Genomic DNA, 172350 nt, shown 5'->3' on the forward strand with positions numbered 1-172350 from the left:
GACATGACAATGCCGTCGCCGCCGATCACCGCATCGCAATCGCAGGGCGCGTCGATCTTGTCGCGGCCGTCGACAAACACATATTTCGGCATCTCGGGCAGCGCACGGACCGCGCGCGCCAGCGCCCAGAGCGAGGCGCGCAAGATATTGTCGCGATCGATCCGCGCCGGCGAGGCAAAGGCGACCGCAAAGGACGATGTCGCGCAGATCTCCTCGAACAATTCCTCGCGGCGCTCGGCCGTCAGCCGCTTGGAATCATCGATCCCCTTGGGGATTCGCTTGGGATCGAGCACGACGGCCGCCGCCACCACCGGACCCGCCAGCGGACCGCGCCCGGCCTCGTCGCAGCCCGCCACCGGCCAGACGCCGCGCTTGATCAGCGCCCGCTCGCGGCGAAAGCTCGGCGGGGCGACCGCGATGACGCCCGTGGGCAGCTCGGCCTGTTCCTTGCCGGTCTTCTTGTCGATTTTCTTGGCGGACTTGTCCCGAATCATGCCGGGATCGTGCAAAAGCGCGCGCCCGGGCGCAACCGGGAACTCGGCACAATTCCCGTTATTCAGCGCGCCGCCGTCGCCACTCCGCGGCCTCAATCACAAAAATTCTTCGGCTTCCGCGCTTAGGCTCCTCGATCGTCTCCACATAACGCATTCCGAGCTTCTCGAGCGCGTGAATGGACGGTGCATTTCGCGGATCGACCAGCCCGAGCAATCGGCCGCATTTGAGTTGCTCGAACCCAAAAGCGAGCTGTGCCTCGCCGATCTCGGTTGCGATCCCCCTGCCCCAGGCCCGGCGCGCAAGGACAAACCCGATCTCGAAATCGTCGGCCTCCAGCGCGTGGCATGGAGACAAGCCCGCAAAGCCGATGATTTCGCCTGCGGGCTTTTCGGTCAGAACCGCCATCCCCGTGAGGTTCTCGCCGAAGGTGAAGGATCTCCGGATGAAATCTTCGGCGGCTTCCCTTGCCATCGACGCTCCGGAAAATGCAAAGCGCATCACATCGCTGTCGCCGAAGATCAGATTCTGCAGAATCGAGATATCCTCTTCGACCGCAGCACGCAGAATCAGGCGCGGTGTCCTCAAGATGACGAGTGGCGGCTGTTCCGATACCGGCGCGGGCTTCTGGTCCATCAAGCCGCAATACCGCAACTCACGGGCAGAGAGAAGCGGCACGGCCATGACATCGCGAACTTCTAATCCGGCAGGCAGACCCGCCCGTCGTCGCCGACCTCGATGCCGGGCGCGACCACCACTTCCCAGGGATGGTTGTCGGGATCGCCGAAATAGCCGGAGTAACCGCCGTAATCGGTCTTGTGCGCGGGCTTCAATAGCGACGCGCCGCAGGTGATTGCGAAATCCAGCACGGCGTCGACCTCCTCGACGGAGCCGCAATTCCAGGCGAGTGTCGTTCCGCGAAAGGTTTTCGGCCGCGGCTGGTCCGGCAGCGTGACGTCGCGGGCGAGTTGATCCCACGGGAAAAGCCCGATCACCGTGCCGCCGGTGTCGAAGAAGGCGACCGCCTCGCCGGTCGCGCGAAACTTTCGGGCAAAGCCGAGCGCTTCGTAAAACGCGATGCTGGCGCGCATGTCGGTTACACCGAGCGTGATGACCGTGAACCGCGGGGTTGGTGCTTTCGTACTCATGCTACTACCTCCGCGTCATTGCGAGCGAAGTGAAGCAATCCATGTCGCAGCATAACGGATAGATGGATTGCTTCGCTTCGCTCGCAATGACGACACCTAAAACAAACTCAGTTGCTGTCCGCTGCGCTTCGGTTTGAGGAAATGATCGGTCGTCAGTTTCGAGCGGCGTTTGTTGAGGCCGAGCTTTTCGCAGGCGATTTCGAATCGCCGCCCGATCATCCAGGCCATCGGCCCGGTGCCCTTCATCCGCGTTCCCCATTGCGAGTCGTAGTCGCGCCCGCCGCGCATGTCGCGGATCAGGGTGAAAACGTGACGGTAACGGTCGGGATAGTTAGCCATCAGCCATTCACGAAACAGGTCGCGCACTTCAAGCGGCAGCCGCAGCAGCACGTAGCTTGCTTCCTCGACGCCGGCATGGGCTGCGGCATCGAGAATGCGCTCGATCTCGGAATCGTTCAGCGCGGGAATCACCGGTGCGACCATCACGGTCGCGGGAATGCCGGCCTCCGACAATTGGCGCAGCGCCTCCAGCCGCTTCGGCGGCGTCGAGGCGCGCGGCTCCATGGTGCGGGCTAGCTTGGGATCGAGCGTGGTCACGGAAATGGCGACCTTGGCCAGATTGCGCTTCGCCATCCGCTGCAGAATATCGATGTCGCGCGTCACCAGCGCCGATTTGGTGACGATGCCGACGGGATGGCCGGCCCGATCAAGCACTTCGAGAATGCCGCGCATGATTTTGTATTCGCGCTCGATCGGCTGATAGGGATCGGTGTTGGTGCCGATCGCGATCATGCGCGGCTCGTAACCGGGCGCCGCGAGCTCCTTCTCGAGCAGTTCCGGCGCGTCGGGCTTGGCGAGCAGCTTGGATTCGAAATCAAGCCCTGGCGACAGTCCAAGAAAGGCGTGGGTCGGCCGCGCGAAGCAGTAGACGCAGCCGTGCTCACAGCCGCGATAGGGATTGATCGAACGGTCGAACCCGATGTCGGGCGAGTCGTTGCGGGTGATGACCTTGCGCGAGGTATCGAGCGATACCGTCGTCTTGAACGGCGGCAGTTCGTCCAGGCTCTGCCAGCCATCGTCGAAGGCGACCCGTGCTTCGGCCTCGAACCGGCCGCTCTGGTTGGACTGCGCGCCGCGGCCACGCCGTCGCTTGTTCTCGATCGCGACCGCAAGCTCGGGAAAAGGTGTCGCACCCGCCGGCTCGGAGGGCGCCGTGACCGGCGGGTGCTTGAGGGCATGAGAGGATGCTCGGCTCATGAAGCGAACATAGCACGCCAAAAGAACAAATCAAGAACATCATCGACAACAATTCACACCGAACGCCAACATCGGATAAGCCACCGGCGCCACTGCCGCAAAATTCTGCACGCAAACGGCTGCTTTGATTATGACAAGGTGATAACAGTGCGGCGTTTTTCCCCGTTTGAGCCACCGAAGCCTCATTCATGTTGAGCGTGATCATTCCAACCGAAGGGGTCGAGCAGCCCGCCGTCGCAACGCTGGCGGCGCTGGTGCCGGGCGCCGCCGCCGGCATCATCCGCGAGGTGCTGTTGGTCGACAGGGCCGGCAACGGCGTGATCGAACGGGTGGCCGACGTCGCCGGCTGCCGCTTTCTAGCATTTGAAGGAACACGCGCCGCGGCATTGGCCGCCGGTGCGCGGGCGGCGCGCTCGCCATGGCTGATGTTCCTGCACGCCGGCGCGGTGCTCGACAACGGCTGGATCGAAGAGACCACGCAATTCATCCAGAACGTATCGAGCAGCGACCGGCCGCGTGCAGGGGTGTTTCGCTACGCGCGCTCGCCCTATTCCGACACGCGGCTGCGCGACGGCCTCAAATTCGTCGCCCGCATGATTACCGGGCCGTCGGCGGAACAGGGGCTTCTGATCGCGCGCGATCATTACGAGCGGCTTGGCGGCTACCGGCCGGATTCCCGCCGTTCCGAGACGCGGCTGTTGCGCCAACTCGGCCGCGCCTCGCGCACCCAGCTGCGCAGCCGGATCATGGTCGTCGCCTAAGGCGGCCCAGACACAAAATATCGAAAACAACCCCATGCAAAGTAGAACAGGCCCGGGTGCGCCTGCCGGATGCCTGCCACCAGAATAGAATATACTTGCCAACGGCAATTATATCTTTGACAATGGCAAGTATTGAGGTGATGCCATGTCCCAACTGGATTCCGAACAGGAAGTCGCGGCGGTTCGCGCCTTCAACCGCTTCTACACCCGCAAGCTCGGCGTGCTGGACCAGCAGCTCCTGAAGAGCCCCTTCTCGCTGAGCGAGGCCCGGGTGCTGTACGAACTCGCCCAACGTGAAGATCTCTCGGCCAAGGAGATCGGAGCCGAACTGGGCCTCGACGCAGGCTATCTCAGCCGGATCGTGCAGAATTTCGATGAAGCCGGACTGATTACCCGCGAACCGCTGCCGTCCGACCGCCGGCAATACCGCCTCGCATTGACCGCCAAGGGACGGCAGACATTCGCAAAACTCGAGCGCAGCATGAAGGACGAAGTTGCAGCGATGCTGGCGAAATTGCCGCACGACGGCAAAGCGCGCTTGATCGGGGCGATGGCCGTGATCGAACGGCTGCTCGGTGAATCCGGCGGCCAGCGTTCGCCCGCGGTGCTGCGCGAACCGCGTCCCGGCGACATGGGATGGGTGGTGCAGAGCCATGGCGCGTTCTACGCCCGCGAATACGGCTTCGATTCCTCTTTCGAGGGGCTCGTCGCCGAGATCGCGGCGAAATTCCTCAGCTCATTCGACGCGTCGCGAGAGCGCTGCTGGATCGCCGATATCGAAGGTGCGCAGGTCGGCTCGATATTCCTGGTGCGACACACCGATGACGTCGCCAAGCTGCGCCTGCTGCTGGTCGACCCGGCCGGGCGTGGCCAGGGGCTGGGCCATCGGCTGGTCGCCGAATGCATCGCGTTCGCGAAGGCTTGCGGCTATCGCCGGATCACGCTGTGGACCCAGAGCATCCTCGTCGCCGCCCGAAAGATCTATCAGGAAGCCGGGTTCAAGCTGGTCGCCACCGAGCCGCACCGCAGTTTCGGTCAAAGCCTGATCGGCGAAACCTGGGAACTGGAACTGTGAAGCCCGCGCGTCGCGATACGGCGCGGCGCGTCACGCCAGAACTCATCGCCTTCCATGTCAGGCGCGCACATCAGTTGCGCATCGAAGCCTGGCGCAACATGTGGCGCGCATTATGGGCATTGCTGGTCAGGCTGACGCGCCTTGTGCTTTAGGCCGCCGCAAATGCTCGTCCAGCCGCGGCATGATCTCGACGAAATTGCAGGGACGCGTGCGGTAATCGAGCTGGGCGGCGAGGATGCCGTCCCACGCATCGCGGCAGGCGCCCGGCGATCCCGGCAGACAGAAAATGAAGGTCGCACCCGCTACTCCCGCGGTAGCGCGGCTCTGCACCGTCGAGGTGCCGATCTTGGCGTGGCTCAGCATGTGGAAGGCGATGGAAAAACCATCCATCCGCTTTTCGAACAGCGGCTCGATCGCCTCCGGCGTTACGTCGCGGCCGGTAAAACCGGTGCCGCCGGTGGTGATAATCGCATCGACACCCGGATCGGCGATCCATCGCTTGATGATGACGCGGATCGCATCGATGTCGTCGACGATGATCTCGCGCGCGGCAAGGTGATGACCGGCCGCGGTCAGCCGTTCCGCCAGCGTGGCGCCTGATTTGTCATCGGCCAGCGTGCGGGTGTCGGAGACCGTCAGGACCGCGATGTTGAGCGGCACGAATTCTTTTGATTCATCGATGGAGGACATGACTGCTTCTTCCCGTCATGCCCGGCCTTGCGCCGGGCATCCTCGTCTTTCAAGCTACAACGCGCCTTGGGCAAACGTGTTGCAAGCCTGCACCGTGCCCTGCTGGTAGCCGGTCATGAACCACTGCTTGCGCTGTGCAGCGGAGCCGTGGGTGAAACTGTCGGGCACCACCCTGCCCGTCGACTGCCGTTGCAGCGTGTCGTCGCCGATCGCGGTTGCCGTCTTCAATGCCGCGTCGATGTCGCCGGCCTCGAGGAAGCCGGGACGCTTCTTCTCCTCGCGGTTGACCCAGACGCCGGAAAGACAATCCGCCTGCAGCTCGACCTTGACCTGCAGCGCATTGGCTTCCGCCTTGCTGCCGGCCTGCTGCTGCAGCCGGTTCACGCGCGGCAGGATGCCGAGCAGGTTCTGGATGTGATGCCCCGCTTCATGGGCGATGATATAGGCCGTCGTGAATTTGCAGGCACTGCCCGAGCAGCCGCGAAAGCGCGTTTCGACCTCGCGGAAGAAACTGGTGTCGAGGAAGATCTGCTTGTCCGGCGGACAGTAGAACGGCCCCATCGCCGACTGCGCCATGCCGCAGCGGCCGCCATTGGTGGCGTTGCGAAACAGCACGATGCGCGGGCCCGTATAATTTTGCCCGCTGGACTGGAAGATCTCGCTCCAGCGGTCGTCGATCTCGCCGAGAATGCCTGAAATCATGCTGCCGACTTCGTCCTTCGGCGCACCGGTCTTGACCGGTCCCGATCGGCGATCGGTCTGGTAGGTCGGCGCCTGGCCACCACCGGTCAGAATTTCGGCGCCGCCGATCAGGATGCGCGGATCGATTCCGAGGGCGTAGCCGACGAGGCCGAGCACAATGATGGTGCCGATGCCAAGCCCGCCGCCACCCATCGGCAGGCCAAAGCCGCCACCGCCGCCGCCCATTCCGCCGCCGTCGTCGCGACGGTCTTCAATGTCGTCGCTGCGGCGGAAATCATCATAACGCATGGCGGTATTTCCTCATCCCGGCTGTCTGCTCAAATACCCAACGCGGCAATCACGTAAAATTTCCATTCCATTAATCAATAACCCGCCCGGCAAAAATTGCCTAGTGCGCGAGCGGTCCACAATCTCTGCTGGTATTGTAACCGGCAGACTCTCTTCCGCATTCTCTGTCGGCAACAAGCTTGGTTAAGTCGATTTTTACTTTGCCCGGTCAATGTATCGCCAGTCGGTTGTTTAGTCCCGCGTCGCCGACAGCGTCGCCTGAGTCAGAGTAATTGAGTCATGGTTGTGTCGCGTCGCGGGGCGTCTGCAAGGGCGCCCCGCACTAAATTTGAGTTCGAGTCCAGCGCTCGCATCGTCGTCGGCGATTGCGTCGCCGAGATGTCGAAGCTTCCGGCTGGTTCGGTCGATCTGGTGTTCGCAGATCCGCCGTATAACCTGCAGCTGAAGGGCGATCTCAAGCGTCCCGACGAATCCCATGTCGATGCCGTCAACAACGACTGGGACAAGTTTTCATCCTTTGCCGCCTATGACGATTTCACCCGCGCCTGGCTGCTCGCCTGCCGCCGGGTCATGAAACCGTCGGCGACGCTGTGGGTGATCGGTTCCTACCACAACATTTTCCGCGTCGGCGCAATCATGCAGGACCTCGGCTTCTGGGTTCTCAACGACATCGTCTGGCGCAAGACCAATCCGATGCCGAATTTCCGCGGCCGCCGCTTCACCAATGCCCATGAGACCATGATCTGGGCGGCGCGCGACGAGAAGGCCAAGGGCTATACGTTCAACTATGAAGCCCTGAAGGCCGCCAACGAGGACGTGCAGGCGCGTTCCGACTGGCTGATCCCGCTCTGCACCGGCGAAGAGCGCCTCAAGGGCGCCGATGGCAAGAAGGTGCACCCGACCCAGAAGCCCGAGGGCCTGCTGGCGCGTGTGCTGCTGTCGTCATCGAAACCCGGCGATCTCGTGATCGATCCCTTCAACGGCACCGGCACGACGGGTGCCGTGGCAAAACGTCTCGGCCGCCGCTACATCGGCTTCGAGCGCGACAAAACCTATGCGAAAGCGGCCGAAGAGCGCATCGCGGCGGTCGAACCGCTGCCCGAGGCGACGCTGGCGCCGTTCATGACCGCACGCGACGCCCCCCGCGTGGCCTTCTCCGAACTGATCGAGCGCGGCATGATTCCGCCCGGCACCAAGCTGGTCGACTCCAAAAAGCGCCACGGCGCCCTGGTCCGCGCCGACGGCGCCATCATGCTCGGCGACAAGGTCGGCTCGATTCATCGCATCGGCGCGGTGGCGCAGGGCTCCGGCGCCTGCAACGGCTGGACCTTCTGGCATGTCGAGACCAAGAACGGCCTCAAGTTGATTGACGAACTGCGTGCCGAAATCCGCTCCGGGATGGCGGCGGGCTGAGCCTCGTTTCACATCATCACGGGACGTCCAGGCGCGGCCGATGACACGGCCGCGCCAAAGCACCGTAGCGTGCGCATGGCCCGTGGCGAGAAATGCGGCTCTGCCCATCCCCCGCGCAACGGGCGTGATCCGCCGGCATGGCAGCCGTGTCATGTACGCGGGTGGCGATACGCCTTTTCGCTCCTATTTGCTGGGATAAGTGCTAACTTCATTTGCCCACAAGAGATTGCTCCCATGCGCACGCGAGGCTCCGAGTCGTTCATCGTGCTGCCACTGCTGCCGATCTTCCTGATCGGCTTGTTTCCAATGCTGCTGTTGAGTTTGCTGGGCCCCGCCGGGTTGATCATCCTCGGCATCCTGGTCGCCAGCGCGGGCCTGACCGACATTCTGGACGCCAGCGGCACCTTCAGCGAGCAGATCATCGTTCACGGTTATGCGAAAGGATCGGAGCGCACGGGGCAACGAACGGCGCTACGTTCGGAAATGCGCTTTGCATTGGTGATGATTGCTTCCGGTGCCGCCCTTGCGGTCGCCGGCATAGGCGGTTTGGCGCTGTCGTAAGAGGGAGTTTCGCTCGTCTCGAGGGCCCGGCCCGGTCACAAACTCGTCGCTTGCGCATCCCGCAAAAATTTGAGCATGGACGTGACACAAGGCGGCAATGCCGCCGCGTGCCGCAGCAAGTTTCCATGACAAGAAGCAATGGGGGAAAATTCCAAATGCTCAAATTCTACTTCAACGGATCGCCCAACCCGACCAAAGTCGCCCTCTTCCTGGAGGAAGCCGGCCTCGCCTACCAGCCTGTCGCCGTCGACACCCGCAAGGGCGACCAGTTCAAGCCGGAATATCTCGCCATCAATCCGAACGCCAAGGTGCCCGCCATCGACGATGACGGCGTCAAGGTGTTCGACTCTAACGCCATCCTGCTTTATCTCGCAGAAAAGACCGGCAAGTTTCTGCCCGCCAACACGCCGGCCAACCGCGGCGAATTGCTGTCATGGCTGATGTTCGTCGCCACCGGCATCGGGCCTTTCTCCGGCCAGGCCGTCCACTTCAAGCACTTCGCGCCGGAAAAGATCGACTACGCCCATAACCGCTACCAGTTCGAGGCGCAGCGGCACTTCGGCATTCTCAACGATCATCTGGCCAAGCGTCGCTACATGGTCGGCGACACCTACACCATCGTCGACATGGACGTCTGGGGCTGGGCCCGCATGATCCCCTTCGTGATGGGCGAGGAGGCGGTCGCGAAATATCCCAACGTCAAGCGGCTGGTCGACGAGATTTCGGCCCGTCCGGCGGCAGCCAGGGCGATCGCGCTGAAGGATAGCTTCAAGTTCAAGGCCGAGATGGACGACGAGGCCCGCGGCAACATGTTCAAGCATATGTCGGTGAAGGCCGCCTGAGCGCAACACCATCGGAAAACGGCGCCCTCACGGGCGCCGTTTTTGTTTCGGGGTGGGTCAACCCGCGACAGCGAGTTTCTGCTCCGCAGGGAACGGCCCGAGCACGCGCTCGACCAGTGCGGAATCGCAGTACTCCTTGATCTCCTTGATCTTGCCGTTCTCGATCCGCCACACCATGCAGTACTGATTGTCGTACCGCTCCCCCGATTTGGTGACGTTGTCGCCGCGGGCTTCGACCACGACATAATCGCCCTCCGCGATGAAGTTGAACGCCCGCGTGCGCGGCCGCCCGGCGGAAAGCAGCGACCGCAGGTGGCCCATCAGGCCGTTGTTGATGGCCTCACGGCCCTTGAATTCGCCCGACCAGGAATATTGGCCGGTGACGACCCAGGTGACATCCTCGGCGATATTGTCGGGGAAGGTCGTTCCGCTGCGGTTCGCTGAATCTGTGTAGATCTGCTGCACCAGTTTCTTGTTGTCGGCTGCACTCATGATTGTCTCCATTGTTGGATGATGGTGGGAGACCGCGTTGTCCGCGGTTGATGGACATCAGGCCGCCGGAAACGGCCGGCTGACATCGGGTTCGAGCGGCAGGCGCAAGCCGTTGGCGAGATAGCCGACCGTTCGGTAGTAGCCGGCGAGCATCAACAGCTCGAGGATGGCCTCATCCTCGAATGCCGCCCGCAATGCGGGCCACAGCTCGTCGCTGATGTTGCAGGTGTCGTGCAGTTCGTCGGCGAGGCGGATCAGAAGCGCGTCGTTGGCTTCCCAGCAACCGCTGTCGGCATCTCCGTGCACCGTGGCGCTGACCTGCGCCGCGGTTAGCCCCGCCTCGCCGGCAAAGTAGTGCACGCGCATGCCCCATTCATATTCGCAGCCGCAGCGCGCGGTGACGCGATGCAGCAGAACCTCGCGCTGCCGGATGCTGAGCCGTGTTCCGGGCAGATAGCTCGGCGCGCCGCGAATGAAGCGCTCGAACAGATCGGGATGGCGCGCGAGCGTGGTGAACAGGCGGAAGGGCGGCATCCAGGATCGCGGCATGCGATCGAAGGCGGCCTGAACTTTGTCGGGATAAGGCGGTGTGGCCGGCTCCAGTCGTGCGGTCATGCAGGCGGGTCTCGCTGTTTCGAATGCCCGCCATCCTCGGCCGTCGTCGCTCATTCTTCCAATCGATAGTAAGTATGATATATATTCACCGCATGAATTTGAATTCGCTTGACCTCAATCTGCTGGTCGCGCTCGACGCCCTGCTCAGGGAAGCCAATGTCAGCCGCGCCGCGATGCGGATCGGGCTGTCGCAGCCGGCGGCGAGCCACGCGCTGCAGCGGCTGCGCGACCTGATCGGCGACCCCCTCCTGGTGCGGACCGGAGCGCGTATGGAGCTGACGCCGCGGGCGCAGGCGCTGCGAGCGCCGCTGGCGCAGACGCTCGATCAGGTGCGCTCCCTGTTCATCGCCGATGAGTTCGACGCCGCGAGCAGCGAGCGCCAGTTTCGCCTGATGATGCCGGATCTGGCGGTCGAGCTTCTGATGCCGCCGCTGATGGAGAAGATCACGAAGGCGGCGCCGAACGTCCGGATCGACGTGGTGCCGTGGCGGGGTCCTGCGATCTTCACGGCGGAGTTCGCCCGCACGATCGACATGGTGATCTCGATCGGCAACGCCTTTACCGGATTTCACCGGCAACGGCTCTACACCGACAGCGACGCGCTCGCGGTGCGGCGGGGCCACCCCATCGGCGCGCGGCTGAAGCGGCCGGACGTATTTCTCGACGCACGCCACGTCGCGGTCGTGATCCGCGGCCAGAGCGAGGACCTGATCGATATGTGGTTACGACCGAAGGGCATCGAGCGGCGGATCGCGCTGGTCGTGCCCGGCTATCTCGAGGCGCTGCATGTGGCGGCACGCACCGATCTCGTCGCCTTCGTGCCGCGCCGCCTGATCGGCGCGCTGTCGAAGCAATTGTCGCTGGCAACGGTCACCCCACCGCTCGATCCAGGGATCGACGAGCAGTTCATGTTCTACCCGACCCGCGCCCAGATGGACCCCGGCTCGATCTGGCTGCGCAACATCATGCTCGGCATCGGCCGCGAGATGGAGCGCGCCACAAGGAAGGCTGCGTAGCAACTATTAAACCCTCATGGTGAGGAGGCGCGCAGCGCCGTCTCGAACCATGAGGCCCAGCCAGTGCCATTCATCCTTCGAGACGCCGCTTCGCGGCTCCTCAGGATGAGGTCTGAGATAAGATCTCAGGCTTTCTCCTCCGCCAGCACCTTCTGCACCGCCGGCCGTTCCGACATCCGCTTGCGGTGAGCGGCCACCTTCGGCAGCGCCGCAAGATCGACGCCGTCGCCTTCGAGCCAGAGTGCGATCGTAAACAGATAGGGGTCGCAGATCGTATACTGCTCACCCATCACCCACGGCCCCTTCAGCATGTCGCGCTCGATCAGCGCGAAGCTTGCGGCCATGGTTTCCGGCACCTTGCGCTTCATGTCGGCAAACGAGGACTCCTCAACCGCCCAGCGATAGCCGCGCATCTTGTGGGCATGATTGATGTGCACGGTGGAGCAGAGGTAGCTGTTGAAGGACTGCGCCTGCGCGAATGCGAAGGGATCGTCGGGCATCAGCCTGGCCTGCGGAAAGCTCTGCGCGATGTAGGCGAGGATCGCCGGCGTTTCGGTCAGAGTGCCACGGTCCGTCACCAGCGCCGGCACGCGCCCCTTCGGATTGATCGCAAGATATTGCGGGGTGGTCTGCTGGCTGTTCTTGAAGTCGAGCCGCTCCGCCGCATAAGGGGCGCCGGCCTCTTCCAAAGCGATATGCGAAGCCAGCGCGCAGGTGCCGGGGGCGTAATAGAGCTTGAACATGGTGATCCTCTCGGTAGGAACCGAAGAGGTTAACCGCGCGTCTGTCCGCCGTCCATCCCCGGAGCGTTGCAGCGCTCTGCGCCAATGCAACCCCTGGCGTGCAGTCCGCCTGCGCACGCCATGGAGGCGTTCACGCCGCGAGCGGCTGACGCTTTCCCTTGATATAGACGCTTACGATCGTGTCGTCGGCGGGATAATGCTCTGGCGCGACCGCCGTGATCTGGGCCTGAATGCATTTCCACGTGCCATTCTCGAACAGGTAGGTATCGGTATAAGTGGTCATGCCGGTGACTTCATTTCCTTCACGGCGGCGCGTGTATTTGTTGGTCGAACGCACCAGCGCAACGTCTCCGATGACGGTAATCAGTTCATCACGAACGTCCCAGTACACGATGACCTCAGGATCGAAGGCCGTTGCCCAGTATTTCAGATATGTCGCGCGATCCCATCGCTGACCCGTGGGCCAGATATTGACAAAGCAGGGATGAAGAATGGCGTCGTGCGAAGCCACGTCGTTGGTCACGAAATTATGGATGAAGCGGGCGTTCAACGCGCGCAATTCGTCCATGGTGTCGGCCGATTGTTGATCACGCACAGCAGGTTGCATCTTTAGTCTCCCGGACCTTGTTAAAGTGCCAGTTGGCGCGCCTTCTCGGCGGTCGCACTGTCCGCCGGAAAGAAACATTCGATCTTGATCTGCTGCAGCGCCGCGTCCGTCGGCATCGCCAGCGTCGTGAAGGTGGAAAAGAAGGCAAGGCGATAGTCGCCCTTCGCGAGTTGCATCGTCATGACAGGCGAGGACGCCTGCGAGTGGCGTGGAAGCCGCCATTCGGCCGACAGCCCGGGATAGGTCATGATTTCATCGAGCAATTGCGCCGCCGCCCGGCTGCCTTGCGCGACATCGCGATGCAGGATCTGGATCAACTGCCGGGCGAACTCGTCCCAGTTCAACATGAACTGCCGCAGGCCTTTTGGATGAAAAACGACGTGCATGGCGTTGTCCGCAAGCCCGTTTTCCATCTCGTATGAATCGCGAAACGGCTTGAGCAGGCGCGCCGACGCCTGATTGCGGATACGAACGTCCCAGTGCCCGTCGATCACGATCCCCGGATAGGGCTCCTGCTGCCGGAGAATGAAATCCAGTGCTTGCCGCACCGGCTGCAGATTTTCGGCCGCCAACCCCTTGTCGCCATAGGGCGGCACGAATCCTGCCGCGACATGCAGGGCATTGCGCTCCTCGAGCGGCAGGTCGAGCGCGCTGCCGAGCAACTGCACCATCTCGCGGCTCGGCTGCGACCGGCCGGTTTCCAGAAAGCATAGATGCCTGGCCGACACGTTTGCGTCCGCCGCCAGTTCGATCTGGGTCAGCCGGCGAACGCTGCGCCAATGCTTCAGCAGCCGGCTGAAATGTCCGGCCGGGATTTCGTGCGAGTTCGTGTCCGAAGCACCCATGCCGACAATCTAGACCATCGCATCAGGACGGCAATTACCTCCGATGTAAGTGACGAGCGCCGCAATCCCTTGCAGACTGAACCCCGTAGCGACCGAAGTTCAAGGACAGCATGGATGGACAAGAGCGCAATCACGAAAACCCTGACGCAATACATGGCGGCGTGGAACGAGCCTGACGATACGGCCAGACGCGCCTTGCTCGCGCAATGCTGGAGCGACAGCGGGATCTATCTCGATCCGAACGTCTTGCTGGCCGGACGGGACGCACTGGCGACGAAGATCGGCGAGGTGCTGGCCAGCCGGCCCGGCGCGCGGCTCGAGTTCATGAGCGGTATCGATATCCATCACAATATGATCCGCTTCCTCTGGCGCCTGGTCCGCCCAGATGGAACCTGCGGCGACACATCGATCGATTTCGGCGAGATCGGTCCCGACGGCCGGCTGGTCAGGATCGTCGGTTTCTTCGGCCCGGCCCCGCCGCTCCCGTAAACCACCGGGGCCGTGAAGGACTTGCCGGCCCTTCGCAGTTGCCCACTGCCGTCCCTCATGCGATGACGCCCCGGGAAGCAACAGGGGCGTAACATGACTGTTCTCATCGCGGGCGGCGGCATCGGCGGGCTGACGCTGGCACTCAGCCTGCACCAGATCGGCATTCCCGCCCGGGTCTTTGAAAGCGTGCCCGAGCTGCGGCCGCTCGGCGTCGGCATCAACGTGCTGCCGCATGCGGTGCGCGAATTGATCGAGCTCGGCCTGCTCAATGCGCTCGACGCGGCCGCGGTCCGCACCAAGGAGCTCGCGTATTTCTCCAAGCACGGCAAGCCGATCTGGAGCGAGCCGCGCGGCATCGAGGCCGGTTACAAATGGCCGCAGTTCTCGATCCATCGCGGCACGCTGCAGCAGATCCTGCTCGATGCTGCGATCGAACGGCTGGGAAGAGAGAACATTCTCACCAGCCATCATCTCTCCGGCTGGACCGAGACGGAGAACGGCGTGCGCGCCGAATTCATCGACAAGGCAGCGGGCAAATCGCAAGGCAGTTTCGACGGCGCACTGCTGATTGCGGCCGACGGCATCCATTCCGCGGTCCGTGAAAAACTCTATCCCGGCGAAGGCCCGCCGATCTGGAACGGACGCATCCTCTGGCGCGGCATCACCGACAGCGACGCGTTCCTGTCCGGCCGCACCATGATCATGGCCGGCCACGAGATCCTGAAATTCGTCTGCTACCCGATTTCGAAGCAGGCGGACAGCGCCGGCAAGTTCAGGATCAACTGGGTGGCCGAGCGGCACATGCCGCCGACCTATCAGTGGCGGCGCGAGGACTATAACCGCACCGCAAAACTCGAAGAGTTTCTGCCCTGGTTCAAGGACTGGAAATTCGACTGGCTCGACGTGCCCGGCCTGATCGAGAACTGCCCGCACGCCTACGAATATCCGCTCGTCGATCGCGATCCCGTTGCACAATGGACATTCGGCCGGGTCACGCTGATGGGCGATGCCGCGCACCCGATGTACCCGATCGGCTCCAACGGCGCGTCGCAGGCGATTTTGGACGCGCGCGTCATCACCCGCGAAATCCTGGCGAAGGGCACGACCAACGCCGCGCTGGTCGCTTATGAAGCCGAGCGCCGCCCGGCGACCACCGACCTCGTGATGCTCAACCGCCGCAACGGTCCCGAGCAGGTGATGCAGATGGTCGAGGAGCGCGCGCCCAACGGCTACAACGTCGTCACCGACGTGCTCTCGCTCAAAGAGCTGGAAGACATCGCCGCCAACTACAAGCGCGTCGCCGGCTTCCAGGTCGAGGGGCTCAACGCCAAGCCGCCGATCGTCCAGATCACGCGGGAAGCGCCGCGCGCTGCGAGCTAACCGAAGGATCGATCACCTTCGCCGTCTCGACCAGCCGCGCGCTGGTCGTGGCCGTCGCCAGCAGCGTGCCATCCTCAGCCGTCAACCGCCCCTCCACAAAGGCGACGGTCTTGCCGAGCTGGGTGACTTTGGCCTCGCCGGTGATCGGCCCCGGCTTGGCCGGCGCCAGAAAATTCACCGTCATGGTGATGGTCGCTGTGTAGAGCTTTCCGTCCGTCATGGCGAACACCGCCGGCCCCATGGTGTCGTCGAGCATCGCCGAGAGAATGCCGCCCTGCACGAATCCGGCCGGGTTGCAGAAATCCCGTTTGCCGTCGAAGCCAATCCGGATCCAGCCATCCTTCGGCCGCGCATCGAGAAGATGCCACCCGAGCAGTCTTGAAGACGGCGGGGCGTTGAGATTGTCGAGAGCGGTGCTGACCATGGGAACCTCCGTGAGGCTCCCTGTCTAACGCGGGCCTGCTGCCAGCATGGTGTCAGCAGGCTTCGGGCGCGTCGCGCCTAGAGGTCCAGCCCGTGCGCGATGGCCTTGCGCATCACATTGGGCAGCGCCTCCCCGGCGAGCGTTGCGATCGGCACCCAGCGCATGCCCTCCGGCGCCCGCGTGCGCGCAGCCAGTTTTGCGGTGTAGACCACGAGCTCCAGCGGAAAATGAGTGAAGACGTGGGTGACGACGCCCGCCTTGCGGTGCCAGCGCGCCACGCCCTTGAGCGCAGGCGCCTGCTTCAGCGCCGCCTCGTCGTCCTGTCCGGCCAGCCATTCCGAGCCCGGTACTTCGGTCATGCCGCCGAGCAGGCCTTTTTCCGCCCGCGTACGCACGAGGAGTTCATCGTCGCGCGTGACAATGAAGGCGGCGCCGCGGCGCAGGGTACCCGCCTTCTTCGGCGCCTTGCGTGGAAAAATCTCCTGATCGCCGCGTGCACGCGCCACGCAATCGTCATTCAGCGGACACAGCGCGCAGGCCGGCTTCTTCGGCGTGCAGATCGAGGAGCCCAGATCCATCAGCGCCTGCGCACTATCGCCAGCGCGAGAGGGGCCGAGCAGCATCGATGCCAATTCCCCAATCAGCGGCTTGGCCTGCGGCAGCGGCTCTTCGACCGCGTAAAGCCGAGACACCACGCGCTCGATATTGCCGTCCACCGGCATGGTTCTGATGTCGAAGGCGATCGCGCCGATCGCCGCCGCCGTATAGGGCCCGATCCCCGGCAATTTGCGCAGGCCTTCCTCGCTGTCGGGAAACACCCCGCCATGGTCACGCAGCACGGCGACCGCACAGGCATGCAGATTGCGCGCGCGCGAATAATAGCCGAGCCCGGCCCACATCCGCAGCACGTCGTCCTGCGAGGCGCGGCCGAGCGAGGCGACATCCGGCCAGCGCGCCAGAAACTTCTCGAAATACGGCCCGACCGTTTTGACGCCGGTCTGCTGCAGCATGATTTCGGACAGCCAGACCCGGTACGGATCGGCCCGCTCACCCGCCGGCGGCCGCCACGGCAGCCGGCGGCGATGGCGGTCATACCAGTCGAGCAGCTGCGCGGAGCGCGAGGCGCTGCTTTCGGTCACGGCTGCTTTCTTTTTCGTGGCAATCATTGAGGACACATCTCACTCTAGGATTGGAAAGCCGCAATTGCCAGATCTTGCGAACTATAACGCGTTACGTTATAGTCACCCATGATTCAAAGCTTCGCAGATCCCGAGGCGGAATTAATCTGGTCCGGTCAGCGCAGCAGCTGCCGGCCGATATTCAGAACGTGGCGCTCAGAAAGCTTCGTCTTTTGAATCAGGCCCGGGTACTCGGCGATCTCCGTCTTCCGCCTGGCAACCGACTGGAAGCTTTGAAGGCGAATCGTCACGGACAGCATTCAATCCGGATCAACGACCAGTGGCGCATCTGTTTCGTCTGGAATGAGGGAGGACCGACGCATGTCGAAATCGTCGACTACCACGGCTAAGAGCGGGCCTCTTCAAAACCCGCATCCCGGCGAAATCCTTCTTGAGGAGTTCCTCAAGCCGATGGGGCTCAGCCAGAACGGGCTGGCGCGTGCCGTTCACGTGCCACCGCGCCGCATCAACGAAATTGTTCTGGGCAAGCGAGACATCACCGCCGATACCGACCTTCGGCTCGCGCGCTATTTCGGTCTCTCCGAAGGTTTCTTTCTTGGCCTGCAGATGGACTACGACCTGATGCAGCGGCGGCGCGAGATCGACCGCGATCTGAAGGCGATTCGGCCGCGCGCGGCGTGACCCGGGCCGCCGCCACGGTTATAAGGGGCCCATGGCAAAACCCGGCTGGATCTCGGCAAAACCCCTCTCCGTCCTGCTCAGCGACGTGTTTTCGGACGCCTATGCCAAGCAGGGGTTTGCCGCACGCGAGCTGGTGACGCGCTGGGCTGATATCGCGGGAGCCGAAATCGCCGCCCATTCCGAACCGCTGAAGATGCAATGGCCGCGGCCGGTGGAGGGGCAACCGCAGGAACCGGCCACGCTGATATTGCGGGTCGAAGGCCCGATGGCGCTGGAGATCCAGCATTCCTCCGACGTGATCCTGCAACGGGTCAACCGCTTCTTCGGCTGGAGCGCGGTCGGCCGGCTGGCGCTGCGGCAGGCGCCGCTGTCGCGCCGGAAGGGCCCCGCGCCCAGCCGCGTGCCGGACCCGAAATCGGTGGCAAAGGTCGCCGAGACCCTGTCGGCGGTGGAGGACGAGGAACTGCGCGCCGCACTGGCGCGGCTCGGCGCCGCGATCAAGCGAAATTGAGGCTTTTGCGCAGCTCGCCCGGCGCAACCCGCCATTGCCACAACTAGCGTTTCAAGCTAGCGAAGGCTTCTTTTCGTACTTCTTTCGGGCGTGAACGCGCCATTCGGGAGCAGACCTTGATGATCACGCGCCGCGCCTTCACCGCCGCCCTGTCGCTGACCGGGCTGACCGCCCTCGCCGGCTTCTCGCCGCTGCGGCTGATCACGGACGCGATGGCGCAGGGCGCCGCCGACGTCGCCAAGCCGCAATCCTTGCCCGACATGGCGCTTGGCCCCGCCAACGCTACGGTCACCATCACCGAATACGCCTCGATGACCTGCCCGCATTGCGCGGCGTTCACCGAAAAAGTGTTTCCGAAGATCAAGTCGGAATTCATCGACAGCGGCAAGATCCGTTTCGTGTTCCGCGAATTCCCGCTCGACATCAAGGCCGCCGCCGGCTCGATGCTGGCGCGGTGCATCGCCAAGGACGACGCGCCGAAATTTTTTGCCGTGATCGACCTTCTGTTCAAGCAGCAAAATGACTGGGTGGTGAAGAACACCACGGAGACGCTGGCCCGGATCGGCAAGCAGGCCGGCCTCACCCAGGCGCAGGTCGAGGACTGCCTGAAGGATCAGGCGCTGCTCGACAAGATCGCGGCCGACCAGAAGTTCGCCGCCGAGGTGCTGAAGGTGCAGTCGACACCGACCTTCTTCATCAACGGCGAGATGCTCAAAGGCGAGCAGAGCTTCGAGGAGTTCTCAAAGCGCATCAATTCGCTGTTGAAGAGCTGATTCGCGCCGCCAGATTCATATCCGGCCATAAGTCCAGAAAAAGGCTCGATAAAAGCGCCTCAAAAGGCTCCGTAAAACTCTTGGGAAAAGCCCGCAGGGCCGTTGCCCTCCGGCCCCAGCCTCGCCATTGTCGCGCTCCAGAAGAGCCGCAATGGGCTATCCATCCACACCGACATTGCCTTCTATGGTATTGTCACGGCAGGGAGATTCGCGCCCGGCCAACAGAGATTTGTGTTCATGAAACTCACGCGCCTCCGCCTCCACGGTTTCAAGTCGTTCGTTGAAGCCACTGATTTCATGATCGAACCCGGCCTCACCGGCGTGGTCGGACCGAACGGCTGCGGCAAGTCGAACCTCGTCGAGGCGCTGCGCTGGGCGATGGGCGAGACCTCGCACAAATCGCTGCGCGCCGCCGACATGGATGCGGTGATCTTCGCCGGTTCCGGCAACCGACCGGCGCGCAACCACGCCGAAGTGACCATGACGATCGACAATTCCGATCGCTCGGCGCCGGCTGCCGTCAACGACAGCCAGGTGCTGGAAATCTCCCGCCGCATCGAGCGTGAGGCCGGTTCGGTCTATCGCATCAACGGCCGCGACGTCCGCGCCCGCGACGTGCAGATCCTGTTTGCCGATGCCGCCACCGGCGCACGTTCGCCGGCGCTGGTTCACCAGGGCAAGATCGGCGAGATCATTCAGGCGAAACCAGAACAGCGCCGCCGCGTGCTGGAAGATGCCGCCGGCGTCGCCGGCCTGCACGCCCGCCGCCACGAAGCCGAGCTGCGGTTGAAGGCGGCCGAGACCAACCTCACCCGCGTCGAGGACGTGATCGGGCAATTGTCCGGTCAGATCGACGGATTGAAGAAGCAGGCGCGCCAGGCCATTCGCTTCCGCGAAGTCGCCGCCAAGGTGCGCAAGGCCGAGGCCACGCTGTTCCATCTGCGCTGGCTGGAGGCCAATGCCGACGTCGCGGAAGCCGGGCATACCCACGACATCAACGTTCGCGAGATGGCCGAGCGCACCCGCGAGCAGGCCGAGGCCGCGCGCATCCAGGCGATCCGCGCCTCCGAACTGCCGGCGCTCCGCGAGGGCGAAGCCCGCGCCGCGGCGGGGCTGCAGCGGCTCACCAATGCGCGCGAGCAGCTCGACCGCGAGGAAGAGCGCGCCAAGGAGCGCGTCGCCGAGCTCGACCGGCGCCTGACGCAATTCGCCGCCGACATCGCGCGCGAACAGCAGCAGACCTCTGACGCCGAAGTGGCGCTGCAACGGCTCGACACCGAGGACGCCGAGTTAAAGGAAGAGATCAAGTCGCGCGTCGAAAAGCGCTCCGGCGTTGATGAACGCGTTTCCGAAGCGGAAGCGACGCTTTCCGCCGCCGAGCGCATGTTTGGCGAGCTGACCACCGCGCTCGCTGACCTTACCGCCAAGCGCAACCAGCTCGAAGCCGGCGTGCGCACCCACCGCGACCGGCTGGCCCGCCTCGATCAGGAGATCGCCAGCGTCCAGGCCGACGAGCAGAAACTCAGCGACGAGACCGGCAATCTCGGTGACCTCGACGCGCTCGCGGGCGCCATGGAGACCGCACAGGAAACGCTGGCGGTATCCGAAGCCGCCGCACAGGCCAGCGAGACCGGCCACATCGCCGCGCGACAAAAGCTCGAGGCCTCCCGCGCCCCGCTTAACGAGGCCGACAAGCGCGTGCAGCGGCTCGAGACCGAAGCGCGGACGATTTCAAAACTCGTCAACGGCGAGACCAAGAATTTGTGGCCGCCGATCATCGACGGCGTCACCGTCACCAAGGGCTATGAGAAGGCGCTGGGCGCCGTGCTCGGCGACGATCTTGACGCCCCCGTCGACCCTTCCGCGCCGATGCGCTGGACCAATGCGGGTGCGAGCTTCGACGATCCGTCGCTGCCGGCCGGCGTCGACCCGCTTGCCGCCCATGTCGAGGCGCCGTCCGAGCTGGCGCGTCGTCTCGCGCAGATCGGCGTCGTGCCGAAGGAGCGCGGCGCTGAACTGGTGTCGCAATTGAAGACCGGCCAGCGGCTGGTGTCGCTGGAAGGCGATGTCTGGCGCTGGGACGGTTTTGTCGCTTCTGCGCACGCGCCGACCGGCGCCGCACGGCGTCTCGCCGAGCGTGCGCGCCTCGTCGATATCGAACACGAGCTGGAGCAGGCCCGCACCGACGCCGCCACGAGGCGTCAGGCGCTGGAAGACGCCGAGGCCGAACTGAAGGCGGCCTCGGCCGCCGAAACCGCCGCCCGCGAGGCCTGGCGTGCCGCGCAGCGCGAGGCCGATGCGGCGCGCGAGCGCCATGCCACGACCGAGCGTGAGATCAATCGCCACGCCGCGCGCAAATCCGCGCTGACCGAAGCCCATACCCGTCTCGCCGCCGATCGCAGCGAGGCTGAAGCCGCGCATGAGAGCGCCAACGCCGCGCTGGCCGAGTTGCCGCCGACCCTCGACACCGAGACGAGGCTTACCGCCGTTCGCTCCGAGATTGACGGGCACCGCCGCTTTGCCGCGCAAGTGCGGGCCGAAGCCCAGGCGCTGGCGCGCGAGGCCGAACTGGCCGACAAGCGCGTGCAGGCGATCACGGCCGAACGCACCGAATGGCAGAACCGCCGGCAAAGCTCGGCCTCCCAGGTCGCCACCGTCGAGGCGCGTATCACCGAAGTGACGGCCGAGCGCGCCGAGCTTGAAGATGCACCGGCGCTGTTTGCCGAAAAGCGCCGCGCGCTGATCAACGAAATCGAATCCGCCGAAAGCGCCCGCCGCGTCGCCGCCGACGCGCTCGCCGCCGCCGAGAGCGTGATGGCGCAGACCGACCGCGAAGCCAAAGCATCGCTCGAAGCGCTCTCCTCTGCCCGCGAGGCCTGCGCCCGCGCCGAAGAACGCATGGAAGGCACCAAGCGCAGGCTTTCCGACATCGAGCGGGAAATCCACGACATGCTCGAAGTCGAGCCGCATGCGGTGGCAGCGCTGGCCGAGATCGAGCCGGGCGCGGAACTGCCGCCGCTGGGCGAGATCGAGGAAAACCTCGAAAAGCTGCGCCGCGACCGCGAGCGCCTTGGCGCCGTCAATCTGCGCGCCGAGGAAGAACTCCGCGAGGTGGAAACCCAGCACACCGCGCTGACCACCGAGCGTGACGATCTGGTCGAGGCCATCAAGCGGCTGCGCCAGGGCATCCAGAGCCTCAACAAGGAAGCCCGCGAGCGGCTGTTGACCTCGTTCGAGACCGTCAACGAGCACTTCAAGCGGCTGTTCGTCGAACTGTTCGGCGGCGGCGAAGCGGCACTGCATCTGATCGAAAGCGACGACCCGCTGGAAGCAGGCCTCGAAATCATCGCCAAACCGCCCGGCAAGAAGCCGCAGACGCTGTCGCTGCTGTCGGGCGGCGAGCAGGCGCTGACGGCGCTGGCGCTGATCTTCGCGGTGTTCCTCACCAACCCGTCGCCGATCTGCGTGCTGGACGAAGTCGACGCGCCGCTCGACGACCACAACGTGGAGCGGTTCTGCAACCTGCTGCATGAGATGACCGCGTCCACCGAGACCCGCTTCATCATCATCACGCATAATCCGATCACGATGGCGCGGATGAACCGGCTGTTCGGCGTCACCATGGCCGAACGCGGCGTTTCGCAACTGGTCTCGGTCGGCCTCGACGACGCCGTGAAAATCCTCGACCAGAACGTGGCGTGAGCTATCTCACGCCATCCTGTTGACGTCATCGTCCGCGCGAGCGGATGATCCGGTACGCCGCGATAGGTCAAATCCGTGCTGCAACAGCCATTCGTGCAGGCGAGAGGAGCCAATTGGGCATTCCTCCGCCAAGCCTCCTGCAAAGCCGCGCCACTGTTCAATGTTACGATAGGGAACACCGACGACAATCGGTACGCCGAGCTGCACTGCGTCGGAGAGCGTTTCGCGCAATCCCCGGCCCTCAGCCTCGAGTTTTCCGAATTTGTTGATGATCAAGAGATCTGGTTCGCTTTCGAGAGATGAAGAGAGCAGGCCAGCGGCCTCCAATAATGCCCCCCGATCCATTCGACACCCTCGCGCTTCCTTTCCGCGATCCTCAGAAATTTGCAGGACAATTCCTGAGGCCAGCTCCTCAACCTCCATGTCACACCTTGTCCGGTCGCGGATGAATTTGTTGTGCTGAACTATCCCCGCCACAGCGATACCCGCGTCACGAATCTTGTAGCCGAGATCAGAAATTATTCGATCAGCGGCAAGGCCGTCAGAATAAACAATCGCGAGGATCGGATACGGTGTTGGCGCGACGATCATTTCAAGACCTCATCATCTGCTTCCGACCCCACCGTGCGGCCATGCCGCCCGGTGGGAATTTCGTATTGAGGCAATCACGCCTTGTACTCTGGGGTCTTGAAAGATAGCCGTTTTGTCGTCTCCGATGCCGAGGCGATTTTCCGGATATCAGCCCATGTCTGCTTGTAGTTTGGGATGATGAGTTCGTTGACGCCGGCATTGACGACGTTGCCCTGAACCCCGGTCGGGAAAGCAAACAGCATGAACGTCTGGTTTCGCTTTGCCGAGGGGGTCGGCTGCACCATGGCCTGCGTCGAACCGGCATCGTTGAAGACTTCGACGATGTCCCCTGCGGCCAAACTCAAATCCTTCATGTCGGCAGGGTTCATTTCAATGAAGGGGTAGGGCATGCGATCCATGACGAAGTCGTTGTACTGGTCCATGAACGCATTTTGCCAGACCAGGTTCGTTCGACCGTTATTGACGAGGAACCGGTGTTTGGCCTTCTGCTCCGCCTTGCCTGCCGCCTGCAGGCCGCGCCAGGGCGTCGCCATAAAGAACGCCTTGCCGTCCTTGGTGGAGAACTTGCCGTCGGTGTAGAGACGCTTCGTTCCGACGATCTTTCCATCCGTAAAGGCTGTCGCCGGCTCCTGGAAGCCATTGTTGCCCATAACCTTCAGCTTGGCGTAGGTGACGTGCTCGCCGCCCTTTTCGTGCTTGGCATAGCCGTCCATGAAGGCATCTTCTTCTGTTTTCCAGTCGAAGCCCTTGAACTGGTCGGCGTAAGCTGCCTTGCCCTGTTCGCGGAGAACACGCTCCATGTTGTTGGCAAGGCGCGCGGCGATGAGGCAGTCGGGCATAGCGTTGCCGGGCGGGTCCATGTAACGCTCGGTGAGCCGCATGCGCCGCTCGCCGTTCATTGACGTCAGGTTCATTTCGCCCGAAACCGCCGCAGGCAGCCAGACGTGAGAAGCCTGACCGATCTGCGTCGGTACGATGTCGACGTCGACCGAGAACAGCCCGCCTTGCCTGATCGCGACCATGATGGCGTCGACCATCGCCTTGCGGTCGCCCCATGGCACAGTGTTCATGGCGTCTTTCACCATGTCCGTGCGGCGCTTGTAGATTTGCTTCAGCTTGAGGGCGTTCAAGGTCGTCTTGTAGTGATCGCAGGCCCAGATGTGATGAATGCCGCCGCGGCCTTCGATCAGGAGTTTGTCGACATAGGCAGCCGGACGCCCGACATGGGCATCCGATGGACGCGAGTAGCCCTCCTGGTGGCCTCCAAGCCGAACTACGCCGCCGCCGGGACGCCCGACGTTACCGGTCGCAAGCGCCAGATTCACGATCGCGCCATTGGTGCGGTAGTTGTCGTTGCCCCAGATGATGCCTTTCTCGTAGCCGAGCATGGTGCGACGGCGCTTGCCGCCGGCTTTGGGTTCGGCAATCCACTGGGCCGCCTTGACGATGTCCTCGGCCTTGAGCCCCGTGGTCTTGGCCGCGTCCTCGATCGACGTCCGGTTCGCCGCCAGGGCCGATGCAAAGTCGGCAAGGGGTTGATCGCTCGGCACGCCACCCGGGCGCGAGATCAGCGCCGCACCCTGTGCAGCAGGCAGCGTGCTGGCTGCGATGAACGCGTTATCGATCCAGCCCTTGTCGGCAATGTAGGTCAGCAAAGCGTTGAACAGGACAAGATCCGTCCCCGGTTCGAGCGCGAGATGCAACACCTTCTCCTTGCCCGCTTCCGCTTCGCAGGCCGCAACGGTCACTGTCCGGCGCGGGTCGATGATGATGATTCGGCCGGCCTCGACCGACTCGTCCGGGAACTCCTTTTTCTTCTTGTCGACTGACGTGCCACGAAGATTTGGTACCCAGTGGTTCAGGAAGTAGTTGGTCTGGGTCTCGAGCGGGTTAGTGCCGATGGCGACGATCGTATCGGCAAGCTCGGCGTCCTCGTAGCAGTTATTGAGTTCGCCAACACCCATGTCGCGAGTAGCATGCACTTCGGAGTTATAGGCCGGACGGTTGTGGATGCGAACGTTCTTGACCTTCATCGCACCGAAATAGAGCTTTCCAGTGCCCCAGGTATTTTCATAGCCGCCGGCGGAGCCGCCGTGGTCGAACATCGAAACGAACAGGCCATCCTCGCCTTGCTCGTTGATCACTGCCGAAGTTACGCGGGCAACCAGATCCAGCGCGTCATCCCAGCTTGTCGGCTGCATTGAACCATAGCGCCAAACCATCGGGTCGGTAAGGCGTTGCAGCTGCGTGCCTCGTTGCTGCGAGGTGTGGTTCTCGGCCATGCGCGTGCCGCGGATCGAGCCGAGCCCGGAATTTACGACGCAATTGACGTCCGGTTTGATGACGAGTTGGACGTCCTCGCCGTTCTGCTTGACGATGTTGTACATCGATGGCGAATACCACGCAGGCGTCTCCGCACCTTGTTGCTTGGACAGATCGACACCGAACTTGTTCGACTTGGCATCGAATCCGCCTTGCTTGTTGATCGGCCACGTATAAGCCTTGTAACCGCAGCCGACGATGCAGTAGTGGCATGTGACATTGTGTTCCTTCGCATCAGCCGGAACGATCGGCAGGCGATCGACTTGTCGCTTAAAGGTCATCGATTCCTCCCGTCAAAGCACATTGGACAGCCGGCCATAGAGAAGCTCATCGACGCCATCGGCGTAGATGTCTCCCTTGCCGTCGACACGAAGCTGGTATTGCGCGAGGTTCTGGGTGGCGTGCCCCCAGATCTGCTGGCCGCCTTTCTCGCAGTCGTACCGGCCGTAATGCCCTGGACAATTCAGCGTTCTGTCCTCTTTCGAGTAGTTCAACGGAAATCCCTTGTGCGGACATACGGTTGAGAAGCCGACGATATCGCCGTCAGGACCTATGCCGCCCGGCACGCGCGTTCCGAGTTTGATCAGGACGCCCGGCGCGTCCTTGTCCGGATAGGTTACTTCGAGCGGCTCGTTGACCTTGAGCTGCGATACGCTTGCCAGCCGGTTCGACGGATAATTGACCCGTGCGGTGGTGGGGGCGGCGTCGGCTTCGGTTGGCAGGATCGTCGTTGCTGCCGCGCCAGCTGCGGCGATTCCGGCTCCGCTCAGAAATCGGCGGCGGCCGGCGTCGACTAGGTTGCTACACCCCTTCATATGGTTTCCCTCCCGGAGATAATTATTTGACGCACGTTTCCTCTGCAGGAGGCGGGCCAATTTGAAAATGTGAGAGAAATCAGTGACTGCGTGCGCAATTGGCCGGTGCCGCTGCGCGAAGGTGTTCGGCAATCCGAACATGCTGCAACGCCGTTTGTTCGGAAGTCCGACGCGATTCTGTATTGGACGCTGCGCGACAAAGCACCGCTGGCTCCGAGGCGCCGACAAGATGTCAAGACGGACTGATTGATTTCTTCCGAACCCGGCGGGGCCTATGTTTCCGCGCTCAATCCGAGGCGGCGCATCTTCTCCCAAAGGGTCGTGCGCCCAATTCCAAGGAGTTTTGAGGCGGCCCCGACTTCGCCGCCAGTTGCTGCCAGCGCGCGGAGGATGTGGCGCTTCTCCGCGCTCTGGCGGATGTCCTCAAGAGATCCCATTTGCAAAGCCAAGGCGCTATCGTCGCTCTGTTCCGGAAACAGATCGCCAGGCATTACCCATTGTCCCAGTCCGAGCACGACAGCTCGTTCCATCCTGTTGCGCAGCTCACGAATGTTACCTGGCCAGCCGTAGGACAACGCAGCTTCTTCCGCCAGACTACTGATTCCCTTCAATGACGTTTCCACCCGGCTCGCACTTTCCGCGAAAAAGCGCTCCATGAGCCAGGGAATATCCTGCAAACGCTCCCTGAGGGGCGGAGTTCTTACCGAAACAACATTGATGCGGTAGTAAAGGTCTTCACGAAACCGGCCGGCCGATACCAGCTTGGGAAGATCCGCGTTCGTGGCGGCGACCAGGCGCCCCTTGAACGGGACCGGCCGCTCGCCGCCAATGCGAAAGAAGGACTTGTCTTCGATAAGGCGCAGCAGCTTGGCCTGAAGTTCGGACCTGAGTTCGCCGATTTCATCCAGGAAAAGAATGCCTTCTCCGGCCCGTTCGGCATAGCCGAGATGTCGCTGGGACGCCCCGGTGAATGCTCCCTTCTCATGGCCGAGCAGCTCGCTTTCCAGCAATTCTCCGGGAATCGCCGCGCAATTCACGGCCATGAAGGGCCGATCGCCGGTACTGGACATGGCATGGAGAAACCTGGCTGCAACTTCCTTTCCGCTCCCGGTTTCTCCGGTTATGAGCACCGTCGAATTCAGCTTGGCTATCCGCGTCAGAAGCCGCTCAAGGTCTTTTATGGCTGGCGCGAGTCCAAGAACGTGGCTTCCCGTCGCTAGCCTTGGGCTCATCAATTCGCCAAGACGGACAAGGAAGTCGTCAATCTCGAACGGCTTCGTAAAGTAGTCGGCTGCACCTGCGCGCATCAACCGTACAGCCTGATCGATATCACTGTAGCCTGTGATGAAAACGAAGGGAGGCGAGCCGGAGGAACGAGCCGCCTCGCGAAAGAGATCCTCACCGCTGACGTCGGGGAGCCGGATATCACAGACGATTGCGTCGAACTTGTTGGATGACATTTCCCTGGCGGCATCTCTTCCGCGCTGCCACCATTTCACCGTCACGCCTTCAAGGGAGAGACGTTGGACGATGCTTTCGCCCATGATCTGATCGTCCTCAACGAGGCCTATCACACGTTCACTAAGCGACATTGGATAGCTCCTCTACCTGTGGGATCGGTATGTCGAGCTTCACGGCGGTGCCGCCGGAATCCGGATGTTCCACTACAATCTGGCCGTTAAGGTCGGCGATGAGTCGGCTGACGGTCCAAAGGCCCAACCCTCCACCGTCGAGCGGGGGACGCGCACCGGAGCGGCCTGTGAGAACCTCCACCTCGCGGGAGGGCAAACCAGGTCCGCGGTCAATGACGGCAATCGCCAGTCGCTTACCGATAGTTTCCGCTGATACGCGCACCTCCGATCCTTCGGGCGCCGCTGCGACGGCGTTGAGGATCAGATTCAGCACAGCCTGACGGATTGGCGTGCTCGGCAGGCGAATGTCGCCGGTCAAAATATTGAAGATGATGATTTTCACGGATTTCCGTCTCGCTTCAGAGCCAATCAGCAAGCCCAAATCATCGATGTCCGCAGGTGAAAGGTCTCGCATGACGGCGTCTGTGCGATAGATCGTCAGCGTTGTCCGGACGACGTCACGGATGCCGACCAGGCCGCGCTCTAACAACCCTAAACTGCCGTCGCGAACGCTGCTCAAGTGCCCATGAGACCTGAGCGTGGCAAGCGCATTGAACAGTCCGCCGAGCGGGTTGTTGATCTCGTGCGCTAAGGCGGAAGCAAGTCGGCCGAGGCTACCGAGACGCTTCTCTTCGGCGAGCCGCTTTCCCATCTCCTCCCGTTCCTTCATCGACCGGACCAAAGCATTGTAGCCCCGGAACAATCGTCCAAATTCGCCTCTGGTTGCTGACACCACCGCCTCGGGGATTGGCACCGCCAAGGTTTCGCGAGCGACGCCCAGATGCTCGGACAGAATGCGGACCGGTCGCATCATTCGCGCCACCAGGAACCAGCCGGCAGCCGCGAGCAAGATCGTCAGCGCTCCATTGGTCAATGCAAGCGCAATCACAACGTCGCGCCGCTCCGCGGCGAGATGGCTGGTATCAAACGTCGCATAGATGATACCGGCGATTCGACCGGGATATGACAATACGCGCACCGCTTTCGCGCTATCCGCTCCGGCATTGAAGCGAAAGCTTGCCGACTCCGAACTTATGCTGTGTTCGGGTGGAATGGTCGATGCAACAGGATGACGCTTTGGATCTGATGCTGCGATTACGGCGCCGTCGGCATTGGTCACGATCGTCTCTATCGGATGCAGACTCTTATTGGTCGTTTGCGCTCGTGCAATCGCATCGTAGATTTCCCAATTGTCCTCTCGCAGTATCGATGGAGCGATCGCCGATGACAGACCGTCAAGGTAACTTTGCGACAATTCGATGAGGTGCCGCTCTTGGGACTCAGTAAGACGTGAAAGAACCCGCTCGGACAAAACGAGTCCCACCAAAATCATCAACGCAGCGACGGCGAGGGGAACTTTCACTGTGATTGGCCAGGAGCGGTCGAGGAAAATGCTCATGGAAATCACCCAGCCGCCGTAACAAGCGCCGCCTTCGATGCAATTGCGTCGAATGAAGCAGGATCTTCCGCTCCGAAACCATCCAAACGGAGCATCCTCAAAACGGCGCGACCTTCGTCGTCCTTGTGCATTTCCCAAAGAGCTTTAGTGAGAGCTTCGAGGCGCATTTGATCGACCGGTACCCTTGGAGCTGCTATTGGCGGAAAGCCCAGCCATTCTGACGCTTTCAGAATTCGAGTACCCGCGGTCACCTTGGGCTCAAGCTCGGCAACGACCTCGTAAACGTAACCGTCGACGGATCCCGAGCCCGCAAGTCCCGACGCCACCGCCCGGATCACATTGCGATGACCGTAGGTGAAAAACGTCTTCGCAAAGAACGTTTCTGGCCTAAGATGACGCTCGGCGAGAGCCGCCCGCGTGACGAGAAAACCTGAATTGGAGTCAGGGTCAGAAAACGCGTGAATATCACCGCGCAGGTCAAGAATTCCGCTGCCTTTCCGATCCCGGTCGACAATCAGATAAGATTGATAGAGCGGCTTGTGATGCCAAAGCGGGACCGCGACAAGCTGAAGTTCTGCCCGGTGCGCGACATATGGAAATCCGCAAATCCAGGCCGCATCAAGTTGGCCCGAGGTAAGCAGGGCTGTGATTTCCTGATAGGTGCGTCGCGTAACGAGAGAAACGGGGTATCCAGTCGCCCGCAGCAGATAAGATTGCAGCCGCCCAAGGAGTTCGAGGTCGTTAGTGAGAAAAACAGGAGTGAGGCCAAACCGAAGGGGTCCGTTGGCCGCAGTTCTTGTTGCGGCGCCGCCAAACGCCGACGCAAGCACGGCAGATGCAGTTGCTCTGAGCAATTCACGTCTGTCCAGCCGATGGTTCAGACCAACGCCCATGACCTCCCCATGTCGTTTGTTTGCATTTTTACGATCTTAGCGCGGTTTCAAAGGTCGCGAAACAAGCGTATCTACGGCCCCGGCACAGAGCTGGTGGCGGGCCTGCCCTGTTCTCACGGCTTACCCGATGGCCCGTTTTCGCGACGGGCTAACAACGGATAGATGATCTCGCCCGACCTCCCTGCCGAACTGAAAGCCGCGCTCGACGGCAAGCTGCGGGGCTTTTCGCGCAGCGACGCCGCCGGCCGCGCCGCGTCGATTTCGAAAACCTATCGCGACGGCGGCGGCTCCGGCGGCATCAGGTCGGAGACCGATGCACTGGCCTATGCGCTGGCGCGGATGCCCGCGACCTATGCCGCGGTCACGGCCAGCCTGAACGCGCTGGTCGAGATCAGGCCGGACTTTGCCCCGACAAACCTGCTCGATGTCGGCGCCGGGCCGGGCACGGCCACGTGGGCTGCGGCCGAAACCTTCCCGTCGCTGCAGGATTTTACGCTGCTCGACGCCAACGACGCCTTGCGCGCGCTGGCGCTCGGCCTCGTCGCCGACAGCTTTCGCCTGCGTGACCTCAACTACGAACGCGGAGAAGCGCGCGCTGCCCTGACCAGAGCGGATACGGCCGATCTTGTCGTGGCGAGCTACATGATCGGCGAAATCAGCGATGGCGAGCGACGCGCACTCACTGAGCTGATGTGGGAAAGGACCCGCGACACGCTGCTCGTGGTCGAACCCGGCACGCCTGCCGGCTATGCCCGGATCATCGCGTTGCGTGAGCGGCTGATCGCGTTGGGCGCACACGTCGCCGCCCCCTGCCCGCACGACGGCAAATGCCCGCTGCAGCCGCCGGACTGGTGCCATTTCACCCAGCGCCTGCAGCGCTCCCGTGCGCATAAGCAGGTCAAGGGCGCGGAGCTGCCCTTCGAGGATGAGAAGTTCACCTATGTCGCGCTGACGCGCGCGGCGGTTGCACAGCGTCCCGCGCGCGTGCTGACTCAACCGGCCGTCAGCAAGGTCGAAATAGCAGCGAAGCTCTGCACTCCGGAAGGTCTCGCCCTCACAAAGGTGCCTCGCCGCGCCAAGGCGGATTACGCCGCCGCCCGGCGTTGGCGGTGGGGCGATGCCGTTAATTGACCCGGAATCTCAAGATTATCAGGGGCGCAAGGGCGCCCCTTAGTTCGATGCTTTGCATCGCCCCGGACTGACCGCGGAGCGTTGGCCTTGAACTTATCCCGCCTTACATCCGACTAAAGCCATGCCCCAAATCGCGGGCGGGCTGCCGCGCGCCCGGTTTTTCGTCTAGGTTCTCTGCCTCTTCGTCCCACAGGAGTTGTCCGTCATGTCGACCGGCTGGATCGTTCTCGGCGTCATTGTCATCATCGCGTTGTTTGCCCTCGGTGCATATAACCGCCTGGTCGCGCTCAGCCAGCGCGTCAGTCAGGCCTTTGCCGACATCGACGTCCAGCTCAAGCAGCGCCACGATTTGATCCCGAACCTCGTGGAGACCGTGAAGGGCTACGCCAGCCACGAGCGCGGCACGCTCGACGACGTCATCAAGGCGCGCAATTCGGCGATGTCGGCGCAGGGGCCGGCGCAGGTGTCCGCCGCTGAGAACCAGCTGAGCGGCGCGCTCGGACGCCTGATCGCGCTGTCGGAGGCCTACCCGGACCTCAAGGCCAACGCCAACTTCCAGCAGTTGGCGGGTGAACTCTCCGACCTCGAAAACAAGATCGCGGCCAGCCGCCGCTTCTTCAACAACGCGGTCCAGGAATACAACACCGGCATCCAGCAGCTTCCCGCGGCGCTGTTTGCCGGCATGTTCGGCTTCACCCGCAAGGAATTCTTCGACCTCGGCGCCAGCCGCACCGAAGTCGAGGTCGTGCCGACCGTGAAGTTCTGACGCTTCAAACATCCGGCAGAGCAGCCTTATCATGGCCGCGTATGGTCTCTACACGCATATCGCATCGAACAAGTTTCGTTCGATGCTGCTGCTCGCCGGCCTTTTTCTCCTGATCTACGTGCTGGTCTTTGCCGGCGCGCTGGTCGCGGAAGCGCTGATGCATAGTGACCAGTCGGTCGACTATTACCTGATGCGCGCATCGCGCGACCTGATCGCGGCCTTTCCCTACGCGACCGGTGTCGCCGCGCTGTGGATCGTGATCGCCTATTTCTTCCACCAGAACATGATCGACGCCGTGACCGGCGGCGAGAGCGTGACGCGGCAACAGCAGCCGCGGCTCTATAATCTCCTGGAAAATCTCTGCATCTCGCGCGGCATCCCGATGCCGAAGCTGAAGGTGATGGACAGCCCGGCCTTGAACGCCTTCGCGACCGGCCTCAACCGGCGGCAATATTCCATCACGGTGACATCGGGCCTTCTGCAGGCGCTCAACGACCAGGAGATCGAGGCCGTGCTCGGCCACGAGCTCACACACATCCGCAACGGCGACGTGCAGCTGATGGTAGTCGCCGTGATCATCGCCGGCGTCGTGGGCTTTTTCGGCGAATTGTTCTTCCGCATGTTCACCAACCTGTCGTGGAATTCGAGCGGCAGCGGCTGGTCGTCATCATCGTCTTCATCGTCCTCTTCGTCGTCGTCCGACCGCGACAGCAAAGGGGCCGGCGGCGCGATCATTGCGGTCATCATCGCGGTGGTGCTGATCCTGCTGGCCTGGCTGTTGTCGCAAGTCGTCAAGCTGGCGCTGTCGCGGTCGCGCGAATTGCTGGCCGACGCCGGCTCGGTCGAACTGACCAAGAATCCCGATGCCATGATCACGGCGCTGCGCAAGATCGAGAACCGCGGCGAGCTTCCCGGCGCAACGTCCGCGGTCATGGAGCTCTGCGTCGACAATCCGCGCGAGGGATTTGCCGACCTGTTCGCGACCCACCCGTCGGTGGACAGCCGCGTCAAGGCGCTGGTGCAATTCGCCGGCGGTCATGACCCCGGCCCGCTCGCCCTGCCGTCGGATCCGGCGGACGAATCCGACGAGCCGGAGGAATCGGCCGCCGGGCAGCTCCAACCGCCGGTTCCCCGCGGTCCGTGGAGCGACTCAAGCGAGCCCGCAGGCACTCGCCCCGGCCGCTCAGAGGGCCCTTGGGGCCGGCACCGCTGAGCAGCCGGCCCCGGATTAACGAATTCCGTACGAATAATGGCGGTGGCCGTCTAAGGAATTGAATTCTCCCTTGTTTCTGCCATGTTCGCGCCCAAAGCAGGGAATGGGACCTGCCGGGCCGCTCCCGCGGTCGCAGACGCTGTTCAAGGGAATTCCATGGCAAAGCCAGTCGTGATTGTGGTGGGCGCGGACAAGGGCGGGGTCGGCAAGACGACCGTGTCGCGGACGCTCCTGGATTACTTCAGCGCCAACAACGTGCCGACCCGGGCGTTCGACACCGAGTCGCCGCGCGGCACCTTAATGCGCTTCCACCCTGACATCACCGAGATCGTCGACATGACGACGACCTCGGACCAGATGAAGATCTTCGATACGCTGAACGCGGCCAGCCCCTCCGTCACCGTGATCGACGTCCGCGCCGGACTGTTGTCTCCGGCGCTGGCCTCGCTGCGCGACATCGGCTTTCTCGATGCGGCGAAGGCCGGACAGATCACCTTTGCCGTGTTCCATATACTGGGACCCTCGATCGCCTCACTGGACGAAATCGCCGAGACCGCGAATTTCATGCAGGGCGCCAAATATTTCCTGGTGAAGAACTTCATCAACGACACCCAGTTCTTCCAGTGGGACCAGGCGACCTACAATTCCTATTTCCACCGCATCAAGGACGCCACCGAACTGACGATCCCCAAGCTCAACGAAATGGCCTATGAGCAGGTCGAGGTGTCCTCGGTGCCGTTCCTCAAATTCGTCGCCAACAAGGGCAAGGAAGACGAAGCCGCGAACTATTCGTTCGTGCTGCGCGGCTATGTCCGGCACTGGCTCGCCAACGTCTGGAGCGAGTTCGACCGCATCAAGCTGACCGATCTCGTCGGCGCCAAGCCTGGCGTGCGCGGCGGTGAAAAATAGTCGCGCATCCGCCGCGATGGGGGCTGGATTAGCCGAAAAATTCCTTTGATATAGCGGGTGATGAGCCCCACGCCTGTCTACATCATCTGCTCGCCCCGGCCGCTGGTCGGCAAGACGCTGCTCGCGCGGCTCTTGAGCGAGTTCCTGCTGCTGAAAGACGGCGCAGTGTCCTCCTTCGACATCAACCTGAAGGAACCATCGCTGCTCGAATATCTGCCGCGCCTGACCGAGACGGCCGACGTCATGGACACCTATGGCAAGATGCAGCTCATGGACCGCCTGATCGTCCATGACGGGGTCGCCAAGGTGGTCGACCTCGGCTTTCACGCGTTCGACGAATTCTTCAAGATGACCCATGAAATCGGCTTTCTGAAGGAGGCCGCGCGGCGCAGCGTCGCGCCAATCATCCTGTTCGTGGCCGACACCGACCGCGTTTCCGCGCGCGCCTATCCGATGTTGCGGGAGCAGATCCCGCTGAACGCGCTGATCACGATCGACAACGAGTATGTGGTGCGAGGCGAACTGCCCAAGGATATGGGGCTGGGGCGGGTGCTGCGAATAACGGCCCTGCCCTCGTTCCTGAAGACCTATGTCGACCGGTTGACTTTCTCCTTCACCGACTACCTGCGCAACGAGCGGGATTCATCGACCGAGCTGCACCAGTGGATACGGAAGAACTACACCAGCTTTCGGGAGCTCGAGTTCAGCCTGCTCGCGCAGCGGTCGTGAGCTTCTGCACGGCAGATAATATTACCCGGGTAATATTGACGCCGAACGACCGGCCTGCTATTGGCTCGTCAGACCCAACCCACCCCGCGAGGCATTCCGTGACATCAGCGAGAAAGGCAGCCATCGCCGCCTACAAGGAGCGGAAAACGATCGCGGGTGTCTTCGTCATCCGCTGCAAGGCCTCGTCCGAGACATGGGTCGGCCAGACACCCAATCTGGAGAAGATCCAGAACCGGATCTGGTTCACGCTGCGCCAGGGCAGCCACACCTGCCGCACCCTGCAGGCGGCCTGGACCGCGCATGGACCTGACAGCCTGACGTTCGAGGAATGCGAACGGCTGGAAGAGGAAGAGACGCCCTATATCCGTGCTGCGCTGCTGAAGGAGCGCGCGCTGCACTGGCGGTCGCAGCTCGGCGCCGAGGCGGTCTGACGTTGTAGTCGTCCCTGCGAAAGCAGGGACCCATACCGCGTTGCTCTCTCGATTGAGACGAGATGGCAATCGCCTTACACAACAACGACCGACGGTGGCTATGGGTCCCTGCGTTCGCAGGGACGACAAGCGGCGAGTTTCGAGAGATGAAAACTTAATGCCCCTCGAACGCCATTAGCGTGCGCACCGGAACATCCATCGCGCGCAGCTTGGCGGCGCCGCCGAGATCGGGCAGATCGATGATGAAACAGGCCGCGACCACGTTGGCGCCGATCTGGCGCAGCAGCTTCACCGCGCCCTCCGCCGTGCCGCCGGTGGCGATGAGATCGTCGACCAGGATGACGCGCTCGCCGGGCTGGATCGCATCGACATGCATTTCCATTTCATCGAGGCCGTATTCCAGCGAATAGGCGATGCGCACGGTGGTGTGCGGCAGTTTGCCTTTCTTGCGGATCGGCACGAAGCCGGCGGAGACCTGATGCGCCACCGCCCCGCCCAGAATGAACCCCCTCGCCTCGATGCCGGCGACCTTGTCGATCTTCAATCCCGCCCAGGGCTGCACCAGTTCGTCGACCGCGCGGCGGAAAGCGCGCGCATCCGCCAGCAGGGTGGTGATGTCGCGGAACAGGATGCCCTTTTTCGGGTAGTCCGGAATGGTGCGGACGGTGGCCTTCAGGTCGTGATCGAATGTCATCGGTATCTCGCAATCCTCAATTGACTGGTACGTTCAGACGAAAGGCGTTTTCGACGATACGCAGTCCCACCTCGCCGCCGAGCGACATCAGCGATTCCGGGTGAAACTGCACGCCGCCGACCGGCAGGGTCTTGTGTTCGATCGCCATCGCGACGCCGTCCTCGGTGGTCGCGGTGACCTCGAGAACTTCCGGCACGCTGTCGCGCTCGACATAGAGCGAATGATAGCGGCCAATCACGATTTCATTGGGCAGGTTCTGCATCAGCCGCCCGCCGCGCACCTGTACCCGCGACGGCCGCCCGTGCGCGGGGTGGGTGAGCTGGACGAGCTGGCCGCCGAAATATTCGCCGATCGCCTGCACGCCGAGGCAGACGCCGAAGATCGGCAGTTTCCGGTCGAGCGCAGTGCCAATGGTTTTTGAAATCCCGAAATCCTCCGGCCGTCCCGGACCCGGCGACAGCACCAGGAGATCCCAGTTCTTCTTCAGCATCTCCTGGGCATGAACGTGCCGGACCACCGTCACGCTCGCGCCGACCTGGCGGAAATAATCCGCCAGCATATGCACAAAGCTGTCGTCGTGATCGATCAGCAGCACCTTGCGGCCCGAGCCGGTGGCGTCGGGCGCAAATGCCGACAGCGGTTTTGGCGCATCGCCGCGCAGTGCCTGGAACAGCGCCGCCGCCTTGACCTGGCACTCGCGGTCTTCCGCCGCGGGATCAGAGTCAAAGAGGCAGGTGGCGCCGACGCGCACCTCGGCGAGACCGTCCTTCATGCGGATGGTGCGGATGGTCAGCCCGGTATTGATGCTGCCGTCGAAATTCACGGCACCAATGGCACCTGCATACCAGCGCCGCGACGACCGCTCATTGTCCTCGACGAACTGCATGGCCCACAATTTCGGTGCGCCGGTCACGGTGACCGCCCAGGCATGGGTCAGGAAGGCGTCGAGCGCATCGAAGCCGGGGCGCAGCATGCCTTCGACATGATCGACGGTATGGAACAGCTTTGAATAGGTCTCGATCTGCCGCCGTGCCAGCACCTTGATGGTGCCGGGCACGCAAACGCGCGCCTTGTCGTTGCGGTCGACATCGGTGCACATGTTGAGCTCGAACTCGTCCTTTTCCGAGTTCAACAGCTGCCGGATCTGCTCGGCATCGCCGATCGCATCGACGCCGCGCGCGATCGTGCCCGAGATCGGACAGGTCTCGACCCGCCGCCCGTCGGAGCGAACGAACATTTCCGGCGAGGCCGACACCAGAAATTCGCCGTCGCCGAGATTCATCAGCGCGCCATAGGGCGACGGGTTGATGCGGCACAGCCGCTGGAACACTTCGGCCGGCGAACGCTCGCAGGCCTCGGCGAACAACTGCCCGGGCACCGCCTCGAACAGGTCGCCGCGTGCGAATGCCGCGCGCGCGACCTCGACGGTGGCCTGATATTCGCCGGGCGCGTGATCGGCAAAGCCCTGCCGCGGCGTCCTGGCGTAAACGCTCTCGGCGGTGTCGCGCGGCAGGCCCTTGGTGGATTTTCCTTTCCAGGAAAAATCATAGCTCAGCACGACGCCGCGGCCGGTGGCGCGGTCATAGGCCAGCAGGCGATCCGGCACATACAGCACGATGTCGCGCTGGTCGCTCTCCCGCGCCCGCTTCTGCACCAGGTCCTCGATCTGGAATACGAGGTCGTAGGCGAACGCGCCGAACAGGCCGAGCAGCGGGTCGTCATTGGCTGACAAGGCGGCGACGAGATCGCGCACCAGCGACATCACGCTGGCGCGGCGCGTGCGCTGGTCCTCCTCGACCGGCGCCGCCCCACGGATGATGTGGCCGGCCAGGCGGGTCGGGCCACGCTCCGAAATGACCACGCAGGGCTCGCGCAGCACATCGCCCAGAAATGCGATCAGCACCTCGCCGCGCGCATTCAGCGCCGAAAGCGAAAAGTTGGCGCCGACCGTTTCCAGCACCAGCGGCGGATCGGCAAAGCCGAGGTCGAAACTCTCGTAGCGGCCCGGCACCGTGGTACCGGAAGACAGCACCACACCGCGGCGGCGGTCGAGCAGCTCGATCAGGTCGTCGAGGCGCTTGGCATTGCCGGTGAACTGCTCGACGGCGCGCGAAATCGCGAGGCCGCCGCTGGTCCGGTAGTCGCTGCGCTCGGGCAGTGAGAAGGCTGTCCTGTTCATGTGATCCTCTTACGAAACTTCGGGAGGGCGCGCCACACAGGACAAACGAAGGGACCGTCGCACTGCGATGGCGACCTTCGACGATTGAAAAAATGAAATCGCACCGGTCACCTCTTAGGAGGTGCGCCACCAAAGACGGGATGGGCTGATAACGGTGCTCATGGGAGCCTAATCACATCCGCCGCTGGCGATGTCAAGAGACGGACGGGCCAGGACGCCTCGTCCCGGGCCGATCCCGGGGTGTCGGAAAACGGAAAAATTGCGTAGGATTTGAGCAAGCAGCGGCGCTTCCAATGCGCAAAGATTGCAAACAAGGGAGGCAGGCGATGGCATTGCTGGGTCTGGGATATGCCGGTTTCGGATCTGATAACCTTGAGGACTGGCGGCAGTTCGGGACCGGCCTGGTCGGGCTGCAGGCGGTCGAGCGCGGCAACTCGCTGCTGGCGTTCCGGATGGACGACCGCAAGCAGCGCATCGTCATCGACCGCGCAATGGGCGAAGGGGCGCGCTTCTTCGGCTGGGAGGTTGCCGACGGCGCGGCGCTGGATGCGCTGGCGGCGCGGCTGGAAAAAGCCGGCGTGCCCGTCACCGCCGAACCGCAGACGCTGGCCGACGCCAGGCGCGTCCGCAGCCTGATTTCGTTTCACGATCCGGCCGGCAACCGGCTGGAGGCGTTTTACGGCCCCGAGATCGACGATACGCCCTTCACGCCGGGACGTTCGATCTCGGGTTTTCGCACCGGCCCGCTCGGGCTTGGACACGCCGTGTTGACGGTCGAGAGCATCGCTCCTGTGATGGCGTTCTATGTCGACGTGCTCGGCTTCGGGCTTTCCGACTACATCTCAAAACCGTTCCGCGCCTATTTCTTCCACGTCAACGCGCGGCATCACAGCCTGGCGCTGATCGAAACCGGCAGGAACGGCATGCATCATCTGATGGTGGAGCTGTTCTCGCTCGACGATGTCGGCCAGTGCTACGACATCGCGCTAACCCAGGAAGATCGTGTCAGCGTCACGCTCGGTCGGCACACCAACGATTTCATGACCTCGTTCTATGCCAAGACGCCGTCGTCCTTCATGATCGAATGCGGCTGGGGTGGCCGCGAGATCGATCCCGCGACATGGCAGCCGGTCGAGATGCATGACGGCCCAAGCCTGTGGGGCCACGAGCGCGTCTGGCTGCCGCCCGAAGACCGCGCGGTCGCGCGCGAGATGCGCATGCGTGCGGCGGCTTCCGGACTGCGCGCGCCGGTGCAGGTGATGGAGGGCAATTACAAGCTGATGTCGGGCACGTGCGCGTGGTGGGACGGGGTGCGCGGGAGCGGAGCGTGATTGTAGCTGTCGTCCTGCGAACGCGACAGTAAAACCTACTGCCGGTAACACCCCTGCTCGATCTCCTCGATCAAGCCGCGCGCCTTGGGCTTCCAGCCAAGCTGCCGCGCGCGCTTCGCGCGCACGCGGCTGTTGGATGCCATCGTATCCTCCGTCGTGCCCTCGCCCCATTCGGCGGCAGCTTCTGCCATTGACATCGCCGTGGGCGGTCCCGCAAGATCCAGCATGCGGTTGATCGCCTCGCAGGCTTCGCGCATCGAATTCTCGCCGTTCTCGGCGAAATAGAAGCTGCCTGCCGGCGCCTTCTCGATGGCAAGCGCATAGAGGGTCACGAGATCGTCGATATGCACGTTCGACCAGATATTCTCGCCGGGTCCGGCATGCGCCGCATTGCCGCGCTTTTTTGCCAGGCTGATCAGCAAAGGCACCTGCACGCTGTCAGGTCCGGCGCCAAGGCCGAGGCCGTAGATCAGGCTCGGACAGATAACGACCGGCCGGCAGTCCTTGTCGCGATGGGAGAGAATGAACTCGTTCAACGCGACCCGCGCTACGCGCGCAGGCGATGGCGTGACGGCAGTGTCTTCGTCGAAAATGGCATCTGACCGCTCGCCCTTGGCGCGCGTGCCGACAATGCTTGAGCCCGATGTGTGGATGAACGGCTTGCCGGTTCCGGCGAGCGCGCCAAGCAGGCTCTCGACGGCGCCCTTGTGATCGGCGCTCGCCGCATTGACGACGACGTCGGCGGCCTGCGCCGCTTGCGCCAGAATTTTCCCGTCGTCGAGCGTTCCCAGCACAGGCTGGATGCCCCGCGCGCGAACCGCCGCGGCCTTCTCGGGCGAGCGCACCAGGCCCGTTACCTGATGTCCGGCGGCGATGAGATGAGCCGCAACCGATCCGCCGATATAGCCCGACGCGCCCGTGCAAAAGATTTTCATTCACGGTCTCCACCGTCATTGCGAGGAGCGAAGCGACGAAGCAATCCATGTCGCCGCCTTCCTCACGATGGATTGCTTCGCTTCGCTCGCAATGACGAGGAAGCGACCAGTTATCCGAGATGCTTCCTGAAAAACTCCGTCGCCCTGCCCCAGGCGAGTTCCGCGGCCTGGCGGTCATGCACGGATTGCCGCTGCTCGTTGACGAAGGCGTGCTCGGCGTCATAACGGAACAGTTCGAGCGACTTGCCGGCGGCCTTCATGCCCTGCTCGAAGGCATCGACCACCTGCGGCGTGCACCAGTCGTCCTTGTTGGCGAAATGGGCCTGCAGCGGAATCTTCACATCCGCAGGCTTTGCCGCCTGCTCCGGCGGGATGCCGTAGAACACCACGCCGGCCGCAAGCTCCGGAATTTTGGCGGCGCCGATGATGGTCACCGCGCCGCCGAGGCAGAAGCCGGTCAACCCGACCTTGGCGCCGTTGCGCGACAGATATTGCACGGCGCCGCGCACGGTCTGCGTGGTGGCGTCCATGAAATCCAGCGAGTTCATCTCTTTTCCGGCCGCATCCGTGTCGTGATACGGCACCACCGTGCCCTTGTAGAGATCGGGCGCCAGCGCATCGAAGCCCGCCACCGCGAAACGGTCGCACAGGCCCTTGATCTGGTCCTGCAGGCCCCACCATTCCTGGATCACCACCACGCCCGGCGCATTGCCACGCGCAGCGTTGGCGAGATAGCCGCTGGCATCCTTGCCGTCCGGCCGCTTGAAAGTGATGCTGGTACCCATGGGTTCCTCCGCGCTGATTTCTGAATGATTGGCCGGCATTTTGTCCGCAGTGCGCTCCGGAAGCAATCGGGTTGCTCCGTCATTCCGGGATGGTCCGAAGGACCAGACCTCAGGTGTGCAATTGCACACCGGGGAATCTCGAGATTCCGGGCTCGATGCTTCGCATCGCCCCGGAATGACATTGCCCAACAAAAAAGCCCCCGCAGGGGCTTTTCCGAAAATTCGCGATGAAGAAGTGATCAGTGGGCGTTGGCCCAGACCTTCTTCTTGGTGAAGTACAGCAGCACGGTGAGCAGGATCAGGAACACGAACACCTGCAGGCCGAGCTGCTTGCGCGCCTCCATATGCGGCTCCGCCGTCCACATCAGGAACGTGGTGACGTCCTTGGCGTATTGCGCGACCGTCGCCGGCGAGCCGTCGTCGTAGGTGACCTGGCCGTCGTTCAGCGGCTTCGGCATCTTGATGGCGTGGCCGGGGAAATATTTGTTGTAGTAGGAGCCCTCAGGCAGGTTGAAACCGGCCGGGGCCTTGTCCTCATAGCCCTGCAGCAGCGCAGCCACGTAGTCCGGACCCTGCTCCTGGTATTGGGTAAAGAAGTCGATCAGGAACATCGGGAAGCCGCGCTTGTAGGAACGCGCCTTGGGAATCAGAGACAGATCGGGAGGTGCCGCGCCGCCATTGGCCACGCGGGCCGCTTGCTCGTTCGGGAACGGCGACGGGAAATAGTCCGCCGGCCGGCCCGGCCGCTCGAACATCTCGCCCTGATCGTTCGGGCCGTCCTTGATCTTGTATTCGGAGGCAAACGCCGCGGCCTGCGCCACGGAATATCCGGGACCGCCGGCATCGGCGAGGTTGCGGAACGCGACATAGGACAGGCCGTGGCAGGAGGAACAGACCTCCTTGTAGACCTTCAGGCCACGCTGCAATGCGCCGCGATCGAACTTGCCGAAGGGGCCGGAGAACGACCACTTCTGTCCGGGCGGCGAAGCGCCATGATCCTCGGCGCGCGCGTCCTGCACGCTGCCGGCGAACAATCCGCCCGCAACGAGCAGTGCAATCACCGCCGAAGCCATGGTCGCGCTCTTGCGGCCGGACTTTGCCAGCACGTCATCGGCGATCGAATTCGGTACCGGACGCGGCTTCTCGATCCGGGAGAGCAGCGGCAGCAGGATCAGGAAATAGGCGAAGTAGCAGACCGTGAGGATGCGGCCGACGATCACATAGATGCCTTCCGGCGGCTGGGCGCCGAGATAGCCGAGCCCGATGCAGACGACGACGAACATCCAGAAGAACTGCTTGGCGAGCGGACGATATTTCGACGAGCGCGTCTTGGCGCTGTCGAGCCAGGGCAGGAACGCCAGGATGATGATCGCACCGAACATCGCGATCACGCCGGCCAGCTTGTTCGGGATCGAGCGCAGGATCGCGTAGAACGGCAGATAGTACCATTCCGGGACGATGTGCGCGGGCGTCACGCCGGGATTGGCAGGATTGTAGTTGTCGGCGTCGCCGAGGTAGTTCGGCATGTAGAAGATAAACCATGCGAAGAACAGCATGAAGCAGGAGACACCAAACATGTCCTTCATGGTCGCGTAGGGCGTGAACGGCACCGTGTCCTTTTCGGTCTTCGGCTCGACGCCGGCCGGATTGTTCTGGCCCGCGACATGCAACGCCCAGACGTGCAGCACCACCACGCCGGCGATCACGAACGGCAGCAGATAATGGAGCGAGAAGAAGCGGTTCAGCGTCGGGTTGCCGATGGAATAGCCGCCCCACAGCAGCGTCACGATGCTCTCGCCGAAATACGGCACGGCCGAGAACAGGTTGGTGATGACGGTCGCGCCCCAGAAGCTCATCTGGCCCCACGGCAGCACGTAGCCCATGAAGCCGGTCGCCATCATCAGGAGGTAGATGATGACGCCGAGGATCCACAGCACTTCACGCGGCTCCTTGTACGACCCGTAATAGAGACCGCGGAACATGTGAATGTAGACGGCGAAGAAGAACATCGACGCGCCGCTGGCGTGGATATTGCGCAGCAGCCAGCCATAATTGACGTCGCGGACGATGAGCTCGACGGACTTGAAGGCGAGATCGGCATGCGGCGTGTAGTGCATCGCCAGGATCACGCCGGTCAGGATCTGCACGCCCAGCATCAGCGACAAGATGGCGCCGAACGTCCACCAGTAGTTCAGGTTACGCGGCGTCGGATACGCCACGAACGACGAATGCATGAGTCCCATGATCGGGAGGCGCCGTTCGATCCACTTCAAGGCGGGATTGGTCGGCTGGAAATCGGATGGTCCGCTCATTGATGCGATCCTGAGGAAGTAAAACGACGCGACGGGTTAAGGGGTCTCGGACAAGGTCCGAGCCCTTAGCCGATCTGGATTTTGGTGTCGGAAACGAATGTGTAGGGCGGCACGGGCAGGTTGCTCGGCGCGGGTCCCTGACGGATGCGGCCCGAGGTGTCGTAGACCGAACCGTGGCAGGGGCAGAAGAAGCCGTCGTAAGCGCCCTCATGGGCGATCGGGATACAGCCGAGATGCGTGCAGATACCGATCACGACCAGCCACTGGTCATGACCGGCCTTGACGCGCTGCTCGTCGCTCTCCGGATCGGGCAGGCTCGATACAGCCACCTTGCGGGCCTCATCAATCTGCTTCTTGGTCCGGTGGCTGATGTAGATCGGCTTGCCGCGCCAGAACACCTTGATGTCCTGTCCTTCGGCGATCGGGGCCAGGTCGACCTCAATCGGCGCGCCGGCCGCGATCGTCGAGGCATCCGGGTTCATCTGGGAAACCAGCGGCCACACCGTGGCAGCCGCGCCTACGGCGGCGACGGCTCCCGTTGCAACAAAAAGGAAATCACGGCGTGTCGGATGGTCCGCCGAAGACGCTGTCGTCACGATTCCAAGCCCTTTCTTATCTGCAGCCAGCGGAACCGCCCCGGAGGCGCCAAAAGCGCGATCCGGAAGAGGCTGCCGGCGCCCGCGGCCCCCGCGGCGGCAGAAAAACCGCTTTTCCTCCCCCAATCCGGCGGAACAAGCAGTCCAGAATCGTTCTATTGGCACCCTTGCCGTAAGAGCGCAAGCCCGCTATCGGCTCGCAAGCGTGCAATGCACTAAATCCGCGCCCGACCGTGATTTATTCAATACATTTCACCCGCGCTTCCGAAGTCTCGACACCATGCAGATTGCGCTTTTCCAGCCCGATATCCCTCAGAACACCGGGACGATCCTGCGCCTGTGTGCATGCCTGGGCGCGGCCGCCCATATCATCGAGCCGGCCGGATTTCCGACCTCGGACCGGCATTTCCGCCGGGCGGGAATGGACTACCTCGATCACGTCGCGCTTACTCGTCACGACTCATGGCAAAAATTCGAGCAATGGCGTAACGAAGCGGGTTTCCGGCTGGTGCTGTTTACGACCAAGGGAGCCGGTTCCTATCTGGATTTCAGCTACCGGCGGGACGATGTCCTGCTGTTCGGGCGGGAATCCGCAGGGGTCACGGCTGAAGTCGCCGCCGCTGCCGATGCGCGGCTGGTGATCCCGATCAGGCCGGACTTGCGTTCGCTCAATGTGGCCATGGCGGCCGCCATGGCACTGGGCGAGGCGCTGCGGCAGACGGATCACCCGATGGCGGGCGAGATCGGTTCCAGGGAGAAGGTGTGAGCTACGCGGTCAAAGAGATATTCCTGACCTTGCAGGGCGAAGGCGCGCACGCCGGCCGCGCGGCGGTGTTTTGCCGTTTTTCCGGCTGCAACCTCTGGAGCGGCCGCGAACAGGACCGCGCCGGCGCCACCTGCAAGTTCTGCGATACCGACTTTGTCGGCACCGACGGTACGCTGGGCGGCCGCTATGCCACGGCGGACGAACTCGCCGACGTCATCGCCGGGCAATGGACCGGCGACAATACCAACCGCTATGTGGTCCTGACCGGCGGCGAGCCGCTGCTGCAGGTCGATAGCCCCTTCATCGATGCGCTGCATGCGCGCGGCTTCGCCATCGGCATCGAGACCAATGGGACGATCGAACCGCCCGACGGGATGGACTGGGTCTGCGTCAGCCCGAAAGCCGGCGCCGACCTTGTGGTGCGCCGCGGCCACGAATTGAAGCTGGTCTATCCGCAGGCCGGCGCCGCGCCGGAAGATTTTGCGGAGCTCGATTTCGAACGCTTTTCGCTGCAGCCGATGGATGGGCCCGAATTGATCGAAAACACCGCGCGCACGGTCGACTACTGCCTGCGCCATCCGCAATGGCGGCTCAGCCTGCAGACGCACAAGACACTCGGCATCAGATAAGCACTTGGCATCAGATAGGATTCAGATTTTCAAGATGTGGGAACTGACGAAATCATTTCGCTTCGAGGCCGCGCATTCGCTGAAGGGCACGACCTTCGGCGCGGCCAGCGAGGAAATTCACGGCCACTCGTTTCGCGCCGAGGTGAGCGTGCGCGGCACGCCCGATCGGCAAACCGGCATGGTGCTGGATCTCGGCCTGCTCGAACGCAGTATGGAAGAGGTCCGCAAGACGCTCGACCACAAGCTCCTGAACAAGGTCGAGGCGCTGGGAACGCCGACGCTGGAGAACCTGTCGCGGTTCATCTGGGAACGGGTCCAGCACGCCGGCAAGATCACCCGTGTCAGCGTTCATCGCGACAGTTGCAACGAGAGCTGTACCTACTTTGGGCCGCAAGGCTAGGAGATAGATTTTTCCGTCATTGCGAGCGGAGCGAAGCAATCCATCGTGCCGCGAAAAGAATGGATTGCTTCGTCGCTTCGCTCCTCGCAATGACGTAGAGGAAGGTTAGGGAATTCCGAATGGATGTGTCGCTGATTGAAGATCGCAAGACGCGCGCGAGAGCCTGGTTCGAAGCCTTGCGCAACGACATCTGCGCGGCCTTCGAGCGGCTGGAAGACGATGCGCCGGCTTCGCTCTATCCCGGCGACGCCGGACGCTTCGTGCGCACGCCCTGGGACCGCACCGACCACACCGGCAAGCCCGGCGGCGGCGGCGTGATGTCAATGATGCACGGGCGGCTGTTCGAAAAGGTCGGCGTGCACTGTTCCACCGTGCACGGCGAGTTCGCGCCGGAATTCCGTGCACAGATTCCGGGCGCGGCCGACGATCCCCGGTTCTGGGCGTCTGGCATTTCGCTGATCGCCCACATGCGGAACCCGCATGTGCCGGCCGTGCACATGAACACCCGCTTCGTGGTCACCACCAAGGCGTGGTTCGGCGGCGGGGCTGACCTGACGCCGGTGCTGGACCGGCGGCGCACCCAGGAGGACCCGGACACACTGGCCTTCCATCAGGCGATGAAGGAAGCCTGCGGGGGATCGAACGGTGTCGCCGACTACGGCAAATACAAAAAATGGTGCGACGAATATTTTTACTTGCCGCATCGCAAGGAAGCCCGCGGCATCGGCGGCATTTTCTACGACTGGCACGATTCCGGCGACTGGGACGCCGACCTCGCCTTCACGCAGGACGTCGGCCGCGCCTTTCTGAAGATCTATCCCGAACTCGTCCGACGCAATTTCGCCCTCCCCTGGAACGCCGCCGACCGCGAGGAACAGTTGATCCGGCGCGGGCGCTATGTCGAATTCAACCTGCTGTACGACCGCGGCACCATCTTCGGGCTGAAAACCGGCGGCAACGTGGATTCTATTCTCTCGTCGATGCCGCCGGAGGTAAAGTGGCCATGATTGGACTGTCATGATCGGCTTGTCATGACCGATCGCTAGGGTGCGAATCGCGTCATGCATTACAAGGAGCAGATCATGGATTTGAAACCGGGCGATGTCGTCATTCTGAAGTCCGGCGGCCATCCGCTTAGCGTGGTGGAAGTCAACGACGGCAATGTTGCGTGCGTGTGGATGGGCAACGAAGGCGATCTCTTTCGCGAGACGCTGCCATTGGCGGTGCTTGAACTCGCCGAGCACGATACGTCGGATGACGAAGAGGAAGACGACGAAGAAGACGATGACGACGAAGAGGAAGAGGACGAAGAGGACGAGCACAACAAGGTCGCCTGAGCGATTTCGGCGTCGTCCGGCATCCACAGCCCGGCGACGTCGTTTCCTGGAATTGGACCCCGTGCAGGGGATCTGATATTCGCGGCAAGTCGACCGCGGCTTCCCGCGGTCGACAGCGCTGGAAGCGAAATGGCCGTGAAACGATGACCCACCTGCCCCGTGCCATGCTGATCGACATGGACGACACCATCCTGTCAGCCTATGGCCGCCCCGAGATCGCCTGGCACAACGTCGCCGCGGAATTCGCCGCCGAGTTCGGGCCGTTGACCTCGCAGCAGGTTGCTACCGCCGTTCTGGATTCCGCGCGCAAATTCTGGGCGGTCGCGGGAGCCGAATGGCGGCTGAAGCTGGATGAGGCGCGGCGCGTGACCGTCACGCGCGGATTTGCCGCCCTTGCCGCAGGCGGCCACACGCTGCCCGAGGATCTTGCGGTACGGCTCGCCGACCGCTTCACCGCCTACCGCGAAGAGGAAATGTTCGTCTTCCCCGGCGCGCATGACGCCATCGACGGACTGAAGGCGCGCGGCGTCAAGCTGGCGCTGGTGACGAACGGCGCCGCCGGCGCCCAGCGCGCCAAGGTCGAACGTTTTGCGCTGTCCGACCGTTTCGATCACATCCAGATCGAGGGCGAGCACGGTTTCGGCAAGCCGGACGAGCGCGCCTATCTGCACGCCATGCAGACGCTCGGCGTCACCGCATCCGAAACCTGGATGATCGGCGACAATCTGGAATGGGAGGTCGAGGCGCCGCAGCGGCTCGGCATCTACGCCATCTGGATCGACGTGCATGGCGACGGCCTGCCGCCGGATTCCACCGTGAAGCCCGACCGCATCATCCGCTCGCTGACGGAACTGCTGCCCCGCGGGCGTTGATAGAGCGGTTGAAGTTCCATTGTCGGTCTAGATCAGTGCCGCAGCACCGCCGTGATCATGACGACGCCGCCGACCATCACGGCGGCATCGAGGATCGCCGTGTGGATATGCACCGGCATGCGCTCGACGAAGGCTTTTGCGAGGAACGCGCCGGGAATCGCGATGGCGCCGATCAAGAGCGCAAAGGCCAGCACCTGCGCGGTGACGACGCCGGCCAGGCCGAATACCGAAATCTTGATGACGCTGGTCACCACCGAAATCATGGCGTCGGTGGCAATCACCGCCGCTCCCTCGAGCCCCGACGCCATCAACAGCGACAGCAGGATCACACCGGAGCCTGAGGTGCCGCCGACCACCACGCCATAGCCCACCGCGCTCACACCGAGGCCGGTGTCGCCAATCCTGATCTCGCGCTTCTTGGCCAACCGGCGCAGCGGCACGCTCAGGATCAGCATGCTGCCGATCACCAGCGCCGCGCCCGCGCTGCTAAGCCGCGTGTAACCGTAGGCGCCGAGCGCGGTGGTCAGCGCGGCGGCCCCGATCACAATCAGGGCGCGCCTCCGGTCGGCGTAACGGAAATAGGCCACGAAGCGGCTGATATTGGTGATGATCGCCGATATCGCGATGATCGGCACCACGGGCTCGGCCCCGATCAGCGGCACGAGCACCAGCGGCATCAAGGCGCCGGTGCCATAGCCAGCAAGGCCGCCGACGATGGAGGCCAGCAGCGCCGTGCCACCAACCAGCACGAGCTGGCCGAGCGAAATGTCGGCGAAGCCGGCGAGAATATTCACAGCCGGTGGTCGCGAGTGAAACGGGCGGCGGTCTGGTCGGCGATCGCGGCAAGCGCGGATGCATCCAGCGGAAAATCCGCGGCCAACCAGGCGTTCTCCGCAAGCGTCAGCACGTGACCGAGCGCGGGGCCCTCGGCAATACCGCGGGAGATGAAATCGGCCGCCCTCAGCGGAAATTTCGGCGCGCTCCAGCGCTGCGGCAAGGTTGCGAGGTGGTGCCAGCGCGCGCCGTCATTGCCGACGCCCCCTGCCCGCGCCCATGCCAGCATCAGCCGGTCGCGGTAGGGATCCTCGCCGAGCCGATAGAGCAGCTGCCGTGCCCGCGCGTCGTCCTTGCTGGCGAGCCGCCACCAGCGATGGCCCATCGAGTCCAGCGCCTTGGTTTCCGCGTTGGAAAGCCGAAGCCGCGCCGAAACGCGCCTGGCGTCCTCGGTGACGGCGACCGTGAGCGCGGCGAGCCGGCGCACGGCGTTCGGCGACAGCCCCAGCGCGCGTTCGGCCGCGATCATCGCCGCGAACGTCCCGGTGTAGGCGATGCCGCCGAAGATCGGCAGCAGCAGGCCAGCATCCGCCATCGCCTGCACCGCCACCGCGGCGCCTTCCGCGATCAACAGCTTCAACATTTCCATGCGCACGCGCTCGGCGGAAAGGCTCGAAAGTCCCGCGCGCCCGTCGATGCAGGCGAGATATCCGGTACGGTCGGGCTCACCCGCCCCGTAGGCGGCATGCATGCGAAAGAAGCGCAGGATGCGCAAATAATCCTCGGCGATGCGCTGGTTGGCATCGCCGATGAAGCGCACGCGTTTGGCTTCGATATCGGCAAGCCCGCCGACATGGTCGTGCACGATGCCGTCGGCATCGACGGAGAGCCCGTTGATGGTGAAGTCGCGCCGTTCCGCATCGCGAACCCAGTCGCGCCCGAACGCAACCTTGGCCTTGCGGCCGAAGGTCTCCATATCCTCGCGCAAGGTCGTAACCTCGAACGGATGCGATTCGACGACCAGCGTGACCGTGCCGTGGTCGATGCCGGTCGGCACGCATTTGATGCCGGCTGCCTTGGCGCGGCGGGCGATCTCGTCGGGCAGCGCCGTGGTCGCGATGTCGATGTCGCCCAGGGGAATTTTCAAGAGCGCATTGCGCACGGCGCCGCCGACCACGCGGGCTTCCTCGCCATCGCCATTGAGCAATGCGAGCACGCGCGCGGCCGGACCGGATCTGATCCAGGGCGCGTCAGACAGCACGCGGACCTCGCTCATTTCTCGACTCCGGGAACCAGCTTGCCGTTTTCGAGATGCGCGGGAACGTAGGTCGAATCCGGCGGTGCGCCGGAGAATTGCGCGAGCATGACGAAGCTGATCACGACCAATAGCAACGATCCCAGCACCAGTTTGGCGATAAGGTGCGCCGGCCAGGAGGAGGACACCAGCACTCCGGAACGGGTGGCGATCAGGAACAGCGCATAGGCCGCGAACGGGATCAGAAAAATCGCGACCTCGGTCAGGACCGGACGGATCATGCGAGATAAATCCGCTCATACAACACGCGCAGAATTCCCGCCGTCGCGCCCCAGATGTAACGCTCGGCGAACGGCATGGCGTAATAGGAGCGCTCCATGCCGCGGAATTCCTTGGAATGGATCTGATGGTTCTCGGGATTCATCAGGAACGCCAGCGGCACCTCGAAGGCGTCGACCACCTCGCCTTCGTTGATCGTCAGCTTGAAGCCGGGTTTCACGCGCGCCACCGTCGGCAGGATGCGAAACCCGAAGGCGGTTCCATAGAGGTCGAGATAGCCGATCGGCTCGATGAAGTCGCGCTTGAGGCCGACTTCCTCCTCCGCCTCGCGCAGGGCGGCGTCGAGAGGGGAAGCATCGGTTGCGTCGATCTTGCCGCCTGGAAAGGAAATCTGGCCGGCGTGGCTGGACAGATGCGGCGAGCGCTGCGTCAGCAACACGGTCGGCTCGCGGTGATCGACCACCGGGATCAGCACGGCCGCCGGGCGCACCGGCTGCTCGCGCGCGACGATCTCCAGCATGCGATCGTTGCCCTCATCGCCGGTTTTCGGAATGATATCGGGATCGATCAGGCCGGGAGGCACGTCGAAGTTCAGTCTGGCCTGGCTGCGCGCGAAAAATTCCGCCGAGTTGACCGGAGCCGCCTCCATCTTTTTCAGCATCGGCTCGTTCAAACCGCGTCCCTCACCTGCTTCGCGTCCGCCATCGTAAAGAACTCGCCGCCGGACTCGATGCCGAACATCGGCTGACCATCGACCACCCGCTCTTCCCCCATGTCAACCAGATCGTAATAGAGCGCGCGGGTCACTTTCGCCCACAGATCGGCGCGGACGTGAAGGTAGGGCGTCAGCCCGCCATCGGCCGCCATCTCGAATCGCAGGCGGTGTCCGGAATCGCATGGCACCCAATCGTCGACATTGGTACGAAAGCGCAATAGCCGCCCGCGATCAGCAGCCTCTTTTTGCATCTCCACCGCGAGGAAAGGCGCGTCGTCGACTCGAATGCCGACCTTCTCGACCGGGGTCACGAGAAAGTGCTTGCCGTCCTCGCGCTTCAGGATGGTCGAGAACAGGCGCACCAGCGCCGGCCGCCCGATCGGCGTGCCCATGTAGAACCAGGTACCGTCACCGGCGATTCGCATGTCGAGATCGCCGCAGAACGGCGGATTCCACAGATGCACCGGAGGCAGCCCTTCGCCGGCCGGAGTGGCATTGGAGGCTTCGCGCGCCGCGACGGTTAGTCCTTCGAGGCCTTCGCCGCTGGTTTGCCCTTGCTTCGCCATTGTTTGCCCTGAGTCTGAGCGTCTCGATCTGGCACGATTGGTGCACGTCTTTCGATATGTGTTCCTGACGATCTGGTCCGTATTATTGCGGATCAAGTCGCCATATCGTGATGCCGTTCATACCCCGAAATGCCGATAATGTGGGGATAGTTTAATTCAACGAATACATGGCCTTTGCACAGGATTAGCATGAGGTTCGTGGCATGACGACGCAACCAGCGGTGTCATGGAGCGGTCAGACGGTTGAAGGAGAAAGACATGGCGAGTGCAGACGGTGTCGAGAAACTCGAGGATGCGATCGTCCGTTCGGCCGAACAGGTCGCCGGTCAGATTCGCGCCGCAAAGGAGGCAATCTCCACCGTCATCTTCGGCCAGGACCGGGTGATCGAAAACACCCTGGTGACGATCCTGTCCGGCGGTCATGCGCTGTTGATCGGGGTTCCCGGCCTCGCCAAGACCAAGCTCGTCGAAACGCTGGGCATCACGCTCGGACTGGACGCCAAACGCATCCAGTTCACGCCAGACCTGATGCCGTCGGATATTCTGGGCGCCGAAGTGCTCGACGAGAGCAATTCCGGCAAGCGGTCGTTCCGCTTCATCTCCGGACCGGTGTTCGCCCAGCTCCTGATGGCCGACGAAATCAACCGAGCCAGCCCGCGTACGCAATCGGCGCTGCTGCAAGCCATGCAGGAACAGCACATCACCGTTGCAGGCGCGCGGCATGATCTCCCAAAACCGTTCCACGTGCTCGCCACGCAAAACCCGCTGGAGCAGGAAGGCACCTATCCGCTCCCAGAAGCGCAGCTCGACCGCTTCCTGATGGAGATCGACGTCGATTATCCCGACCGCGACGCCGAACGCCGCATCCTGTTTGAAACGACAGGCGCGGACGAGACGCTCGCCAAGGCCTCGATGGACGCGGAAATCCTGATCGCGGCGCAGCGGCTGGTGCGGCGGCTGCCGGTCGGCGACAGCGTGGTCGAGGCGATCCTGTCGCTGGTGCGCGCCGCGCGGCCCGACCCGGACGGTGGCGACAAGCTGATCGCCTGGGGACCGGGCCCGCGCGCCAGCCAGTCGCTGATGCTGGCGGTCCGCGCCCGCGCGCTGCTCGACGGCCGCCTCGCACCCTCGATCGACGACGTGCTCGATCTGGCCGAACCCATTCTCAAGCACCGCATGGCGCTCACTTTCTCGGCGCGCGCGGAAGGCCGCACCATTCCCGACGTAATCAGGCAATTGAAGACGCGGATCGGTTGATGGCCGCAGAGACCAGCCACGAGACCAGGGAGATTCTAGCAATACGACGCGCCGATGGCGAAAGCCGAACGCTCGCCGCATCGCTGCCCCGTCTCGTGCTCGAAGCGCGCCGTATCGCCGCCAATGTCATCCATGGCCTGCATGGCAGGCGCCGCGCCGGCGCTGGCGAGAGCTTTTGGCAGTATCGCCGCTTCGTCTCCGGCGAGCCGTCGCAGAATGTCGACTGGCGGCGCTCGGCGCGCGACGATCATCTCTATGTCCGCGAGCAGGAGTGGGAGGCCGCCCATACCGTGTGGCTGTGGCCCGACCGTTCGTTGTCGATGGCATTTGCTTCCAAGGGTGCGCGCGACAGCAAGCTGGAGCGCGGGCTGATCGTTACGTTTGCACTCGCCGAACTCTTGGTTTCGGGCGGCGAACGCGTCGGCATTCCCGGCCTGATGAACCCGACCGCAAGCCGCAACGTGATCGACAAGATGGCGCAGGCGATGCTGCACGACGATGCGGTGCGCGCGAGCCTGCCGCCGTCCTTTGTGCCGTCGGCGCTGGCCGAAATTGTCGTGCTGTCGGATTTTTGGTCGCCGATGAGCGAGATCAGGACGATGCTCGCAGGGCTTTCGGCCTCCGGCGCCCACGGCGCCCTGATCCAGGTCGTCGATCCCGCCGAAGAAACCTTTCCCTATGCCGGCCGGGTCGAATTCGTCGAGCCGGAAGGATTCGGCGTCATCACCGCCGGCCGCGCCGAGAGCTGGGCCAGCGACTATGTCGCGCGCGTCGCACTGCATCGCGACGAGATCCGCAGCGAGACCAACAAGCTCGATTGGTTATTCTCGACCCACACCACCAGCCGTTCCGCCGCCGAACTCCTGCTGTTCCTGCATTCGGGCATGATGGTAGCCAAGGGAACCGCGCGCGGCTCAACCGTCAAGGCGGGGCGTAGCGCATGATCGCGGGGCTCCCCCTCACCTTTGCGCAACCGCTGCTTCTGCTGGGCCTGTTGAGCCTGCCGGTGCTGTGGTGGCTGTTGCGCGTCATGCCGCCGCGGCCGAGGCGGATCGAGTTTCCGCCGACGCGGCTCTTGTTCGACATCAAGCCGAAGGAAGAAACCCCGTCGCGGACCCCGTGGTGGCTGACGGCGCTGCGCCTCGCCGCCGCCGCACTGGTCATCCTTGCCGCCGCAGGCCCGATCTGGAATCCGCAGACCGGGGTCGGCGGCAGCAACGCGCCATTGGTAATTCTGCTCGACGACGGCTGGAGCGCGGCTGCAAGCTGGGACACGCGGGTCAAGGCCGCGGACGAGCTGATCGCCAACGCCGATAATGACCGCCGCGGCGTTGCACTGGTTCCGCTCTCCGAGACCGCGCGCGACATCACACTGATGCCGGCCGGCACCGCGCGGGTCGCGCTGCGTCAGATTGCACCAAAACCCTATTCGGTCGACCGCGTCGACACGCTCGGCTCGCTCGAGCGTTTCCTGAAGAGCACCGGCGATGCCGAGATCGCATGGCTGTCCGACGGCGTCGACACCGGGCGCGGCGCCGAATTTGTTGAAAATCTCGGCAAGACCATCGGCGACCGCAAGCTGACAGTGTTCGAGGGCGGCGCGGCCCCGGCGCAGGCGCTGGTCGCCGCCGAAAACGCCGCGGCGAAGATGACGGTCAAGGTGCTGCGCACCACCGGCGGCGTCGCAGCCGGCGTGGTTCGCGCGATCGACGCCAAGGGCTCGCCGATCGGCGAGGCGCGCTATGCATTTGGCATGCAGGATCGCGAGAGCGAAGCGGCGTTCGATCTGCCCGTCGAACTGCGCAACGACATCTCGCGGCTGGAAATATCGGGCGAACGATCAGCCGGCGCGGTGCAACTGCTCGACAAGCGATGGCGGCGGCGCGCCGTCGGCGTCGTCACCGGCGCAACCAGCGATACCGCCCAGCCGCTATTGGCATCGACCTTCTACCTCACCCGCGCATTGTCGCCATTCGCAGACGTGCGGCTGGGCGATCGCGGCGCGCCGCAACAGGTGATCGCGCAATTCCTCGATCAGCGGCTGCCGATGATCGTGCTCGCCGATGTCGGCACACTGTCGCCGGAAATCCGCGAGCGGCTGAACGCTTGGATCGATCAGGGCGGCGTGCTGGTACGTTTCGCAGGTCCCCGTCTGGCGCAGGCCGATGACGATTTGGTGCCGGTGAAACTGCGACGCGGCGGTCGCATCCTCGGCGGCAGCCTGACCTGGGAAAAGCCGCAGCATCTGGCTTCCTTCGCCGCCGACGCCCCGTTCGCTGGCCTCACCGTGCCCAAGGACGTCACCGTCAACCGGCAGGTGCTGGCCGAGCCGGATGCGGTGCTCGCAACTAAGACCTGGGCGTCGCTGGAAGACGGCACGCCGCTGGTGACGGGCGAGCATCGCGGCAAGGGCATTGTCAGCCTGTTCCATATCGGCGCCGACTCGCGCTGGTCGGACCTGCCGATGTCCGGCAGCTTCGTCGAGATGCTGCGGCGGATGGTCGATATGTCCGGCTACACCGCAAAGCCCGGTGCGGGCGTTTCAAGCGAGGTGACGAATGTCGAGACCGTGGCGCCGCTGCGCACCCTCGACGGTTTCGGCGCATTTGGACCGCCGCCCTCGACCGCCAAGCCGATGCCGGCGGATTATCGCGACCGCGCCACGGCCGATCATCCGCCGGGCTTCTACGGCTCGGCCGATGGCCCGATCGCGGTCAACACGCTGGCCTCGGCCGATCGCATCGCGCCGCTCGATACATCCGCCTTGCGCGCGCAGCGCGCCAGCTACACCAATGCCGAACCGCGCGATTTGCGCGGCATTCTGCTGTCGTCGTCGCTGGTGCTGTTCCTGATTGACGCGATCGTGGTCGCGATGCTGGGCGCGGGCCTTGCCGCGTTGTGGCGTCGGCGCACGGCGCCTGCCGCCGTTCTGCTGGCCTTGATCCTGTCCGCAACCTCGATCGCGCCTTCGCCGACGCGCGCGCAGGGCAACGACGATTTCGCCATCAAGGCGGTGTCGCAGACGCGCCTTGCCTATGTCGTCACGGGAAATGCCGACGTCGATTCCATCGTCAAGGCCGGCATGGCCGGACTGACGCTGTTCCTCGCGCAGCGCACGGCGCTGGAGGCCGGCGATCCCGTCGGCGTCGATCCCGCGCGCGATGAACTGGCGTTCTTTCCGCTGATCTACTGGCCGGTGGTGCCGGGCGCGCCCAAGCCGCCGCAGGATGCCATCAACCGTATCGACGCTTACATGAAACAGGGCGGCACGGTGCTGTTCGATACCCGCGACGCCATCGAGGCGCCGCCGGGTGAGAACGGCGCGGCGCAGACGCCGGGCATGCGCACCTTGCGCGAAATTCTCTCCTCCCTCGACGTGCCTGAACTGGAACCGGTGCCGCGCGAGCACGTGCTGACCAAGACGTTTTACCTGCTGCGCGATTTCCCCGGCCGCTTCAACTCGGGCCAGACCTGGGTCGAGACCCTGCCGCGCGAGGACGACGACGACGCAGCCTCGCGCCCGGCGCGCGGCGGCGACGGCGTCTCGCCCATCATCATCACTTCGAACGATCTCGCCGGCGCCTGGGCGCACCGCCCGGATGGGCAGCCGATGCTGCCGCTGACGCCGGGCGAGCCGCGCCAGCGCGAATTCGCGTTCCGCTCCGGCGTCAACATCGTGATGTACACCCTGACCGGTAACTACAAGGCCGATCAGGTCCACGCGCCGGCACTGATCGAGCGGTTGGGGCAATAGGCCATGCAATACGGCATCGCGTTCACCCCCCTCGTTCCGACCATCGTGCTGTGGATCGCGCTGGCCGCGATCGTCGCGATCTCGGCGCTGCTGCTGCTCGGGCGGTCGCGCGGGGCTGCCGTGCGCGTCGCGGCGCTGGCGCTGATCCTGCTGGCGCTCGCCAACCCCTCCTTCACCCGCGAGGACCGCGAGCCTCTCTCCTCGGTCGCCGCCGTCGTGATCGACAAGAGCCCGAGCCAGAACTTCGGCACGCGCAACCAGGAGACGGCCAAGGCGCAGGAGGCCCTCGTTGACACGCTGAAGAAGATCAAGGGGCTGGAAGTCCGCGTCGTCGAGGCCGGACAGGCCGACGGCGAAACCGACGGCACCAAACTGTTCGGCGCGCTGTCCTCGGCGCTGTCGGACGTTCCCGTCGACCGCGTCGCTGGCGCGTTCCTGATTACGGATGGCCGGGTGCACGACATTCCCGCCAACGCCGCCGCCCTCGGCTTCCAGGCGCCGGTGCACGCGCTCGTCACCGGGGCTAAGGACGAACGCGACCGCCGTATCGCGATTTCCGCCGCGCCGCGGTTCGGCATCGTCGGACAGCCCCAGACCATCACCTACCGGCTCGATGATCAGGGCGTTAGCGGCCAGCGCGCCAGGATCGTGGTGCGCCGCGACGGCGAGGTGATCAGCGAGCGCACGCTCGTGAGCGGCCAGACCTCCAATGTCGAGGTCGATATCAAGCATGCCGGGTCGAACATCGTCGAGATCGAGGCCTCGCCACTCGAGAATGAGCTGACGCTGGTGAATAACCGCGCCGTGGTCGCGATCGAGGGCGTGCGCGACAAGCTGCGCGTGCTGCTGGTATCCGGCGAGCCGCATTCCGGCGAGCGCACCTGGCGCAACCTGCTGAAATCCGACGCCAGCATCGACCTCGTGCATTTCACGATTCTGCGCCCGCCGGAGAAACAGGACGGCACGCCGATCAACGAATTGTCACTGATCGCGTTTCCGACGCGCGAATTGTTCCAGCAGAAGATCAACGAATTCCAGTTGATCATCTTCGACCGCTACGCCCGCCAGGGCGTGCTGCCGATCGCCTATTTCGACAATATCGCGCGCTATGTCCGCGCCGGCGGCGCGGTGCTGGTGTCGGCCGGCCCCGACTACGCCTCCACCACCAGCATCTGGCGCACGCCGCTGGACACGGTGCTGCCGGCCGAGCCGGTCGGCGTCACTGAAAAACCGTTCTATGCGCACTTAAGCGACGCCGGCAAACGCCATCCGGTGACGCGCGGCCTCGAAGGCTCCGCCAGCGAGCCGCCGCGCTGGAGCCGCTTCTTCCGCACCGTGGATACGCGCAATGCGATCGGCGCGCCGGTGATGACCGGCGCCGACGGCAAGCCGTTGCTGTTGCTGTCGCGCTTCGGCGAAGGCCGGGTCGCGCTGCTGCTGTCGGACCACATTTGGCTATGGGCGCGCGGCTATGAGGGCGGTGGACCACATCTGGATCTGCTGCGGCGGACCTCGCACTGGCTGATGAAGCAGCCCGAGCTCGATGAGGAAGCATTGCGCCTGCAGATCCAGGGCAAGGATCTCGTGGTGCTGCGCCAGACCATGGCCGACAACGTGCCGCCGGTAACAGTGACGTCACCGAGTGGCGCCACGAAAGAACTCACGCTGACCGCAAGCGAGCCCGGCACCTGGCGCTCCACCCTTCCCGCCAACGAACTCGGGCTGTGGCAGGCAACCGACGGCGCGCTGAAAGCCCTGATCAATGTCGGGCCGACCAACCCGAAGGAATTTTCGGAAGTCACGTCCACTACCGAGATGCTGAAGCCGCTGGCGCAGGCGACCGGTGGCGATGCACGCCGCGTGGCCGATGGCGGCAGCATCGATCTTCCGCGCGTGGTCCCGGTGCGTGCCTCCGGCATCTTCCACGGCGACGGCTGGATGGGCGTGAAGATGCGCGACGCCAGCGTCGTCAAGGGCGTCGGCGTGCTGCCGATGTTCGCGGGGCTTGTCGGGCTCTTGCTGCTGCTCGGCGCGTTCGCGGCGACCTGGGTGCGCGAGGGGCGCTGAGCGCTAGCCTCGCAAGCCCGATCGTTGCATCAATCACACAACGCTCGCCGTTTCAGTGATGCCCACCTGCACTGCGGTTGACTTCGCGCTTCCCTTCCGATGTTATAATATAACATTGGGACGACCCGGATGAACTGGTTCCGAAAACACGTGAAAACCGGCTCGCGGCTGGCGCTGTTTGCGCTCGCGATCCAGTTTGCGCTGTCGTTCGGGCACTTCCATGGGGCGGCAGCGCAGACGGTTCGGCTCGGCCTGACGGATGGCGATCTCGCCATTGCCGCCACGCTCGCCACGCCGGGGGCGCACTCCGAAGCCGCACAGCTGCCGTCCAACCACGATACCGATCAGCAAACCTCCGACTGCGCGATCTGCGCCGTCCTCTCGCTGGCGAACAATTTCCTGTTCGCCACGCCGCCGCTACTGGAGCTGCCGCAGGCGGTCGAGCTGCTGCACCTGACCGCCGGCGCCGAGTTCACGCATCTCGGCTCGCTGCATCCCGCGTTCCAGTCCCGCGCGCCTCCCGTCTCCTGACCTCGATTGATTGATGCACTCCCGAGGGATTGCCGCCTAGCGCGGTTTCCCGAGGGAAAATCGGAATCGATCCGTCGCACATCGACGGAATCAGGATCGGGACAATGACATCAAAGAAGAAACGAGCGTTCCATTTCGGTGGAGCAAGCTGGCTGTTGCTGTGCGCGATGGCGGACGGCGCGATGGCGCAGGATGCGGCAGCGCCATCCGCCTCGACACAACTGCCTGAAATCACCGTGACGGCGCCGAGCCCGATCGTGCGGCGCAAACCCGCGCCGTCGCGAACGCCGGCGCGCGTCGCCCGCACCGCGCCCGGCCAAAACCGGCAACCGGCGGCAGAGCCGCAGGCCGCACCGGTCGCCGCCGCGCCCCAACAGGGCGTGCTGCCCGTCGTCACTGATCAGTTCGCGACCGTCACGGTCGTGCCGAACGAGGAAATCCGCCGTTCCGGCGGCGCGACGCTCGGCGATCTCCTGTTTTCAAAACCCGGCATCACCGGCTCCAGCTTCGCGCCGGGCGCCTCCAGCCGGCCGATCATCCGGGGACTCGATGTCAACAGGGTAGGCATCGTCGAGAACGGCACCGGCGGCGGCGGCGTATCCGATCTCGGTGAGGATCATTTTGTGCCGATCGATCCGCTCGCCACCAACCAGGTCGAGGTCGTGCGCGGGCCCGCAGCCTTGCGCTACGGCTCGACCTCGATCGGCGGCGTCGTCAGCGCCACCAACAACCGCATTCCGGAGGCCTTGCCCTCCTGCCCGGCCGCGCCGTTCCAGAGCTACGGGCTGCCAGCGAAAGCGCCGCTGGCGGATGCGCAATCCGCATCATGCGCGACCGTCGAGACGCGCACCGCCGTCAGCTCGGTCGATCGCGGCGTCGAAGGCGGTATCCTGCTCGATGCAGGCGGCGGCAATTTTGCCGTCCACGCCGACGCCTACGGCCGCAAGGCCGGCGACTACAGCATTCCAGGCTATCCCTATTTGTTCGACCAGACGCGGCCCGTGAACGGAAAGCAACCGAACTCGGCCGCGCAAGCCGATGGCGCTTCGGTCGGCGGCTCCTACATCTTCCATGGCGGCTTCATCGGCGCCGCGATCACGCAGAACGATTCGCTCTACCGCATCCCCGGCATCGACGGCGCCGATCACCAGACCCGTATCGACGCGCACCAGACCAAGTTTTCGGCCAAGGGCGAATACCGGCCGGACGCGGCGGCGATCGATGCCGTCAGGTTCTGGGCCAGCGCGACCGACTACAAGCACAACGAAATCGGCCTCGCCGATCCCGCCGATCTCTCGTCAACAGGCGTGCGCCAGACCTTCACCAACAAGGAACAGGAAGGCCGCGTCGAGCTGCAGATGGCGCCGTTCAACGCACGCTTTGCCGCCGTCACGACCGCGTTCGGCCTGCAGGCAAGCCACCAGCAACTGACGGCGCCAAGTCCGGACGATCCCGGCAGTCCGCTCAACGGATTGTGGGATCCGAACAAAAACACCAAGGTCGCGGGCTATGCCTTCAACGAACTCAAGTTCAGCGAGACCACCAAGGCGCAGATCGCCGGCCGCATCGAGCATGTCAGCCTCAGCGGGACGACGCCGTCGTTCATTCCTGATCTGTTCGACCTCAACGCCAATCCCGGCGATATCGGTCCGCCGATCGCACGCAGCCTGAACTTCACGCCGAAGAGCGCGAGCATCGGCCTGATCCAGAATTTGCCGGGCCAGCTGGTTGCCAGCATCACCGCTCAATATGTCGAGCGCGCGCCGAAGCCTGCGGAATTGTTCTCGCGCGGCGCGCACGACGCCACCGGCACGTTCGATATCGGCAATCCCAACCTGGGTCTCGAAACCGCCAAGACAATCGAGATCGGCTTGCGACGGGCGACCGGGCCTTTCAGGTTCGAAGCGACGGCCTACTACACCAAGTTCAACGGCTTCATTTACCGTCGCCTCACCGGCAACACCTGCGAGGATGTCGCCTGTGTCGGGCCCGCCGATCCGGCTGCTCCGCTCGAGTTGAATCAGGCGATCTATTCGCAGCGTGACGCCACCTTCCGCGGCGGCGAGTTCCAGAGCCAGTTGGACATCGGCCCGCTCAACGGCGGCATCTGGGGCATCGAGAACCAGTTCGACGTGGTGCGCGCGACCTTCAGCGACGGCACCAATGTCCCGCGTATCCCGCCGGTGCGCGTGGGTGGCGGCCTGTTCTGGCGCGATGCCAACTGGCTGACGCGGATCAACCTGCTGCATGCCTTCGCGCAGAACGACATCGCCCCGATCGGCGAGACACAGACCGCGGGCTATAATCTGTTGAAGGCGGAGGTCAGCTACAGGACGAAGCTCGATCCATCCTGGTTCGGCGCGCGGGAAATGACGGTCGGTCTCGTCGGCAACAACCTGCTGAACGAGAACATCCGCAATTCGGTGTCCTACACCAAGGACCAGGTTCTCATGCCGGGCATCGGCGTGCGCGCGTTTGCCAATCTGAAGTTCTAGAGCAGGTGCTGACGGGTGGCGTTAGCTGGTGGTACCAGCTAACGTCGGCATGGATGATGTTGGATACCCGATATCGCACCGTTCAGGATATGCCTTGCCCGACGCGAGCTGACGAACACGGATAGATGGCCTCGCCGATCAACATTCCCGTCTACAGCGATGCCCTCGTCCTGCTCGGCACCGCGGGCATCGTCATTCCGTTGGTGCGCCGGTTCGGCTTCAATCCCGTCCTCGGCTATCTCGTAGCGGGCGCGATCCTCGGTCCCCTGGGACTCGGCTCGTTTATCGGCCAATTCCCGTTCCTGTACTGGTTCATCGTGGTTGACGCCAAGAACGTCGCCGGTATCGCAGAACTCGGCATCGTGTTCCTGCTGTTCCTGATCGGCTTGGAACTGTCCTATGAGCGGTTGAAGACGATGCGCCGCCTGGTTTTCGGACTGGGCAGCCTGCAGATCGTGTTCTCCACAGCCGCAATCGGCGCCGCCGTGATCCTTGCGGGCGGCAAGCCGCCGGTGCCGCTCATCGTCGGTGCCTGCCTGGCGCTGTCGTCGACCGCCATCGTCGTCGAAGTGCTTTCCAGGCAGGGACGGCTGAACACGACCGCTGGCCGCGCCAGTTTCGCGATCCTGCTGGCGCAGGACCTGGCGGTGGTGCCGCTCCTGCTGTTCATCTCGATTTTCGGCACCGGCGAATCCGGTTCGGTTGTTGGCACACTCCTGCTGGCGCTCGCTAACGCCGCTATCGCGCTCGGCGTGATCGTCGTCGTCGGCCGCGTGGTGATGCGGCCGCTGTTCCGTCTGGTCGCATCCGTGGGCATGAGCGACCTGTTCGTGGCCACCACGCTGTTCGTGATCGTCGCAGCCGGGGTGGCCGCCGCCGCGGCCGGCTTCTCGATGGCGCTTGGCGCCTTCATAGCCGGCCTGCTGCTCGCCGAGACCGAATTCCGCAAGGCGATCGAGACCGCCATCGATCCTTTCAAGGGACTCCTGCTGGGCCTGTTCTTTTTTACGGTCGGCATGAACATCGACTTCCGCGAGCTTGCCCGCGATCCCGTTTGGCTGCTTGGAAGCGCCGTCGGACTCGTTGCCGTAAAATCCATCATCCTCATCGCCCTCACCCGGCTGTTTCGCCTTTCCTGGCGAGCGTCCATCGAAACGGGCCTCCTGCTCGGCCCGGGCGGCGAGTTCGCCTTCGTCGGCATCGGCATGGCGACAACGCTCGGTCTGATCGATGCCAAGGTGTCGAGCTTCACGGTCGCGCTGACGTCGCTGACCATGCTGCTCATTCCTGCGCTTTCCCATGTGGCGCGGCGGCTCGCGCCAATGATGCACGAAGACAGGCAACTCGACCCCGAGCTGACCGTTGCACCGAGCGGAGGCACCAACCATGCCATTGTCATCGGACATGGCCGGGTGGGACAGGTCGTCTGCTCTATGCTCGATCGGCACAAATTCCAGTACATTGCCGTCGATAATGACGCTGCGGCCGTTCCGGAGCAGCGAAGGCAGGGCCGCACCGTTTATTATGGTGATGCGACAAATCCGGAGTTTTTGAAGAGCTGCGGCCTCATGGACGCGGCGGCGGTCATCGTCACCATCAGCGAAGCCAAGGGCATCGACGAAATTGTCGCGCAGGTCCGCGCGCTCAGGCAAGACATGCTGATAGTGTCGCGCGCCCGCGACGCGGAGCATGCGCGGCATCTTTATCAGATCGGCGTTACCGACGCGGTGCCCGAGACCATCGAAGCAAGCCTGTTGTTGTCCGAAGCGGCCCTGATCGGCCTCGGCGTGGCAATGGGACTGGTCGTCGCGTCCATCCACGAAAAGCGCGAGGAATTCCGGCACGAGTTGCAGCAGGCCGCGGGAGGTACCCGGCCTGTGGGAGAGACGACTGGCGTCAAAAGGAAACGCTGACCTGAGAACGACGCCGGGCGGCTCGGCCGTCCCGGCCGACGCGCTACGCTACCGCGCCTTGCTCCAGTCCGGCCGGATATCGCCGGAGACGCCGTCGAAGGCGCCCTCGACCAATTCGGCCACCAGCAAACGGCTGTAGTCGACGGGACCCGGCATGATCGCCCGTCCCTTCGGAATGACCTTGAAGCCGACGCGGCTGTAATAGGACTCGTCGCCGACCAGAATGACCAGGCGATGGCCCTTGGCCTTGGCATCCTGCAGCGAGCGGTCGAGCAGCATGCGACCAACGCCGCGCTTTCGGAACGGCGGCTCGACCGTCAACGGCCCGAGCATCAGGGCCGGCCTGTCGCCGATACAAATCGGCAACTGGCGCACGGAGCCGACCAGCAATGTGCCGATCCGCGCCGTGAACGAGAGGTCGAGCAGGTGATCGACATGCTCGCGCAGGCGGTAGGCGCTCAGCACGAAACGGCCGGGACCGAACGTGCGCTCGTGCAGGCGTTCGATCGCCTGCGCGTCCTTTGGTGTTTCGGGCAGGATGGTGACGTCAAGTTCGCTCATGATGGGGCGCGGGATAGCATCTGCCGGCGGCGCGGTCCATCGCCGGAGACGGCAATCCCCGTATTGCCTTAATCCCTTTTGATGGCCGGCTGGGACAGATAGGCCAACAGCTTCATCTCGCGGCGGCCACGCGTCACCGTATCCAGCACCAGCCCCGAGGATACCGACAGCACCGCCACGATCATCAGGCCCATCGACAGTACCGCGGTCGGTAGCCGCGGCACGAGGCCTTCCTCGAGATAGGTGATGATCACGGGGATCGCGAGGCCGATCGAGACCAGCATCAGGAACACGCCGATGACCATGAAGAATCGCAGCGGCTTTTCCGACCGATACAGCTTCAGGATGGTGCCGAGAATCCGGAAACCGTCGCGCCAGGTGTTGAGCTTGCTGAACGATCCCTCGGGGCGGGCATAATAAGGGGTCTCGATTTCCACCACCGGCAGCGCCAGTTCGAGCGCATGCACACTGAGCTCGGTTTCGATCTCGAAACCGTCCGACAGCACCGGAAAGGATTTGACGAAGCGGCGCGAGAACACGCGGTAGCCAGAAAGGATATCCTTGAACGCTTGGCCGAACACCGCGGACAGGAAGCTCGTCAGCATCCAGTTGCCGGTGCGATGGCCGGGCCGGTAGGCGGCGACCGACTGGTCGACGCGAAAGCCCACCACCATGTCGAGATGATCGTTGACCAGCGCATCGATCATGCGCGGGGCGCTCGGCGCGTCATAGGTCGCGTCGCCGTCGACCAGCACATAGACGTCGGCATCGATATCGGCGAACATGCGCCGCACCACGTGTCCCTTGCCCTGCCGACGCTCGCTGCGCACGATGGCGCCGGCCGCGCCCGCCACCGCGACGGTACCGTCCCTGGAATTATTATCATAGACGAAAATCTCGGCCGTCGGCAGCGCCTTGCGGAAGTCGGAGACCACGGTGGCGACCGCTGCTTCCTCATTGAAGCACGGCACCAGAACCGCAACCCGCAGCGCTGGTATGGTCATCGCACGCTCACCGAATTAAGTCCGTCCATGGCGCGTCATACCGCAATCAGGCGTTGGCCGGTTGAGGGAAGGCCGCACGGTCCGCGGCCCATTCGCCGCGCAGATCGAGCGTTGCGAACAGCAAAGTCCAGAGCGAGAGCATGTCGATCGGAATGATATAATATGGCGTAAATATCGGATGGGTCATGAAGAAAATCAGGTTTACCGCGAGGTTCACGGCGACCAGAAGGGCGACCTGCCGCGCGCGGCCCCGATCGAAGCGCCAGAGCCAGGCGGTCCAGGCGACCGATATCGCCAGCAAGGTGAATTGAACGTCAACGAGATAGCTCCAGAGTACGGCCGGATTCAGCTCGGGCGGTGTGACGTCGACGCTGCCATAGGTGGTCGAGAACGGACCACCCGCATTGATCGCATTCGCGATCAATGTCGGCGCGATCCCGATAAGGAAGGCGATAGCGAATGACGCCCCCTGCAGGAAAGTCTCCTTGCTGCGCGCCAGCAGGAACGCGCCGGCAAGATACAGGCAATAGCCCGCGGCCAGAAACAGGTTCGGCAGACGGAAATTGACGGATAGGCCGATCAGCAAACCCATCAGCGCGATAACCAGCAGCCGTTGCCGCGGATGTCCTGCGAAGGACTTCACGGTGAGAAAGCCTGCGGCCGCGCAGACCATCATGGTCGGCGGCACCGAATAGCTCGCCTTGCTCGGGTTGATCATCAAGTAAAGCGCAGCAAGCCCGAATACCGCAGCCAGCGCGAGCGAAGCCGGGTCGCGTGCGCGGAACAAGGCAAGCAGCGCGAAGGCGAGGATCGTCAGGTTAGCCAGCACATAGAGCGGGATCACCTGAAACCCCTCGCGAAACAGCGCCAGCGCAAATCCGGTGCCCGGCGGGTATTGCATGACATATTTGTCGGCCGCCGGAATCAATGTGTGGCAGGGGATGCGCTTCACATTGTTCCATTCCGCATAGCCGATCGCCTTCAGCTTGTTCTTGAGATAGTCGTCGTCGTCGAAAACGATGTTGGTATCGATGCCGCCAAGGCCATATTTCTGGAACAGATGCGCCTGCCGCAGATAGCAGACGTCGTCATAGACGCCGCGGCTTTCGCTCCAGCGCGACATCGTCCAGACATTGCTCGCCAGCACCGCGAGCAGGCCGAAGCCGCAGAGGAGCCTGAAAATTTTTATCCTGCCCATGCCGAACCCTGTTTGTCCGCTTCTAGGCGCTGCAAAGCCGCGGGGCAACCGCGCCACGCGTCAGCGCCACGTCGCGATCGGCGCTGCTCCGTCCAGCACTTCCGCGATCCGCAGCCGTGTGCCCAGGGTCGTCTCCGCCGGCAGTGCGCCGGCATCATAGAACCCGCACTCGACGATCTCGTGGTTGGGCTTCGGCAGGCGGTCCTGCCGGAACTGCCTGACGACATAGACCGCGATATGGTCGCGGCGGGACACGTGGCCGTTGAGGAACAGGCCGTGCAGGACCGGCTCCCCGGTCAGTTCAATCCGCCCCTCTTCCACCAGTTCCCGCCGCAAGGCTTCGAGAAAGGTTTCGCCGACCTCGACCCCGCCGCCCGGCAGGTGCCAGCCGGCGACATAGCTGTGCCTGACCAGGAACACCTTGTCGTCACCATCGAGCACGACGCCACGAACCCCCAGCGTCATGCCGCGGGCCATCCGCCAATAGAGGTGGAAGGCCCGCCGCAATTGCGGTTCGAGGCGTTTTCGCAAGTGCTGCAGCGCCGTCACGCAAACCTCGGATGGACAGCTATCACGTTTGATCCTTATATCGCCGCTATGATCGTGCGACGGCTCTATATCACGGAGAATGCGGCGGAGCGCGAATGACCGATACTTTCACGTTGGCGCATCTGTCCGATCCGCATCTGCCGCCATTGCCCGAGGCGCGGCTTCGGGATCTCGCGGGCAAGCGTGCGCTGGGCTATCTCAACTGGACTCGCAACCGCCACAAATATCACCGCCGCGAGGTGTTGGACGCGCTGGTCGCCGACATGCAGGCGCAGCGGCCGGACCATATCGCGGTGACCGGCGATCTCGTCAACCTGGCGCTGGAGGCGGAATTCACCCCGGCGCAGGCCTGGCTCGAAAGCGTCGGCACGCCGCAACGGGTCACGGTCGTTCCCGGCAATCACGACGCCTATGTGCGGGCGACGCGGCATCGTTTCGCCGGCGCGTTCGAGAAATATCTGCGCGGCGATGCCGCGGCGGACGGCACGACGTTTCCGTTCGTGCGCCGGCGCGGGCCGCTGGCGCTGATCGGGGTGTCCTCGGCGGTGCCCACGCTGCCGCTGATGGCCACCGGCCGGCTTGGCCGCGCGCAACTTGATGCGCTGGACCGCGATCTGGCGCAGATGTCCGCCGATGACGCCTTCCGGGTGCTGCTGGTGCATCATCCCCTGCATTCGCATTCGCGGATGAAGCGGCTCACCGATTCGAAGGCGCTCCGCGCCGTGCTGAAGCGGCGCGGTGTGGAACTGGTCCTGCACGGCCACGACCACATCCATTCGACGATGTGGCTCGAAGGCGCCGACCGCCAGATCCCCGCGGTCGGCGTACCGTCGGCCTCGGCGCTGGCGCACCGGCACTATCCGGCCGCGGCGTACAATCTGTTTTCGATCGCGCGCGAGGGCGAAAAATGGCGCTGCGTGCAGACCGTGCGCGCCATCGACGCCGACTTCCGCGTCAAGGAGATTAAGCAGGCGACGCTGCTCTAGAAGTTTTTCAGACTCGCATACAGCGCCAATCCGAACAGCGCCACCGCGCCCAGCACGAAGCCGAGCACGAACATGCCGAAGCCGCGGCGGCGAGGCTTTTTTTCCACGGCCGGCTCGTCCACGGGCGTTGCCACCATCGCATGTTCCCGCTCGATCATGCGGCGCGCGACATAGCCGGTGACGGCATCGACGATGACCGGCACGTCATGCGACTCGGCGATCACGATGCGGCCGAAGCGGGTATCCTGCACGAAGCGATAGATGCGCTTGTCGCGCCCCATCACCACATGCGCCACCACGTCGATCCACAGCCGCGGCGTCTCGCCCTCGCTGACGCCGCGATCGAACAGATCGACCTGCTCGGGCACCTCGGCAAACAGCGGATCGAGCGCCTCGTTCAGGATCTCGAGCCGCGCGACTTCGGCATCGCGCAGTTCGACCACGACGCCGGTGCGGTCGGCGGCCTCGATGCGGGCCTGGCGGAGCGCGTCGCGCAGCCGCGTCGGTCGCATGTCGCGGGCCTCGTTGCCGGTGTTTTGCGCTTCTGCCATCGGTAGCCGCCTTTATCCTGAGAGGGTGGGCCCGGTTAACCTAGCAGTAACTACCTTGCGCGCAATGGCTGTTTGTTTGCAATAGCTTAGCGGTCCACCGGGTTTCGAGTCGGCGGCGAGGTCCCTCACCCCGGCCCGCTCCACGCCGCTTTGAGAACGCAAACGGCCCCACCCGGATTTCCGGATGGGGCCGCCTGTCCTTGGCGTTTCCCTAGATTTTTATCGGCAGGCGTCAGGCCGAGACGCGGGAGGGCTCTTCGACGATCGAAAAGCGCACGCCGGCCTTGTGGCGGTTCTCTTCCGAGACCGCGCGCCAGGCATCCTCGGCCTCTTTGCGGGTCTTGAAGGGTCCCTGTACCTGGGCCGAGCCTTCCACGAGCTTGTGGAAGTTCATCGATCCGAACTCGCCGCCAATCACCCAGAAATTGCTCTTCGTCATGACTAGTCTCCTGCTGTTGACCGGCTGTTACCGTTAGCCGAACTGGTTCATCGTGTTGTGGGCGCCGCCCGCCTTCAGAGCGGCTTCACCTGCGAAATATTCCTTGTGATCGTCGCCGATATCGGAGCCGGCCATGTTCTGATGCTTGGCACAGGCGATGCCCTGACGGATCTCCTGGCGCTGAACATTCTTCACATAGCCCAGCATGCCCTGCTCGCCGAAATACTCTCTTGCGAGATTGTCAGTCGACAGAGCTGCCGTGTGATAGGTCGGCAACGTGATCAGATGGTGGAAGATGCCAGCACGCTTCGATGAATCGGCCTGGAAGGTGCGGATGCGCTCGTCGGCTTCAATGGCCAGCGGCGTATCGTCGTATTCCGGCTTCATCAGTTCGGCCCGATTGTACTTGCTGACATCCTTGCCGGCTTCCTTCATCGCGTCGTACACCTGCCAACGGAAGTTGAGCGTCCAGTTGAACGAGGGCGAATTGTTGTAGGCCAGCTTCGCGTTCGGAATGACCTCGCGAATGCGGTCAACCATCTTGGCGATCTGCTCGATATGCGGCTTCTCGGTCTCGATCCACAGCAGGTCGGCGCCGTTCTGCAGCGAGGTGATGCTGTCGAGCACGCAGCGATCTTCGCCGGTGCCGGCGCGGAACTGGTAGAGGTTGCTGGCAAGCCGCTTCGGGCGCAGCATCTTGCCATTGCGGTTGATGATGACATCGCCATTTTTGGCGTTGGCAGCCGTCACTTCCTCGCAATCCAGGAAGCTGTTGTACTGATCGCCGAGGTCGCCGGGCTTGTGGCTGACCGCGATCTGCTGCGTGAGGCCGGCACCCAGCGAATCGGTGCGGGTCACGATGATGCCGTCTTCGACGCCCAGCTCGAGGAAGGCATGGCGGCAGGCCCGGATCTTCGCCAGGAACACCTCGTGCGGCACAGTCACCTTGCCGTCCTGGTGGCCGCACTGCTTTTCGTCGGAGACCTGATTCTCGATCTGGAGAGCGCACGCACCTGCTTCAATCATCTTCTTTGCGAGCAGATAGGTCGCCTCGGCATTACCAAAACCCGCGTCGATGTCGGCGATGACGGGCACGACATGGGTCTGGAAGTTGTCGATCTTTTCGATCAACGCCTTTTCCTTCGCCTGGTCGCCTGCCTTGCGGGCGGCGTCGAGGGCGCGGAAGATATCGTTGAGCTCACGGGAGTCCGCCTGACGGAGGAAGGTGTAGAGCTCTTCGATCAGCGCCGGCACCGAGGTCTTCTCGTGCATCGACTGATCGGGAAGCGGTCCGAACTCGGAGCGAAGTGCCGCGATCATCCAGCCGGAGAGATACAGATAGCGACGATCGGTCTTGCCACCGAAGTGCTTCTTGACCGAAATCAGCTTCTGCTGCGCGATGAAGCCATGCCAGCATCCGAGCGACTGGGTGTACTTGGTGGGATCGGCGTCATAGGCAGCCATGTCGCTGCGCATCAGCGCCGCGGTGTACCGCGCGATGTCCAGGCCGGTCTTGAAGCGGTTCTGCAGACGCATGCGCGCCACGGCTTCGGCGGTGACGCCGTTCCAGGTCGGCTTGGTCTTGAGGAGCGCCTCAGCAGCTCCAAGTTCGCTCAGATAGGACGCCGGCCCCTGGATAGCCTGGTCGCTGATGCCTCGTGGCTGGTAGTTCATCTGCTTGATCCTTTAATCGACATTCGTGACAGTGCATTGCGAAACGTGCTGAGAGCTAAACGCCAAAATCGTAATTTCGTATAGCCTGCTTGATTTTGAATGGTGATGTCATGTAACATCTAAACTTGTCATAGATGTCATTTTGTTAAGTTTGTCACAAATCAGGTCAAGGAACCTGCCATGGCCACGGACTCCGGAAAAAAGCTTTTCGTCGGCCCCCGCTTCCGGCGGATCCGCCAGCAGCTCGGCCTGTCGCAGACCCAGATCGCCGAGGGCTTGGGCATTTCTCCGAGCTATATCAACCTGATAGAGCGGAACCAGCGGCCGGTGACGGCGCAGATATTGCTGCGCCTGGCCGAGACCTATGACCTCGACCTGCGCGATCTCGCCACCGCCGACGAGGACCGGTTCTTCGCCGAGCTGAACGAGATTTTTTCCGATCCGCTGTTCCGGCAGATCGACCTGCCGAAGCAGGAACTGCGCGACCTCGCCGAACTGTGCCCCGGTGTGACTCATTCCTTACAACGCCTCTACGCCGCCTATACCGAGGCCCGCCGCGGCGAAACGCTGGTCGCGGCCCAAATGGCCGACCGCGACGAAGGCTCCCGCTTCGAGGCCAACCCGATCGAGCGCGTGCGCGACCTGATCGAAGCCAACCGAAACTATTTTCCCGAACTCGAACAGGCCGCGGAGAATTTGCGTGACGAACTCAACGTCGCCGCCGAGGAACTGTTCGCAGCACTTTCGGCGCGGCTGCGCGAAAAGCACTCGATCGTCACCCGCATCATGCCGGTTGACGTGATGCGCGAGACGCTGCGGCGGTTCGACCGCCATCGCCGGCAGCTTTTGATTTCCGAACTGGTCGACGGATCGGGGCGCGCTTTCCAGCTTGCGCTGCAGATCGGGCTTACCGAATGCGGCGCTGCCATCGACGCCATTGTCAACCGCGCCGGTCCCCTCGACGACACGCCGCGGCGGCTCTACCGCATTACGCTGGCAAATTATTTCGCCGCCGCCGTGATGATGCCCTATCAGCCGTTCCACACCGCGGCGGAAAATTTGAACTACGACGTCCACGTGCTGGCGCAGCGTTTCAATGCCGGTTTCGAGCAGGTCTGCCACCGCCTCACCACGCTGCAGCGGCCGAACGCGCGCGGCGTGCCGTTCTTCCTGCTGCGCGTCGACAATGCCGGCAACGTCTCCAAAAGATTCTCCTCCGGCACGTTTCCGTTCTCGAAATTCGGCGGCACCTGCCCGCTGTGGAACGTGCATTCGACCTTCGACACGCCGGACCGCCTGCTCAAGCAGGTGATCGAGCTGCCCGACGGCACCCGCTATTTCTCGATCGCGCAGATGGTGCGCCGGCCGGTTGCGCCACACCCGCAACCGCAGCCGCGCTTTGCGATCGGGCTCGGCTGCGAAATCCGTCATGCGGCCAAACTCGTCTATGCCGCCGGGATGGATCTGGAGAAAGCGGAGGGCACGCCGATCGGCGTCAACTGCCGGCTCTGCGAACGCGAAAACTGCAGCCAGCGCGCCGAGCCGCCGATCACGCGGACGCTGATCCTGGACGAGAATACGCGGCGGGTGTCGTCGTTCGCGTTTTCGAATGCAAGGGAGTTGTGAGGGCCTCGCTCTCTCACCACGTCGTCCCTGCGAACGCAGGGACCCATACGCCGCGGCCGTTGTTGTTGAAGCATGATGAAGCGGCGAGCGTGCATAACACTGCTTCCTGTGGTTATGGGTCCCTGCGTTCGCAGGGACGACGGATGGATAAAGGCTCGCATTCCCGCGGCGCGTTGCGCCCGAGTTATGCTTGAATTCTTCGCCCCATGAAAATCAGAGGGCGCAGGGAAGGCCGGGTGCTGGCTGGCACCCGCGGTCTCGTGTGCAATAGCGCAAACAAAAACGCACACGAGCATACAGGTATCAGCCGGGGCATCCGGCCTTCCCTGCGCAATGGTTTGACGGCTTATGCCGCGCTCTCCCCGGAGACGAATTCCTCTTGCCTCCGTCGCCAGCGAATTGGCGGCTCGCATCGCCCGGTTGAGCTTTGCAAACCTCCGCCGGCTTAACACCAGCCACGGGTGCCAGGACCACACGGTTTTGCCGTACGCAACTGCGCCGTTCGTCTGGCACGCTGGCATCGCTCACGGGAAACCCGCCCTGCGATTTCCATCGCGCGCCCGGCGCTTTCGCGTCCACCGCAACCCAGCCCAACGTCCGTGACGATCGCGATACGCCCCTCTTGCGGGCCGGGATGGCGGGAGTTCTAGGACTGATTTGGGTCTCGCGCGAAGCGGATTCTTTTTTCGCGCGGGACTGGACCGGGCAAATCAGCTTGAAAGGATTGAGAAACTTTTTGTTTACGCGCAACGGCCGCAAGATCATCGACCCTCATGGTGAGGAGGCGCGCAGCGCCGTCTCGAACCATGTGGCCCCGCTGGTGCCATTCATCCTTCGAGACGCCGCTTCGGGCTCCTCAGGATGAGGTCTGGCAGAAGTTTCTGGCGCGAAGATGAAGGCCTGTTCATCGACATGAATCGGACCGCAACCGCAATCGGGAAAAAGCGGAACATCGCCGCAAGCGAGACGTTTGCTTGGTTACCCTGCAAACAGGAGAGACCCATGCTGAAAACGTTGATTACCGTTTCGACCGTGCTGCTCGCCACCGCGGCGTTTGCGCAGACTAGCACGAAGTCTCCAGGTTCCTCCGAATACGCCCCGGGACAGAAGATGCAGAAGAGCACGACTTCGACCGCGCCGGGTGCGTCGGAATACGCGCCGGGACATAAGAAGAAAACGGCGAAGGGCCATTCGGCAAGCGCGCCGGGTCATCAGACAACAACCGGAATGGCAACGAAGAAGAAGTACTAGTTCTACTTTAGCAGCGCGGCCCGGCATCGATGCCGGGCCGTTTTGCATTGGCGCACGCGCAAGCCCTTATCTGCTTTTCTGAATGGACCTGAGATAATTCACCGCGGCGGCAGCCTCGTGCCGGTTGAAGCGGAAGGTCGGCATATCAGGGTGAATGGTGGTCAGCCCGTCCTGCAGCCGCTGCACCATGTCGGTATCGTAGAGCTTTTCGCCGAACCGGCGGAATGCCGGCGCGAGCGGGTTCGGGCTCTGGCCGGTCTTGCCGACGGCGTGACATCGTCCGCACAGATTTTCCAGCATCGCCTTGGCGCGCTGCTGTTCCGGATCGAGCGCCTGCGCGGCGCTGGGGCCGACGCCAAGCAGTGGCAGCGCAAGGCAGGCTAGCGCCAGCAACGGTCGCGAGGCAAAGCCGGGCATCGGCGTCTCCGGGGTTTTACGGATATAATTGAAACGTAAGTCGTCCCGTCCCCAAACGTGTTGCGATACGTCAACACCTCGCTGCCTTTTTCAACAGGCGGCTTGCGCTAATCCCCATCGAAATGACAAGGTTTAATCTCGGGGATTACGCAATTTAGCGATGGAACGGCCGAGCTGATTCGCTAATTTCAAAGAAGCGAGCCTCGACTCGCGAGAATGGATGCAGACCGATGTTGCGACGCGTCAAGCTGATGAACCCGTTCGAAATCGTCCACGACCGGATTGCGCCGGAACGTCCGCAGCCGGCGGAGTACAAGGGGATCAATCGCGCCGCCCGCGCCACGCCGGTCTGCGCCGCCTGCGGTTCCGACGACATCATCTGCCAAGCCACAGCGCAATGGAGCAACGAGGCGCAGGAATGGCAGCTCGCCAATACCTTCAACCAACCGGCGCACTGCAATACCTGCAATCACCACGGCAACCTGGTGTGGCTCGCGATGAACTGAGCGCGGTTACGTCTTGAGTAGCCCGGATACAGCCAACGGGTCGCGCCTCCATCAAATCTCCGCATACACCTCCAGCAGGTTTCCATCGGGATCCCTGAAGAACAGCGTGCGATGGCCGAAGGGGCTGGTTGGTCGGCGGCTCCAGCAGATCGACGCCGTGCCGCACCAGCTCGTCGGCGCAGCGATCGACGTCATCAGCGGCGACCTTGAACGCGAGCTGCAGCGACGCGCTGCCGGCGGGCGTCGGTGCATCCTTCGCCGTCCGGCCCGGCCGCGACAAGGCGAGCGTGTTGCCACCGATCTGATATTCGATCCATCCCGCCGACAGCTCGCGCGTTAGCGGAAAGCGCAGGACACCCTCATAGAAGCGCCGCATCGCCGCCAGGTCGCGCACGAGGATGACGGTGTAGTCGATGGTGCGGATGGACTGGAAGGGTGAAGTGGAAGGGGGATTTTGATCGTTCACGAGTGTTTCCATAATGGGACGTTGCGGACGGGCATCGGCATCCGCCCCGGTTCGATATCGATATCGCGACAGGGCGACGCCTGCATTGCGACGATCAAGGCTTTGCCAGTGAGAGCGCCCTTGAGATGGCGGAATTTTAGCTTCTGCCAGCGGCGGGGCGTCGTCGGTTTGGCGGAGGCGGATTTTCGGATTCTGGTCATACACGCTAGAAGAGCATATCGTCCCAATAGTTCAAAGATCGCCTTGAGCAAACGGCCGCGGGTATAAGGAAAGCTCCTCGATGGCTAAGACCTACAAGCCCGGAAAGGGATACAGCCGGAAGGATTGGGATGCGGTCTCCGACAATCCCGAACTCGCCGACGAACAGATGTCGAAGGCGAAGCCCTTCGCTGCATCAGTGCCGGAGCTTGCAGCATCGATCCGGCGTGGCCGCGGACCAAACAAGGCCCCGACGAAAACGCTGGTGTCGTCGCGGCTATCCGGCAAGGTGATCGAGAAATACAAGGCTGGCGGCCCCGGATGGCAGTCGCGGATCGATCAGGATTTGCGGCGGATCAATAAGATCAAGTGAGCCGGTAGCTCGCGTGAACCAGCGGGTCACGCGAATGCGCGCCCGATGACAGGCTCCGCGACATGCGAAGAATGGGACAACAGAGGTCCCGGATGTCGCTCTGCTCATCCGGGCTACCCTTGCTCAAGTCCCAACGCCTGAGCCGCCCCAGATCCGTTCTTCCGTCCACCCCAGTTCCGCGAACTCCGCCGCCCGCAACGGCGCTTCCCCCGCCGAGAAAAACTCGTCGAGCTGCGGCGGGCTCACCGACGTGCCTGAGAGCATGGCGTGGGCCTGGCCGCGGTGGTGTACCTGGTGCTGGAACAGATGCAGGAGCAAACGATCCATCCGCTCGCGCTGGATGGAGGTGCCGCGATGCACGGAGACGATGCGCTGCAAGCCGGCGCCGTCGAGCGCTTCGACGACCTTGAGCAAGCGCCGGTCGACCGCGGCTTGGGCTTCTTTCAGCGCGGCGACCGTCGCACAGGGCTCCTGATCCGCCCACGCCGCCGGGCCGAGCGTGCCACCTTCCATCGCATCGACGTAAAAATGGTCGATGATCAGGATGTGGTTGAACGTGGCGCGCAGGCTTGGAAAAAAGCCGGTTCGTTTTGCGGTGAATTCGTCCGGCGTCAGGCGCGCGCAGGCGGTGAGCAGCCGGTGGTTTGCCCAGGCGTTGTTGTACGCCATGGTGCGATAGGGAAGCACGTCACTCATTGGCGTTGCCAGCCAGTAGCCCGCATGAGCGCAGCGATATGCGGGGAACGATGACGAAGGTCCCGGATATCGCTTCGCTCATCCGGGCTACGGGTCTGCGCAAATCTGTTGGGCGGATTAGCGGAGCGTAATCCGCCGATTGTCGTGGCAAGAATGGTGGGTTACGCCTGCGGCTAACCCACCCTACGAAGCTACTCCGCCGCCTCTCGCGTCGGCGCTTCCAGCACCTCCAGCACCTTCGGCGGCGACATCGGGAGCGCATAGAAGCGTTTGCCGAGCGCGTTGTAGATCGCGTTCGACACTGCGGCCATCACGGGGACCAGCGGCACTTCGCCGACGCCCTTGACGCCTTGCGGGTGTTTCGGGTTCGGCACTTCGACCATGATGCAGTCGATCATCGGCAGGTCCGAACAGACCGGCATGCGGTAGTCGAGGAAGCCGGGGTTATCGACCTTGCCTTCCTTCGTATAGATGTATTCCTCGTTCAGCGCCCAGCCGATGCCTTGCGCGACACCGCCCTGGAGCTGGCCCTCGACATAGCCGGGATGAATGGCGCGGCCGACATCCTGCACGGCGGTGTAGCGGATGACGCGCGCGATGCCGAGATCGACATCGACCTCGACGTCGCAGACATGCGTGCCGAAACCGCCGTCGGCGCCCGTGGTGTTGAGCTGCACGCCGGCCCCAATGGGTCCGCCCATCGCGGGCGCCTTCTCGGCGAGTTGTTCCAGCGTCAGCGGCTCGAACTGGCCGGCATTCGGGCTCACCGGATGCGCCGCGCCCTGCTCCCACTTCACCGCTTCGGGATCGATCTCCCAGATCTTGGCCGCGCGCTCGCGCAGCGTCTGGATGATCTTTTCGGTCGACTGCGTCACCACCATCGAGGAAGCGAACAGCACGCGGCTGCCGCCGGTGAGGTTCGAGAAACCAACCGTTTGCGTGTCGCCGATGATGACGGAGACGCGGCGGTAATCAATACCAAGAAGCTCGGCGCAAATGTTGGCGATGCCCGCGCGCGAGCCGCCGATATCAGGGTGCCCTGTGGTGACGACGACGTTGCCGTCCTCGGTGATGTTGACCTGCGCGGAGGACTCGCCGCCGGCGTTGAACCAGAAGCCGGAGGCGACGCCCCTGCCGCGTAGTTTTCCTTGCAGCTTGCCGAGCGGGGCCTTGTAGTGATCGGAATTTTTCGCCGCTTCTATCGTTTCGATATAGCCGATGCGCGGGAACACCGGACCGTGCGCGGCTTTCGTTCCCTCCTTCGCGGCGTTCTTCAGGCGGAAGTCGAGCGGGTCCATCTTCAGCGCTTCGGCGACTTCATCCATCACGCATTCCACCGCATAGGCGCCGATCGGCGCGCCTGGCGCGCGATAGGCCGCGACCTTGGAGCGGTTGGAGCAGACGTCAAAACCTTCGGAGAGCAGGTTCGGAATGTCGTAGGGCGTGAAGCTGCAGCCGGCAGCACCCCGGATCGGCGAGCCCGGGAAGGCGCCGGCCTGCAGATAGAAGGTGCCGTGCGCGGCGACGATCTTGCCGTCTTTCGTCGCGCCGATCTTCACCGTGCTCTTCGAGCCTGAGGTGGGGCCGGTCGCGCGCATCACTTCCTCGCGCGTCATCACCATCTTCACCGGACGGCCGGATTTTTTCGCAAGCAGGGTCGCGAGCGGTTCGAGATAGACGATGGTCTTGCCGCCAAAGCCGCCGCCGATCTCGGCGGGGATGGCGCGGATATCGCTCTGCGGGATGCCGGTGAGATGGGCCGTCATCGCGCGCACCATGAACTGGCCCTGGCTGGAGCTCCAGATCGTGGTCTTGCCGTCGGGCGCCACCGAGATCAGGCAGGCATGCGGCTCGATATAGCCCTGATGAACGGGGCGCGTGGTGAAGGTGCGCTCGATGACGACGTCGGCCTTCTTGAAACCTTCCGCGATGTCGCCCTTCTTGTGCTCGAGGCGGCCGGCGATGTTGGAAGGCTTGCCGTCGAACTTGTTGAACTCGTGCAGGATGGGCGCATCGGGCCGAATCGCGTCGTCGATCTCGATCGACCACGGCAGCACCTCGTAATCGACCTCGATCAGCTTGCAGGCCTCGGCTGCGATCGCTTCCGTGGTCGCGGCCACGGCGGCGATGGGGTGCCCGGGGAACAGCGCCTTGTCGCGCGCCATCACGTTGCGGCACATCCAGCGCATGTCCTGGATACCCAGCATCACCGCGCCGTTGGCGATCGGGAAATCGACGATGTCGCGCGAGGTGACGACGGCTTTTACGCCCGGCAGCTTCTCCGCCTTGGAGGTGTCGATCGATCTGATGCGCGCATGCGGATGCGGGCTGCGCAAAACCTTGCCCCAGATCATGCCGGGCATGGTGGTGTCGGCGGCGAACTGGGCGCGGCCGGTCACCTTGTCCATGCCGTCGGGACGAATGGTGCGCTGGCCGATCCACTTGTTGTTGGTGACGAGGTTCATTGGGTTGTCTCCCGCAATTATTGCGCGCGCATTTCGGCAGCGGTTTCCATTACCGCGCGGACGATCTTGTCATAGCCGGTGCACCGGCAGAGATTGCCGGCGAGCCAGAAGCGGACTTCCTCCTCGCTCGGCTTCGGATTCTTCTTCAGCAGCGCGTCGGAGGCGACCAGCATGCCCGACGTGCAGATGCCACATTGCAACGCCGCCATCTCGAGAAACTTCTGCTGCAGCGGATGCAGCTTGTCGCCTTGCGCCATGCCTTCGATGGTGCGGATCTCGTGGCCCTGCGCTTCGACCGCGAGCATCAGGCAGGAGCAGATCAGGCGATCGTCGAGCGTGATCGAGCAGGCGCCGCAATCGCCGGAGGCGCAGCCTTCCTTGGAGCCGGTGAGCGCCAGCGGCCCGCGCAGGGCGTCGAGCATGGTGTCTGATGGCTCGCACAGAAATTCCATCGGCTCGCCGTTGATGGTCGTGGTGACGTGAACTTTGGCCATGAACTATTTTCCAAACTTCAATTTTTGTGGGTTGCGCGTTGGGCGACGATTACGGCGGTGCGCTTGAGCAGCACGCCGGCCACCTTGGTGCGATAGGCGATGGTGCCGCGCTTGTCGTCGATCGGACGGCAGGCGGCGGAACAGGCGGCGGCCGCCTTTGCCAGCGCGGCGTCGTCGAGCCTTGAGCCGATCAGCGCTTTTGCGGCGTCTTCGACCAGCAGCACGGTGGGCGCGACTGCGCCGAGGCCGACGCGGGCCGCGGTGACGGTGCCGTCCTTGATGGTGAGGCTGACGCCGACGCCGACGACGGCGATGTCCATTTCGGTGCGCGGGATCATGCGCAAGTAAGCATCGCTGGAGCCGGGCGGACGCGGCGGTAGCGCAAAACTCACGAGAATCTCGCCGGGTTTCAGATTGGTGCGGCCGGGACCGGCGGGGACGTCTTCCACCTTCAGCTCGCGGCGGCCGTCCGGGCCCTGCACGGTGACGATGGCGGAGGCTGCGACCATCGCGGGCACACTGTCGCCGGCAGGCGAGCCGTTACAGAGATTGCCGCCGGCGGACGCGCGGCCCTGCACCTGCTTGGAACCGATCAGGTTGACGGCCTCGAGCACGCCGGGCCAGACCTTGCCGAAATTCTTGTGTTCCGCGAGCGCCATGCCGGAGACGGCGGCGCCGATGCGAAAGCCGCCATCGGCGGTCTGCTCGATTGCGGTCATCTCGGGGATTTTCTTGATGTCGACGATCACGCCGGGCTTCAGCACTCCGGATCGCATCTGCACCAGCAAATCCGTGCCGCCGGCCAGGATGCGCGCGGCGCTGCCGGCTTTCGCAAATGCGCCGACCGCTTCGTCAAGCGTATCAGGCGCCAGATATCGGAGTTCCGTCATGGTCTTTCCGCCATCTCCCTTTTGTCCGCCCGCCCCATATCGACGACGGCCTTATCTTGGCCCAGCAGTGCAGGCCAAGCCTACACGGCGGGAGGCGGTTGGAACAGCCTGCGAGATCAGGTTGATACGGCAGGCTCCTATGCGCGCGGCGGGGCTTGCGCGGCCGGATTGCTCCGAGGTGGCAGGGTGGGCGGAGGCCCCTCCACCGTCATTACCTGCGACAAACGCGAAGCGTTTGCGCAAGGGAGCGGAAGCGACGAAGCAATCCATCTATCCCCGTGGGGAGGTATGGATTGCTTCGCTTCGCTCGCAATGACGGCCTCCAGATCCGTTGGCTAAACCAGCCCGCCGGTCTAAAACCCGACTTCGGATTCACGATCGCCCCGGTGACATTGATGCCGCATCTCAGACTCCTGCTTGCTGCCGCGGCGTTCCTGTCCCTCTCGTCCATTGCCATCGCCCAACCAGCCCCCGCACCGGCCCGACCGGCGGCGGTGCAACCGAAACCGCCGGCCGCAGGCGTTCCCGGCCAGCCGGTCGCAAGGGCCCCCTCACCCCGTGCGGCGGCCTGTCACAACGGCATGTCGTTCGACCGCTTCCTTGCCGACCTCAAGCAGCAGGCGCTTAGCGAGGGCGTGTCGCAGCGCGCGCTGACCGAGGCCGCCCCCTACCTCGTCTATGACCAAAGCATCGTCAACCGCGACCGCGGCCAGCGCGTGTTCGGCCAGGTGTTCACCGAATTCGCACGAAACCGGGCGTCCGATGGCGCGGCAAAAAATGCGCAGGCGAGAATCCGGATGCATGCTCCGGCGTTCGCGCGCGCGGAAAAGGAATATGGCGTGCCGCCGGCGGTGATCGCCGCGTTCTGGGGCCTGGAGAGCAGTTTTGGCGCCGAGTTGGGCAAGCTGCATACGCTGCCGTCGCTGGTGTCGCTGGCCTATGATTGCCGCCGCTCGGAGATGTTTCAGAAGGAAACCATCGCGGCGCTGAAGATCATCGACCGCGGCGATCTCACGCCAAGCGAGATGATCGGCTCATGGGCCGGCGAGCTCGGCCAGACGCAGTTTCTGCCGACGCATTATTTCAACTATGCGGTGGACTATGATGGCGACGGCCATCGCAATTTGCTGCGCAGCGCGCCGGATGTGATCGGCTCGACCGCGAACTACATCGCCACCGGATTGAAATGGCGGCGCGGCGAGCCGTGGGTGCAGGAAGTGCGCGCGCCGGCGAATTTCCCGTGGGAGCAGGCTGATCTCACCATCAAGCTGCCGCGCGCAAAATTCGCGCAGCTCGGCGTTACCTATCCCGACGGCCGCGCGCTTCCGAATGACGACATGCCGGCCTCGCTGCTGCTGCCGATGGGCCGCACAGGGCCGGCGTTTCTGGCGTATGCGAATTTCGCAGCCTATACCGAATGGAATAACTCGCTGATCTATTCGACCACCGCGGGCTATCTCGCGAGCCGCATCGCCGGCGCCCCGCCGATGCGGCAGCCATCGGCGCCGGTCGCGCAACTGCCGCTCAATGAGCTGAAAGAGCTGCAGCAGCTGTTGGTGCGTGCCGGTTTCAATGTCGGCAAGGTCGACGGCGTGATGGGGCAGTTGAGCCGCACGGCGGTGAAGGCGATGCAGGTGAAATACGGATTGCCGGCGGATTCCTGGCCGACCGCGGAGCTGTTGGCGCGGATGCGCGGCCCCGGTGCGCGAAACCTCTTTCCATCAGACGGAAAAATACTCTAGAGTGCGCCGCAATAAAATGAGGAGGACACCCGTGCGTCATACTACAATCATTGCTGCCGCGGCTCTCGCGCTGACTGCCACTGCCGCCTTTGCGGACGATTTGAAGATTGGCTTGATTTACGGCAAGACCGGACCGCTGGAGGCCTACGCCAAGCAGACCGAAACCGGCCTGCGCATGGGCCTCGAATACGCCACCAAGGGCACCATGATGCTCGATGGCCGCAAGATCGTAGTCATTACCAAGGACGACCAGAGCAAGCCGGATCTCTCCAAGGCCGCGCTCGCCGAAGCCTATCAGGACGATAAAGTCGATATTGCCATCGGCACGACGTCGTCAGCCGCGGCACTGGCAGATTTGCCGGTGGCCGAGGAAAACAAGAAAATCCTGATCGTCGAGCCGGCGGTCGCAGACCAGATTACCGGCGAGAAGTGGAACAAGTATATCTTCCGCACCGGGCGCAATTCCTCGCAGGACGCAATTTCGAATGCGGTGGCGATCGGCAAGCCCGGTGTCACCATCGCGACGCTGGCGCAGGACTATGCGTTCGGCCGCGACGGTGTCGCCGCCTTCAAGGAAGCGCTGGCGAAAACCGGTGCAACGCTTGCGACTGAGGAATACGTCCCGACCTCCACGACCGATTTCACCGCGGCCGGTCAGCGCCTGTTCGACGCGCTGAAGGACAAGCCGGGGCGCAAGATCATCTGGGTGATCTGGGCTGGCGGCGGCGATCCCCTGACCAAGCTGCAGGACATGGATCCGAAGCGCTATGGCATCGAACTCTCGACCGGCGGCAACATTCTCCCCGCGCTGACCGCCTACAAGCGCCTGCCTGGCATGGAAGGCGCGACCTACTATTATTACGACATTCCGAAGAACCCGGTGAACGACTGGCTGGTCGCCGAGCACCAGAAGCGTTTTAACGCGCCGCCCGATTTCTTCACCGCCGGCGGTTTCTCCGCGGCAATGGCCGTGGTCACCGCCGTCACCAAGGCCAAGTCCACTGACACGGAAAAGCTGATCGCCGCAATGGAAGGTATGGAGTTCGACACGCCCAAGGGCAAGATGGTGTTCCGGAAAGAGGACCATCAGGCGCTGCAGAGCATGTATCACTTCAAGGTCAAGGTCGATCCGAACGTCGCCTGGGCGGTGAACGAACCGGTCCGCGAGATCAAGATCGAAGACATGAACATTCCAATCCGCAACAAGCGCTGAGCGAAGGCTGAGGTCGCCTTTGATGCTTTGCTCCGTCATTGCCGGGCTTGACCCGGCAATCCATCTCGCTTCCTAAATAAAGAGCATTTTGGAAGTGGATGGATGCGCGGATCAAGTCCGCGCATGACGGCCGGAAAGTCCGGCAGCATTGGCGATCGGCCAGATGACACCCCCTCCGACGACGACGTGCGAATGACCCTTTCCCTCGAAACCCGCGATCTGACCATCCGCTTCGGCGGTCACGTCGCCGTCGACCACGTCAGTTGCACGTTTCGTCCCGGCGAATTGACCGCCATCGTCGGGCCCAACGGCGCCGGCAAGACGACCTATTTCAACCTGATCTCCGGTCAGTTGCGTGCAACCGAAGGCCGCATCCTGTTTTCCGGCGCCGACATCACGCAGCTTTCCGCGCCGCTGCGCACCCGGGCCGGGCTCGGCCGCGCATTTCAGCTCACCAACCTGTTTCCAAACCTGAGCGTGGAAGAAAACGTCCGGCTCGCCGTCCAATCCGCAAGCGGCGTGCATTACGACATGCTGCGGCCGTGGATGACTCGGCGTGACCTGATCACCCGCGCCGACACCATCCTCGACAGCGTCGCGCTCGGCAGTCGCCGGAATGTCGCCGCCACCGCGCTGTCCCATGGCGACCAGCGCAAGCTCGAGGTCGCGCTGATGATGGCGCTGGAGCCGAAGGTGTTCATGTTCGACGAGCCGACCGCCGGCATGAGCGTCGACGAAGTACCTGTCGTCCTCAATCTGATCGCGCAGTTGAAGCAGGACACCAGCAAGATCATTCTGCTGGTCGAGCACAAGATGGACGTGGTGAGTTCGCTCGCCGACCGCATCGTCGTCCTTCACAATGGCCGGCTGGTCGCCGACGGGAAGCCGGCTGACGTGATCGCCTCGCCGATCGTGCAGGAGGCCTATCTCGGCATCGCCCCCGGAAGGAGCGCGGCATGACCGATCTCCTGACGCTTGCCGGCGTCAACACCCATATCGGGCGCTACCACATCCTGCATGGCGTCGATTTCGGCGTGCCTGAAGGACAGACCACGATGCTGCTAGGCCGCAACGGCGCCGGCAAGACCACGACATTGCGCACCATCATGGGGCTGTGGCCGGCATCGTCAGGCCAGATTGCGCTTGCCGGACAACGCATCGAAGCGAACGCGACGCCGGACATTGCGCGCCTCGGCATCGGCTACGTGCCCGAAAGCATGGCTGTGTTCTCCGACCTCACGGTGAAGGAAAATCTGGTGCTGGCGGCCCGCGACGGCCCGCTCGACGATTCGCGTCTCGAATGGATTTTCGGATTCTTTCCGGCGCTGCGGCGCTTCTGGCTGTCGCGCGCGGGTTCGTTGTCCGGCGGGCAGAAACAGATGCTGTCGATCGCCCGCGCCATCGTCGAACCGCGCAAGCTGCTTTTGATCGACGAGCCGACCAAGGGCCTCGCGCCCGCGATCGTGGTCGCGTTGATCGAGTGCTTTGCCGAGATCAAGCGCCGCGGCGCAACCATCCTTCTGGTCGAACAGAATTTCCGCGTTGCGCAAGAGATCGGCGATGCCGTCCTGGTGATGGACAATGGCAAGATCGTCCATCGCGGCGACATGGCGGAGCTGGCAAACGACAGCGCGGCGCAGGAACGCCTGCTCGGATTGAGCCTGGAGGCCCATCAGTGACCGATCTTGCTGCCACCGATCCGTTGCCGAAACCGAAGCGGGATTTTTTGCCCGCGCTGCTGCCGATCATCCTGGCGCTGGCGGTGTTGCCCCTGATCGGATCGGGAAGTTCCTGGGTGACGCTGACAGTGGCGAGCCTCGCCATGGGCATGATGATCTTCATCATGGCATCCGGGCTGACACTGGTGTTCGGCCTGATGGACGTCCTCAATTTCGGCCACGGCGCCTTCATCGCGGTCGGCGCCTACGTTGCAACGCTGGTGCTGCTGCCACTGGCAGGCTGGGTGCAGGCGGATTCGCTGCTCGTCAACCTGGCGGTGCTGGCGCCGGCGGCCTTGCTGGCGATGGCGGTATCCGGCGCGCTCGGCCTCGTCGTCGAGCGCGTGCTGATCCTTCCGGTCTACGGCCAGCACCTCAAGCAGATCCTGATGACGACGGGCGGGCTGATCGTCGCCGAGCAGGCGCTGTATGCCCTTTGGGGACCGCAGATCATTCCGTTGCCGCTGCCGACGTCGCTGCGCGGCTCCTTCATCATCGGCGATGTTGCGATCGCAAAATATCGCCTGCTGGCGATGCTGGTCGGCCTCGTGGTGTTTCTCGCCGTTCAGCTCGTGCTGAACCGGACCAAGATCGGTCTCTTGATCCGTGCCGGCGTCGAGAACCGCGAGATGGTCGAGGCACTCGGCTATCGCATTCGCCAACTGTTTCTCGGCGTGTTCATGGTAGGCTCCGCGCTCGCCGGGTTCGGCGGAATCATGTGGGCGCTCTATCGCGAGCAGGTCCATGCCTCGATGGGCAACGATCTCACGGTCTTGATCTTTATCGTGGTGATCATCGGCGGCCTTGGCTCGATCGGCGGCTGCTTCATCGGCGCGCTGCTCGTCGCCATGGTCGCGAATTACGGCGGCTTTCTGGTTCCGAAACTGGCGCTGGTATCCAACATCCTGCTGATGGTCGCCGTCCTGATGTGGCGGCCGCGCGGGCTTTACGCGGTGACGAGCCGATGATGATTCTGTCAGGCGACCCGCCGCGCAGCCGCGTTCTTGCCGTCCTGCTCGTCGTCATCGTTGCGACGCTGGCGCTGGTTCCGCTTCTCTTTCCCGGCGCCAAGGCAATGAACGTCGCGACGAAAATCTGCATTTTCGCGGCGCTGGTAGCGTCCTACGACCTGCTGCTCGGCTACACCGGCTCGGTGTCGTTCGCGCACACGATGTTTTACGGCATCGGCAGCTATTCGATCGCGATCGCGCTCTACTCCATGGGCCCGAACTGGGCCGCGGTCGCGACCGGCGTCGCCGCCGGGCTGCCGCTCGCGATGCTACTCGCGCTCGCCATCGGCCTGTTCTCGCTGCGGGTCGCGGCGATCTTCTTCGCCATGATCACGCTGGCGGTGGCCTCCGCCTTCCAGGTGCTCGCCTCGCAACTGTCGTGGCTCACCGGCGGCGAGGATGGCCGCAGCTTCCAGCTACCGGAATTGCTGCGGCCGGGCACGGTGCTAATTCCGAAAAGCGTGCTCGGGTTCGACTTCAATGGGCGCACGCTGACCTATTATCTGGTGTTTGCCGGCTGCGTCGCAATGATCCTGGCACTGCTGCGGGTGGTGAACTCACCGTTCGGCCGCGTGCTGCAGGCGATCCGCGAGAACCGCTTCCGCGCCGAAGCGCTGGGTTTCCGCACCGTGTTTCACCTGACCTACGCCAACTGCCTCGCCGCCGTCGTCGCCGCCAGCGCCGGCATGCTGAACGCGCTGTGGCTGCGGTATGCTGGCCCGGATACCTCGCTGAGTTTCTCCATCATGCTGGACATCCTGCTGATGGTGGTGATCGGCGGCATGGGCACGATGTACGGCGCAATCGTCGGCGCCGCCATTTTCATCCTGGCGCAGAACTATCTTCAGGCCCTCATGAACGTGGCATCAGAGGCCGCCGCCAGTGCGGGGTTGCCGCTGCTGCCGGGGCTGCTGCACCCGGACCGCTGGCTGTTGTGGTTGGGCCTGCTGTTTATCGCCAGCGTGTATTTCTTCCCGACCGGGATCGTCGGCCGGTTGCGCGCGGGCGCGCTCAAGTAAAGGGATATTGTCGGCAATGATCGCGCCGGATTTTCAGGGATACGGATGCGCGACAGGCAGCCAAGGCGCGATGAACCGATGCTCCCATCCGGGCCACGGGTTTGGCGCTGGAATAATTGATTTTGATCAGCCCGCCATAAGAGTTGTATTTCCCCCGAAGCTTCCCATGTCGAACAGCACCTCATTGTCCTGAGGCGTTATTCCACATCACGAAAAGAGCATCGCATGTCTTTCCACGACTTAACCGTGCCCGCCTTCCTGCAGATTCTCGGCAGCCTTTCCGGCCTGCTCACCAAGGCGGAAGCGCATTGCAAGGCGAAGAACATCCAGCCGGAGGTGTTGCTCAATGCACGGCTTTATCCGGACATGTATCCGCTGACGCGGCAGATCCAGACCGTCTGCGATTTCGCTGGCAAGACCTGCGCGCGGCTCACCGGCAGCGAGGTACCGTCCACGCCCGACACCGAAAAGAGTTTTGAGGAGTTGCAGCAGCGGATCGCGAAGACAACCGACTATGTGAAGTCGTTCAAGCCGGCGCAGTTCGACGGCGGCGATATGCGCGAGGTGACCTTTCCGATCGGCCCGAGTAACACCATGACGATGAAGGGCCAGCAATACCTCGTCAACTTTGCATTTCCAAATTTCTATTTCCACGCCGCCACCGCCCACGGCATTTTGCGGCACAACGGGGTTGAAATCGGCAAGCGGGATTTCCTCGGGGTGAGGTAATCACAGCCGTCAACGCAACGAAGCCAGTTCGCGCGCGAGGTTGTCGCGGGCCTGCCGGTCATATCTCGCGGCGAAGACCGCATCGGGAAAGATGACCGGCCGTGCGGCGAACTGGCCGAGCACTTTTGCGCGGCCGGCGCGATAGTCGCCCTCCGGCACATGGATGAACTCCTGCCGGATCGCCGCGGCGTACGCGTCGTATCGCGCGGGCTCTGCGCCGAGGATGCTGAGGTCGATCGAGATCAGGATGGCGCCCAGGCGATCATCGGGCTGGACGTTATGTGTCTTTGTCAGACGGATCAGACGGCCGACTTCCTGACGGAGGTCCTCGCGCACGTGCTGCTCGGCCAGGCGCGCGCTCAACTCTTCATTGTCCGAACGGGTCGCGTCGTAGACGACATCGTGCCACCAGATCGCCGCGGACAGAATTTCGCGCTCGATCGCCGAAAGATCGTCGACGCGCGCGAGCGCACCGAGACAGTCTTCGATATGCGCGAGGTTGTGATAGTGGCGGCCCGGCGCGGTGTAGGCGGCAACCAACTCTTCGCGGTTCATCGCCAGGTGCCCACCATGTTGATCCGGCGCCGCAGGGTGGGCAAAGCGACTTGTCCGCCGTAGCTCGAAGAGCGAAGGCGGAAGCGTGCCCACCATTCCGCGCGAAGTGCTGGATGGTGGGCACGGCGCTTGCGCGCCTTTGTCCTCCCTACGAAATCCTACCGCATCGTGATCGCGAGGCCGCTGAGATCCGCGTTCGCCATCAATCCGACCTGGTGGCCGCTCAATTCCAGCACCGCGCCCTTCTGGTTGGTCAGCACGATCGCGCGCGCGCCGTGGCCCACGGCAAGGCCTGCGCCGGCCGCGCCGTAGACGCCGGCGACGTCGGAGGGGCGATAGATGTTGCTGACGCGGCCGCGCAGCACCGTCTTCGAGCCGCCGAACACGAAGCCGTAGTCGAGACCGCCGGTCGAAAGCGCGTACCGCCGTCCGCGGAAATCCAGGACGCCGCTGCCGCCGGAGCCGCCGATCACCCAGCCCGCCTTATAGATCGTGAGCTGTACGAAACCTTCGTCGGCACGCGCGGCGGAGGAAAGCGTAACGCCCGCGAGGGCCGCAAGCGCAAGCACGGTGGCACGAATGGCGGATGGCATTTTCATGGATCGTATCTCCGGAAGTCTTGCAAATCGGAAGTGTCGGGGCGGGCTTTGCGGCGCAGATTGAGTCGCAACTATCGGATTGTAACCGATCGGCGCAAGGGGCAAAGTGTATTCGACGCCTTGCGCGCTGCACGGCGCACGCCGACCCGCGCCGTGCCCCCGACACAATTTCATCACGATTGCACGAACAAAAAACGCCGACATGTGAACTGCATTACTGCGGCCGGAAGCGTGTCGCGCTATTGCGTGTCCGGCCAATTGGACTGACGGGCGGCACCTTCAAACCTATCGGCGGGTCGCAAGCGCCGCGCCGCTGCCTTTCCAGCGAGGCAGCGGCGCGTTAGGCTCAAAGCACCCAACCGTTCATGGAGCTGTCCCATGCCGATCCAGCACTTTGCGCCGCCCGCCGGCATCAAGGCCCCGCCGCTCTCCTTCGCCACCCGCACCGGCGACCTGCTGTTCGTCTCGGGCATTCCGGGTTTTGACGACAAGGGCGCGCTGGCGGACGGTTTCGAGGCGCAGTTTGGCTTCGTCGTCGCCAACATCAAGCGCGTGCTCGGCGAGGCGGGCGCGACGTTTCGCGATCTCGTCAAGGTCAACGTGCTGCTGACGCGCGCCTCCGACGTCGCCACGATGAACGTGCTGTATGCGTCCGCGTTCGGGCCCGCGCCCTACCCCGCTCGCACCACCTGCGTGGTGCAGGCGCTGCCCGATCCGAAAATGCTGATCGAGATCGAAGCTGTTGCATCGCTGGCAAAGGCGTAGAGGCGTAGGGCGGATTAGCGAAGCGTAATCCGCCATTCACGGCAAGGTCGGCGGATTACGCTTCGCTAATCCGCCCTACGAGATACCTCACGGCTTCGGCATCGTTTCCTTCAGCGTGTCGCCGACGAAATTGGCGGCATGGCGATAGGCGGCATCGTTGTCGCCGCGGAACGTCACCGTTCGCCGCATCAGCAATTTCTCGGCTTCGAGATCGAGCAGTTGAATCTCGCCCCACTGCACCAGCGTGCTCATCTTGCGGATGCCGCCATAGACCACGAGCCGGGCGCCGGCCTTCCTCGCAGCGGCGATGAACACATCCTGCGACATGCTGGTCGCGGTGCAGGGATGATCGGGGCATTCGATCGGCACCACGCGATAATCGCCCTGGGCAGCCAGATTATCGCGCAGCAAATTTGCAAACGAAGCCACGCGGGCGCGATGTTCCGCGCTCTGGTCCACCACCTCTCCCGAAGTGTCGAAATAATCGAAATCCGCTACCGCCACCGCGATCGGCGCGGCGGCCGGCGATCCGCCCGATGGAAACGACAGCGCGGCTAGCGCGCACAGCATGGTCAGTACGGCGCTCACGCCGCTGCGCAGGCCTGGCACGCGCCATGAGGTTGCTGTCTGCATCATGCTTCGTCTCCTTCAACCCTGACATTGGCATCGCCCCGCTGCCGGGCCTGAATCATAACAGCGGTTGAGGATTTCGCTAACCCATTCCGTCTCGCGTTTTGCGCCTTTGAACCTTCTCGCCTTGCCCGCTACTCAACCGGTAACCGGGCGCGAGCGCCCGTGTTCCAAACAGGAGATTGCAGATGCGTCGTATTTTTGCCCTTTGCGCCGTTGCCGGCATTGGTTTCACCGCACTTGCCGCGTCGAGCCCGGCGCAGGCCGCGTATCACCTGATCCGCTGGCAGGATACCGGCTTCTGCCAGATCTGGGACCAGAATATCCCGACAGCACCCTATCCCGGGAATTACACCGTGATCGTAGGCAGCGAAGTGCCGACCTTCGGCGACGCACTGGTCTTCAAGGACGGCCTCTTGCGCAACGGCACCTGCTCGTTTTGATTTGATCCTTCTCGTAGCCCGGATGAGCGCAGCGACGTCCGGGACCACACCCAGAGCAGCCCCGCATATCGCTGCGCTCATGCGGGCTACGGTAACCGGCACACGAAAAGGACGGCGCGCGGATGAGTCGCCGCTTTTTTTCAAGGGCGCGTTTTGAACCAATCACACACCCGTTACAACAAAGGGATGCCCGGTCATCCCCGGCCGGGAGCCCGCTCCCTCATCCCGTTGCGGAGCGCGGCCGCGCATTTCCACAACAGGAGTATTTTGCCCATGCTTCGATTGACCGCCCTTGCTGCCACCGCCGGCCTCGCCCTCACTGCGCTCGCCGCGACCAGCCCCGCCGAAGCCGCCTTTCATCTGATCCGCTGGGAAGGCACCGGCGTCTGCCAGGTCTGGGACCAGAGCATTCCAACCAAGCCGATTCCCTCGAACTACAAGACCGTCAGCAAACCGGTTCCGACATTTGCCGCTGCGCTCGCGGTGAAGGACGGCATGCTCAAGAAGGGCACCTGCAAGCTGTAATAGCTTCGTAGGGTGGGCAAAGGCGCACAGCGCCGTGCCCACCTTTCTTTTCTCCCTGCGATGGTGGGCACGCTTGCGCCTTGCCCACCCTACGAAACCGCCGTCCTACCTCCTTGTACGCGCCGGCACGCTTGCTATCCTCCGCCAAAACCAAAAGCAGAGGAAACGCCCCCATGCCCCTTCTCCAGAATCATATCGCCGTCGTCACCGGTGCCGGCTCCGGCATCGGACGCGCCATCGCGAGCGGTTATGCGCGGGAGGGCGCGCGCGTCGTGCTGCTCGACAGGGACGAGAAGGCGGCGGCTGAAGCGGCGCAGGAGATCCGCGACGCCGGCGGAGGTGCAGACAGCTTTGCGCTCGATGTCGCCAAACGCGAGGACTGTGTCGCGATGGCGAAACAGATCGCCGACAAGGTCGGGCAGGTCTCGATCCTCGTCAACAATGCCGGCATCGTCCGCCGCAACGGCATGCTCGGCGCGGCCGATGACGTGATCAAGGATTGGGAAGACATCATCGCGATCAACCTCACCGGCGTGTTCAATGTGACGCATGCGTTCCTCGCGCCGTTGCGCGCCAGCAAGGGGCGCATCGTCAATATCGGCTCGATCCAGTCCTTCGTGCATGTGCGCACGCCGAGTTCGCCGGCCTACACCGCCTCCAAGCACGGCGTGCTCGGCTTCACCAAGGCGCTCGCCGCCGAGCTCGGCAAGGAAGGCGTCCGCGTCAACGCGATCGGCCCCGGCTTCATCGCGACGCCGCTGAACGCCAACGCCCGCGCCACCAATCCGGAGCTGGTGAAGACGTTCATCGATCACACCCCGCTGGGGCGCGCCGGCACCGCGGAAGACATCGTGGGCCCCGCGATCTTCCTCGCCTCCGACCTGTCGGCCTACGTCTCCGGATCGATCGTGATGGTCGACGGCGGCTATCGGGCGGTGTGAGCGCATCATGTCCAACGCCCCGCATTTCGACATCGACGTTCCCTCGTTCTGGGCCGATCCCTACCCCGCGCTGGCGAAGATGCGGAAGGAGGCGCCGATCGCGTTCGTGCCGCAGCTCGGCTCCACCGTGTTCACCCGGCGCGACGACATCTTCACCCAGGAGAAGCGCATCGACATATTCTCCTCGCACCAGCCGAACGGGCTGATGAATGTGCTGATGGGCCACAACATGATGCGCAAGGATGGCGATGCGCACATGACGGAGCGGCAGGCGATGTTCCCGGCCGTATCGCCGCGCACCGTGCGCGATACCTGGGTCCGGCAATTTCAGGCCCATGCAGACCGCATCCTCGACGAACTCGCGCCGCAAGGCTCTGCCGATCTCTGCAAGGCGCTGGCGCTGCCGCTGTCGGCCGAATGCCTGAAGGACGTCACCGGGCTGACCAACATGCGCTACCAGGACATGGACGCGTGGTCGCAGGCGATGATCGACGGCATCGCCAACTACACCGGCAACAAGGCGGTCGAGGCGCGCTGCCATGCCGCCACAGCCGGCATCGATGCCGCGATCGACGACATGATCCCGGTGGTGAAGAAGCATCCGAACACCTCGATCCTCAGCGTGCTGCTGGCTTCAGGCCAGAACATGGATAGCATCCGCGCCAACATCAAGCTTGCGATCTCCGGCGGGCAGAACGAGCCGCGCGACGCGATTGCCGGCGCGACCTGGGCGTTGCTGACGCATCCCGCGCAGCTCGCCCTGGTGCGCGACGGAAAAGCAAAATGGATCGACGTGTTCGAGGAATATGCGCGCTGGATCGCACCGATCCAGATGTCGCCGCGCCGCGTGGCAAAACCGTGGACCTTCGGCGGCGTCGATTTCGAGCCGGAAGACCGCGTGTTCTTCATGTTCGGCTCGGCCAACCGCGACGAGGCCTGCTTTGCCGAACCCGATCGCTTCGACATCACCCGCGACACCCAGAAGAGCATCGCCTTCGACGCCGGCCCGCATTATTGCGCCGGCGCGTTCGCCTCCCGCGCCATGGTGGCCGACGTCGCGCTGCCGAGCTTATTCGCGCGGCTGAAAGGCCTGCGGCTCGACGACAGCGAACCGGTTAGGATCGGCGGCTGGGCGTTTCGCGGATTGCTCAATCTGCCGGTGAGGTGGGATGCAGGCTGATCGTGCGGTGAGCTTCTACTGGCGCGGGCATTCCCGGTAGCCGAACCGGTCGATGATCGTGCTGCCCGGAATGGCGTGAAACTCCAGCGTCTCCATGTAGTGATTGTCGATGAGATACTTGCGCAGTTTCGCATTGTAGGCGCTCAGCATCCGCTGCGTATGGGCGACATGGATATTGCGCTGGCGGTCGTGACCGGCGTGGAACAATAGCGTCGCGCTGCGCTCGACGCAGACATTGCGCAAGCCCAGAAACAGCGTGCAGTTCGACTGGCAGTGGCCCTTGATGCGAAACAGCTCGCCGCTGGCATTGGCGCGCTCGATCTCGGGCTGGAAATCCTTGTACCAGCCACCCTTGCTGTACCTTTCGGAGGTGGCTGCAAAAGACGCAGACGAGATCAGGACGAATGCAAGAACGGCGAGAGCTCGCATGGCCGACCTGCCCGGTTCATCATGTTTGAGGGAAAATCGCAGCAATCGACGAAGGCGTCACCGCGTCATCGCGGTGCCTGCCTGCCGTGATCGCCGTTCAGCGGAAGCAGGCGCAGACGTTGAAACGCCCAGCGCATGCCGAGATACCAGAGGTAGCCCGCAATGGTTCCGCAGATGGTCAGAATGATAATGTTGGCAGGATAGCGCTCGCCGCTCCACCACAGCATTCCGCCGATCCAGAAGATCGTGAAAGCGATGGCGCTCAATTTCAACCGCTTGGCCTGATCCATGGCAGTCCTCCGATGGCCGACATCCGATGCCATCATGAGCGCCACGGCCTCGCCGCACCGTGAGGAGTATCACGCTGCGCCGGACCGGCGGCTAGGGCGTGAACCCCACAAATGCAGTGAGTATGTCCGCGATGGCAGGAACTCTTGCGGTTCCAGAATTAACCCTCAGCGCGGACATAAAGCTTAAATAATAAGCTTACCAATGGGCTTCTGTTGCCTGGTTCGTCAGAGCAACTAACCATTTAGCCGCATTTTGCCTGCCCGCTCACATTTTCACCCAAGGAGCATTGCCATGGCGCAGTCAACGAAGCCTCCGATCTTTGATGCGATCGATCTTGAACGCGAGATCGAGGAAGAATTTCGAAAGCTGCCGCAGGATCGCGAATCCCAGCCGAGCGATTTCGCGCCGCCTTCCATACGCGCGCCGGATATGGCGATGCCCGACTATGTCGAGCATCGCGACGGGGCCACTGAGATCGGCAAGCTGTCGGCAGAAGCTGTTGTCCGCGAATATGAAGCTGCGGCGAAAGACATTGAGGCCCTGGGCCTTGAGCTGGTCGAGAACGTCAAGCAATGTGAGGCCATGAGCCGCGAGGCGCTCGTCGTGATCGAGGAGCTCAAGGAAACCGCGGAGCGATACCGCAAGGAGGCCAAGCGCGTCTTCGTGCAGATTGAGAACTATTCGCTGGTGATGGCGGAGGTACGCAAAACCTGTGCTGAAATGAGGGACAAGATTGCAACTCCGGCCACAGTTGAAACCAAGCCAAAGAGAAATGAGCGCCGAACCACCCAAGAAGGCTGAGCTCCGAAACTTACCAGTTGCGCCCCAGGCTCCGCAGTAAACAGAGATCCTGTCCGATCACCTCCTCGGAGCGCATTTGAACGGATGATCTGAAGGTGCGGCGGGGAGCACCACAGGCTCATGCAGGCGTCTATCGCGGCAGCACCGCTTCACAACCTTACCACGCAGCCGCCTGCTTCTTGTTGCGCGGCAGGAATGGCTTGAACGGCCGCTTGATCGCGCCCGCGCAGGCACGGATTACGGTCTTGCCGCCGTCGGTCCAGGTCTGCATGCCCTTGAGCCTGGCGCTGCGCCGCACGAAGCTGCCGCTGTATTTCGCTGCGTACTCCCGGCCACCGCCTTTCCAGGTGCCCTGAAGATCGATTTTCTGGCCGTCGATCGTTCCGGTACCCTGCTCCGCAGCGGGCTCGACGGCCAAGTTGCGCAGCCGCACCACATGACTGTAGCGCGCCGCGCCACCAGTGATCGTGACCTCGATGGCCTCACGCATTTTGTCGCTGGTAAACGGCAGCTTGTCGCATACCATCGTGCCGCGATAGGTGGCGTCGACCACTTCCGCTGCCGCAGGTGTGGCCATCACCGTCACCGCCGCCAGCACCACATGTCCCACCCGCACCATTGCCGTCCCCCTTGTGAATTCTCGTTTCCTTCCGCCGCCACCCGGCTGCGATCGGGTCGTTTCTTCCGAACAAGCCGCGTGGCAATCCCATGTTGACGACCGGCGCGTCCTGAACGGTATCTTTTGGGTCTTGCGCCCCCTAGCCGAACCGCGCCCGCGAGCGCTCCCTCGCCTTCTCGGCCTCGACCTCGCGGTCGCGCGGCGCGGCGTTGGTCTGCAGCGAGGCCAGCAATCGCCGCGCGCTGTCGGACACTTCGGAAACCGCGCGGTTGAACGCCTCGGCGTTGGCCTGCGACGGCGAATTGAAGCCGGAGAGTTTTCGCACGAATTGCAGCGCGGAAGCATGGATTTCGGCGTGCGTGGCCGGGGGATCGAAATTGAACAGGGTCTTGATGTTGCGGCACATGGCTCTCTCCTCTGCACCCGTCGTCGATCAAGGACGAACGGCCGGTGCAAAATCCGACGGCGTGGCCTATTCTGTCATGAATCACACGGCGCGTTCACCCCTGTCGGCACCTGCAAACAGCGAGTTCCCGATGACCCATGTGACCTACAAGATCGTCGAACATGACGGCGGCTGGGCCTACACCGTCGACGGCGTGTTCTCCGAACCGTTTCCGAACCGCGCCGCGGCGCTGGCGGCGGCCCGGCGCGCGGCGGCCGAGCAGCGGGTGCCGGGCCGCACGGAGGTAATCGAATACGAAACCCCGGACGGACGATGGCACTCCGAGACCGCCGCCGGGAATGACCGGCCGGAAACCGAAGTCGAGGGCTAGGTGAAGCCGCGCGCGGCGGCGCTTGGGGGTCATCGCATGAACGAAGCCGTCGCACGCGGCGACCAACGATCGCGCGACCGTGAAAGGCTTCCGATGATCGACCCGCCCCGCCGCATTGGCCTTGCCTTCGCGCTCATACAGATTTTCGTCGCAGGACTGGCCTCCCCTGGGCTGGCCTGCGCCTGCTGCACCAATCAGGGGCAGCGGAACGTCGCCACCGTGACGCTGGATTCCGGCAAGCGGCAGGAGGTCGAAAGCCTGCGCTTCGCCAGCAAGGCGACGCTCTTCACCGGCGAAGGCGATGTCGAAGGCATCGAAGGTATTGCCGCGCCCGCCGGGACCTACACGCTCACCGCCAAATGGCTGGAAGACCGGCTGATGCTTTCGTTCCGGGACGCGGCCGGGCGCACCGGCACGCTATCGCTGGCCCGTCCCCGCACGGTATCGGTGTTCGAGGTCGATCCGAGGGATCGCCCCGACAAGGGCCTGGGACCAACGCTCTACAAGGAATGGAAGCTTTCGGCTCCCGCCGCGGGAAGCGGTGTATTTCAGCCGGGTGTCGCACCGCGGCAAATCCTCACGCTGATCCTGCAGGGCGGCGGCAACAGCTGCACCAGCTCAAGCGATTTTACGCACTGGACGCTGGTGATGCAGGGACCGAAGGCGAACTACACATTGTTCGGCGACCTGGTGACGGTGAAATAGCCGGTGTGCTGGAGCGTTTTCCAGCGAAGTGGAGACCGGTTCGCGCGAAGAAAACGCGTCAAATCAAAAATCTAGGGCCCCGTTCCGATTCCATCGGAACGGAAAAGGCTCTAGGCTCCCTGCCAAGCGGTCCGCAAAGACAGCCGCAGCCCCGGGGAGACCATCATGAATTTTCCTTACGCCGCCTTGTCGGCCGCCGCACTGGCCCTGACCTCCTTCACCGCTTTCGCTGCGGACTATCCCGCGCCGAAACAGGGCGAGTGGATCGCCAGGGATTTCAAATTCCACACCGGCGAGACGATGCCGGAACTGCGGCTGCACTACACCACGATCGGCGAGCCTACCGGACAGCCGGTGCTGGTGCTGCACGGCTCGGGCGGCTCGGCCGCCAGCATGCTGACGCCGGGCTTCGGCGGCGAATTGTTCGGCCCCGGCCAGCCACTGGACGCCGCGAAATATTACATCATCATTCCCGATAGCGTCGGCCACGGCAAATCATCAAAGCCCTCCGATGGCATGAAGACCGCGTTTCCGAAATATAATTACGAGGACATGGTCGACGCGCAGTATCGCCTGGTCAAGGAAGGTCTTGGCGTCAAACATCTGCGGCTCGTCATCGGCAATTCGATGGGCGGCATGCACACCTGGATCTGGGGCGGCAAATATCCGCAATTCATGGACGCGCTGGTGCCGATGGCGTCGCAGCCGACCGAGATGGCGGCGCGCAACTGGATGCTGCGGCGGATCATGCTGGAGACCATCAGGAACGATCCCGACTACAATGGCGGCAATTACACCGCCCAGCCGCGCATGATGAAATACGCCATCAACGCCTATGGCATTGCGACCGGCGGCGGCACGCTGGCCTATCAGGCGCTGGCGCCGACGGCGGCGAAGGCCGACAAGATGGTCGACGACCGGCTGGCAACCGCCATTACCGCCGATGCCAACGACTTCATCTATCAATGGGAAGCTTCGCACGATTACAATCCTGCGCCGTCGCTGGAGAAGATCGAAGCCACGTTGCTGTTGATCAATGCCGCCGACGACGAGCGCAATCCGCCGGAAACCGGCGTCACGGATGCCGCCATGAAGCGCGTCAAGAACGGCCGCCTGTTCCTGATATCAGCCTCCGGCGAGACGCGCGGCCATCTCACGACCGGCAACGCGAAGTTCTACAAGAAGCAGGTGGAAGAATTGCTGCAGACCGCGCCGCAACGGGCGATGTGAGCTGGCGTAGCGGGCGCGCGATGTCGGCTAGTGATTTTCGCCGCGCAGCGCTCGCGCTTCCCGGAGCGGTCGAAGGCGCCCATCAGCGCACCGCCGATTTCCGCGTCGGCAAACGCATCTTCGCCACCCTCGGCTATCCCGACGACGCCTGGGGCATGGTGAAATTGACACAAGAGCAGCAATCGTTGCTGATCGAGGCCGAGCCGGATATCTTTCGCCCCGTTCCGGGCGGATGGGGCAAGCAGGGCTACACCAATGTGCGTCTCGCAAAGGCCGATGCGACCACGCTGAAGAGCGCACTCAGCATGGCGTGGAAGAATGTCGCGCCGAAAACGACGGTGAAATCAGGCAAGAAAACATCGCGCTGATTTCGCACCGCATCAATTCGCTACCGCCACATCGCTCATTATTTGAGCGTGCATCCGAAAGCCGGCTCCGGTTGAATTGTCGTCGATACGATTCGTGGGCGAACGCGTTCGCGACGACAAAGGCAGCACAGCGGAGGATCGGATGCGAAGGCTCGCGCAATTCGTTTTGATCGCCTTTCTGCCAATGCTGGCCGGCGCGGCACTCGCCGTCGACAGGGGCCAGTTCAACCACGTGCCGCCCGATATCCGCGCCTGGTTCAAGAGCGTGATCGCGCCGAACGGCGTGCCCTGCTGCGATGAGTCGGACGGACATCGCACCACCTACGACGTTCGCGGCGGCGCCTATTGGGTTCCGATCGAGGGCCAGTGGATGCAGGTGCCCGAGCGCGCGGTCATTCGCGATCAGGGCAACCCGATCGGCGAAGCCGTGGTGTGGTACGTGCATCACCGCGGCAGCATCATCATCAGCTGCTTCGTGCCGGCGGACGCGGTTTGAGCGCAAAGCACGTCATTGCGAGCGCAGCGAAGCAATCCATCGTGCGGCACAGAAAGTATGGATTGCTTCGCTGCGCTCGCAATGACGAAGCTGGAAACCTTCCAGCGTGGGGATGACGCGAAAACTCGGGGATGATAATTTGACCGAAACTGAACGGAGCCGTCCCTTGTCCGATCTTGCAGCCGACGACCTCGCCACAATCTATCCCGCGCCCTCGCCCCGCGTGATCGCCAAGGCGCGGCCGGAGATCGACGTCCATGCGAAGAAATTCATCGGCATGTCGCCGTTCTGCGTGCTGGCCACCTCAGGCGCTGACGGCAGCGTCGATGCATCGCCGCGCGGCGGCTTTCCCGGCTTCATCCATGTGGCGGGGCCGAACCTGCTGTTGATGCCGGATCGCTCGGGCAACAACCGCATCGACAGCTTTCGCAACATCGTCGAGGGAAGTGGCTTCGTGCAGCTGATCTTCTTCGTGCCCGGCATCGACGAGACGCTGCGCGTCGGCGGCACGGGCAAAGTATCTGTCGACCCGGAGCTGATGGCCTCGATGGTGGAGTTCGGCAAGCCGCCGCGCGCGGTGCTGCATATCGACGTCACGGAGGCCTATTTCCACTGCGGCAAGGCGCTGATGCGCTCGAAACTGTGGGCGGGCGAGCGGGTCGAGCGCTCGGTGATGCCGAGCATCGGCGAAGTGATCCACGACCAGACCGGCCTCGGCGAGCGCGAAAGCCAGGACGTGATCTACGAGCGCTACAAGACGCAGCTGTAGGAAGGTTGTATCGGGTGTCGATCACCCCCCTGGAGGGTAAAGAAAGGTCAGTCCCCGCTCTCCAATCCGCCGACATGCTTTTGCGTGTAGAGCTCGAGCCCGATGCGCCCGATCAAATCAAGCTGGGTTTCGAGGAAATCGATGTGATGTTCCTCGTCCTTCATCAGCTGTTCGAACAGGTCGCGTGAGACGTAGTCCTTGACGCTGTGGCAGTGGGTTGCGGCTTCCTGGTAGAGCGTGCGCGCTGATATCTCGGAGGCGAGATCGCATTCGATGATTTCCTTGACGTTCTGGCCGATGCGCAAGGGATCGAGCACCTGCAGGTTGGGAAAGCCGTCGAGGAACAGAATCCGGTCGGTGAACTTGTCGGCGTGCTCCATCTCCTCGATGGATTCCTTGCGCCAGACCTTGGCCATTTCCAGCAGGCCCCAGTTGTTCAGGAGCCGGTAATGCAGCCAGTACTGGTTGATCGCGGTGAGCTCGCTGCGCAGGCCCTTGTTGAGATAGTCGATGACTTTGGGATCGCCCTGCATGGTCCACTCCGATTTCCTCCAGGCCAAACGCGGCCTGACACTGCATTTAGAATGCTTCTAAATGAGTTCGGTGCCGGGGGCAACCGCTCCGCGAAAAAAGCGGTGGGAACGGCGGAAATCAGCAGGATTCGAAGGGTTTTTCAGCAGGCCGCAAGCGCGAAGGCCGGGGCAACCGGGGCTACTTCCTGCGCGGGCTCGTCGTTGGCCGCGTGGCGGCTGTGCGGACAGCCGGAGCAGCATTCCTTGGCGCAGGCACCCAGCGCTTCGTCGATGATGGTCTTGATCGTGCGCGCGCAACGGCCGCATTCGGCGCTGCAGCCGAGGCAACCGTAAATCTGTTTGGGATTTCGCGGCAGGTCCGAAGCTGCACTCACGGCACTACGGACGTCGTGGTCGCTCAGGACGTTGCAGGAACAGACAATCATGAAACCGTTAGAACCTTCGGTGATGCGACCTCATCGATATTTAAGAGAGCGACGAGATGCAAAAGGAAAAGCCGCATTTTCAAGCAATTCCAAACTGATGCGAGAGGAATACTGGAATGAATCTAAAAAGGAGGTCTTGCGGTAAGTCAAAACCGCCGCTGATTTCCCGGAGGTTTTCGGCGTCAATCGCCGCCACCGCCGCCGTCGCCACCACCTCCTCCGCTATCCCCGCTGGAATCGCTGGACGAGGTGGAACTATCCGACGAAGAACTGTCACCGCCGAACCAGGAAAGCGGGTTCCAGCCATCACCGCCGGAACTGTCGCCCGGACCTATGCTGGAAGCGTCGCCGCCGGCACTCTCGCGCCGGGTCTTGCGGTTTTGCACCCGGTTCATCAGCAGGTAGCAGATCAGCGATGTCCCGCCGACCGCCACCATGAATGCCGTCATTCCGCTCGTCATCATGTCCTGCGTTCAAGGGCCAGGGAAGAACCTTCGGTATCTTCGCACCGCAACCTGCCGTTCCGTCCCATTTTCGTCGCCCCGGAGGCGCGCGCCGTTCATTGATCATTCAAGCGAAATATGGAACTTTTGCCGGAGCAAAACCTAACGTCCTTTGCTCCCACGAGAAAGGTGAGGCCATGAAGAAGACATTGATGGCGCTCAGTGCCGCCGCCGCATTGACCGTTTCCGCCGTTGCTATCCCGGCTCCGGCCCATGCGCAGCGCGGTGTCGCGGCAGGCGTCGCAGCCGGATTGCTGGGCGGCGCTATCGTCGGCGGCGCGATAGCTTCGCAGAACGGCTATTATTACGGCCCGGGATATTATGCGCCCGGCTATGGCGGCCCGGCCTATGTGGTCGATCCCGGCTACGGCGAATCCTGCATCTGGCAGCGGCAGCGGTTCTGGGACGGTTACGGCTGGCGGGTCCGCAACGTCAGGGTTTGCGACTAGCCGTTCATCTTCATTAAATTGCGCCCGACATCCCGGAAAGCCACCTGCTTTTCCGGGATGGGTGTCATTTCCGGCCTGAAAAAGACCGTTTTTTCCGGCCACGCTTCGGAAACGTTTACTTTCGATTGACCCATGTGCGCTTTTTTAGCGAAGCGGCAGTTCGAAAACGGCGTGTGAGTCATCCCTAAACCCGACGCCCGAAGGCGTCACCCCAGGAGAGCCCAGGACATGAAGAAGACATTTGCTGCCTTCGTCGCGGTCGCAACGATTGCCGGTTCGCTCGCAGCGACGCCCGCAAGCGCACAGCGTGGCGTTGCCGCAGGCGTGGCGGCCGGCCTGCTCGGCGGCGCGATCATCGGTGGCGCGATCGCCTCCAGCCGCCCGGCCTACGGCGGCCCGGTGTACGTGGAAGAAGCGCCCTACCCGGCGTGCCGGATGGTTCGCGAGCGCTTCTGGGACGGCTATGACTGGCGCTATCGCCGCGTCGAGGTCTGCAACTGATCTGATCGACCGGCGCGCGACCCGCGCGTCCTGATCGAAGCCCGGCCGATATCTCGGCCGGGCTTTTTCTTTGCCCGGTCCCTGTAGATCCGGATGAGCGCAGCGATCGGCAGGATACTCGCACCTGCGTGTCTTACGCTCCCCTGGAGGGGAAGGGTCGTATTGAGCGAAGCGAAATGCGAGACGGGGTGGGGTGATCTCTCAACTCGGGCACTGTTCGAGAGGATAGACCGTCACCCCACCCCGCCGCTCATTTCATGAGCGGCGACCCACGAGCGAGCTTCGCTCGTCTCCCCTCCAGGGGAGGGTGATCGAGCACCGCCCGTTACGCATCGCGCTCGTCGGGACGATTTCCTCGAAGCCCGGCTTGACCTGATCTGGCGTATCAGACGCCCACCCTGCCCTTCAGCAACTCGTATTGCTGCCGGGAACAATCGCCCAGCGCCTCGTCCCGGTTGCTCGGGACATCGTCGTAACCAATGGGGCTGTCGAATTGGCTCACGGTGAAGTCCACGCGCCGTCCATCGATGCGATTGTAGAAATGCCAGGCGCCGTTGACATCGGTCTTCAGGATTTCGCCGCCGAGCCTGTCCTGAACAACGAGCGCCGTGACGCTGCACTGGCCGGATGCCGGGTTGTCACGCTGCCAGTGGCGGCCGGTCTCGATCGACCACGACCGCCGGAGTTGCTGATAGAAATCGACGAGGAACGCGCTCCCTGCGGTCATTGAAACCTCGAATTCGGTCGGCCCTGTTCGTGAAAGATACGTCGCGTGAATGATCCGCGCTAGCGCCCCGCGCTCATCGAGCGCAGCACCGCTTCGCTTGGCCAGCAATCGACCTTGAGGCCGGCGGATTTCTGATACGCGCCCAGCGCCGCGCGGGTCTGCATGCCCGCCTTGCCGTCGAGCTTGTCCCTGTAGAGACCGATCCGCGTCAAGTGACGCTGCATGGCTTCGACATCCGCCGAACGCAACTGCGTCGAGGCGGACCACGGCGCGGCGAACGGCAACGGGCTTACCATGCGGTCGGCGAGATGGCCGACGAACAGCACATACAAATCGGAGAAATTGTATTCCTTGATGACGAAATAGTTCTTCGTGGTCAGGAATGCCGGGCCGTAGATGCCCTCCACCTGCAACAGCGAAGCCGGTTGCGCCTGCTCGGCCGCGCTCAGCTTTTGCCCGCGCACCGGTACGAAGCCTGCGCGCAGCCACTCGCCAATCGGCTTCGTCACCTCGGGCACGCCCATGGTGCAATCGACATTGCCGGGCGCCTTCACCTCATAGGCCCAGCGCACGCCGGGCTGCCAGCCCTTGTTGACGAGTTGCTGTGCGGCGGAAGCCAGCGCATCCGGCACCGAATGCCAGATGTCGACCCGGCCATCGCCGTCGAGATCGACGCCGTGCTTGTAATATTCGGACGGCAGGAATTGCGTGTACCCGGTGGCGCCGGCCCAGGACGAGCGGAAATCCTTGCGCGCCACCGCGCCCTCGCCGAGAATCTTCAACGCGAGAATGAATTCGCCCCGATACTGCTCCTTGCGGCGGCCGACATAGGCCTGCGTCGCGACCACGCGCAGCGTGTCGTAGGGCAAGCGGTAGCGGCCATAATCCGTCTCGCGCCCCCAGATCGCCAGCACGATGCTTCCGGGAACGCCGAGGCGCTTTTCGATCTCGGAGAGCGCTACGCGATGCTTCTGCATCCGCTTCTGCCCCTCCGCCGCCAGCCGCGCGATGGAGGCTTCCTTCACATAATCGGCCGGCACCTGCACGAACTCCGCCTGCGACGGCGCGCCGGTGGCGGGCCGGCCGGGCAGCAAGAGATCGGGCAATTTGTAGTCGGGCTCGAGCCCCTTCGTCTCGGCATCGAACGTCGCGCGCGACACGCCGGCCGCCTGCGCCTCCGGCCACAGCGAGGCGATGAACTGGGTGAAGGCGGCGTCGGCGGCATGAACCGGGCGCACCGCGCCCGGCGTCATCGCTGCCAGTATCAGAACCGCGGCTATCAACCTCTGTCGCAAACCGGAATCCTGTCGATCGACACGTCGCCCATCAATGCGAGACAACCTGTTTGGCATGTTCGGCGGAATCATTCGACAGCTTGTCGACATACGCAATGCCGATCGCCGACATAATGAAGACCGTGTGGATGATGGTCTGCCACATCACGCCGGTTTCGGTGTAGCCGCTCTTGCCCGAGGCCAATCCTCCGGCCTCGATGAAGGTACGCAACAGATGAATCGACGAGATGCCGATGATGGCCATCGCGAGCTTGATCTTGAGCACGCTGGCGTTGACGTGGCTGAGCCATTCCGGCTGATCGGGATGTCCTTCCAGATTGAGACGGGAGACGAACGTCTCGTAGCCGCCGACGATGACCATCACCAGCAGGTTGGAAATCATCACCACGTCGATCAGGCCCAGCACCGCCAGCATGATCTGCTGCTCGCTGAAATCGAAGGCGTGGGCGAACAGGTGCCACAACTCCTTCAGAAACAGCACCACATAGACGCCCTGCGCGACGATCAGGCCGATATAAAGCGGCAGCTGCAGCCAGCGGGAGCTGAAGATCAGCAGCGGGATCGGACGCAATGCCTTCCTCTGCGATTCGGGCGGCAAGGGCGTTTCGGGAGTAAGGGACATTCAGGAGGGCTCGCTTGCGGGGGATTCGGATTGCGAAGGAAGCCTATATCTACGCAATCTGACTGTGCTGTGAAGCGACAACTGGCCGCAGTACGATAACTGCCGCCAGCTTACCCAGACTTCCAAGGCAAATTACGACCTTATGCGACGGTCTCAATCGTAGCCGAAGCCATGGTTGTAATATCTGGCAAGGCAGGAGCGAGAAGAAATAATCTTCACGCGTCAGTCAGATCGAGACGCCGCTCGATACGCTCGATGCGGACGTCCATCCGATCAAGGCGATTCGACATATTGGCATACTGGTTCTCGAGATTGCCGACGCGCTGCTTTATCTCGCGAATATCATCCCGCACGTCATCGATCGCGCCGCAGATATGGCGAAGATGCTCAAGAACGATGTTGTCCGTGTCGTTGTCCGTGTCGGTCATCGGATAACATTATCACGATATCGAATCATTGTGAACCATGGCGCCGCGATGTTCTTCCCGAAGATCAACGTGAAGATCGATCCGGCCCGGCGGTGGCACCGGCCCGACCGGCACTTCTTCGCTAACGGCGCCTGTCAGGTGCTGGCCTTTGCGTTTCTGAAACGCTATCCGGATCTCGAATTCCGCGCCCGATGGATCAAACCGGAAGCTGGATTCAGCGGCAACCACATCTACGTCACCGACGGGATCAACGCCTTCGACTATCACGGCCTCACCACCGAACAGCGCCTGCTCGCGTTAGCCTTCAGGCGCGGCCTCCGATTCTTTCCGGCTGGGACGCCGCGCTGGTGGACTTGCCGGCCGATGTTCTGATTTCAGAACAGCGCTCGCGGCAGATCGAGGGACTTTGGCTGCGCGAGCCGAAGCTATTCCTTCATGACGCGCTGCCCCGCGCGCACAACTTTCTCGACGGGTTCGGCGATATCAGGCGGAGGCTCACCGCGTCAGCTTCTTGTACTTCATGCGATGCGGAATGATGCTGTCCTGCCCGAGCCGGCGCATCTTGTCCTTCTCGTAGTCCTGGAAGTTGCCTTCGAACCATTCGACATGGCTGTCGCCTTCGAAGGACAGGATATGGGTGGCGATACGGTCGAGGAACCAGCGATCGTGGCTGATGATGACGGCGCAGCCCGCAAAATCCTCCAGCGCCTCTTCCAGCGCGCGCAGCGTGTCGACGTCGAGGTCGTTGGTCGGTTCGTCGAGCAGCAGCACGTTGGCGCCGGATTTGAGCATCTTGGCCAGATGCACGCGGTTGCGCTCGCCGCCCGACAGCGCGCCAACCTTCTTCTGCTGGTCGGCGCCCTTGAAGTTGAACGAGGAGCAATAGCCGCGCGAGTTCACCTCGCGCTTGCCGAGCAGGATCAGTTCGTTGCCGCCGGAAATCTCTTCCCACACCGTCTTCTTGCCGTCGAGATCGTCGCGCGACTGGTCGACGTAACCGAGGTGCACGCTTTCGCCGATCGTGATCGTGCCCTGGTCCGGCTTCTCCTGCCCGGTGATCATGCGGAACAGCGTGGTCTTGCCGGCGCCGTTCGGGCCGATCACGCCGACGATGCCGCCCGGCGGCAGCTTGAAGGTGAGATTCTCGATCAGCATGCGGTCGCCGAAGCTCTTGGTGAGCCCTTCGAAATCGACAACGTTCTGGCCGAGCCGCTCGGCCACAGGAATCGTGATCTGCGCGGTCTGGGTCTGCTTCTCGCTCGCCTGCTTCAACAACTCTTCATAGCGCTGGTAGCGCGCCTTGGACTTGGCCTGGCGCGCCTTGGGAGACGACGCGATCCACTCCTGCTCGCGGGCGAGCGTCTTCTGATGCGCGACATCCTCGCGGCCTTCCTGCTCGAGGCGCTTCTGCTTCTGTTGCAGCCAGGACGAATAATTGCCCTCGTAGGGAATGCCCTTGCCGCGGTCGAGCTCGAGGATCCACCCCGTGACATTGTCGAGGAAGTAGCGGTCGTGGGTCACGATCAGGATCGCGCCGGGATAGTTGCGCAGATGGCCTTCCAGCCACGACACCGACTCGGCGTCGAGATGGTTGGTCGGCTCGTCCAGCAGCAGGAGTTCCGGCTGATCTAGCAGTAGCTTGCACAACGCGACGCGACGGCGCTCGCCGCCCGAAAGCTTTGTCACGTCGGCATCGTCGGGCGGACAGCGCAGCGCGTCCATCGCCTGGTCGACCTTGCTGTCGAGATCCCAGAGGCCCGCGGCCTCGATCTGGTCCTGCAGCTTGGTCATCTCGTCAGCGGTTTCGTCCGAATAGTTCATCGCCAGTTCGTTGTAGCGATCGAGGATCGCCTTCTTCTTGGCGACGCCCTCCATGACGTTGTCGCGAACCGACTTGGAGGGATCGAGCTGCGGCTCCTGCTCGAGATAGCCGACGCGGGCACCCTCGGCGACCCAGGCCTCGCCATTATACTCCTTGTCGAGGCCGGCCATGATCCGCAGCAGCGTCGACTTGCCGGAGCCGTTGACGCCGAGCACGCCGATCTTGGCGTCGGGGTAGAACGACAGATGGACGTTATCGAGCACCTTCCGGGTCGGGTAGCTCTTGGTCAAACCCTGCATGAAATAGACGAATTGGCGAGCCATCGCGATCCCTGGAAATGGTTGGATTTTACGGAGATTTGCTGCCGCTGATGTAGCGGCGCGGCCGCCAAAGGGCAACCACGGGAACCCGTTTTCCATCCGTTCACCACGGATGAATACGGGATGGTCACCATGTGCGCCGAGATCCCGACAATTGAAACTATCTTTTAATAAATCGGGCGAAAACTGGTTTTCAGCGCCAAAAAAGGCGTTTTGAAAACAAGGGCCCGCGTCATGGCTACGATCGGTTCGGCATCCTTTTCCGCCCCGGCACATGCAAGCGCCGGACTGGCAAAACCTTTGGCAGAACTCCGCACCTTCTGGCGCCAGTTCATCGCCAAGGCGTTCAACCCCTACCGCCCGGAACTGCACTATATGCGCGGCCCGGGACCTGCCTGGCGCGCCAAGCATCTCGGCCGCTCGAACTGAGCTATCCGGCTATTTGAGGCAGCCCCGCAGCTCCATTTTTTGACGTGTTTTCTTCACGCGAACCGGTTTCCACCCCGGATCAAGTCCGAGGGCATGCTTCGCTCGAAAACGCTGTTTGGCCGCTTGCGCCATCTCTGATTGCGCGCAACCATGGCGATCTTCGCCGACGGCCGTTTCCGACCGTCATGCTCGCCACCAACGGACCTCCCCATGACGCGGCTGCGCTGTGCAATCCTCGACGACTATCTCAACGTGGCGCTCTCGGTCGCCGACTGGTCCAAAGTCTCCGACCGCGTCGACGTCACGGTGTTCAACCAGCCGTTTGCGACCGCGGAAGCCGCGGCCCACGCCCTGAAGGATTTCGAGATCATCTGCGCGATGCGCGAACGCACCCCGTTCCCGCGCACCATGTTCGCAGGCCTGCCCCATCTGAAGCTTTTGATCACCTCGGGCATGCGCAATGCCGCCATCGATATGGAAGCGGCCAAGGACTACAAGGTGGTGCTGTGCGGCACCCAATGGGGCCGCGACCCGACCGCGCCGCTGACCATGGGCCTGATCCTGGAACTGACCCGTAATATCGGTCGCGAGAACGCCCGCATGCATGCCGGCGAGCCCCTGCAGAAATTCGTCGGCATGGAGATCGAGGGCCGGACGCTCGGCGTCATCGGCCTCGGCAAGCTCGGCACCAAGGTATCCAGGCTGGCGCAGGCCTTCGGCATGAACGTGATCGCCTGGAGCCCGAATCTGACGCCGGAGAAGTGCAAGGAGGTCGGCGTCACCTACGCCAGCAAGGACGAGCTGTTTTCGACCGCCGACATCGTCACCATCCATGTGGTGCTGAGCCAGCGCTCGCGCGGGCTGGTTGGGCGTGATGACCTCGCCCGGATGAAGCCAACCGCCTACCTCGTCAACACCGCGCGCGGGCCGATCGTCGACGAAGGGGCGCTGTTGGAAGCACTGACGCAAAAGACGATCGCGGGCGCCGGCGTCGACGTGTTCTCGGAGGAGCCGCTGCCGGTCGACCATCCCTTCCGCAAGCTCGACAACATGGTGCTGACGCCGCATCTCGGCTACGTCACCGGGGACAGTTTTCGAAACCACTATCAGCAAATGGTCGAGGGCATCGACGCCTGGTTCAAGGGCGAGCCGAAGCAGCGGCTGGCGTAAGCGACCTCAGGCAGCATGCTGCGTGGTGGCCCGGCTCGCGACCTCCGCAAATCCCTGGCGCCATGACGGATGCGCCGGCCGCCAGCCCAGCTCCTGCCTGGCCTTGGCGTTGGAGCCGGCCCGCACCTCGGTCATCATCGAAACCAGGTGCTCGCCGGCGAACAACCGGCCAAGCCAGGCCGGCACGCGAATCGGCGGTCGGGCACCGACCAGGACAGCAAGGGCAGGCAGCCATTCGCTGACATCAGCCGGTTCATCGTCGACGATGTTGTAGATATTGCCGGGCTTGCCGCGCTCGATGGCAGCAACGGTGGCGGACGCCGCGTCATCGACGTGGATGAACGACCACCGTCCGCCACCGCCGCCGATCAGCGGCACGCGGCGGCGGCGCAGCTGATCGATCATCGCGCGCGAGAGCATTCCGGTGTCCGGGCCGTAGAATGATCCATATCGCAAGACAATGCCTTCGGGGTTCGCCGAACCGGTGACGGCGTCCTCAAGATGCCGGATCGCTTGCAGCGTGCGGCGCAGCTCCTCCGGCGGATCGGGATCCAGCGCGTCGGCCTCCGTCTTGATCTCTTCGCCGCCGCGGCCGTACGTCCAGCCACAGAAGCTCTGGGCGATGAAGCGCCTCGCACCGGCTTCGCGTGCAGCCGCCAACAGGAAATCGGTGCCTTGCGTGCGCAACCGGTTGGTGGTGGCGAACGCGCGATCGAAATGCCGGAGATCCGTGACATCAGCGAGGTCGGTCATCTGATCGATGATGATTTCGGGCTCCGCCGCGATCACCACGGCGCGAATGGCCGCCGCGTCGAGCCCATCGGCGATCGCAGGTTCCGCGCCCATCCGTCTGATGATTTCGGCCTTTGCCGCCGTTCGCGTCGTGCCAACGACGGAATGACCGGCTGCAATCAGCTGCGGAACGAGCTCAAGGCCGATGGCGCCCGTGGCGCCCGCAACAAGAATTCGCATGGCGTGATCCTCATATTCGTTGCGACCGCCCGGCAGGTAGTCGAAGCAAATGTGAAATCAAGCGTGCGAATGTGGCGACCGAAACCTCTGTGGCGCGGCACTCGGATAAGGGCCGCGGCCAGCGATCACCGGGCGGTCGACGATCCGGCCCTAACAGATGTTCCGGTGCCGATTTCGCCCATGAGCCAACAAAAAGGCGCGCTCTCGGCGCGCCTCAGATGCTCGTTCGACAGCAGGCCGTTCAGCGAATCGTGACCGGTGCGGGCAGCGGCGGCACCACTGTCGGCTGCGCACCGGGAACGGGCGCCAGTTGGGCCTGAGCTGGTCCGGGGGCTGCGGCGGCAGCCGGGCCAGCGGACGGCTGCGGGGCCGCCGACGCGCTTGCGGTGTTGGCGGGCGGCGGACCACCGGGCAGCACCACCACGCGGGTGCCAACCTTGGCGCGTTCGAACAGGTCGGAGACGTCCTCGTTCAGCATGCCGATGCAGCCCGAGGAGACGAACTTGCCGATCGTCGACGGCTGGTTGGTGCCGTGGATGCGGTAGACGGTCGAACCGAGATACATCGCGCGCGCGCCGAGCGGATTGCCGGGACCACCGGCCATGAAGCGCGGCAGATAGGGCTGGCGCTCGATCATCTCGGTCGGCGGATGCCAATCCGGCCACTCGGCCTTGCGGCTGATCTTCTGCACGCCGGTCCAGGTAAAGCCGTCGCGGCCGACGCGGACGCCGTAGCGGATCGCGCGGCCGCCACCGAGCACGTAATAGAGGTGGGTGTTGGACGTGTCGACGACGATGGTGCCCGCAGGCTCCTTGGTCGCGAACGACACTTCCTGACGGCGCAGATGCGCCGGAAGCTGCGCAGGGCCCACTTCCGGCTGCTCTTCCGGCGGCAGCGCGGCAAGCTGCACCGGCTTGCCGTCGGCGCCGACGGCGGGTTGCTGCGGTTGCGGGAGCGCGCCGGTGGTGCCGGGCGCGAGCCCCGGTGCGGTGCCGATGGCTTCCGGTGGGCGCAGGCCAGCGCGGTCGTCGTTCGGATAGACGATGCCGGCGCCGGGAATGCGGCTGTCGCCGCGATCCGAATAGACCGGCTGCTGCTGACCGGGCGGGCGGTCCGCATAGATCACCGGCGGCGGACCGGCCGGGCGGCCGTAACGCGGATCGTCGGGTGAAAGGACCGGGCCCGTCGGCATCGGGGCGCCGCGGTCCGAATAAACCGGAGCGGCGGCCGGGCGGCCATAACGCGGATCGTCGGGAGAAAGGATCGGTCCCGTGGGCGTCGGAGCGCCACGGTCCGAATAAGCCGGGGCTCCGGCCGGGCGGCCATAACGGGGGTCACTGGGCGACAGCACCGGGCCGGGCGGCGGCAGCGCGGCCGAGTTCTGACCGTTCGGCGCGTCGTCATCGTCCAATGCATCGAAATCGGGTTCGCCGGGACCGCGGCGTTCTTCAACCGCATAGCCACCTTGCACGTAGGGTCCCGGAGCCGTCGAATAGACTTGGCCTTGGGCGGGATAGCCCTGTTGCGCATGGGCGAGCGAAGTTCCCGCCATGCCAGCGGCAATAGCGGCACAAATCGTCAGAATGCGGTTATTCATCATCGCCTTTGTATAGACCCCAAGCCCCACCGGACGGTTAACGGCAGATGGAGGAAGATAGCGGCGCATTCAAGACAAATCCTCGAAATTCGGCCCGTACCGGCCATTTGTGATTGCAACCAGGCTGCGGCAAAGATGCCTCACAGCGCCGGAAATCGCCATTGTGGATGGTGGGCGACTTCAGACTGCAGATTTTGCAACAAAAAGCTGCCGGGCGCTGAGATACTCTCAAATCGGCCTGATTCGCGCGCTCACGCGCGCACCTCGCGAATCGGGCCACACAGTGGTCACCGCGTTCCCCTGGCATCAATAACCCTCCAGAGATAAGGAGGGTGGAACTCGAGTCCATGCTTCCCGGCTTCCGCTTCTTGTTCACCGCGATCGTCCTGTCGATGTCGATCCTGGTTTTTGGGCTTGGCGCCGCCGCCCTGCTGCGTGCCGCGCATGAGGAATTTGCCAACCTTCCCTCGCGACGGGTGACGCCCGAGCCGATGTTTGCCCGCCTGAACGACGGCCCGCCGCCGACGCTGGCGCTGCTGCGCATTGATCCGCCGGTCGCGGAGAAGCCGGCGGAGAATGTCCCCGCCGCCGTTCCGGAAACAGCCACTGAAGTCCCGGCGCCGGCCGGGCAAACCCCGGACGCTCGTCCAGCCGACCCCGAGAAACTGGCGGCGCTGAAGCCGGCAGAGCCGATGCAGGTCGAAGCGGCAAAGCCGGAAACGGCGGCGAAGGAAGCGAGCGCGGAGACACCGGCCGCTCCGGCCTCTGCGGCCGAAGCCGAAGCGCCCGTAGCCACGGCGGAAGTAAAGCTCGCCGCCATCCCGGAAACGCCGGAGCCGGCCGCCGCCACCCCGCCGGCGCCAGCGACGGATATCTCTTCATTCGAAGGCAACGTCGCCGCGGCCCGGATCGCGACGCTCGGCGGTCCCGCCGTCATCGTCGACGAAAAGACGGCGGCCATCGCGACGGAAGCCAAGACGACGGAAGCGAAGCCGGACACCGGCGCCGTCAAAAAACGGGCTGCGGAACGGGCGCGGGAACGGCGGCGGATCGCGGCGCGGCGGGCGCGTCTGGCACGCGAGGCGGCGCTGGCTCAACAGCAACTGCAGGCCAACCCGTTCGCGCAATTTCCGGTCGCGCGCACGACGCGCTAACTTCTGGATCAGGAATCAGGCCGGGCCGGTCGCGACAGGCGGGCCGTCGGCTGCGCCCCACTCCGTCCATGAGCCGTCATACAGCGCCGGGTTCTCGACGCCGAGGCGGTAGAGCGCAAGCGTCAGCACGGCGGCGCTGACGCCGGAGCCGCAACTGGTCACGATGGGCGCATCGAGCTTCACGCCGGCGCCTGAGAACGCCGCCCGCAATTCATCCAGCGATTTCATCGTGCCGGTCGCGGCATCGAACAGGTTGTTGTAGGGCAGGCTGAGGCTGCCGGGGATATGGCCGGAGCGAAGGCCCGGCCGCGGCTCGGCCACCTTGCCCTGATAGCGTTCGTTGGCGCGCGCATCGATCACCTGCTCGGCGCGGCTTGCGAGGTTCGTGACCAGCTGCTGCATGCTGCGCGTGCGCCGCGCGTCGAACGCCGCCCTGAACGTGGCCGGCTTCGGCGTCACCTCCCCCTTCTCGACCTTGCGGCCTTCGGCGACCCACTTCTTCAGGCCGCCATTGAGTATATGCACGTCCTTACCGAACGACAGGAACATCCACCACACCCGGGCTGCGGCGACCCAGCCGCCGGAATCGTAGAGCACGACGGTGTCGTCATTGCCGATCCCGAGCCCGCCGACATCGCGGCCGAATTGTTCGGCGGAAGGAAACATGTGCGGCAGTGGGCTGGAATGGTCCGACACCGCGTCGACGTCGAAGAAGACCGCGCCGGGAATATGGGAAGCGAGATAGTCGTCCTTCGGCAGCGGCAGCACGCCAGGCATCTTGAACGAGGCGTCGATCACCTTGACGCCGGGATCGTTCAGGTGCGCGGCGAGCCATTCGGTGGAGACGAGCGGGTCATTGGTGGCGGGCATGGATTTTTTCTCCGGCGTTTGACACGGTCGTCATGGCCGGGCTTGTCCCGGCCATCCACGTACTTGCTTCGTATGTGGACTAAAGGACGTGGATGCCCGGGACATCAAGCGAGAAACCGCGCTTCGCGCTTTTGCCCGGGCATGACGGTGATGGACGTGAAGGCTATCCAGCCTACCCCTTCTTCTTCGGCTCCCACTTCTCGACCGGGCCGCCGGCGTCGCGCCAGGCGGCGAAACCGCCGCCCATATGGGCGACCGGCTTCAGGCCCATGTCCTGCGCGGTCTTGGCCGCGAGCGCCGAGCGAAGTCCGCCGGCGCAGTGGAAGATGAATTTCTTGTCCTCCTGGAAGATCGGCTTGGCGTAGGGGCTTTGCGGATCGATCCAGAATTCCAGCATGCCGCGGGTGCAGGAGAACGCGCCGGGGATCTTGCCCTCGCGTTCGATCTCGCGGGGATCGCGGATATCGACGATCACGACATTGGGGTCCTGCGCGGCCTTGATGGCGTCAGTAGCACTGACGGTCTCGATCGCCGCATTGGCTTCGTCGATCAGGGCTTTGATGCCGCGGTGGATGGTCTGGGGCATTGATTGCGCCTTTCGTTTTTCTTGACCTGTCATTTCATTCCGGGGCGGTGCGAAGCATCGAACTAGGGTGCGCCCCTTGCGCACCCGAGAATCTCGATCGAATTCCATTACTTCGAGATTCCGGATCGGTCCTGCGGACCGTCCGGAATGACGGCAAGTTACCGCACCAGTTCCTTCATCGCACCTTCGAGGCCCTCGATCGTGATCGGGTACATGCGCTCCGAGAACAGCCGGCGGATGATGGTGGTGGATTCCGAATAGTCCCAGTGCTTCTGCGCCACCGGATTGAGCCACACCGCATGCGGATAGGTGCGCGTGATGCGATCGAGCCAGACCGAGCCGGCCTCCTCATTGACATGCTCGACCGAGCCGCCCGGCACCATGATCTCGTAAGGGCTCATCGAGGCGTCGCCGACGAACACCACCTTGTAGTCGTGCGGGTATTTGTGCAGCACGTCCCAGGTCGGCGTGCGGTCGGTGAAGCGGCGCTTGTTCTGCTTCCACACGCCTTCATACAGGCAGTTGTGGAAGTAGAAATACTCCATGTGCTTGAACTCGGACTTCGCCGCCGAGAACAGTTCCTCGACCTGCTCGATATGCGAATCCATCGAGCCGCCGATGTCGAAGAACACCAGCACCTTGACCGCGTTGCGGCGCTCGGGGCGCATATGGACGTCGAGATAGCCGTGGTTGGCGGTTTCCCTGATCGTGGTGTCGAGATCGAGTTCGTCCGGCGCGCCGGTGCGGGCGAATTTGCGTAACCTGCGCAGCGCGATCTTGACGTTGCGGATGCCGAGCTCGACATTGCCGTCGAGATCCTTGAACTCGCGCTTGTCCCACACCTTCACGGCGCGGTTGTTGCGGTTCTTCTCCTGACCGATCCGCACGCCCTCGGGATTGTAGCCGTGGGCGCCGAATGGCGAGGTGCCGGCGGTGCCGATCCACTTGTTGCCGCCCTGGTGGCGGCCCTGCTGTTCCTTCAGCCGCTGACGAAGCGTCTCCATGAGCTTGTCCCAGCCCATCGCCTCGATCTGCTTCTTCTCTTCCTCGGTGAGGTATTTTTCCGCGAGCTTCTTCAGCCATTCGGCAGGAATGTCCGCCTTCTCCATGGCGTCCAGCAGGCTTTCCAGCCCCTTGAACACGGTGCCGAAGACGCGGTCGAACTTGTCGAGATTGCGCTCGTCCTTCACCAGGGCGGCGCGAGAGAGATAGTAGAAGTTCTCGACGGTCTGATCGGCAAGGTCAGCGTCGAGCGCCTCCATCAGCGTCAGATATTCGCGCAGGGTCACCGGGACCTGCGCGTCGCGCAGCGATGTGAAGAATTGCAGGAACATGGGATACAGATTGCCCGCCGGACAGCGCCCGTCAAGAGCCCGCGCACGCCGAAGGCCAGCGCATAGCTGTCAGGCCTAGACCGGGAGGCTTTTTCAATTACAATTGAGCCATAAAGGGCTTATTCCGGCAGGGGAAATTCAATGGGCATCATTGCGGCGCTGATCATTGGCGGTATCGCGGGCTGGCTTGCCGGGAAGATCGTGCACGGCGCGGGCTTCGGGCTGATCGGCAACATCGTGATCGGCATCATCGGCGCGCTACTGGCGGGCTGGATCTTGCCGCAACTGGGCGTCAACCTCGGCGTGGGCTGGGTCCGCGAGATCATCAACGCCACCATCGGCGCGGTGATCATCCTGGTGATCCTGTCGCTGATCAAACGCTGAGGATAGCGCCTCAACTCCAATCGCGACCGCCGGACCGGCGGTCGTTTACTGTTCAGGCCGCGAGCGGCCCAAGAACGAGCAACAAGGCAAACGGATAGATGAAATTTACCGGCACCAAGGACTATGTCGCCACCGACGACCTCAAGGTCGCCGTCAACGCCTCGATCGTGCTCGAGCGCCCGCTGCTGATCAAGGGCGAGCCCGGCACTGGCAAGACCGTGTTGGCGGAGGAAGTCGCCAAAGCCCTCGGCGCGCCGCTTTTGACCTGGCACATCAAGTCGACCACCAAGGCGCAGCAGGGCCTTTACGAATATGACGCGGTGTCGCGCCTGCGCGACAGCCAGCTCGGCGACAGCAGAGTTTCCGACATCTCCAACTACATCAAGCGCGGCAAATTGTGGGAAGCCTTCACCCACGACAAGCGCCCGGTGCTTCTGATCGACGAGATCGACAAGGCCGACATCGAGTTTCCCAACGACCTCTTGCTCGAACTCGATCGCATGGAGTTCTTCGTCTACGAGACCGGCGAGAACATCAAGGCGAGCCTGCGTCCGATCGTGATGATCACCTCGAACAACGAGAAGGAACTGCCGGACGCTTTCCTGCGCCGCTGCTTCTTCCACTACATCAAGTTCCCCGACGCCGACACCATGAGCCGGATCGTCGACGTGCACTTCCCCAACATCAAGAAGCGGCTGGTGGAAGAAGCGCTGCGCATCTTCTTCGAGGTACGCGAAGTGCCGGGCCTGAAGAAGAAGCCCTCGACGTCGGAGCTGCTCGACTGGCTCAAGCTGTTGCTGAACGAGGATATCACCCCGGAAATGCTCCGGGAGCGCGATCCGCGCAAGCTGATCCCGCCGCTGCACGGCGCGCTGCTCAAGAATGAACAGGACGTGCACCTGTTCGAGCGGCTGGCATTCCTCAGCCGCCGCGAAGTGTAGTTCGCGAAATCTCTACGGCGCCAGAATCCAAGGTTCTGGCGTTTCGTTTTTCAAACAACAAACGAAAAAAGAACAGGGCAGATGAACGTTCAAACCCAGATCGACACAACTTCGCCCCGCACGACAGAGCATTTCGACGTCCTGATCGCCGGCGCCGGCATTTCGGGCGTTGGCGCCGCCTATCACCTCACCACGCAATGCCCGGGAACGAGCTTCGTCGCGCTGGAAGCGCAGAAGACGTTCGGCGGCACCTGGACCACCCACCGCTATCCCGGTATCCGCTCCGACAGCGACCTGCACACCTTCGGTTATCGCTTCAAGCCCTGGACGACAGCGCCGATCGCGAGCGCTCAGGAAATCCTGAAATACATGGGCGAGGTGATCGAGGAGAACGATCTCGCGCCTCACATCCGCTACCAGCACACCATCACCTCGGCGAAATGGTCGAGCGCGGAAAACCTCTGGACCATCGAAGCCACGCGGACCGACACCGGCGAAAAACTTCGCTTCACCACCAATTTCTTCTGGATGTGCCAGGGATACTACCGCCACACCGAGGGCTATACGCCGGAGTGGAAGGACATGGCCAGGTTCAAGGGCCCGATCGTCCATCCGCAGAAATGGCCTGAGGATCTCGACTACAAGAACAAGCGCGTGATCGTGATCGGCTCGGGCGCCACCGCAGCGACGCTGATCCCGGCGATGGCAGGCGATTGCGCGCATATCACCATGCTGCAGCGCTCGCCGACCTATTTCCGCACCGGGCGCAACGCGATCGAAATCGCCGAGCAGCTGCGCCAGTTGCAGGTCGACGAAAAGTGGATCCACGAGATCACGCGGCGAAAAATCCTGTTCGACCAGGACGCCTTCACCCGCAAGACATTTGAGGAGCCGGAAGCAGCGAAGAAGGATCTGCTGTCGGCGGTCGAAGCCTATCTCGGCAAGGACTACGACATCGCGACCCACTTCACGCCAAAATACCGGCCGTGGCGGCAGCGCATCGCGTTCATCCCGGACGGCGACCTGTTCCAGGGCATCAAATCCGGCAAGGCCTCCGTCGTCACCGACGAGATCGACCGCTTCACCGAAAAGGGCATCCTGCTGAAGTCAGGCAAGGAGCTGGAGGCCGACATCATCGTGACCGCGACCGGCTTCAACCTCTGTGCCACTGGCGACATCGAATTCGCCGTCGACGGCAAGCCGCTCGATTTCGCCGATACCGTGACCTATCGCGGCATGATGTTCACCGGCGTGCCGAACCTGGTCTGGGTATTCGGCTATTTCCGCGCGAGCTGGACGCTGCGCGTCGATCTGGTCGCCGACTTCGTCTGCCGGCTGCTCACGCACATGAAAGAGACCGGCGCGAAAAAGGTGACGCCGCAGCTCCGTCCCGAAGACCACAACATGCCGCTGTTGCCCTGGATCGATCCGGAAAACTTCAATCCCGGCTACATGATGCGCGGCATGCACCTCTTGCCCAAGCGCGGCGAAAAGCCGGAATGGCAGCACAACCAGGATTACTGGGCCGAGAAGGACGAATTCCCGGCGATCGATCTCAACGACAAGGCGTTCGTTTACGGATGAGGCCAGTCGGCTGATGATCAGGCTGAGTGACGGGGACATCCCGTCACTCGACAGGTGTCAGCGGGGACGAGCCTCAATCACGTTGAAGCGGCCGGCTGCATAACTCGTGACCAGATCGAAGCCGCTCTGGTCGAGCAATTCGCGGTACTGGCCCTCGGTGCGCTCAAGCCCTCCGGGCCCGCGAAGCATGTTCAGATCGCTCAACGCCTGCTCCCTGTCCTCGTCCGCCATTGTTGGCGTCTCCGGCATCAGCCGTTCCACCAAAAGCAGCTTGCCTCCGCCGGGGAGCGCCTTCCGACAGTTTTGCAGGATCGTGACACTGCGCGCATCGTCCCAGTCGTGAATGATGCTCTTGAGGATGACCGTATCAGCGATCGCCGGCACGGCCTTGAAGAAATCGCCGGCCACAAATTCCACGCGGTCATCGACACCGATCTGCCTGAGATGCTTGCTCGCGGCCTCGGCACATCTCGGAAGGTCGAAAACAGTTCCGCGCAGTTTCCGGTTTTGCTGCGCGATGGCGCCGAGCAATTCACCGGACCCGCCACCCACGTCCATCAAGTGGGGTATCCCGCTGAAGTCATAGGACTGAAGGACATTCGGTGTGACAAGACGGGTAAGTTCCACCATCGCCGCGTTGAACTTGTCCACAATCTCCGGCGTCCGGCCCATCAGCTCGAAGCTGTCATCAACGCCTTGAAGTTGCGCTCCGGTTTTGCCGGTCATGACGGATTCAAGCATTCCGCTCCAGGATTTTGAAAGCAGTTCGGTCTCAAGGATTGCCCAGCACTTGAGCGAATGCATTGCGGAGCTATCGAGGCAGGCACCCACATCCGTCAACGCATAGCGATCTTCGCCGCTACGCGAACAGATGCCTATGGTGGAGAGCGCGGTGAGCAGGCGGCCAAGCGCCCGTTCATCTGCACCGGTTGCTTTGGCGAGCTTGCCAAGCGCCAGCGGTCCATCCCGCAGCAACTCGGCGAGCCCGAGTCTGGCCGCGACATAGATCACCGCCGTCACACGGTGCGACTGAATCAAATCGAAAAGCCTGAGGGCCGATACTTGCGATGACATCGCGCCTCCTTTTGCCGTGGCTGTTGCGAATTCCGAGTGTGATCTCCCTGCGGGCTTGCCGAGCGCTGCTCGGAATTGGATTGGCGCTACGGCTTTCGCCGGCCATTGCCAGTGCGCGGCGGGAGTTATTCGCTCCGACGACGCCTGCAAGCACGTCCCTGGGAGTTGCGCGCTCGACCCGCGACCAAGGGTGACGGCTAACCGGAATCGGTGAAATGATACAGTTCACAAAAATCATGTATACTTTAATGGTAATATGATACTGATAGACCTTTGATTTGCCATTTATTTGTAATTTCTGTATACATCTTGCACTCAACATGGAGTGCAGCCATGCCGTCATCGTTCCCGCTCAATGCCTGGTACGCCGCCGCCTGGGATGTCGACCTCAAGCACGCGCTGTTTCCGCGCACGATCTGCGGCAAGCATGTCGTGATGTACCGCCAGTCCGACGGACAGGTGTGTGCGCTCGAAGACGCCTGCTGGCACCGGCTGGTGCCGCTCTCGAAGGGACGACTCGACGGCGACACCGTCGTCTGCGGCTATCACGGGCTGAAGTTCAATGCGCAGGGCCGTTGCACCTACATGCCCTCGCAGGACACCATCAACCCTTCGACCTGCGTGCGCTCCTATCCCGTGGTCGAACGGCACCGTTTCATCTGGCTGTGGATGGGCGATCCCGCGCTGGCCGATCCCGCGCTGGTGCCCGATATGCACTGGAACGACGATCCCGCCTGGGCCGGCGACGGCAAGACCATTCATGTGAAGTGCGACTACCGCCTCGTGGTCGACAATCTGATGGACCTCACCCACGAGACCTTCGTGCATGGCTCCAGCATCGGCAACGACCACGTCGCCGAAGCCCCGTTCGACGTCACCCATGGCGACAAGACGGTGACCGTGACGCGCTGGATGCATGGCATCGACGCCCCGCCATTCTGGACCGCGCAGTTGGGCAAGCCCGGCCTGGTCGACCGCTGGCAGATCATCCATTTTCAGGCGCCCGGCACCGTCAATATCGACGTCGGCGTCGCCCCCGCCGGCACCGGCGCGCCGGAGGGCGACCGCTCGCAGGGCGTCAACGGTTTTGTGCTCAACACCATGACGCCGGAGACCGAAACCACCTGTCACTATTTCTGGGCCTTCGTCCGCAATTACCGGACATCAGAGCAGAAGCTGACCACCGAGATCCGCGAAGGCGTTTCCGGCATCTTCCGCGAGGATGAAATCATCCTCGAAGCCCAGCAGCGCGCCATGAACGAAAATCCGGACCGCACCTTCTACAACCTCAACATCGATGCAGGGGCGATGTGGGCGCGGCGCGTGATCGACCGCATGGTGGCGCGCGAGACCGCGCCGCAAAGCGTGCAAGCCGCGGAGTAAGACCATGAGCGAACGCGACGCCGAGCGCTCCGTCTCGCAGACCGTGCGCGCGCAGCTCGCGCTGCGCGACATGATCCTGTCGGGGCGGCTGCGCTCGGGCGAGCGCATCAGCGAATTGCAGGCGGTCGATATCACGGGCGTGTCGCGGACGCCGGTGCGGCTGGCGCTGGTGCGGCTGGAGGATGAAGGACTGCTGCAGGCGATCCCCTCCGGCGGCTTCATGGTGAAGGCGTTTACCGAACGCGACATCCTCGACTCGATCGAGCTGCGCGGCACGCTGGAGGGCCTCGCCGCCCGCTTTGCGGCCGAGCGCGGCGCGAGCGCGCGCAGCCTCGAGCCCTTGAAGGAATGCCTCGGCGATCTCGACCAACTGGTCCGGCAGGACCCGATTTCAGTCGAGGCCTTTTCCGCCTATGTGACGATGAACGCGCGCTTTCATGCGCTGCTCAACGAACTCTCGGCAAGCGCGCCGCTGATCCGCGAGATCGATCGCGTCTCTGCGTTGCCGTTCGCTTCGCCAAGCGCGTTCGTGATGGCGCAGTCGGCGTTGCCGGAAGCGCATCAGATCCTGCTGCTCGGGCAGGATCATCACCGCATCGTGGTCGACGCCATCGAGAACCGCGAGGGCGCGCGGGCCGAGGCCGTGATGCGCGAGCATTCCCGTCTCGCCGCGCGCAATCTGCGGCTGGCAATTCGCAATCGCACGCATCTCGATTTACTGCCAGCACTCGCCCTTTTGAAAACGTCAGTCGAATAGAGGCCGCCATGCGTTTTGCCGAGCAATGGAGCTGGTGCACCGTCGAGGCCATCCACGACGTGACGCCCACGATCCGGGAATTCAGACTGCGCCCCGAGAACGGCCGCGTGCCGCCCTACCCCGCCGGCAGCCATATCGGCGTCACCGTGCTGATCGACGGGCAGCCCGCGCGGCGCTCCTATTCGCTGGTGGAGAACGGCGATGCCGGCACCTACCGGATCGCGGTGCGACTGGCGCCGGACAGCCGCGGCGGCTCGCGCGGCATGTGGAATTTGCAGGCCGGCGCGCGGATCGAGACTTCAAATCCAGCGTCCTTGCTCGAGATCGACTGGACACGGAAGAACTATTGCCTGATCGCCGGCGGCATCGGCATCACGCCGATCACAGCTATCGCAGCCGCGCTGCGCCGCAGGAATATCGGCGCTCCCCTGCACTACGCCGTCAAATCACGCGGCGATGCGGCGTTCGTCGACGAGCTCTCGGCGCTGCTCGGCGATCTCTTGATCGTGCACGCCTCCGATGAAGGCGCCCGGCTCGACCTCGAAGCCACCTTCCGCGCTTTGCCTGACGATGCCATCACCATCATGTGCGGACCGATGCGGATGCTGGAGGCCGCGCGGCGCGCCTGGAATGATGGGGGACGCGCGCCGGCCGATCTGCGCTATGAGACTTTCGGCTCCAGCGGCCTGAAGCCGACCGCAAAATTCCGCGTACGGCTAAAGGATACTGACACCGAACTCGTCGTGCCGCAGAACAGCTCGATGCTCGACGCCCTGAACGGTGCCGGCTATGAGGTGATATCGGATTGCCAGCGCGGCGAATGCGGCGTCTGCGCCGTCGACGTCGTTGCCGTCGAGGGCGAGATCGATCATCGCGACGTGTTCTTCAGCGATCAGCAGAAGCACGACAACCGCAAGATCTGCCCCTGCGTGTCGCGCGCGATCGGTGTCGTCACCATTGATACGCTGTACCGGCCGGAAGCGGCGCATCGTTAAGCGAATTTCGTTAGGATGCCGAATATCCGCTCTGCGCCATGAACCGCGACTACCGGCAAACGGATGCGCACGCGCGCGGTCTTTAAGCGATGGCTTGATCAGCCGCAATTCCAGATCGGCCCGATCGGTGTCCGCGTCCAGCAAGGGCCGAAACTGCCGCCATTGTAGCGGCCGCCGTAGAAGCCAGGCCGGCCGAAATAGTGCCAGTCGCCATCGTACCCGTAGTAACTTGGGACTGGATCGATATACCAGGGGCGCTGGTTGCGGCGCGCCATGCGCCAAGCCGAAGCTTTCCGGGCGTAAGCTGGAAGACTGTTATTCGGCGGCTGCTGATAGCCGGGCAGGAAACCGTATCCGTGCCAGCGTGGCGCCGGCCGCTTATGAACCGGCGCAGCCGGCGCGACGACCGGCAGCAGCGACAGGACGATAGCAATCAATGGAAGCACGAGGCGCGACATCAACGCACCATAGACGGCCGGCTGTTGAGAGGCGATTCAAATCTGAGTGCACGGTGCAGCTGCTTTCGGTTCGCTTGCGAAACGACTGCTCTGCGCCGGCTGGCCGGACTAACTTAGGCGCCTCAACTCTCGTATCTGGTACCCAATCTCATCACACCCTAGGCCGACACCGGAAACCTCACGGCCTCCAGCGCCGTCTTGCCGCGGATCATGTCGGAGGCCTTGTCGGCGATCATCAATGTCGAAGCGTTGAGATTGGCCGAGATCATCCGCGGCATGATCGAGGCGTCGACGACGCGCAGTCCCTGCAGCCCGTGCACGCGCAATTGGTCGTCGACGACGGCCCACTTGGCATCCGCCGGTCCCATGCGGCAGGTGCAGCCGGGATGGAACGTGGTGGTGCCGCGCTCGGTGGCGGCGGCGAGGAATTCATCGTCGCTTTGCACCTTGGGCCCGGGGAAATCCTCATACGCATAATACGGCGCGAGCGGCGCGGACGCGAGCAGCCGGCGCGCCAACTTCATACCGGCGACGACGACGCGACGGTCGATCTCCTCGACCAGATAGTTGGTCTGGATGATCGGCGGCGCGAACGGGTCGGCGGAGCGGATGCGGACATAACCGCGGCTCTCCGGGCGCTGCTGCCATGAGGCAACCGTCATGCCGGGCTCATCCTCGAGCTGGCCCTGCACGCCTTCCTTGTAGCTCGCCGGCGTGAACGTGAGCTGCAGGTCGGAGCTCTCGGTGGTCTCGCCGGAATGCCAGAAGCAGTAGACCATGGTCGGCGACAGCGAGAGCAGGCCGCGCCGCGTCGTCGCCCATTTCAGCGCCTCGACCCACAGGCTCAGGCCGCGCCGGAGCTCATTGATGGTCCTGATGTTCTTGACGCGCGCGACCGAACGCGGCGCGTAGTGATCCTGCAAGCCCTCGCCGACGCCGGGCAGCGCATGACGCACTTCGATGCCATGCGATTGCAGCAATTCCGGCGAACCGACGCCGGACAATTGCAGCAACTGCGGCGAGTTGTAGGTGCCGCCGGACAGAATAACTTCCTTGTTGGCGCGCACCTCGATCGGTGTGCCGCCCTTGCCGCCCTTGAGATAACGCACGCCGACCGCGCGCTTGCCCTCGAAGATGAGGTTGGTGACATGCGCATGCGTGCGCACATCGACATTGCCCCGCTTGCGCGCCGGATGCAGGAACGCCTTCGCGGCGCTCATGCGCAGGCCGTTCTCGATGGTGCGCTGGCAGTAGGACACGCCCTCCTGGATCGCGCCGTTGTAATCGGGGTTGCGCGGAATGCCGAGGCTCATGGCGCCCTCCATGAAGGCCTCGCACAGCGGGTCCTGCCAGTCCATCGTGGTGACGGTGAGATTACCTTCGCGCCCGCGATAGGTCTCGTCGCCCTCGCCGACCCGCCGCTCCAGCCGCTTGAAATAGGGCAGGATGTCCGGATAGCCCCAGCCGCGATTGCCGAGTTGCGCCCAGGTGTCGAAATCCTGGCGCTGGCCGCGGTTGTAGATATGGCCGTTGATCGATGACGATCCGCCCAGTGTCTTGCCACGCGGCGCATAGATGCTGCGGCCGCCGGTCCATGGGCCCGGCTCTTGGCTGTAGCCCCAGTTGACGCTCTTCATGTGGAACGTCTTGATGAAGCCGGCCGGCAGATGAATGTAGGGGTGCCAGTCCGTCGGCCCCGCTTCCAGCACGCAGATACGGGCCGTCAAATCTTCACTGAGCCGGTTGGCGAGCACGCTGCCTGCGGAGCCCGCGCCGATAATCACGTAATCGAACGTTTCCATCGTATCGTTTCTAGCGCGGCCTTGTCGTCACCGCGTCTTTTCGTTGAGTTGATAATTGAGATGGGCCTTCACCGTCGGCCATTCGCTGGCGATGATGCTGTAAACCACGGTGTCGCGCAACGTGCCGTTCGGCGCGATCTGGTGGCTTCTCAGAATACCGTCCTGCTTGGCGCCCAGACGCTCGATGCCGCGCCGGCTCTGATGATTGAAGAAATGCGTGCGGAACTCTACCGCAATGCAATTGAGCTTCTCGAAGGCATGCGTCAGCAGCAGCAATTTGCACTGGGTGTTGAGCGCGCTGCGCTGCACGCGCTTGGCGTACCAGGTCGAGCCGATTTCGACGCGGCGATTGGCGGCATCGACGTTCATATAGGTCGTCATGCCCGCGACCTTGCCTTCGGCATCAAACACCGTGAACGGCAGCATCGAGCCGGCCGCGAACAGGCCGAGGCGGCGGTCGATTTCCTTTTTCATGTTTTCGGCGGTCGGGATGAAAGTGTACCAGAGCTTCCACAGCTCACCGTCGCTCACGGCTTCCACGAGTCCATCGATGTGATCGTGCGACAGCGGCTCCAGCCGCGCGTGCGCGCCCTGCAGGGTAACCGGTTCAAGAAAGGCCATTTAATTCTCCACTGCCAGCCGCATCATTGCCTGCGACAAACGCGAAGCGTTTGCGCAAGGGAGCGCAGCGACGAAGCAATCCACCTAGCCCCGTGTGGTGGCATGGATTGCTTCGCTGCGCTCGCAATGACGGGGTTAGCATCTGCCGCGTATTATTTGTTCAAAAAGTTCAGCGCCAGACCCGGCCGCGCCCAGTCCATCGCGATCAGTTCGCCCTTGCCCGACAGCGTGATGTAGGCGGTCTTCAGTTCAGGCCCGCCGAAGGCGATATTGGTGGTGACGCGGTCGCCGGTCGGCACCTGCTCTACCAGCGTGCCGTCGGGCGCGATCACGGAGATGCAGCCCGAGACCAGCGTTGCCACGCAGACATTGCCGCCCGCCTCCACCGCCATCGAATCGAACATCTGGTAGCCACCGAGCCCCGCGATCGGCTTGCCACGCTCGCCGCGATAAATCACGTCGCGCGGCTTGATGGTGCCGGGCTCGGCGATTTCATAGGCCCACAGCCGCGCGGTCGGCGTCTCCGCGATGTAGACCGTCTTCTCGTCCGGCGACAGGCCGATGCCGTTGGCGGGCAGCACGCCGTGCACGGCCTCGACGATCTCCTTCATGCCGGGCTTCACGTAATAGAACGCACCGACATCCATCTCGCGGGCGCGGCGCTTGCCGAGGTCGGAGAACCACAGGCCGCCGTGTCTGTCGAACACCAGGTCGTTGGGGCCGCGCAGGGCGTGCTCGCCGCATTTGTCGACGACGGTCTCGACCTTGCCGCTTTGCAGATCGATCCGCTGGATCGAGCCGCCGAGATAATCATCGGGCTGCGGTCCCGGCATGATCATCTTGCCGGTGGGGATCCAGCTAAAGCCGCCATTGTTGCAGATGTACATCTTGCCGTCAGGCCCGAGCGCTGCGCCATTCGGGCCGCCGGGAATTTGCGCGACCACCTCTTTCCGCCCGTCGGGATAAACCCGCGTCAGCCGCTTGCCCCGGATTTCGACCAGCACCACCGAGCCATCTGGCATCACGACCGGGCCTTCGGGGAACTCCAGATCGGTGGCGAGAACGCGGATATCGGCCATGAATCCTCCCGGGCTTTTCTTGGGCGCAGGCGGATTTCCAAGCCTATGTCCCCACGCGCAGCAATTTGGTTACGCGTTGTTATGGCAAAGTCGATATCGCTTGCCAAGCAACCGCGGGCAATCCCGCGGCGCAGGGCAGCATTGCGGTGATGCTATTCCCTCACCGGAATCCAGATCTCCAGCCCGCCATTGCCGGTGGCCGGATCGAAGTTTTCGTCGTAGCGCTCGAAGTTCGGCGCGTCGGCCGCCTTCATGCCTGAAATCGGCAGCCAGTGATTCCAGATCGTGTTGACGGTGCGGCGGATGGTCGAGATGTGCTCGGCGTGGGTAAAGACGGCGTATTTCTGTTCGGGAATCCGCACGCGCGCGAACTCGCGCGGCAGGTCGGAAAAGTCCGCGACCTCGACGCCGGCGATGTAGTCGAAATTGCCGGCATCGTCGCCGTTGCAGCAAACGCCATAGGCGACCTTGCCGATCCGCGCGGGAATGCCGTCGACCTTCTGGTGAAATTGCTGCCACTGGTTCGGGATTCCGGCACCGCCGTTTTCATGGGTGCAGCGCTCGCCGATGCCGGCGACGAGCAACGGCTTACTGGTTTCGAAACGCGGGGGCTTGAGATTGTCGAGCAGGGTTGAATCCATGACGATGGGCTCCTGAAGCTTGAGACGATCGAGGCACGTTGCGGCGCGGACCGCCTCGGGCGTGACGCCGAAATGGTCGCGGAACGCGCGGGTGAAAGCTTCGTGAGAGCTGTAGTCCGCGTCCAGCGCGAGGCTGAGAATATCGGGCGCGCCTGCCGCGAGCGCCTGCGCCGCCTTGCTGAGTCGGCGGGCACGCACATAGCGCATGACCGAAAACCCGGTGGCCGCGGCAAACGCCCTCACCATGTGGAAGCGAGAGACGCCGGCAACGCCGGCGATCTCATCAAGCGTCAACGGCTTGGCGAGATGGCTTTCGATATACCAGAGCGCTTTCTGGGCCGGATTCATGACTGACTGCCTTCATGCGAAGCAACCGCATCATGCTCTGATGCTACGCGCTTCATTTGACAGTCCTTGCTCTCGGTTCCTGCCGCTGACAATGTATCGGAGCGCGATGGGAGGGAACCATGTTGATCACCAATGTCCGGGCGCACCATATCCGCATTCCCTATGACGCGGGGGTCGCGAGTTTCAGGCAGGGCGCTGCTTCCATCGCAGCGCTGGAAATCGTCATGGTCGAGGTTTCCACCGATGCCGGCATCACCGGCTGGGGCGATGCCTTTGCCTATGTCTGCCCGCGGACGACTTATACCGCGATCGAGGAAATGATTGCGCCGCAGGCGCAGGGCCTGCAAGTCCCCGGCGCGGCTGATATTCCCGCCTTCATGGAACAGATCCAGCGCAACCTGCATCTGTTCGGCCGCTATGGCATCACCATGTTCGCGATATCGGCGCTCGATATCGCCTTGTGGGACCTCGCCGCCAAGGCGAAGGGCGTGCCGTTGCATCGGCTGATCGGCGAGGCCAGGCGCACGCGGATTCCCGCCTACGCAAGCCTGCTGCGGATCGGCAAACCCGAATTGATTGCAGGCGAATGCGAGACCGCGCTGCGGCGAGGCTACAAGGCGATCAAATTGCATGAGACCACAACGCCTGCGGTATTTGCCGCGCGGCAAGCGATCGGTCCCGGCATTCCGCTGATGGTCGACCTGAACTGTCCACTGGATGGCGACGCCGCGATCGCATTCGCGCATTCCTGCCGGAACGCTGCGCCGATGTTCCTCGAGGAGCCGGTCTGGCCGCCGGAAGATTTTGCAACGCTCGCCGAAGTGCGAACCAAGGGCGGGCTCGACGTTGCGGCCGGCGAGAACGCCTGCACGGTTCATCAGTTCAGACAGATGATGAAGGCCGGAGCGGTAAGCCATGCGCAACCCTCTGTCATCAAGGTTGGCGGCATCACCGAATATCTCAGGGTTGTCGCATTGGCCGACGAACTCGGGGTCAGGCTTGCGCCGCATTCGCCCTATTTCGGGCCGGGCTTGCTGGCGACGCTGCAATTGATGTCGCTGCGCGACGACGCAACCTTCGTCGAGGTGTTTTACATGAAGCGCGCCGCATGCCTGTGGCGCGGTCGCATCGACGTCGATGCCAACGGCGATGTCGAGGTCCCGCAGGGGCCCGGCCTTGGCTATGAACCGGACAAGGCCGTGATGGAGCAATACCGCGTGTCGTGACCGCGGGACGGGACGCTACTTCGTGCCGTCCTTTGCCGGCGCGGCATCCTTTGTCGCAGGCGCGGCATCCTTCGCGGCAGGCGCTGCGGCCTTCTTCGCATCTTCCGCGGCCTTGTTCTGCGCCGCCTGCTCGCTGACGAGCTTCTGCAAGCCAATGACCGCGCCCTTCAGCGCCTCGATCTGCCGGTTCGCCGCGTCGATCTTTTGCTGATGATCCGTTGTCAGCTTGGTGATCGTCTTCTGCAGGAAGTCGACATTGCTCTGCAGGCAAGAGGTGCGCCGCTCCATGGTCTTTTCGACGGTGCAGATCTCGATGCCGGGAACGTCCTGCGCGTGAACGGTCGCTGGCCATGAGGCCATCAGCGCGAAAGCGACGAAGGTGATCCTGGCCATCGGGGCAATCATCAAAAATCCTCGTTTCAAAAGCGTCTGGCGCACGGGGACATCCATCACGGCAATTTGCACGAAGCAGACCCCCGACCCCACTGATACCATACTGATACCTCATTCAGGCGTTGTGCTTCACCCCGTTAACGGTGGATGGATTTAGCCGCGAACCTCAAGCCGGTGTTTGCCGGCGGCGGCAGTGGAGATTGAGCGTATGGCAACGCGTGAAAAACGGCTGGCGCAGTTCGACGGGAATGGGGCTCCGCCGCCGAACCAGCCGGTGGAAGTTCTTTGCGAAGATCACAGCGGAACCTATCAACTGCCCTTTGCCTGCCGCTGGATCGATGGTCAATGGCGCAACGACAGAACCGGCGGCATGGTCGAGGCCACGGTGGTTGGCTGGAGGCTGCCACGCGCCCGACCTGAAAATGCCGCGGACAGAGCCTGACGAGCCGCGCATTGTGCCAGAATGCGACGGAACCGCGCGTGATCTTTACGTTCGGAACGGCGATGGAACGAATCGCGCCCGAATCACTGATTCAGCGCCGTACTCCGTTGTTCACGGCTAGATGTCGTCCGCAATCCGAGGCGGCGCACCACATCCAGCACCACAACAATCGGCCGCAGCCAGCGGCCGACGACAAAGGTTAATTCCTCGGGGGACGACATGGCCGTCAGTTCCAGGGCGTCGGCGGCGGCACCTTGTCGACGGCCGGCGGCACGTCGACGGTCTTGAAATCGGCCGGGCTGACGATCTCAAGGTACTCCATGTCCTCCGAGTAGTCGTACAGGTAATGCGTGATGCCGGGTCGCTGGTGGACGACGTCGCCGGCCTGCACCAGGGTCGACTTGTCCTCATACATGAAGCGCGCCCAGCCCTTGGTCATGATCACGATCTGGAATTCGCATTCGTGCTTGTGCCAGCCGGTGCCCTCCTCGGGCGGCAAATCGGGATTGGCCTTGACCAGATGGCAGATCACCTGCCCGCCGGTGGCGTCGGCGATGCCGAGATCGCGATACAGGAAGAAGTCGCGCAGACCACCCTCCTTGAATTCGGTATCGCCGGGTTTGACGTGAGAGAATTTGCTGACGACAGCCTGCTTGTTCATTGAAGCCTCCACGGTTCGCGTTGCGGGAGCGCGACCAGGCGAAGGCGTCCAAATTTTTGGCAGCGTCGCATCGTCGCGTTCACGGCTGCATGTTGCTATGCGAAATCCGCGCCACGCCCGCTGCAGTGCGGCGATCGCGCCGGCAGCGGTGCACCGAACCGATTGGCCGCAGGCAGGAATCCGGTTTCAGCGGCCTGTGAAAGATGGCCAATGCACGGGCGCACGCTGCGCGCGGCTGGCACCGGCTTGAGCAAGGCCTGCCCGTTGCCTGAGCCCTTCAAGCGGGCAAGACCCCGCCAGGCTTGCCTAATATTCGACCTCGAGCTCTTCGATATCGGCGGGCTCGGCCTTGGCGGCCTCGATCCATTCCTGCATCTCGGGCATCGCCATGATGGTGCTGGCGTAGGCCGCGAGCCTGGGTTCGAGCTTCACGTCATAGGTCATGAAGCGGGTAACGACGGGCGCGTACATCGCATCGGCCATGGTGCGCTCGCCGAACAGGAACGGGCCGCCGGACTCCGCGAGGCATTCGCGCCAGATCGTACAGACCCGGTCGATATCGGCCTGCGCGCGCGACCAGATCTTGAAGCCGGGGAAATAGCCCTTCAGGTTGACCGGCAGCGAGGCGCGCAGCGTGGTGAAGCCCGAATGGATTTCGCCACAGATCGAGCGGCAATGAGCGCGCTGGATACGGTCGGCCGGCAGCAGGCCGGCGTCCGGCATGACCTCGTTGAGGTATTCCGCGATCGCCAGCGTATCCCAGATGGTGGCGCCGTCATGGCGCAGGCACGGCACCAGGATCGACGACGACAGCAGCAGGATTTCCGCCCGGGCCGACGCATCGTCGGGAGCGGTAACGACCTTCTCGAATTCCAGCCCTGAGAATTTCGCGAGCAGCCAGCCGCGTAGCGACCAGGACGAGTAATTCTTGCTGGAGATGGTCAGTGTGGTCTTCGCCATATGGCCTTCCCTCGAACCCCCAAAACGCCTCCGCGCCGGTATGAACGGCCGACCGCGCCGCCGCCCAATAGCTGTGCGCCGGGCATTTTACGCAGCAAGCCACGTGCCAGTTTTAGAGGCGGCCAGGCCGGCTCTGGCGTCGATATTGCATGGCCCTTGGGACAGGGGCTGATGTGAATGATGTCAATGATGTACCAAGCCTATCAGAACCACATGGACCTGACGTCACCATGGCGGACCGGGGCTGCGGCGGGGCTGAAATATCTCAATCTGGTGCCGCAGGGCGTCTCCGACAGGTTATTTGGCCGGCTCGCCGCTTCGCTCGAATTGATCTCGCGCTCCTCCCTCACCTATGCGCGGCCTGCCTACGGCATCGACCGGATACTGGTCGGCAATCAGGAGCTGGAGGTAACCGAGGAGGTTACCTTCGCCACCCCGTTCGGCTCGCTGCTGCATTTCAAGAAGGAGAATTCGCCGGAGCAGCCGCGGCTGTTGCTGGTGGCGCCGATGTCCGGCCATTTCGCCACCCTGTTGCGCAGCACCGTCAAGACGCTGCTGCAGGACCACGACGTCTACATCACCGACTGGCATAACCCGCGCGACATTCCGCTTCATGCCGGCCGCTTCGGGCTGGAGGATTACACCGACCATTTGATCACCTTCCTCGACAAGATCGGCCCGCGCGCGCACATGGTGGCGATCTGCCAGCCCTCGGTCTCCGCGCTGGCTGCCGCCGCCGTCATGTCGGAGGACAACCACCCCGCCCGTCCGGCGACGCTGACCCTGATGGCCGGGCCGATCGATACGCGGATCCAGCCGACCAAGGTCAACGAGTTCGCCAAGAGCAAGCCGATCAACTGGTTCGAAAAAAACCTGATCAACTACGTGCCGGTGCAATGCAAGGGCGCGTTCCGCAAGGTCTATCCCGGCTTCGTGCAGCTCACCGCTTTCGTGTCGATGAATCTCGAGCGCCATATCAAGCAGCACATCGACCTCGCCAATCACCTGGCCAAGGGCGAGAAGGAGAAGGCTGAGATCATCAAGACCTTCTACGACGAATATTTTGCCGTGATGGACCTGCCCGCGGAATTCTACATCGAGACCGTGCGCGACGTGTTTCAGGAGCATCTGTTGCCGCAAGGCAAGCTGATGCATCGCAGCCGGCCGGTGAACCCAGCCTCGATCCGGCGCATGGGCCTGATGACGGTGGAGGGCGAAAAGGACGACATCTGCTCGATCGGGCAGACGCTGGCGGCGCAGGACCTCTGCACCGGCGTGCGCGCCTATCGCAAGGTGCACCACATGCAGGCCGGCGTCGGCCATTACGGCGTGTTTTCCGGGAAGCGCTGGAACAACGAGATCTATCCGCTGCTGCGGGATTTCGTGCACGTGAATTCGTGATGTTTCCGTCGTCCTGCCGGGATGGTCCAAAGTACTAGGCCTCCCGGGCTGGCAGCGACAGCGGGGAGCGAAGATCGGGGACGCTGATTTGTTCATGCTGGGGGTACTGGGGCAGAGCCCTCGTGCCCTCGGGATGAGAGTTATCGCACCGCGACTCCTTGCTCTTTGCGCGGTGGATGGAAGCCACGTGGCCGAGACCTGTCACTCGCGGTCGGTCGGCTCGGTCGCGGGCTTCATCGGTGCGATCACCGCGTGCTGCTGGTGCGCTATGGGGCGCATTTCATTCCAGCCGCCATCGCCCTGCCTCGCGCTCGGTACCCTGATCGGTGCGGCGCAGGGCTACTGGGTGGCCTATTTCAAGATTCCGTCCTTCATCGTCACGCCGGCCGGCATCCAAGGGGCTGGCGCTCGCCGTGCTGCAAGACCGGTCGGCCAGTCCGATCTCGCCGACTTTTCAGAAGCTCTCCTCCGGCTTCATTCCGAAACTGTTCTCCGACGCCGGCAAGCAAGGGCGCGCCGCTCGTCCAAGTCGCTCTCGATTTCAAGTTGCGAAGGTAGCTTTTTCCCGCAAGAGAGAGTATAGGGTTACTTGTTTGTAGGCGGCTCACTGGAGGCCAGCTTGCGCAATATTGCTCATGCAATTGCATCCCTATGTCTTGCTCTTTGTACGATGGCTTTAGCCGTGCGTTGCAATGCAACGGAATACTCTCTCGGGCAACTAAGTCTATTGAAGCCGCTCCCAAATGACTTTGGTGCAAATTACAAGTGTTCTTCTCGTGCAGAATTTTCAAATACAACTCAATGCAGCTTAAGTGGTCCCCCTGCAGCACGAGTGACAAACATATCTGACATATTGATTGAATCATCGAGCAGGAAAATATTGTATGCATACGGCAAGTCTTATGAGCCCGACTCCCTCGACCGCGTGGAAAGCCGGGCAATATCAGAAATATCCAGTACACTTGGAGGTTTAGCGCCGAAGCGCTTCTCTATAGATGGCGCGGTAGTTGCTGTTTGGGGTGAAGTCAAATTAGAAAAAATTGCTCCGAGCACAGACGAATACGGTGAAATCAAAGCGATCGTTGAACAACGATATGGGCTGCTGGCCGTTGCGAGCGGCGACCTCAAGGCGTCAAAAGATGCGAGCCGGCCAGTGTACCGCATTATCGGTGGAGATGGCCTACTCCTAATTTTGTCTCAGGACAAACCCAGGCGTACGGTGGTGCAGCGCCTCATCGTTGCGGCCGGAAGTTTGGCTGAAAAAAACTTCAAATCTCAGGCCGATCAATTCCTGGCGAAGGACCGGGCTTCCTTGCCAGATGACTATTCCGGATGGCCTGAGATAGCATTTTTGATACGGCGTTTGGCCTTGAATACGACGGCGGAAAACGCAAACAGGGTCGTTGATGAGGTTTTTAGCTCGACACCGAGCCAAAAATATCGTTCCCACGTTTGGGCTTTTCTTCCGACGAGTGTCATAAACCACCTGAAGAATAGAAAATACACGGTAACCGATGTCTTCGGTGAAAAAACCGAGTTTCCGAATATTCGAGATCAAATTATTGCTCAGCTAAATACAAACCCCAAAGAACCGTTTTCCGATTTTCTGCTCTACACATTGGGACGTTTTGACGACGCGCTTCAGTTCAATCAAAGATCGCCAGTTCGTACTGTCTTGATTTATGCGTCTGCCCACTCAAAGCTCAGGAAAATCACCTCAAATCTGTTTCAGATGATTTCCAAAGCTGGGGATCGAGAATTACTTCTTGCTCAGATATTTCCCAAATCGCATCTCGATGAAATCGATCCTGAAAATATCCTGTTTCAGGATACAGGCTCGGCATCAAAGTCAAAAAACAGGAACTATATAGAACTTAAAAGAAAGATTGACGAAATTGAACGCGAACGTGAGCTCAGCTATAAAGAAAAAACACCAGAGGAAAGGAATATCGAGCTCGCAAAACGAGATTTTTTTAACGACCATCTCTATGCGGCTGCACAATCAGACGACGATTACAGAGACAACGAGCCATCTTTATCGCAATATCTGCATTACTTAAATCAATTTCCTGAGCGCTACGATTCTCGCCCGATCGCTCTAAAATTTCCCGAATTCATCGCGCTCACCGATCGTTTGTTGCCGCAATTCCAGGAGGTGTTGAAAGACCGCAGCTCACCGCATTTCGACGATGCCGCTTATCTTTTGGGTTGGCTCACCTATCATCGCGGAAACGTAATTGACTCGTTGACCAAATTTGAGATCGCAATCGAACTCCTTCCGGCGGTTGGCTCGCGCGACGCTACCGCTGACTCTGTGGATTATGCAGACCCGGCGGTACATCAAGCCAGCCGCATCCTGCGCACATTGTCACCTGAAGACGCATTCAATCGCGTACAGAACAGCAAGGTCCTGTCCTCGCGACCAAGGCTTTGGTATTCCGCCCTAACCGAGCTCTATCATTCCGGTAAGCATCGTCAGGTCATGGACGGCGCTCGGCGCGCGCTGCGTCAATTCGGCGTCACGATCGAAAACTTGCCAATCACGACCGATCCCTCCCGAATTACGGCTGCTTTCAGAAAATTGCAATTGGCCGACGACAGCGACCTGCAAGAGATCACCTATCTTTATCACGCTTCGCGCGAAGCTGAACAATTGGAAACGATATTATCGAACGTCGACAAACAGTCGCCGTTGTCGTCGGCAACTGAAATCAAAAGGATCGTTGTCAAATATTCGCTGACGAGAGACCCCGATGAAAGCAGGACGCCCGCACGGGGTCCCAAGCCGCTACACAGGGACTTGCGCCAAAGTTTATATCTTGTGCAACGGGCGCTCGATCTTTTGCCCCGGAACACCAACTTCTCGAAATTACGAGAATGGCTACACTACAAGCGAGTCGCGCTTCTCGCGCAATTTGACCCGACTAAAGTCGCTGCCGCGAACGCGAGATTTCAGGATGAATTTCCTACTTCCACGCTTCTTGATGACACTATGGCGGAGCAAGTCTTTGCCGAAGCTGTGGTCGTAGGTGACATGGCCAAGGCGACAGCGACATTCAACACACTGCGACAGAAATACGCAACGGCAAATGCCGTCGATAACGCGTATAGCTGGATGGCGATCGGCTGGACCTGCGTTGGGCAACCGGTCAAGGCACGCGAGCTAGATCAGGAAATCGTTCGTCGATTTCCTTCGACAAGACATGCTCTTTATGCGCGCAACCGGTTGCGGGAACCTCAAGCGTGTTCCGGTCTGGAAGGACTCTACATGTGGGATTACCGAGCCATGGGTTGGCGTGAACGAAATAGAATTGATACTATTCACGACGCTCTGAAGGTTCTTCAACGGTGACTTCGCGCGCCACGCGAAATCCGATCTGATCGCTGCTGTCGTCACTGATTGGATGCCAGTCGCGACTGGCAGAGCGCAATGCCTTGGCATCAGATAGCCAATTGCCGCCTCGCACCACTTTACGGCGGTCGCAATACGGACCAGTCGTCCATGCCTCTTCGGTCCGCGGCGCGTCCCTATAGGTTTCATGGAAGCAATCCTCCACCCATTCAGCTACGTTGCCGTGCATGTCCTTGAGACCGTATGGATTGGCTTTTAGCATCCCAACCTTGTGCGGCTGAGGCATATCTTTGGTGTTGTTGGCGTACCACGCGTACTCATCGATTTTTGCGTCCGGGAAGGAGTAGTTCGTTCCTTGTCCTCCCCTTGCGGCAAATTCCCACTCTGCCTCCGAAAGCAGCCGGTACCGCTTTCCTGTCAATGCGGAGATCCACTTCACGTAATCCTGCGCATCCATCCAGGAAACCTTGATTACCGGCTGGTCGCCTCGTCCCCATTCGCCGGCGGAAACATTCGATCTGCACGCGCCGTGGTCGGCGCAGGTGTCCCATTGCGCAAAATTAACCTCAGTCACCGAGACCGCAAAACTTCGCCTGATCTGGACTGTCGAAAGTGGAGATTCTCGATTCGCATCGGGACTTCCATTGAGAGGTCCGCCGCGGTTAAGCACGTCTCTATGAACAAAAATCATTTCTGGACAATCGCGGCATTCTCTAAACGGCATGCGCTTTTCAAGAAGCACACGTTCTTCAGCCTGTGACTTCACAAAGTTTCGCACGTGCAAGAACCAATAGGACGCGCTGCGCAGGCGATCAAAATTCAGGGCTATCAAGCCCCCGGTTCCAATGATTGCCACCAGTACTCCGAGTATTATTCGAGAAAGACGTTTCGAACGTTTTTCAGCGTTCTCGCGTGCCTCGCAGGCGGTCAAGTAGGCTTGCGCCGCAGCGATTTCGTGGGCCCAATTGGGGCCACGAAGGCTGAGCGCTTGTGCCTCGGCCAATCGCGTTCCGCGATGGGCGAGGAAGTCCGGCTTACGCACGTCATCGGCCTCTGCCCAGTCGGCCGCAGCGAGCCGCACACCGTCAAGCAGCAGCAGTGCATCTCGATCCTCGCCGAGAATCTCGGTTAGCATCGTCCAGCGACGAAGCAACGCTTCGTGAGCGACCTCAATCGTGGCGCTTGGCGGACTGTCGCGTCCGTCAGACGCGCGCTCGCCAATTTTCTTTTCGCCTTTCGGTCCGTCCTCCAACAACGGTTTTGCACGAACGACCAAGAGCCGACGCTCAGTCAGCGCACGGGCGAGCGGCAACAGTTCGGCCGATGTCTCGGTCTGTGACGCAACATATCGCTGCGCCGTCTTGCTGTCGCGATTGATGCGTACCAGTCGGGGCACGAACAGTTTCCTTAGCGCCTCGCGACGTTCGGCGTAGCTGTCGACGTATCCGGCGTCGCGAAAGGCCGCCTCGGCTTCCTGTTCGATCGCTTCGGCTAGCCCCCCGGACCGGGCAACGTGCGAAAGTCCGATGACATCTTCACCGGTATGCTCGAGCATCAGCCGCTGCAGCATGAAGGCGAGCAAGGGCAGCGCGTCGGCCTCGCCAACGAAATCGGATTGCAGCTTCTCTACCAGAGCCGGATCAAACACCGGTGCGCGGGGTCCAACTTTGCGGCGCAGAATTTCCGCCGGCTCGCGAATGATACGGCCGATCTCGCCCTGCGGAACGGGGCCGAGACTAAGTGGCACCTGGTCGACCCCGGTGAGCGCCTTGGCGTTCTGCATCCCGCTGTACGCATCCGAGCGGATAGTGGCCAGGATCAGCGCTTCGCCAGCCTCGCTTGCCGCGCGCGCTAACTGGAGCAGCCGCTCGCTCTCCGCGTTCGCTCCGCTCCCGAAAATCTCCTCGCCCTGATCGAGGCAGATGACCGGCAGGGGGAACGGCGGTTTCAGTAAAAGCGCGCGCTTTGCCGCGGCCTGGCGCAGCTCACGCAGAAGTTTAATGAACTCATCTTCGCTTCGCAGTCGTTCGCGCAGTTCGCTGCGGCTCGTACGCAGTGCGAAACGCCGGTGAACGTCTTGTAGGCCGCCTAGCAGGCCTTCCTGCCCTTCTATGGCGCCGCCGCGACCGGCCCTTATCGACTTCAGAGGCAGCCACTGCGCGTCGTCGCGCAACAGGCGCGGCCACAACCCCGCGCGCAAAAATGACGATTTGCCGGCTCCCGAGGCACCGAGGATTACCCCTACCCGCGGCGGATTGCGCGTAGCAAGCCCGCGCAGAGCGTCCATGCCGCGGACCAGATCGGCGCTCCGGCCGAAGAAAACGGCGGCGTCTTCGGGCTCCATCGCCTCGAGCCCCCGGTATGGCAAACGCCAGCCGAATAAGCCGTTGTCATCCGGCTGCAGTTCGAAGCTTTCAGGCCCCAGGCCGGCCTTTAGCAAGCCACTCTTAAGCTGCACAAGCGCTGCCTTGGCGATGTGAACCGGCCACTGCTGTTGTGTAAGCGGGTGGACGGCGATGAAGCGCTCGGCTGGTTCTCCCTTTAGTCGAACGACCTGCCACTGCGCTGTAAGGCCGCCTGGTAGACGTTCGAGCGGACTTTCGTCGATAACCAGTGCGAACAGCTTCTTGTTATATTTATTGGAAACTTGATACTCGTCCTGACACCAAGTCGAGGCAAGCCAGTCTGCCGAGACGATAAACAAAACCGCTTCACAGCGGGTTGCCGCATCGGCAAATGCTTGCTGCCACTTTTGGCCGGCCGCGATGCCGCGCTCGGGATCGAGATCGAGAAAGATATCGTCCGGTTCGCTCCAGCCTTCCGCCATCAGCCAGTCGCGCAAGGCGATCGCCCAATCGTCATTGCGACTTGAATGGCTGATGAAAAGTCGGGACACTATCCCCCCGATCGCGTCACAATGGCTTGGAAACTCTAGTAAATTTTTCGCACAAGTCCTTGACTCGGCGTATCCTGAGCAGGACCGTGCACGAAAACAATACTATAAATATCATTCAAGTCAGAAACTTAATGGCTTATCATCGCTCCTTGCGGGAGTGAACTGAACTCGCCGCCACCGGTTGATCAAAATTCATATTGCGCCAGCGTCTGCTACGCGTCTGCGTCCGGATCGGCCTGTCCTTCAGACCATTGTTGTCATAGGCCTTGCGCAACGTGCCGCTGCTGGTGGCGCCGATGTCCGGGCATTTCTCCCCCCTGTTGCGCGGCACCGTGAAGACGCTGCTGCAGGACCACGACGTCTACATCACCGACTGGCATAACCCGCGCGACATTCCGCTTCATGCCGGCCGGCGGCGCAGGACCTCTGCACCGGCGTGCGCGCCTATCGCAAGGTGCATCACATGCAGGCCGGCGTCGGCCATTACGGCGTGTTTTCCGGCAGGCGCTGGAACAACGAAATCTATCCGCTGCTGCGGGATTTCGTGCACGTGAATGCGTGAGCTGACTCACGCCGGTCCCTCCCCGTCATTGCGAGCGAAGCGAAGCAATCCATCTCTCCGTTCACGCGGAGGCATGGATTGCTTCGTCGCTTCGCTCCTCGCAATGACGGCCAACCTGGGATTTCGCTTCTCCTCCCGCTAGCCGCCTCTCCCTTCGCGCGCTAACATCTTTCCAAGGCCGACCGCTCAAGAGTCGTCCGGGGAGGATCAGTTATGCGTCTTTCGATCAATCTTCGCGCCGTCGCGCTCGCCATTCTCAGCGTATTCCTGCTGGCCGGCGCAGCCTCTGCCGCCGACGTCCGCGTGATGATCTCGGGCGGGCTGACGGCGGCCTACAAGGCGCTGGTGCCCGAGTTCGAGCGCACCACCGGCCACAAGGTGCTGACCGCCTACGGGCCTTCGATGGGCACGACGACCAACGCTATTCCCGTGCGACTGGAGCGCGGGGAGCCTGCCGACGTCCTGATCATGGTCGGCTATGCGCTCGACGATCTCGTCAAGAAGGGCAAGGCGACCGCCGACAGCAAAGTCGATCTCGTCAAATCGCCGATCGCGGTCGCCGTGAAATCGGGCACGCCCAAGCCGGACATCTCTACGCCCGATGCGCTCAAGCGCGCGCTGCTGGCGGTCAAGACCATCGCCTATTCCGACAGCGCCAGCGGCGTCTATGTCTCCACCGAAATGTTCGGCAAGCTCGGCATTACCGACGAAATGAAGGACAAGGCCAGGAAGATACCGGCCACGCCCGTCGGCGAGATCGTCGCGCGCGGCGACGCCGAGATCGGCTTCCAGCAGATGAGCGAATTGAAGCCGGTGGAAGGCATCGATATCGTAGGTCCCTTGCCGGACGAGTTGCAGAAGATCACCATATTCTCCGCCGGGATCGCCAGCGCCTCGAAAGAACCCGACGCCGGCAAGGCGCTGATCAAGTTTCTCGCATCGCCCGCTGCCCGCGCCGAAATCGTCAAGAGCGGCTTGGACCCGATTCCGGCGGGGGCGACCAACTAGGCTTTCGTGTCCAGCTAGTGAAGCCTCGCTGACCGGGCTTTCGCTGCCTTCACCGTATTCGCCATCAGGCAGGCGATGGTCATCGGACCAACGCCTTTTGGCACGGGCGTAACGGCGCCGGCGACCTGCACCGCCTCGTCGAAAGCGACATCGCCGCGCAAATCGTAACCGCCCTCCGGCCGCGCGACGCGCGCGGTGCCGACGTCGATGACGATGGCACGCGCCTTGATCCAGTCTCCGCGCACCAGTCCGGGCTTGCCTACCGCGCTGACCAGGATGTCCGCACCGCGGCAGATGAACTGGGTGTCGCGCGTATGGATGTGGGCTTGCGTTACGGTCGCCCGTTCTTTTAGCAGCAGCGCGGCCATCGGCTTGCCCACAATATTGGAGCTGCCGATGACGACGGCATGGCACCCGGTCAGATCGGAAACCATCGACTTGATCAGCCTCAGGCAGCCCAGCGGCGTGCATGGAACGAGGCTATCCGCGCCATGGAGCAGCCGGCCGGCATTCATGGCATGCAGGCCATCGACGTCCTTGGCCGGATCGACCGCGGCCATGATCCGCAACGTGTCGATGTGGGCGGGCAATGGGAGCTGGACAAGGATGCCGTCAATATCGGCTTGCGCATTCAGCGTGGCGATGACGGAAAGCAGTTCGTCCTCGGTGGCGCTGTGCGGCAGGATTTTCGTCTCGCCGCGCAAGCCCAGCTTCCGCGCCATCCTGATCTTGCTTCGGACGTAGATGTGACTGGCCGGGTCGTCGCCGACCAGAACCACGGCCAGGCCCGGCGCACGCGCCAGGTGATCCAGTTCGCCCGCGACATTGTCGAGAAGGATTTGAGCGTGTTTATGCCCGTCGATGATTTCCGCAGTCATGGCACCTCCGTTCAAGAGTGGTGCCCAGGCGCGCGGCAAATCGTCCCTGCGCTCCCCGATGGTCCTCCATCTGAGCGCCAGTCGCGCAGAGGAGTGCGTGATAGCGGCTTAGGCCGGCGAAGGCAATGCCCTAGCGATGCACGCCGTGCTGCATGGCAAGCAGCACGATCACGACCAGCGCCAGCACGACGGTCGTGCTTTTCCAGAACAGAAGCGGATTGCGCTCGATCAGCGGCGTCGATGACGTCGAGAGATAGTTCGCGTTGGGATGACGCAGGTCGAACAAAAATTCCGAGAAGCTGTCATAGCGCTTGTAGGGATTGGGATGCACGGCCTTCTCGAGCGTGCCGTCGATCCATTGCGGCACGTCGCGGTCGCCATGCGACGCCGGACGATAGACCAGCCTGTTGAACTGCGATCGCGTCCGCGCGTTGGCGATCTGCGCGCCATAGGGCAGTTTTCCCGTCAGCATCTGATAGGTGATGACACCGAGCGAGAACAGGTCGGAGCGCGACGTCGCCGGCTCGCCGAGAAAATATTCGGGCGCGGTGTATTGCTGAGTACCCAAAATGTCGTTGCGGGTGCCGGAGGGCTCGGCCTCGACGACGCCGGTGATCCTGGTCGAACCGAAATCGATGATCTTCACCGTTCCCGTGGCGTCGATCATGATGTTGTCGGGCCTGATGTCCTGGTGCAGCATCTCCTTGCGATGGAAGGCGCGCAGCCCCTTGGCGATCTGCTCGACGATGCCGCGCACGATTTCCAGGCTGGGTTTTGGATTGTCGATCATCCATTGCGTCAGCGTCTGGCCGTCGATGTATTCGGTCGCGACATACAGGAAATTGCGTTTGCGCTGCAGCAGGCAGGGTTTCAGCACATGCGGGCTGTCGATCCGCCGCGCCACCCACTCCTCCATCATGAACCGCTTCAGGTAGGCGGGATCGTCGCGCAGATCGATCGACGGAATCTTGATGGTGACCACGGCGTCGGTTTCGATGTCGACGGCAAGATAGATGTGACTGCGGCTGGAGCCGTGCAGTTCGCGAACGATTCGATAGCCATCGAAAACCGCCCGCGCCTCCAGCAGCGGCGGCAGCGGCAGTTCATGCGGCTGCGCGAACACTTCGCTTGCGGCGCCGTCGGGCACCTCGTCGACGCGGACGATCTGGACGGTGAGATTGTCCTTGCTGCCGGCTTCAAAAGCCTGGTCGACAATCCTCTTCGCGGTCGCGTCGAGATCGGCGCCGCCTTCGTTCACCGCCTTTGCAATGCGGCGGGCGCTGAGATGCTCGTAGATGCCGTCGGTAGCCAGCACAAAGACGTCGCCCGGCTCGAGCCGCAGCATCTGGTAGTCGATCTCGACTTGCGGATTTACGCCAAGCGCCCGGCCGAGATAGCTCTGCTGCGAGGAGATGACGACGCGATGGTCGTTGGTGAGTTGCTCCAGCGTATTGCCGGACAGGCGATAGATGCGGGAGTCGCCGATGTGGAAGAGATGCGCCGTGGTCGACTTGATGACCATGGCGCTGAGCGTGCAGACGTAACCGCGGTCCTTGTCATAGGCATACTGGCTGCGCGTCTGCGAATGCAGCCAGGAATTGGTCGCCTCCAGCACGCGCTGCGCCGAGGTGCGCACCGACCAGGATTCCGAAGTGCAGTAATAGTCGGTCAAAAATCCCTTCACCGCCGATTCCGCGGCGACTCGGGAGACGTTGCTCGTGCTGATGCCGTCGGCCAGCACGATGGAAATGCCCTTGAGGCTGAGCAGCGGCTCGTCCGGGATCAGGACGCCGTGGAAATCCTGGTTGGTTTCCTTGCGGCCCTTTTCGGAAAATTGTCCGACCGATATTTTCAGTTCGCGCGGCATTCCCGGCTTTCACGGCAATGGGCCTCTCCCCTTGCGAGGAGAGACCCATCGTCCGGCTGGATCAAGCGGCAATGCGCGAGGATTCCCGCGAAGAGGTCGTGCGCGACGCCGCACGCGACGGGCCGGTCTTGATGTGGGTCGCGTACAGCGTGAGCCCGGTGAAGGCGAGGCCGCCGACGAGGTTGCCGACCACGGTCGGAATCTCGTTCCAGAAGATATAATCCCACCAGGTGAACTTGCCGCCGAGCAAAAGGCCGGACGGGAACAGGAACATGTTCACGATGGAATGCTCGAAGGTCATGAAGAAGAACAGCATGATCGGCATCCACATCGCGATCACCTTGCCGGTCACGTTGGTGGAGATCATCGCACCGACCACGCCGGCCGAGACCATCCAGTTGCAGAGCATGCCGCGGACGAACAGCGTGAGCATGCCGGCCGCGCCATGATTGGCATAGCCGACGGTGCGGCTCTCGCCGATGGTGCCGATCACCTGGCCGACCTTGTCCGGCGGCGATGAGAAGCCGAAAGTGAACACGATCGCCATCATCACCGCCACCGTGAAGGCGCCGGCGAAATTGCCGATGAATACGAGGCTCCAGTTGCGCAGCACGCCGCCGAGCGTGACGCCCGGGCGCTTGTCGATCAGTGCCAGCGGACACAGAACGAAGACGCCGGTGAGCAGGTCGAAGCCGAACAGGTACAGCATGCAGAAGCCGACCGGAAAAAACGCGGCGCCGACGATCGGCGTGCCGGTCTGCACGTTGATGGTCACCGCCATCGCGGCGGCGAGCGCGAGGATCGCACCTGCCATGTAGGCGCGGATGACCGTATCGCGCGTCGACATGAAGATTTTGGATTCTCCGGCGTCGACCATCTTGGTCACGAATTCCGAAGGCGCGAGATAGGCCATTCCAGTTCCCCTTTCGAGACAACGTTGAAGCGCGCCGGATGCTGCGCAGCCGTGCACCGATTAAGTGAAAAAATCTTGCCGTCCTCGCGCGCGACAAATCCCGCGCCGCCTTTGAACGGCACAGAACGACGCAGGCCACGCCCGATCAGGACCTGAGGATGCGCGAGCTATCGTGAGGTGGTCCCGAAGACTGCTCGAAGCGCCTCACGCGAGGCCGCTTGATCCCAACGCCTTCGGCCAACGCTGGCCTTGGCAATCCGAACGGACGGCAGTCGTCATTGACTGAGACAGGATTAAGCAATCGATGTGCCAACCCGAAATCGAGCCGTAGGTTCAAAAATGCGCGTATTTCTATGTGGTTATGGCCCTGTCACGCCGGGCCCTGATTGAGGCGGATGCCTTGTATTTGTGCAGTTGCACATATGTTAGCGCCTGCCGCGCAGCCCCGTCATTCCGAGGCAATGCGAAGCATCGAGCCCTCAGGTGCGCAATTGCGCACCGAGAATGACGTGAGGATAAGCCCTCGCTTATTTCGTCTGCGTCCGCACCGGCCGATCCTTCAGGCCGTTATTGTCATAGGCCTTGCGCAACGTGCCGTTGGCGATCGCTTCGGTCAGAAACTTGACCGCAAACCCCAGCGACTGCGGATGATTGGGCGGCACCGCTACCGCCGTGACCGTCTGCTTGAAGGTTTCATCCAGCACGCGGGTGCCCGGGATCTGTCTTGCCATGGCGTTGAGCTGGTCGCGCGACAGCGCGAACGCGTCGATCTCACCGGCTTTGAGCAGGCCGAAGATCTCGTCGTAGGTCTGGTAGCCCGTGACCTTGGCGTTCTTCAGATGCGCGATCGCGCCGCGCATCGTGGTCGTGTTGTTGACCGCAGCGACCTTGATCCCGGGTTGATCGAGCGTCTGGAAATTCGTGACCTGCGAACCCGACTTGACGATGTAGGTCGCGTCCGCAACCTCATAGATCGGCCCGAACGACATCCTGCCCTCACGTTCCGGATCCTTCGGCAGGAAGGTGATGTCCCAGGTGCCCTTCGACACCGCATCGACGATCTGCCCGGAATTGTTGTGCGCGACATATTCGACGGGGACGCCGAGCTGTGCCGCCATCTCACGGCCGAGATCGACCGGGACGCCGGCATAACCGGTTTCGGTCTTGGTCGACCAGAACGCGCCTCCGGCCGGACTGATCGCAATCGCCACCCGCAGCTTGCCGGTCGGCGCGATCTCGTCCTTCAAGGCGTCAGCAGCGGCGGGCGTCATCATCACTGTTAATCCGAGCAAGAGACCGGCCGTTTTTGGCGAGGCTTGATTCAACATCGGGCGCTCCTTCCCCAGCCGGCGGCTGGCGTCGCGCTCATCCCTTTCACGGGGTAATCAGCGCTTCTTTTTCTTTGCCGCAGCTGGGCCTTTGGGCACCGCCGCAGCCGGCGTTGCCGGCTCGGCCGTTTCAAACTTGCCGATCGCAATGATCTGGACGCGTGCATTGGCAGGCGCCGCCGGGCGATTGACATCCTGCAACTGTTCCTCGCCTAAACCAAGCGCCTGAAGCCGTTTCGGCGACACCTTGAAGGTGTTCACAAGCACATCCCGGATCGATTCGGCGCGCCGCTGGCTCAGGATCAGATTATGCTCGCGCCGGCCGGCGGATTCGACATGATCGACGATCAGATAGCGGTAGGGCCGCAATTTCGGATCACTCAATGCGTCGGCGACGCTGCCGATCGTCTGGTAGGAGGCCGGTCGGATCAGGGAGGAGTCCTGGTCGAACACGACGTCGAAACGGATTTGCGGCAGTTTCGTCAGTTGGGGCGCGATCGGCGGCCGCTTCTGCGGCTGGGCATCCGCTCTCGCCTTGATGCGGTCGGCAGCCTGCTGGCGCAACGCAGCCAGATCGATGTCCGACTCGGCTTCAACGGCAAGCTTCTCGATGATGTCGCCAGACGACATGGCCGTTTGCGCCCGCCCCGCCGCCATCGGCAAGGCAAACAGGGCCAGGGCGCCCAGCAACAGACCGATGCCGCGCAGCTCATTCCCCCCGGACATCAGCGATACCCCGCTGCGCTGATCGCCTTGTTGCAGTTCGGGGTCGCCTTCTTGGTCGACTCCAGCAGGCATTGCAGACCCTTGACGGGATCCTCCCGAACCTCGCCGCACAAATGTTTCAATTCCCAATTGCACAGTTTTACAAGCGAGGTGCGCGCGGTAATGCGCTGCTGGATGGCGCCGAGGGCCTGGGGATAATCGGCCTTGCACTTCGCCGACACCACGTCCTGGTTGCGGCCCAAGCACTCCTTCAGGCGCGTCGCGTCGAGATTGACGCCGCGGCAGTTGTCATCGATGTCCTTGCCGCAGCTCGCGGCCAGCATGGCCGCGGCCTCCTCGAATTTCATGGACTGCTGCGCCGCCGCCAGCGAAGGCATTGATATCGCAATGATGAACAGGAAAAGCCGGATTCGGGTCATGCCCTCACCTCACACAAGGAGGGTAGCGATGGTCAAGTGTTCTGTTTGACCTGACTACGTTACCAGCTGAGCTATTGCGCCGCAGCAAATCGTCGCGGTAGCCTAGGCGCGCACGTCCGGCATGATCCTGCCGGCCGACCTGTTCGAGGGAGGTTCCAAGGAAGCCATCTGCCCAGCAGGGCACGGCTACTCGTGTTCACCCAGGGCGCCGACGCGATACCGCACCCTCACGGCGCGGTCCGCGCCGCCGGCACCTTGATCTCCTGCGGCAGGATGAGCGCCGCCACGATCACCAGCAGGCAGAGCGCGCCGAACGTCTGCAGCATGGTGACGAAGCCGCCCTTCTCGTAAAGCCATGCCACCCAGCCGACGGACGCGCCCGCCGCGGTGAAGCCGATGAAGTAGCGCACCGAATAGGCGCGCGAGCGCCATTCCTCGCTGGTATATTTGCCGACCATGGCGTCGTTGACGGTGACCTGGCCGAACGCGCCCATCACGATGCCGATAGAGGCGATGATCAGCGGCAGGTTCGACAGCGTCGCCGCAAAATACATGAACGGCGCCAGCAAAAACGACAGCGGCAGCATCACGGTCTTCAGCGAATAATGGTCGATCAACTTGCCGATGGTATACTGCGTCATCGCGCCGAAGACATAGACACCGGCCGCGATGGCCCCGAGCAACGCCGGGCTGTCGGTCACGCCGGCCAGCCGCTCGGCGAACAGTTTCGGCATCGCCACGGTGATGGCGTTGAACGTGGTGGATATCGCGATCACCACGATCAGCAGGGCCAGCAACACCCGCCACATGTCCTGCTTGGCGACCCTGGCCTGCGCCGCCGCCTGCCTGGTGCCGCTTCGGTCCTCGTGCACCACCATCAGCGCAAAGGCCATGCCGATCAGGATCGTGACGATCCCGGGGACGATAAAAGCCGAGCGCCAACCGAAATACTGCCCGATCACGCCGGTAACCAGCGCCGAGGACGCCACGCCGAGATTGCCCCAGACGCCGTTCAGGCCCATCTCGCGGCCAAGCCTGTCGGCATAGGACACGATCATCGCGGTGCCGACGGGATGATAGATCGAGGCGAACAGGCCGATCAAAAGCAGCGCCGCGCCGAGTTGCAGCGGCGTTTGCACGAGGCCGACGGCGATCATCGACGCGCCGATGCCCAAAAAGAAGATCACCATCATATGGCGGCGGCTCCAGCGGTCGCCGAGCCAGCCGGTGATCAGCGAGCCCGCGCCAAAGGCGACGAAGCCCGGGGTGGCGTAAGGCAATAGTTCCGAATAGGCCATGCCCAGCGCGGGCCCCATGATGATGACGGCGGCGGCGAAAATCAGCATCGCATAATGGTCGATGAAATGGGCGGCGTTGACGAAAGTGATCACCCGGCTGGGGCTGTTCATGGTCGATTCCCGAATCCCGCAATTTTCCGAAATAGGTTATACGGGGATGTCCTGACGGGATGTCGCCAATGAATATCGCCGAAAAGCCAATTGCCGCCATTATCGGGCGCCGCACCTCGACCGGCGACGGCATCCACATGATCGCGAACGGCTACCGGAAGGGCTTCCGGATCCACACCCACATGCACCGCGAGGCGCAGTTGGTCTATGCGGCCAAAGGCACGATGCAGGTGACGACGCCGAAAGGCCGCTGGCTGGTGCCGCCGGATCGGGCGGTCTGGGTGCCTGCGCTATCGGAACATGCGATCGACGTGCTCGCCGATATCGAGATGCGGACGCTCTATTTCGAACTCGAATGGCTGCAGCGCGAAGCGCGCAGCCACAGCCTGGATGCGGAATTCGTGGTGCGGGTGTCGCCGCTCCTGCACCAGACGATTCTCGCTTTGTTCGACGATCGCGGCGACCGGGAACGAACCGCGCTTCTGCTGCGGCTGGCGATGATGGAATTGGACCAGGCGGAAGATTCCGCGACCTTCATCCCGCTACCGCGCGAGCCGCGCTGCCGGCGCGCCGCCGACATCGTGCTGGCGGACCCGACTGCCGACCATGAGATCGAGACGCTGGCGCATGCGGTCGGCACCTCGGTGCGGACGCTGTCGCGGCTGTTCTCGTCGGAGACGCAATTGAGCTTCAAGAGCTGGTGCCAGCGCGCCCGCATCGCAGCCGCCATCGAGAAGCTGTCGACGGACGCCGGCGTCTCGGTCAAGCAGCTTGCCTCGGATTTGGGCTATGCCAGTGTGCCTGCGTTTTCCCATGCCTTCCGGCAGGTTACCGGAAAAACGCCGACGGAATTTGCCGGGAAGGAGTAAATTCTGCCTTCGTGGAGGCATGACATATTTCCGTACGGTCCATGCGCTTGATTGTGATCGGCACCGTCCTAAATTCCATATAAGATTCCGCAATATCAGCTGGATTCGACCCACCGCATGGCCAACGCCTTTTTTTCCGACCTTCTCTCGACGATATCAGAACGTGGCCGCACGCTGCTTCGGCGGGGCGAGCCGTCCGTCGCCCGCCAGGACGCCTCCGAACTGCTTGAATTGTGCAAGGCGCTGCTATCGGGCCGCGGCGAAGCGTCCGGCACCGCGATGGCGCGCGACGTGCTCGACCGCTACCACGACCTCGACGCCGCCGGCCGGCTCACCTTCTTCGAAACGCTGGCGAGAGACTTCGGCCCCGACCGCGAAAAACTGTCGCAGGCGATCGAGAGCTGGCGCAGCCAGCCGAACGACAGCGATGCCAGCGACCTTCACTTTGCTTCCGAGCCGCAGCGGCAGGAGTTGATCCGTCGGCTCAACCGTGCGCCCGGCGGCACCAGCGATCTGGTGGCGATGCGCGCCGACCTGCTTTCCCTGATGAAGGGCAACAAGGATCTGGCCGCGCTCGACCGCGATGTGGTGCATTTGCTGTCTTCTTGGTTCAACAGGGGATTTCTCGTGCTGCGCAGGATCGACTGGTCGACGCCGGCGAATATTCTGGAACAGATCATCCGTTATGAAGCCGTGCACGAAATCCGCGACTGGAACGATTTGCGCCGCCGCATCGATCCCGTAGACCGCCGCTGCTATGCCTTCTTCCATCCCCAGCTCAATGACGAACCGCTGATCTTCGTCGAGGTCGCGCTGACCGAAACGATCCCGACCGCGATCGCGCCGCTGCTCGCCGCCGAGCGTCAGTTGGTGCCGGTCGAACGCGCGCGCACCGCCGTGTTCTATTCGATCTCGAATACGCAAAAAGGGCTTGGCGGCATTTCCTTCGGCAGCTTCCTGATCAAGCAGGTGGTCGAGGAGTTGCGACGCGAATTGCCGAAGCTGGATACGTTCGTCACGCTGTCGCCGGTGCCGGGCTTCATGCAATGGCTGAAACAGGCCGCCGACGTTCCGGTCAGCGACGAGGAACGGACGCTGCTGGAAAACCTCGATAAGCCGGACTGGTTCGAGGATGCGGAATTGGCCGCGCAACTGCGCGCCGTGCTGGAGCCGCTGGCCGCGCATTATTTCCTCAGAGCCCGCACGTCCAAAGGACGGCTGATCGATTCGGTGGCGCGCTTCCATATCGGCAACGGCGCGCGGCTGGAGAAGATCGACTGGCTCGGCGATCTCTCGCCGAAGGGCCTGCGCGAATCCGCAGGCATCATGGTCAATTACCTCTACCGGCTCGAGGACATCGAGAAGAACCATGAGGCCTACGCCAACCAGGGCGAGATCGCCGCGTCAAGCGCGGTGAAGAAACTGCTCAAGACCGAAGGCCGGCGGCTGCTGGACATGCGACTGTCGTAGCCAGGCTAGAATTCGCCGGGGCTCAATTGGAAATCATATCGCAATGGCTTCCGATGGCGGCGCATTTCCCCGGCCAATGGTCCCCTCGGAACGTATCGAGGCCATCGACGTACTGCGGGGCATCGCCCTGCTCGGCGTTCTGGCCATCAACGTCGTCACGGAATTTCGCGTTTCGATCTTTGAGCAATTTCTTGCCCACAAGCCCCCGGCATCGCCGGTCGATCATTCCGTCGAAACGATCCTGACGCTGGCCGTCGAGATGAAGGCGTTTGCGCTGTTTTCACTGCTGTTCGGCGCAGGCCTTGCTATCCAGTTCGAGCGGCTTGCGAAGAGCGAGCGCCGCACGTCGCTGCTCGTGCGCCGGCTCGCCGTGTTGCTGGCGTTCGGGCTCGTCCACCTTTGCCTGATCTGGAACGGCGATATTCTCACCGAATATGCGCTCGCTGGATTCATCGTCCTTCCGTTCCTGTTCGGTCCGCGCTGGCTATTGGTTGTCGCCGCGCTGGCGTCTCTCGGGTTGTACCTTGAGATGCAGGTCTTTCCGCCGCCGGGATTGTGGCCCGGCACGGCCGCGATCAGGCAGGATGTCGCTGAGGCGCATCGCATCTATGCGACGGGCGGCTTCCTCGACGTGCTGGCGTTCCGGCTGCGCGAGCTTCCTCTTTTCGTTCCCCTGCACGCCTTTATCTTTCCGCGCACGATCGGGTTGTTTCTTCTCGGCGCTTTCGCCTGGCGCACCGGCATTCTGAAAAACCCGCCTCTCCGCCTGCTGCTTTCGATCGCTGCTACCTGTATCGGCCTTGGCGCGGCATTGATCCTTTGCCATGCCGGCGGCTTGATCGCGGGCGGCCGGATCGGCGCCCTGGCAGAACCTCTCGGCACCATCCTGCTGGCGCTGGGTTATGGCGCTGGTATCATCGGCATCGCCAGTCTCGATAGCGGAAAGAAGCTGCTGGGCTGGGCCGCGCCATTGGGGCGGATGGCGTTCACCAACTACCTTGCGCAATCCCTGATCTTCGGCTGGATCTTTTATGGTTATGGTCTTGGCCTGTTCGGCCGCCTCGGCGTCGCCAGCGCACTGGCCATCGGCGTTGCCGTCTACATCGGACAGGTATTTTTCAGTGCCTGGTGGCTGCGCCGTTACCGGTACGGCCCGGTCGAGTGGCTGTGGCGCACGCTGATGTATGGTATGGCACAACCGATGCGGCAGACGGCGTAGCGCCAAGCTCAGATCTTGTATTCATAGAGCAATCGGGCGCGGATGGTGCCCTCCAGAGATCGGATGTCCGCAAGCACACGCTGGCCATCGGCTGCGGACGCATCTGCGTCGAGAACCACATAGCCTACCTCGTGGTCGGTCTCGTAATATTGAGCGGCAATGTTAACGGCGTGGCGCGCGAGCACTTCATTCAAACGCCCCAGCATACCCGGCAGATTGCGCTGTACCTGAATGAACCGCGTGCCCGATGGCCGCGCCGGCAGCTGGACCTGGGGAAAATTGACAGCGCCCATCGTCGAACCGGAATCGCTGTAATCGATGAGCTTGCGTGCAACTTCGGCGCCGATGCGCTCCTGCGCCTCTTCGGTCGAACCGCCGATGTGTGGCGTCAGGATAACATTGTCCAGACCCTGCAGCGGCGATACGAAGCGTTCGGCGTTCGAACGCGGCTCGACCGGAAAAACGTCAACCGCGGCGCCACGAAGCCTGCCTTCGCGCAGCGCGTCCGCGAGCGCCTCCAGGTCAACGACCGTACCGCGGCTGTTGTTGATGAAATACGCGCCTCGCTTGATCGCCCGAATCTCCTCGCGTCCGATCATCCCATGCGTGGCTGATGTCTCCGGCACATGCAACGTCACGACGTCGCTTTGCGCCAGCAGATCACGCAAGCTCGCGGTCGGCTCGGTGTTGCCATGACGAAGCTTGTCCGTGTGATCGTAGAAAATGACCCTCATTCCCAGCGCTTCCGCGAGATTCGAGAGCTGCGAGCCGATATTGCCGTATCCAATGATGCCGAGCGTCTTGCCCCTTACCTCATAGCTGTCGTTTGCGGACTTGTCCCAACGTCCCTGATGCGCTGCGTTGGAACGCGCGACGATCCGACGCAGCAGGATGACGATCTCGCCTATCACCAGTTCTGCCACGCTTCGCGTGTTGGAAAACGGTGCGTTGAACACGGGAATCCCGCTTCGGCGAGCGGCGTCAACATCCACCTGATTGGTGCCGACGCTGAAGCATCCGATCGCGATCAGCCGGTCCGCGGCCTCAAGAACATCCGTGGTGATCTGCGTGCGTGAGCGGATGCCCAGCAGGTGGACGCCTTTGATGGCTTCCTTGAGCGCATCGCCCTCAAGCGCCTTGGACAAGCGAGTCATGTTGGAATAGCCCGCAGCCTCTATCAGCTGCACGGCGCTGTCGTTGACCCCTTCGAGAAGCAAGATGCGGATCTTGTCCTTCGAAAGTGAGAGCTGGGGAAGAGAAAGTTTACTGGGCAAGATCGCGGCGTCCTTCAGAGATGGATGATCGGTAAGCTGACGGCCTGGAAATTCACTGTCGGCGCCAAGCCGAATTTCCTATCCAGGCCACTCATTTCATAAGATGTTTGGGCAGCCAATCTTTCCTATGAGATCCAGGCTCACGCCGCCAGCGCCTTCATCTCCGCGTAGAGATCGGACTTCCCCTCGAATCCGATGCCCGGCAGGTCCGGCATGGTGATGTGGCCGTTCTCGACGCGGACGCCGTCCGGAAAGCCGCCATAGGGCTGGAACAGGTCGGGATAGCTCTCATTGCCGCCAAGCCCGAGGCCGGCCGCGATATTGAGCGACATCTGGTGCCCCCCGTGGGGAATGCAGCGGCTCGGCGACCATCCGTGGGTTTTCAGCACCGCCAGCGTGCGCTGGTATTCGCACAGACCGTAGGACAGCGCGCAATCGAACTGCAGCCAGTCGCGGTCCGGCCGCATGCCGCCATAGCGGATCAGATTTCTTGCGTCCAGATGGCTGAACAGGTTTTCGCCGGTCGCCATGGCTGCGGGATAGAATTCGGCCAAAGCGGCCTGCAGCGCGAAGTCGAGGGGATCGCCGGCCTCCTCGTACCAGAACAGCGGATACTCCCGCAGCATCTTTGCATACGCGATCGCGGTTTCCAGGTCGAAGCGGCCGTTGGCGTCGACGGCGAGTTGCGCGTCCTTGCCGATCTCCTTCAGCACCGCTTCGATGCGTTCACGATCCTCGGCGATCGGCGCGCCGCCGATCTTCATCTTCACGACGTTGTAGCCGCGGTCGAGATAGCCGCGCATCTCGCCGCGCAGCGCCGACAGATCCTTGCCGGGATAATAGTAGCCGCCAGCGGCATAGACGAACACGCGCGGATTGGCCTTGAGGCCGTGGCGCTCGGCCAGCAGCCGGAACAGCGGCTTGCCTGATATCTTCGCCACCGCATCCCACACCGCCATGTCGATGGTGCCGACGGCGACCGAGCGCTCGCCGTGGCCGCCGGGTTTTTCGTTCGACATCATGGCGGCCCAGACCTTGTCCGGATCGAGATTGTCACCGCCGGCATCGAGCAGACTCTTCGGATCGGCCTCCTTCAGCCGCGGCGCAAAGCGTTCGCGGATCAGGCCGCCCTGCCCGTAACGGCCGTTGGAATTGAAGCCGTAGCCGACCACGCGCTTGCCATCACGCATGGCATCGGTAACGACGGCGACCAGGCTCGTCGTCATCTTGGTGAAGTCGATATAGGCGTTGCGGATCGGCGAGGAGATCGGTTTTGTGATTTCGCAGACGTCGACGATGCGGACGGACATGGGGCTTGGCTTTCAGTCGCTGCCGCCATTGCGAGCGAAGCGAGGCAATCCATTGGGCCGCAATGCAGGCGGACGTATGGATTGCTTCGTCGCTTCGCTCCCTTGCGCAAACGCTTCGCGTTTGTCGCAGCCAATGACGGTCAGGTGGGAGTCTTGTCGCGAAAATACGGCTCGACCGGGCCGTGCACCTTGATGGTCAGCGGGTTGCCGTAACGGTCCTTGGCGTTGCCCGCGGTGACGCGCACCCAGCCCTCGCTGATGCAGTATTCCTCGACATTGGTCTTCTCGGCGCCCTTGAAGCGAATACCGACATCGCGCGCAAGGATGTCGGCATTGTAATACGGGCTGTTCGGGTCGACCGAGAGACGGTCGGGGAATTCGTCGTTCATCGCTTTGTTGGTCTCGCTCACAGCAGTGCCTCGATTTCTCTTCGTAGTCCCTCGGGCGTAACGGTCGGTGCATAGCGCCCGACCACCTTGCCCGACCGATCGACCAGGAATTTGGTGAAATTCCATTTGATCGACGAACCGAGCAGCCCCGATTTCTCATTCTTCAAATGGTTGAACAACGGATGCGCATGGCTGCCGTTGACGTCGATCTTGGCGAACATCGGAAACGTCACGTCATATTTGCTCTCGCAGAATTGTTCGATTTGCCTGGCGTCGCCCGGCTCCTGCCCGCCGAACTGGTTGCAGGGAAAGCCGAGCACGGCAAAGCCGCGCGGCGCCAATTCGCGTTGCAATTGCTCCAGGCCCTTGTATTGCGGCGTGAACCCGCAGGCGCTCGCGGTGTTGACGATCAGGAGCACCTGACCCTCGAACCGCTTCAGCGGAACCTGTTCGCCGGCGAGCGACTGCGCCGTAAAATCATAAACGCCTGGCATCATGGTCTCGTTCAATTCAGCCCGCGGGATCGATCGCCGCCGACGGCGTTCCGCCGGCTTCGATCGCCTCGCCGGCAGCAAGGCATAAATCCTCGCGGTAACGCCCGGAAACCAGTTGCACGCCGACGGGCACACGGCCGACCAGTCCGGTCGAAACCGTTAGCCCGGGAAGCCCCATGAAGGGAATGGCGATCTGCGGCAATTGCGCATGCCAGACGCGCGCAAACGACGCCTCATCCTTGCGGTCGAGCTGATCGGGGAACGGCAATTCGCCTGATACCGGCATCAGCAGCACGGCATAGTTTTCGAAGAACGCCAGCCATTCACGGGTCAGCGTCGCACGACGCGTCAGCGTCTTCGACAGGTCGAACGGATGCACCTTTGCGCGGTTGCCGCGCAGGCAGGCCAGCGCGCCGGGATCGCCTTCGCGCTCGGCCGCTTCCAGTTGCGCCTCATAACCGTCACCGAGCCAGAGTTTGGTCTGCAGATCGGCGGCCTCGCGCAGCGGCGGCGTGTTGGCGATTTCCTCGACGATCCAGCCGGCGCGCGCGAGCCGCTTGCCGGCGTCCGCCACCGCTGCCTTCACTTCAGGCACGGGATCGAGGCCGTCAGGGTTGAGGCACATTGCGACGCGCTTTGGCATCGCGGGGCCTTCGAGCGGCGCCGGCACCCACCAGGGATCGCGATAATCTTTTGCCGACATCGCGGCCAGCGCGATCCTGATATCGCCGATGGTGCGCGCCAGCGGCCCGGAGACGGCGCTGATCTGCGGCCCGATCGGCCGCTCGGGGAGCGCCGCGTTGAACGCCGCGATGCGGCCCATGGTCGGCCGCAGGCCATGCACGCCGCAAGCATAGGCGGGGTAGCGGATCGATCCCGCGATGTCGGTGCCATGCGCGATATGCCCGATGCCGGCCGCGACCGCTGCCCCCGCCCCGCCGGACGAGCCGCCCGGGGTGATGCCGGGATCGCGCGGGTTCCTGGTGTCGCCATGAATGAGATTGGTGGTGAACCAGCGATAGGAGAACGCCGGGCAGTTGGTGCGGCCGAGAATGACGGCGCCGGATTTGCGCAGATTGTCGATCACCGGGCTATTGCTCTTCGCGATGGCGTCGCGCTGCAGCTTCAGCCCGTTGGTGGTGGCAAAACCTTCCTGGTCGATATTGACCTTCACCGTGACCGGCACCCCGCCGAGCGAACCGGCGTCTTCGCCGCGCCCGATGGCGGCATCGACGGCGGAAGCCTGCGCCAGGACGTCCTCAGGCCTGTGGTCGACGACGGCGTTGATCTTGGGATTGACCGCGTCCAGCCGCGCCAAGGCGGCGGTCGCCGCCTCCTTGGCCGAGACTTTCTTCGACCTGATCAGCGAAGCGATTTCCGCGGCCGACAGGCGCCATAGATCCTGCATGCAAAAACTCCATATCGATTGCCGCCCTTTTAGAGCGTTTTCCAGCGAAGTGGAAACCGGTTCGCGCCAAGAAAACGCGTCAAATCAAAAACCCAGCGCCGGGCGCAGGGCAATGCCAGCGGGCCCGCCGCCCCGATTTTAGCGCATATGGGCGACGAAATAGGCGAGATCGGTGATCTGCTCTGGTGTGATCGGCGCCAGCACATCAGCCATGCTGCCATCATAGCCGTGGCGGCTGTTGTCCTTGTACTCGGCAAGGGTCTTGGCGAGATAATCCTCGCGCTGGTTGGCGATGCGCGGGACGTTCTCCTTTCCGGAAAGATCGGGGTTGTGACAGGTGTCGCAGCGGTGCTGCTGCACCAGCGCCTGACCGCGCTGCAGCCGCGCAGGATCGCCAGCCTCTGTGGGGGCTGCGGGCTTCGGTATCTTGGCGATAAAATCGGAGAACAGGCGAAGATCGTCGTCGGTCAGCGCCTTCGCCATCTCGTTCATTGGCCCGAAGGTGCGCAGCTTTTCGCGGAACATGAAGAGCTGGATCAGCGTGTAAGGCGCCTGCTGCCCGCCAAGCGAAGGAGTGTTTTCGGTCTCGGACTGGCCTTTCTCGCCGTGACAGGCGAGACATGGCGCGGCGCGCTGTTCGATGGTTTCGGCGTTGGCGGAAAAGGCAATGGAAGCGAATGCCAGGGCCAGGATCGGTTTACGCATCGGTTTATTCCAACAACGGCGACTCACGAGATGATCCCGTCATTGCCTGCGACAAACGCGAAGCGTTTGCGCAAGGGAGCAACGCGACGAAGCAATCCACGCCTCCACAAGTGGCGGAATGGATTGCTTCGCTTCGCTCGCAATGACGGTGAGGTTACTGTTTGTCCGCCACCTTCTGCTTGCCGTAGGTGACGCGGTAGACGGCGCCGTTCCAGTCGTCGGAGACCAAGAGCGAGCCATCCTTCATCGGCAGCACATCGACCGGGCGGCCGATATACTTGTTGTCTTCCAGGAAGCCCGTGATCAGCGGCTCCATCGACTTCATCGTGCCGTCCTTGTTCAACTTGACGACGACGACGTCACCGCCCACTTTCTTGGTGCGGTTCCATGAGCCGTGCCGGGCGATGATGGCTACGTTCTTGTAGGTCTTCGGGAACATGCTGCCGGTATAGAACCGCATGCCGAGCGCTGCGGAATGCGGACCCAGCAGGCCGACCGGCGCAGTGAAGTCACTGCAGGATTTGCCCCAGCCGAACTCGGGGTCGACGATGTTGCCCTGCAGGCAGAACGGCGCGCCGAAATGTTCGCCGCCCTTAGCGATACGGTTCAGCTCGTCCTCCGGCACGTCTTCCGACATCCAGTCGCGGCCATTGTCGGTGAAGTAGAGCTGCTTGGTCGCCGGATGCCAGTCGAAGCCGACGGTGTTGCGGACGCCCCTGGCGATCACTTCCGCGCCCGAGCCGTCGAGATTCATCCGGCGGATCTGGCCGTGATCGTCGTCGTGCAGCACGTTGTTGCCGGGCTGGCCGACCGGAACGTAGAGCTTGCCGTCGGGGCCGATGCCGATGAACTTCCAGCCATGGGCTTCGTCCTTTGGCAGCTTGTCGTAGATCACGGTCGGCTTCGGTGGGCTGTCCAGGACGTCCTCGACCTTGTCGATCTTGGAAACCTTCGACAGTTCCGTGATGTAGAGCGTGCCGTCCTTGAACGCGATGCCATTCGGACGGTAGAGGCCGGAGGCCAGCACCTTGACCTCGCGCTTGCCGTCCTTGTTGACGATGGCATAGACCTTGTCGACCAGTCGGCTGCCGACAAACACCGTGCCCTTGTCGCCCATGGCGAGCGAGCGCGCGTTCGCCATGCCCGCGGCATAGACCTCGATGTTGAAGCCGGCCGGCACTTTCAGCTTCGCCGTCGGCAATTTGTCCGGCGCCGCGGGTATCGGCGGCGGCGCATTCGGCGCGAGCTTGGCGGCGGCTTCGTTGCCCGCGGGGCGCCCGATCAACGGGGACCCCGGCGGAAGCGCGGGCGCGGCCGCAGGCGATGCGCCGGCAGCGGCCGGTGCGGCAGGCTGTTGGGCCGCGGCGGTTAGCGTGAATGCACTGAGGAAGGCACCGGCCAGCAACAGGCTGCGCGGCGTCGACGAATGACTTATCATGGGCGTTTCTCCCTGGCGGAAGCCTTTTCTCTACGCGCGGCACATCAGGGTGCCGACGCCGGTGGCTTTCCGGACGGCAATCTCCAATATTTTTCTGTCAAGGCGCAACCGGAAATATGCGTCGCGGAAACCGCGCCGGCCGAATGGTCGGCCCTGCGCCGACCGGCTTCATCGCATGTCAGTGCTTCGTCACCGAGCCGCCGGGGGCATCGAGGATCGCTTCGGCGAAGGGAAACTCCAGCACGATCTCGCCGTCGTCGTCGGTCACCTCGATGATCGCGCTCAACAGCGCGCCATCGGCGCCGTCGGTCTTGAGCAACTCCCGGATCATGGCGCGCGCCATTTCCCAGGCGCGATCGGGATCGACAAGCACTTCGCCGTCGGGATCGGAAATCAGCTCATCGCCGATACGGGTGTTGAAGTAATATCGCGGCATCGGCGGCAACCTGACTCCGGTTGAGGCCCCGCAACCGGAGGCCGTCACTATCTCACAAGTTCTTTATCCGGAGCCGGCAGCGCCCCGTCGCACCCAGAATTGCCATTCGCGGGGGTACGAACAACCGCGAAACGCTTGATCCCACGTTGTTTTGAGCAAGCCCCTCTGCACAACTCCGTGAAATCCCTTTGCGGCGCAGCATAAACAAATGGGGGTTCCAGGCAAAAGATTTAACTGGCGAACTTTTTGATCCGCAGTACCTTAACCTCCAAGGGCGGAATTCGTCCGGTAGCAAAGGGAGAGCCAAATGGCCTGGAAAGCGCCGAAAATCGTCGAAGTATCGGTCGGCATGGAAATCAACATGTATATGTGCGCCACCCGCAAGTAAGCGGCAGCGCGTCTCATATCTCACGCAGGTGGACTTCCGGGCCTGACACATTCCCGATAACGGAACGGTGTCCGCGGCCGGTGTCCACCTTGTGGCGTTTGTAGCTCAGGCGCTTGTAGCTCAGTTTGTATCTTCAAGTCTGAAAGCTCCAGGGAGACGGATCATGCTTCGCGTCGTCGTCCTGGGCGCCGCGGCAGGCGGTGGCATTCCGCAGTGGAATTGCGGTTGTCCGGCGTGCCGGAAAGCACGAAGCGACCGTCCCGAACTGCGCAGTACCCAGGCCTCGATCGCGATAAGCGCCGATGGCGCGCACTGGTATCTCATCAACGCCTCGCCCGACCTGCGTCAGCAGGTGATCGCGACGCCGCAGCTCCACCCCAAGGCCGGACAGCTCCGTCACAGCCCCATCGCCGGCGTGATCCTGACCAATGGCGAGGTCGATGCGGTCGCCGGGTTGTTGTCGATGCGCGAAGGTTCGCCGTTCACGCTGTATGCGCATGAGCGGGTCCTTGCGATTTTGCGATCCAACAGCATCTTTAACGTGCTGGGCGAAAACAACGTGAAGCGGCGGCCGATCGAGATAGATGTCGCATTCGAGCCCGCCCTGCCCGACGGCTCGCCATCCGGCATGGAAATCCTTCCCTTCGCGGTTCCCGGCAAGGGCGCGTGGTATCTCGAAGGCAAGGCCCATCCGACGGGCGGTGACGCCGCGGGCGATACGCTGGGGCTTCGGATTCTGGACAAGGGCAGCGGCAAGTACTTCTATTTCCTGGCCGCCTGCGCGAGGGTGACCGACGATCTCAAATCGCGCCTGGCGGGCGCCGCGCTGGTCTTCTTCGACGGCACCGTGTGGCGTGACGACGAATTAATCGTCCTGGGACTCGGCACCAAGACGGGACAAGGGATGGGCCATATTTCAATGTCGGGCGATCATGGAGCGATCGAGAGCCTTGCCGGCCTCGACATCGGCCGCAGGGTGTTCCTGCATATCAACAACTCGAACCCCGCATTGCTCTGCGGCACGGACGAGCGAAAGACAGTGGAACAGGCGGGCTGGCAGATTCCCGCCGATGGAACGGAGATCACGCTGTGAATGTCATGCCTACCAGCGGAATGACCGCGTACTCGATCGGCAAGGGCGTCACGCCCAACAACGCCGATGAACTCGAAGCGATGCTCCGCCACATCGGCGCGACGCGCTATCACAATCTGCATCCATTCCACCGGCTGCTGCACGGCGGCAAGCTCAACAAGGGGCAGGTGCAGGCCTGGGCGCTGAACCGCTATTATTACCAGAGCACGATCCCGATCAAGGACGCGATGGTGATCTCGCGGTTCCGCGACCGCGCCACCCGGGTCGAATGGCGGCACCGGATCGAAGATCACGACGGCGATATCGGCAGCGAAGGCGGTATCGAGCGCTGGCTGAAGCTGACCGAGGGGCTCGGGCTCGACAGCGCCTATGTGGAATCGACCGAAGGCATTTTGCCGGCGACGCGGTTTGCGGTGGAGGCCTACGTGCATTTCTGCCGCGACAAGACACCGCTGGAGGCGATCGCCTCCTCGCTCACGGAACTGTTCGCGCCGAGCATACACGAGGAGCGCATCGCCGGCATGCTGGCGCACTACGATTTCGTCAACCCCGACATCATGAGCTATTTCAAACGCCGCCTGACCCAGGCGCCGCGCGATGCCAACTTCGCGCTCGAATATGTCAGGAAGAACGCGAAGACGCCGGCGGAGCGCGAGGCGGTCTGCAATGCGCTGATCTTCAAGACCAATGTGCTATGGGTTCAGCTCGACGCGCTGTATCATGCCTATGTCGAGGGCCATATACCCCCCGGCGCGTTCGTGCCCAAAGGGGACTAGCGATCGATGGCGATGAGCCGCAACATCAGTGTCAGCGAGGCGAGCCGGCCGAAATTGCCGCGGCACGCCCGGCTGAAATTCGATGAGACGCGGCAGGTCTGGGTGATCCTGGCGCCGGAGCGCGTGCTGGCGCCGGACGAAATCGCGGTGGAAGTGCTGCAGCTCTGCGACGGCGTGCGCAGCGTCGGCGATATGGCAGATCAACTCGTCGCCAAGTACGCGGCACCGCGCGAGGCGATCTTGACCGATGTTATTGGGATGCTGCAGGACCTCGCCGACAAGGGGTTTCTGACCGAAGCGCGTGAGAAGACGTCATGAGCGGCATTCTCGCCGATGGCAAGACGGCCGGCGCCGCGCCCAGCGACGGGCTCGCGGTTCTGGAATCGCAACGCTCGACCGCGGAGACGTTCGGCATTCCCTTAGCCGTGCTCGCCGAGCTGACGCACCGCTGTCCGCTGCAATGCCCCTATTGCTCCAACCCCATCGAACTCGACCGTGGCGGCAGCGAACTGACGACCGCGGAATGGAAGAAGGTCTTGAGCGAACTCGCCGAAATCGGCGTATTGCAGATCCATTTCTCGGGCGGCGAACCGACCGCGCGCAAGGACCTGGTGGAGCTGGTGCAGCATGCGACCGACGTCGGACTGTACAGCAACCTCATTACGTCAGCGGTGCTGCTGACAAAGGAAAAGCTTTCGGCATTGGCCGATGCCGGGCTCTGCCATGTGCAGATCAGTTTCCAGGGCAACGAGCCCGTGGTGGCCGATCGCGTCGCCGGATTGAAGAACTCCCACGAAAAGAAGCTCGAAGCCGCAAAATGGACGCGCGAGCTCGAGCTACCGCTGACGGTCAACGCCGTCATGCACCGCCAAAACCTGCATCAGCTCGCCGACATCATCCAGATGGCGGTCGATCTCGACGCCGACCGGCTGGAAGTGGCCAACGTCCAGTATTACGGCTGGGCGCTGAAGAACCGCGCCGCCCTGATGCCAACGATCGAGCAGATCGACGAGACCAGCCGCATCGTCGAGGAAGCCGTCGTCCGGCTGAAGGGCATTCTCGCCATCGACTATGTAGTGCCGGACTATTACGCGCTGCGGCCGAAGAAATGCATGGGCGGCTGGGGCCGGCAGTTCTTCAACATTTCGCCCGCGGGCAAGGTTCTGCCCTGTCATGCCGCTGAGAGCATCACCGGACTCGAATTCGAATCCGTGCGCTCCAATCATTCGATCGCCTGGATCTGGCAGAATTCCGAAGCCTTCAACCGCTATCGCGGCACTGGCTGGATGAAGGAGCCATGCAAGAGTTGCGAGTTCAGGGAAATCGATTTCGGCGGCTGCCGCTGCCAGGCCTTTGCGCTGACCGGCGATGCCGGCAATACCGACCCGGCCTGCACGCTGTCGCCAATACATGAGCAGATTTTCAAGCAGGCCGAGCGCGAGGCCGCCGCGCACCAGGACCGCTTCCTCTATCGCAATTTCGCCGGCGGCACGCTGGAGACGGAAGGCGAGCATGGCGCCTGACGCCGACGCCGGCAAATCCGTCAAACCCGCCGATCCTTTTGCGCCGCTGACGTCGGAGCAGTTCGCGGTCAGCGACGGTCACGATATCTATGTCGAAAGCGTCGGCCGCGTCGGCGGCATTGCCGCGGTCTACCTGCATGGCGGGCCCGGCAGCGGCTGCCAGCCGGACCATCGCCGGCTGTTCGATCCTGAGCGCTTCCATGCCGTGCTGTTCGACCAGCGCGGCGCGGGCCGCAGCCGCCCCAAGGGCCGCCGCGAAGCCAACACCCTGCCGCATCTGATCGCGGACATGGAGGCGATCCGCGAAAAATTCGGCTTCGAACGCTGGATGATTGTCGGCGGCTCCTGGGGCGCCACCCTGGCGCTGGCCTACGCGGAAGCGCATCCCGAGCGCGTCACCGGCATTGTGCTGCGTGCCACCTTCCTCGGCACGATCGGGGAAATCGAAAATGATTTTCTCAATGTCCTGCCGCGATTCTATCCCGGTCTTTACGATGACTTCATGAGCGTGTTGCCCGAAGGCGAACGCGCGCAACCGCTGCAAGCCTATTTCCGCCGCATCCTCGATCCCAATCCTGACGTGAATATTCCTGCAGCGCGGGCATGGGGCGAAACCGAACGCATTCTTTCCGAACACACGCCGAACCGCACACGCCTCGATCTGGCGGCGCTTGGTTCATCGCGGAGCCTGCCGGCCACGCCGTTCATGGAAGCGCACTATTTCGCCAATGACTGCTTCATGCAGCCGGACCAGTTGTTGCGTGACGCGGGCAGGCTCTCAGGCATCCCCGGCATCATCGTGCAGGGCCGCTACGACCTGTTGTGTCCACCCGCAACCTCGCACGCGCTCGCAGCCCTTTGGCGCGAGGCCGAGATCCGTTTCGTCGAGGGCGCCGGCCACACGCTGTACGATCCCGGCGTCCGCGACGCCGTGATGAAGGCGATCGCGGACATGGCTTCCAGAACAGGCAAATAGGAATCAAGAAAAATGCCGATGGCGGGAAAAGGCATGCTGCTGACGTCGATGAATATCGACGCCGCGCACGAAGCCGAATTCAATCGCTGGTACGACCGCGAACATCTCGAAGAGCGCGTCGCCATCGACGGCTTTCTCGAAGCCCGCCGCTATGTCGCCCATGACGGCAATCCGAAATATCTCAGCCTCTACTCCACCGAAACGTTCGAGGCGTTGGACAGCCCGGCCTATCGCGCCGCGCTGGCGAACCAGACGGCGTGGTCGAAGGCCAACATCGCCCGCTTCCAGAACATGATCCGGGCGGTCGCACGCATCACGGTCAGCCGCGGCACCGGCCGTGGCGCCGCGCTCGGCATTGTCCGTCTGCGTCCGGCCGGCGGCGAGGACAAACTGCGCGCAGCTCTACGCGAGCAGCTCGATCCCGCAGAACTCGACGGGATCATCTCCATGCATTTGATCGAGAGCGACCGGGCGCTGTCGAAGCCGATCACCGATGATCCCTCCGCGCCCAATCCCGGCGCCGGCGACTGGTTCGTGCTGATCGACGCAACCGATGTCGGCGCGGTGCCCGCGGCCATGCTGCGCTTCAGCGGCAACATTGCGTTGAAGCCGCTGACGATCTCGAGCGGGGTCTACCGGCTGATGTGGGATCTGGCGAAGGGCGATATCGGCGGCTAGGCGCCGCCGCCGACGGTCACGGGCAGCTTGAGCGGCCATCCGAACCTGACGGCGCGGCCCGACAGGAAATCCCTGACCCAACGCTGCGCCGGCCGTTCGACATAGCGCCACACGATCCAGGACAGCCACGTCATGGCCAAAACGATCGCGACCACCCATGGCACCGCACTGGCAGGCGCCTGACGGGTAAACAGCACATAGCCGAACTGCATATGCAGCAGATAGAGCGGATAGGTCAGGCCGCCGGCCGCCAGCACGAGCGCTGGCGGCAGCGGAACGTGACGAATCCGCGTGGCCAGGAAGATGATGGCAACCGATGCGAGGCAGATCGCCGCCACCGTCCATGCGTCGAATGTGCCACCTGTATGCGGCGCCAGCTTCACCGCTTCGTGGAGAGATTGGAATACCGCCGTGCCGATCGACAGCACCAGCATACCATACAGCACCGGGCCGCGGCGCCCGCGATAGAATTGGTAGATCAGCAAGCCCACAGCGAAGAAGCCGCTATAGTCCGTGAGAAAGAGTTTTTCGACCAGTGACGCGTCGAGCGTCAGCTCATTGGCGAAGGTGATGCCGAGCCAGATCAGGATGATGGTGTCGATCCGGCGCGGGAACAACCCGGCCGCGATGAACACGGCGACCCAGGCATAGAACATCACCTCGATCACCAGCGACCAGTAGGATGTATCCATGTAGGGCTGGCCGAACGCCGTCGCTGCGATGAACAGGTTGGCGAGCCACTGCCTGAAGCTGGCATCGAAGTGCGGTGGCCCCAGAAGCACGATCGCCAGACAAGTCAGCGTCATGCAGAATACGAAAGTCGGGTAGATCCGGCTGAAGCGGGCGATGGCGAAGCCGGCGGCCGTCCGGCCCTCGGCGGAATAGGCGATCACGAAACCGCTGATGACAAAGAAGCCAGGCACGCCGAGAAAGCCATATTTGGCGATCGGCGTCAGCCAGGGGAGTGCGACCTGCGGCACCCCATGCGAGGCCGGGCCCCAGAAGCCGAAATGGTAGAGAACGACGCCGAGCACGGCTACCAGCCGCAGCAGATCGAGCGCTTCGACACGCGATGGTGAACTGGCTGACGGCGGCATGATCGGGAAGTTCCTGCGCGGGAACAAATGGCAATGCCGCATCCTAGGAACGGGCGGTGAAGGCGCTGTTAACGCAATGCCGTGTAAACCGGTCGCCGAGATTTGCCTTCTGGCAAGAATTGCTCGGTTCGGAGCGCGTCCGCACGACTAGTGCTGCGCCCAGTAGCTTCGATTCTTCCTCTCGTAATGGTCGAAGGCCTTGATAAGGCAGATGAGAACTTCCGCCGAAGTCTCTAACATTGCTTTCAATTGCCTTGCTGATGCTCTCTCTGAGATGTGTGATGGTCGTCTGAAAGCGCTCCTTCATCTTCTGGGTGTTGGGGACGACCGACCGACTGAGGATGTCATATGCATCTATTTCCAGGTCGTCCCAAACGCTTGGTGACATTACCGGTTCCCGCTATCTTCAGCCGTAACTGGAGTTGAATTGCATGGCGGAAAAGTCCGCGGGCATCGTGGCCGAGATTTTCGCCGCCTTCCTCAAGCTCGGGCTCACCTCGTTCGGCGGGCCGATCGCGCATCTCGGTTACTTCAGGGCGGAATTCGTCGAACGGCGGAAATGGCTCAGCGAAAGCAGCTATGCTGATATCGTCGCGCTCTGCCAGTTCTTGCCGGGGCCAGCTTCCAGCCAGGTCGGCTTCACCCTCGGCATTCTGCGCGGTAATGGCCTGCTCGGCGGGCTTGCGGCGTGGTTCGCCTTCACCATGCCGTCGGCCCTCATTCTGTTCGCCTTCGCGCTCGGTGCGACCGCCTTCACCGGCCCTGTCGCCGAAGGCGTGCTCCACGGTCTCAAGCTGGTTGCGGTCGCTGTGGTGGCGCAGGCGATCTGGGGCATGGCAAGGAGCCTGACACCGGATCGCGAGCGGGCCGCCATCGCGCTCGCCGCGGTTGCGATCGTGGTTTTCATCGGCGGATCGTTTGGCCAGATCGGCGCCATCGCGCTTGGGGCCATAGCCGGGCTCTGGCTGTGCCGCGGCGATGGGCCCATGCCTGCGGGCCACCTCGGCTTTTCGGTATCGCGTCGACACGGCATAGCCGCGCTCGTGCTTTTCGCTATCCTGTTCCTGGTCACGCCGCTGGTGGCTGCACGAACCGGCTCGCAGGGCCTGGCGCTGTTCGACGCGTTTTATCGTTCCGGCGCGCTGGTGTTCGGCGGCGGCCATGTCGTGCTGCCGCTGTTGCAGGCGGAAGTGGTGACGCCGGGCTGGGTCAGCAACGCGGATTTCCTCGCCGGCTACGGCATGGCGCAAGCCGTGCCCGGACCGCTGTTCACCTTTGCGGCCTATCTCGGCGCCATAGGACCCGCTCCCAATGGTCTGGCCGGTGCTGCGATTGCACTCATCGCGTTGTCTTTGCCAGGACTGCTGCTGGTCTACGGCATGCTGCCATATTGGGACGCGCTACGTATGCGTCCCGCCGCGCAGGCCGCCATGCGCGGCACAAACGCCGCCGTCGTCGGCATACTTGGCGCGGCGCTCTACAATCCGGTCTGGATCAGCGCGGTGCTCACCCCGCGTGACTTCGCCGTGGCGCTCGCCGGCTTCCTGCTGCTGACGGTTTGGAAACTGCCGCCATGGATCGTCGTCATCCTGCTGGGGACGATCGGCGCAATTCTGCGGCTGATCTGAGCACATCGCCTCACCTGCATACACTCGTCCGCGCGATGTGCTTGAACGCATCGCATTTGCGGGATGAGCCGATTAATCAAGCTGCACTGCACATGCTGCACTGCCACATCGATAACTGCGACGCTAAGTCCAAGCTCCCATGCAGTTGAAAGCTGGAGATCGCGCAAATTTGCCTTTGTGCCGCGTCTGGAATGGCTCTAATAAGATAAGCCTATGATCCAATTCAAAAACCACAAGAACGCCCGCTGAGCGTTCGCAGGCAAAATAAGGCCGCGCTTTCCTTGAAATCGCGCGGACAAGGTAGGAATGAAACCGACTGATATCTCGGCGCCAGACTACTTTCACAAAGTGGTCGATTGCCAATGGGCCTGCCCCGCACACACACCGGTTCCCGAGTACATCCGTTTGATTGCCGAGGGGCGTTATAGCGACGCCTATATGATCAATTGGAAATCGAATGTGTTTCCCGGAATTCTGGGGCGCACCTGCGATCGCCCGTGCGAGCCTGCCTGCCGCCGCGGCCGCGTTGAGGAAACGCCGGTTGCCATCTGCCGCCTGAAGCGCGTCGCCGCCGACTTCAAGGACGATGTCAAGCATCGCATGCCGAAGCCGCTGGCGAAGAACGGCAAGCGCATCGCGCTGGTCGGCGGCGGTCCCGCTTCGCTGACGGTAGCGCGCGACCTCGCGCCGCTCGGCTATCACTGCACCGTGTTCGATGCCGATCCCAAGGCAGGCGGCATGATGCGGAGCCAGATTCCAAAGTTCCGTCTGCCTGACACCGTGATCGACGAGGAGACCGATTACATCCTCAACCTCGGCGTCGAATTCAAGGGCGGGCATCGCGTCGACAGCCTGAAGAAGCTGCTCAACGAAAGCTATGACGCGATCTTCATCGGCTCCGGCGCCCCGCGCGGGCGCGAGCTCGACATCCCCGGCCGCAAGGAAGCTGCCGCCAATATTCATATCGGCATCGAATGGCTGGCGTCGGTCTCGTTCGGCCATGTCGAGAAGATCGGCAGGCGCGTGATCGTGCTCGGCGGCGGCAACACCGCGATGGATTGCTGCCGCACCGCGCGCCGGCTCGGCGGCGCAGACGTGAAAGTCATCGTGCGTTCCGGCTTCGAGGAAATGAAGGCGAGCCCCTGGGAAAAGGAAGACGCCCTTCACGAGGATATTCCGATCCTCAATTACATGGTGCCGGTGGCATTCAAGCATGTCAGCGGCAAGCTCATCGGCGTCACCTTCCAGAAGGTGAAGGCCGAATACGACGCCAAGGGACGTCGCAACCTGGTGCCCTCGGGCGAACCGGACCAGACCATCCCCTGCGACGACGTGCTGGTCGCGGTCGGCCAGGAGAACGCGTTCCCCTGGATCGAGCGCGATTGCGGCATCGAGTTCGACAAGTGGAACATGCCGCAGGTCGACCCCAAGACCTTCGTATCGACCAATCCAAAAGTGTTTTTCGGCGGCGACGCAGCGTTCGGCCCGAAGAACATCATCTGGGCGGTGGCACACGGACATGACGCCGCGCTGTCGATCCACAAGATGATCTCGGGCGAAGACATCACCGAGCGCCCGCTGCCCGAAGTGCACGTCTCCTCGCAGAAGATGGGCATCCACGAGTGGAGCTACGACAACGACATCTCCGGCGACAAGCGCTACAAGGTGCCGCATCGCGACAAGGTGATCGCGCTGAAGGACATCAGGACCGAGGTCGAACTCGGTTATGATGTCAAGCTCGCGCTCGGCGAGGCGCAGCGCTGCCTGAACTGCGACGTGCAGACCGTATTCTCGGCGCCCGCGTGCATCGAATGCGACGCCTGCGTTGACATCTGCCCGATGGACTGCATCACCTTCACAGAGAATGGCGAGGAAGAGGATCTCAGGCTGCGGCTGAAAGCGCCCTCGCCGCATCACGATCAGGCGCTCTACGTCGCCGAAGGGCTCAAGACCGGCCGCGTCATGGTGAAGGACGAAGACGTTTGCCTGCATTGCGGGCTGTGCGCCGAGCGCTGTCCCACTGGCGCCTGGGACATGCAAAAGTACCTCATCGATATGACTCACGCGGGATCAACATGCCAGTCCAAAGCCCGATCAGCAGCGTAAACGACTTCGTCGTCCGCTTCGCCAACGTCAACGGCTCGGGTTCGGCGAGCGCCAACGAGCTGTTCGCGCGCTCGATCCTGCGCCACGGCGTGCCGGTGTCACCGCGCAACATCTTCCCCTCCAACATCCAGGGCCTTCCGACCTGGTACGAGGTGCGGGTCACCGAAGCCGGCCATCTCGGCGCCCGTGGCGGCGTCGACATGATGGTCGCGATGAACCCGCAGACCTGGGACAAGGACGTCGCCTCGATCGAGCCCGGCGGCTATCTGTTCTACGATTCGACCAAGCCGATGCCGACGTCGAAATTCCGCGCCGACATCAACGTGATCGGCGTGCCGCTGACCGCAATCACCAACTCGACCTATACCGATCCGCGCCAGCGCCAGCTGTTCAAGAACATCATCTATCTCGGCGCCCTCTGCGCCCTGCTCGACATGGATCCGAAGCTGGTCGAGCAGCTCATCGGCGAACAGTACAAGGGCAAGGAAAAGCTCTTGTCGTCGAACGTGCATGCGCTGCATCTCGGCCGCGACTGGGCGCTGCAGAACCTGAAATGCCCGATCGGACTGCGGGTGAAGAAGTCCGACAAGGTCGGCGAGCGTATCTTCATCGAGGGCAACAGCGCCGCTGCGCTCGGCGCGGTCTATGGCGGCGCCACCGTCTGCGCCTGGTATCCGATCACGCCGTCGTCGTCGGTGGCGGAGGCCTTCACGAGCCACTGCAAGAAGCTGCGGCACGATCCTGAGACCGGCAAGGCGAAATACGCGATCGTGCAAGGCGAAGATGAGCTCGCATCGATCGGCATCGTGATCGGCGCCTCCTGGAACGGCGCACGTGCCTTCACCGCGACCTCAGGCCCCGGCATCTCCTTGATGACCGAATTCATCGGCCTGTCCTACTTCGCGGAAATTCCGGCCGTGATCATGAACATCCAGCGCGCCGGCCCCTCGACGGGCATGCCGACGCGCACCCAGCAATGCGATATCATCGCCTGCGCCTATGCTTCGCACGGCGACACCAAGCACATCCTGCTGTTCCCGGAAGACCCGGCCGAAGCGTTCGAGTTTGCGGCGCAGTCGTTCGACCTCGCCGACCGGCTGCAAACCATGATCTTCCTGATGCTCGACCTCGACATCGGCATGAACCACCGGCTGTGCCGCCCGCTGAAGTGGGATGATGCCCGGCAATACGACCGCGGCAAGGTGATGACGGCCGAAATGCTCGACGAGCCCGGCCGCGATTTCGGCCGCTACCTCGACGTCGACGGCGACGGCATTCCCTACCGCACCTATCCCGGCACGCATCCGACCAAGGGCTCGTTCTTCACCCGCGGCACCTCGCGCGACCGCTACGCGCGCTATTCGGAAGAAGGCGCCGTTTACGCCGACAACATGCAGCGGCTGGTGCGCAAGTTCGAAACCGCGCAGGACATGGTGCCGCGGCCGTTGCAGGCCAATGCCGCCAAGCCGACCAAATACGGCGTGATCTATTTCGGCTCGACTGCGCCGGCGATGGACGAGGCGATCGGGCTCTTGGAAGCGCGCGGGCATCAGCTCGACCGCTTGCGCATCCGCGCCTTCCCGTTCCACTCCAGCGTGGCGAGTTTCATCGCCGACCATGATTTCGTTTACGTGGTCGAGCAGAACCGCGACGCCCAGCTGCGCCAGCTGATCGTCAACGAGAACGGCATCGATCCGGTACGGCTGGTGCCGATCCTGCACTATGACGGCACGCCGATCACCGCGCGCTTCATCGCCAACGCCATCGGCGACCATCAGGATCATCTCAAGGTGACCCCTCTCCGCAAGGCCGTGTCATGACCTACATTGCAAAGCCCAAGTTTCATCATCCCGGCCTGCCGAAGAACGAGCTCGGCTACACCCACCGCGACTACGAGGGCAAGATCTCGACGCTGTGCGCCGGCTGCGGCCACGACTCGATCACCGCCTCCATCATCGAGGCCTGCTACGAGCTCTCGATCGAACCGCACCGGGTGGCAAAGATTTCCGGCATCGGCTGCTCGTCGAAGACGCCGGATTATTTCCTCGGCAATTCGCACGGTTTCAACTCCGTGCACGGCCGCATGCCGTCGGTCCTGACCGGCGCCAACCTCGCCAACCGCGACCTGATCTATCTCGGCGTCTCCGGCGACGGCGACAGCGCCTCGATCGGCTTCGGCCAGTTCGCGCATTCGATCCGGCGCGCCGTCAACATGACCTACATCGTCGAGAACAACGGCGTGTACGGGCTCACCAAGGGCCAGTTCTCGGCCACCGCCGACCGCGGCTCGAAGTCGAAGAAGGGCGTGATGAACACCGACAACGCCATCGACCTGGTGGCGATCGCGCTGCAGTTGGGGGCGAGCTTCGTGGCGCGCAGCTTCTCCGGCGACAAGTCGCAACTGGTGCCGTTGATTGCGGCTGCGATCCGCCACAAGGGCGCGGCGTTCATCGACGTCATCAGCCCCTGCATCGCCTTCAACAACCACGCCGGCTCGACCAAGAGCTTTGACTATGTCCGCGAGCATAATGACGCGGTGAATCGCCTCGACGTGCTCACCGGCCGCGACCCGATCACAGTCGATTATGCGCCGGGCACGGTGCAGGTGGTCGAACAGCATGACGGCACGCGGCTGGCGCTGCGCAAGATCGACGCCGACTATGACGCCAACGACCGGCTGGCGGCCATGACCTTCCTGCAGAAGCACGCCGCCAAGGGACAGGTGGTGACCGGACTGCTCTATGTCGATCCGGACGCGGAAGACCTCCACGCCCATCTCGACACCGTCGAGACGCCGCTCAATACGCTGGAAGCCAAGGATCTGTGCCCCGGCACATCCGCGCTGGAAAGGATCAACGCCAGCCTGCGGTAGCCATAGCGTTTTCGAGCGAAGTGGGCACCGGTTCGGGTCAAGAAAACGCGTCAAAACAAAAATCTAAAGCGTGATGGCATTAGCTTCGATAACCTGAGTTTTTAAGGTAGTTGGCGCATTCTTCGGGTGTGAAGGCGTCGA

The 172350-nt window shown here is 62.8% G+C and carries 177 protein-coding genes, 4 pseudogenes and 1 riboswitch (1 of these 182 cut by a window edge); of the genes and pseudogenes, 90 read left to right on the top strand and 91 right to left on the bottom strand.

Annotation, left to right across the window (positions count from 1 at the left end; genetic code table 11):
- From JQ624_RS18020 to JQ624_RS18035, 4 genes are all read right to left on the bottom strand, one after another.
- Window positions 1-494, bottom strand: the 5' portion of a protein-coding gene (locus tag JQ624_RS18020) for a ribonuclease HII (RefSeq protein ID WP_212420250.1). The gene continues 286 nt to the left of window position 1, outside the view; the window shows 494 of its 780 coding nt (coding positions 1-494); its start codon is at window positions 492-494; the stop codon falls past the left edge of the window.
- A gap of 58 nt (window positions 495-552) precedes the next feature.
- Window positions 553-1176, bottom strand: a complete 624-nt coding sequence (locus tag JQ624_RS18025) for a GNAT family N-acetyltransferase (protein ID WP_249129894.1) — start codon at window positions 1174-1176, stop codon at window positions 553-555.
- 14 nt (window positions 1177-1190) lie between these two features.
- Complete coding sequence (locus tag JQ624_RS18030) at window positions 1191-1640, bottom strand: VOC family protein (protein WP_212420251.1); 450 nt, start codon at window positions 1638-1640, stop codon at window positions 1191-1193.
- A gap of 96 nt (window positions 1641-1736) precedes the next feature.
- Window positions 1737-2897: a PA0069 family radical SAM protein gene (locus JQ624_RS18035; RefSeq protein ID WP_212420252.1), complete on the bottom strand. Its 1161-nt coding sequence runs from the start codon at window positions 2895-2897 to the stop codon at window positions 1737-1739.
- Between the two features lie 188 nt (window positions 2898-3085).
- Here JQ624_RS18035 and JQ624_RS18040 point away from each other — a divergent pair, with 188 nt between their 5' ends.
- Entirely contained in the window at window positions 3086-3658 is a 573-nt protein-coding gene (locus JQ624_RS18040; RefSeq protein ID WP_212420253.1) for a glycosyl transferase, read from the top strand.
- Window positions 3659-3803: 145 nt separating this feature from the next.
- Window positions 3804-4733: a helix-turn-helix domain-containing GNAT family N-acetyltransferase gene (locus JQ624_RS18045; protein WP_212420254.1), complete on the top strand. Its 930-nt coding sequence runs from the start codon at window positions 3804-3806 to the stop codon at window positions 4731-4733.
- Window positions 4734-4859: 126 nt separating this feature from the next.
- On the opposite strand, the gene moaB is transcribed toward JQ624_RS18045, so the two are convergent.
- Window positions 4860-5423, bottom strand: a complete 564-nt coding sequence (gene moaB, locus JQ624_RS18050) for a molybdenum cofactor biosynthesis protein B (protein ID WP_212420255.1) — start codon at window positions 5421-5423, stop codon at window positions 4860-4862.
- A gap of 54 nt (window positions 5424-5477) precedes the next feature.
- Window positions 5478-6413 (bottom strand): neutral zinc metallopeptidase, encoded by a 936-nt coding sequence (locus JQ624_RS18055; RefSeq protein ID WP_212420256.1) that lies wholly within the window; start codon window positions 6411-6413, stop codon window positions 5478-5480.
- Between the two features lie 279 nt (window positions 6414-6692).
- On the opposite strand from JQ624_RS18055, the gene JQ624_RS18060 reads away from it, so the two are divergent.
- From JQ624_RS18060 to JQ624_RS18070, 3 genes are all read left to right on the top strand, one after another.
- Entirely contained in the window at window positions 6693-7826 is a 1134-nt protein-coding gene (locus JQ624_RS18060; protein ID WP_212420257.1) for a site-specific DNA-methyltransferase, read from the top strand.
- A gap of 234 nt (window positions 7827-8060) precedes the next feature.
- Entirely contained in the window at window positions 8061-8387 is a 327-nt protein-coding gene (locus tag JQ624_RS18065) for a hypothetical protein (RefSeq protein WP_212420258.1), read from the top strand.
- Between the two features lie 155 nt (window positions 8388-8542).
- Complete coding sequence (locus tag JQ624_RS18070; protein ID WP_212420259.1) at window positions 8543-9229, top strand: glutathione S-transferase family protein; 687 nt, start codon at window positions 8543-8545, stop codon at window positions 9227-9229.
- 57 nt (window positions 9230-9286) lie between these two features.
- On the opposite strand, the gene JQ624_RS18075 is transcribed toward JQ624_RS18070, so the two are convergent.
- Window positions 9287-9721, bottom strand: a complete 435-nt coding sequence (locus JQ624_RS18075; RefSeq protein WP_212420260.1) for a nuclear transport factor 2 family protein — start codon at window positions 9719-9721, stop codon at window positions 9287-9289.
- 57 nt (window positions 9722-9778) lie between these two features.
- Window positions 9779-10336, bottom strand: a complete 558-nt coding sequence (locus JQ624_RS18080) for a carboxymuconolactone decarboxylase family protein (RefSeq protein ID WP_212420261.1) — start codon at window positions 10334-10336, stop codon at window positions 9779-9781.
- Window positions 10337-10428: 92 nt separating this feature from the next.
- Between JQ624_RS18080 and JQ624_RS18085 the strand changes: the two genes are divergently transcribed.
- Window positions 10429-11352, top strand: coding sequence for a LysR family transcriptional regulator (locus JQ624_RS18085; protein ID WP_212420412.1), 924 nt, complete (start codon window positions 10429-10431; stop codon window positions 11350-11352).
- A 125-nt stretch (window positions 11353-11477) separates the two neighbouring features.
- On the opposite strand, the gene JQ624_RS18090 is transcribed toward JQ624_RS18085, so the two are convergent.
- From JQ624_RS18090 to JQ624_RS18100, 3 genes are all read right to left on the bottom strand, one after another.
- Entirely contained in the window at window positions 11478-12095 is a 618-nt protein-coding gene (locus tag JQ624_RS18090; protein WP_212420262.1) for a glutathione S-transferase family protein, read from the bottom strand.
- A 130-nt stretch (window positions 12096-12225) separates the two neighbouring features.
- Window positions 12226-12702, bottom strand: coding sequence for a nuclear transport factor 2 family protein (locus JQ624_RS18095; protein WP_212420263.1), 477 nt, complete (start codon window positions 12700-12702; stop codon window positions 12226-12228).
- 20 nt (window positions 12703-12722) lie between these two features.
- Entirely contained in the window at window positions 12723-13547 is an 825-nt protein-coding gene (locus JQ624_RS18100; protein WP_212420264.1) for a helix-turn-helix domain-containing protein, read from the bottom strand.
- A gap of 114 nt (window positions 13548-13661) precedes the next feature.
- Between JQ624_RS18100 and JQ624_RS18105 the strand changes: the two genes are divergently transcribed.
- The gene (locus JQ624_RS18105) at window positions 13662-14036 is read left to right on the top strand and encodes a nuclear transport factor 2 family protein (protein ID WP_212420265.1); all 375 of its coding nucleotides are present in this window, start codon (window positions 13662-13664) and stop codon (window positions 14034-14036) included.
- Between the two features lie 93 nt (window positions 14037-14129).
- Window positions 14130-15416 (top strand): flavin-dependent oxidoreductase, encoded by a 1287-nt coding sequence (locus JQ624_RS18110; RefSeq protein ID WP_212420266.1) that lies wholly within the window; start codon window positions 14130-14132, stop codon window positions 15414-15416.
- On the opposite strand, the gene JQ624_RS18115 is transcribed toward JQ624_RS18110, so the two are convergent.
- Complete coding sequence (locus tag JQ624_RS18115) at window positions 15385-15840, bottom strand: PaaI family thioesterase (RefSeq protein WP_212420267.1); 456 nt, start codon at window positions 15838-15840, stop codon at window positions 15385-15387. The two genes, JQ624_RS18110 and JQ624_RS18115, sit on opposite strands and share 32 nt — an antisense overlap.
- Before the next feature lie 77 nt (window positions 15841-15917).
- Window positions 15918-17006 (bottom strand): A/G-specific adenine glycosylase, encoded by a 1089-nt coding sequence (gene mutY, locus JQ624_RS18120; protein WP_212420268.1) that lies wholly within the window; start codon window positions 17004-17006, stop codon window positions 15918-15920.
- 81 nt (window positions 17007-17087) lie between these two features.
- Between mutY and JQ624_RS18125 the strand changes: the two are divergent.
- The 5 genes and pseudogenes from JQ624_RS18125 to smc all read left to right on the top strand — a co-directional run bounded on the left by JQ624_RS18125 (window position 17088) and on the right by smc (window position 22646).
- Window positions 17088-17368, top strand: a pseudogene (locus tag JQ624_RS18125) (type II toxin-antitoxin system RelE/ParE family toxin).
- A complete protein-coding gene (locus tag JQ624_RS18130) occupies window positions 17340-17660 on the top strand; it encodes a HigA family addiction module antitoxin (RefSeq protein ID WP_212420269.1) in 321 nt (106 codons plus the stop codon). Before JQ624_RS18125 ends, JQ624_RS18130 begins: the two are co-directional and overlap by 29 nt.
- 31 nt (window positions 17661-17691) lie before the next feature.
- Window positions 17692-18171 (top strand): DUF721 domain-containing protein, encoded by a 480-nt coding sequence (locus tag JQ624_RS18135; protein WP_212420270.1) that lies wholly within the window; start codon window positions 17692-17694, stop codon window positions 18169-18171.
- Window positions 18172-18287: 116 nt separating this feature from the next.
- Entirely contained in the window at window positions 18288-18944 is a 657-nt protein-coding gene (locus JQ624_RS18140; protein WP_212420271.1) for a DsbA family protein, read from the top strand.
- A 237-nt stretch (window positions 18945-19181) separates the two neighbouring features.
- On the top strand, window positions 19182-22646 hold the full coding sequence (gene smc, locus JQ624_RS18145) for a chromosome segregation protein SMC (protein ID WP_212420272.1): 3465 nt from the start codon (window positions 19182-19184) through the stop codon (window positions 22644-22646).
- Window positions 22647-22652: 6 nt separating this feature from the next.
- On the opposite strand, the gene JQ624_RS18150 is transcribed toward smc, so the two are convergent.
- The 6 genes from JQ624_RS18150 to JQ624_RS18175 form a co-directional block, all read right to left on the bottom strand.
- Window positions 22653-23237, bottom strand: a complete 585-nt coding sequence (locus JQ624_RS18150; protein ID WP_212420273.1) for a DUF2478 domain-containing protein — start codon at window positions 23235-23237, stop codon at window positions 22653-22655.
- Window positions 23238-23311: 74 nt separating this feature from the next.
- On the bottom strand, window positions 23312-25840 hold the full coding sequence (locus JQ624_RS18155; protein WP_212420274.1) for an arsenate reductase (azurin) large subunit: 2529 nt from the start codon (window positions 25838-25840) through the stop codon (window positions 23312-23314).
- A gap of 12 nt (window positions 25841-25852) precedes the next feature.
- A complete protein-coding gene (locus JQ624_RS18160; protein WP_212420275.1) occupies window positions 25853-26374 on the bottom strand; it encodes an arsenate reductase (azurin) small subunit in 522 nt (173 codons plus the stop codon).
- Between the two features lie 272 nt (window positions 26375-26646).
- Window positions 26647-27966 (bottom strand): sigma-54 dependent transcriptional regulator, encoded by a 1320-nt coding sequence (locus tag JQ624_RS18165; protein ID WP_212420276.1) that lies wholly within the window; start codon window positions 27964-27966, stop codon window positions 26647-26649.
- Window positions 27956-29404: a sensor histidine kinase gene (locus JQ624_RS18170; RefSeq protein WP_212420277.1), complete on the bottom strand. Its 1449-nt coding sequence runs from the start codon at window positions 29402-29404 to the stop codon at window positions 27956-27958. The genes JQ624_RS18165 and JQ624_RS18170 overlap by 11 nt, the downstream gene beginning before the upstream one ends.
- Before the next feature lie 5 nt (window positions 29405-29409).
- Window positions 29410-30297, bottom strand: a complete 888-nt coding sequence (locus JQ624_RS18175; RefSeq protein ID WP_212420278.1) for a PhnD/SsuA/transferrin family substrate-binding protein — start codon at window positions 30295-30297, stop codon at window positions 29410-29412.
- Between the two features lie 162 nt (window positions 30298-30459).
- On the opposite strand from JQ624_RS18175, the gene JQ624_RS18180 reads away from it, so the two are divergent.
- From JQ624_RS18180 to JQ624_RS18205, 6 genes are all read left to right on the top strand, one after another.
- Window positions 30460-31428: a small ribosomal subunit Rsm22 family protein gene (locus JQ624_RS18180; RefSeq protein ID WP_212420279.1), complete on the top strand. Its 969-nt coding sequence runs from the start codon at window positions 30460-30462 to the stop codon at window positions 31426-31428.
- Window positions 31429-31633: 205 nt separating this feature from the next.
- A complete protein-coding gene (locus JQ624_RS18185; protein ID WP_212420280.1) occupies window positions 31634-32194 on the top strand; it encodes a LemA family protein in 561 nt (186 codons plus the stop codon).
- Window positions 32195-32225: 31 nt separating this feature from the next.
- Window positions 32226-33407 (top strand): M48 family metallopeptidase, encoded by a 1182-nt coding sequence (locus JQ624_RS18190; protein ID WP_212420281.1) that lies wholly within the window; start codon window positions 32226-32228, stop codon window positions 33405-33407.
- Between the two features lie 156 nt (window positions 33408-33563).
- Entirely contained in the window at window positions 33564-34316 is a 753-nt protein-coding gene (locus tag JQ624_RS18195; RefSeq protein ID WP_212420282.1) for a hypothetical protein, read from the top strand.
- Window positions 34317-34376: 60 nt separating this feature from the next.
- Window positions 34377-35045: a hypothetical protein gene (locus JQ624_RS18200; RefSeq protein ID WP_212420283.1), complete on the top strand. Its 669-nt coding sequence runs from the start codon at window positions 34377-34379 to the stop codon at window positions 35043-35045.
- Window positions 35046-35143: 98 nt separating this feature from the next.
- A complete protein-coding gene (locus tag JQ624_RS18205) occupies window positions 35144-35476 on the top strand; it encodes a GIY-YIG nuclease family protein (RefSeq protein ID WP_212420284.1) in 333 nt (110 codons plus the stop codon).
- A 154-nt stretch (window positions 35477-35630) separates the two neighbouring features.
- Here JQ624_RS18205 and JQ624_RS18210 read toward each other — a convergent pair whose 3' ends face one another.
- Window positions 35631-36170, bottom strand: coding sequence for an adenine phosphoribosyltransferase (locus tag JQ624_RS18210; RefSeq protein ID WP_212420285.1), 540 nt, complete (start codon window positions 36168-36170; stop codon window positions 35631-35633).
- Window positions 36171-36186: 16 nt separating this feature from the next.
- Complete coding sequence (locus tag JQ624_RS18215) at window positions 36187-38349, bottom strand: anthranilate synthase component I (protein ID WP_212420286.1); 2163 nt, start codon at window positions 38347-38349, stop codon at window positions 36187-36189.
- A 326-nt stretch (window positions 38350-38675) separates the two neighbouring features.
- Between JQ624_RS18215 and JQ624_RS18220 the strand changes: the two genes are divergently transcribed.
- Window positions 38676-39680: a VOC family protein gene (locus tag JQ624_RS18220; RefSeq protein WP_212420287.1), complete on the top strand. Its 1005-nt coding sequence runs from the start codon at window positions 38676-38678 to the stop codon at window positions 39678-39680.
- A gap of 35 nt (window positions 39681-39715) precedes the next feature.
- On the opposite strand, the gene JQ624_RS18225 is transcribed toward JQ624_RS18220, so the two are convergent.
- The 4 genes from JQ624_RS18225 to petA form a co-directional block, all read right to left on the bottom strand.
- A complete protein-coding gene (locus JQ624_RS18225) occupies window positions 39716-40615 on the bottom strand; it encodes an NAD-dependent epimerase/dehydratase family protein (protein WP_212420288.1) in 900 nt (299 codons plus the stop codon).
- 110 nt (window positions 40616-40725) lie between these two features.
- Window positions 40726-41400 carry a dienelactone hydrolase family protein gene (locus tag JQ624_RS18230; RefSeq protein ID WP_212420289.1) on the bottom strand — a complete coding sequence of 225 codons (675 nt, stop codon included), beginning with the start codon at window positions 41398-41400 and terminating at the stop codon, window positions 40726-40728.
- A 239-nt stretch (window positions 41401-41639) separates the two neighbouring features.
- Window positions 41640-43712, bottom strand: a complete 2073-nt coding sequence (locus JQ624_RS18235) for a cytochrome c1 (RefSeq protein WP_212420290.1) — start codon at window positions 43710-43712, stop codon at window positions 41640-41642.
- Between the two features lie 65 nt (window positions 43713-43777).
- Window positions 43778-44308, bottom strand: coding sequence for a ubiquinol-cytochrome c reductase iron-sulfur subunit (gene petA, locus JQ624_RS18240; RefSeq protein WP_212420291.1), 531 nt, complete (start codon window positions 44306-44308; stop codon window positions 43778-43780).
- A 280-nt stretch (window positions 44309-44588) separates the two neighbouring features.
- Between petA and JQ624_RS18245 the strand changes: the two genes are divergently transcribed.
- The 6 genes from JQ624_RS18245 to JQ624_RS18270 all read left to right on the top strand — a co-directional run bounded on the left by JQ624_RS18245 (window position 44589) and on the right by JQ624_RS18270 (window position 48312).
- The gene (locus tag JQ624_RS18245; RefSeq protein WP_212420292.1) at window positions 44589-45074 is read left to right on the top strand and encodes a tRNA (cytidine(34)-2'-O)-methyltransferase; all 486 of its coding nucleotides are present in this window, start codon (window positions 44589-44591) and stop codon (window positions 45072-45074) included.
- Window positions 45071-45703 carry a 7-carboxy-7-deazaguanine synthase gene (queE, locus tag JQ624_RS18250; protein ID WP_212420293.1) on the top strand — a complete coding sequence of 211 codons (633 nt, stop codon included), beginning with the start codon at window positions 45071-45073 and terminating at the stop codon, window positions 45701-45703. Before JQ624_RS18245 ends, queE begins: the two co-directional genes overlap by 4 nt.
- A 34-nt stretch (window positions 45704-45737) precedes the next feature.
- Window positions 45738-46103 carry a 6-carboxytetrahydropterin synthase gene (locus tag JQ624_RS18255; protein ID WP_212420413.1) on the top strand — a complete coding sequence of 122 codons (366 nt, stop codon included), beginning with the start codon at window positions 45738-45740 and terminating at the stop codon, window positions 46101-46103.
- 119 nt (window positions 46104-46222) lie between these two features.
- Complete coding sequence (hemF, locus tag JQ624_RS18260) at window positions 46223-47110, top strand: oxygen-dependent coproporphyrinogen oxidase (RefSeq protein WP_212420294.1); 888 nt, start codon at window positions 46223-46225, stop codon at window positions 47108-47110.
- Between the two features lie 75 nt (window positions 47111-47185).
- On the top strand, window positions 47186-47440 hold the full coding sequence (locus JQ624_RS18265; RefSeq protein WP_212420295.1) for a YodC family protein: 255 nt from the start codon (window positions 47186-47188) through the stop codon (window positions 47438-47440).
- Window positions 47441-47583: 143 nt separating this feature from the next.
- The gene (locus tag JQ624_RS18270; protein ID WP_212420296.1) at window positions 47584-48312 is read left to right on the top strand and encodes an HAD family hydrolase; all 729 of its coding nucleotides are present in this window, start codon (window positions 47584-47586) and stop codon (window positions 48310-48312) included.
- A gap of 32 nt (window positions 48313-48344) precedes the next feature.
- On the opposite strand, the gene JQ624_RS18275 is transcribed toward JQ624_RS18270, so the two are convergent.
- Genes JQ624_RS18275 through JQ624_RS18295 form a run of 5 tightly spaced genes read right to left on the bottom strand, consistent with a single transcriptional unit; the run spans window position 48345 to window position 51901 of the window.
- On the bottom strand, window positions 48345-49106 hold the full coding sequence (locus JQ624_RS18275) for a TSUP family transporter (RefSeq protein ID WP_212420297.1): 762 nt from the start codon (window positions 49104-49106) through the stop codon (window positions 48345-48347).
- On the bottom strand, window positions 49103-50362 hold the full coding sequence (locus JQ624_RS18280; RefSeq protein ID WP_212420298.1) for a CCA tRNA nucleotidyltransferase: 1260 nt from the start codon (window positions 50360-50362) through the stop codon (window positions 49103-49105). Before JQ624_RS18280 ends, JQ624_RS18275 begins: the two co-directional genes overlap by 4 nt.
- Window positions 50359-50622, bottom strand: coding sequence for a DUF6111 family protein (locus JQ624_RS18285; RefSeq protein ID WP_212420299.1), 264 nt, complete (start codon window positions 50620-50622; stop codon window positions 50359-50361). The genes JQ624_RS18280 and JQ624_RS18285 overlap by 4 nt, the downstream gene beginning before the upstream one ends.
- Entirely contained in the window at window positions 50619-51281 is a 663-nt protein-coding gene (locus JQ624_RS18290) for a CoA pyrophosphatase (protein WP_409334346.1), read from the bottom strand. The genes JQ624_RS18285 and JQ624_RS18290 overlap by 4 nt, the downstream gene beginning before the upstream one ends.
- Window positions 51282-51289: 8 nt before the next feature.
- The gene (locus tag JQ624_RS18295; protein WP_212420301.1) at window positions 51290-51901 is read right to left on the bottom strand and encodes a DUF1285 domain-containing protein; all 612 of its coding nucleotides are present in this window, start codon (window positions 51899-51901) and stop codon (window positions 51290-51292) included.
- 258 nt (window positions 51902-52159) lie between these two features.
- Here JQ624_RS18295 and JQ624_RS18300 point away from each other — a divergent pair, with 258 nt between their 5' ends.
- From JQ624_RS18300 to JQ624_RS18330, 7 genes are all read left to right on the top strand, one after another.
- Window positions 52160-53158 (top strand): MoxR family ATPase, encoded by a 999-nt coding sequence (locus JQ624_RS18300; RefSeq protein WP_212420302.1) that lies wholly within the window; start codon window positions 52160-52162, stop codon window positions 53156-53158.
- The gene (locus JQ624_RS18305; RefSeq protein ID WP_212420303.1) at window positions 53158-54102 is read left to right on the top strand and encodes a DUF58 domain-containing protein; all 945 of its coding nucleotides are present in this window, start codon (window positions 53158-53160) and stop codon (window positions 54100-54102) included. Before JQ624_RS18300 ends, JQ624_RS18305 begins: the two co-directional genes overlap by 1 nt.
- Window positions 54102-56912: a DUF4159 domain-containing protein gene (locus JQ624_RS18310; protein WP_212420414.1), complete on the top strand. Its 2811-nt coding sequence runs from the start codon at window positions 54102-54104 to the stop codon at window positions 56910-56912. Before JQ624_RS18305 ends, JQ624_RS18310 begins: the two co-directional genes overlap by 1 nt.
- A 3-nt stretch (window positions 56913-56915) precedes the next feature.
- Window positions 56916-58979 carry a hypothetical protein gene (locus tag JQ624_RS18315; RefSeq protein WP_212420304.1) on the top strand — a complete coding sequence of 688 codons (2064 nt, stop codon included), beginning with the start codon at window positions 56916-56918 and terminating at the stop codon, window positions 58977-58979.
- Between the two features lie 129 nt (window positions 58980-59108).
- Window positions 59109-59510 carry a DUF2946 family protein gene (locus JQ624_RS18320; protein ID WP_212420305.1) on the top strand — a complete coding sequence of 134 codons (402 nt, stop codon included), beginning with the start codon at window positions 59109-59111 and terminating at the stop codon, window positions 59508-59510.
- 104 nt (window positions 59511-59614) lie between these two features.
- Entirely contained in the window at window positions 59615-62005 is a 2391-nt protein-coding gene (locus JQ624_RS18325; RefSeq protein ID WP_212420306.1) for a TonB-dependent receptor, read from the top strand.
- Between the two features lie 125 nt (window positions 62006-62130).
- A complete protein-coding gene (locus JQ624_RS18330; RefSeq protein ID WP_212420307.1) occupies window positions 62131-63918 on the top strand; it encodes a cation:proton antiporter in 1788 nt (595 codons plus the stop codon).
- Between the two features lie 48 nt (window positions 63919-63966).
- Here the strand turns inward: JQ624_RS18330 and JQ624_RS18335 are convergent, their stop codons facing one another.
- The 4 genes from JQ624_RS18335 to JQ624_RS18350 form a co-directional block, all read right to left on the bottom strand.
- Complete coding sequence (locus tag JQ624_RS18335) at window positions 63967-64479, bottom strand: GNAT family N-acetyltransferase (protein WP_212420308.1); 513 nt, start codon at window positions 64477-64479, stop codon at window positions 63967-63969.
- 68 nt (window positions 64480-64547) lie between these two features.
- Window positions 64548-65483, bottom strand: a complete 936-nt coding sequence (locus JQ624_RS18340) for a glycosyltransferase family 2 protein (protein ID WP_212420309.1) — start codon at window positions 65481-65483, stop codon at window positions 64548-64550.
- 46 nt (window positions 65484-65529) lie between these two features.
- Entirely contained in the window at window positions 65530-66681 is a 1152-nt protein-coding gene (locus JQ624_RS18345) for a hypothetical protein (protein ID WP_212420310.1), read from the bottom strand.
- 60 nt (window positions 66682-66741) lie between these two features.
- The gene (locus JQ624_RS18350) at window positions 66742-67230 is read right to left on the bottom strand and encodes an NUDIX domain-containing protein (protein WP_312014448.1); all 489 of its coding nucleotides are present in this window, start codon (window positions 67228-67230) and stop codon (window positions 66742-66744) included.
- 95 nt (window positions 67231-67325) lie between these two features.
- Between JQ624_RS18350 and JQ624_RS18355 the strand changes: the two genes are divergently transcribed.
- Window positions 67326-68216 (top strand): metallophosphoesterase, encoded by an 891-nt coding sequence (locus tag JQ624_RS18355; protein WP_212420311.1) that lies wholly within the window; start codon window positions 67326-67328, stop codon window positions 68214-68216.
- Here JQ624_RS18355 and JQ624_RS18360 read toward each other — a convergent pair.
- The 3 genes from JQ624_RS18360 to JQ624_RS18370 form a co-directional block, all read right to left on the bottom strand.
- The gene (locus JQ624_RS18360; protein ID WP_212420312.1) at window positions 68213-68767 is read right to left on the bottom strand and encodes a hypothetical protein; all 555 of its coding nucleotides are present in this window, start codon (window positions 68765-68767) and stop codon (window positions 68213-68215) included. The genes JQ624_RS18355 and JQ624_RS18360 overlap by 4 nt on opposite strands.
- Window positions 68768-68999: 232 nt before the next feature.
- Window positions 69000-69206: a hypothetical protein gene (locus tag JQ624_RS18365; protein ID WP_212033207.1), complete on the bottom strand. Its 207-nt coding sequence runs from the start codon at window positions 69204-69206 to the stop codon at window positions 69000-69002.
- Between the two features lie 33 nt (window positions 69207-69239).
- Window positions 69240-70880: an isocitrate lyase gene (locus JQ624_RS18370; RefSeq protein WP_212420313.1), complete on the bottom strand. Its 1641-nt coding sequence runs from the start codon at window positions 70878-70880 to the stop codon at window positions 69240-69242.
- A 180-nt stretch (window positions 70881-71060) separates the two neighbouring features.
- On the opposite strand from JQ624_RS18370, the gene JQ624_RS18375 reads away from it, so the two are divergent.
- Window positions 71061-72506, top strand: a complete 1446-nt coding sequence (locus tag JQ624_RS18375) for a short-chain fatty acyl-CoA regulator family protein (RefSeq protein ID WP_212420314.1) — start codon at window positions 71061-71063, stop codon at window positions 72504-72506.
- Window positions 72507-73508: 1002 nt separating this feature from the next.
- On the top strand, window positions 73509-73757 hold the full coding sequence (locus JQ624_RS18380; RefSeq protein WP_212420315.1) for a hypothetical protein: 249 nt from the start codon (window positions 73509-73511) through the stop codon (window positions 73755-73757).
- Between the two features lie 66 nt (window positions 73758-73823).
- Here the strand turns inward: JQ624_RS18380 and JQ624_RS18385 are convergent, their stop codons facing one another.
- A complete protein-coding gene (locus JQ624_RS18385; RefSeq protein ID WP_212420316.1) occupies window positions 73824-74174 on the bottom strand; it encodes a c-type cytochrome in 351 nt (116 codons plus the stop codon).
- Between the two features lie 230 nt (window positions 74175-74404).
- Here JQ624_RS18385 and JQ624_RS18390 point away from each other — a divergent pair, with 230 nt between their 5' ends.
- A complete protein-coding gene (locus tag JQ624_RS18390) occupies window positions 74405-74680 on the top strand; it encodes a hypothetical protein (RefSeq protein WP_212420317.1) in 276 nt (91 codons plus the stop codon).
- A 51-nt stretch (window positions 74681-74731) separates the two neighbouring features.
- On the opposite strand, the pseudogene JQ624_RS18395 reads toward JQ624_RS18390, so the two are convergent.
- A pseudogene (locus JQ624_RS18395) lies at window positions 74732-75158 on the bottom strand (VOC family protein).
- Between the two features lie 268 nt (window positions 75159-75426).
- Here JQ624_RS18395 and JQ624_RS18400 point away from each other — a divergent pair.
- Window positions 75427-75717 (top strand): BrnA antitoxin family protein, encoded by a 291-nt coding sequence (locus JQ624_RS18400; protein WP_212420318.1) that lies wholly within the window; start codon window positions 75427-75429, stop codon window positions 75715-75717.
- Between the two features lie 123 nt (window positions 75718-75840).
- On the opposite strand, the gene JQ624_RS18405 is transcribed toward JQ624_RS18400, so the two are convergent.
- From JQ624_RS18405 to JQ624_RS18420, 4 genes are all read right to left on the bottom strand, one after another.
- Window positions 75841-76386, bottom strand: coding sequence for a DinB family protein (locus JQ624_RS18405; RefSeq protein ID WP_409334347.1), 546 nt, complete (start codon window positions 76384-76386; stop codon window positions 75841-75843).
- Between the two features lie 218 nt (window positions 76387-76604).
- Window positions 76605-78878 carry a xanthine dehydrogenase family protein molybdopterin-binding subunit gene (locus JQ624_RS18410; RefSeq protein WP_212420320.1) on the bottom strand — a complete coding sequence of 758 codons (2274 nt, stop codon included), beginning with the start codon at window positions 78876-78878 and terminating at the stop codon, window positions 76605-76607.
- A 17-nt stretch (window positions 78879-78895) separates the two neighbouring features.
- Window positions 78896-79372 carry a (2Fe-2S)-binding protein gene (locus JQ624_RS18415; RefSeq protein WP_212420321.1) on the bottom strand — a complete coding sequence of 159 codons (477 nt, stop codon included), beginning with the start codon at window positions 79370-79372 and terminating at the stop codon, window positions 78896-78898.
- A 17-nt stretch (window positions 79373-79389) separates the two neighbouring features.
- A complete protein-coding gene (locus JQ624_RS18420) occupies window positions 79390-80262 on the bottom strand; it encodes a xanthine dehydrogenase family protein subunit M (protein WP_212420322.1) in 873 nt (290 codons plus the stop codon).
- Between the two features lie 395 nt (window positions 80263-80657).
- Between JQ624_RS18420 and JQ624_RS18425 the strand changes: the two genes are divergently transcribed.
- The 7 genes from JQ624_RS18425 to JQ624_RS18455 all read left to right on the top strand — a co-directional run bounded on the left by JQ624_RS18425 (window position 80658) and on the right by JQ624_RS18455 (window position 87693).
- Complete coding sequence (locus tag JQ624_RS18425) at window positions 80658-82004, top strand: lytic murein transglycosylase (protein ID WP_212420323.1); 1347 nt, start codon at window positions 80658-80660, stop codon at window positions 82002-82004.
- Between the two features lie 16 nt (window positions 82005-82020).
- Window positions 82021-83217 carry a substrate-binding domain-containing protein gene (locus JQ624_RS18430; protein ID WP_249129896.1) on the top strand — a complete coding sequence of 399 codons (1197 nt, stop codon included), beginning with the start codon at window positions 82021-82023 and terminating at the stop codon, window positions 83215-83217.
- A gap of 192 nt (window positions 83218-83409) precedes the next feature.
- Window positions 83410-84177, top strand: coding sequence for an ABC transporter ATP-binding protein (locus tag JQ624_RS18435; RefSeq protein WP_212420325.1), 768 nt, complete (start codon window positions 83410-83412; stop codon window positions 84175-84177).
- On the top strand, window positions 84174-84896 hold the full coding sequence (locus tag JQ624_RS18440; protein WP_212420326.1) for an ABC transporter ATP-binding protein: 723 nt from the start codon (window positions 84174-84176) through the stop codon (window positions 84894-84896). Before JQ624_RS18435 ends, JQ624_RS18440 begins: the two co-directional genes overlap by 4 nt.
- Window positions 84893-85903, top strand: a complete 1011-nt coding sequence (locus JQ624_RS18445) for a branched-chain amino acid ABC transporter permease (RefSeq protein WP_212420327.1) — start codon at window positions 84893-84895, stop codon at window positions 85901-85903. The genes JQ624_RS18440 and JQ624_RS18445 overlap by 4 nt, the downstream gene beginning before the upstream one ends.
- A complete protein-coding gene (locus JQ624_RS18450) occupies window positions 85900-86964 on the top strand; it encodes a branched-chain amino acid ABC transporter permease (RefSeq protein WP_212420328.1) in 1065 nt (354 codons plus the stop codon). Before JQ624_RS18445 ends, JQ624_RS18450 begins: the two co-directional genes overlap by 4 nt.
- 225 nt (window positions 86965-87189) lie before the next feature.
- Window positions 87190-87693, top strand: a complete 504-nt coding sequence (locus tag JQ624_RS18455) for a DUF1993 family protein (protein WP_212420329.1) — start codon at window positions 87190-87192, stop codon at window positions 87691-87693.
- A 9-nt stretch (window positions 87694-87702) separates the two neighbouring features.
- On the opposite strand, the gene JQ624_RS18460 is transcribed toward JQ624_RS18455, so the two are convergent.
- Both JQ624_RS18460 and JQ624_RS18465 read right to left on the bottom strand, forming a co-directional pair.
- Complete coding sequence (locus JQ624_RS18460) at window positions 87703-88248, bottom strand: phosphohydrolase (RefSeq protein WP_212420416.1); 546 nt, start codon at window positions 88246-88248, stop codon at window positions 87703-87705.
- A gap of 158 nt (window positions 88249-88406) precedes the next feature.
- The gene (locus JQ624_RS18465) at window positions 88407-88847 is read right to left on the bottom strand and encodes a hypothetical protein (RefSeq protein WP_212420330.1); all 441 of its coding nucleotides are present in this window, start codon (window positions 88845-88847) and stop codon (window positions 88407-88409) included.
- A 378-nt stretch (window positions 88848-89225) separates the two neighbouring features.
- Here JQ624_RS18465 and JQ624_RS18470 point away from each other — a divergent pair, with 378 nt between their 5' ends.
- Window positions 89226-89612, top strand: a complete 387-nt coding sequence (locus JQ624_RS18470) for a RidA family protein (RefSeq protein WP_212420331.1) — start codon at window positions 89226-89228, stop codon at window positions 89610-89612.
- A gap of 87 nt (window positions 89613-89699) precedes the next feature.
- On the opposite strand, the gene JQ624_RS18475 is transcribed toward JQ624_RS18470, so the two are convergent.
- Window positions 89700-90248, bottom strand: coding sequence for a DUF2380 domain-containing protein (locus tag JQ624_RS18475; protein ID WP_212420332.1), 549 nt, complete (start codon window positions 90246-90248; stop codon window positions 89700-89702).
- A 182-nt stretch (window positions 90249-90430) separates the two neighbouring features.
- Between JQ624_RS18475 and JQ624_RS18480 the strand changes: the two genes are divergently transcribed.
- The 4 genes from JQ624_RS18480 (at window position 90431) to JQ624_RS18495 (ending at window position 93331) form a co-directional block, all read left to right on the top strand.
- Window positions 90431-90685, top strand: a complete 255-nt coding sequence (locus JQ624_RS18480) for a hypothetical protein (protein ID WP_212420333.1) — start codon at window positions 90431-90433, stop codon at window positions 90683-90685.
- Between the two features lie 273 nt (window positions 90686-90958).
- Window positions 90959-91210 (top strand): hypothetical protein, encoded by a 252-nt coding sequence (locus JQ624_RS18485; RefSeq protein WP_212420334.1) that lies wholly within the window; start codon window positions 90959-90961, stop codon window positions 91208-91210.
- Between the two features lie 173 nt (window positions 91211-91383).
- The gene (locus JQ624_RS18490) at window positions 91384-92151 is read left to right on the top strand and encodes an SDR family NAD(P)-dependent oxidoreductase (protein WP_212420335.1); all 768 of its coding nucleotides are present in this window, start codon (window positions 91384-91386) and stop codon (window positions 92149-92151) included.
- 7 nt (window positions 92152-92158) lie between these two features.
- Entirely contained in the window at window positions 92159-93331 is a 1173-nt protein-coding gene (locus JQ624_RS18495; RefSeq protein WP_212420336.1) for a cytochrome P450, read from the top strand.
- 15 nt (window positions 93332-93346) lie between these two features.
- Here JQ624_RS18495 and JQ624_RS18500 read toward each other — a convergent pair whose 3' ends face one another.
- Both JQ624_RS18500 and JQ624_RS18505 read right to left on the bottom strand, forming a co-directional pair.
- The gene (locus JQ624_RS18500; protein ID WP_212420337.1) at window positions 93347-93760 is read right to left on the bottom strand and encodes a hypothetical protein; all 414 of its coding nucleotides are present in this window, start codon (window positions 93758-93760) and stop codon (window positions 93347-93349) included.
- 65 nt (window positions 93761-93825) lie between these two features.
- Entirely contained in the window at window positions 93826-94050 is a 225-nt protein-coding gene (locus tag JQ624_RS18505) for a hypothetical protein (RefSeq protein WP_212420338.1), read from the bottom strand.
- 292 nt (window positions 94051-94342) lie between these two features.
- Here JQ624_RS18505 and JQ624_RS18510 point away from each other — a divergent pair, with 292 nt between their 5' ends.
- On the top strand, window positions 94343-94852 hold the full coding sequence (locus tag JQ624_RS18510; protein ID WP_212420339.1) for a hypothetical protein: 510 nt from the start codon (window positions 94343-94345) through the stop codon (window positions 94850-94852).
- A gap of 157 nt (window positions 94853-95009) precedes the next feature.
- On the opposite strand, the gene JQ624_RS18515 is transcribed toward JQ624_RS18510, so the two are convergent.
- Both JQ624_RS18515 and JQ624_RS18520 read right to left on the bottom strand, forming a co-directional pair.
- On the bottom strand, window positions 95010-95471 hold the full coding sequence (locus JQ624_RS18515; RefSeq protein WP_212420340.1) for a hypothetical protein: 462 nt from the start codon (window positions 95469-95471) through the stop codon (window positions 95010-95012).
- Window positions 95472-95610: 139 nt separating this feature from the next.
- Entirely contained in the window at window positions 95611-95877 is a 267-nt protein-coding gene (locus tag JQ624_RS18520) for a DUF2277 domain-containing protein (RefSeq protein ID WP_108518865.1), read from the bottom strand.
- 130 nt (window positions 95878-96007) lie between these two features.
- On the opposite strand from JQ624_RS18520, the gene JQ624_RS18525 reads away from it, so the two are divergent.
- The 6 genes from JQ624_RS18525 (at window position 96008) to JQ624_RS18550 (ending at window position 99815) form a co-directional block, all read left to right on the top strand.
- Window positions 96008-96247, top strand: coding sequence for a DUF2188 domain-containing protein (locus tag JQ624_RS18525; RefSeq protein WP_212420341.1), 240 nt, complete (start codon window positions 96008-96010; stop codon window positions 96245-96247).
- A 36-nt stretch (window positions 96248-96283) separates the two neighbouring features.
- Complete coding sequence (locus tag JQ624_RS18530) at window positions 96284-96952, top strand: hypothetical protein (protein ID WP_212420342.1); 669 nt, start codon at window positions 96284-96286, stop codon at window positions 96950-96952.
- 165 nt (window positions 96953-97117) lie between these two features.
- Window positions 97118-98182, top strand: coding sequence for an alpha/beta fold hydrolase (locus JQ624_RS18535; RefSeq protein WP_212420343.1), 1065 nt, complete (start codon window positions 97118-97120; stop codon window positions 98180-98182).
- A gap of 20 nt (window positions 98183-98202) precedes the next feature.
- Complete coding sequence (locus JQ624_RS18540) at window positions 98203-98550, top strand: MmcQ/YjbR family DNA-binding protein (protein WP_212420344.1); 348 nt, start codon at window positions 98203-98205, stop codon at window positions 98548-98550.
- A gap of 142 nt (window positions 98551-98692) precedes the next feature.
- Window positions 98693-99046: a hypothetical protein gene (locus tag JQ624_RS18545; RefSeq protein ID WP_212420345.1), complete on the top strand. Its 354-nt coding sequence runs from the start codon at window positions 98693-98695 to the stop codon at window positions 99044-99046.
- A 166-nt stretch (window positions 99047-99212) separates the two neighbouring features.
- Window positions 99213-99815, top strand: coding sequence for an MSMEG_1061 family FMN-dependent PPOX-type flavoprotein (locus JQ624_RS18550; RefSeq protein WP_212420346.1), 603 nt, complete (start codon window positions 99213-99215; stop codon window positions 99813-99815).
- Between the two features lie 47 nt (window positions 99816-99862).
- Here the strand turns inward: JQ624_RS18550 and bfr are convergent, their stop codons facing one another.
- The 3 genes from bfr to JQ624_RS18565 form a co-directional block, all read right to left on the bottom strand.
- Complete coding sequence (gene bfr / locus JQ624_RS18555) at window positions 99863-100348, bottom strand: bacterioferritin (protein ID WP_212420347.1); 486 nt, start codon at window positions 100346-100348, stop codon at window positions 99863-99865.
- Between the two features lie 140 nt (window positions 100349-100488).
- The gene (locus tag JQ624_RS18560; RefSeq protein ID WP_212420348.1) at window positions 100489-100773 is read right to left on the bottom strand and encodes a bacterioferritin-associated ferredoxin; all 285 of its coding nucleotides are present in this window, start codon (window positions 100771-100773) and stop codon (window positions 100489-100491) included.
- 182 nt (window positions 100774-100955) lie between these two features.
- Window positions 100956-101237 (bottom strand): hypothetical protein, encoded by a 282-nt coding sequence (locus JQ624_RS18565; RefSeq protein WP_212420349.1) that lies wholly within the window; start codon window positions 101235-101237, stop codon window positions 100956-100958.
- Between the two features lie 176 nt (window positions 101238-101413).
- On the opposite strand from JQ624_RS18565, the gene JQ624_RS18570 reads away from it, so the two are divergent.
- Window positions 101414-101725, top strand: coding sequence for a hypothetical protein (locus JQ624_RS18570; protein ID WP_212420350.1), 312 nt, complete (start codon window positions 101414-101416; stop codon window positions 101723-101725).
- Here the strand turns inward: JQ624_RS18570 and JQ624_RS18575 are convergent.
- On the bottom strand, window positions 101722-101907 hold the full coding sequence (locus JQ624_RS18575; RefSeq protein WP_212420351.1) for a hypothetical protein: 186 nt from the start codon (window positions 101905-101907) through the stop codon (window positions 101722-101724). The genes JQ624_RS18570 and JQ624_RS18575 overlap by 4 nt on opposite strands.
- Window positions 101908-101953: 46 nt before the next feature.
- Here JQ624_RS18575 and JQ624_RS18580 point away from each other — a divergent pair, with 46 nt between their 5' ends.
- Window positions 101954-102226, top strand: a complete 273-nt coding sequence (locus tag JQ624_RS18580; protein WP_212420352.1) for a hypothetical protein — start codon at window positions 101954-101956, stop codon at window positions 102224-102226.
- A gap of 385 nt (window positions 102227-102611) precedes the next feature.
- Here the strand turns inward: JQ624_RS18580 and JQ624_RS18585 are convergent, their stop codons facing one another.
- The 4 genes from JQ624_RS18585 to JQ624_RS18600 form a co-directional block, all read right to left on the bottom strand.
- Window positions 102612-102953, bottom strand: a complete 342-nt coding sequence (locus JQ624_RS18585) for a hypothetical protein (RefSeq protein ID WP_212420353.1) — start codon at window positions 102951-102953, stop codon at window positions 102612-102614.
- Window positions 102954-103012: 59 nt separating this feature from the next.
- Window positions 103013-104206, bottom strand: a complete 1194-nt coding sequence (locus tag JQ624_RS18590) for a lytic murein transglycosylase (RefSeq protein WP_249129910.1) — start codon at window positions 104204-104206, stop codon at window positions 103013-103015.
- Window positions 104207-104279: 73 nt separating this feature from the next.
- Entirely contained in the window at window positions 104280-104870 is a 591-nt protein-coding gene (locus tag JQ624_RS18595; RefSeq protein WP_212420355.1) for a TIGR00645 family protein, read from the bottom strand.
- Window positions 104871-105085: 215 nt separating this feature from the next.
- Window positions 105086-105298, bottom strand: coding sequence for a hypothetical protein (locus JQ624_RS18600; protein WP_212420356.1), 213 nt, complete (start codon window positions 105296-105298; stop codon window positions 105086-105088).
- A 69-nt stretch (window positions 105299-105367) separates the two neighbouring features.
- Here JQ624_RS18600 and JQ624_RS38625 point away from each other — a divergent pair, with 69 nt between their 5' ends.
- Window positions 105368-105670 (top strand): hypothetical protein, encoded by a 303-nt coding sequence (locus JQ624_RS38625; protein WP_249129897.1) that lies wholly within the window; start codon window positions 105368-105370, stop codon window positions 105668-105670.
- A 123-nt stretch (window positions 105671-105793) separates the two neighbouring features.
- Here JQ624_RS38625 and ettA read toward each other — a convergent pair whose 3' ends face one another.
- Window positions 105794-107443: an energy-dependent translational throttle protein EttA gene (gene ettA / locus JQ624_RS18610; RefSeq protein WP_212420357.1), complete on the bottom strand. Its 1650-nt coding sequence runs from the start codon at window positions 107441-107443 to the stop codon at window positions 105794-105796.
- 231 nt (window positions 107444-107674) lie between these two features.
- Between ettA and JQ624_RS18615 the strand changes: the two genes are divergently transcribed.
- Both JQ624_RS18615 and JQ624_RS18620 read left to right on the top strand, forming a co-directional pair.
- Window positions 107675-107869: a hypothetical protein gene (locus tag JQ624_RS18615; protein ID WP_212420358.1), complete on the top strand. Its 195-nt coding sequence runs from the start codon at window positions 107675-107677 to the stop codon at window positions 107867-107869.
- 210 nt (window positions 107870-108079) lie between these two features.
- Window positions 108080-109039 carry a D-2-hydroxyacid dehydrogenase family protein gene (locus JQ624_RS18620; RefSeq protein ID WP_212420359.1) on the top strand — a complete coding sequence of 320 codons (960 nt, stop codon included), beginning with the start codon at window positions 108080-108082 and terminating at the stop codon, window positions 109037-109039.
- Window positions 109040-109045: 6 nt separating this feature from the next.
- On the opposite strand, the gene JQ624_RS18625 is transcribed toward JQ624_RS18620, so the two are convergent.
- Entirely contained in the window at window positions 109046-110011 is a 966-nt protein-coding gene (locus JQ624_RS18625; RefSeq protein WP_212420360.1) for an NAD(P)-dependent oxidoreductase, read from the bottom strand.
- 241 nt (window positions 110012-110252) lie between these two features.
- Window positions 110253-111611 carry a L,D-transpeptidase gene (locus JQ624_RS18630; protein ID WP_212420417.1) on the bottom strand — a complete coding sequence of 453 codons (1359 nt, stop codon included), beginning with the start codon at window positions 111609-111611 and terminating at the stop codon, window positions 110253-110255.
- Window positions 111612-111940: 329 nt separating this feature from the next.
- On the opposite strand from JQ624_RS18630, the gene JQ624_RS18635 reads away from it, so the two are divergent.
- Window positions 111941-112762 carry a hypothetical protein gene (locus JQ624_RS18635; RefSeq protein ID WP_212420361.1) on the top strand — a complete coding sequence of 274 codons (822 nt, stop codon included), beginning with the start codon at window positions 111941-111943 and terminating at the stop codon, window positions 112760-112762.
- A 15-nt stretch (window positions 112763-112777) separates the two neighbouring features.
- On the opposite strand, the gene sseA is transcribed toward JQ624_RS18635, so the two are convergent.
- The 3 genes from sseA to JQ624_RS18650 form a co-directional block, all read right to left on the bottom strand.
- The gene (sseA, locus tag JQ624_RS18640) at window positions 112778-113632 is read right to left on the bottom strand and encodes a 3-mercaptopyruvate sulfurtransferase (RefSeq protein WP_212420362.1); all 855 of its coding nucleotides are present in this window, start codon (window positions 113630-113632) and stop codon (window positions 112778-112780) included.
- Window positions 113633-113804: 172 nt separating this feature from the next.
- Window positions 113805-114218, bottom strand: coding sequence for a rhodanese-like domain-containing protein (locus JQ624_RS18645; RefSeq protein ID WP_212420363.1), 414 nt, complete (start codon window positions 114216-114218; stop codon window positions 113805-113807).
- 158 nt (window positions 114219-114376) lie between these two features.
- Complete coding sequence (locus tag JQ624_RS18650; RefSeq protein ID WP_212420364.1) at window positions 114377-115552, bottom strand: VWA domain-containing protein; 1176 nt, start codon at window positions 115550-115552, stop codon at window positions 114377-114379.
- Between the two features lie 141 nt (window positions 115553-115693).
- On the opposite strand from JQ624_RS18650, the gene JQ624_RS18655 reads away from it, so the two are divergent.
- From JQ624_RS18655 to JQ624_RS18665, 3 genes are all read left to right on the top strand, one after another.
- Window positions 115694-115936, top strand: a complete 243-nt coding sequence (locus JQ624_RS18655) for a GlsB/YeaQ/YmgE family stress response membrane protein (protein ID WP_212420365.1) — start codon at window positions 115694-115696, stop codon at window positions 115934-115936.
- A gap of 98 nt (window positions 115937-116034) precedes the next feature.
- On the top strand, window positions 116035-116877 hold the full coding sequence (locus tag JQ624_RS18660; protein WP_212420366.1) for a MoxR family ATPase: 843 nt from the start codon (window positions 116035-116037) through the stop codon (window positions 116875-116877).
- Window positions 116878-116958: 81 nt separating this feature from the next.
- Window positions 116959-118461, top strand: a complete 1503-nt coding sequence (locus JQ624_RS18665; protein WP_212420367.1) for an NAD(P)/FAD-dependent oxidoreductase — start codon at window positions 116959-116961, stop codon at window positions 118459-118461.
- Window positions 118462-118518: 57 nt separating this feature from the next.
- Here the strand turns inward: JQ624_RS18665 and JQ624_RS18670 are convergent, their stop codons facing one another.
- On the bottom strand, window positions 118519-119535 hold the full coding sequence (locus JQ624_RS18670; RefSeq protein WP_212420368.1) for a methyltransferase: 1017 nt from the start codon (window positions 119533-119535) through the stop codon (window positions 118519-118521).
- 333 nt (window positions 119536-119868) lie between these two features.
- Between JQ624_RS18670 and JQ624_RS18675 the strand changes: the two genes are divergently transcribed.
- Genes JQ624_RS18675 through JQ624_RS18685 form a run of 3 tightly spaced genes read left to right on the top strand, consistent with a single transcriptional unit; the run spans window position 119869 to window position 122670 of the window.
- Window positions 119869-120918 (top strand): aromatic ring-hydroxylating dioxygenase subunit alpha, encoded by a 1050-nt coding sequence (locus JQ624_RS18675; RefSeq protein ID WP_212420369.1) that lies wholly within the window; start codon window positions 119869-119871, stop codon window positions 120916-120918.
- 4 nt (window positions 120919-120922) lie between these two features.
- A complete protein-coding gene (locus JQ624_RS18680; RefSeq protein ID WP_212420370.1) occupies window positions 120923-121675 on the top strand; it encodes a GntR family transcriptional regulator in 753 nt (250 codons plus the stop codon).
- An 8-nt stretch (window positions 121676-121683) separates the two neighbouring features.
- Window positions 121684-122670 carry a PDR/VanB family oxidoreductase gene (locus JQ624_RS18685; RefSeq protein ID WP_212420371.1) on the top strand — a complete coding sequence of 329 codons (987 nt, stop codon included), beginning with the start codon at window positions 121684-121686 and terminating at the stop codon, window positions 122668-122670.
- Between the two features lie 98 nt (window positions 122671-122768).
- On the opposite strand, the gene JQ624_RS18690 is transcribed toward JQ624_RS18685, so the two are convergent.
- The 5 genes from JQ624_RS18690 to JQ624_RS18710 form a co-directional block, all read right to left on the bottom strand.
- Entirely contained in the window at window positions 122769-123128 is a 360-nt protein-coding gene (locus tag JQ624_RS18690; RefSeq protein WP_212420372.1) for a hypothetical protein, read from the bottom strand.
- A gap of 158 nt (window positions 123129-123286) precedes the next feature.
- Window positions 123287-124930: a GMC family oxidoreductase gene (locus JQ624_RS18695; RefSeq protein ID WP_212420373.1), complete on the bottom strand. Its 1644-nt coding sequence runs from the start codon at window positions 124928-124930 to the stop codon at window positions 123287-123289.
- Window positions 124931-124957: 27 nt separating this feature from the next.
- Window positions 124958-125551, bottom strand: a complete 594-nt coding sequence (locus tag JQ624_RS18700; RefSeq protein WP_212420374.1) for a GNAT family N-acetyltransferase — start codon at window positions 125549-125551, stop codon at window positions 124958-124960.
- Window positions 125552-125703: 152 nt separating this feature from the next.
- The gene (locus tag JQ624_RS18705; RefSeq protein WP_212420375.1) at window positions 125704-126630 is read right to left on the bottom strand and encodes an SMP-30/gluconolactonase/LRE family protein; all 927 of its coding nucleotides are present in this window, start codon (window positions 126628-126630) and stop codon (window positions 125704-125706) included.
- 152 nt (window positions 126631-126782) lie between these two features.
- Window positions 126783-127619 (bottom strand): AraC family transcriptional regulator, encoded by an 837-nt coding sequence (locus JQ624_RS18710; protein WP_212420376.1) that lies wholly within the window; start codon window positions 127617-127619, stop codon window positions 126783-126785.
- Between the two features lie 119 nt (window positions 127620-127738).
- Between JQ624_RS18710 and JQ624_RS18715 the strand changes: the two genes are divergently transcribed.
- Complete coding sequence (locus JQ624_RS18715; RefSeq protein ID WP_212420377.1) at window positions 127739-128845, top strand: mandelate racemase/muconate lactonizing enzyme family protein; 1107 nt, start codon at window positions 127739-127741, stop codon at window positions 128843-128845.
- 15 nt (window positions 128846-128860) lie between these two features.
- On the opposite strand, the gene JQ624_RS18720 is transcribed toward JQ624_RS18715, so the two are convergent.
- The gene (locus tag JQ624_RS18720) at window positions 128861-129250 is read right to left on the bottom strand and encodes a hypothetical protein (protein WP_409334348.1); all 390 of its coding nucleotides are present in this window, start codon (window positions 129248-129250) and stop codon (window positions 128861-128863) included.
- 196 nt (window positions 129251-129446) lie between these two features.
- Between JQ624_RS18720 and JQ624_RS18725 the strand changes: the two genes are divergently transcribed.
- Window positions 129447-129680 carry a hypothetical protein gene (locus JQ624_RS18725; RefSeq protein ID WP_212420378.1) on the top strand — a complete coding sequence of 78 codons (234 nt, stop codon included), beginning with the start codon at window positions 129447-129449 and terminating at the stop codon, window positions 129678-129680.
- Window positions 129681-129763: 83 nt separating this feature from the next.
- On the opposite strand, the gene JQ624_RS18730 is transcribed toward JQ624_RS18725, so the two are convergent.
- From JQ624_RS18730 to JQ624_RS18740, 3 genes are all read right to left on the bottom strand, one after another.
- Window positions 129764-129901 (bottom strand): hypothetical protein, encoded by a 138-nt coding sequence (locus JQ624_RS18730; protein WP_212420379.1) that lies wholly within the window; start codon window positions 129899-129901, stop codon window positions 129764-129766.
- Window positions 129902-129906: 5 nt separating this feature from the next.
- On the bottom strand, window positions 129907-130341 hold the full coding sequence (locus JQ624_RS18735) for a cupin domain-containing protein (protein ID WP_212420380.1): 435 nt from the start codon (window positions 130339-130341) through the stop codon (window positions 129907-129909).
- A 306-nt stretch (window positions 130342-130647) separates the two neighbouring features.
- On the bottom strand, window positions 130648-131301 hold the full coding sequence (locus tag JQ624_RS18740; protein ID WP_212420381.1) for a glutathione S-transferase family protein: 654 nt from the start codon (window positions 131299-131301) through the stop codon (window positions 130648-130650).
- 177 nt (window positions 131302-131478) lie between these two features.
- On the opposite strand from JQ624_RS18740, the gene JQ624_RS18745 reads away from it, so the two are divergent.
- The 3 genes and pseudogenes from JQ624_RS18745 to JQ624_RS18755 all read left to right on the top strand — a co-directional run bounded on the left by JQ624_RS18745 (window position 131479) and on the right by JQ624_RS18755 (window position 136054).
- Window positions 131479-132702: a polyhydroxyalkanoate depolymerase gene (locus tag JQ624_RS18745; RefSeq protein WP_212420382.1), complete on the top strand. Its 1224-nt coding sequence runs from the start codon at window positions 131479-131481 to the stop codon at window positions 132700-132702.
- A gap of 211 nt (window positions 132703-132913) precedes the next feature.
- Window positions 132914-133205 (top strand): annotated as a pseudogene (locus JQ624_RS18750) (sugar ABC transporter permease); the annotation flags it as partial.
- 116 nt (window positions 133206-133321) lie between these two features.
- Window positions 133322-136054, top strand: a complete 2733-nt coding sequence (locus JQ624_RS18755) for a tol-pal system YbgF family protein (RefSeq protein ID WP_212420383.1) — start codon at window positions 133322-133324, stop codon at window positions 136052-136054.
- On the opposite strand, the gene JQ624_RS39515 is transcribed toward JQ624_RS18755, so the two are convergent.
- The gene (locus JQ624_RS39515) at window positions 136020-138950 is read right to left on the bottom strand and encodes an SUMF1/EgtB/PvdO family nonheme iron enzyme (RefSeq protein WP_212420384.1); all 2931 of its coding nucleotides are present in this window, start codon (window positions 138948-138950) and stop codon (window positions 136020-136022) included. The two genes, JQ624_RS18755 and JQ624_RS39515, sit on opposite strands and share 35 nt — an antisense overlap.
- A 412-nt stretch (window positions 138951-139362) precedes the next feature.
- On the opposite strand from JQ624_RS39515, the pseudogene JQ624_RS18765 reads away from it, so the two are divergent.
- Together JQ624_RS18765 and JQ624_RS18770 are read left to right on the top strand one after the other, a co-directional pair.
- A pseudogene (locus JQ624_RS18765) lies at window positions 139363-139512 on the top strand (polyhydroxyalkanoate depolymerase); the annotation flags it as partial.
- A 213-nt stretch (window positions 139513-139725) separates the two neighbouring features.
- Entirely contained in the window at window positions 139726-140520 is a 795-nt protein-coding gene (locus JQ624_RS18770; protein WP_212420385.1) for an extracellular solute-binding protein, read from the top strand.
- Between the two features lie 14 nt (window positions 140521-140534).
- Here JQ624_RS18770 and JQ624_RS18775 read toward each other — a convergent pair whose 3' ends face one another.
- The 7 genes from JQ624_RS18775 to JQ624_RS18805 all read right to left on the bottom strand — a co-directional run bounded on the left by JQ624_RS18775 (window position 140535) and on the right by JQ624_RS18805 (window position 148060).
- Window positions 140535-141398, bottom strand: coding sequence for a bifunctional 5,10-methylenetetrahydrofolate dehydrogenase/5,10-methenyltetrahydrofolate cyclohydrolase (locus JQ624_RS18775; protein ID WP_212420386.1), 864 nt, complete (start codon window positions 141396-141398; stop codon window positions 140535-140537).
- A gap of 15 nt (window positions 141399-141413) precedes the next feature.
- Window positions 141414-141493: riboswitch (ZMP/ZTP riboswitch) on the bottom strand.
- 35 nt (window positions 141494-141528) lie between these two features.
- Window positions 141529-143265 carry a bifunctional protein-serine/threonine kinase/phosphatase gene (locus tag JQ624_RS18780; protein WP_212420387.1) on the bottom strand — a complete coding sequence of 579 codons (1737 nt, stop codon included), beginning with the start codon at window positions 143263-143265 and terminating at the stop codon, window positions 141529-141531.
- A 61-nt stretch (window positions 143266-143326) separates the two neighbouring features.
- The gene (locus tag JQ624_RS18785) at window positions 143327-144178 is read right to left on the bottom strand and encodes a formate/nitrite transporter family protein (protein ID WP_212420388.1); all 852 of its coding nucleotides are present in this window, start codon (window positions 144176-144178) and stop codon (window positions 143327-143329) included.
- Window positions 144179-144705: 527 nt separating this feature from the next.
- Window positions 144706-145452, bottom strand: coding sequence for a transporter substrate-binding domain-containing protein (locus JQ624_RS18790; RefSeq protein ID WP_212420419.1), 747 nt, complete (start codon window positions 145450-145452; stop codon window positions 144706-144708).
- 111 nt (window positions 145453-145563) lie between these two features.
- Window positions 145564-146343 (bottom strand): OmpA family protein, encoded by a 780-nt coding sequence (locus JQ624_RS18795; RefSeq protein ID WP_312014449.1) that lies wholly within the window; start codon window positions 146341-146343, stop codon window positions 145564-145566.
- A complete protein-coding gene (locus JQ624_RS18800) occupies window positions 146232-146651 on the bottom strand; it encodes a hypothetical protein (protein WP_249129898.1) in 420 nt (139 codons plus the stop codon). Before JQ624_RS18800 ends, JQ624_RS18795 begins: the two co-directional genes overlap by 112 nt.
- A gap of 227 nt (window positions 146652-146878) precedes the next feature.
- Entirely contained in the window at window positions 146879-148060 is a 1182-nt protein-coding gene (locus JQ624_RS18805; RefSeq protein WP_212420389.1) for an MFS transporter, read from the bottom strand.
- A gap of 68 nt (window positions 148061-148128) precedes the next feature.
- Between JQ624_RS18805 and JQ624_RS18810 the strand changes: the two genes are divergently transcribed.
- From JQ624_RS18810 to JQ624_RS18820, 3 genes are all read left to right on the top strand, one after another.
- On the top strand, window positions 148129-148929 hold the full coding sequence (locus tag JQ624_RS18810; RefSeq protein WP_249129899.1) for a helix-turn-helix transcriptional regulator: 801 nt from the start codon (window positions 148129-148131) through the stop codon (window positions 148927-148929).
- A 117-nt stretch (window positions 148930-149046) separates the two neighbouring features.
- A complete protein-coding gene (locus JQ624_RS18815; RefSeq protein ID WP_212420391.1) occupies window positions 149047-150399 on the top strand; it encodes a malonyl-CoA decarboxylase in 1353 nt (450 codons plus the stop codon).
- 43 nt (window positions 150400-150442) lie between these two features.
- A complete protein-coding gene (locus tag JQ624_RS18820; protein ID WP_212420392.1) occupies window positions 150443-151618 on the top strand; it encodes a DUF418 domain-containing protein in 1176 nt (391 codons plus the stop codon).
- Between the two features lie 8 nt (window positions 151619-151626).
- Here JQ624_RS18820 and serA read toward each other — a convergent pair whose 3' ends face one another.
- From serA to JQ624_RS18860, 8 genes are all read right to left on the bottom strand, one after another.
- On the bottom strand, window positions 151627-152895 hold the full coding sequence (gene serA, locus JQ624_RS18825; RefSeq protein ID WP_212420421.1) for a phosphoglycerate dehydrogenase: 1269 nt from the start codon (window positions 152893-152895) through the stop codon (window positions 151627-151629).
- 137 nt (window positions 152896-153032) lie between these two features.
- Window positions 153033-154202 (bottom strand): mandelate racemase/muconate lactonizing enzyme family protein, encoded by a 1170-nt coding sequence (locus JQ624_RS18830; protein WP_212420393.1) that lies wholly within the window; start codon window positions 154200-154202, stop codon window positions 153033-153035.
- A gap of 140 nt (window positions 154203-154342) precedes the next feature.
- A complete protein-coding gene (locus tag JQ624_RS18835; protein WP_312014450.1) occupies window positions 154343-154612 on the bottom strand; it encodes a DUF3297 family protein in 270 nt (89 codons plus the stop codon).
- Window positions 154609-155085, bottom strand: a complete 477-nt coding sequence (locus JQ624_RS18840) for a glutathione peroxidase (protein WP_212420394.1) — start codon at window positions 155083-155085, stop codon at window positions 154609-154611. The genes JQ624_RS18835 and JQ624_RS18840 overlap by 4 nt, the downstream gene beginning before the upstream one ends.
- Before the next feature lie 16 nt (window positions 155086-155101).
- On the bottom strand, window positions 155102-156493 hold the full coding sequence (locus JQ624_RS18845) for an amidase family protein (RefSeq protein WP_212420395.1): 1392 nt from the start codon (window positions 156491-156493) through the stop codon (window positions 155102-155104).
- A gap of 138 nt (window positions 156494-156631) precedes the next feature.
- The gene (locus JQ624_RS18850; protein ID WP_212420396.1) at window positions 156632-157198 is read right to left on the bottom strand and encodes a c-type cytochrome; all 567 of its coding nucleotides are present in this window, start codon (window positions 157196-157198) and stop codon (window positions 156632-156634) included.
- Window positions 157199-157352: 154 nt separating this feature from the next.
- A complete protein-coding gene (locus tag JQ624_RS18855) occupies window positions 157353-158636 on the bottom strand; it encodes a sorbosone dehydrogenase family protein (protein ID WP_212420397.1) in 1284 nt (427 codons plus the stop codon).
- A gap of 178 nt (window positions 158637-158814) precedes the next feature.
- Window positions 158815-159072 carry a DUF6894 family protein gene (locus tag JQ624_RS18860; RefSeq protein WP_212420398.1) on the bottom strand — a complete coding sequence of 86 codons (258 nt, stop codon included), beginning with the start codon at window positions 159070-159072 and terminating at the stop codon, window positions 158815-158817.
- 307 nt (window positions 159073-159379) lie between these two features.
- Between JQ624_RS18860 and pqqA the strand changes: the two genes are divergently transcribed.
- The 7 genes from pqqA (at window position 159380) to JQ624_RS18895 (ending at window position 164506) form a co-directional block, all read left to right on the top strand.
- Window positions 159380-159460 (top strand): pyrroloquinoline quinone precursor peptide PqqA, encoded by an 81-nt coding sequence (pqqA, locus tag JQ624_RS18865; RefSeq protein WP_035635412.1) that lies wholly within the window; start codon window positions 159380-159382, stop codon window positions 159458-159460.
- A gap of 163 nt (window positions 159461-159623) precedes the next feature.
- The gene (pqqB, locus tag JQ624_RS18870) at window positions 159624-160553 is read left to right on the top strand and encodes a pyrroloquinoline quinone biosynthesis protein PqqB (protein ID WP_212420423.1); all 930 of its coding nucleotides are present in this window, start codon (window positions 159624-159626) and stop codon (window positions 160551-160553) included.
- Between the two features lie 20 nt (window positions 160554-160573).
- Window positions 160574-161329: a pyrroloquinoline-quinone synthase PqqC gene (gene pqqC / locus JQ624_RS18875; RefSeq protein WP_212420424.1), complete on the top strand. Its 756-nt coding sequence runs from the start codon at window positions 160574-160576 to the stop codon at window positions 161327-161329.
- 6 nt (window positions 161330-161335) lie between these two features.
- Entirely contained in the window at window positions 161336-161647 is a 312-nt protein-coding gene (gene pqqD / locus JQ624_RS18880; protein ID WP_212420399.1) for a pyrroloquinoline quinone biosynthesis peptide chaperone PqqD, read from the top strand.
- On the top strand, window positions 161644-162852 hold the full coding sequence (gene pqqE, locus JQ624_RS18885) for a pyrroloquinoline quinone biosynthesis protein PqqE (protein ID WP_212420400.1): 1209 nt from the start codon (window positions 161644-161646) through the stop codon (window positions 162850-162852). The genes pqqD and pqqE overlap by 4 nt, the downstream gene beginning before the upstream one ends.
- Entirely contained in the window at window positions 162842-163828 is a 987-nt protein-coding gene (pip, locus tag JQ624_RS18890; protein ID WP_212420401.1) for a prolyl aminopeptidase, read from the top strand. Before pqqE ends, pip begins: the two co-directional genes overlap by 11 nt.
- A gap of 12 nt (window positions 163829-163840) precedes the next feature.
- Window positions 163841-164506 carry a DUF4286 family protein gene (locus JQ624_RS18895; RefSeq protein ID WP_212420402.1) on the top strand — a complete coding sequence of 222 codons (666 nt, stop codon included), beginning with the start codon at window positions 163841-163843 and terminating at the stop codon, window positions 164504-164506.
- Here the strand turns inward: JQ624_RS18895 and JQ624_RS18900 are convergent.
- Complete coding sequence (locus JQ624_RS18900) at window positions 164503-165603, bottom strand: acyltransferase (RefSeq protein WP_212420403.1); 1101 nt, start codon at window positions 165601-165603, stop codon at window positions 164503-164505. The genes JQ624_RS18895 and JQ624_RS18900 overlap by 4 nt on opposite strands.
- 431 nt (window positions 165604-166034) lie before the next feature.
- Between JQ624_RS18900 and chrA the strand changes: the two genes are divergently transcribed.
- From chrA to JQ624_RS18920, 4 genes are all read left to right on the top strand, one after another.
- On the top strand, window positions 166035-167231 hold the full coding sequence (gene chrA / locus JQ624_RS18905; protein WP_212420404.1) for a chromate efflux transporter: 1197 nt from the start codon (window positions 166035-166037) through the stop codon (window positions 167229-167231).
- Between the two features lie 306 nt (window positions 167232-167537).
- Window positions 167538-169337 carry an FAD-dependent oxidoreductase gene (locus JQ624_RS18910; protein WP_212420405.1) on the top strand — a complete coding sequence of 600 codons (1800 nt, stop codon included), beginning with the start codon at window positions 167538-167540 and terminating at the stop codon, window positions 169335-169337.
- The gene (locus JQ624_RS18915; RefSeq protein ID WP_212420406.1) at window positions 169307-171157 is read left to right on the top strand and encodes a 2-oxoacid:acceptor oxidoreductase subunit alpha; all 1851 of its coding nucleotides are present in this window, start codon (window positions 169307-169309) and stop codon (window positions 171155-171157) included. The genes JQ624_RS18910 and JQ624_RS18915 overlap by 31 nt, the downstream gene beginning before the upstream one ends.
- Window positions 171154-172209 (top strand): 2-oxoacid:ferredoxin oxidoreductase subunit beta, encoded by a 1056-nt coding sequence (locus JQ624_RS18920; protein WP_212420407.1) that lies wholly within the window; start codon window positions 171154-171156, stop codon window positions 172207-172209. Before JQ624_RS18915 ends, JQ624_RS18920 begins: the two co-directional genes overlap by 4 nt.
- The last annotated feature ends 141 nt before the right edge of the window (window positions 172210-172350 follow it).

This window comes from Bradyrhizobium sp. AUGA SZCCT0283, assembly GCF_018130385.1.
In the GTDB taxonomy this organism is placed as follows: Bacteria; Pseudomonadota; Alphaproteobacteria; order Rhizobiales; family Xanthobacteraceae; genus Bradyrhizobium.

Bases quoted from the DNA above. Each gene is read 5' to 3' on its own strand.
- JQ624_RS18065 (WP_212420258.1), top strand. From the start codon at position 8,061: ATGCGCACGCGAGGCTCCGAGTCGTTCATCGTGCTGCCACTGCTGCCG.
- JQ624_RS18815 (WP_212420391.1), top strand. From the start codon at position 149,047: ATGGCCAACGCCTTTTTTTCCGACCTTCTCTCGACGATATCAGAACGT.
- bfr (WP_212420347.1), bottom strand. From the start codon at position 100,348: ATGCAGGGCGATCCCAAAGTCATCGACTATCTCAACAAGGGCCTGCGC.
- JQ624_RS18495 (WP_212420336.1), top strand. From the start codon at position 92,159: ATGTCCAACGCCCCGCATTTCGACATCGACGTTCCCTCGTTCTGGGCC.
- JQ624_RS18730 (WP_212420379.1), bottom strand. From the start codon at position 129,901: ATGTCGTCCCCCGAGGAATTAACCTTTGTCGTCGGCCGCTGGCTGCGG.
- JQ624_RS18405 (WP_409334347.1), bottom strand. From the start codon at position 76,386: ATGGCGTACAACAACGCCTGGGCAAACCACCGGCTGCTCACCGCCTGC.
- JQ624_RS18165 (WP_212420276.1), bottom strand. From the start codon at position 27,966: ATGTCGCTTAGTGAACGTGTGATAGGCCTCGTTGAGGACGATCAGATC.
- JQ624_RS18365 (WP_212033207.1), bottom strand. From the start codon at position 69,206: ATGACGAAGAGCAATTTCTGGGTGATTGGCGGCGAGTTCGGATCGATG.
- JQ624_RS18595 (WP_212420355.1), bottom strand. From the start codon at position 104,870: ATGTCCCTTACTCCCGAAACGCCCTTGCCGCCCGAATCGCAGAGGAAG.
- JQ624_RS18335 (WP_212420308.1), bottom strand. From the start codon at position 64,479: ATGAGCGAACTTGACGTCACCATCCTGCCCGAAACACCAAAGGACGCG.
- JQ624_RS18295 (WP_212420301.1), bottom strand. From the start codon at position 51,901: ATGGCGAAGCAAGGGCAAACCAGCGGCGAAGGCCTCGAAGGACTAACC.
- JQ624_RS18545 (WP_212420345.1), top strand. From the start codon at position 98,693: ATGCGAAGGCTCGCGCAATTCGTTTTGATCGCCTTTCTGCCAATGCTG.
- JQ624_RS18025 (WP_249129894.1), bottom strand. From the start codon at position 1,176: ATGGCCGTGCCGCTTCTCTCTGCCCGTGAGTTGCGGTATTGCGGCTTG.
- JQ624_RS18185 (WP_212420280.1), top strand. From the start codon at position 31,634: ATGTCGACCGGCTGGATCGTTCTCGGCGTCATTGTCATCATCGCGTTG.
- JQ624_RS18540 (WP_212420344.1), top strand. From the start codon at position 98,203: ATGTCGGCTAGTGATTTTCGCCGCGCAGCGCTCGCGCTTCCCGGAGCG.
- JQ624_RS18615 (WP_212420358.1), top strand. From the start codon at position 107,675: ATGGCTACGATCGGTTCGGCATCCTTTTCCGCCCCGGCACATGCAAGC.
- JQ624_RS18040 (WP_212420253.1), top strand. From the start codon at position 3,086: ATGTTGAGCGTGATCATTCCAACCGAAGGGGTCGAGCAGCCCGCCGTC.
- JQ624_RS18845 (WP_212420395.1), bottom strand. From the start codon at position 156,493: ATGCAGGATCTATGGCGCCTGTCGGCCGCGGAAATCGCTTCGCTGATC.
- JQ624_RS18175 (WP_212420278.1), bottom strand. From the start codon at position 30,297: ATGGGCGTTGGTCTGAACCATCGGCTGGACAGACGTGAATTGCTCAGA.
- JQ624_RS18805 (WP_212420389.1), bottom strand. From the start codon at position 148,060: ATGAACAGCCCCAGCCGGGTGATCACTTTCGTCAACGCCGCCCATTTC.
- pqqC (WP_212420424.1), top strand. From the start codon at position 160,574: ATGACCGCGTACTCGATCGGCAAGGGCGTCACGCCCAACAACGCCGAT.
- JQ624_RS18375 (WP_212420314.1), top strand. From the start codon at position 71,061: ATGGCCACGGACTCCGGAAAAAAGCTTTTCGTCGGCCCCCGCTTCCGG.
- JQ624_RS18590 (WP_249129910.1), bottom strand. From the start codon at position 104,206: ATGACGCCGGGCGCGGTGCGCCCGGTTCATGCCGCCGACGCCGCCTTC.
- JQ624_RS18080 (WP_212420261.1), bottom strand. From the start codon at position 10,336: ATGACCGCACGACTGGAGCCGGCCACACCGCCTTATCCCGACAAAGTT.
- JQ624_RS18710 (WP_212420376.1), bottom strand. From the start codon at position 127,619: ATGAATCCGGCCCAGAAAGCGCTCTGGTATATCGAAAGCCATCTCGCC.
- pqqD (WP_212420399.1), top strand. From the start codon at position 161,336: ATGGCGATGAGCCGCAACATCAGTGTCAGCGAGGCGAGCCGGCCGAAA.
- JQ624_RS18360 (WP_212420312.1), bottom strand. From the start codon at position 68,767: ATGGCAGAAGCGCAAAACACCGGCAACGAGGCCCGCGACATGCGACCG.
- JQ624_RS18535 (WP_212420343.1), top strand. From the start codon at position 97,118: ATGAATTTTCCTTACGCCGCCTTGTCGGCCGCCGCACTGGCCCTGACC.
- JQ624_RS18410 (WP_212420320.1), bottom strand. From the start codon at position 78,878: ATGAACCTCGTCACCAACAACAAGTGGATCGGCCAGCGCACCATTCGT.
- JQ624_RS18320 (WP_212420305.1), top strand. From the start codon at position 59,109: ATGAACTGGTTCCGAAAACACGTGAAAACCGGCTCGCGGCTGGCGCTG.
- pip (WP_212420401.1), top strand. From the start codon at position 162,842: ATGGCGCCTGACGCCGACGCCGGCAAATCCGTCAAACCCGCCGATCCT.
- JQ624_RS18370 (WP_212420313.1), bottom strand. From the start codon at position 70,880: ATGAACTACCAGCCACGAGGCATCAGCGACCAGGCTATCCAGGGGCCG.
- JQ624_RS18575 (WP_212420351.1), bottom strand. From the start codon at position 101,907: ATGACTCACACGCCGTTTTCGAACTGCCGCTTCGCTAAAAAAGCGCAC.
- JQ624_RS18515 (WP_212420340.1), bottom strand. From the start codon at position 95,471: ATGGTGCGGGTGGGACATGTGGTGCTGGCGGCGGTGACGGTGATGGCC.
- JQ624_RS18725 (WP_212420378.1), top strand. From the start codon at position 129,447: ATGGCAACGCGTGAAAAACGGCTGGCGCAGTTCGACGGGAATGGGGCT.
- JQ624_RS18695 (WP_212420373.1), bottom strand. From the start codon at position 124,930: ATGGAAACGTTCGATTACGTGATTATCGGCGCGGGCTCCGCAGGCAGC.
- JQ624_RS18135 (WP_212420270.1), top strand. From the start codon at position 17,692: ATGGCAAAACCCGGCTGGATCTCGGCAAAACCCCTCTCCGTCCTGCTC.
- JQ624_RS18465 (WP_212420330.1), bottom strand. From the start codon at position 88,847: ATGAAAATGCCATCCGCCATTCGTGCCACCGTGCTTGCGCTTGCGGCC.
- moaB (WP_212420255.1), bottom strand. From the start codon at position 5,423: ATGTCCTCCATCGATGAATCAAAAGAATTCGTGCCGCTCAACATCGCG.
- JQ624_RS18895 (WP_212420402.1), top strand. From the start codon at position 163,841: ATGCCGATGGCGGGAAAAGGCATGCTGCTGACGTCGATGAATATCGAC.
- JQ624_RS18840 (WP_212420394.1), bottom strand. From the start codon at position 155,085: ATGCCAGGCGTTTATGATTTTACGGCGCAGTCGCTCGCCGGCGAACAG.
- JQ624_RS18850 (WP_212420396.1), bottom strand. From the start codon at position 157,198: ATGCGTAAACCGATCCTGGCCCTGGCATTCGCTTCCATTGCCTTTTCC.
- JQ624_RS18105 (WP_212420265.1), top strand. From the start codon at position 13,662: ATGGACAAGAGCGCAATCACGAAAACCCTGACGCAATACATGGCGGCG.
- JQ624_RS18245 (WP_212420292.1), top strand. From the start codon at position 44,589: ATGCAGATTGCGCTTTTCCAGCCCGATATCCCTCAGAACACCGGGACG.
- JQ624_RS18435 (WP_212420325.1), top strand. From the start codon at position 83,410: ATGACCCTTTCCCTCGAAACCCGCGATCTGACCATCCGCTTCGGCGGT.
- JQ624_RS18505 (WP_212420338.1), bottom strand. From the start codon at position 94,050: ATGGATCAGGCCAAGCGGTTGAAATTGAGCGCCATCGCTTTCACGATC.
- JQ624_RS18655 (WP_212420365.1), top strand. From the start codon at position 115,694: ATGGGCATCATTGCGGCGCTGATCATTGGCGGTATCGCGGGCTGGCTT.
- JQ624_RS18645 (WP_212420363.1), bottom strand. From the start codon at position 114,218: ATGCCCCAGACCATCCACCGCGGCATCAAAGCCCTGATCGACGAAGCC.
- JQ624_RS18420 (WP_212420322.1), bottom strand. From the start codon at position 80,262: ATGACGGAACTCCGATATCTGGCGCCTGATACGCTTGACGAAGCGGTC.
- JQ624_RS18800 (WP_249129898.1), bottom strand. From the start codon at position 146,651: ATGACCCGAATCCGGCTTTTCCTGTTCATCATTGCGATATCAATGCCT.
- JQ624_RS18910 (WP_212420405.1), top strand. From the start codon at position 167,538: ATGAAACCGACTGATATCTCGGCGCCAGACTACTTTCACAAAGTGGTC.
- JQ624_RS18115 (WP_212420267.1), bottom strand. From the start codon at position 15,840: ATGGTCAGCACCGCTCTCGACAATCTCAACGCCCCGCCGTCTTCAAGA.
- JQ624_RS18735 (WP_212420380.1), bottom strand. From the start codon at position 130,341: ATGAACAAGCAGGCTGTCGTCAGCAAATTCTCTCACGTCAAACCCGGC.
- JQ624_RS18690 (WP_212420372.1), bottom strand. From the start codon at position 123,128: ATGTCGCGCCTCGTGCTTCCATTGATTGCTATCGTCCTGTCGCTGCTG.
- JQ624_RS18600 (WP_212420356.1), bottom strand. From the start codon at position 105,298: ATGACCGACACGGACAACGACACGGACAACATCGTTCTTGAGCATCTT.
- JQ624_RS18425 (WP_212420323.1), top strand. From the start codon at position 80,658: ATGCCGCATCTCAGACTCCTGCTTGCTGCCGCGGCGTTCCTGTCCCTC.
- hemF (WP_212420294.1), top strand. From the start codon at position 46,223: ATGGATGTGTCGCTGATTGAAGATCGCAAGACGCGCGCGAGAGCCTGG.
- JQ624_RS18625 (WP_212420360.1), bottom strand. From the start codon at position 110,011: ATGCGAATTCTTGTTGCGGGCGCCACGGGCGCCATCGGCCTTGAGCTC.
- JQ624_RS18345 (WP_212420310.1), bottom strand. From the start codon at position 66,681: ATGGGCAGGATAAAAATTTTCAGGCTCCTCTGCGGCTTCGGCCTGCTC.
- JQ624_RS18740 (WP_212420381.1), bottom strand. From the start codon at position 131,301: ATGGCGAAGACCACACTGACCATCTCCAGCAAGAATTACTCGTCCTGG.
- smc (WP_212420272.1), top strand. From the start codon at position 19,182: ATGAAACTCACGCGCCTCCGCCTCCACGGTTTCAAGTCGTTCGTTGAA.
- JQ624_RS18820 (WP_212420392.1), top strand. From the start codon at position 150,443: ATGGCTTCCGATGGCGGCGCATTTCCCCGGCCAATGGTCCCCTCGGAA.
- JQ624_RS18355 (WP_212420311.1), top strand. From the start codon at position 67,326: ATGACCGATACTTTCACGTTGGCGCATCTGTCCGATCCGCATCTGCCG.
- chrA (WP_212420404.1), top strand. From the start codon at position 166,035: ATGGCGGAAAAGTCCGCGGGCATCGTGGCCGAGATTTTCGCCGCCTTC.
- JQ624_RS18110 (WP_212420266.1), top strand. From the start codon at position 14,130: ATGACTGTTCTCATCGCGGGCGGCGGCATCGGCGGGCTGACGCTGGCA.
- JQ624_RS18415 (WP_212420321.1), bottom strand. From the start codon at position 79,372: ATGGCCAAAGTTCACGTCACCACGACCATCAACGGCGAGCCGATGGAA.
- JQ624_RS18475 (WP_212420332.1), bottom strand. From the start codon at position 90,248: ATGATGCAGACAGCAACCTCATGGCGCGTGCCAGGCCTGCGCAGCGGC.
- JQ624_RS18285 (WP_212420299.1), bottom strand. From the start codon at position 50,622: ATGATCCGTCCGGTCCTGACCGAGGTCGCGATTTTTCTGATCCCGTTC.
- JQ624_RS18855 (WP_212420397.1), bottom strand. From the start codon at position 158,636: ATGATAAGTCATTCGTCGACGCCGCGCAGCCTGTTGCTGGCCGGTGCC.
- JQ624_RS18530 (WP_212420342.1), top strand. From the start codon at position 96,284: ATGAACGAAGCCGTCGCACGCGGCGACCAACGATCGCGCGACCGTGAA.
- pqqE (WP_212420400.1), top strand. From the start codon at position 161,644: ATGAGCGGCATTCTCGCCGATGGCAAGACGGCCGGCGCCGCGCCCAGC.
- JQ624_RS18180 (WP_212420279.1), top strand. From the start codon at position 30,460: ATGATCTCGCCCGACCTCCCTGCCGAACTGAAAGCCGCGCTCGACGGC.
- JQ624_RS18525 (WP_212420341.1), top strand. From the start codon at position 96,008: ATGACCCATGTGACCTACAAGATCGTCGAACATGACGGCGGCTGGGCC.
- JQ624_RS18915 (WP_212420406.1), top strand. From the start codon at position 169,307: ATGCCAGTCCAAAGCCCGATCAGCAGCGTAAACGACTTCGTCGTCCGC.
- JQ624_RS18100 (WP_212420264.1), bottom strand. From the start codon at position 13,547: ATGGGTGCTTCGGACACGAACTCGCACGAAATCCCGGCCGGACATTTC.
- JQ624_RS18490 (WP_212420335.1), top strand. From the start codon at position 91,384: ATGCCCCTTCTCCAGAATCATATCGCCGTCGTCACCGGTGCCGGCTCC.
- ettA (WP_212420357.1), bottom strand. From the start codon at position 107,443: ATGGCTCGCCAATTCGTCTATTTCATGCAGGGTTTGACCAAGAGCTAC.
- JQ624_RS18675 (WP_212420369.1), top strand. From the start codon at position 119,869: ATGCCGTCATCGTTCCCGCTCAATGCCTGGTACGCCGCCGCCTGGGAT.
- JQ624_RS18770 (WP_212420385.1), top strand. From the start codon at position 139,726: ATGCGTCTTTCGATCAATCTTCGCGCCGTCGCGCTCGCCATTCTCAGC.
- JQ624_RS18520 (WP_108518865.1), bottom strand. From the start codon at position 95,877: ATGTGCCGCAACATCAAGACCCTGTTCAATTTCGATCCCCCGGCCACG.
- JQ624_RS18570 (WP_212420350.1), top strand. From the start codon at position 101,414: ATGAAGAAGACATTGATGGCGCTCAGTGCCGCCGCCGCATTGACCGTT.
- JQ624_RS18235 (WP_212420290.1), bottom strand. From the start codon at position 43,712: ATGAGCGGACCATCCGATTTCCAGCCGACCAATCCCGCCTTGAAGTGG.
- JQ624_RS18060 (WP_212420257.1), top strand. From the start codon at position 6,693: ATGGTTGTGTCGCGTCGCGGGGCGTCTGCAAGGGCGCCCCGCACTAAA.
- JQ624_RS18170 (WP_212420277.1), bottom strand. From the start codon at position 29,404: ATGAGCATTTTCCTCGACCGCTCCTGGCCAATCACAGTGAAAGTTCCC.
- JQ624_RS18860 (WP_212420398.1), bottom strand. From the start codon at position 159,072: ATGCCGCGATATTACTTCAACACCCGTATCGGCGATGAGCTGATTTCC.
- JQ624_RS18330 (WP_212420307.1), top strand. From the start codon at position 62,131: ATGGCCTCGCCGATCAACATTCCCGTCTACAGCGATGCCCTCGTCCTG.
- pqqB (WP_212420423.1), top strand. From the start codon at position 159,624: ATGCTTCGCGTCGTCGTCCTGGGCGCCGCGGCAGGCGGTGGCATTCCG.
- JQ624_RS18045 (WP_212420254.1), top strand. From the start codon at position 3,804: ATGTCCCAACTGGATTCCGAACAGGAAGTCGCGGCGGTTCGCGCCTTC.
- JQ624_RS18210 (WP_212420285.1), bottom strand. From the start codon at position 36,170: ATGACATTCGATCACGACCTGAAGGCCACCGTCCGCACCATTCCGGAC.
- JQ624_RS18095 (WP_212420263.1), bottom strand. From the start codon at position 12,702: ATGCAACCTGCTGTGCGTGATCAACAATCGGCCGACACCATGGACGAA.
- JQ624_RS18155 (WP_212420274.1), bottom strand. From the start codon at position 25,840: ATGACCTTTAAGCGACAAGTCGATCGCCTGCCGATCGTTCCGGCTGAT.
- JQ624_RS18700 (WP_212420374.1), bottom strand. From the start codon at position 125,551: ATGGCCTTTCTTGAACCGGTTACCCTGCAGGGCGCGCACGCGCGGCTG.
- JQ624_RS18430 (WP_249129896.1), top strand. From the start codon at position 82,021: ATGAGGAGGACACCCGTGCGTCATACTACAATCATTGCTGCCGCGGCT.
- JQ624_RS18670 (WP_212420368.1), bottom strand. From the start codon at position 119,535: ATGTCATCGCAAGTATCGGCCCTCAGGCTTTTCGATTTGATTCAGTCG.
- JQ624_RS18270 (WP_212420296.1), top strand. From the start codon at position 47,584: ATGACCCACCTGCCCCGTGCCATGCTGATCGACATGGACGACACCATC.
- JQ624_RS18705 (WP_212420375.1), bottom strand. From the start codon at position 126,630: ATGGCCGATATCCGCGTTCTCGCCACCGATCTGGAGTTCCCCGAAGGC.
- JQ624_RS18715 (WP_212420377.1), top strand. From the start codon at position 127,739: ATGTTGATCACCAATGTCCGGGCGCACCATATCCGCATTCCCTATGAC.
- JQ624_RS18650 (WP_212420364.1), bottom strand. From the start codon at position 115,552: ATGTTCCTGCAATTCTTCACATCGCTGCGCGACGCGCAGGTCCCGGTG.
- JQ624_RS18450 (WP_212420328.1), top strand. From the start codon at position 85,900: ATGATGATTCTGTCAGGCGACCCGCCGCGCAGCCGCGTTCTTGCCGTC.
- JQ624_RS18790 (WP_212420419.1), bottom strand. From the start codon at position 145,452: ATGATGACGCCCGCCGCTGCTGACGCCTTGAAGGACGAGATCGCGCCG.
- JQ624_RS18290 (WP_409334346.1), bottom strand. From the start codon at position 51,281: ATGCTGAAAAAGATGGAGGCGGCTCCGGTCAACTCGGCGGAATTTTTC.
- JQ624_RS18565 (WP_212420349.1), bottom strand. From the start codon at position 101,237: ATGATGACGAGCGGAATGACGGCATTCATGGTGGCGGTCGGCGGGACA.
- JQ624_RS18500 (WP_212420337.1), bottom strand. From the start codon at position 93,760: ATGCGAGCTCTCGCCGTTCTTGCATTCGTCCTGATCTCGTCTGCGTCT.
- JQ624_RS18390 (WP_212420317.1), top strand. From the start codon at position 74,405: ATGTTGCGACGCGTCAAGCTGATGAACCCGTTCGAAATCGTCCACGAC.
- JQ624_RS18560 (WP_212420348.1), bottom strand. From the start codon at position 100,773: ATGATTGTCTGTTCCTGCAACGTCCTGAGCGACCACGACGTCCGTAGT.
- JQ624_RS18380 (WP_212420315.1), top strand. From the start codon at position 73,509: ATGCTGAAAACGTTGATTACCGTTTCGACCGTGCTGCTCGCCACCGCG.
- JQ624_RS18215 (WP_212420286.1), bottom strand. From the start codon at position 38,349: ATGAACAGGACAGCCTTCTCACTGCCCGAGCGCAGCGACTACCGGACC.
- JQ624_RS18920 (WP_212420407.1), top strand. From the start codon at position 171,154: ATGACCTACATTGCAAAGCCCAAGTTTCATCATCCCGGCCTGCCGAAG.
- JQ624_RS18665 (WP_212420367.1), top strand. From the start codon at position 116,959: ATGAACGTTCAAACCCAGATCGACACAACTTCGCCCCGCACGACAGAG.
- JQ624_RS18030 (WP_212420251.1), bottom strand. From the start codon at position 1,640: ATGAGTACGAAAGCACCAACCCCGCGGTTCACGGTCATCACGCTCGGT.
- JQ624_RS18280 (WP_212420298.1), bottom strand. From the start codon at position 50,362: ATGAGCGAGGTCCGCGTGCTGTCTGACGCGCCCTGGATCAGATCCGGT.
- JQ624_RS18255 (WP_212420413.1), top strand. From the start codon at position 45,738: ATGTGGGAACTGACGAAATCATTTCGCTTCGAGGCCGCGCATTCGCTG.
- JQ624_RS18400 (WP_212420318.1), top strand. From the start codon at position 75,427: ATGGCTAAGACCTACAAGCCCGGAAAGGGATACAGCCGGAAGGATTGG.
- JQ624_RS18720 (WP_409334348.1), bottom strand. From the start codon at position 129,250: ATGATTGCCCCGATGGCCAGGATCACCTTCGTCGCTTTCGCGCTGATG.
- JQ624_RS18510 (WP_212420339.1), top strand. From the start codon at position 94,343: ATGGCGCAGTCAACGAAGCCTCCGATCTTTGATGCGATCGATCTTGAA.
- JQ624_RS18195 (WP_212420282.1), top strand. From the start codon at position 33,564: ATGGCAAAGCCAGTCGTGATTGTGGTGGGCGCGGACAAGGGCGGGGTC.
- JQ624_RS18485 (WP_212420334.1), top strand. From the start codon at position 90,959: ATGCTTCGATTGACCGCCCTTGCTGCCACCGCCGGCCTCGCCCTCACT.
- sseA (WP_212420362.1), bottom strand. From the start codon at position 113,632: ATGCCCGCCACCAATGACCCGCTCGTCTCCACCGAATGGCTCGCCGCG.
- JQ624_RS18480 (WP_212420333.1), top strand. From the start codon at position 90,431: ATGCGTCGTATTTTTGCCCTTTGCGCCGTTGCCGGCATTGGTTTCACC.
- JQ624_RS18455 (WP_212420329.1), top strand. From the start codon at position 87,190: ATGTCTTTCCACGACTTAACCGTGCCCGCCTTCCTGCAGATTCTCGGC.
- JQ624_RS18300 (WP_212420302.1), top strand. From the start codon at position 52,160: ATGGCGAGTGCAGACGGTGTCGAGAAACTCGAGGATGCGATCGTCCGT.
- JQ624_RS18190 (WP_212420281.1), top strand. From the start codon at position 32,226: ATGGCCGCGTATGGTCTCTACACGCATATCGCATCGAACAAGTTTCGT.
- JQ624_RS18680 (WP_212420370.1), top strand. From the start codon at position 120,923: ATGAGCGAACGCGACGCCGAGCGCTCCGTCTCGCAGACCGTGCGCGCG.
- JQ624_RS18470 (WP_212420331.1), top strand. From the start codon at position 89,226: ATGCCGATCCAGCACTTTGCGCCGCCCGCCGGCATCAAGGCCCCGCCG.
- JQ624_RS18085 (WP_212420412.1), top strand. From the start codon at position 10,429: ATGAATTTGAATTCGCTTGACCTCAATCTGCTGGTCGCGCTCGACGCC.
- JQ624_RS18130 (WP_212420269.1), top strand. From the start codon at position 17,340: ATGTCGAAATCGTCGACTACCACGGCTAAGAGCGGGCCTCTTCAAAAC.
- JQ624_RS18230 (WP_212420289.1), bottom strand. From the start codon at position 41,400: ATGGGTACCAGCATCACTTTCAAGCGGCCGGACGGCAAGGATGCCAGC.
- JQ624_RS18055 (WP_212420256.1), bottom strand. From the start codon at position 6,413: ATGCGTTATGATGATTTCCGCCGCAGCGACGACATTGAAGACCGTCGC.
- JQ624_RS18585 (WP_212420353.1), bottom strand. From the start codon at position 102,953: ATGACCGCAGGGAGCGCGTTCCTCGTCGATTTCTATCAGCAACTCCGG.
- JQ624_RS18900 (WP_212420403.1), bottom strand. From the start codon at position 165,603: ATGCCGCCGTCAGCCAGTTCACCATCGCGTGTCGAAGCGCTCGATCTG.
- JQ624_RS18775 (WP_212420386.1), bottom strand. From the start codon at position 141,398: ATGACTGCGGAAATCATCGACGGGCATAAACACGCTCAAATCCTTCTC.
- JQ624_RS18265 (WP_212420295.1), top strand. From the start codon at position 47,186: ATGGATTTGAAACCGGGCGATGTCGTCATTCTGAAGTCCGGCGGCCAT.
- pqqA (WP_035635412.1), top strand. From the start codon at position 159,380: ATGGCCTGGAAAGCGCCGAAAATCGTCGAAGTATCGGTCGGCATGGAA.
- JQ624_RS18460 (WP_212420416.1), bottom strand. From the start codon at position 88,248: ATGAACCGCGAAGAGTTGGTTGCCGCCTACACCGCGCCGGGCCGCCAC.
- JQ624_RS18325 (WP_212420306.1), top strand. From the start codon at position 59,615: ATGACATCAAAGAAGAAACGAGCGTTCCATTTCGGTGGAGCAAGCTGG.
- JQ624_RS18340 (WP_212420309.1), bottom strand. From the start codon at position 65,483: ATGACCATACCAGCGCTGCGGGTTGCGGTTCTGGTGCCGTGCTTCAAT.
- JQ624_RS18075 (WP_212420260.1), bottom strand. From the start codon at position 9,721: ATGAGTGCAGCCGACAACAAGAAACTGGTGCAGCAGATCTACACAGAT.
- JQ624_RS18785 (WP_212420388.1), bottom strand. From the start codon at position 144,178: ATGGCCTATCTCGCGCCTTCGGAATTCGTGACCAAGATGGTCGACGCC.
- mutY (WP_212420268.1), bottom strand. From the start codon at position 17,006: ATGATTGCCACGAAAAAGAAAGCAGCCGTGACCGAAAGCAGCGCCTCG.
- JQ624_RS18090 (WP_212420262.1), bottom strand. From the start codon at position 12,095: ATGTTCAAGCTCTATTACGCCCCCGGCACCTGCGCGCTGGCTTCGCAT.
- JQ624_RS18150 (WP_212420273.1), bottom strand. From the start codon at position 23,237: ATGATCGTCGCGCCAACACCGTATCCGATCCTCGCGATTGTTTATTCT.
- JQ624_RS18225 (WP_212420288.1), bottom strand. From the start codon at position 40,615: ATGAAAATCTTTTGCACGGGCGCGTCGGGCTATATCGGCGGATCGGTT.
- JQ624_RS18220 (WP_212420287.1), top strand. From the start codon at position 38,676: ATGGCATTGCTGGGTCTGGGATATGCCGGTTTCGGATCTGATAACCTT.
- JQ624_RS18200 (WP_212420283.1), top strand. From the start codon at position 34,377: ATGAGCCCCACGCCTGTCTACATCATCTGCTCGCCCCGGCCGCTGGTC.
- JQ624_RS18620 (WP_212420359.1), top strand. From the start codon at position 108,080: ATGACGCGGCTGCGCTGTGCAATCCTCGACGACTATCTCAACGTGGCG.
- JQ624_RS18070 (WP_212420259.1), top strand. From the start codon at position 8,543: ATGCTCAAATTCTACTTCAACGGATCGCCCAACCCGACCAAAGTCGCC.
- JQ624_RS18035 (WP_212420252.1), bottom strand. From the start codon at position 2,897: ATGAGCCGAGCATCCTCTCATGCCCTCAAGCACCCGCCGGTCACGGCG.
- JQ624_RS18630 (WP_212420417.1), bottom strand. From the start codon at position 111,611: ATGATGAATAACCGCATTCTGACGATTTGTGCCGCTATTGCCGCTGGC.
- JQ624_RS18160 (WP_212420275.1), bottom strand. From the start codon at position 26,374: ATGAAGGGGTGTAGCAACCTAGTCGACGCCGGCCGCCGCCGATTTCTG.
- JQ624_RS18685 (WP_212420371.1), top strand. From the start codon at position 121,684: ATGCGTTTTGCCGAGCAATGGAGCTGGTGCACCGTCGAGGCCATCCAC.
- JQ624_RS18440 (WP_212420326.1), top strand. From the start codon at position 84,174: ATGACCGATCTCCTGACGCTTGCCGGCGTCAACACCCATATCGGGCGC.
- JQ624_RS18580 (WP_212420352.1), top strand. From the start codon at position 101,954: ATGAAGAAGACATTTGCTGCCTTCGTCGCGGTCGCAACGATTGCCGGT.
- JQ624_RS18810 (WP_249129899.1), top strand. From the start codon at position 148,129: ATGAATATCGCCGAAAAGCCAATTGCCGCCATTATCGGGCGCCGCACC.
- JQ624_RS18780 (WP_212420387.1), bottom strand. From the start codon at position 143,265: ATGCCGCGCGAACTGAAAATATCGGTCGGACAATTTTCCGAAAAGGGC.
- JQ624_RS18315 (WP_212420304.1), top strand. From the start codon at position 56,916: ATGCAATACGGCATCGCGTTCACCCCCCTCGTTCCGACCATCGTGCTG.
- JQ624_RS18660 (WP_212420366.1), top strand. From the start codon at position 116,035: ATGAAATTTACCGGCACCAAGGACTATGTCGCCACCGACGACCTCAAG.
- JQ624_RS18385 (WP_212420316.1), bottom strand. From the start codon at position 74,174: ATGCCCGGCTTTGCCTCGCGACCGTTGCTGGCGCTAGCCTGCCTTGCG.
- JQ624_RS18745 (WP_212420382.1), top strand. From the start codon at position 131,479: ATGATGTCAATGATGTACCAAGCCTATCAGAACCACATGGACCTGACG.
- JQ624_RS18305 (WP_212420303.1), top strand. From the start codon at position 53,158: ATGGCCGCAGAGACCAGCCACGAGACCAGGGAGATTCTAGCAATACGA.
- JQ624_RS18830 (WP_212420393.1), bottom strand. From the start codon at position 154,202: ATGTCCGTCCGCATCGTCGACGTCTGCGAAATCACAAAACCGATCTCC.